This is a genomic window from Variovorax sp. Root434 (assembly GCF_001426595.1).
GTDB lineage: Bacteria > Pseudomonadota > Gammaproteobacteria > Burkholderiales > Burkholderiaceae_C > Variovorax.
Genome location: NZ_LMEK01000027.1, coordinates 1 through 224,344, shown reverse-complemented (window position 1 = coordinate 224,344; position 224,344 = coordinate 1). Strand labels below are relative to the sequence as shown.

Genomic DNA, 224,344 nt, shown 5'->3' with positions numbered 1-224,344 from the left:
TTGAGCCATAGATCCAGGCGGCTGGTGAAGGTCTTGCGGATGCTCGAGGCCGTGGTGGGCGCCAGGTCGATCACGTCGTAGAGGCTCTGCACCGCTTCCTGCGATAGCGGATAGCCCGCACGCTCGCAGGCATCGATCACGCGCTTCCAGTGCTTCTGGAAGCCTTCTGCGTCGCTGGCCATGCCCTGGCGCAGGACCTCGCCGAGGGTGCGCGTGGCGCCGTCTGTCTCGAACAGGTAGAGGGCGATGCCCAGGAACAGCGACCGGGCTGACGAACTCCAGAACGGGTCCCCGGCCTGCGGATCGGGAAAGAGCATCGTGCCGATGCGCTGCAGGTCGTCGATGCAGCGGTAGGGCTGCTCGGACACGTAACCCAGCGGATTCCAGCGTGCCGAGCACTCGCGCTCGGACAGCGGATCGAACAGGTGCACCTCCTGCCCATGGGCCGCCCGAAAGCCCGCCGTGCGCGTGAAGTTCTCGCCTTTGATGTCGCTGACGATGGCCGAGCCCGGCCAGTTCAGCAGATTGGGAATGACCACGCCAACGCCTTTGCCGCTGCGCGGTGGTGCTTCGAGCTCGACACCTTGCTGGCCGGGCAGCACCAGGTAGCGTTTGCCCAGGCGCCCGAGGATGATGCCGTGCTCCTGCAGCAGCCCGGCCCGTTCGATCTCGCCGCGGCTCGCGAACCGGGCCTCGCCGTGCAGCGGCCGGCGACGCGGCAGCATGGCGACGCCGACCAGGCCAAGCGCCAAACCCTGGGAGCCCGCCAGCGATGCTACGAGAACGCGGCGCACGTCCGGCCGATCGCCGTAGGCCTGCCAGTAGGCGTGGAGCGTGAGCAGCGTGACTTGCTGCGGCGGCAGTTTCATCGCCATCAGGAACGCATGGCCCGCGACGTAGACGCCGACGATCGCGGCCACGAGCAATGCGACCGCAATCCTGAACGGGCTAGGCAAGCCTTCGGTTCTTGGTGCCAGGGTCATACCAGATCTCCCGCACGATGCGCCGCGGCCGGCCGTCTCGGCGTTCGCGCGCGCATTGCACGACGATGTCCACGCTCATCTGCGCCAATTCCACGCCGTCGCGCGTGCTCATGCCCTGGCCCGCCTGGCTGCGCTTCATCAACTGCGCCAGTGCCACGAAGGCCATCGCCGCGCTGTCCGCATGCACGCTGGTGATCGAGCCGGGGTGGCCGGTGTTCACGGACACCAAATAGTCGTAGACCTCTTCGCCAGTCCGCAACTCGGACACGAACACGCGGTCGGGGCGCTGCCGCTTGGCACCGGCGAGCAGCTGGCCGGGCGTGACCTCGGCTTGCCCCTGGGCGCCTTGCGAGTAGAAAAGCCTCACATGGTTGGGCTGGTTGCGCAGCGACAGTTCCTTCACGTCCTCGATCGTGATCAGACGGTCCTCGGGCGGCACCTCGAGGATCAGCGCCTTGCCAACCGTGGTCTTGCCGGAGCCGGTGGCACCGGACAACAGGATGTTCTTGCGCCACTGCACCGCACGGCGCAGGAACGGCACGAACTCACGGCGTGCGAGAAGCCCCGCCAGTTCCCGGTCCTCCGCCGCCAGGTTATCCGGATCGGATGGCCGCACCGGGCAGGCGGGAGCGCTGCGCGTCGGCTCGAAGACGCGCAGACCCGCCAGCTCTTCGAGGCTCCAGAGCGTGTGGGACGGACGCCGGATCGTGATCGAGACGGTCCGCTCTAGCGTCGCGGGCGGCAGCACGATCTGGATTCGTTCGCCGCCCGGGAGAGTGGCGGACAGAAGCGGCTCGTTGGCCGAGATCCGCTGATGCGTGAAGTTGGCCACGAGCTTGGCGATGGCCATGCACCAGTCGAAGCTCGCGAACGGTAACTCCTCGCACAGCCAGCCCGACTGCCGCTCCACGAAAGCCACGCCGGGCTCGTTGATGCAGATCTCGGTGACTTCGGGATCGTCCAGCAGACGACCGAGCGGGCCGAGGAAGAGGACAAGCGAAGAGGGCGGTTCTGCGGCCGCCGCGGCAGGCACAAGGCCGGTCGCACATTGCAGGTCGCCGCTGGCGGCGCAGGGCGCGCGTTCAGGGAGTGGCTGTGTCGCTTCGAAGCGCATAGACGCTCCTGAAATTCACATCGCGAGCGACCAGGATCTGGATTCGCTCGCCCTGGTTCTTGATGACTGTCGGCGGAATCGACACCGTGCTGCGCAGCACCTCCGTCATCACGTCGCGGCTGCCCTGCGGACCAAGCACCAGGCCGCCGCCGCTGCCGACCCGGGTGCCGCTTTGCTGCTTGGCGGCGATCGCCTGCATCGTGCCGTCGATCACCGAGATCAGGACCGCGGCACCGAAGCGATCCCAGAAGTGGGTGTCGACGAAACCGGGCAGGCCGTTGCGTCCCAGTTCGTCGGTTCCGGGGGAGGCAAGCTGGACCACGACGCCGGCCGGGGTGCGCGCTTCGTTCCACACGATGAAGACCCGGCCCTGTCCCTGCCGCGGCGTTCCGCGCTGCTCGCCCACGTACTTGGTGCCGCGCTCCAGCAGCACGACCTTGCCATCCGCCCCGTAGATGTCGCTGGCGCCGATGCAGGTGGTCATGCCCTCGTAGGTGGAGTCGACGGCGGTCTCCAGCGTGCAGTCAATGAATGCGCCCTTGGGCAGAAGCATGCGCTGTGTGGGCAGGGTCTGGGCGAAGACCGCCGGGGTCGGCGTCGGCCGGAGGCTGGCGGCAAGTTGACCGCCGCCGGATGTGGCCGAACCGGCACCGGGCGGCTGCAGCGCGCCGAACAGCTGGGACATGCCTGGTACGCCGCCGGCGGGCAGCACCGCCGGATCTGCGAATGCGTGCGGTGTCGAGTTGCCCGAGGGCTGGGCGGACTGCGCGCGCCGAAGCACCGGGGTGCCCAACTGCCGTTCCAGCGCGGTCTGTTCGGGCGTCTTTTGCGGCGTGCCCGCGTTGACGGCCGCGGCCGACGGGGCAGGGGGCGTGCCGGCGATCGGCGGCGATTCCGGCGGCGTTTTCGGCGGATCGATGCGGCCGAGCGGTGGCACCTTCATCTCGCCGCCGGCGCGCGCCGAGGCCGCCTTTCTCGCGGCCTCTTCGGCCTCGCGGGTCTTGGCGTACTGCGTGTTGTAGTACCAGAACAGGAAGCCGCCGCCGAGGAGAACGATCACAGCCAGCGCCAGGAGCCCGCTGATGCGCGACTGGACAGAGCGCTCGCGATTGACCGATGGAATGGCGCGTTCACCTCTCACTGTGGTGCGCTCGTCGGCGACTCGGGATGCGGCGCTTTCGGTGGCCGCCGCTGGTTGCCCAGAGAGGATCTCCCCGGTGCCGGGGTCGATCTCGGACGCATCGGAATGCGTCGGCGGATCCATTCGGGCGCCGCGGCGAGGCTGGTCGATCCAGGTCACGGCCGTTCTCCCGTCGTGGTGCGCCGAACATCTTCTGCGCTCGTGTGGGTCGGGGTGCGCACGCCGCCGCCGACGAACGACCGGTTGATCACGCAGCCGACCAGGCCACCACGCCGCAGCACGAAGCGACGCGCCACCCGGTGGATCACCACCTCGTCCGCTTCGATGCTGAAGTTCAGCAGCGACTCGGATCCATCGTCGTTGCGCACGAACATGGCGGGAAAGTCGGATTGCGCCTGGAAGCGCAGTCGCGTTTGCACGCCGTCGTCGTGGGCACTCTCGGGCCTGAGCGATTCGCTGCCGCAGAACCAGTAGTCGGCATTGCGCGGGCGCTTAGAGGCCCCCTCGCTCATGCGCGCCTCGGTCCGGCGTCGCTCCTGATCCGCCGCCGCGGCGCGGGCCGCGTCCTCCGGGTAGGTGAAACGAATCGAATACACCATGCGCTTGGTCGCAGCGCCCGCGGGCGCGACGGAAGACACGATGAAGTCGAAGTGGTAGACCCTCCGGTTCGTGAGGAGGGTGAAGTTGGTCGAAGCGCGCGCTTCCTTGGGCTTGATGAAGAAGTGGTTGCGCTCGGCGCCGACATCGAAGGCACCGTTGTCGCCAGCGCCGAGGTTCACGAACTCCTCGCCCTCGGCAAACTGCAGATGGGTCTGGTAGCCAACGTAGCCCTGCAAAGTCACGACATCCTCGGGGTTGTAGGCGACCGCCCGCACCCGGGCATCGACTTTGCCGGTGGGCGGCACGGTCGCAGTTCGGCCGTGCGGCGCGGCAAACGCAAGACTTGCCGCCAATCCGATCGCGAAGGCAAACCTGCGGTGCATGCGCCGGGGCGTCATCGCGCCTCCCGCCTGCTCAGTGCAGCGCTGGCCGGGGCGACCTCGGGCTCGCGGCGATATTCGACGACGCGAAAGCCCAGCGGGTTGAGCGAACGCATCTTGTTGTCCGTCGATGGCGGGACATAGGCGAACTCGATCGTGGCGACCCAGTGGCTGGTCTGCTCTTCACCGGTGCCGCCTGTGCGCGTCGAGCGGGTGAAGCGGACCTGTGCCAGCTTGTCCTTTCCGCTGTCCAGCTTGAGAAAGGTGACCGATCGCACCTGCGCGCGGATGGAGGTGCCGTCCTTGTAAATGTTAAGAGGCGATGCGGGATTCTCTACGGCCCACAGCGCGGTCCACTCCTGGTTCAACAGAGGCGAGTTCTGCGCGGCGACCAGTTCGTAGTCCGCCTCCGCGGTGCCGTAGAAGTAGCGCTCGCGCGCGATCACGTAGTTCTGCAGCAGGTTGCGGGTCACCAACTGCTCGATGTCGGTCGTGCCCTCGTAGGTGGGAACGACGTCGACGATCCCGCTGCTGCTGTCGACGCGGATGAGAACGGGAACGGGCTGCTTCAGCGGCGTGAGTCCGCTGACGGCCGCGACCGAGAGCACCGCGACCAGTGTCGCCGCTGCGGCCACGGTCCAGGCGATCTTGTTTGATCGCTCCGCGCGTCGCGCCCGGTCGAGTTCCCAGCTCTGGGCCTCGCTCAGGTAGTTTTCAAGGGCGGCGGTCCGGCGCATGGATCGCTCCTGATTCGGAAACACTATTCGGGATGTTGATCGGTGTGAGCGGACCTTCGCAGTCCGGCGGCGTCGGGGGGCGAGTGCCGCATGCAGCCAGCAGAAGAGAAAACAAAGAAAGGATCGTCGAAGGCTTCACCTGCACGTCCTCCGCTAGCGATTGCGCGACAGGCTCGGCATGACCTGCTCTCTTGGAAGCACGGTGCCGCCGCGACGCGCAGCGCCGAAACCTGCCATCGAAGCCACGCCGGTACCAAGGCGATTGCCTGCCAAGCGGCGGAACGAATCCCAGCGGCTTCGCGGTTCCCGCCGCAGGCCGTCCAGCACGCCGCGACCGAACTCGTAACTCGTGCGCTTGGCTCCGCCCATTGCCCACCGCGCCAATCCGCTGACGAGACCGAATGAACTGAGTGCGACGCCGCTTGCAAGCCCGGCCGCGATAGACATGATCTGGCGCATGACCAGCAGCACCAGAGAAGCACACAGAACCATGTTCAGTGCATCCACGGTTACGATGGCCGCGCCGCGTGCGGCCGTCTGTGCGGCGTAGGAAGAAACGATCTGAAGCATGAGGCTCGCCACCAGCGAGCTTAGGACGGCGACCAGTGCATAGTTGGCCAACTGGGCAATCCACGCCTCAAAGAATCGGCGTGTGGCCTCGAAGAAAAGTAGACAAATGAAAACGGGACCCAAGGCGAGGATCAATGCCAACGCGAGCCTGGACAAAACAAGCAGGAAGAGCGCGTAGACGGCCACGCCTCCTATGATGAAGTAGACGATGGCTCCAGCCAAATAGAAGCCAAAGTCGCCGTTCAATACACCGCCTTTGTTCCAAAGGTTTGAAGCAACGGTCCCGCCTTTGTCCCATATCGTGTCAATCACTGACACAGGGTTCGATGCACCTGTGATCTTGGCCGAAAGCTGGACTGGTGCGTTGAAGAAGGTGTCCACGATGACTCCGTTGTAAAGCCAAAGTCTCAGACCGACGCCCAGTACGATCGCGATGAAGAAGATGCGCTTGACCCCCTCCCATATCGGTTCTTGAATTCTTCCGGTCAGGCTGAGGAATCCCCAAATCATTACGTAGATCGTCGCGAGCGTTACCACTGCGGGCTCAATGGCACCGGCCACAGTCGCTGTTTTGGCTGCGAGGTATTCGGTCAATTGGTCGTTGAGCCACGCCCAGAATTGTTGAAAGAACATTGCTCGCCTCGTAACTTCATCTTCTGGAGCCGCTAGCAGGCTGCATCGTCGGCTGAAATCGATTCTGGAAGTCCCCGTGCTCGGCCCTTGATGCCGCCGGCTTGGCCGTTTCGGGGGGCACGCTTCCGGGAGTCGAGTCCTGTCTCAGGACGCCATAAACGCCTCCCATGGCAAGTACAACAATCACAAGGATGGCGGTCTTTGATTTGGACATGACGATTCACGGGTTGGGAACAAACCGTGCGTTGAATCCGCCATGGCCTGAGATGACTTGCTCCCGAGTGCGCTGCTGCTGGGTAGCTTCCTCGGCCCTTGCAATCTGATAGAGACTCTGCAGCTTTGTCTGCTCATTGGTGAGCATGTTCTGCTCGGCCTGGATTCTTGCCTGAAGGTCCTGGATCGCCTTGGGATCCTGTGCGGAAGCGATGCGACTGATGAGCAATTGCAGCGCCGAGAAACGCTGGCTGGTGTTCTGGTACGCGCCCTGGGTCATGCCGTTGAGCAGTGCTGCCGATTGCCGCCCTTGCTCGACGATCTGCCGCAACTCCGGACTGAGCGCCTCCATCTGCGTTCCTGAGAGGATGCTGTTGGCTTTCATGATCGACTGCACTTGGCTGGCCAGCCCCGCATAGCCGCCCGAACTGCCGTTGAGCGTGTTCATCAGCTCGCCATAGCTGGGCGGCAGGTAGTTGCGCGCGAGCTCCGGGGTGGGCAGCAACTGCTCCATGCCCCGGCTCCCAGTCATCGCGTTGTGGGTCTGGGTCAGCTGGTCCTTGGATTCCTTCAGCTGGTCGTATTGCTTTTGCATCCCGGAGATCTGCTGCTGCCAGTACATGACCTGCTGAATCAGGTTGGCGACGGCGGTGACGTCGATCACCGGGATACCGGCTTTCGCGTGCAGCGGTGCGAGCGAAGCCGCCGCGAGAAGGAATGAAACAAGGAATCTACGCATGGAAATTCTCCTGGTGTGAGAGCGAACGGGAAGGGCGTTCGGCCAGCGCCTTGCGGAAGGGCGGAAGCCATTGGCCGGGATCCGGTCCGAAGGTCGCGATGCATTCGCGCATGAGGCGGACGTTGCTGGTGCGCCCGGAAATGACGTGCAGGGCATCATCGAAGCCGTGGAGATCGAGCTGTGCGACCACGCTGACATGGTTCTGCTTGATGAGAAATTGCCGGGAGCCAGGCTCGAGGTCCTGCTTGATGAGCACGAACTCCCTGTCAGTCAGGTTGAAGCCCTGGGTGTACTCGTCGTAGTCCGCCTCCGGATTGGGGAACAGGATCTTCGTGGGCGTCTGCTCGACGATCGCACGCGCAATGCTGGAATCGAGCACATGGCTGGTGCTCTGGGTGAAGGTGGCAATGTTCGCGTTCTTCTTGCGCCAGGTCTCCAGCCCGTTCTTGGCAAACTTCGCGAAGGCCGGGTCGCTCAGGAGCTTGGCGAATTCGTCCATCCAGCACACCAGCGGGCGCCCATCCACCATCCGGTTGACCAGATGAAAGAGGTACATGGTCAGCGGCGCGCGCACGACTTCGTTGTCGAGGAAGTCGGTCACGTCGAACCCGACCAGGGCGTGCCGGCCCAGCAGCGGAGCCACGTCGTCGCGATCGTTGTCGAAGACCCAGGCATAGTCGCCGCGCTCCGAGGAACACCATCTGCGAAGGCGTGCGTGCATCCCTTCAGGATCCGTGATGTCGAGGAAGGCGGACAGGCGGGACAGGCGCCTGAAGGGTGGATCGAGCTTCAGGGTGCCATGCAGCGCCTGATCGAGGTCGTCTTCCTGACGGACGCTCAAGGTGTCGTTTGGCGCGCGCAAGACAAGGCGCCTGAGCCACTGCCGCATGAACTCGACGTTGTCGGCGACCGCATCGTCGAGCTGCAGCGGATTGCAGCCAGTCGGCACACCGTTCTTGAGCGAGAGGTACTGGCCGCCCAGTGCCCGCACCAGGATGTGCAGCCCTTCGTCTTTGTCGAAGATGACCTGCGTGGCGTCGAGGCGATTGCAGATCGCCACCATGCAGAAGCCCAGCAGCGTGGTCTTGCCGGTACCGACCGGCCCGACGCCGGTGATGTGCCCGACGTCCCGGCGGCTGCCGCCGTCCGGGCTGCGCGGGTCGCTTGCATGCAGCGAGAAGTAGTAGGGCGAGCCGGCACGCGTCACGAACATGGCCAGCGCGTCGCCCCAGTAGTTGCCCGTGGCGCGGCCGGTGGGGAAATTGTGGAAAGGCGACATCGCGGCGAAGTTGCGGCTGGTCACGGGCGCCTTGCGACTGCGGTAGCCGAAGTTTCCCGGCAGCTGCCCCCAGAACGCCGCCTCCAGCGCGAGGTCCTCGCGCGCCACGACCATTCCCGTGTCGCCCAGCAGGTAGCGGGCGCGGGCCACGTTGTCGTTGAGCTGCTTGAGGCGGGGCCGGCCTTCGGCCTCGCCGACGCCGTCGTAGGTGTCGGCCAGCACGTGCAGGCTGAAGTGGTGGTCGCCCATCACGAAGCGATTGCTCATCAGGTCGTCCAGCGCATCCTTGAGCTCCTCGGCCTGCGAGACCGCCAGGTCGCCGGCGGCCACCATCCGGTGATGCTGGCGGCTCATCACGTCGGTCGCCGTGCCCTTGGCCAGGAACGTGAAGCTTTGCGTGAGCACGAAGGGGAAGGGTGCGATCAGCAGCGCGCTGAACATGCCCGGTGCCGTGGGCGTGGGGTACTCCTTGATGCCGAGGAAGGCGCCCATCCGCGTCTGGGTGCCCGTGCGGTATTCCATGGCTTCGTTGCCGAAGAAGGGCCGGGTGGTGGCCAGAACCTCGTTGAGCGGTGAGCGCGGCAACGGCATGCGTTGCCATTCCCCGTTGACCAGCAGGCCGTGGAATTCCATCAGGGAGGAGAACAGCACATCCTCTTCGTGCAGCCGATAGATGCCCAATGTTTCGGGGTCGTAGCGCTCCAGAGCCGCGAGCAGCTCCTGGCGCAGCTTGCCGCAGGCATCGAGGGCATCGCACAGTTCCGCCTGCGCACCTTCGGGGTCCGCGCGCCTGAACAACCGCAGCGCGGCGTTGCCGATGCGGGTCGGCTGCGGTCGGTAGACGACCGACAGGTACAGCTCGTTGACCATCAGCCGCTCGCCAGCCATCTTGCGGCGGTAGCGCTGCTCGATCTCATCGGCGAACCCGGGAACCGTCCGCCCGGCCGGATAGCCTGTCTCGCGACGCCGGATCACATGGGTCCACAGGGCCAGGTTGGGCGAGGCGATGTTGCGCAGCAGGACATTGAGGCGCTCGTGCCAGCTGTTGATGTCATCGTCGTCCGCGCTTTCGAAGCTCGTGCCGGCCAGGCGCAGCGTCTGCACATAGTCGCCCGCGCGCGTCCGGGCCACATGCTCGTCCACATGCGACGACAGCGGGATCATGGTTGCCGCACCGGCCTCGCGGCGCAGCGTGTGCTCGGAGCGTGTCAGCAGCTTCATGGCGATCCCGTGTCAGACCACCGCAACGGACGGCGTCCGCATGCTGCGCCGTCCCCGCCAATCAGGCATGTCCAGCGCCAGAGGGCTGTAGGAGTTCGCACGCCAGAACCGCAGATTGCCGCCGAGCATGGCGGGCAGGCGCGTGCGGCCCCACAGCTGCAACAGGTCGAAGAAGCGCGGCTCGTACAGGCAGACCAGGTAGAGCACCCCGTGGATCGGCACGAAGGCCAGCAGCCACGCAAGGCTCTTGGTTACGACGAACGACTCGGTCGTGACGACGATGTTGAACATCATGGCCGAGTAGGTGACGCCCCAGACCATCGACGGCCGTGTCATGCCGACGAACAGGGGATCCGCGACGATGCCTTGGTTGCGACTCACGGTTCGCTCTCCCTTACACCCCGAACAGGCCCCGAATCCAGGAGACGATCTGTGGGCCACCGAAGACCAGCACGGTGCCGATCACGACGGCGACCATCCACCACCAGCTCAGGCGGCCGAACCAGGCCATGGCGCCGGAGACCATCACGGCGACCGCCGCCAGCGGCGTCAGGATGGCGACGAGTTGCTGCTGGGTCGCGTTGGCGCCGGTGGCAAACGGGCTGCCGGCCCAGGCGGCTCCCGCGGGGGCGACGGCGAGCAGGGCGATGAGCAGAGATCCGATCCATCGGGTTCGGACGCTGAGGCGCGCTGCGGGCCGGTTGTGGTGGATCGAGCATGCGGTCATGGCAAGACTCCAGTGGCCGAGGAAGATCCCGCGGGCACTTGCCCGGACGGGGGCGAGAGAGAGACTGATGCCGACGGGTCAACGCGCCGGCTGCCGCCGTAGACGTCCCACCATGGCGTCGGCGCCGCGCGCTTGCCGGCGGGGGCAGGGCCCTTGTTGGCCTGAGCGGCCATGGGTTTGACCGCCGCGGTCTGAGGGGAGGTGCGCGAGGTGGACGCGATCTCTCGCTGGATGGCCGCGATATCGCCCAGTGTGCGAACGCGCTGCGCCTCGGCCTCGGTTGCTGCCTGCATATCGGACGCGGCGAGCCGCTCGGCCTTGCGGCGCGCGAGATCCTCCAATTGTGCTTGTGACTTCCGGAGCTCTTCGCGAAGGATCGCGATGCGGTCGTGGTCGCGTGCCGCCTGCTGCTGGGGACCGACGGCCCGGGATATGCCGGGCTCGGCCTTCGCCCACAGGGCGCAGGTGTGCGTCATCAAGCCAGCGGCTACAAGCACGGGAAGCCAGGCCGCGTATCGGCCTTTGTCGATCGCCTGCCTGCGTTGAACATCGGGTGCTTGCATGGGGCGCAATGTCCGCCTCAGCCCATGCGTGTGTCGACTATTGTTTTTGACAGTGGCATCGCAAAGCGCGAGGCGGCGATATTCGCGAGCGACGCGGCATGGCGATCCATCGGATCAACGAGGCAGGGCCTCCCGTGCGCCGGGAGAGCCCGGTCGCATGTCTCAGCGGCGTCCGCACAGCGCGTCCTACGGGTGTAAAGGCCCGAGCAGCTCGCGTCGAGGCATGAGGAGCAAGTCATGGGCAACGTGGTCATCTTCGGCAATCAGAAAGGCGGCGTCGGCAAGTCGACCCTCGCGGTGCTGTACGCATGCTGGCTGGCCGAGATGCGACGCCAGTCGGTGTGTCTGATCGATCTCGACGCGCAGGCCAACAGCTCGAAATCGCTGCGCAGCTCCTCGGCGATCGCCGATGCGGTGGAACTTTTCGGAGGGGGCATCGGCGCGATCGTCCCGGCCCGCGCGCAGACCATTGCCCTGGTGCCGGGCAGCAAGAAGCTGGCCGATGTCGAACTCGCGAGGGCGGAAGTCGTGATTCCCACATTTCGCAGGAACGTGATTCGCCTGGCGCAAGAATTCGACGCGGTCGTGATCGACACGCCGCCAGCACTGGGCTTGCGCATGAGCGCGGCGCTGATCGCCGGCCATGCCGTGGCCTGCCCGATCGAGCTCGAGGAGTACAGCATCGATGGCGTCGCCGACATGCTCAGATCCATTTTTGGCGTCAGACAGCGCTACAACCCGCAACTGCGGCTGGCGGCCATCCTCTTGAACCGGTTCAATCCGCATTCGTTGCGGCAGAAGGCCGCGATGCAGGATCTGGCCTTGAACTTCCGGGAGTTCGTGATACCGGCACGGATCTCGACCCGATCAGCCATTCCTGAGGCTCTGGCCGCGGGCGTGCCGCTGTGGCGATTGCCCAAGAGCGCGGCCCGCGAGGCGAGCCTCGAGGTCATGCGGGCCTTCGAGTTGCTGCAGCAACGCATCGACGCCTCGAAGGCGCCCGTGCCCGTGGACGGGCAGCCATGAATGCGCCCGACGGGCTGGACCTGAGTGTGCTGTCGCAGTTCAGGGCGGCTGATCTGCTCACGGGCGAAGCGGCCTCTGCGGCCATGGGCACACCGATGCAGGTGGCGCTCGACCGCATCGACTTCGACCCTCGCCAGCCACGCCGTCGCATCCGGAGCGAACGCATCGAGGAACTTGCCGCATCGATCCGAGAGCATGGCGTGCTGGAGCCGGTATCGTTGCGATGCCATTCCGGACATGCGGACCGGTACATCGTCAATCGCGGCGAACGCAGGGTGCGCGCCGCGCGCCGGGCAGGGCTCGCCACCGTCCCGGCATTCGTGGACGAGCGGGTCGACCCGTTCGCCCAGGCCGCGGAGAACCTGCACCGCGAGGACATGTCGCCATTCGATTTGGCTTCCTTCATCGCCGACCGGGAAAAGGAAGGCCATTCGCGCGCCGAGATCGCGCGCCGCTTGGGCAAACCGCGTTCCTTCATCACCGAGGTCGCGCGGCTCAGCGACGCACCGCCGCAATTGCGGCAGGCGGTGGAGGACGGGCGGATCGGCGGGGACGTGCGATTGCTCTACGAGTTGGTGGCCATGGCCAGCGATCGCCCGCACGAACTTGAGGAATTGCTGGCGCGGGGCGAGCCGATCGGACGTGCGCAGGCAAGACATCGCCCGCCGCCGTCCCAGTCCCTCCGCGGCTCGATGCCAGCGGCGCCCGGGAGCGGGCTTGCCAAGGTCATCAGCGCCGGCCGCACGGTGCTTGTGGTGGAGCACGGCGGACGGCGCGGATCGCTGCGCATCAAGGCGAAGGACGGCGACGTCGGGGAGGTCCGCTTCGGCGACGGCACGCATGCCTTGCTGCCGCTGGCGGACTTGCGGCTGGTGTGCTGGGCCACAGAAGATTAGGGATGCGGCCGTCGGATGACGAGCCATTGGCGCCCGACGTGCGGGCGCGTCGCGGCGGGCCGTCCGGCAATGGGTAGGCGCCGTTGCGCGGGGTAAGACATGGGCCTGCTAGGCCGCGCCCGCACCTTTCATCGTGGCGTGCCGCCGCCGGTAATCGCGCGGCGTCATCTGCAGGTCGCGAACGAAGGCCCTGCGCATCACTTCCTGGGACCCGTAGCCGCATTGTCCAGCGATGGTTTTGAGGGGAAGTGCGCTTGTCTCTAGAAGGCGGCGGGCGGCGTCGAGGCGCAACTGCTGTACGCCACGCCCGGGTGACAGACCGGTCGAGCGTTCGTAGAAGCGTGCGAAGGAGCGTGTGGACATGTGGACCTCCTGCGCCAATCGGGCAACGCTGAGGTTCTCCTGCAGATGCGTTGCGATCCACAGATGCAGCGTGCCGATCCGCGCGTCGATCGCGGGATGCTCGATCGGCACCCGGCAACGGCGTGGCATGCCGTAGCGACGGCGGCATGGTCCGGCAAGGCGCGCGGCGAGCATGTCCGCGAACGCGGCACCTCGGTCCTGTGCGATCCACGACAGCGCCAGGTCTTCCCCTTGGCCCGGTTCGATGACGCGCCAGCCATGCGCTTTGTTGCAACCCGCGGACAGGTTTGCGCCTTGCCCACGCGGTCCCGGCGGCGCCGCACCGCCTCGTCGCCGCACGGCGTGTACGGCTGGTGCGCGCGGCAGCAAAGCTCGGGCGCCCAGGACGGCGCAGCGGCAAAGCTGCCTCCGGTTCCGGGAGAGCCATTCGCGCAAACGCCGCACGCCCACCGGTCCAGCCGGGCCCGGATCGGGCTCGCCACTGATGAAAAGCATGCTCGCCCGACCGACGAGCCGGTGCGGCAATGCACGCGTCGAGAGTGCCACACCGCTCGAACTCAGGGCGTGGCTGCCCGTTGCCGAGGTCATTCGAACGTCGTAGCCGGCGAGCTTGCCGCGTGTCTTGCGCAAGGCGGCATTGGCGGCCTTGAAGACCGCGAGCATGCGGATGATGTCGAGAAGAAGGAATCCGGGAAGCAGCAGGAACCAGACCTTGTGCATCATGAGGAGCCACCGTAGGGAGGATCAATCCGGAGTCTCACAACGCTGCCGCACCGCGCCAGTGCGCGAAACGGGCTCGCGAGATTGGCAGAAATGGTGGTGAATTTTGCCTCCGGGCTCGGCCAGGCGCTTCTAGACTGTCGCACCCTTGCCTCCATCACATGCTGAGTGGCCGCCCGGTGCTAGCAGTCGGCCAGCCCCGCATGGGTCGGTTCAAAGGCTGGAGCCGCTGGCCTTCTCGCCTGCCGGACTCCACACCGAGCGCCTCGACTGTGCTCGCGAAAAAGGTGGGGGTGCCGACGACGCAGGAAGCGCACCTATGAATGAGTGGACCCAGGATGTTCTCGGTCGTTTGAGCCAGGCAAGTGAGCCTTCTGAGGTGCTCGCGCAGATCAGCGTGGCAACCAGGCACCTCGGCTTCGAGCATTGCGCCTACGGGCTGCGCACGCTCGTGCCCTTCACTCGACAGAAGACCTTGATGTTCAGCACGTACGACGAGCGGTGGAATTACCGTTACATCAACGCCGGATACCTCCTGGTCGATCCCACGGTCGCTCACGGCGTGCACAGCGGCACGCCCGTGATCTGGAGCGACGAAGTCTTCCGGAGCGCCCCGCAGATGTGGGACGAGGCGCGTTCGTTCGGCCTGCGCGTCGGATGGGCGCAATCGGTCTTCGAGCCCGACGCGCGGATCGGCATGCTGACGCTTGCGAGGTCGGGCGAACCGCTGACGGCAGCGGAGATACTCGCCAAGGATCCGTGCCTGCAGTGGCTGGTGCATACCGCCCACCGCGCGTTCTGCGGCCTCCTGGGAGGTAGCCCGCTGGAGGGGCTCGAATCCCTCACGAAACGGCAGGTGGAGGTGCTGCGCTGGACGGGCGATGGCAAGACGAGCGACGAGATCGCATCCATCCTTTGCATCTCGAAACCCACGGTCGAATTTCATCTGCAGAACGCCATGGCCAGATTGGGCGCGCCCACCAAGAGCTCGGCCGCGGCATTCGCTTCACGGCTCGGGCTTCTGAACTGAGTGGAGTGCCGCACGGGGCGCGCCAGCCCGGCTGCGGGGACTCAATCGACCGCGTCGGCGTGCCGGTCTTGGCGCGGGCACCAGCTCGTGTCCACGTCGATGAAACAGGCAAAGAGCTGCTGGCCCTCGATCAGCACCGGCGGCGCCGCGCGCTGCACGGACAGGCCCGCGCGACGCAGGATGCGCTCGATGCCCAGTGGCGAGGCGCTGACGAGTCGCCGTCCACCCTGCTTGGCGACGGTCCGCATCGCGACGCTCAGCATGTCCAGCGCGAGCGACCAGCCATGTGGACCCCCGACCGCGCCGAGTCGCATCCAATCGGCCGCGGCAAATCGCGACAGTTCCCAGACGTCAGGCGAGCACGGCGCGGGCGTGTCGCCGAGCAGTTGAGGAAAGACACTGGCGAGCAGATAGGGCCGGTGCGTGGGCAAGAGACGGCTCGTGCCGACAATCTCCCCGTCCGTATTGCGCGCGATCAGATAGATGGTGTCCTTCCGATCAAATTCGTCCAGCTCCAGCCGACCGCGCGTATCGAGCTTCCAGCCCAGCTTCTCGACGAATACCTCGTGCCGGTAGCGCGCCATGTCGAACAGCACGTCTGCCGTGAAAGAGTCGATCGTTCCCGCAATGAACTCCATGAGGTCACCTCGTTGAATGAGGCCCGCATTACAGCGTGATGACGGGCGCGGGGACACTGTCAGAGTTGATAGGGCTGCGAACGTCGCGACGAGCGCTCCATCGACCGCGTGCGACACCATGGCACGGGGACAGTTCGGACTTTTTACCTACGGCCGCCGCGCGGTCCAGACGGTGAAGACGCCGGCCGCGACGATCAGCAGCACGCCGACGGTGGCCTGGGGCCGAGGCATGTCGCCCCAGATCGCGTATCCCAGCAGCAGGGCCCAGACGATCAGGCTGTAGCGAAAAGGTGTGACGACCGAGAGATCGACGCCGCGGCAGGCGACGATGAGCGCATAGTTGCCCAGCGCCGCGCAACCCGCAGCCGCCGCGAGCATGCCGAGCTCGTACCGCGTGAGCGCCGTCCAGCGTTCCACGAGACCCAGCAGCAGGCCCGCCAGGCACACGGCGAGCGTGGTCGCGACCGCGATGGTCGACGAAGGGATCGCGGCGGGAATGCGCCGTGTCACCAGGTCGCGCGCAGCCAGCGAGGCGGCACATAACAGCGCGCAGGCATGACCGGCCGCAGGGACATCCGGCCGCGCGGCCGGCTGGATGACCAGCAGGACGCCACCAAATCCCGCGGCAGCAGCCAACAGACGCCCACCACGCCAGGGCTCCCACCGCAGCGCCATCGCCGTGGCGGCGATCATCAGTGGCGCGGTCATCATGAGCGTGCTCACAGTGGCAAGCGGCGCCAGCGACAGGGCGACCACGGAGGCGAGGGCCGTCGTGACCTCGAGTCCGCAGCGCACCCCCACGAGCGGGCGCAGTGCCATTCGCCAGCAGCTACCGCGCGTGCCCCGCGCGATTGCCAGGATGAAGAGGGTCGCGAACGCACCGCGCACGGCAAGAATTTGCCCGGCTGGCAGGCTTTGCGCGGCCAGCTTCACGAAGACATCGTTGAGGACGTAGCAGCCCATGGCCACCAGCATGAGCAGGATCCCCCGGCGATTGGCCTTTGCGCTAGCCATTGGCGGACGGTGGCGGCGTCGGGGTGGTGTGCGGAGCCACAGGGTCGGATGGCGGCTCCGGGGACACCGAAGCGCCTGCGACACTTGCATCCGCGGCCGTGCCTGGCCGCGTGCCGAGCGGCGCGCCGCAGCGCCTAAGAACATCCCACAGCGCCTGTGCCTTCAGCACGATCTCCTCGACTTCGGCATCGGGATCGGACATGGCGACGATGGCACCGCCGGCACCAATGGAGATCCGGCCGTTGGCAGATACCAGGGTGCGGATCACGATGTTGAGTTGGGCCGCGCCGTCGAGCGACAGATAGCCGATGCTGCCCGAGTAGATGCCGCGCGCGGCATCTTCGAGTTCGTCCAGGATCCTCATCGTGCGTACCTTGGGGGCGCCGGTCATGGAGCCGCCGGGGAACGCGGAGCGCACACAGTCTATGGGCCCCAGGTCCGCCCGCAGCCTCCCCCGGATGGTGCTGACCAATTGGTGCACGGTGGCGTAGGTCTCGAGCGCGAACAGGCTTGGCACGTGAACGCTGTCGATCTCGCACACGCGGTTGAGGTCGTTGCGCAGCAGGTCGACAATCATCAGGTTCTCCGCGCGGGTCTTCTCGTCGGCGACCATGGCGTCTGCGATCGCGTCGTCCTCGGCCGGTGTCGCGCCGCGTGCGGCGGTCCCCTTGATGGGCTTCGATTCCACTTCCCGATCGCCGGAGATGCGAAGGAAGAGTTCAGGCGAGGCGCACAGCACGGCATAGCCGCCGATGCGCAGGTAGGCCGCATAGGGCGCCGGATTGTGCTTGCGCAGGACCCGATAAACCTCCAGCGGTCGGATGCGTCCTTCGCCGACCAGTTGGTTCGTGAGGCAGACCTCGTAGGTCTCGCCCTGCAGGATCTCGTGTTGGCAGCGCAGGATGAGTTCCCGGTAGGTCGCCAGGTCCACCCGCCAAGCCAATGAACGCAGTTCGCGGGCCGCATCTGCGCCGTCCTCCGGCGCCGCCACCTCTGCGGCTTCGAGCCGCTCGCGCATGGCCTGCATCCAGCGGCGATTTTCATTGCATGGGTCATCCTCATCGAGGCAGACGATCCACACTTGCTGCTCGAGATGGTCGAAGGCAAGAAAGCGATCGGCGAGGATCCACATCGCGTCCGGAGTGTCCGCGTCGTGAGCGCGTGCACCGTCGAGTTCGCGCTTGAGCTCGTAGCCGAAGTAGCCCACGAAGCCACAGGCGAAGTCGAAGGGAAGTTTCGGGCCCGCTGGCGACTGGCCCGGAAGGTTGTCGCGCAGGTAGTCGAAGATGCTCTCGTCCCGCACCTGGACGACGTCGCCCCGGCGCACCATCAGCTCGCGCGGTGCGGTGCGGTAGATCAGTACCTGGGTGCGCGGACCGCTCGCATCGCCCATGAACGAGAAGCGCGCCCGCCCGGCTTCGGCGAGGCTGCTGTCCAGCCAGAAAGCGCAATCGCTGTGCGCGAATGTGCTCATGAACAGGGCCTCGGCATCGGACGCGGTGTCGATGCACTCCGCGTGCAGCGACAGCGCCTGCGGGCCTTCAAGGTGCAAGGCGGGGCCGAAGCGATCTCGTGCCTCGCGCCGCGGCGCCTGCGCCAGCCATTCCCGCGTCAGGTCCCTGAAATTGCGCAGCAGCCGCGCGCCGAATTCGGTGCAGATCGACTCCGGATGGAACTGCACCCCCCACCAGGGCAGCGAGAGGTGGCGCAATCCCATCAACGTGCCGTCGGACGTCCATGCGAGCGGCTCCAGTGAGGAAGGCAGCTGCGTGACCGCGAGGGAGTGGTAGCGCACCACCTCGAAGCGGTCTGGAATGCCGGCGAAGAGATCGCGCTGCGCGTGCGACACCCGATCCAGACGTCCGTGCATCGGCCGCACCGCCAAGTCGACCCGAGCGCCGCAATGATGGGCGATGGCCTGGTGCCCGAGGCAGACGCCGAGCACAGGTTTGCGGGAACGCTGCAGCGCGTCCGCCGAGATGCCGAGATCGGCGCGTCGCTGCGGACGCCCGGGCCCCGGCGAGATCACGATGTTGTCGAAGCGCATGCGCTCGACCTCATCCCAGTGCATCTCGTTGTTGCGCAGCACGATCGGCGGTTCACCGTTGCAGGCCGCCAGGTACTGGTAGAGGTTGTAGGTGAACGAGTCGTAGTTGTCGATCAGCAGCGTGCGCATGGGATGCTCCTTGGCGGTAGGCGGAGCTGTGCATCGTTGAAGATCCGCGCCGGCGTCGCAACTGCGCAATGTGCTAGTTGCTCGGCGTGGACAGCTTGCCGATGGAGGCGCTGCAGGTCCCTGGTGGATCAGGGTTCACTCATCCTTCGCCCTGGACCCGATCGTGGTGGGCAGGAACGTCGCCCACGCGGTCTCGTTGCACGATGCTTCTCGTCTCATGGCCGGCGCACGAACTCGATACTGCTGTCTGCTCCGGCTGCCGTCAGCCGCGGCCAAGACTGGTTCAATCGACAAGGCGGCAGCCGAAATGCGGGCGCTTCGACAATGCGCGGGTGACGACTGCGGTCCGGGTGAGCAGAAAAGTTGCGGATCGATCCGTCGAAGGTGTGTCGCAGGCGGAATGAGCCGCCTTCGCGAGTCCACTCCGGCTTCCTCGAACAGACGTCGCGTGGACTCGTACTGGATTGATTTTGTCGCTGCTGGTGCGTGTGGAGGAAAGCAGAGACGGTCCTTCTATGCCCGCTAAGGGGCGCACAGTCCAAGCTGGGTTGCGGGCCAGCACAGGTCAGATGCAGCGATGAGAACTTTGGAAGCGAGGCGCCGCGTGCCATCGGGCCATCCCGTCCGTTTTCAGAGGCCTCCCAAAAGTCATAGTTGTCTTAGATTGCATCTCGTCGCACGCTAGAAGCAGATCCATGCGGAAGACGATTTTGGAAAGAGACTGCCGCTGGATTGAACAGCGATCGTCGAGCCCTGCGCAGTGCATGTTTCACTCTGGCCTGGGCACCAGTTCTGCTTCTATTCGGCTCTTCAAGCGAGGCACTTCATCTCAAACAACGCACGGCTTGAAAGCACGGCACCCATAAAGGATCTGTCATGCAACTCGAACACCACGTTAACGCTCGCGAGCTTGTTCCGCAAACTTTCGGCGCACCCGCGTTCTTTCGCATGGCTGACGTGATTCGCATCACGGCATTGAGTCGCGCCACCGTGTATCGAAGAATCGCCGAAGGCAAGTTCCCCCCACCGGTACATTTAGGGTGCGCCTGTCGGTGGCCGCGCGCAGCGCTTCAGCGGTGGATTGACGATCCGGAAAGTTATTCGAGGACACCCGAATCGCCGATGGCTTGAGCCAGATGCGTGCGCCGATCCGGTCGATCCAATAGTAGCCACGCGACGTTGATGCGGACCGTCACGGATGGCCCTCGTCTCGGATGGCCGCAGATGCGCAGGCTTCGCTGCTGTGGGTGAGCGGCGAGCTTCGTGCTGCCCTAGGCTGCTTGGAGCGCTAGGACCTGCGCGCCAGCGGCAAGGTGGTCCAAATAGTCCGCCCAGCGCTGCATCATGTCTTTGCGCTTGTCCATGAATTCCGCCCTGTCGTACGCGGCCCCGAGGGGCCCGCTTTTGCCATGCGCAAGTTGCGCCTCGATCACATCTGGCTGGATGCCATGGAGTTGTTCTGCCATGACCGTGCGAGCCATAGCGCGAAAACCGTGCGCGGTCATTTCGTCACTCGTGTACCCGAGCCTGCGCAATGCGGCATTGACGGTGTTCTCGCTCATGGGGCGCTCACCGGTCCGGATGCTGGGAAAGACATACCTGCCATGTCCGGTCAATGGTTGCACCGCGTTGAAAGCGTCCAACGCCTGCGTCGCCAACGGCACGAGATGAGGCCGGCCGTTGATCTTTTCGTGGAGCCTGCGCTTCATGTCCTGGGCTGGGATGGTGAGCATCGCCTTTTCCAGATCGATCCAGGCCCATTCCATCGCCCGGATGTTGCCAGGCCGCTGGAAGAGGAGGGCGGACAGCAGGAGGGCGGCGCGGGTGATGGGTTGGCCGCCATAGCCCTGGATCGCGCGCATCAACTCGCCGACTTTCTCCGGCTCCAGTACGGCGGCCATGCTCTTGGTGATCACCGGCCGCAGGGCGCCTTGCAGGTCCGGCGCCGGATTGCTTTCGCATCGACCGGTCTGGACGCCGTAACGAAACACCTGGCCGGCACATTGACGCAAGGTGTGAGCCGTCTCTATGACACCGCGACCTTCGATGCGCTTGAGCGCGTGGAGAAGATCCTTGGCGCGGATCGACGCGATGGGTTGTCCGCCGAGATAAGGAAAAAGGTCTTTCTCCATGATGCGCAGCCAACGCTCGGAATAGGAATCGCTCCAGCTGCTGGCCTTGGTGGCGTGGAATTCCCGTGCGAGCGCCTCAAAGGTGTTGGCTGCCTCGGTCGCACGACACTGTTTTTCCGCGCGCTTGGCGGCACTGGGATCCACGCCTTCGGCCAGCAGTTCGCGCGCCTTGTCGCGTCGCTGCCGGGCCTTGGCGAGCGACACGGCGGGGTAGACGCCGAGCGCCAGGGTCTTGGCCTTGCTATGGAAACGATAGTCCATGCGCCAGTACTTGCCCGCTGCCTTGACCCGAAGGTACATGCCGCCGCCATCGGCGTAGCGCTCGCCGATCGCAGTGCCTTTGTGTTTTACGTGCCTCACGAATGTGTCGGTCAGTGGCATGGTGATCCCCGTGCTGTCGGTACCTGGCTTTCGGCCACGTGTGGGTACCTGAAGAAGTACCGACAAATTGCGAAGATTCGATGCTACGGCCCGACATCGCGAGAGGCAAAGAAAAACCCGCCACCCCTGGGAGAAGTGCGAGTTCTGAGGCAGCGTGAAGCTGCAAGAAATGCGGGATTGGCCTGCCCGGAGGGGATCGAACCCCCGACAACCTGCTTAGAAGGCAGGTGCTCTATCCAACTGAGCTACGGGCAGATTCCAGGCTGGAGGGATGCCCGGAAAATCAACGACTTAGATGCTTTACCTACAGTCGGCAGCGGCGGATTCTACCGAGTTCCGCGCCTTGACTCGCAGGGCGGGACCGTAGTTCGACGCCACGCGGGAGCCGAATCAGGTTTGGTTCGGAGGGAAGCCTAATTTCGTAATCAGGGAAGTCTGACCGAATCCGCGTGGCGCCAAAGCCGCGCGAGTGGGTTGAACAGACTGTTCAGCACGTTTCTTGAGCGTTACATTCCATGGAACTATCAAGGGCGATATGAACGAAGATGGTCAAAAAGCACTGCCACTGCTTTACCTGTCGGTTTCCGGGAAATTCCTTATCGCGTTAATTGGTGCCACCGCGTGGATGGGATTTTCAATATGGGCTGCGGAGGCATGGCTGGCCGATTTGAAGCATTACGTCGGTACCGTGCTGGCCATTTTCCTGGTATATGGAATTGCCATTATTCCGGGCTTCATGAATGCCTTCATGGCCATAAGCCTGCTTCTCGACAAGAGACCGACGCATTCCCCGTTGTCCGTCTATCCCCCGATTTCCATTCTGGTGGCCGCTTACAACGAGGAAGCCTCCATTGAGGAGACGCTTGCCAGCATCGGGCGCCAGAATTATCCTGGCGAACTGCAGGTTCTCGTGATCAACGACGGATCCACGGACAACACTTCTCTTGTTGTTCAGCGAGCCAAGGATCAGTACTCCTGGCTCACCTTCGTCGATCTGAAAAAAAATGGAGGCAAAGCCCGGGCCCTGAATATCGGATTCAAGGAAGTCTTGCACGACCTGGTCGTTACCGTGGATGCCGACTCTTTTCTGTACCGAGGAGCCCTCGCCAGCATTGTCGAGCGTTACCGAGCCGATCCACCCAATACCCGGGCCGTCGCAGGAAAAATCCTGGTCCGGAACTCGAGGCAAAATTGGATTACCCGCTGCCAGGAATGGGACTATTTTCACGGTATTGCAGCAATCAAGCGGGTGCAATCGCTGTTTCAAGGCACATTGGTTGCGCAGGGCGCGTTTTCCATCTACGACCGGGCCGCGCTGATCGAGGTCGGAGGGTGGCCTGAGTGCGTGGGAGAGGACATCGTGCTGACGTGGGCCCTGCTGAAAGCCGGGTATCGGGTGGGTCACTGTGAGGATGCGTGCCTGTTTACCAATGTGCCCAGCACCATCAGGCAGTTGGTCAAGCAGCGCCAGCGATGGGCGCGCGGCATGACCGAGGCCTTTGTCAAGCACCCGGGAATCCTCTTCAAACCCAGGTTGTCGACATTTTTCATTTATTGGAATCTGGTGTTTCCATGGCTGGATCTGGCATACACGATCGGATTCATTCCGGGAATCATATTCGCGCTTTTCGGCTATTACTGGATTGTGGGCGTAATGACGCTCGCGCTGATACCGGCGGCATTCGCGTTGAGTCTTCTGATGTTTTCAATCGAACGCAGAATGTTCAAGAAAACGGGATTGGTCGTGCGAAAAAATATCCAGGGCTTCTTCGTTTACGTGCTCCTGTACAGCCTGCTGCTGCAGCCCGCCAGTATTCTCGGATATCTGGATGAGTTGTTCAGAAAGCCCAAGGCCTGGGGGACGAAATGATGGAGGCGTTGAGATATTCCATTGCCGTTCTCTCCGGGGCCATGGTGCTGGCTGGACCCTGTAAAGCCGAAGAAGAAAAAGGCAAGGAAAAACCAAGCGACATGGCTTTTGGCACGGAATTTTTCCTGACCAGCGACAGCGATCATTTTCAGTCGAGGAGGGTATCGGCCGAATTCTTTCCTGCTTTCGAGAATGCCGATCGCTACCTGGGTTTTCGTCTCTCCGACTACCAATACAAGCAAGATAGCTGGCAAAGGGCCGGAAAGAAGATTTCATTTCTAGCCCGCTCGATCGAATCCAGGACTGGCGATGGAGGGGCCCTGGAGGCCGGCCTGTTTCAGCAGGGAGGGCACACGCTGCTGACACTGGACGGCAGTTACCGCATGTCACCCACGAAGAGTACCGCGGTGGAGTTTCTCGTAACCCGCGACTGGGTGGAAACTCCGAAGTCCCTGGACCGCGGGATCGATTTTTCGTTTGTCGGGGTTGCCGTGGACCAGGGGCTGGGAAGCCATTTGACTCTGGTCGGACTGCTGGGACAGCAATATTTTTCGGACGGCAATCGACGGGACCATGCCCGCCTGCGGCTGATCTATCAGCCGTCACTCGATCTGGGGCTGACCTTGCAGGCGCGCTATCGAACGTACCGAAGCACCCATGAGGACGTGGACAGAGCCTATTTCAATCCGAAGAGCTACAGCGAGTCGATGCTGGCGATCGGTTGGCGGCACCGTTTCCAGGGATGGACGGCCTCCCTGACGGCGGGGCTTGGCAACGAGACGATCAACCACGATTTGAATCAACCAACGAGATTGTTCGACCTGAGCCTTCAAAGTCCGGTCAGGGGCTCGCAGGTATTTCGTTTTGGCGCGGGCTACAGCCGCAGCACTACCTTTTCGGGGCCCAGCTACCACTATCGATACCTGCGCGGCGAATGGGTGATCCTTTTTTGAGTGCAAGGCCTGCACCTGAAGCGAACGCTGCCGACGGCTACAGGGACACCATCCCCGCAGAAACGAAAATGCGGACAGCCACTTGAGTGACTGTCCGCATTGCGTTTTCTATGGTCGGGGCGAAAGGATTCGAACCTTCGACCCTCTGGTCCCAAACCAGATGCGCTACCAGGCTGCGCTACACCCCGACAAGCCTTCAATTCTAGCCCGGATCTTGGCCCTTCTCGGACTTCTCAGCGTTTCTCGTACTGGGTCTTGCCAAAAAGAATCTCGCGCTCCTTGTCGCCGGTGATCGGCTGGCGCAGGTCGGCCAGCACTTTCACGCCGCGCTGCACGGCGGGGCGCGCGGCGATGCCGTCGAACCAGGCCTTCAGGTGCGGAAAGTCGGTGAGGGTGATGCCCTGGTTCTCCCAGCTGCGAAGCCACGGAAAGATTGCAATGTCGGCAATCGAATAGCTCTTGCCGGCAATGAACCTGTTTTTCGACAACTGCTTGTCGATCACGCCGTACAGGCGCTTGGCTTCGTTGCTGTAACGGTCGATGGCATAGGCGATCTTCTCGGGTGCGTACAGGCGGAAGTGGTGCGCCTGGCCGAGCATGGGGCCGACGCCGCCCATCTGGAACATGAGCCACTGCAGCACGTCGTAGCGTTCGCGATCGCCGGTGGGCAGAAACTTGCCGGTCTTGCCCGCAAGGTAGACGAGGATGGCGCCCGATTCGAAGAGCGAGATGGGCTTGCCGTCGGGACCGTCGGGGTCGGTGATGGCGGGGATCTTGTTGTTCGGGCTGATCTGCAGGAACTCGGGCGCGAACTGATCTCCCTTGCCGATGTTCACGGGGTGCGCGTGGTACGGCAGGCCGCACTCCTCCAGCATGACGTGAACCTTGTGGCCGTTCGGCGTGGGCCAGGAATAAACCTCGATGGGCGATGCGGGCATGTCGACTTGCACTCCGTGATGTGATGCGAGCCCGGCAGCATATACGCGGCCTTTCGAACGCGTGCGGGGCGCAATTGTTTGGCCTGGCTTGGCGGATGGATGCGCGGCTCAGGCCACGGCCGAGGCCTGCGACAGGTGCTGATGGATCAGCGCGACCGCGGCCGCGCCTTCGCCGATGGCGCCGCCCACGCGCTTGACCGAACCCGATCGCACGTCGCCCACGGCGAATACGCCCGGCACGCTCGATTCGAGCGCCGCGGCCGGCCGCGCCGGAAAGCCGCTGCTCGCGGCGGCGCCGGTGAGCACGAAGCCGTGCTTGTCGACGGCCACCCCGCAGCCTTCAAGCCACGAGGCTTCGGGCTCGGCGCCAACGAACAGGAAGATGTTGCGCGCCGGGCAGTCATGTTCGGCGCCGCTGGTGTGACAGCGCCATGTCGCTCCGGTGAGGCCTTCGTCGGAGTCGCCGTGCAGGCGCACGAGTTCGGTGTGGGGCTGCAGCGAGATGTTGGGCGTGGCCTCGATGCGGTCGATCAGGTAGCGCGACATGCTGGCGGCCAGCGACGGGCCGCGCACGAGCACGTTGACCTTGGCCGCGTGGCGCGACAGGAACACCGCGGCCTGTCCCGCCGAGTTGCCGCCGCCCACCAGCGCCACCTCTTGCTGCGCGCAGATCTTCGCCTCGATGGCAGAGGCCCAGTACCAGATGCCGCGGCCTTCGAATTCGGCGAGACGCGGTACTTCGGGACGCCGGTAGCGTGCGCCGCTGGCAATGACGACGGTGCGCGCATGGATCGTGCGGCCATCGGCCAGCGCAACGGCCAGGCTGTCGAGGGCGTTGTCGCGCGAACAGTCGAGCGACACCACCTTGGCCGGAATCAGCATCTCGACGCCGAACTTCTGCGCCTGCACGAAAGCCCGGCCCGCCAGCGCTTGCCCCGAGATGCCGGTCGGGAAGCCCAGGTAGTTCTCGATGCGCGCGCTCGCGCCCGCCTGGCCGCCGAAGGCGCGGCAGTCGAGCACGATCACGCGCAGGCCTTCGGAGGCCGCATAGACGGCGGTGGCGAGTCCTGCCGGCCCGGCACCGACGACGGCCACGTCGAACAGTTCGTTGCGCTCGGCGGTGTCGACCATGCCCAGGCAGCGCGCGAGCGCGTCGTCGGCCGGGTTGACCAGCACCGAGCCGTCGGGGCACACGGCCAGCAGCTTGCTGGCGCCGTATTGCGCAAGCAGCGCCGCGGCGTCGGGGTCTTCGGCGGCGTCGACCAGGTGATATGGATAGCCGTTGCGGCGAAGAAAGTTCTCCAGCCGCGCCATGTCGGGCGACTGCGGCTGGCCGATCAGCACCGGGCCGCTGGCGCCTGACTCGATCAGCGCCACGCGCCGCAGGATCAGCGCGCGGGTGATGCGTTCGCCCAGGTCGGCTTCGGCCACCAGCAACGCGCGCAACTGCGCGGGGGAGACGAGCAGCGCCTCGACGTCTTCGTCGGCATGGCCATCGACCAGGGCAGGGCGGCCGCTCAACTGGCCGACTTCGGCCAGGAATTCGCCCGGCCCCTGCCGCACGATGGGCACGACGTGGCCAAGGCCGTCGCGCTGCGTGACGGCCACCACGCCCTTGAGCAGCACGAACATGCCGGGACCGGTTTCCCCGGCGGTGAAGAGCCGGCTGCCGCGCGCAAACTGCTGCACGGTGCCGAAGTGCGCAATGCGCGCAATCTCGGTGTCACTGAGGACAGGGAAAGTCTGGTGAAGGCGGTTGCTGTCGGTGCCGTTTGCGTCGAGGGCCATGTGGGGAAACTCCATGTCGCGAATCCACTGCATTAAACGACGAAGCGGCGCGCAGCACACCGTCATGCGGCTGCAATCTTCCTGACACGCGCGCTTCATGGCAGGTGCGGAGACTCCCTCGGCAGAAAGGGTTCCCCATGAAAGAACTGCCCAACCCGACGTTTCCGCTTTCACAGATCGGGCTGCGCGCGGCCTTGTGGCCCGCTCCCGCAACCGGTGTGCCTGCCGTTGCCCGCACGTCGGTGCCTCAGGCGCCTGCTGTCATCCTGCCGCCGGTTGTCGAGTCCAAGCAAGGCATCACCGTGGGCTGGGCCCGCCACCTGGACGACGTACGAGCCGCCCAGCGACTGCGCTACGACGTGTTCGTCGGCGAAATGGGCGCCCGGGTCTCCTCGCCGCTGGCCGGCCACGACATCGACCTGTTCGACGATTTCTGCGAACACCTGCTGGTGCGCGACGAGCTGACGCAGCAGGTCATCGGTACTTACCGCGTGCTCACGCCGGCCCAGGCCCGCCGCGTCGGCAGCACCTACAGCGACACCGAGTTCGACCTCACCCGCCTGCGCGACCTGCGCGAGCGCATGGTCGAGCTGGGCCGCAGCTGCGTGCATCCGGACCACCGTCAGGGCGGCGTGATCCTCGCGCTGTGGGGTGCGCTGGCCGGTTTCATGCATCGCAACAAGCTCGACACGATGATCGGCTGCGCGAGCATTCCGATGTCACACAACGGTGTCACGAACGGCGACGCGGCGGCCAGCATCTGGCGCCAGGTGTCGGCCAAGCACATGGCGCCGATCCAGTACCAGGTGCAGCCCCGCCTGCCGCTGCCGGTCGAGCGGCTCGACAGCACGCTCGACGTGGAGCCGCCGGCGCTCATCAAGGGCTACCTGCGCCTGGGCGCCAAGGTGCTCGGCGCGCCGGCCTGGGACCCGGACTTCAACGCGGCCGACCTGCCGATGCTGATGCGCATCGACGATTTGCCGGCGCGCTACCGCAAGCATTTCCTGGGCGCATGAAGCCGGCGGCTGCCCCGTCTCACAACGGGTTGCCCGCCCAGTCTCCGGGCATGATGGAGCCCCACAAGACGGCGGCGGTGGCGTCACGAGAGTGTCATGAGAGCGTCACAAACGACATCGACACTGTCATATTTCCGCCTACGTGTGCTCCCGTGCCGCTTGCTCCAGAATCAGTGCCCATGCCACTCGCCCCCGCAGACCGGTCGCCAGCCGTCGCGGCGCCCACGTTCACGCTGCTCGACCGCGACCACAGCATCCTGTCATTCAATGAACGGGTGCTCGACTGGGCCCGTCGGCCCGAGGTGCCGCTGATCGAACGGCTGCGCTACCTTTGCATCGTGTCTTCCAACCTCGATGAGTTCTTCGAGGTTCGCGCCGCGCCGCATCTGATCGCGGGCAGCGCCGGCGACCGCAAGGGCGTCTACACCGTCGAGTCGTTCGAGCGGCTGGCCGAAGCGGCACACAAGCTCGTGGCGCGCCAGTACGCGCTGTACAACGACGAGCTGATGCCGACCTTTGCCACGCACGGCATCCACATCATTTCGCACGGCGAGCGCAATCCGGCGCAGCGCAAGTGGGTCGGCGAGTATTTCGAACGCGAGGTGCGCCCGCTGCTGATCCCGGTCGGGCTCGACCCGGCGCATCCGTTTCCGCAGGTGGCCAACAAGTCGCTCAACTTCATCGTGCGGCTGGGTGGCAAGGACGCGTTCGGGCGCGAGAACCCGATCCAGATCGTGAAGGTGCCGCGCGTGCTGCCGCGCCTGATCAAGATGCCGGCCAAGGTATCGGACGGCAAGACGCTGTTCGTGGCGCTGTCGAGCGTGGTGCGTGCGCACCTTGCAAGCATGTTCCCGGGGCGGGAGGTAGGCGATTTTTCGCAGTTCCGAGTCACTCGGCATTCCGACCTGGCAGTGGACGAGGAAGACGTGAAGAACCTGCGCACCGCCTTGCGCCAGGGGCTTCAGCATCGCCACTACGGGCAGGCCGTGCGACTGGAGGTGTCGGCGAGCTGTGCCGAGTCGCTCGCGAGCTTTCTGCTTGCGCAGTTCAACCTGCCGCCGCAGTCGCTGTACCGCGTGCACGGGCCGGTCAACCTGGCACGGCTCACCCAATTGGCCGACTTGCTCGATGAGCCGCAGTTGCGGTTCCCGCCATACCCGGCGTCGTACCCGGTCACGCTGTCGCCGGCGCAGTCGTTCTTCGAGCGGCTGCAGCGCGGCGACGTGCTGATCCACCAGCCCTTCGAGAGCTTCGAGGGCGTGCTCGCATTCCTGCGCGAAGCGGTGCTCGACCCGCAGGTGCTGGCGATCAAGCAGACCATCTACCGCACGGGTACCGATTCCGAACTGATGGACCTGCTGCGCGAAGCGGTGCGCCGCGGCAAGGAAGTCACAGTGGTGGTGGAGCTGAAGGCGCGCTTCGACGAAGAGGCCAACATCAACTGGGCCGAGATGCTCGAGTCGATCGGTGCGCAGGTGGTGTACGGCGTGGTCGGCCTGAAGACCCACGCCAAGATGCTGCTGGTGACGCGCCGCGAGGGCAAGCAGATGCGCCGCTACGGCCATCTTTCCACGGGCAACTACAACCCGCGCACGGCGCGGCTGTACACCGACATCAGCCACCTCACGGCCGACCCGCTGCTGACAGCCGACATGGAATCGGTGTTCGTGCACATGGCCAGCCAGAGCCGGCTGCCCAGACTCAACCGCATGTGGCTGGCGCCGTTCGACCTGCACAAGAACATCACGGCGCAGATCGATGCGCTGGGCATGGCCGCCGCGGCGGGCCACCCCACGCGCATCGTCGCCAAGATGAACGCGCTGACCGACGAGGAGATCATTGCCTCGCTGATCCGCGCGGGGCAGAAGGGCGTGAAGATCGACCTGATCGTGCGCGGCGCGTGCACGCTGCCCGCGCAGGTGCCGGGTCTGACCGACAACATCCGCGTGCGCTCGGTGATCGGGCGCTTCCTGGAGCATTCGCGGGTCTTTTATTTCCGCAACGGCGAGGACGAGTCGCTGTACCTGTCGAGCGCCGACTGGATGAACCGCAACATGATGCGGCGTATCGAACTCGCGTGGCCCGTGACGGACCCCGCGCTGCGCCAGCGGCTGATCGACGAATGCCTGGTGGCCTACCTGCACGACGGGCGCGATGCCTGGGACCTCGGCGCAGACGGTATCTACACGCGCATCGACCACGACACGCATCCGGGCGAGGACGGCGTGGGGCGCGCCGTCGAGGCTCATGGTGCGCAGTCTGCGCTCATGAACCGCTATGCTTCACGAGGGCATCTGCGCGATGCATCCAGCAACTGACGCACGAAGGACCATGACCATGGACTTGATCTTCTGGCGGCATGCCGAAGCCGAGGACTGGACTGAGGGTTGCGACGACATGCAGCGCTCGCTCACCCCGCGCGGTGAGAAGCAGGCCAAGCGGATGGCCAGCTGGCTGGACCGCCAGTTGCCCGACGGCACGCGCATCATCTGCAGCCCCGCGCGACGCTGCGAGCAGACCGCGCTGGCCCTGGGCCGCAAGTACAAGCTGCGTTCGGAACTCGCGCCCGACACCACGCCCGAGGCGCTGCTCGGCGCGGCCGGCTGGCCCAACGGCAAATCGGTGGTGCTGATGATCGGCCACCAGCCCTCGGTGGGGCAGGCCATCTCGCTCCTGCTCGGCCTCAAGCAGGACAGCTGCCCGGTGCGCAAGGGCGCGCTGTGGTGGATCCGCACGCGCGAGCGCGACGGCGACGTGCAGACCATCGTCGTCACGGTGCAGTCGCCCGAGCTCATTTAGGCGCCCCCGGCCTGCCGCTTCAGGGCAGGCGCTTTGTCATGGTTGCAGACCAGGCGGGGCGGGGCGCTTGTCTCCCCGGAAAAGGGGCGCACCGCTCATGTGCGCAGGCGGCGCAATTTCTACAGTGACTCCACGGCAGTCCGCCTGGCCCCGATGAGGGGAAAGGCCATTGCCAGTCGGCCAACTCACTGGGGAACGCGCATGAAACTGCTCAACCTCTCGCCAAGAAGCTTCACGAACCTGCTGCGGGAAAGCGCGGGCATGTCGTTGAAAACGCTGACTCCCCTGCTTGTTGCCACGGCCCTTGTGTCAGGGTGCGCCACGGACAAGCCCCTGCCTGCGCTGCAGGTCAGCCACGATGCCGCCCGGTCGGTGGCGAAGGTCGAAATCATCTACAACCAGGAGGACGAACTGATCGTCGTGGATGGCGGCGGTTCGGGGCTGACGGGCTTTGCCGGTTTCCTGGGGCCCATCGGCGCGCTGCTGGCACTTGGCATCGACACCAACAGCCGGATGACGACGGCCGACCGCACGGACCGGCGCAGCAAGGAGTTCACGGCCGCGGTGAGGAACAGCGGTGTGCCCATGGGGCTCAACAGCTATTTCGCAGAGCGGCTGGCGGCGCGCCTGCGGGACGGCGGCCGCGAGGTGAAGCTGACGCCTTTCATGCGCGCGACCGGAAAGCTCCCCGAGATGAAGGTGCCGGAACTCCAGCCGACCCCCGGCTACAGCACGTTGATCCTGCGGATCACGACTGCCTATGGGGCATCCGATGCGACTTCGAGCTTCAAGCCCATCGTGGCGGTCGAGCAGTTGCTCAGAGACGAGCATCAGGCTGTCCTCTACCAGGCAAGCCATACCTCCGACTTGAGCCAGCCGACCTACTTCCGGTATGACGGCCTGCTCAGCGATCCTGCGGTTGCCCGGGAAGGGCTGAGGCAAGGGCTTGCCCAGGTCGTTCAGCCTGCCTATGCCGGGATGTTCGGGGACGACGAGCCTCGCATGGCCCATGCGACAGCCGGTCGGACGGTCGGCCTCGACCCCAAGTAAAGCGGCTCAGGCCCCGCTGAGTTCCACGCGCCAGGTGCTGGTCTTCTGCCAGGCCTGCACTTCTTCGCGCAGGAGGTGTGCGGACTGCGGGTAGGCCTCGGCCCAGTCGGGCGCGCAGGCAATCGTGAAAGCCCTGGCGCCCAATGCCGCGAGATGCAGCGCGAGCGGATCGGGATCGCGGCGCGCATGGCACAGGATGATCGCGAGCCGAAGCGACAGCAGCTGCATGACGAAGGTCTCGTCGTCCAGCGCGATTTCGAGCTTGCGCAGCTTGCCGCGCTGGCCAAGCACCAGCTGGCCGAGCGCGTGCATCTCGTTCACCGCGAAGCCGGGCGCGTCGGTGTTGTCGAGGATGTAGGCGCCGTGCTTGTGATAGTCGCTGTGCGAGACCAGCGTGCCGATCTCGTGCAGCTGGGCCGCCCAACCCAGTTTGCGCAATGCGCGGCCGGCGCGGCTCGACGTGCTGCCGCCGCGTGCGGCGGGGGAGAGCTGCACGAACAGCGACGCGGCCGTTTCGCCCACGCGCTTGGCCTGGGCCGCATCGACCGAAAACCGGCTGGCCAGACGGGCCACGGTGGCCGTGCGCATGTCGGCCACGCTCTCGTCTCGTTCCAGCAATTCGTAGAGCACGCCGTGGCGCAATGCACCCTGCGCCACCTTCATCTCCTCGATGCCGAGCAGGTCGAACACCGCGCGCAGCACGCTCACGCCGCCGCCGATCACGGCCTTGCGGTCCTCGCGCATGCCGTCGATGCGCAGCTTGTCGGCGCTGCCGGCCTTGAGCAAGCGGTCGAGCAGCCAGTCGAGGCCTTCGCGGGTGACGAGGCCCGATTCGGCGCCCGCGGCAGCGAGCACGTCGCCGACCGCGCCGATGGTGCCCGAGGCGCCGTAGGCCACGTCCCACTGGTCGCGGGTGTAGCTGCCAAGCGCATCGTCGAGCACGGCCTTGGCGGCCACTTCGGCGGCGCGGAAGGCTGCGGGCGTGAACTGGCCCTCGGCGAAGTGCTTCATCGACCAGGCGACGCTGCCCACGCGGTACGACTCGACCAGCTCGGCCTCGAGCGCGTGGCCGATGATCATTTCAGTGGAACGCCCGCCGATGTCGACCACCAGCCGGCGCTCGCGCTCGGATGCGTCGGTGTGCGGGAGCATGTGCGCCACACCTTGATATATGAGGCGGGCTTCTTCCCGGCCCGGGATCACGTCGATGCCGAAGCCCAGGATGGTGCGTGCACGCAGCAGGAACTCTTCGCGGTTGCGTGCTTCGCGCAGCGTTTGCGTGGCTACGGCTCGCACCTGCGAGCGCTTGAAGCCGGCCAGCCGCTCGCCGAAGCGGGCGAGGGCGTCCCAGCCGCGCTGCATGGCTTCGGTGGTGAGGTTGCGCGCGCTGTCCAGTCCGTTGCCCTGGCGCACGGTCTCCTTGAGGTATTCGGTGCGGTGGATCTGGCCGTGATCGACCTGTCCGATTTCGAGCCTGAAGCTGTTCGAGCCCAGGTCGACTGCTGCGAGGCGGGTGCCGTTTTGCATGTGGTTCCGAGAAGAAGGCGGGTGTCTTGTTGTGTTTGATCGTAGCGCCGTGACAGAGCGCGCAGCCTCCAGATTCGCGCGACAGCGAGGTTCGCAAGGCTAGGCGCGGACCATGACGGTTGCGTGACAGCGTCACATGGATCGCGAGGGAAACGAGGGCATTTTCCCTCGACAGAGGGGTGTCACACCGATGTCACACAAGCTTTCTAGAGTCCGTTCAAGCCCAAAAAAGGGACTACTTCTTACTTCTAAAGGAAGCTTCATGAAAACGACGTTCAAATTTGCAACAGCCGGCCTGGTGGCCGCGGTGTTCTCCATTTCCGCCTTCGCCCAGGACGTGACCGGCGCCGGCGCCAGCTTCCCGGCACCGCTGTACGCCAAGTGGGCCTCCGACTTCAACAAGGCCACCGGCGTGAAGATCAACTACCAGTCGGTCGGTTCGGGCGCCGGCATCAAGCAGATCGAAGCCAAGACCGTCGACTTCGGCGCTTCGGACGCTCCCCTGAAGGACGACGAACTGCAGGCCAAGGGCCTGATGCAGTTCCCCACCGTCATCGGCGGCGTGATCCCCGTGGTCAACATTCCCGGCATCAAGCCCGGCGAGCTGAAGCTCAGCGGCCAGGTCCTGGGCGACATCTACCTCGGCAAGATCACCAAGTGGAACGACCCCGCCATCAAGGCGCTGAACGGTTCGCTGAACCTGCCCGACGCCGCCATCGCCCCGGTTCGCCGCGCCGACGGCTCGGGCACCAGCTTCCTGTTCACCAACTACCTGAGCAAGGTCAACGCCGAGTGGAAGAGCAAGGTCGGCGAAGGCACGGCCGTGAACTGGCCCACCGGCGCGGGCGGCAAGGGCAATGAAGGCGTCGCAGCCTTCGTGAACCGCCTGCCCAACTCGATCGGCTACGTCGAGTACGCCTACGTCAAGCAGAACAAGATGACGTACGCCCAACTGCAGAACGCCGCCGGCACCTTCGTGTCGCCCGACGACTCGGCCTTCAAGGCCGCCGCCGCCGGCGCCGACTGGAACAAGAGCTTCTACCAGGTGCTGACCAACCAGGCCGGCAAGGATGCATGGCCCATCACCGGCGCCACCTTCATCCTGATGCACAAGGTGCAGGACAAGCCCGCCAACGCCACTACTGTGCTCAAGTTCTTCGACTGGGCCTACAAGAGCGGCGACAAGACGGCCGACGACCTCGACTACGTGCCGATGCCCGACGCCGTGAAGGCGACCATCGCCAAGGCATGGGGTGAAGTGAAGGACGCGTCGGGCAAGGCCGTCGCGTTCAAGTAATCCACCCATCAGCCCAGAAGAACGGCGTGTCCATGAGCAAACCCTCGCTCCAGGACGCGCCGCTTTCGTCTTTGCCGGAGCGACCTGTGTCATCCACCTTTCCCGCCGCTGCCACCTCCCTCGACCTCGCGGCCGAGCGCGGTCGTGCCACCGCCCCTCCGCCGCCCGTGAAGGCACCGCGCTCCGGCCCGATGGCCGACCGGCTGTTCGGCTGGGCCGCCAAGGGCGCCGCGCTGTTGACGCTCGCGATGCTCATCGGCATCCTGCTGTCGCTGATCGCCGGCGCCTGGCCCGCCATTTCGAAGTACGGCCTCGGCTTCCTCACGAGCAGCGTGTGGGACCCGGTCAAGGACGAGTACGGCGGCCTCGTCATGATCTACGGCACGCTGGCCACCTCGATCATCGCGCTGGTGATCGCGGTGCCCGTGAGCTTCGGCATTGCGCTCTTCCTCACCGAACTTTCGCCCAGTTGGCTCAAGCGCCCGCTGGGCACGGCCATCGAACTGCTGGCGGCGGTGCCCTCCATCGTGTACGGCATGTGGGGCCTCCTGGTGTTCGGGCCGATCCTTTCCACCTGGGTGCAGCAGCCGCTGCAGAAGCTGCTCGGCGGCGTGCCTTACCTCGGCACACTGGTCTCCGGCCCGCCGGTGGGCATCGGCATCCTGTCGGCCGGCATCATCCTGGCGATCATGATCATTCCGTTCATCGCCTCGGTGATGCGCGACGTGTTCGAGGTGACGCCGCCGCTGCTGAAGGAGTCGGCCTACGGCCTCGGCTCGACCACCTGGGAAGTCGTCTCCAAGGTGGTGCTGCCCTACACCAAGGCCGGCGTCATCGGCGGCATCATGCTCGGCCTGGGCCGGGCGCTGGGTGAAACGATGGCGGTCACGTTCGTGATCGGCAACATGAACCAACTCAACTCGCTGTCGGTGTTCGAGGCTGCGAACAGCATCACCTCGGCACTCGCCAATGAATTCGCCGAAGCCGGCGCGGGCCTGCACCAGGCTGCGCTGATGTACCTCGGCCTCGTGCTGTTCTTCATCACTTTCGTCGTGCTGTCGCTCTCCAAGATGCTGCTGGCCAAGATGAAGAAGAGCGAAGGAACCAAATCGTGAGTACCGCTCAAAACCTCTTGAACGCCAAGGCGCTCGCTGAAACGCGCCAGGCCCGGTTCGCTTCGCGCAACCGCGTCAACAAGATCGCGCTTACGCTGTCGCTCGCTGCGATGGCCTTCGGTGTGTTCTGGCTGGTGTGGATCCTCTGGGAAACGCTGCGCCAGGGCGTCGGCGGCCTGGCCATTGCCACCTTCACCGAGATGACGCCGCCGCCGAACGAGGCGGGCGGCATCGCGAACGCGATCTTCGGTTCGTTCGTGATGGTGATGCTGGCCACCTTCGTGGGCACGCCCATCGGCATCATGGCCGGCATCTACCTGGCCGAGTACAACCCCAAGGGCTGGCTCGCATCCGTCACGCGCTTCGTCAACGACATCCTGCTGTCGGCGCCGTCGATCGTGATCGGCCTTTTCGTCTATGCCGTGGTGGTGGCCCATTTCAAGACCTTCTCGGGCCTGGCCGGCGCGCTGGCGCTCGCGCTGATCGTGATTCCGGTGGTGATCCGCACCACCGAGAACATGCTGCAGCTGGTGCCGCCGGGCCTGCGCGAAGCGGCCTACGCGCTGGGCACGCCGAAGTGGAAGGTCATCCTGAGCATCACGCTGCGCGCCGCACGCGCCGGTGTGGTCACGGGCGTGCTGCTTGCTGTGGCGCGCATCGCGGGCGAAACCGCACCGCTGCTCTTCACCGCGCTGAACAACCAGTTCTGGACCGCCGACGTGAGCCAGCCGATGGCCAGCCTGCCGGTCACGATCTTCAAGTTCGCGATGAGCCCGTACGAGAACTGGCAACAGCTGGCATGGGCCGGCGTGTTCCTGATCACGATTGCCGTGCTTGCCCTCAACATCCTGGCGCGGGTCCTGACGCGCACCAAACACTGAATCCAGAAGAAGACAACATGCCAAACACCGTCGCACAACAACCGTCGCGCTCGAAGATCTCGGTCAAGGACCTGAACTTCTACTACGGCAAGTTCCACGCGCTCAAGGGCATCAACCTCGAGATTCCCGAGAACAAGGTCACCGCCTTCATCGGCCCCTCGGGCTGCGGCAAGTCGACCCTGCTGCGCACCTTCAACCGCATGTTCGAGCTCTACCCGGAGCAGCGTGCCGAAGGCACCATCGCGCTGGACGGCGAGAACCTGCTCACCTCGAAGCAGGACGTGGCGCTGATCCGCGCCAAGGTCGGCATGGTGTTCCAGAAGCCCACGCCGTTCCCGATGTCGATCTACGACAACATCGCCTTTGGCGTGAAGCTGTTCGAGAATCTCTCGGCCAGCGAAATGGACGACCGCGTCGAGTGGGCCCTGAAGAAGGCCGCCCTGTGGACCGAAGTGCGCGACAAGCTGCAGCAAAGCGGCTCGGGCCTCTCGGGCGGCCAGCAGCAGCGCCTGTGCATTGCGCGCGGCATCGCGATCAAGCCCGAAGTGCTGCTGCTCGACGAGCCCTGCTCGGCGCTCGACCCGATCTCGACCGCGAAGATCGAGGAACTGATCGCCGAGCTGAAGAATGAATACACAGTGGTCATCGTGACGCATAACATGCAGCAGGCCGCCCGCTGCAGCGACTACACCGCCTACATGTACCTCGGCGACCTGATCGAGTTCGGTGCGACGGAACAGATGTTCTTCAAGCCGCAGCGCAAGGAAACCGAGGACTACATCACCGGCCGTTTCGGCTAAGGAGACACCATGACCGAGAAACACCTTTCCAGCCAGTTCGACAGCGAACTCAACGGCGTCTCGTCGCGCGTGATGGAGCTCGGCGGCATGGTCGAGTCGCAGATTCACCAGGCCGTGTACGCGCTGCTGCAGTTCGACACCGAAGCCGCCGACCGCGTGATGGAGACCGAGCACCGCGTCAATGCGATGGAAATCGACATCGACCGCGAGCTGTCGTCCATCATCGCGCGCCGCCAGCCGACCGCCCGCGACCTGCGCCTGCTGATCGCCATCAGCAAGACCACCGCCAACCTCGAGCGCGTGGGCGACGAGGCCAACAAGATCGCGCGCATGGTCAAGTCGATCATCGAGAGCGGGGCGGCCCGCCAGCTGCCCACGACCGAACTGCGCATCGCGGCCGACCTGGCCTCGGGCCTGCTGCGCACCGCGCTGGACGCCTTCGCACGCCTGGACACGGCCGCGGCGCTGTCGATCCTGAAAGACGACGACCTGATCGACAAGGAGTTCGACGGCTTCGTGCGCAAGCTGGTCACCTACATGATGGAAGACCCGCGCACCATCTCCGCCAGCCTGGACCTGCTGTTCCTGGCCAAGGCCATCGAACGCATCGGCGACCACGCCAAGAACATCGCCGAGTTCATCATCTACATCGTCAAGGGCGCCGATGTGCGGCACACTTCGATGCAGGAAATCGAGTCCGCGCTTCAATGACAAACCCCCAGGCTTGCCCACTTCGTGTGGCCGCCAACCCCCTTGCAGGGGGCAACGCCAGCGGCCCGGCAAAGCCGGTTCCGCGGCGTTCGCTGGAAGGGTCCGGGGCGGCCATCAAGTGAGCAGATAACATGAAGAAACCCCGAGTCCTGATCGTCGAAGACGAGTCCTCGATCGCCGAGCTGATCGCCGTCAACCTGCGCCACAACGGCTTCGAGCCGATCTGGTCGGAAGATGGCGCCGCGGCCCAGCGCGAGATCGACGCCTTCCTGCCGGACCTGATCCTGCTCGACTGGATGCTGCCGGGCCAGAGCGGGCTGCAGCTCGCGCGCCAGTGGCGCAAGGACCCGCGCACCAAGGCCATCCCGATCCTGATGCTGACTGCGCGCGGCGACGAGCCCGACAAGGTGGCCGGCCTCGATGCAGGTGCCGACGACTACATCACCAAGCCGTTCTCCACGCAGGAAATGTTGGCTCGCATCCGCGCGGTGCTGCGCCGCCGCGCGCCGGAAGTGGTGACCGAGCGCGTCGAGATCGGCGAATTGGCACTCGACACCTCCACCCACCGCGTGACCTGGCAGGGCGGCGCGCTGAAGGTCGGGCCGACCGAGTTCAAGCTGCTGGCCTACCTGATGCAGCATGCCGAGCGCGTGCACAGCCGCGCGCAGCTGCTCGACAAGGTGTGGGGCGACCACGTCTACATCGAGGAGCGTACGGTCGACGTGCACGTCAAGCGCCTGCGCGAATCGCTGGGTGCGGCGGCGCCGATGGTCGAAACCGTCCGCGGAGCGGGCTACCGGCTGACCGCCCAAGTCACGGTTTGAGCGCAGTGGCGTCCCTCGGCCGCGGGCGCGGATAATCGCCCGCCATGCCTTTTCGAATTGCTACTTTTTTAATAGCGTCCCTTGCAATAGGAGCGGGCGCTGTCGCCATTTTTGGCTGGAAGTTCGGATGGCTGGGCGCGTGGCTGGGCGCGGTGCTCTGGCTGGCGCTTGATGCCTGGCGCGCCGAGCGGCTGATGCGGGTGCTGCGCAACGACGCGGCGGGCCTGCCGACGCGGGGAGCGGGCGTGTGGGGCGAGCTGTCGGAGCGCATCCGCAAGCTGCTGCGCGACCGCGAGCAGCAGACGCGGCAAGCCGAAGAGCGGCTGCAGGAATTCCTCGCGGCCATCCAGGCGTCGCCCAACGGCGTGGTGCTGCTCGACGAGCAGGGCCGCATCGAATGGTGCAACCAGACGGCCGCCAGCCAGTTCGGCATCGACGCCGAGCGCGACCTTGCGCAGCATCTGGCGAACCTCGTGCGCGATCCGGCCTTCGTCGCCTACCTTGCATCGTGGAACTACAGCCGCGACGTGGTCATCGACGCCTCCGGACCCGGCCACTCGCATCAGCGCCCCCACCTAGTGCGGCTGTCGGTGCAGGTGCATCCCTATGCCGGCAACCGCCGCATGCTTCTGACGCGCGACATCACGGCGCTGGAGCAGGCCGAGGCGATGCGGCGTGATTTCGTGGCGAACGTGTCGCACGAAATCCGCACGCCGCTGACGGTGCTGGCGGGCTTCGTCGAGACGCTGCAGAACCTGCCGCTCGATGCGGACGAACGCATGCGCTACCTGTCGCTGATGGGGCAGCAGTCGCACCGCATGGAAACGCTGGTGAACGACCTGCTGACGCTGTCGCGGCTGGAAGGCAGCGCGGCGCCTTCGGGCAACCAGTGGATCCGCATTCGTGCGCTGCTCGCACAGTGCGAAGACGAGGGCCGCGGGCTGTCGGGCCGTGTGGCACCGCAGGGACATCGGCTGTCGTTCACCATCGATGCCGAGTCCGAAGTGTCGGGCGCACCGACCGAACTGCAGAGCGCGATGTCGAACCTGCTGAGCAATGCCATCCGCTACACGCCCGGCGGCGGCGAGGTGGCGGTGAGCTGGCGGGTGCTGCCTGATGGGCGTGGCGAATATGCAGTGAAAGACACGGGCCCCGGCATTGCCGCCGAGCACATTCCCCGACTGACCGAGCGCTTCTACCGCATCGACCGCAGCCGTTCGCGAGAGACGGGCGGCACGGGGCTGGGGCTGGCCATCGTCAAGCACATTGCACAGCGGCACGGCACCGAGCTGCGCATCGAAAGCACGGTGGGCAAGGGTTCGCGCTTTGCGCTGGTGTTTCCCGCAGCGCGCGTGCGGGAAGCTCGCGTGCTGGCCAGGTAGCAGGCAGCTCTTGTCAGGCGCGCTGGCGCATCGTCCAACGCAGCAGCGCGCCGAAAAGCAGGGCCGTCAGCACCAGCGCGAAGGCGCTCATGATCCAGAACGCTAGCGGCGATTGCATGGCCGTCCAGGGGCCAAGGCCGCGGTACGCCAGCAGGTAGCTTCCGCCGAGGCCCAGCCCCCACAGCATCGCGCAATAGATCACCAGCGGCGCCAGCGTGACCCGGTAGCACCGCAGCACGAACACGCAGAAGGTCTGCACCGCATCGGCGAAGTGATACATGGCCACCGCCAGCAGCAGTGCGCCGGCCATCGCGATCACAGCGGGGTTGTCTGAATACACGTTGGCGAGCTCGTAGCGCAGCGCAGCCATGGCGGCGGCGTAGAACAGGGCGCACAGCGCGGTCAGCTCGAAGCCCAGGCGACAGGCGTGCCGGGCCCTGGCCGTATCCCCGGCACCGAGCCAGAAGCTCACGCGCGCGCTGGTCGCGATGGCCAGCGACAGCGGGGTCATATAGGCCACGGCCAGCAGGTTCGACGCGATCTGGTGAGCCGCCGCGGCCGCCGTGCCGAGGCGGGCGATGAACAAGGCCATCAGCGTGAACGAGGTCACTTCGACCAGCACCGCCAAGCCGCCTGGCACGCCGAGCCGCGCGAACTTGCGGATCTGCTGCCAGTCGGGCGCCTCGAGGCGCTTCCAGAGCCCGTAGTCGCGATAGAACGCGCGATTGCGCAGCAGCCAGATGGCGCAGCCCAGCATCGCCCAGTTCACGCACAGCGTGGCCCAGCCGCAGCCCACGAGGCCCATGGCCGGCAGGCCCGCGCCGCCGAAGGTGAACCAGATCGACAGCGGCAGCTTCACGGCCAGCGAACCGAGCTGCAGCCATGTCACGAGCTGGGGCTTGCCCAGACTCTGGTTGAGCGTGCTGAACAGGCGAAAGAGCAGGGCCGGCGCCAGCGCAAAGGCCAGTACTGCAAGATAGGCCTCGACTTCGCCGCGCATTGCAGCCGGCACCTGGGTCCACCGCAGCGCCGCGTCAGGCAGCAGCAGGATCGCCATGCCGGCCACGATGGCAATGGCGGCCAGGTAGAGCGATTGCCGCACCGAGCGGCCCACCTCGCCGGCGCGGCCGCCACCGTGCAGTTCGGCCCAGACCGGCAGCAGCGCCTGCAGCACGCCCATCAGCGAGACGTACACGCTGACGAAGATGGCGGCGCCGACCGACAGGGCGGCCAGCGCTTGTTCGGAGTAGCGCCCGGCAATGATGGTGTCGGCCACGCCGAAGGCCATCACGGCCAGCTGCCCGGCGAGCACGGTGCCCGCGTGCCGCGCGATCAGGGCCCGTTCGCCGCCCCTCACTGCGGCGTGATCTTCTGGTAGAGCAGGAGGTCGTCGGCCGCGCTGCTGGGTCGGCGCAGAGTGCCGGCAAAGCGCCACTGGTCGAAGGGAATGATGGTGTGCAGGCGCTCGATGGTCTCAGGGCTCGCCAGCAGCCATGGGCAATCGGTGCCCAGCAGCAGCGGTTGCACGTTGAAGTTGCCGTGGTGGCGCAGGGCCGCGATGTGCGGGCGGCTGAGCGCGAGTTCCGCGATGCAGCGCGGCTGGCCGACGCGTTCGGCCACGGCCCGCACCTGCGGCACGTAGCTGCGCGCGTAGTCGATGGGCGGCAGCCACAGCGTCATCAGCAGCATCCAGCACAGCGCCGTGCCGCCGGCCGGCAGCACCAGCGTCTTCCAGAGCGCGGCACGGTGCCGCCCCGTGCGCCAGCGCACCAGCCAGCACCAGGCGATGGTCGCGGCCGCCGCGAGCGCAACGGCAATGGGAGAGAACTCGGGCACGAAGCCGGGCACCAGCCGCGCCACGCTGGCGGCGGGCTTGGGCGGCACGCCGGTCTGCATGGCGACCCAGTAGATCCAGCCGAGCACGGCCAGGCCGCTGAAGAACAGCACGTTGAACCAGTCGATCAGCGCCGCTGCGCTGCGCCTGAAGGTGGGCAGGGCGAAGGCGGCCAGCGTGGCGAACGCGGGCAGCGCCAGCAGCAGCGAGCGGTCGGAGTAGTCGGTGGTCCAGGTGGCCGCCAGCGGCACCAGCGCGAACCAGAAGGGCAGCGCGACGTGGCGCGCCGTGAGCTGTCGCCGCCAGCGCCAGAGCGTCCAGATGGCAAGCGGCCAGACCGGCCAGGTGAACCACAGCAGCAGCTTGGCCTGGCTGCGTACGTCGCCCAGCAGAGAACCGCCGAGCACGGTGATCTTCCATGTCGGCAGCTTCAGCCCGAACACGAGCACCGCCGCCAGCACGGTAATGCCAGCCATCGCGAGGAGGGCACCTCGCGTGTAGCCGGGGCCGTTGTCTTCGTCGTTGATGTTCTCGCGCTCGGACTGCGCGGCGAGCCGGCGCTCGTAGGCGATGTACAGCACGCTGCCGACAGCCAGCGCGAGCCCTACGGTGGGCGCACCGCTCAGCGTGATGCCGATGGTGCCCACCGTCAGTGCGATCAACGGGCCCGCGCGGCGATAGGGCAGTGCGGCCACGCCGTAGAACAGGTGCGAGGCAAAGAACAGCTGTGCCAGCGCGGGCGTGGTCTCGTGGCCAAGCTGGGCGAGGCCGAGGCAGGCGATCAGCGCCAGCAGGCCGCCGTCGGCAATTGCGCGTGCGTAGTCGGTCGGCCGTGCCTCGCCGCCGAAGGCGAAGGCCACGGGCTGGGCGCGCGCCGTACGGGCCAGGTAGTACACCGCATACCAGCTGGCCGTGAAGGTGCCCCAGAGCAGGAACGCGAATCCGATGCGCACGGCCAGGTCGGGGTTGAGCCACGACGGCGCGATCTTGATGGCCAGGGCGCCGATCCAGTATGGGATCAGCGCGGGCGTTTCAGGGCGCAGGCCCAGCAGCAGAGGGTCGAACCAGCGCGCGATGCCTTCGGTGCTGCGGGCCAGTTCGGCCATGTAGCCGAAGGCCGTGATGTCCGCGCTCTTCCAGGGGCCCCGGCCGACCAGGCCCGGCAGCAGGTAGGCCGCACACAGCAGAAGCAACGCGATGCGCGGCAGCCGGCGCACGGCACTCTGGGCAACGATCGCGGGGGTGGGCTGGTTCAAGTGGCGGAAGAGGGCAGGATTCGGAAAGAAAAAGGGCAGCGCGGTAAACCGGGCTGCCCTCGACGCAAAAGCGCGTGCCTTACTTCGAAGCAGCGCCGGTGGTCTTGCCGAAACGGTTGCGGAACTTCTCGACGCGGCCGCCCATGTTGTCGACCGACTTCTGCGTGCCGGTGTAGAACGGGTGCGATTCGCTGGTGGTGTCGAGCTTGAACAGGGGGAGCTCGCGACCGTCGTCGGTCTTGCCCATTTCCTTGGTGTTCGCGCACGAACGGGTCACAAACTTGAAGCCGTTCGACATGTCGACGAACAGGATCTCGCGGTAATTCGGGTGGATGCCTTCTTTTGCCATGGTTTTTCCTTTTGCGCTGTTGGAATCAATGCGCGGTCGATGCGAGAGCCACCAGCGTGCCAATGGTCTGGCGCGCTGCCCTGGGAAATCCAGGAGGCCGGGCGAAGCTGCCCAGCCGCACTTTTCGCGGAGCCCATGATTATCGCATACTGCCCCATTTTCGAGCAAACGGAGCCCTTCCATGACCTCTGCACCTTTGCGCGCCGGCCTCGTCGGCTACGGTTTTGCCGGCCAGACCTTCCATGCGCCCGTGCTTTCGGCCGTTCCGAGGCTCGAACTGGCCGCAGTGGCGAGTTCGCAGCCGCACAAGGTGCACGCCGACTGGCCTGGTGTGCTCGTGGTGCCCGACGTGGCGGCGCTGGTGGCGCGCGCCGATATCGACCTGGTCGTGGTCGCGACGCCAAACGCACAACACCATCCGGTCGCCAAGGCGGCGCTGGAAGCCGGTAAGCACGTGGTGGTGGACAAGCCTTTCACGCTCGATGTGGCTGAGGCGAGGGAGCTCGAGGCGTTGTCCAAGCGCAACAACCTTGTCCTGGCGGTGTATCAGAACCGGCGTTTCGATGCCGATTTCCTGACCCTCAAGGAGGTCCTGACGTCCGGCGAATTGGGGCGGCCGGTGTACCTGGAGTCGCATTTCGACCGCTTCCGGCCCGAGGTGAAGGCGCGCTGGCGCGAGCAGGCCGTGCCGGGGTCGGGCCTGTGGGTGGACCTGGGCGCCCATCTGGTCGATCAGGCGGTGCAGCTTTTCGGCCGGCCCGACACCATCCAGCTCGACACCGCCGTGTTGCGCGACGGTGCCGTGGTCGAAGACTACTTTCATGCCGTGCTGCGCTACGAGCAGGGGCCGCATGCGCCGCTGCGCGTGGTGCTGCATTCGACGACGCTCGCCGCCCACGCTGCGCCGCGCTACATCGTGCACGGCACGCGCGGCAGCTACGTCAAGCACGGCGTCGATCCGCAGGAGGACGCGCTGCGCGCCGGGCAGCGCCCGCCGGCCGTGGGATGGGGCGCCGATCCGCTCGATGGCGAGCTCACGCTGATCGGTGGCGACGGGGCGCCGCACTTTCGCGCCTTGCCGACGCGGGCCGGCAACTACGTCGACTACTACGCCGCGGTCCGCGACGCGATCCTCGGCAACGGCCCGAATCCCGTGCCGCCCGAGCAGGCCGTCGCGCTGATGGAGTTGCTCGACATCGGCCGCCAGAGCGCCGCCGAAGGCCGCGCCATCCTCATCGAGCGCCCATGAAAAAAGCGCGTTGGCCCTTGGGGCCAACGCGCTTTTTGCGGGAGAGCGTGATGCTCAGCCGCCGCGACGCATCATGTCGAAGAACTCGACATTGGTCTTCGTCGCCTTCATGTTCTTGAGCATCAGCTCCATCGACTCGATCTCGTCCATGTTGTACATGAGCTGGCGCAGGATGCGGGTCTTCTGCAGGATCTCGGGGGCCAGCAGCAATTCTTCGCGGCGCGTGCCGCTGCGGTTGAGCTGGATCGAGGGGAACACGCGCTTTTCGTACAGGCGGCGGTCGAGGTGGATTTCGGAGTTGCCGGTGCCCTTGAACTCTTCGAAGATCACTTCGTCCATGCGGCTGCCGGTGTCGATCAGCGCGGTGCCGATGATGGTCAGCGAGCCGCCTTCTTCCACGTTGCGCGCGGCGCCCAGGAAGCGCTTGGGACGCTGCAGCGCATTCGAATCCACACCGCCGGTCAGCACCTTGCCCGACGAGGGCACGACGTTGTTGTAGGCGCGGGCGAGGCGGGTGATCGAGTCGAGCAGGATCACCACGTCCTTCTTCAGTTCGACCAGGCGCTTGGCGCGCTCGATCACCATTTCGGCCACGTGCACGTGGCGCGCTGCGGGCTCGTCGAAGGTCGAAGCAATGACTTCGCCCTTCACCGTGCGCTGCATTTCGGTCACTTCTTCAGGGCGCTCGTCCACGAGCAGCACCATCATGTGGACGTCGGGGTAGTTGGCGCTGATCGCGTGGGCGATGTGCTGCATCATCACCGTCTTGCCGCTCTTGGGCGGCGCCACGAGCAGGGCGCGCTGGCCCTTGCCGATGGGGGCGATGATGTCGATGATGCGGCCCGTGATGTTCTCGTCGCCCTTGATGCCGTCGCGCTCGAGCTTCATCTGCTCCTTGGGGAACAGCGGCGTCAGGTTTTCGAACATCACCTTGTGCTTGTTCTGCTCGGGCGGGCCGTCGTTGACCTTGTCGAGCTTGGTCAGCGCGAAATAACGCTCGCCGTCCTTGGGCGTGCGCACCTCGCCTTCGATCATGTCGCCGGTGTGCAGGTTGAAGCGGCGCACCTGGCTCGGCGAGATGTAGATGTCGTCCGTGCTGGCCGTGAAGCTGGTGTCGGGGCTGCGCAGGAAGCCGAAGCCGTCGGGCAGTATTTCGAGCACGCCGTCGGCGAAGACCTGCTCGCCGGCCTTGGCGCGCTTCTTGATGATCGCGAACATCAGCTCCTGCTTGCGCATGCGGCCGACGTTTTCGATCTCAAGCGCTTCGGCTTGCTTGAGGACTTCAGACACGTGGAGTGCCTTGAGTTCGTTTAAGTGCATGGAATGACCCCTCGCGGGGTAATCGAACGGAAAACGGGGGGAGGTTGGGTGTGAAGCGAGAGGTGCCTCACCAACCGGGGAACTCGAACCGGTTGCCTGGATAAAGGGCCGGTGATCTGTGGGAGATTATGACAGGAAAAACGCGCCGGCCAACGCATTGCGCGCTGGCCGGTGGAAATCGCTCAGGCGAGTTGCTGGTCGATGAAGGCCGTGAGTTGCGCCTTGCTCATGGCGCCGACCTTGGTGGCGGCCAACTGGCCGTCCTTGAACAGCATCAAGGTGGGGATGCCGCGAATGCCGAACTTGGCGGGAATGTCGCGGTTCTCGTCCACGTTCAGCTTGGCGATCTTCAGCTTGCCTTCGTAGGTGGCCGACACTTCGTCGAGGATCGGGGCGATCATCTTGCAGGGGCCGCACCATTCGGCCCAGTAATCGACCAGCACGGGCTGGCTGGACTTGAGCACGTCGGCCTCGAAGGAGGAATCGGAGATGTGTTTGATGAGTTCGCTGGCCATGTGTGGGTCCTTGTGCGCAGAGAGTTTCGGTGCAGCTAAAGTGCTGGTCATTGTGACAGAAACCAAGGGGTGGCGTGCCGTGCGGGGACGCTATGGCGGCGATAGCCAAAAGCCCTTGTGCGTCACGTCCACGCGCTCTCCAACCCCTCGATAGAACATGAACGAAGGCCTCCCTGTCCAGGCCCTGTGGTGCGATCCCGCCAATGGCGTCGTTGCGCGGATCGTCCGCGCGCTGGCCGATCGCCAGCTGCATGCCGCCCGCACCGTGGTGCTGGTGCCCTACGCGCAGTTGATGGGCGTGGCGTGCGCCATGTGGGCCCGCTGCGGCAGCCCAGGCTTCGTGCCGCGCTTCGAGACTACCCATAACTGGGCCCGTAGCGCGGGCGGCTTCGTGCCGACCGGCTACGACATCGCGCACGACATGGCGCGCGACCTGGTCACGGCACAGGCGCTGCTTTCGCAAGCCGGTTTCAGCGCCGAGCGCTTCGCCCTGGCCGGCCGCGTCGTCGAACTGGCGTATCAACTGGCCCCTCTTGCAGCTGCCGTGAGTCCCGAAGTGCGGGGCGGCGAATGGGCGCAACGCGCAGCGGGCGTGGCCGAGGCGGGCAGCGAGTCGGAATGGTTCCGCATCGAGAGCGCGTTGATCCGCATCGCCGTCGCGTGGGCCTCGACCTCGGGCTATGCCACCGACGTGCTTCAGCGCGACAGCACGCGTGCGCAGGTCGATGCGCTGATCGTGCTCGAGGGTTTCCTGGCCGATCCGCTCACGCAGTCGCTCTGCAAACTGTGGGGCGACCGCGCTCTTCATCTCTCGCTCGTGCCTTCGGGCGCGCCCACGCAGGCTGCGGTTTCGCACGTCGCCCTCGACCCCGAAGACGAAGCCGAGCTCGCCGCCGCCTGCGTGCTGCGCCACCTCGCCGAAGACCGCGCACCGGTCGCCTTGATCGCAACCGACCGCGCCCTCACGCGCCGCATCAGCGCCCAGCTGAGTGCGCAAGGCATCGTCACGCATGACGAAACGGGCTGGAAGCTCTCGACCACGCGCGCCGCCGCCACGCTGATGAGCGTGCTGCGCGCCTGTGCCCATGACGCCGGCAGCGACCAGGTGCTCGAATGGCTCAAGAGCGGCGCCGATGGCGATGCGCCGACCGTGCAACTGCTCGAAGCCCGCTTGCGCCGCGAGGGCCTGCGCGACTGGTTGGCCTGGTGTGCCTTGGTGGCGCGCAGCGAGAAAGCGCAGGACGCCACGTTGCTGTCCTTCACCGAGGCCATCGAGGCGCGACGCGCGCCCATGGCCCGGTCCCGCCCCCTGGCCGACTGGCTGCGCGCGCTGCGCGAGCTGCTGGAAGCCAGCGGCCAATGGGCGCTGCTCGACGAAGACCTCGCCGGCGGCAAAGTGATCGGCGCCCTGTGGCTCGATGCCGGCGCGCACGGCGACGACGACGATTTCCCCGGCGGCCGCCACACGCTGGCCGAGTTCACCGCCTGGGTCCGCGACGTGCTGGAAGACGCGAGCTTCGTGCCCCCCGCGGGTGACCAGGCGCCGAAGGTCGTCGTGCTGCCGCTGTACCAATTGCTGGGTCGGGCGTTCGGTGCCGTGGTCATCCCGGGCTGCGACGACCGGCGTCTGCCCGCGTCACCCGAGCCGCCCGGCAACTGGAGCGCCGCCCAGCGACTCGGGCTGGGCTTGGCATCGCGTGAAACGCTCGAAGCCGCACAGCGCGCAGCCTGGGCCGCGGCCCTGCACAACCCGTCGTGCGAGTTGATCTGGCGCCAGTCCGACGCCAGCGGCGAGCCGGTACGGCCCAGTCCGCTGGTGCAGGCGCTGCAGCTCGATCACGCGCTGCAGCCCTCGGCCGATCCACGCACGCCGCGCGAAGTGGCCGTGCAGCCAACCGAATATCCGACTCCTTCCGGCGCGCTCCTGCCACTGGAGAACATCTCGACCAGCGTGTATGAAGACCTGCGCCGCTGCCCCTACCGCTTCTTCGCCTTGCGGCAGTTGGGCCTGCGCAGCGCCGACGAGCTCGATGCCGAGGTCGACAAGCGCGACTTCGGCAACTGGCTGCATGCCGTGCTTGGTCATTTCCACGAGGCGCTGGTCGAAACCCCGGCGCAGGATGCGCAGGAACGAATCTCGCTCATCGAAGAGGCGGCCCGGCGCGCAACGAAGGAGCTCAGCCTGTCCGAAGCCGAGTTCCTGCCATTCGCCGCGGCCTGGCCCGCGATACGCGACGGCTACCTCAACTGGTTGACGGGGCACGAGGCGGGCGGCGCGGTCTTCGTCGAAGCCGAACCCTGGAAGGAACAGCCCCTGGGCACGCTGCGGCTGATCGGCCGGCTCGACCGCATCGACCGCATGCCCGACGGCCAGGCTTTCGTGATCGACTACAAGACCGAATCGGCAACGGTCAGCAAGGAGCGCGTGAAGGACCCGACCGAAGACACGCAACTGGCCTTCTACGCCGCGCTGGTGGCCGACGACACCTTGCGCGCGGCCTATGTGAACGTCGGGGAAAAGTCCTCCGGCACGCAGACCGTCGAGCAGCCCGCCGTGGTCGAGGCGCGGGATGCGCTGGTGGCCGGCATCATCGACGACTTCACGCGCATCGCGCACGGGGCTGCGCTGCCGCCGCTGGGGGAGGGCGCCGTCTGCGACTACTGCGCCGCGCGCGGCCTCTGCCGCAAGGACTTCTGGGGCAACGAGGCACCCCGTTTCGGGGGCATTGCGAAATGAACGGCGCCGCCTACGAACACAACGGCCGGCACGTCACGCGCGAGGCCTTCTACACCGTCGCCTGCGATCCGCGCCGTTCGGTCGCCGTCGAGGCCTGCGCAGGCGCGGGCAAGACCTGGATGCTGGTGTCGCGCATCCTGCGCGCGCTGCTCGAAGAAGGCGAGTCTGCCTGCGAGCCGCATGAGATCCTGGCCATCACCTTTACGAAGAAGGCGGCCGGCGAGATGCGTGAGCGGCTCGACCAGTGGCTTGAAGATTTTGCCGAACGGACGCCGGAAGAACTGGTCGGCCAACTCGTGATGCGCGGCGTGGAGCCCGTCGCTGCGGCAGCGGCCGTGCCGCGCCTGAAGGGCCTCTACCGGCGCCTGCTCGAAGGCGGCAGGCCGGTGCAGTTCCGCACCTTCCACGCCTGGTTCGCGGGCCTGCTGCGCAACGCGCCGCTCGCGGTGCTGCGCGAGCTGGGCCTGCCGTCGAACTACGAACTGCTCGAAGACGATGCCGAGGCGCGCGGCCACACATGGCGGCCCTTCTTCGAGGCCGTCACCGCCGACAAGAACGTGCTGGCCGACTACTACGCCGTCGTGGCCACGCACGGCCGCTCGCAAACGGCCAAGGCCCTGAGCGAGGCGCTGTCGAAGCGCGTCGAGTTCTCGCTGGCCGATGCAGAGAATGCCGTCCAGCATTTCAGCGCGTTCTTTCCGTCGCTCGAAGGCCTGGACGAACCGACCGAGGCCTTGCTCGGCGAGCCGGTGCGCCGCCGTTGGCTCGACCGCGCCGCCGCGCTTGGCCGAGAGAGCAACAAGACGCCGCAGAAGGCGGCCGAGGCCATCATCGACGTGTTCGGCATGGGCGAGCCCGCAGCCGATTCGCTGGCGGCCGCGCTCGCACACCTGCGCAAGAACTTCTTCGTCGCCACCGAAGACCGCCTCAACAAGAACCTGCAGAAATTCCCCGCCGCGCAGGAAGCCGAGGCCGAGCTGCAGGTGCTGTGCGGCGCACAGGCCCAGCACGCCGCATGGCTCTACCAGCAGCGCATGACGCGCCTCACGCGCCTGCTGATCGCGGCCTTTGCCGATGTGAAGCGCGCCCACGGCTGGGTCGACATGAACGACGTCGAGCAGGCCGCGCAGCTGCTGCTCGGCCAGTCGGCGCTCTCGGGCTGGGTGCAGGAGCGGCTCGACGCGCGCATTGCGCACCTGCTGATCGACGAATTCCAGGACACCAACCCGCTGCAGTGGCAGGCGCTCTACGGCTGGCTCAGCGCGTACACCGGGGCGCAGGGCCGCGCGCCGCGCGTGTTCATCGTGGGCGACCCGAAGCAGAGCATCTACCGCTTCCGCCGCGCCGAGCCGCAGGTGTTCATCGCCGCGAAGAAGTTCGTGCGCGAAGGGCTCGACGGCGAGTTGCTGAACTGCGACCACACCCACCGGAATGCACGGGCCGTGGTCGGGCTGGTCAACGCGGCGATGCTTGCGGCGCAAGAGGCCGGCGAGTTCGATGGCTACCGCGCCCACACCACCGAGCGCGGCGACGAAGGCGAACTGCTCAAGCTGCCGGCCATCGACCGCGACGCACTCGGCGATGCGTCCGACGCGGCGCCGGCCGACGACGGCATGCTGCACTGGCGCGACAGCCTCGTCACGCCGCGCGTGCTGCCCGAAGAACAGCTGCTGCAGAAGGAATGCGAACAGGCCGCGCAATGGGTGGCGCAGCGCATCGCCGACGGAACGCCGCCGCGCCAAATCATGGTGCTGGCGCGCCGCCGCAGCCGGCTCTCGGCCATGCAGGACGAACTGCGCCAGCGCCACATCCCCGTGCAGCAGCCCGAGAAGAACGATCTGCACGACGCACCCGAAGTGCAGGACGTGGTCGCGCTGATCGACGCCCTGGTGTCGCCCGCGCACGATCTTTCGCTGGCGCGGGCGCTGAAGTCGCCGGTGTTCGGCATCGATGACGCGGCGCTGGTGCAGCTCGCGCTGCGCCAGCGCGAGCGCGGCCCGGTGAGCTGGTTCGCGCTGATCCTGAAGGACGAAAGTCTGCCACCGGCGTTGATCGAGGTGGGCACCAAGCTCAGGAAGTGGCAGCGCTGGCTGATGACACTGCCGCCTCACGACGCGCTCGACGCGATCTTCCACGATGGCGATCTGCTCGCGAAATTCGGGGCCGCGGTTCCAGCCGCGATGCGCCAGAGCGCGCTGGCCAATCTGCGCGGCCTGCTGTCCGCATCGCTCGAGATCGACGGCGCGCGTTTCGCGACACCGTATGCGCTGGTGCGCGCCCTGCGCGCGGGCGGCGTGCGCGCTCCGACCGTGGCCGCGCCCGATGCGGTGCAACTGCTGACCGTGCATGGCGCGAAGGGACTGGAGGCCGATACCGTCCTCATGCTCGACTGCGACGCGGCACCACCGCGCGCCCAGACCATGGGCGTGCTGGTCGAATGGAAGGGCGGCGACAGCGCGCCGACGCGCTTCGTGTTCCTCGCGAGCGAGAAGACGCCGCCGGCCTGCGCGGCGGCATTGCTCGAAGAGGAGCAGCGCGCACGCCATCGTGAAGAGCTCAACGGCCTTTATGTCGCGACCACGCGGGCACGCGAGCGGCTGGTGCTGTCGTCGGTGCGCCCGGCGCGCGCCAACGAAGGCAGCTGGTGGGCACGATTGGAACCGCTGTGCGAGCCTGCCGAGGCCGACGAGCCACTGGTCGTCTTGCCGACCGACTCCGGCGCGGGCAGCTTCTCGATGAAGCGCATGCCTGCGGCGCCCGTGCTGGTCGAACAACCTGCCACCAAGAAAGCGCCAGGCACCACCGTTGACGCGCGCGCCGCCGCCTTCGGCCAGGCCATGCACCGTCTGCTCGAATGGGCGGTCCCTGGCGAGCCGTTGCCTGCGGCCCACGTGCGCGCCGCGGCACGCGAATTCATGCTCGATGCGCAGCAGGCGCGCGGTGCCGCCGCCCTGGCGCGGCGTATCCGCGCGGGCGAGGGCGCCTGGGTGTGGGACGATCGCAGGGTCGACTGGCATGGCAACGAAGTCACGCTGGTGCATGAAGGCGAGACCTTGCGCATCGACCGTCTGGTGCGCGAGCGCGACAGCGGCGCCTGGTGGATCCTCGACTACAAATCTGCGGCGCGCCCCGAACGGGACGCTGCGCTGATCGCACAGATGCAGCGCTATCGCGCGGCAGTGCAACATGCCTATCCCGGTGCCACGGTGCGCGTCGCGTTCCTCACCGGGCAGGGCGAACTGGTAAATCTCGAATGACTGTTTCCCCTACCGTCGCCGTCATCGGCGGCGGACCTGCCGGCCTGATGGCGGCTGAAGTCCTGAGCGCTTCCGGCGCACAGGTGCATGTGTATGACGCGATGCCTTCGGTCGGCCGCAAGTTCCTGCTGGCCGGCCGTGGCGGGCTGAACCTCACGCACTCGGAGCCCTTCGACGTGTTCATGACCCGCTTCGGCGAGCGCCGCGCGCAGCTCGAGCCGATGCTGGCGCTGTTCGGACCGCAGCAGATGCGCGAATGGGCGAGCGGCCTGGGCATCGAGACCTTCGTCGGCACGTCGGGGCGCGTGTTTCCGACCGACATGAAGGCCGCGCCGCTGCTGCGCGCGTGGTTGCATCGCCTGCGTGCGGCGGGTGTGCAGTTTCATATGCGGCATCGTTGGATGGGCGATGGGGTTTTCGACATGGCGTCGCTGCGGTTCGCGACGCCGACCGGCGGCATTACGGCAAAGGCCGATGCGGTAGTGCTGGCGTTGGGCGGGGCAAGCTGGGCTCGCCTCGGCTCCGATGGCGCGTGGGCGCCGTGGCTGCAGGCGCAGGGTGTGGAGGTGGCGCCGCTGCTGGCGGCCAATTCCGGCTTCGACAGCATGGGCTGGAGCGAGCATTTCTCCAGCCGTTTTGCCGGGCAGCCCTTCAAGTCGGTCGCGATCTCGTTCACCGACAGCCAGGGGAGGCACTTTGCGCGCAAGGGTGAGTTCGTCGCGACGGCCACGGGAATCGAAGGCAGCCTGATCTATGCCGCGTCGGCGCTGCTGCGCGACGAGATTGCCGCGAAGGGCAGCGCGACGCTGTTGCTGGATCTGCTGCCCGACCGCAGTGCCGAACAGGTATTGGCCGCAGTGACGCACCCTCGCGGCGCGCGTTCGCTCAGCAGTCATCTCAAGAGCCGGCTGGGGCTCGAGGGCATCAAGGCGGGGGTGCTGCACGAGGCCTTGAGCCGCGAAGCGATGCAGGACGCGGCGCAACTGGCCGCGACGATCAAGGCGGTGCCCTTGAAGCTCATCGCGACGCGGCCGGTCGACGAGGCGATCAGCACGGCAGGCGGCGTGCGCTTCGACGCACTGGATGCGCAGCTGATGTCGAACGCGCTGCCCGGCGTGTTTGCGGCAGGAGAGATGCTCGACTGGGAAGCGCCGACCGGCGGCTACCTGCTGACAGCGTCGATGGCCAGCGGCGCGGCCGCGGCGCGCGGCGCGATTCGTCGCCTGGGTCTGGGCTGATAGCGGTTGTTGCAAGCCTCGTTTCATTTCGCACGGAATGAAACGAAGCTGCTGAAGAGGTTGACGAGCCTTACCCCTGGCACTGACTACGCAGTTAGGGCTGCTTGGTTCCCCACCTGACCCGGTTGGCCACTTCACCATGCAGGGAGGCCCGTCAAGGCTTATTGTAACCCCCCAGGCTGCGCGCACTTCGTGTCGCTTCGCCCACCCCCTGCTGGGGGCGGCACCAGAGGCCCGGCGGAGCCGGTTCCTCGGTGTCTCACGAAAAGAGGGGTCTTTTTTGATTGCGAGGTGGGGCCGAGGACCCGCCTCACGCCTTTTAGAATGCCCGCAATGTCTTATCTCGTGCTCGCTCGCAAGTTCCGTCCGAAAACCTTCGGTGAGATGGTCGGCCAGGGGCACGTGGTGCAGGCGCTCGAGAACGCGTTGAAAACGCAGCGCCTGCATCACGCCTATCTTTTTACCGGCACCCGGGGTGTGGGCAAGACCACCGTTTCGCGGATTCTGGCGAAGTCGCTCAACTGCCAGGGCCCGGACGGGCAGGGCGGCATCACGGCCACGCCGTGCGGTGTGTGCCAGGCCTGCCGCGACATCGATTCGGGCCGCTTCGTGGATTACACCGAGCTCGACGCGGCCTCGAACCGCGGCGTGGACGAAGTGCAGTCGCTGCTCGAACAGGCCGTCTACAAGCCGGTGCAGGGGCGCTTCAAGGTCTTCATGATCGACGAAGTGCACATGCTCACGAACACCGCGTTCAACGCGATGCTGAAGACGCTCGAGGAGCCGCCCGAGTACCTCAAGTTCGTGCTGGCCACGACCGATCCGCAGAAGGTGCCGGTCACGGTGCTGTCGCGCTGCCTGCAGTTCAACCTGCGGCCGATGGCCCCCGAGACGGTGCTCGAACATCTCACCGGCGTGCTGCAAACCGAGAATGTTCCGGCCGAGCCGCAGGCGCTTCGCCTGCTGGCGCGCGCGGCGCGTGGCTCGATGCGCGACGCGCTGTCGCTCACCGACCAGGCCATCGCCTTCGGCAACGGCGAACTGCTCGAGACCGGCGTGCGCCAGATGCTCGGCAGCGTCGATCGCGGCCATGTATTCCGCCTGATCGAGGCGCTCGCGCAGGGCGACGGCAAGACGGTGGTCGAAACCTCCGAGGCGCTGCGCGTCGATGGCATGTCCGCCGCCTCCACGCTGGAAGAAATGACGGCTGTGCTGCAGGCCATGGCCGTGCTGCAGGCCGTGCCCTCGCGGGCGGAGTCGGCCGATGCCGCCACCGATCCTGACGCGGCCGACACTGCGCGCCTCGCCGCGCTGATGCCTGCCGACGAGACGCAACTGCTCTACAGCCTGTGCCTGCATGGCCGCGGCGAGCTGGGCCTAGCCCCCGATGAGTACGCCGCGCTGACCATGGTGCTGTTGCGGCTACTTGCCTTCAAGCCCTCCAACGCTGCTGCTTCGACGGCCTCCACGGAAAAAAAAACTCTGAATGAAGCTGCGGCCGCGGCGCCGCAGGTTCCGGTGCGTGCCGCAGCCCCCGCTCCGGCGCCCATGCCGGTCGTTCGCGCTCCGATTGAAGCTGAAGCGCCTGCTGCGGCGCCCGCCCATGCCGCCCCGGTCCCCGCCGGCCATCGCCTCGCGGTGGTCGATGAACCCCGACAGGCCGAATCCCGCCCCGAGGCCAGCGATGCGACCGCCAGGGTCGTCGGCGTGCCCATTCGCGTGCAGCCCCCGCCGAGTGTCCGGGACACGCCGCGCCCCGATGAGCCGCGCAGCACATTCACCCCCATTCCGGCCAGTGAAGACGGCGACTTCTGGTACGCCACGGTTTCCGAACTGGTCGCGGCCGAGGCCATCACGGCCCTGGCACGCGAACTGGCGCTGCAGTCGCAGCTGGTGGGCCGCGACACGGACCAGTGGCTGCTGCGCATCGAGCGCGAGACGCTTAACCAGCCGTCGAGCCGCGAAAAGCTGACAGCTGCGCTGAACAACCTCGGCCACAACATCAAGCTCGCCATCGAGATCGGCGGCGTGGTCGACAGCCCCGCGCGCCGCAACAAGCAGGCCGCCGACGAGCGCCAGCGCGTGGCCGAAGAGGCCATCATGAGCGACCCTGAAGTGCAGGCGCTGATGCGCGACTTCGACGCGAAGATCGTTCCCGGAACGCTGAAACCGGCCTGAGCCTCCAACTCTCTTATCCTTCACCCACTTTTCAACCTAACAATCAGGACCAACGATGTTCAACAAAGGACAACTGGCCGGCCTCATGAAGCAGGCGCAGGCAATGCAGGACAACCTCAAGAAGGCCCAAGAAGAACTCGCCCACATCGAGGTCGAAGGCGAATCCGGCGCCGGCCTCGTCAAGGTCGTCATGACCTGCAAGCACGACGTCAAGCGCATCACCATCGACCCCAGCCTGCTGGCGGACGACAAGGACATGCTCGAAGACCTCGTGGCTGCCGCCTTCAACGCCGCCGTGCGCAAGGCCGAGGAAACCAGCGAGCAGAAGATGGGCAAGCTCACGGCCGGCATGCCCGGTCTCCCGCCCGGCATGAAGCTGCCGTTCTGAATGACTCTCCCCCAGGCTTGCCCACTTCGTGTGGCCGCCAACCCCCTCGCCGGGGGCAACACCTGCGGCCCGGCGAAGCCGGTTCCGCGGTGTTCCCGCGAAGGAGCCGCTTGACATGGCAGACGCGAGTTCGTTGGATGCATTGGTCGATGCGCTGCGCCGCCTGCCCGGTGTCGGCGTCAAGTCGGCCTCGCGCATGGCGTTCCATCTGCTGCAGCACGACCGCGAGGGTGCGCAGCTGCTCGCGCGCGCGCTGCAGCAGGCCGCGGGCCATGTGCGGCATTGCGAGCTTTGCAACACCTTCACCGAGGCGCCGATCTGTAGCGTCTGCATGGACTCGCGGCGCGACGGGACCAAGCTTTGCGTGGTCGAGACGCCGGCCGACCAGGCAGCACTCGAGCGCACCGGCGCGTTCCGCGGCTATTACTTCGTGCTGATGGGCAAGCTCAGTCCGCTCGACGGCATCGGGCCGAAGGACATCGGACTGCAGAAGCTCTTCGACCGCGCGCGCGACGGCACGGTGAGCGAGGTCATCCTGGCCACGAACTTCACCGCCGAGGGCGAAGCCACCGCGCACGTGATCGGCGAGGCGCTGAAGCAGCATGGCCTCACGGTGACGCGCCTTGCGCGCGGCGTGCCGGCTGGCAGCGAACTCGAATACGTCGATCTCGGCACCATCGCGCATGCCCTGGTGGATCGCAGGTAGCACGCGCACGCGGACATGACTTTCTCGTTGCTCACGATCGCCTACTGGTGCGTTTTCATCGCCTGCGGGTTGCCGTATTTCGCGGCGTGGACCGCCAAGGCTGGAAGCTTCGGCCCGTGCGACAACCAGCATCCGCGCGACTGGGCCGCGAAGCAGGGCGGATGGCGCGCGCGTGCCAACAGCGCGCAGGCGAACAGCTTCGAAGGCCTGCCGTTCTTCATCGGCGCGGTGATCATCGCGCACCAACTCGGCGCGGCACAGGCGCGCCTGGACATGCTCGCCGCGGCCTACGTGGTGCTGCGCGCGATCTACATCGTGCTCTACATAAAGGGCCTGGGCAGTGCGCGCAGCGCTGTCTGGGCGCTCGGGTTCCTGGTCAACGTCGCGATACTTTTCCTGGCGCGTTGACGCTTCGGCGCAGGCTTCGCGGCGAGGCCTTCATGATTACGTGAAAACCCGCACGGGATCACCCCGATGCCGTCGCCTGATGCGGCCCCTAAGCTCGATTCAGTCCCAGGAATCATCGAGCCCGCAGGCACCGTTTCATGCTCCATCGCCGAACCGTCATTTCAGCTTCCGCCATCGCTGCCGCAACCATCGCGTTGCCGCGTGTCTTTGCGCAGCAGGCGAAGCTGGAGAAAACCAGGATCTCCGTCGCGGTGGGTGGCAAGGCGGCGTTCTACTACCTGCCGCTCACCATTTCCGAACAGCTCGGCTACTTCAAGGCCGAGGGGCTCGATGTGGAGATTTCCGATTTCGCCGGCGGTGCGCGCGCGCTGCAGGCGGTGGTCGGCGGTTCGGCCGATGTCTGCTCGGGCGCCTACGAACACACCATCAACCTGCAAGCCAAGAACCAGTTCTTCCAGGCTTTCGTGCTGCAGGGCCGCGCACCGCAGATCGCGGTGGGCGTGTCGACGAAGAACATGGCGGGCTACACCGGCATTCCCGACCTCAAGGGCAAGAAGATCGGCGTCTCGGCGCCAGGCTCATCGACCAACATGGTCGCCAACCTCGTGCTGTCGCGCGGCGGCCTCAAGGCCAGCGACGTGAGCTACATCGGCGTGGGCGTGGCGGCCGGTGCGCTCACCGCGCTGCGCTCGGGCCAGATCGACGCCATCAGCAACACAGACCCGGTGATGACGATGCTCGAACAGAAGGGCGACGTGAAGATCATCAGCGACACGCGCACGCTCCAGGGCACGCAGCAGGTGTTCGGCGGCCCGATGCCGGCAGCCTGCCTGTATGCGTCGAGCGAGTTCATCCAGAAGAATCCCAACACCTGCCAGGCACTGGCGAATGCCATCGTGCACGGGCTCAAGTGGCTGCAGACGGCGGGGCCCGGCGACATCATCAAGACGGTGCCCGAGACCTATCTGCTCGGCGACCGGGCGCTGTACCTCGCGTCCTTCGACAAGGTGCGCGAGTCGATCGCAACCGATGGCCTCGTGCCGGTCGACGGCCCCAAGACCGCGCTGACCGCGATCGCCAGCTTCGACACCACCGTGAAGGCCGACAGGATCGACCTCGCAAAGACCTACACCAACGATTTTGCTCGGCGCGCGAAAGACAGGTTCAAAGCCTGATTCCGAACGTCCTCGCGACCCGGCTCAGGCCGGGTTTTTTACGCCATGTCCGACCACGCACTCGAACTTCTCTCCATCAGTTGCACCTTCCATTCGAAGGACGATCCAGGCCAGCGCTACACCGCGGTGGCCGACACCACGCTGCGCATCAAGGCGGGGGAGTTCGTCTCGGTGGTGGGACCTACGGGCTGCGGCAAGTCGACGTTGCTGAACGTTGGCGCAGGTTTGCTCGAACCTTCTTCGGGCACCGTGAAGGTCTTCGGCCAGACGCTCGCGGGCATCAACACGCGCGCCGGCTACATGTTCCAGACCGAGGCGCTGATGCCCTGGCGCAGCGCGATCGACAACGTGATGGTGGGCCTTCAGTACCGCGGCGTGTCCGATGCCGAAGCGCGCCAACAGGCCGAGGCATGGCTCTCGCGCGTGGGCCTCTCGGGCTTCGGTGACCGCTACCCACACCAGCTCTCCGGCGGCATGCGCAAGCGCGTGGCGCTGGCACAGACGCTGGTGCTCGACCCCGACATCATCCTCATGGACGAGCCCTTCAGCGCACTCGACATCCAGACGCGCCAGCTGATGGAGAACGAAGTGCTCGACCTCTGGAGCGCAAAGAAGAAGGCCGTTCTGTTCATCACGCACGACCTGGACGAAGCCATTGCCATGAGCGATCGCGTGGTGGTGCTGTCGGCCGGCCCGGCAACGCACCCCATCGGCGAGTTCGCCATCGACCTGGCGCGCCCGCGCGACGTTGCCGAGGTGCGCACGCAGCCGCGCTTCGTCGAGCTGCACACCCAGATCTGGGAGGTGCTGCGCGACGAGGTGTTGAAGGGCTACGCGCAGCAACTGAGGAAGGCCGCGTGATGCCCCGCCTCGGACTCAATGAGCGCAACGCGCGCTTCTGGCAGCTGGCGTTGCTGGTGGTGATCCTGGTGGCGTGGCACATTGCCTCGCGCAACCAGCAGTTCGCCTTTTTCCTCGGCGAGCCGATCCAGGTGGCGGGCCGCATCTGGAGCTGGTTCCTGCCGTTCGAGGTGCCGCCCAATGCGCTGTTCCCTGACGGGCTCAAGGGCAACGCCGACATCTACCTGCACCTGGGCACCACGCTGCTGGAGACGGTGCTGGCCTTCGGCATCGGCACGGTGCTCGGCTTGGGCTGCGGGCTGTGGCTGGCGCTCGCGCCCACGGCGAGCCTGATTCTTGACCCCTACATCAAGGCCGCCAACTCGATGCCGCGGGTGATCCTCGCGCCCATCTTCGCGCTGTGGTTCGGCCTGGGCATCTGGAGCAAGGTGGCGCTGGCCGTCACGCTGGTGTTCTTCATCGTGTTCTTCAACGTCTACCAGGGCGTGCGCGAGGTGAGCCCGGTGGTGCTGGCCAACGCGAAGATGCTGGGCGCGAACCAGCGGCAACTGCTGCGCACGGTGTACCTGCCGAGCGCGACGAGCTGGGTGTTCTCCAGCCTGCACACCTCGGTCGGGCTGGCCTTCGTGGGCGCGGTGGTGGGCGAGTACCTGGGCTCGGCGCGTGGCGTGGGCTACCTGATCCTGCAGGCCGAGGGCACCTTCGATGTCAACACAGTGTTCGCCGGCATCGTGGTGCTCACGGCCTTTGCGCTGGCGCTCGACGGCATCGTGGGCCTGATCGAGAAGCGGCTCATGAAGTGGCAGCCCAAGACCGGCGAAACCGAGAAGCTGTAGCTCCCTCATGCGATGATCTTGCGCGACGCTCCGCAGAGCACGGCAACGATTTCACGGGGGTAGTAAGCAATGAGCCACGACAACAAGCGGGCCACGACCTTGCGCTCGCGCAACGAGGCTGCCAGGGTCTCGAACGAAGAGCTGTTCTTCGACCTGGTCTATGCGTTTTCGGTCACGCAACTCTCCCACTATCTGCTGGACCACCTCACGCTGCTGGGCGCGTTCCAGACGCTGGTGATGTGGTTCGCGGTATGGCTGGGCTGGCAGTACACGGCATGGACCACCAACTGGTTCAACCCTGGCGCGCTACGCATTCGCGGCGTGCTGTTCGCCATCATGCTGCTGGCCATGGTGATGGCCTCGGCGCTGCCCGGCGCCTTCGCAGAGCGCGGGCTGGTGTTCGCGCTGTGCTTCGTGGGCATCCAGGCGGGGCGTACGCTCTGCATGCTGATCGCCATCGGCTCGAACGATCCGCTCACACCCAATTTTCGCCGGCTGCTGGCCTGGAACTGCCTGGCCGGCGCGTTCTGGATCGCGGGCGGCCTGGCCGAAGGGCAGGCGCGCCTCGCGCTGTGGTTCGTCGGCGTGCTGTGCGAATACATCGCGCCGATGATCGGGCTGCGCTTTCCGGGACTGGGCCGCTCCACGACCGCCGACTGGACCATCGACGGCGGCCACCTCGCCGAACGCTGCCAGTTGTTCGTGATCGTCGCGCTGGGCGAGTCGGTGCTGGCCACCGGCATCGCCTTTGGCCAGCACACCGAATGGCACGGTATCGACCTGTTCGCGCTGCTCGTGGGTTTCTCGGGCAGCCTCGCGATGTGGTGGATGTACTTCGACACCAGCGCGAAGGAGGCGACCCATGCCATCGAGCATTCGCCCGACCCCGGCGGCATCGGCGCCAAGTTCCACTACACGCACGTGATCCTGGTGGCGGGCATCATCGTGTGCGCGGTGGCGGACGAGCTCACGATCAACGAGGGCTCGCACCATGCCGAGCTCAAGTACTTGGGCGCGCTCATCGGCGGGCCGGCGCTGTACCTGTTCGGCAATGCGCTGTTCAAGCGTGTGGTGCGCGGTTTCCTGCCGCAGTCGCACCTCTACGGCCTGGGCCTGCTGGCCGTGCTCGCAGTCTTTGCTCCGCACCTCTCGGTGATGGTGGTGGGCACGCTCACGACGCTCGTCATGATCGCCGTGGCCGCACTCGAAGCCGTGGTGCGCCGCAGGGCATGGGCTGCGGCGGCAGCCCGCTGAACCTGCAGAAACCGAAGCACGAAGAGCGCCGTTTCAGCGCTTTTTCTTGGCCGGCGTGCCGCCGCGCTTCTCGCGCACCACCTGCTGCTTGCTGCTGGCAGGCACCTTGACGACATTGGTGCCCCGCGGCGAAGCCTTCACCGGTGCGCCGCGCTTCGCAGATACCGCCACCGCGTGGCCGCGCCCGACCGCCACGCCGGTGCCGGCGCGCGCTGCCACCGTGGCGCGGATCGGCAGGTACACCACCACGCTGAAGCCGCGCTTGAACGCGTGGTTGGGCTTCACGTCGTTCCACTCGGCCACGTTGGCGGGCTTGAGGTTGTAGCGGCGCGCAATGCTGGCGACGTTGTCCGCGCGGCCGGCCTTCACCGTCGTGCGGTGCGTGACGATTTCGGGCTGGAAACTCAGGTGGCCGCCGTCGGCCACCACGGCCGCCACGTCTTCCTTCACGCGGGCGCCGCGCGGCACGATCAGCGTCGAACCGGCCTTGATGAGCATGCGCGGCGGCACGTTGTTGATGGCGCGCAGGTCGCTTTCGCTCATGCCGGAGCGCTGGGCCGCGTCGGCCACGGTCATGGTGCTGGGCACGACCCAGGCGGTCCAGCTGGCGTACTGGCCCTGCGAATAGGCATCGAAGTTGCGCTGGAACACGGCCGCGTTGTCCCACGGCAGCAGGAGCTGCGGCGTGCCGGCCGCGATCAGCACCGGTTTGTGCGCGGCGGGGTTGAGCGCGCGGAAGTCTTCGAGCCGCACGTCGGCAAGCTTGGCGGCGAGTTCCACGTCGAGGTCACGCGTGAGCGTGACGGTCTGGAAGTACGGGTGGTTGGCGATCAGCGGCAGCTCGGTGTTGAAGGCCTGCGGATTCGCCACGATGTTCTTCACGGCCTGCAGCTTGGGCACGTAGAGCCGCGTCTCGGCGGGCATTGTGAGGTCGCTGTAGGTGGTGGGCAGGCCCAGGCGCTGGTTCTTGGCGATGGCGCGGCTCACGCTGCCTTCGCCCCAGTTGTAGGCGGCCAGGGCCAGTTGCCAGTCGCCGAACATGCCGTAGAGCTTCTGCAGGTAGTCGAGCGCGGCGCGGGTGGAGGCCACCACGTCGCGGCGGTCGTCGCGGAAGATGTTCTGCTTCAGGTCGAAGTCGGTGCCGGTGGCCGGCATGAACTGCCACATGCCCGCGGCGCGCGCGCTGGAGATGGCCTGCGGGTTGAACGCGCTCTCGATGTAGGGCAGCAGTGCGAGTTCGGTCGGCATGTTGCGCCGTTCGAGCTCTTCGACGATGTGGAAGATGTACTTGTTCGAGCGCTCCGTCATGCGCTGGATGTAGTCGGGCCGGCTGGAATACCACTGCTCGCGATCGCGCACCAGGTCGCTGTCGAGGTTGGGCATCTTGAAGCCGCGGCGGATGCGGTCCCACATGTCGACCGGCGGGGCGAGCGTGACCACGCTCTGCGATTGGGCCTGTCCGGTGGTGAGGGGCGAGAGAGAGTCGCGTGGGTAGACTGGTGTCGCACTACCCGTGGCCTTGGCGCCGGTGCCGCCGGCCGACGAAGAAGAAGAGGGGGAGGAGCTGTTGTTGTTGCTCGTGCCCGCGCAGCCCGCGAGCACCAGTGAACCTGCAAGGCAGGTGGCAGCGATCAGTTTCATCGGAAGTCGTTTTTCCATTGGCGCAGTGCGGCGAACACGTCGGCCTCGGCTGCATCGGCAGCCAGCTCAGCGTGGGCACGCACCGCTCGAAGGACAGTGGCTTCGCGGCTGCGAAGAAAGGGGTTGACCTGGCGTTCGATTGCCAGTTGCGATGGCAGTGTGGGCTGCCCTTGCGCGCGCAGGCTTTCGCAGCGCGCGTTGTAGTGATCCAGTTCGGCGTTGCCCGGTTCCACCGCCTGGGCAAAACGCAGGTTAGAAAGTGTGTATTCGTGCGCACAGCAGACACGCGTGTCGCCCGGCAATACGGCAAGCGCATCTAGCGAAGCCAGCATCTGCGCGGGAGTGCCTTCGAACAGGCGCCCGCAGCCGCCGGAGAACAGCGTGTCGCCGCAGAACAGCAGCGGTGCATCGCCGCCCGCCGTTTGCGCCGCGGGCAGGAAGTACGCGATGTGGCCGGCCGTATGGCCCGGCACGTCGATGACCTCGAAGCGCAGGCCGAGCACCTCGGCAATGTCGCCTTGCGCCAGCGGCGTGAACGGCTCGGGAATGCGCTCGCGCGCCGGCCCCCACACGGGTGCGCTGGTGGCCTCGTGCAGCGCTGCCACGCCCCCTGTGTGATCGGGATGGTGGTGCGTGACTAGAATCGCGGCCAGCTGCAGCTTGTGGCGCGCCAGCGCGTCGAACACCGGTTGGGCGTCGCCCGGATCCACCACGATGGCGTGGGACCCGTCGTGCAGCATCCAGATGTAGTTGTCAGCGAAGGCGGGCAGCGGAACAAGGGTCATGAGCGGTCAAATTATAGGTTTGCAGGATTGGTTCGCGACCCCCCCGGGGCGCTACCTTCTGGCTTGGGAGCAGGCCCAGTTCGATCAGGCGGTGGCCGACGTGTTCGGCTATCACGCGCTGCAACTGGGTGCGGCCGAGGTCGACGGCTTGCGCGCCAACCGCATGCCGCACCGCTGGCTGGCGCTGGACGACCCCGCCCGAGGCGGCAGGGCGACGCTCCTGACCGACTTTGCGGCACTGCCGTTTGCAGCCAACAGCCTCGACCTGGTGGTGATGCCGCACGCGCTCGAACTGAGCCCCGACCCGCACGCCACCCTGCGCGAGGTGGAGCGGGTGCTGGTGCCCGAGGGCCGCGTGGTGATCTGCGGGTTCAATCCGGCCAGCCTCTGGGGCATGCGGCAGCGCCGCGCACACCTCTATCGCCGGCTCGGCATCGGCGACCTGTACCTGCCCGAAGGCGGGGAGTTCATCGGCTACTGGCGCATGCGCGACTGGCTGCGGCTCCTGAGCTTCGAGGTGGAGTCGGGCCGCTTCGGCATCTACCGGCCCGCGGTGCGAAGCGAAGCCTGGCTGGAGCGCTCGCGCTGGATGGATGCCGCCGGCGAGCGCTGGTGGCCGATCTTCGGCGCCGCCTACTTCGTGGTCGCCGTGAAGCGGGTGCGCGGCATGCGTCTGCTGAGCGCCGAGTGGCGCCGCTCGGCCGCCCGCGCCACGGCGCCGGTGCCCATTGCGGGCAAGGTGCACCGCAACGAGGTCGGCAAGAATTGAGAATGAACGAAAACGAATGACGATGAAGAAGGAAAAGCCGGTTTGAACGAAGTCGTGATCTACACCGATGGCGCATGCAAGGGAAACCCCGGCCCTGGCGGCTGGGGCGCGTGGCTCAAGTCGGGCTCCACCGAGAAAGACCTGTTCGGCGGTGAACTCGACACCACCAACAATCGCATGGAGCTGACCGCCGTCATCGAAGGCCTGGCCGCGCTCAAGCGGCCCTGCAAGGTGCTGCTTTACCTCGACAGCCAGTACGTGCGCAAGGGCATCACCGAGTGGATCCGCGGCTGGAAGGCCAAGGGCTGGATGACGGCCAGCAAGCAGCCCGTGAAGAACGTCGAACTCTGGCAGCGGCTCGACAAGCTGGTGAGCGAGGGCGGCCACCAGATCGAGTGGCGCTGGGTCAAGGGCCACTCGGGAGACCCGGGCAACGAGCGCGCCGACATGCTGGCCAACAAGGGCGTGGACAAGGCCCTGGGCCGGATCTGACCGTTCGGGGCGCCTAGATGTTGCCGTCGAACATCATCACGTCGACTTCGCCGCCCGCCGCGACGCTGCCCTGATCGTGGTGCAGCACCACGAGGCCGTTGGCTTCGACCATCGAGCTGAGCACCCCTGAGCCCTGGTGGCTCGCGACGCACACCTCAGGCAGTGCGCCCGGCACGGTCTTCACGAAGCCGCGCTGGTACTCGGTGCGGCCCGGCTTCTTGCGGATCGGGCCCGTGCTGCGTGCACGCAGCAGGGGCGGTGGCGCGGCTGCCGCGTCGTGGCAGCCCATCAGGCGCAGCAGCGCCGGCCGCACGAAGGCCAGGAAGGTCACCATCACGGCCACCGGATTGCCCGGCAGGCCGAACAGCACCGCCGGCTGCGGCGACGCCTCGCGCGGGATCAACCCCACCGCCAGCGGCCGGCCCGGGCGCATGGCCACGCGCCAGAACGCCATGTCGCCCAGTTGCTGCATCACGTCGCGCGTGTGGTCGGCCGCACCGGCGCTGACGCCGCCGCTGGTGACGATGGCATCGGCCTCGTGCGCGGCGCGCCGCAGTGCGGCGGCGAGCGTGGCCGGATCGTCGCGCACGAGGCCGAGGTCGATCACCTCGCAGCCCAGCCGCGCGAGCATGCCGAACACGGTGTAGCGGTTGCTGTCGTACACGGCGCCTTCGCGCGGCGCGTCGCCGAGGCTCAGGATCTCGTCGCCGGTCGAGAAGTAGGCCACCCGCAGCCGCCGCAGCGCAGGCACGTCCGGCAGGCCGAGGCTCGCAACCATGCCGAGCGCGGCGGGCGACAGGCGTTCGCCCTTGCGCAGCGCGGTCTGGCCCTGCATCAGGTCTTCGCCCGCAAGGCGGCGGTTGTCGCCGCAGCGCAGCACCCTGGCCGGGAAGCACACGCGGTCGCCGTCGACCTTGCAGAACTCCTGCGGCACGACGGTGTCGAGGCCAGCCGGCATCATGGCGCCGGTCATGATGCGCACCGCATCGCCTCGACCCAGCGTGCCACGCCAGGCGGCCCCGGCCAGCGCCGTCCCCGCCACGCGCAGCGTGACCGAGATGTCGATGGGGGCGTCCCGGGGCAGCACCGCGCCGTCGAAGGCGTAGCCGTCCATGGCGGAGTTGTCGTGCGGCGGCACGCTGACGGGCGAGACGATGTCTTCGGCCAGCACGCGGCCGAGGGCGTCGAGCAGGGAGACGGTCTCCCGTTGGGTGACGACAGCCGAGGCCGTGAGTTGCGAGAGAAAAGCGTGGACGGCCTCGACGCTCAGGTCAATGGCGGCGTCGTAGCCCGAAAGGGCGGAAGCGATGTCTGCAATGCGGCTCATCGGTTTTCGAGGGCGTGCAGTTCGGCCAGGGTGTTGGCGTTGAAGAAAGCGTCGGGCGCGTCGCCGGGGCGGTTGAAGGGCACGTGCACTGTGCGGTGCTGTGCGGTCCATGCTTGGACCTTGCGGCCGCCGGCTTCGGTGTAGCGCCGCAGGCTCTCGCGCAGGTCGGCACGCAGCAGGCAGAAGACGGGTTGGAGGCGCAGCACCATCTCACCTTCGGAGAGTTCGGGTGCATTGACCATCGCGATCTCTGCATTTTCGGCGGCCACCGCTTCGGCGAGTCGGGCGGCGAGGTCTGGCGGAAACAGCGGCGTGTCGCAAGGCACGGTCAACAGCCAGGGGGTCGTGCAGTGCTCCAACCCGGTGAGAAAGCCCGCGAGCGGCCCCGGATAGTCCGCGAGACTGTCGGGCCACACCGGCACGCCGAAGGCTTCGTAGTCAGCGAGGTTGCGGTTGGCATTGACGATGAGCTGGCCGACCTGCGGCCCCAGCCTCCGTATCGCATGCAGAGCCAGCGGCTCGCCGTTGAAAGGCTGCAATCCCTTGTCGGCCCCGCCCATGCGAGAGCCGCGTCCGCCGGCCAGCAGAAGCCCCGTGATGTCGGTGGCCGCGATGAAGGCGTGCGCGGGCATGGCGGCCGCCTGCGTCATCCGCCGATGTAGCTCATCTCGACGCGGCGCGGCGCCTTGCCGCCGGCATCGCCGCTGTCGTCGTCGGGCCCACGCAGTGCGCGCAACTCGGAGTAGCGGTCGGCGCGGCCCTGCCAGATGTGGCCGATGGCCGAGGCGATGTCGTCGTCGCTGGCGGTGCCGCGCAGCAGCGGGCGCAGGTCGTGGCCGGCGCTGGCGAAGAGGCAGAGGTACAGCTTGCCCTCGGTCGACAGACGCGCGCGGCTGCAGTCGTGGCAGAAGGCCTGCGTGACGCTGCTGATCACGCCGATCTCGCCGCTGCCGTCGGTATAGGCCCAGCGCTGGGCGGTCTCGCCGGGCGTGGTGGCTTCGAGCGGCACCAGCGGAAATTCGGCATGGATGCGAGCGATGACGTCGGCCGAGGGCAGCACCTCGTCCATGCGCCAGCCGTTGGTGGCGCCCACGTCCATGTACTCGATGAAGCGCAGCACCACCTTGCCGCCGAGGTGCGTGCGGAAGTAACGGGCCATCGGCAGTATTTCCTGCTCGTTGGTACCGCGCTTGACCACCATGTTGACCTTGATGGGACCGAGGCCCGCGGCCAGCGCCGCGTCGATGCCGGCCAGCACGTCAGCCACCGGAAAGTCGACGTCGTTCATGTGGCGGAACACGGCGTCGTCGAGGCTGTCGAGGCTCACGGTCACGCGCTGCAGGCCTGCGGCCCGCAGCCCGAAGGCCTTGCGCGCGAGCAACGAGCCGTTGGTGGTGAGCGTCAGCGCCAGCGGCTCGCCGGCGGGCGTGCGGATCCCGGCGAGTTGTTCGATGAGGCCTTCGATGTTCTTGCGCAGCAGCGGCTCGCCGCCGGTCAGGCGGATCTTGCGCACGCCGTGCGCGGCGAACAGGCGGGCCAGCCGCGTCATTTCCTCAAAACTCAGCAGCGCGCTGTGCGGCAGGTACTTGTAGTCCTTGTCGAACACGTCCTTCGGCATGCAGTAGCTGCAGCGGAAGTTGCACCGGTCGGTCACGCTGATGCGCAGGTCGGTCATGGGCCGGCCCAGACGGTCGAGCAGCAACCCCGTGGCGGGCACGGCGACGTCCGGCACGGCCACGGCGGGGCGTGCGCGGCCGATCGTGGAGATCGGAATGACGGTATTGCTGCTGTTTTTCATGAAGCGGGTCCGATTTTGCGCCACGGCCCAAGGGCCTGTGAACCTCAGGCTACTTGATCGCCGCCGCGTAAACCATGTCCCAGGTCAATCTTCTGCAATGCACTATGTGTTGGGGCGACTGCCGGGCCGTCCCTTGGCCTCAGCCGTGCTTGACGGCGACGGTCTTGAGCGTGGTGAAGCCGTAGAGGGCCTCGAACCCCTTCTCGCGGCCGTAGCCCGAGGACTTTACGCCGCCGAACGGTAGCTCGACACCGCCGCCCGCGCCGTAGTTGTTGATGAACACCTGGCCGCTCCTCACGCGCCTGGCCATGCGGAACTGGCGCGATCCGTCGGTGGTCCACACGCCGGCGACCAGGCCGAACTGCGTGGCGTTGGCAAGCGCCACGGCTTCGTCTTCGTCGGCGAAGGCCATGGCTGCCAGCACCGGGCCGAACACCTCTTCCTGTGCGAGCCGGTGATTCACCGGCACGTCGCGCAGCAGGGTGGGTGCCTGGTAGAAGCCGGTCTCGGGCGCCTCCTCGACCACGATGCCCTGCGCCACCATCGGGATGCCGGCATGCTGCGCATCGCTCAAGAAGTCCCACACGCGCTGCTGCTGCGCCTGGCGAATCAGCGGGCCCACGTCGAGGTCCATGGCCGCGGGACCGACGCGCAGCGCCTCGAAGGCATGGCCCAGGCGCTCGAGCAGCGGTTCGTAGATGTCGCGCTGGATCAGCACCCGCGAGCCGGCCGAGCAGGTCTGGCCGGCGTTCTGCACGATGGCATTGATGACCACGGGAATGGCCGCGTCCAGGTCGGCGTCCGCGAAGATGATTTGCGGACTCTTGCCGCCCAGCTCCAGCGTGACCGGGCAATGCCGCTCGGCCGCCACCTGCTGGATCAGCGTGCCGATCTTCGGGCTGCCGGTGAAGCTGATGTGGTCGATGCCCTCGTGCCGAGCGAGCGCGTCTCCCACTTCATGGCCGTAGCCCGTCACGATATTGAGCGCGCCGGCCGGAAAGCCAACTTCGGCCGCAAGCTGCGCCACGCGGATCAGCGAGAGGCAGGCGTCTTCGGCCGGCTTGACCACGCACACATTGCCGGCCGCCAGGGCGCCGCCCACGCTGCGCCCGAAGATCTGCATCGGGTAGTTCCACGGAATGATGTGGCCGGTGACGCCGTGCGGCTCGCGCCAGGTGAAGACGCTGTAGCCGTCCTGGTAGGGGATGGTTTCGCCGTGCAGCTTGTCGCAGGCGCCGGCATAGAACTCGAAGTAGCGCACCAGCGCCACAGCGTCGGCGCGCGCCTGCTTCACCGGCTTGCCGCAGTCGCGCTGCTCGATCAGCGCGAGCTCGTCGACGTGCTCGGTGATCTTCTGCGAGAGCTTGTAGAGCAGGCGGCTGCGGTCGGCGGCGCTGACCTTGTGCCAGACGCCTTCGAAACAGTCGCGCGCGGCGCGCACGGCGGAGTCGATATCGGCCGCGTTGCTGCGCTGGATTTCGTCGAAAACCTGGCCGTCGGAAGGGTCGATGACGGGCAGGGTGCGGCCGGAAGAGGACGGGACGTGCGCGTTGGCGATGTAGTTGAGCTGCATGCGCGGATTTTGCGCGAAGCGCGCGAATCCCATGGCCCTGCGGCCCGCAATCCTTACTTGGCCGTGCCGGCCTTCGGCAGCGCCTTCACCGCATTCAGCGTGCGCTCCACATGCTTGTCCGGATTCAGGTTCTGGTAGTAGTAGGCGACCTTGCCGTCCGGCGAGATCACGTACGACAGGCGGTTGGCGAAGTCGGGCCGCGTCTGCATCAGCGCGTCGAAACCCTGGATCACGGTCTTGCCCTCGTCCGACGCCACCGGAAAGCGGCTCTGGCAGGATTTGACCGAGAACTTCGACAAGGTGCCGATGTCGTCCGCCGAAACGCCGATCACGCTGGCGCCCAGTGCGGCGAACTGGTCTACGGCTTCGGCGAAGGCGTGGGCCTCGATCGAGCAGTCGTTGGAATCGGCCGCTGGAAAGAAGTACAGCACCACCGGCCCCTTGGCGAGCGCGTCGGCCAGCGAGTAGCGGAAGGTCTTGCCGCCCAGGGCCGCGGTGGCGGTGAACTTGGGCACGGGGTCGCCGATGTCCAGGGCGGCCCAGGCGGGATGCGCCAGGGCTGAAAAAACCGTCATCCAGACGATGCGATGGAGGTGCGAACGGGCCATGATGTAACTCCGCAGCGATGTGGGTCGAATTCTAGGCCGGGCGTCCCCAAAAGGGGCCCTTGAAACCGGTGCAGGCCGGCCCGCGTATTGAGCAGAACAATTGAAGAAACGACGAGAAGAACCACGCCATGGAAGCACCATCATGAACGCCTGCCTCTCGCTTCTGCGCCTCGCGCTCGCTGGCGCCCTGATTGCGGCGCTCGGCGCCTGCGGTTCACTGCCGCCGGCGCGGGAACGGCCCGCCGAATTTGCCTCCTCTGCCGACCCGTCGACCACGCTCGCGAAGATCGCCGCCGCATCCACGCCGCCTGGCGAGCACTCGGGCTTCCGGCTGATGCCGCTGGGCGTGTATTCGCTCGACGCACGCATCCAACTCGCCCAGCGGGCCCAGCGCTCGCTGGTGGTGCAGTATTACCAGCTCGAGAACGATGCGGTCGGCCGACTGCTGCTGCGCACGCTGCGCGAGGCAGCGATGCGCGGCGTGAAGGTGCGGGTGCTGGTGGACGACCTGTACACCGTCAAGAGCCAGCAGCTGCTACTGGCACTGTCCGAGACGCCCAATGTCGATGTGCGCCTGTTCAACCCGTTCTGCTGCGGGCGTAACGGCTTCCTGTCGCGCTTCGCGGCGTCGCCGTGGGAGATTTCGCGGCTCAACCACCGGATGCACAACAAGCTCTTCATTGCTGACGGCGTGATGGCGGTGGTGGGCGGGCGCAACATCGCCGAAGAGTATTTCGTGCTCAGCGAGGCGCAGAACTTCATCGACATGGATGCGCTGGTGATCGGCAAGGTGGTGCCGCAGCTCGAATCGATCTTCGACGCCTACTGGAACAGCGTGCAGGTCTGGCCGATTGCCGACATCGTGACGGGCGAGGGCGGCCGCAAGCCGAACGGCGCCGATTTCGACAGTTGGGTGGGCATGGCCGCGCCACCACCGAAGATCGTGCTGCCGCCATCCGACATCCTCGGCTACGGGCCCATTGCCGAGGAGCTCGACGGCGGCCGCATGGGCCTGCTGTGGGGCGAGGCCCGCGCCATCGCCGACCCGCCCACCAAGCCCGCGACCATGTCCGCCGACGAGGCCATCGCCACCAGCGTGACGATGAAGGTCTGGGCGCTGCTGCTCGACGCCAAGACCGAGGTCGACCTGACCTCGCCCTACCTGGTGCCGGGCGAGCGCGGCATGGAGGCTTTCGAGGACCTGGCCAGACGCAAGGTCAAGCTCACGCTGCTGACCAATTCTCTGGCGGCCAACGACGAGCCGCTGGTGCACACCGGCTATGCGCGCTATCGCCAGCGGCTGCTCGAAAGCGGCGCCGACCTCTACGAACTGAGTCCGCAGCGCACCAGCGCGGGCGAGCGCTTCGGCATGTTCGGCAAGTCGCTGGGGCGGCTGCACTCCAAGACCGCTGCGATCGACAGGACGCGCATCTTCATCGGCTCGATGAATCTCGATCCGCGCTCGGCCAGCCAGAACACCGAGATGGGGGTGGTGGTCGACAGCCCGCAGCTGGCGCGCGAGATGTTGCGCGTCATCAACATCAGCAAGTTGCAGAATTCCTACCGGCTGCGGCTGGCCAAGGACACCGGCACGCTGCAATGGCTGACGAACGATGGCGAGAAAGAGATGATCCTGACTTCGGAGCCCGAATCGGGCTTCTTCCAGCGCTTCTACAACATGCTCATTGCGCCGATCGTTCCCGAGATGCTGTTGTAGCCTCGGGGGATGGCGCAGACTTTCACCTCGTTGTCCGCCCCGCAGGTCATGCTGTGGGGCGTGCTTTTTTTCGGCGGCATCTATCTCTGTTTTGGCAGCCTCACGTGGCTGCTGACGAAGCGCATGCTGCCCGCGCTGGGCATCGGGCGCGAACTCGATCCTCGGCCGCTGCAGCCGGGGCAGCTGCGGCGCGAACTGGGGCAGTCGGGGGTGTCGGTGCTGATCTTCGGGCTGGGCATGGTGTTTCCATGGGGGGTGCTGCAGCTGGGCTGGGCGCGGCTCGACGGCGATGCGGGGTGGCCGCAGGTCGCGGTCGAGATCCTCGCGCTCGCCTTTTGGAATGACGTGCATTTCTGGATCAATCACCGGCTGCTGCACACGCGCTGGCTGCGGCGCTTTCACGGGCCGCACCACCGCTCGTTCGTGACCACGCCGTGGGCCACCTACAGCTTTCACCCCGTCGAGGCGCTGATGCTCGGCAACGTGATCCTGCTGCCGATGGTGGTGCACGACTTCAGCTTCTGGTCGCTCGCGGCGGTGCCGGTGTTCAGCCTGTTCTTCAACTGCGTCGGGCATTCGAACTACGACTTCTTCACGGGCGTGTCGTACAGCCACTGGTTCGCGGCGAGCCGCCGGCACCATCTGCACCATGCCGTGCACAACGGCAACTACGGTTTTCAGTTCACGTTCATGGACCGGCTGTTCGGAACGCGTGTCGCGGCCGATGCAGTTGAGCCGGTTCTCCAGGCCTTTCGCAAGAAGCATGGCGCGACCACGGCCTGACGCGAGCCGCCACCTGCCGCGGCTGCGTCACTGGCGCGACTGGCAGAGCCTTGCCTATCTCGTCGCGCTGCCTGTGCTGGCTGCGTGGCAGTGGTTCCACGGCTTCGATGTCCCGCTGTATGGGCTGACGCTGTTCCTGACGCTCGGCGTCGGCGTGATCCACCACAACCATGTGCATCTGCGCATGTGGCGGGGGCGGGGCATGAACCGGTTGACGGATTTCTGGATCACGCTGCTGCAAGGCCATCCGACCTTCGTGTTCTGGCCCGCGCACGTCGCCAATCATCACCGCCATCGCCATGGCCCGAAGGACGTAGCGCGCACCTACCGCTTCGGCGGCGATACCAACCACCTGCGGGGCTACCTTCTGCATCCGTTCCAGGCGGTGTGGGCGCTGATACCGGTGTTCTTCGCGTGGCTTGCCCGGCTGCGCCTGCACAGGCGCGGCGCGTGGCGCTACTGCATGGCGCAGTACGCGCTGTGGCTGGCCAGCTGGGCGGTGCTGCTGGCGCTCGACTGGCGCAAGGCGCTGCTCTTCGTCATCGTGCCGCAGCTGCATGGCCTGCACTGGCTGCTGGCGACCAATTATCTGCAGCATGCCCACGCCGACGGCCGGAAGGCTCCTCGCAAGGAGGCGCAGGGCGATACCCCGGGTAGCCGGCTGAACTACGCCCGCAATTTCGAGGGGCTGGTGAACCCATTGCTGTTCAACATCGGCCTGCACACCGCACACCACGAGAACCCGCATGCCCATTGGTCCGAGCTCACCCGCCTGCATCGCACGCGCTACCGCGCGCAGGTGGATCCCGTGCTCAACGAGGGCGGGCTGGTGCCGTACATGGTGCGGGTGTTCCTGCTGGGGGCCGTGTGGCCGCGTTTTCGCAGCCGCCCGCTGATGCCTCCCGATTCATCCATCAACTGAACCATGCCTGTTTCATTTCAACGCGTCTACCTCGAAAGCGCCGGCTACTTCATGCCGGGCGAGCCCATCCCCAACGACCGCATGGACGCGTACATCGCGCCGCTCAACCGGATGTCGGAGCGCATCAAGCGGCGCATCCTGGCGGAGAACGGCATCCTCACGCGGCACTACGCCATCGACGAGGAAGGCGTGACCCGCCACACCAATGCGCAACTGGCGGCCGGTGCGATCCGCGACTGCCTGCGGCGGGGTGGTGCGGAGCTGTCGCGCGTGTCGCTGTTGGCCAGCGGCTCGTCGGGCGGCGACACGCTGATGCCAGGCTTTGCCAACATGATCCAGGGCGAGCTGGCGGCGCAGCCGATGGAGACGCATTCGGTGCACGGCATCTGCGCGGCGGGCGTGTCGGCGATCCAGACAGCTGCGCAGGGCATCGAGCTGGGGGCGCACCGCTCGGCGGTGGCGGTGGCCAGCGAGATGCCGTCGCGCCTCTTCAAGCGCTCGCGCTTCGCGGCGCGCGGCTACGAGACCGACTTCGACTCGCACTTCCTGCGCTGGATGTTGTCCGATGGCGCGGGCGCCTTGCTGCTGTCCGACGGTACGCCTGCACTGGCCGGCGCACCGGGGCTGCGGCTGAAGCTGAAGTGGGTGCACCAGCGCGCCTTCTCGGGCGACTATCCGGTTTGCATGCAGCTCGGGCTGACCGAAGACCGGGCACGCGGCCACCTCGATTTCGGCTCCTGGGCCGAGGCCGAAGCTGCAGGCGCGCTGTCGCTGCGCCAGGACATCCGTCTGCTGCCGCACCTGTTCGACATCGGCATCCACGAGTACGCGGGACTGGTGCGCGACGGGTGGGTCGATCCGAAGCGGGTAGACCACTTCCTGTGCCACTACTCGTCGGAAAAATTCATCCCGGTGGTCGAGGACCTGATGGCCAAGGCCGACCTGTCGATCCCGCGCGAGCGCTGGTGGAGCAACCTGGCTTGGCGCGGCAACACCGGGGCCGCGTCGATCCTCGTGATGCTGGCCGAATTCCTGCACACCAAGGCGCTGAAGCCCGGCGAGCAGATCTTCTGCTACGTGCCAGAGTCGGGGCGCTTCATGGCAGCGTACATGCTGCTCGAAGTGGAGGCGGTCGATGCCGTGCCGGTGGTTGCCGCACCGCGTGCGGCGGCAGCAGCAGCGCCTGACGACGACCTCGTGATCGCGCCCCCGCACGATCCGGCCGTCGCGCCCGAGGGCCTCGGCGCCTTGTTGACCGAACTGGCCGCCATCTGGCACGACTACCGCTCCCGAGTCTGGCGCACGCCGCTGGTCCGCCAGATCCGCGAGCGCCGCTTTGCCGTGCCCGACTATCTGAACTGGATGGAGCAATGGGTGCCCCAGGTTCGCGAAGGCAGCCTGTGGATGCGCGAAGGCGCCGCCTCGCTGAGCGAGCCGTACCAGATGCTGGCCTCGCTGATCGGCGTGCACGCGGGGGAGGAGCAGAACGACTTCAACATCCTCTTCAGCGACTACCGCAAGGCCGGCGGCACCGTCGAGACCATCGACGAACTGCGCCGCAACCCCGGCGGCGAGGCGCTCAATGCCTACCTGCATGGCCTGGCTGCCACGCGTGACCCGATCGGACTGCTGGGCGCGATCTACATCATCGAGGGCACTGGCCAGCGCATCGTGCCGGCGCTGCTGCCGCTGCTCAAGTCCGGCCTGAAGCTGCCACCCGATGCCTTCCGCTTCCTCGAGTACCACGGCCACAACGACGAGCATCACCTGAGCCGCTGGCTCACGGCGGTCGAGATGGTCATGGCCGTAGAGGGGCAGGCGCGCGCCGCCCGACAGATAGCCGACACCGCGCGCCATACGGCCGCGCTGTACCTGATGCAGTTCCAGCACATCACCGAACGCAGGCCCCATGGACCGAACACCTGATTTCCTGACCCAGGCGCACGACGAGCGCGACCCCAGCCCCTGGCTGGCGCTGTACCTCGACCAGAGCACGCCGCTGCCCGACGACGTCAAGGCCGCGTGGCTGGCCGATTCGAGTTCGGCCTCACGCCAGTACCTGCTGCCGTTCCTGCGGCCGATCGCGCGGCTGACGATCATCCTGATCCAGATCGTGAAGGTGTTCGTGCCGCGCAACTGGTCGCATTCGATGCTGCTGCACCGACTTCTCGCGTGGGGGCTGAAGCGCTTTGTTTCGCCGGAGGCCAATTGGCTGATCCTGCGGCACTTTCACCTGGGCTCGCAAGTGCTGGCCTTCATCGGGCGAAACTCGCCGGCCCCGGTGGCGACGAGCCCGCTGGAGCCGGCCGACATCGACGCGCTGAAGGACGAGATGTTCCTGAAGCACGACCTGAACCTGTTCAACTTCGTGATCCGGCTGAACAAGGCGCTGCGCGACAAGGGCGTGGCGCTGTGCAAGGCGGAGCTGGCCGATTTCTCGATGATCAAAGAGCCCGGTCCGCGGCTGGAAGACATGCCCCGGGGAAGGCTCAATTTTCTCGACCTGCAAAGCGCAATCGAGCTTTTTACGCCGCTTTACCAGCTGATGCTGACGGACAACGATTTCTGGCGCGCCGCCAACTCCCTGCAGCTGGACGAAACCATCGGCATCTACGCAGCCACGATCCTGGCCGCGCCCGAACACCTCATTCTGGTCAACAACAAGCACCCGCTCGTGCCCCTGTCGACTTTGCGGGCGGGGCATCGGCTGGTGATCCACGGGCTGTCCACCGAGATGCTGCACAGCCTGCTCCAGCGGATGCAGGCGGCCCAGGAAACCGGGGCGCCAGAGACCTCCCCGTGCGAGCAGCCACTTGCATAGGCGTATGCTGCCCCCAGATGCGAACCATGAACACGACCGATAATCCGTCTCCCAAGACCGATCTGGCAGTGACCCACGTGTTGGCACAACTGCTGGAAAAGCTTGAACACAGCGCTGTGCCTGTTGGCGCAGAGCAGTACCGTTCCGTGGTCGAACACCTCGTGCATGAGTTCGAGGATGTCGAGCAGGGCGCCGAACTCGGCCGCCTGCTCGATGCCTATCCGGCCGCGGCCGAGGTGTACGAGAACCTCAACTACCAGTACGCCGGGCTTTGCCGCTCGGCGTTGGACGCTTCCCTGGCGGCTGAAACCAGTGCCCGGGAAGCCATTGCACGCGCGATGCGCCGTGCCGAACCGAACAGCAAGGACAAGACGCATGGCGAAGGGTGAAGTGAAGACGGCAGTGGTGGCGGACGGCCTGCGTTACAAATCGAAGACGCCCGGTTCGCCGTTTCGCGCCTCGGCGTCGTTCAGTGGCGCGACCATGTCGTGCTTCATGTGCGGCAAGCACCGCGTGCGCTCGCAGTTGCGCACCCGCCAGGTGCTGGGCAAGTCCCAGACCGTTTGCGCGCCTTCCTGCAAGGCGCTCGACGAATCCCTCGAATAGGGGATTGACCGAGTCCGGTGAAGGACACCCTGATAGCACATCAGGGAGGCACTTTGGAGACATTTCCGCGTGCATAAGTCACGAATTGGCCTTCCCCATTGCCGCCAATCGTTATACAGTTAGAAACAAATGATGCAAGTGATTGCATGAATTCAAAAGTTCTAATTTGTAGCCGATTTCCAATGAATTGCAGCCACGCCGTCGACGCCCCTCGCGGGACATGGAATTCAACGCTTGCAAAGGGGCTCTGCCATGGCTAAGTCGCGCAACGTGGTCATACAGGTGGTCAAGCGCTCCTCCGGCAGCGCCACGCACCATGTCGAATTCCTGATGGATGACAACTTCGCCGAGCGCCTGCGCCAATTGCGCTCGCTGGTACCGCCTCTTGGCAGCCTGAACAAGCAGCGCGACCTCGTGATCGACAAGGTGCGCGTGCGCCTGCCCAACGCCATCTGGCGCTCGGGCAACGAGATCGAGATGGACGGAGGCGTGGACGGCTCCTGCATCGTCATTGCCGCGGAAGGCTCGTTCAATTGCGGCGGCAAGGACCGCAAGACGCGTGAGAAGCTCGTGACGTACAACTTCTCCATCGCGCGCCTGATCGAGCTGCATGCCGAGCGCCCCGAGGGCGAGACCCTCTACATCCGCGACGGCGTGTTCGCCAACGACGAGCCTGCCGAATCGCCGGCCGGCCGCTGGGTCACTTCGATGCACGAGCTGGAAGTGGTGATGCGCGTGCCGGACGCTCCGTCCGATTTCGACACCCTGCACGACTTGGCGCTGCGCCCCGAACACCAGCAGGCCAGCGGCGGTGCGCCGCAACGCGCCAACTTCTACTGAGCTTTCTTGTCGGTCAACCCGCGGCCGCTGCCTCGGGTGCCGCGCCTACGGGCGTGTACTGTGCGCGGTTGTCCGCCAGCCAGCGCACCGAGAGGCTGCTGTCCTGCTGCATCGGATGGAAGTCCGGGCGCAGGTAGCTGCGCCAGCCGGCCAGGTTGCCGCGCAGCAGACCGTCGCGGTTCAGCAGGATGCGCGCCGCGCTCTTCCAGGTCGACCATTTCCACAGCTGCTTTTCGCGGCGCAGGTTGTCGATGGTCTGGTGCATCAGGTCGCTCAGGAACATGATCGTGACGCGGCGGAACCACCGTTTGCGCCATTCGTCGGAGCCGCCTGCGGCTTTGTAGATGTCGAAGGCCACGCTCTTGTGTTCCAGTTCTTCAGCGCTGTGCCACAGCCACATGGTGCGCAGCCGGGGCTCGGCGCCGTCGAGGATCTCGGGGTGGGCCAGCAGCCATTCGGCGAACAGCGCCGTGAAGTGCTCGGTGGCCGCCGTCACCGCCAGCGCGTGGCGCGGGTCGGCGTCCTCCATCAGCGCCAGGCGCTTGCCCGCGCGCGCCGTCCAGCCATCCACCAGGCCCTGGCTTTCGAGGTGGTTGTTGAAGAGCGAATGAATGCGCCGGTGTGTGGCTTCCTGTCCGATGAAACCGCGCACGTCGGCGCGATGCTTTTCCTGCACTTCCGTCGGCAGCGTGGCGACGGCATCGCGAACCGCGTCGATGAAGAATTGCTCGCCGAAGGGGAAGCTCATCGACAGGGCGTTGAAGAAAGCGGTCGAGAATGCGTCGCCGCCGCACCAGTCGCGGGCAAAGGGCGATTGCAAATCGATCAGAAGGCGGCGGACCACGAGATCAGTCATGAAAAACAAGCCTCGGAAAAAAGCACGGGATGACATGGCTGGTACGTCTTCGTACCAGCTTGCCTCCATGGTGCAATTGCAAGTTGGTACTGTCAAGTACCAAGGCGTAGGAAAATGTGCCGTTCATGAGTGAAACCGTCGAAACAGCCGCGCCTTCCAAGTCAGCCGACGGCATCGGAAGCGAGCACTACACGCGCCTGCTGCAAGGCATGGCGCATGCCGTGGCCGCCAAGGGCTACGCCGAAACCACCATTGCCGACATCGTGCGCGAGGCCGCCGTGTCGCGCCGCACCTTCTACGAACACTTCGGCACCAAGACCGAGTGCCTGATCGCGCTCTACGAGACCGCCAGCCGCCTCGCACTGCAGGCGGTGAGCGAGGCCTTCGATCCGGTGCAGCCCTGGCATGCGCAAGTGGAGCAGGCCATGACCGCGTATTTCGACTACCTCGCGCAAGACCCTGTGCTGCTGCGCACGCTGTTCGTCGAGATCCTGGGGCTCGGCATGCCCGGCCTCGTGGTGCGGCGCAGGGTGAACGACGAGATCGCCAACTTCATCCAGATGGCGATCAACAGCAGCAGTGCCGGCGCGGAAGACCCCGGGGTGCACCTGACGGGCGAGATGGCGATGACGGTGGTCGGCGGCATCAACGAACTGGTGCTGGAGGCCATCGAGCAGGACCGCGCGGGCGACCTGCGCGAACTGGTGGCGCCCGCCACGCGGCTGGTGCGGGCCGTGGCGGCCGAGAGCAGGCGCTAGAAGCCGAAATTCAGGTTGGCGTTGCGCGGAAGCGTTCAGCTCGGCTTTCTCTGCGCGGGATCGTAGAAGAACTGCTCTTGCGCGATGCGATCGCCTTCCCAGCGCTGCCAGGCGATCTCTTCCATGCGCATCCTGCTGCCACCCTTGAACGTGAACTCGAAGATCCAGTGGATGGCCACATGGTCGCCGTTCACCAGCACCGGGTGCACGCAGGTGGAGGTCACCGATTCGGTGCGCTCGAGCACGGCGGTTTCCTGCGCCACCAGCGTACTGCGGCCGCGCCGCGGCTCGGCCTGGTTCTCGCGCATGGTGGCATCTTCGGTGTAGAAGTCCTCGATGGCTTGGGCATGCGCACCGCCTTCGACAGCGGCGATGAAAGATTCGAGTCGGGCGGGTGTGGGCATCTCAGGACTTTACTTTCACTTCGACCCGGCGCGCTTCGGTGGGAGGACCATCGGCTTGCGATTGCTCGGGCTTGGCCAGTTCGATCTTGTCCTCGGGTGCGCCGGCGGCCTTGAGCGCATCGCTCACGGCCATCGCGCGCTGCTTGGCGAGTTCGGCGTTCTTCGCGGGATCGCCGCTGGCGTCGTGGTAGCCGCTCACCAGCACGGTGCTGCCGCTCTGCACGGCCTTGATGACGTCGGCCAGTGCCTCCTTGGCGTTGGGCGCGACTTCGGCGCTGGCGCTTGCGAAGTAGAACTTCACGACGCCGTTCTCTACCTTCACGGCGGCAGCCTCGGCGGCCGATACGGCGCCTGAAGCGACCGCAGCAGCAGGCGTGGACGGGGTCGACGGCGCCATGGCGGCGGGGGCCGTCGCGGGCGGCGGCGTCTCGACCTTCGTCGGTACGGCTGCCGCATCGCCTGCATGGAACTTCACCACCAGCGGCACGATGAGCAGCGCCACGATGTTGATGATCTTGATCAGCGGGTTCACGGCCGGACCGGCGGTGTCCTTGTAGGGGTCGCCCACGGTGTCGCCGGTGACGGCGGCCTTGTGCGTCTCGCTGCCCTTGCCGCCGAAGTGGCCGTCCTCGATGTACTTCTTGGCGTTGTCCCAGGCACCGCCGCCGGTGCACATGCTGATGGCGACGAACAGGCCCGTGACGATGGTGCCCATCAGCAGCCCGCCCAGCGCCTTCGGGCCGAGCACCAGGCCCACGATGATCGGCACCAGCACCGGCAGCAGCGACGGGATCATCATTTCCTTGATGGCGGCGCCGGTCAGCATGCCCACGGCCTTGCCGTACTCGGGCTTGCCGGTGCCTTCCATGATGCCGGGGATGTCGCGGAACTGGCGGCGCACTTCCTCCACCACCGCGCCTGCAGCGCGGCCCACGGCCTCCATGGCCATCGCGCCGAAGAGGTAGGGAATCAGGCCGCCGATGAAGAGGCCGACGATCACCATCGGATCGCTCAGGTTGAAGCTGATGGCCTGCCCGAAGCTCTCCAGCTTGTGCGTGTAGTCGGCAAAGAGCACCAGCGAGGCGAGGCCGGCCGAGCCGATGGCGTAGCCCTTGGTCACGGCCTTGGTGGTGTTGCCCACCGCGTCGAGCGGGTCGGTCACGGCGCGCACGCTGTCGGGCAGCTCGCTCATCTCGGCGATGCCGCCGGCGTTGTCGGTGATGGGGCCGTAGGCGTCGAGCGCGACCACGATGCCGGCCATGCTCAGCATCGAGGTGGCGGCCACCGCGATGCCGAACAGGCCCCCCAGCGAATAGGACGCCAGGATCGCAATGCACACGAAGATCACCGGCCACGCCGTCGAGCGCATCGACACGCCGAGGCCCGCGATGATGTTGGTGCCGTGGCCCGTGGTCGAGGCCTGCGCGATGTGCTGCACCGGCTTGTACTGGGTACCGGTATAGAACTCGGTGATCCACACCAGGGCGGCCGTCAGCGCAAGGCCGACGAAGCAGGCGCCGAACAGCTTGAGCTGGCTGCCGCTCGGGGCAATGGCGTTGTCGGGAATCAGCCAGCTGGTGACGAACCAGAACGCGACCAGCGACAGCACGCCCGCCACCGCCAGGCCCTTGTAGAGCGCCGGCATCACGTTGACCATGCCCGGCGATGCCTTCACGAAGAAGCAGCCGATGATCGACGCGATGATCGACACGCCGCCCAGCGCCAGCGGATACAGCACCGCGTTGGTCGGCGCCGCGGTGACCATCAGCGCGCCCAGCACCATGGTGGCGATCAGCGTCACGGCGTAGGTCTCGAACAGGTCGGCCGCCATGCCGGCGCAGTCGCCGACGTTGTCGCCCACGTTGTCCGCGATCACTGCCGGATTGCGCGGGTCGTCTTCGGGAATGCCGGCTTCGACTTTGCCCACCAGGTCGGCGCCGACGTCGGCGCCCTTGGTGAAGATGCCGCCGCCCAGCCGCGCGAAGATCGAGATCAGCGAGGAGCCGAAGGCAAAGCCGATCAGCGGATTGAGGATGGCCGAGAGGCCGTGGGCCCCGGCTGGAATGCCGCCAGCGGCCAGCACCCAGTAGAAGACCGACACGCCCAGCAGGCCCAGCCCCACCACCAGCATGCCGGTGATGGCGCCGCCGCGGAATGCCACGTCGAGCGCCGGGCCGATCCCGTGCGTGGCCGCCTGCGCCGTGCGCACATTGGCGCGCACCGACACGTTCATGCCGATGAAGCCGCAGGCACCCGAGAGCACCGCGCCCACGATGAAGCCGACCGCCGTGGTCAGGTCGAGGAAGATGGCGATCAGGATGGCGAGCACCACACCCACGACGGCGATGGTGCTGTACTGCTTGGCGAGGTAGGCCGAGGCGCCGGCCTGGATGGCCGCCGCGATCTCCTGCATGCGGGCGTTGCCGGCGTCCTTCGCGAGAATCCAACTTCGGGCCCAGAAACCGTAGGCCACGGCCACGAGGCCGCAGACGATGGCCAGTATCAGGGGGGTGTTGCCGATCATGCTTTGCTTCTCCATTCGTTCGTTGTGACTTGTGGAGACGGACAGCATGGGCCCTGCGTGCAACGCGTACGGGACCATGTTTTCCGCCGCGTTGCTTCCTCGAAGCTCGCTGCACCTGGGGTGCGGAGCCGATTGGCCAACGGTTGCAATTTACAGGCAAAAACGAGCGAGCGTGCGACGGGCCGGTGACACGGAAAGTAAACTCCGGGTTTGTCCCAATCCGTCTCATACTTTTCAACTACTCGAAAAACGTCATGTCCTTCGACAAAGTTTCCCCTGGCAAGAACGTTCCCGATGCCTTCAACGTCGTGATCGAAATCCCGATGAACGCCGATCCGATCAAGTACGAAGTCGACAAGGAATCCGGCGCGATTTTTGTCGACCGCTTCATGACGACGGCCATGTACTACCCCGCCAACTACGGCTACGTGCCGCAGACCCTGTCGGGCGATGGCGACCCGGTGGACGTGCTGGTGATTGCCCCATACCCGCTGCTGCCGGGCGTGGTGGTGCCGTGCCGCCCCCTGGGCATCCTGATGATGGAAGACGAAGCTGGCGTCGACGGCAAGGTGCTGGCCGTGCCCACCGACAAGGTGCTGCCGATCTACAGCCACTGGAAGTCGGTCGACGACGTGAACCCGATGCGCCTGAAGGCCATCAGCCACTTCTTCGAGCACTACAAGGATCTGGAAGCCGGCAAGTGGGTCAAGGTGCTGGGCTGGGAAGGCATCGACGCCGCCAAGAAGGAAATCCTGGACGGCATCGCCGCCTACAAGAAGTAATCAGCCCCGGATCGCATCGCCAGCCTGCCGCATCCACTCGCGGTTGACCGACCTGGCGTGCGAGTTCCAGTGGCGCGCGGCCTGCTGGAGCTCGTCCCATTGGCGCTGCGCCGCAGCGGCGTCGCCTTGCTGCGCCAGCCAGACCACATAGCTGGCGCGTGCCTCGACCGTGTTGTACTTGCTCAATGCGGCTTCGAAGGCTTCGCGCGCTTCCGTGTTGCGCCTGTCGGCCGCCAGGGCGCGGGCCGTCAGCACGGCGACTTCGTCGTTGCGGTAATCGTCGCGCGTGCTGCGCAGGGTCTGCAAGGCCTGCAGGGCATCGCGACCCGCCGAAGGGCCGCCTGCGGCCATCAGCGCGCTGGCGAGGCCGAATTGCAATTCGGGATCGGAGGCGAGCGGGCCCTTCAGCGCGTCGCGGTAGTGGCCGACGGCATCGGCGGCCTGGCCCTTGTCGAGCGCGGCCTTGGCCAGGCGCAGCTTGTTCTGGGCCGTGGGCGCGAGGTCGTAGGCTTCGGTGGCCGCACGGTATTCGCGCTCGGGATCGATGAAGCCGATGGCCGCGCTCGCCACCTTGCCCGCGGTGCGCTGCATGCGCGAGGCGGGCAGGTACTCGACCATGAAGTACACGATGCTGCCCAGCAGCGGGAAGCTGAAAAGGATGATGAGCCAGTACATCTGCTTGCCGTGGCGCATCGCATGCACGGCAAAGAACAGCGCAATGAGGACGTGCAGCCCCAGTCCGAAGAATGGCATTGGTTTCTTTGTGTTGTTGTCGAATCGGGCGCCTTTATAGCAGCCCCGAATGGCAACTCAGGCGGACCTGAAGGGGCTGCGCTCGCCCAGGTGGTCCATGTAGTTCTCGATGCCCGCGCCCTCGCGCTCCAGGAAGCGCTCGACTGCATCGGCGAACGAGGGATGCGCCAGCCAGTGGGCGCTGGTGGTCTTCACCGGCATCAGCGCGCGCGCCATCTTGTGCTCGCCCTGGGCGCCGCCCTCGAAGCGCTGGGCGCCATGTTCGATGCACCAGGCCAGCGGCTGATAGTAGCAGGCCTCGAAATGCAGGCAGTCCACGCGCTCCAGCGCACCCCAGTAGCGGCCATAGGCGACCAACGGCCTGTCAGACTGCGTCGAGAGGGCGATCAGACTGGCGGCCATCGGCTTGCCGTTGCGCTCGGCCACGAACAGCAGCCAGGCCTCGGGCATGGTGCCGGCCATGCGCCGGAAGAAGTCGCGCGTGAGGTAGGGCGGGTTACCGTGCTCGCGATAGGTGCGTTCGTAGCAGCGGTAGAAGAAGTCCCAATCGGCCTTCGAGATGTCGGTGCCGCGCGACCAGCGGAAGCTCACGCCAGCGTCGGCCACCTTGCGGCGCTCCTGGCGGATCTTCTTGCGCTTGTCGTGGGAGAGGCTGGCGAGGAAGGCGTCGAAGTCCGCGTAGCCAGTGCCGGCCGTGGGTGCCGTGTTCGTCCAGTGGAATTGCACGGTGTTGCGCAGCATCAGGCCGGCTTCGGCGCAGGCGGCGATGTCCGCCTCGGCGCCGAACAGCAGGTGCAGCGACGACAGTTCTTCCTGTTTGCACAGCGCGACGAGCCCTTGCACCAGCAATGTGCGGCTCTGCGCGTCGCGCGCCAGCAGCCGTGTGCCGGGCACGGGCGTGAACGGCACGGCGACCACGGCCTTCGGGTAGTAGGCCAGCCCGTGCTGTTCGTAGGCGTTGGCCCAGGCCCAATCGAACACGTACTCGCCGTAGGAGTGGTCCTTGATGTAGAACGGGCACGCCGCCTGCAGCGTATCGCCTTGCCACAGCGTGACGAACTGCGGCACCCATCCGCTGTCCGGCGAGGCGCTGCGGCTGTCGTTCAGCGCCGCAAGGTATTCGTGGCGCATGAAAGGCGAGGGCTCGGCCTCGGCGGCCAGCAGCGCGTTCCATGCTTCCGGGCTCACGTCCGACGGCGACGACAGAACCCGGATGACATAATCGTTCAAGCCTTTTTCTTCCTTCTGTATGACGCTCAAGCTCGCCATCGCGCAACTCAATTTTGTGGTGGGCGACCTCGCCGGCAACGCGAAAAAGATCGTCGACGCCGCGCGCCAGGCCCATGCACAGGGCGCGCGTCTCTTGTTGACGCCCGAACTCTCGATTGCCGGCTATGCGGCGGAGGACCTGTTCCTCCGTCCCGCCTTCACCGAAGCCTGTGATGATGCCGTGAAAGGCATTGCCGGCGCTCTGGCCGACCTCAAAGACATGGTCGTGGTGGTGGGGCATCCAACCGGCGGCAGCCTGCGCAGCCGCTCGGTGGCCGTGCAGATGCGCCACAACGCGGCCAGCGTCATCAAGGAGGGCCGCATCCTCGAAACCTACGCCAAGCGCGAACTGCCGAACTACCAGGTGTTCGACGAGCGCCGCTATTTCACGCCGGGGCAGGGCACCTGCGTGTTCGAGGTGGGCGGGGTCTCGGTCGGTCTGCTGATCTGCGAGGACGCCTGGTTCGACCAGCCGGCCGAGCTGGCCCGCGAAGGCGGTGCCGAGGTGCTGGCGGTGATCAATGCTTCGCCCTACCACGTGGGCAAGGAAGGCGAGCGCATCGCGCGCATGGCCGACCGGGCGCGTGCCGTGGGGCTGCCGCTGGTGTATGCGCACCTGGTCGGCGGGCAGGACGAGGTGGTGTTCGACGGCGCTTCGTTCGCGCTGCAGGCCGACGGCGCCACCGCCATGCAGGCGCAGAGCTTCCGGGAAGGGCTGGTCTTCGCACAGCTGGAGCGCACACCCCGGGGCAGCGTCGGCTTCGTGGCCGAGCCCGCTGCGATCGCACCGCCGCGCGATGCTGAAGCCCAGCTCTGGGACGCACTGGTGTTGGGCGTGCGCGACTACGTCGGCAAGAATGGTTTTCCGGGCGCCATCCTGGGGCTTTCGGGCGGCATCGATTCCGCATTGGTGCTTGCGATCGCGGTCGATGCACTGGGTAAGGACAAGGTCCGCGCGGTGATGATGCCTTCGCCTTACACCGCCGACATCAGCTGGATCGATGCGCGCGACATGGCCAGCCGCCTGGGCGTGCGCTACGACGAGATTTCGATCAAGCACACCTTCGAATCCTTCAAGGATGCGCTGGCAGAGGAGTTCAAGGGCCGGCCCGAAGACACGGCAGAGGAAAACATCCAGGCCCGCATCCGTGGCACGCTGCTGATGGGGCTGTCGAACAAGTTCGGCGCCATCGTGCTCACCACGGGCAACAAGAGCGAGATGGCTACCGGCTATTGCACGCTCTACGGCGACATGGCGGGCGGTTTCGCGGTCATCAAGGACCTGCTCAAGACCACCGTGTTTGCGCTGGCGCGCTGGCGCAACGCCCACGACCCGTACGGTACGGGGGCAGCGCCGATCCCCGAGCGGATCATCACGCGGCCTCCCAGCGCCGAGCTGCGCCCCGACCAGACCGACCAGGACAGCCTGCCGCCCTACGACATCCTCGACGGCATCCTGGCACGCTACATGCAGGACGACGAAGGCATCGACGAGATCATTGCCGCGGGCTACGACCGCGCGGTGGTCGAGCGGGTTGCGCGGCTCATCAGGATCAACGAATACAAGCGGCGCCAGGCGCCGGTAGGCATCCGGGTCACCCACCGAAGCTTCGGCAAGGATTGGCGTTACCCTATCACCAGCAAATTCAACGAAACCGCCGGAGCGCAAAAACCATGAAGCAGATCACCGCCATCGTCAAACCCTTCAAGCTCGAGGACGTGCGCGAGGCCTTGGCCGAAGTGGGCGTTACCGGGTTGACCGTCACCGAGGTCAAGGGCTTCGGCCGCCAGAAGGGGCACACCGAGCTCTACCGCGGTGCCGAATACGTGGTCGACTTCCTGCCCAAGATGAAGGTGGAAGTGGTCGTCAACGAGGCCGATGTGGAGCGCTGCATCGAGGCCATCGTCAGCTCGGCGCGCACCGGGAAGATTGGTGACGGGAAGATTTTCGTGACGGACGTGGAGCGCATCGTGCGCATCCGCACCGGCGAAGAAAACGAAAACGCAGTCTGAAGCAAAAAGCCTCCGGTGACGGGGGCTTTTTTCGAACCGCGCGCCTCAGAGATTTTCCGACAGCCTGTCTTCGCGCGGGTGGAGCGGCACTTCGGCGCGCAGCGCCGTGAGCAGTTCGGGCACGTCGGTGCCGATGCGGATCAGTTCCATCTGCCAATCGCCCATGAAGCCTTCGCGCACGCTGTGCGCCAGGAAGCCCAGCAGGCCGTCGTAGTAGCCGGCGGTGTTGAGGATGCCGGTCGGCTTGTCGTGATAGCCGAGCTGGCGCCAGGTCCAGATCTCGAACAGTTCCTCGAAGGTGCCGATGCCGCCCGGCAGGGCGACGAACGCGTCGGCGCGCTCGCCCATCATGGCCTTGCGCTCGTGCATGGTGTCGACCACATGCAGTTCGTCGCACAGCGGGTTGGACAGTTCCTTGTCGACCAGCGCCTTGGGGATGATGCCGACCACGCGGCCGCCGGCGAGGCGGGTGGCCTCGGCGACCGTGCCCATCAGGCCGGTTCGGCCGCCGCCATAGACCAGTTGGCCGCCATGCCGGCCGATCCATTGGCCGACCGCCTGCGCGGCCTGGGAAAACTCGGGGCGCTCGCCGGGGCGCGAGCCGCAATACACGCAAATCGAAAATTCAGGATTCATCCTGCCATCATGCCGCAGCCCGCGGGCCTGCTCATGACACGAAGCGTTGCCACAACGCCGCCGCCCAGATGCCCCCGCAGAGCGTGAGCGACAGCAGCACCGCGGCGCTGCCCATGTCCTTGGCGCGCTTGGAGAGGTCGTGCCACTCGGGCCCGATGCGGTCGATGGCTGCTTCGACGGCGGTGTTGAGCAGCTCGACGATCATCACCAGGATCGCGCTGCCCGCGAGCAGCGCCACCTCGGTCCAGCCGCGTCCGAGCCAGAAGGCGGCCGGGATCATCGCGATCGACATGATGGCTTCCTGGCGGAAAGCGGGCTCGCTCCAGCCGGCGCGCAGGCCGTGCAGAGAGATCAGCGCGGCATGCCAGACCCGTTCGAGGCCCTTGCGGGCTTTCTGCGGATTGACGGCGGGATCGGGAAGTTTGGGCAAGGCACTCATCGGCGACTCATCGGTTTGGAGGTGATGAGCCGTGTACCGGCCCAGGCGTCGTGCCAGAACTGGCGCTCGGGGTGAAAACGCGCCAGCAGCGCCCAGACGGCGACCCAACCGAAAATCAGGACGGTCGATTCGCCGCCCGACAGCTTGAACGGTGCAATGGCGGCCAGCGGCGGTAGAAACCAGACCCAGCTCAGCAGGTAGCGCGCCAGCGCCCGGCGCTGGCTGACAGGCCGTCCATGTGCGTCGACGATGCGGATGTTCCAGGTCTTCATGGCGAGGGTCTGGCCCTTGGTCCAGAACCAGACGAAGTACACGCCGAACACCACGAAAAGAAAAGCCTGAAAAAGATGGCGCCGCGAATCCATGGCGTCGCGCATCTGGCCCAGCGTGCTGAAGAGCCAGCCGGAAACGAACACCACGGCGAACAGCAGCATGCCCTCATAGAGCCAGCAGGCCATGCGACGCCAGAGGCCCGGCACTATCGAAACAGGAGCGCGGGTCGCTGGAGGAATCTGCGAGGCAGCCTGATCGGAGCCCGACGCCTCGGGAGAGCTGGAAACCATCGGAGCCTTGGGGTCAGGGGGCAGAGGGGGGTGCCTCGGCCGCAGAAGACGGTGCCGGTACCTGGGCTTCCGCCGGAACCGGCGCGGCGCTGGCTGGCGTGGGTGCAGCAGGCGTGACGGAAACCGCCGGCGTCGTTGCCGCGGGGGCGCGCTCCGGCGGCGAGGCCACCAGGATCGTTGCGGGCCCGGCTGCGGGCGACGGTGCCAGCAGGATTCTGGGCGTGTGCTGCCCTGCAGGCGTGACGGCCGGCACCGGCACGAGCTTCTGGGACGAAACCGGCCGCACGGGAATGGCTGCCCCGCGCGGCTTGGGTGGGGCGCTTTCTGCAAGCTTGCGCTTTTCTTCCTCGCTCAAGGCCTGGTACTGCTCCCATTTGACCTTGCGCTCGTCGGGCGAAATGCGCTTGACCTCGGCGAAGTTCAGACGAGCCTGCGCACGTTGCTGGTTGCTCAGGGCAGCCCATTCGATCATGCGGCTGTGCAGGGTGGACTGATCTTCGGTCGACATGCTCGCGTAGTTGCGAGACAGCGCCAGCCATTTCCTTTTCTGGCCGACATTCAGCGTGTTCCAGTGAACGCTTAGCGGCTTGAGTGCCTGCTGCTGCTCGGCCGTGAGTTCGCTCCAGAGCGGCTTTGTGGTCGAGATGGCCTTCGGACTGGTGGCCGACGCGGAACTTGCCGGGGTCGAGCCCTTGACCGCCGCCTCGGTGGGGGGCTGGGCGTTGGCGAGCGTCAGGCCGAAGGCTGCGGCCGCAAGCGCACCCGCCCAAACGACTGCGCCCGCCTGGAGCGGGCGCAACGGATGGGTAGTGTTCGCGCTGGAGATGGAACGGCGTCGCATTCGGTTGGTGAAGGTTCAGTCGGAGGCGCTGTCGGCCTTCAGGAATTGAGCGAAACCGGGGTCGGTATAGGCGGCGGGCGGCAGGTCGCCCGTCAGCAGCGCGGAATCTACTTCGGCCAGTTCGCTGGCGCGATCGTCCTCCTGCATCGCGCTGATGGCGATCAGGCCGGCCACGAGCGCGATCAGCGGCACCACGGAGCCGATGCGGGTCCACCAGCTGCCACCCATCGTGAGCGTATGACCCGACTGCACTGCCACAGTCGCGGTTCGCAGCTGCGGAGGCAGCTTGCGCGCGGCCACGGCCTGCGCGCGCGCCACGCGAAGCCGTTCGCCGATGTCGTGCGGCAACTCCCGATTACCAGCCGAAAGGCGGGCAACCACGCGCTGACCGAACTGGTCTTCGGCGATGCCGGAAGTTGATGTTGGAACCTTAGTGTTCATAGCGATATTCCCTTGGCCTTGAGCGCCTTGCTCAGAGCGTGAACGGCTCGCGAACAATGGGTTTTGACGCTGCCCTCGGAGCAGCCCATCGCAGCGGCCGTCTCTGCGACGTCCATTTCCTCCCAGTAACGCATCAGGAAAGCCTCGCGTTGACGACCCGGCAGTGCTGCGATCTGTTCCTCAATTTCGTGGAAGACCTGGGCGCGGCGAGTCGTGTCTTCGGCGCTCTCCGATTCCCTAGAGTCGGTCGGCGAGACGAAGTTCTCCAGCAGGTCGAAATCTCCGTCGTCGTCGATCGATTCGAAATCGCTGAGGTTGGAGAACAGGGCGCGCCGGGTTTTCTGGCGGCGGAACCAGTCGAGCGTGCAGTTCGACAGGATGCGCTGGAACAGCATCGGCAACTCGGCCGGTGGCTTGTCGCCGTAGTGCTGCGCCAGCTTCATCATGCTGTCCTGCACGATATCGAGCGCTGCTTCTTCATCCCGCACGTGGTAGACCGAGCGCTTGAAAGCGCGCCGTTCGACGCTTTTCAGGAAGTCGGAGAGTTCTTGTTCAGTTGCCAAGCGAGAGGGGGCGCGAAAGGTGCGCCGCGTGGGAAAAGGGGTCTGGCGATTGCGTACGTCGCGTGTGTGTTTATCGCCGCGGATTATGCCTTTGTAGCTTTACAAGGCAGCTGAAGCGAATCTGAACGCCCGGAAATGTCATAATCCGCCTTGCAAGTCAAAAGGCAAACGGGTCACGGTCCGGCGGAACATCAGTCCGCCCATGGCTTTGGCCTCAAGTCCTGGCGCGGCCCCACAAGGGTTGGCAAGGGGCACCCAAGGTATTTCGTTCCCGAAATAACACAAAGGTTGATCATGGAAATCTCCAAGGCGGAAATCGCTTCCGCAGCAGCCGCGTCCTCAGGCGCAGGCAACCCAACGCAAGAACTCATGGGCGCTGAAGTGCTGGTCAAGGCACTGCAGGCCGAAGGCGTCCAGTACGTCTGGGGCTATCCGGGCGGCGCAGTTCTCTACATTTACGACGCGTTCTACAAGCAGGACACCATCCAGCACGTGCTGGTGCGTCACGAGCAGGCTGCCGTTCACGCGGCCGACGGCTATGCACGCGCTACCGGCGACGTCGGTGTGGCGCTGGTCACTTCCGGTCCTGGCCTGACCAATGCGGTCACCGGCATCGCCACCGCGTACATGGACTCGATTCCGATGGTGATCATTTCGGGCCAGGTGCCGACGGCCGCCATCGGCCTCGACGCCTTCCAGGAATGCGACACGGTCGGCATCACCCGTCCCATCGTCAAGCACAACTTCCTCGTCAAGGATCCCAAGGATCTGGCCATGACGATGAAGAAGGCCTTCCACATCGCGCGCAGCGGCCGCCCGGGCCCGGTGGTGGTGGACGTGCCCAAGGACGTTTCGTTCAAGAAAACGCCTTACGCAGGCTATCCCGACAAAGTCGAGATGCGCTCGTACAACCCGGTGCGCAAGGGCCACGGCGGACAGATCCGCAAGGCGCTGCAACTGCTGCTGGCCGCCAAGCGTCCCTACATCTACACCGGCGGCGGCGTGCTGCTGGGCAATGCCACCAACGAGTTGCGCACGCTGGTCGACATGCTCGGCTATCCGGTCACGAATACGCTGATGGGCCTGGGCGCCTACCCGGCGAGCGACCGCAAGTTCCTGGGCATGCTGGGCATGCACGGCACCATCGAAGCCAACAACGCGATGCAGAACTGCGACGTGCTGCTGGCCGTGGGCGCGCGCTTCGACGACCGTGTCATCGGCAACCCCAAGCACTTCGCGCAGAACGAACGCAAGATCATCCACGTCGACATCGATCCGTCGAGCATTTCCAAGCGCGTGAAGGTCGACATCCCGATCGTCGGCGACGTGAAGGACGTGCTCACCGAGCTGATCTCGATGATCCGCGAGAGCACCACCAAGCCCGACGCCGGCGCGCTGGCCGACTGGTGGAAGACCATCGAAGCCTGGCGCTCGCGCGACTGCCTCAAGTACGACCGCGGCAACAAGGACGTGATCAAGCCGCAGTACGTGGTCGAGACCCTCTGGAACATGACCAAGGACGCCGACGCGTACATCACGTCGGACGTGGGCCAGCACCAGATGTGGGCTGCCCAGTACTACCGCTTCGACGAGCCGCGCCGCTGGATCAACTCGGGCGGCCTGGGCACCATGGGCGTCGGCATTCCCTACGCCATGGGCATCAAGCTCGCCAAGCCCGATTCGGAAGTGTTCACCATCACCGGCGAAGGCTCGGTGCAGATGTGCATCCAGGAACTCTCCACCTGCCTGCAATACAACACGCCGATCAAGATCTGCTCGCTCAACAACCGCTACCTGGGCATGGTGCGCCAGTGGCAGGAAATCGAATACTCCGGCCGCTACAGCCACAGCTACATGGACGCACTGCCCAACTTCGTGAAGCTCGCCGAGGCCTATGGCCACGTCGGCATGCTGATCGAGCGTCCACAAGACGTGGAGCCCGCGCTGCGCGAAGCACGCAAGCTCAAGGACCGCACGGTGTTCATGGACTTCCGCACCGATCCCACCGAGAACGTGTTCCCGATGGTGAAGGCCGGTATGGGCATCACCGAGATGCTGATGGGTTCCGAGGATCTCTGATCCGCGGGGCATTTTTCTCTCGTTCAACTTTTACTGACGAATCTATTGCCCGCCAAGCCCGCGCATTACCGTGCGCGGGGGAGGGCGGCGAAAAGAGGAGTCACGCAAACATGAAACACATCATTGCAGTGCTGCTGGAAAACGAGCCGGGTGCTCTTTCCCGCGTGGTGGGCCTGTTCTCGGCCCGTGGCTACAACATCGAATCGCTGACGGTCGCGCCCACGGAGGATGCGAGCCTCTCGCGCATGACCATCGTCACGACCGGTTCCGACGACGTGATCGAGCAGATCACCAAGCACCTGAATCGCCTGATCGAAGTCGTGAAGGTCGTCGACCTGACCGAAGGCGCCTACACCGAGCGCGAGCTCATGATGGTGAAGGTGCGCGCGGTCGGCAAGGAGCGCGAGGAAATGATGCGCATGGCCGAAATTTTTCGCGGCCGCATCATCGACGTGACCGATAAGAGCTACACCATCGAACTCACCGGCGACCATGGCAAGAACGACGCTTTTCTGGAAGCGATCGAACGTAGCGCTATCCTCGAGACTGTCCGTACCGGTGCCAGCGGCATCGGCCGCGGCGAGCGCATTCTGCGCGTGTAGGAGGGTGAAGGCGCCCTCAGTTCATCAGTTCATCCACACATGAGGCAAAAGTGATGCGAGGTCTGCTCGGTTTCGACAGGATGGTGACTCCCGCGATCGTGCGGGTGCTCTACTTCCTCGGCCTGCTGGGCGTGATCGTCCTTGCGGGGGCGGCGCTCTATCAGCGCCAGTACCTGCCGGCCTTCACGTTCCTGATCTTCGGTGCCATCGGTGTCCGCATCTACAGCGAACTGCTCATCGTGCTGTTCCGCATCCACGACAGCCTCGTGTCCATCAACCAGCAAATGAAGGACCGGAATTCCTCCGGCCTCTGAGTGAAATTCGCCCGCTCTGCGGGTGCTTGAGATTTTTTAGGAGAAATACATGAAGGTTTACTACGACAAAGACGCGGACCTGAGCCTCATCAAGGGCAAGACGGTGGCAATCATCGGTTACGGCTCGCAAGGCCATGCGCACGCGCAGAACCTGAACGACAGCGGCGTCAAGGTCGTGGTCGGCCTGCGCAAGGGCGGTGCTTCGTGGGACAAGGTCGGGAAGGCCGGCCTGCAAGTCGCCGAAGTCGCCGACGCCGTGAAGGCAGCCGACGTGGTCATGATCCTGCTGCCCGACGAGCAGATCGCCAACGTCTACAAGAACGACGTGGCCCCGTACATCAAGGAAGGCGCTTCGCTCGTCTTCGCGCACGGCTTCAATGTGCACTACGGCTTCGTCCAGCCGCGCGCCGACCTCGACGTGTGGATGGTGGCTCCCAAGGCCCCCGGCCACACCGTGCGCAGCACCTACACCCAAGGCGGCGGCGTGCCCCACCTCGTGGCCGTGCACCAGGACAAGACCGGCAAGGCGCGCGACCTCGCGCTGAGCTACGCCACCGCCAACGGCGGCGGCAAGGCCGGCATCATCGAAACCAACTTCCGCGAAGAAACCGAGACCGACCTGTTCGGCGAACAAGCGGTTCTGTGCGGCGGCACGGTCGAACTGATCAAGGCCGGTTTCGAAACGCTGGTGGAAGCCGGCTACGCGCCCGAAATGGCGTACTTCGAATGCCTGCACGAGCTCAAGCTGATCGTCGACCTGATCTATGAAGGCGGCATCGCCAACATGAACTACTCGATCTCGAACAACGCCGAATACGGCGAGTACGTCACGGGCCCGCGCATCGTGACCGACGAGACCAAGAAGGTCATGAAGCAAGTGCTGCGCGATATCCAGACCGGCGAATACGCCAAGAGCTTCGTGCTCGAAGCCGCTGCCGGCCAGCCCGCGCTGATCAGCCGCCGCCGCCTGAATGCAGAGCACCAGATCGAAGTCGTCGGCGAAAAGCTGCGCGCGATGATGCCCTGGATCAAGAAGAACAAGCTGGTCGATCAAACCCGTAACTGATCTTCCCGGTGAGAGGGTGCTTTGGCACCCGTTTCCCAAGGGCCACCCGTCGCGGTGGCCCTTTTGTTTGCAGGGGCCGAAGAGGTCCCCTGAACTACACTGCAAGCCATGCGATTCACAGACATAGATGCTATCGAATGGATAGCTGACCGCGTAGCGCCCACGAGGGACGGAGGCCATTCCAATGCATGACGATACGATTCCCGACGACGTGCAGCCGCGCAAGCGCCGCAAGGGCATCTACATCCTGCCGAACCTGTTCACGCTCGCAGCGTTGTTCGGCGGTTTCTACTCGGTCGTGATGGCCATGAATGCGCGATTCGACCTCGCGGCGCTCGGTGTGTTCGCCGCGATGATTCTCGACAGCCTGGACGGGCGCGTGGCCCGCATGACCAACACGCAGAGCGCGTTCGGCGAGCAGATGGATTCGCTGTCCGACATGGTGTCGTTCGGCGCCGCACCAGCGCTCATCGCCTACGAGTGGTCGCTCAAGGGTCTGGGCCGCTGGGGCTGGATCGCCGCCTTCGTGTACTGCGCCTGCGCGGCGCTGCGGCTCGCGCGCTTCAACGTGAACACCGGCGTGGTCGACAAGCGCTGGTTCCAGGGGCTGCCGTCGCCTGCGGCTGCTGCACTGGTAGCAGGCTTCATCTGGCTCGTGGACGAATGGGGCAAGCGCGGCGGGGAGGTGCTGTATCTCTCGTGGACGCAGATCACCTGGGTCACCTTTGCCTTCACGCTGTATGCGGGCCTCACGATGGTCACCAATGCGCCGTTCTACAGCTTCAAGGACATCCAGATGAAGAAGAGCGTGCCCTTTGCCGCAATCGTGCTCATCGCGCTCGGCATCGCGGTCATCAACATCCATCCGCCCACCGTCCTGTTCGGCCTTTTCGTCATGTACGGCCTGAGCGGCTACGTGGTCTACGCGTGGCGCAAGGCCAAGGGCCAGCCGGTGAGCGTGATCAGCACCTCAACCGAAGAGCCGGACGAACGGGGCCTGCATAACTGACGGTGGCTTGTGCTACATTCGCAATCCTCATGACCAAGATTTCGCTGCTGGCCCTACTAGCCCTCCCTCACGGGCGGAGACGGTAGCGCACGCGCAAATCCCTCACCACGGCCCGTTCGCACCAGCAACGGGCCGTTTGTTTTTGGGGTTGCTGGTTGATTACCAACCATCTCAGAGAAATCGACATGCTCAAGCAACCTCAAAGCAAATACCGCGCATTCGCCCCGATCGGCCTCAAGGACCGCACCTGGCCCGATGCCGTGCTGACCAAGGCGCCGATCTGGCTGTCGACCGACCTGCGTGATGGCAACCAGGCGCTGGTCGAGCCCATGGACATCGCGCGCAAGATGCGCATGTTCGAAACCCTCGTGGCCATCGGCTTTAAGGAAATCGAAGTCGGTTTCCCCTCGGCCTCGCAGGTCGAATTCGACTTCGTGCGCAAGCTCATCGAGGAAGACCGCATTCCCGACGACGTAACGATCCAGGTGCTGACGCAGGCGCGCGACCACCTCATCGAACGCACCTTCGAATCGCTGCAGGGCGCACCGCGCGCCATCGTGCACCTCTACAACGCCGTGGCGCCGGTGATGCGCCGCGTGGTGCTCGGCATGGACGAAGACCAGATCGTCGAGCTCGCCAGCAGCCATGCGCGCATGTTCAACGAGTTCGCCGCCAGGCAGCCGGAAACGCAGTGGACTTTCCAGTACTCGCCCGAGATGTTCTCCGGCACCGACGTCGTGTTCTCGAAGCGCGTGGTCGATGCGGTAACCGAGGTCTGGGCGCCGACGCCACAGCGCAAATGCATCGTGAACCTGCCCACGACGGTGGAGCATTCAACGCCGAACATCTTCGCCGACATGATCGAGTGGATGCACCGCAATCTCGCGCGCCGCGATTCGATCGTGCTGTGCGTGCACCCGCACAACGACCGCGGAACTGGCACCGCAGCCGGCGAACTGGCCTTGATGGCCGGCGCCGAGCGCATCGAGGGCTGCCTGTTCGGCAATGGCGAGCGCACCGGCAACCTCGACCTTGTGAACGTCGCGCTCAACCTCTACACGCAGGGCGTTTCGCCCGAGCTCGATTTTTCGAACATCGACGAGATCCGCGCCACCGTCGAGCACTGCAACCAGATTCCCGTGCACCCGCGCCATCCCTACGTGGGCGACCTGGTCTACACCTCGTTCTCGGGCTCGCACCAGGACGCGATCAAGAAGGCCTTCGCCGCGCGCAAGGAAGGCGACATCTGGGACATGCCTTATCTCCCCATCGACCCGAAGGACGTGGGCCGCAGCTATGAAGCCGTGATCCGAGTCAACAGCCAGTCCGGCAAGGGCGGCATGGCCTACCTGCTCGAGAGCGAGTACGGCCTCGAGATGCCGCGCCGCCTGCAGATGGAGTTCATGCAGACCGTGCAGCGCGTGATGGACGTCGCCGGCAAGGAACTCACTGCCGCCGACCTCTGGCAGCTGTTCGTGCGCGAGTACGGCATCGAGACCGCTCAGGCACTGCAGCACCGTGTGATCGAGGAAGAAGGCGAGGGCGTCAACGCCTCGGTGGTCCTGCGCGGCGACCTGTCGTGGGACGGTGAAAACCATACCATCGAAGGCCGCGGCAATGGCCCTATCGACGCCTTCACGCAGGCACTGAGCCAGGCCACCGGCCACACGGTACGCGTGATGGACTACCACCAGCACGCCATCGGCGCCGGCGCCGATGCGAAGTCCGTGGCCTACCTCGAACTGCGCGTCGACGAAAGCCGCACGCTGTTTGGCGTGGGCATCGACGCGAACGTGATCACGGCGTCGCTGAAAGCAATTGTCTCGGGCGTGCAGCGTGCTCGTGCCCTGGGCGCACACGGCGCACAATCGGTGGTTGAAGCCGCCTGACGCTGCCGACGCGCAAGGTGGGAACGATCACAGGAGATTCACGATGACCGACCAACTCATTATTTTCGACACCACCCTGCGCGATGGAGAGCAGTCGCCCGGCGCCTCGATGACGCGCGATGAAAAGATGCGCATTGCCAAGCTGCTGGAGCGGCTGAAGGTCGACGTCATCGAAGCCGGCTTTCCCGCCAGCTCGAACGGCGACTTCGAGGCCGTGAAGGCGATTGCCAATGCGATCAAGGACTCGACGGTGTGCGGCCTTTCGCGAGCCAACGACCGTGACATCGCGCGCGCGGCCGAGGCCCTCAAGGGCGCGGCCCGCGGGCGCATCCACACCTTCATCGCGACCTCGCCGCTTCACATGGAGAAGAAGCTGCGCATGTCGCCCGACGAAGTGCACGAGCAGGCCAAGCTGGCTGTGCGTTTCGCGCGCAACCAGCTGGCCGACGTGGAGTTCAGCCCCGAAGACGGCTATCGCAGTGACCCGGACTTCCTATGCCGCGTGCTCGAAACTGTGATCAACGAAGGGGCCACCACCATCAACGTGCCGGACACCGTCGGCTACGCCGTTCCCGAGCTCTACGGCAACTTCATCAAGATGCTGCGCGAACGCATTCCCAACAGCGACAAGGCGATCTGGTCGGTGCACTGCCACAACGACCTCGGCATGGCCGTGGCGAATTCGCTGGCGGGCGTGAAGATCGGCGGCGCGCGCCAGGTGGAATGCACCATCAACGGCCTGGGCGAGCGCGCGGGCAACTGTTCGCTCGAGGAGGTGGTCATGGCGGTGAAGACCCGCAAGGATTATTTCGGGCTCGACCTGCGCATCGACACGCAGCACATCGTGGCCGCGAGCCGCATGGTCAGCCAGACCACCGGCTTCGTGGTGCAGCCCAACAAGGCGGTGGTGGGGGCCAACGCCTTCGCGCACGCCTCGGGCATTCACCAGGACGGCGTGCTCAAGGCGCGCGACACCTACGAGATCATGCGCGCCGAGGACGTAGGCTGGGCGGCCAACAAGATCGTGCTCGGCAAGCTCAGCGGCCGCAATGCCTTCAAGCAGCGACTGCAGGAGCTGGGCGTGGCCATGGAAAGCGAAGGCGACATCAATGCCGCGTTCCTCCGGTTCAAGGAGCTGGCCGACCGCAAGTCGGAAATTTTCGACGAGGACATCCTCGCGCTCGTCAGCGCGGAAGAGGTGTCGCACGTTGGAGAACAGTTTGCTTTTGTTTCTCTCTCCCAGCACAGCGAAACCGGCGAGCGCCCCCAGGCGAAGGTCGTGTTCACTGTCCAGGGCAAGGAAGTCACAGGCGAATCCGACGGGAATGGCCCGGTTGATGCTTCGTTGAAAGCCATCGAGTCGCACGTCAAGAGCGGCGCCGAGATGGTTCTTTACTCTGTCAATGCCATCAGTGGCTCGACGGAAAGCCAAGGGGAGGTTACAGTTCGGTTACAAAACGCAGGGCGGGTGGTCAACGGTGTGGGTGCAGACCCGGACATCGTGGTCGCTTCGGCAAAGGCTTATTTGAGCGCGCTCAACAAGTTACAGAGCCAAGCTGAGAGAGTTGCGGCACAGGGTTAGGTTTTAGGCGATCCTTGATTTTCGATTGAAGAAGAGGACGCAAGTAACTGATATTGCGTGCCTTTTTTGATTTCGATACACTGCGGTCCTCGTTTGTCGCCGCTGGAGATTTATAAATGTCTGAAGCCCGTCTCCGCCGAGTTTCCAGCCAGCGGTTTCTACCCGCACTCAAAATGCTCGCCGTTGCGCTATGCGCCGCGGCGTTTTTGCTGCCTGGCGCCCAGGCCGCGAAGAAAGAAAAGCCCGTCGCCAAAGCCGCCGTCGCCAAGAAGGCGAAGGGGCCGGTGCCGGTCGAAGTGAAGCACAGCGCATCGTCCAAGACGGCGCGTGCCGGACGGGCCGAGAAGAGCGAAAAGGCGGACAAGGTGGTTCGTGGCGGCCGCAATGTCGTGGCCACCATCCGCAAAAAGAACGGCAAGACCGTGGTGGCCGTGCAGCGCCGCTCGGTGGTTCGTGTCACAGAGGCACCGCGCCAATCTTTCGGCCAGATGGCCGGCCTGCACGGCACCGAGGACGTGCTCGACCTGAAGTCGAGCGTCGCGCTGGTCATCGACCAGGACACGCACGAAGTGCTGTTCAGCAAGAACGACCATGCCGTGCTGCCGATTGCATCGCTCACCAAGCTCATGACCGGCCTGCTCATCAGCGAGGCTCATCTGCCGAACGACGAACTCATCACCATCACGCAGGACGACGTCGACACCGAAAAGCGCAGCAGTTCGCGCCTGACGATCGGTACCACGCTCTCGCGCGGCGAACTGCTGCACCTGGCGCTGATGTCGAGCGAAAACCGCGCCGCGCACGCGCTGGGCCGCACCTACCCGGGTGGCCTGACGACCTTCGTGAGCATCATGAATGCCAAGGCCAAGATGCTTGGCATGAAGGACACGCGCTACGTGGAGCCCACCGGCCTGTCGAGCCGCAATCAGTCGAGCGCGCAAGACCTGGCGCTGCTCGTCAATGCCGCCTACTCCGATGCCACGGTGCGTTCCCTGTCCACCTCGCCTGAGTACCAGGTCGAAGTCGGCAACCGTGTGTTGCAGTTCAACACGACCAACCGCCTCGTGAAGAGCCCCGATTGGGAAATCGGCGTGCAGAAGACCGGCTACATCTCCGAAGCCGGCCAGTGCCTCGTGATGCAGGCCCGGGTGGCCGGGCGCAAGCTGATCATGGTGTTCCTGGATTCGGCCGGCAAGTTCAGCCGCATCGCCGACGCCGAGCGGGTTCGCCGCTGGGTGGAGGCCACCCATGCCAACGGTACGCCAGCCGCTTCTTCGCGCAATACCAGCTACCAGGTGGCCGGCTGATCGATTCGCCGCAACAGTCCGCCAGCCCGCAATGAAAACAGGCCCTTCGCAGGGCCTGTTTGCTTTTGAGGCGGGCCTTCTTCGCCGGGTCAGCCTGCCGGCGGGGTGCTGCTGCTCGTGGGCGAGGGCGTGACGGCCATCCCGTCCTTGAAGCCCAGCGCGCCTGAGATTTCATTGGCCGTGGCCTGCAGCTTGGGCAGCCAGCCTTCGTCCAGCCGGTCGGCCGGTGCCGAGATCGACAGGCCCGCCACCAGCTTGCCCTGGTCGTCGTAGATGCCGGCAGCCATGCAGCGTACGCCCAGTTCCAGTTCCTCGTTGTCGCGGGCGATGCCGTACTGGCGCGCCTTCGACAGTTCACGCTCCAGCGCCGGCAACTGGGTAATGCTGTTGCGCGTGTGGCCTGCCAGGCCCGTGCGCGTGGCGTAGCTGCGCACCCGCTGCGGATCGTCCGCCGCCAGGAACAGCTTGCCCGTCGAGGTCAGGTGCAGGGCGGCCCGCCCGCCGATGGCCCGCACCACCTGCATGCCCGAGCGCTCGCTGTAGGAGCGCTCGATGTACACGATTTCGTCGCCTTGGCGCATGCTGAGGTTGACGGGCTGCTGCGTCAGCTTGTGCAACTCGCGCATCGGGCCGAGTGCTGCATCGCGCACGTTGAGCCGGCCCTTCACCAGATTGCCCAGTTCCAGCAGGCGCATGCCCAGCCGGTAGCTTCCGGCTTCGGGCCGGTCGACGAAGCGGCCGACCGCCAGGTCGTTGAGGATGCGGTGCGTGGTCGAGGGGTGAAGCCCGGTCTTTTCGCTGATTTCCTTCAGCGAAATCGCCTCCTCGCGGGATGCCAGGACATCGATCAGCGCGAACATGCGCTCGATCACCTGGATCACGGGAACGGCGGGAATGTCGGATTGGTTTTTTCTCATGGCGCTCTGCGGTGATGACCGGGCGCCATTTTACCTTGTGAAATCGCCCGGCGCCTGCCAGTGTCCATCCACCAATACTTCGTGCGGGGAGAAACGCGCCTTGTAGCTCATTTTCGGGCTGTGCTCGATCCAGTACCCGAGGTAGACGTGCGGCAGCCCCAGCTTGCGGGCCTGCTCGATCTGCCAGAGCACGCTGTAGGTGCCGTAACCGGTGGATATTGCCCCCCCGCCCGACCCTTCGCGTTCCCGTTGCTCCCCTTGGGGGCCGTCCGCTTGCTCGGGACGGCCCGACGCGGCGCGGGTCTCGGGCTCGTAGAAGGTGTAGACGGCCGAGATGCCGTCGTTCAGCACGTCGAGGATGGACACCATCCTGAGCGCGCCCGCGCTGCCGTCGGGCAGAGTTTCGCGGAACTCCACCAGCCGGGAGTTCACACGGCTCTGCAGCAGGAACTGGGTGTACTGGTCGATGCTGTCGTGGTCCATGCCGCCGCCCGCGTGGCGGCCGTTCTGGTAGCGCAGGTAGAGCTGGTAGTGCTCGGGCATGAAGCACAGCTTGAGCACGCGCGCCTGCAGGCCGGCATGCTGTTTGAGCGCGCGGCGCTGGCTGCGCGTGGGCCGGAAACTGTTGGCCAGCACCCGCAGCGGGATGCATGCCCGGCAGCCGTCGCAATAGGGCCGGTAGGTGAACATGCCGCTGCGCCGGAAGCCACTGAGCACCAGGTCGGAATAGGCGTCGTTGTGGATCAGGTGGCTGGGCGTGGCCACCTGCGAGCGGGCCTGCCGGTCCGGCAGATAGCTGCAGGGGTAGGGCGCCGTTGCGTAGAACTGCAGCGTGTGAAGCGGAAGGTCCTTGAGGTGCGTCACGTCGGTGAAAGAGGTCGCGCGGAAAGGAGTTCGGACCAGTATACGGGGTCGAATCGCCAGCGTGGGCCCTCCTGTTGCCGTACCCGCGCCACGTGTGCGACGAAGCGTTTGCGCGCCATCTCGTGGGCGCCGAGGCTCGCGAGATGGGAGGTGTTCTGCTGGCAGTCGATCATTTGGACGCCGGCATGCCGGCACAGCGCCACGAGCGCGGCCAGCGCGATCTTCGAGGCGTCCGGCCGACGGGTGAACATCGACTCGCCGAACACCGCGCGGCCCAGGGCCACGCAGTAGAGTCCGCCCGCGAGCTTGCCGTCGATCCAGGTCTCGACGCTGTGGGCATTGCCGGCGTCGTGCAAATTCGTATAGGCCCTGACCATGTCCGGCACGATCCAGGTGCCCGACTGGCCGACGCGTGGCGAGGCCGAACAGGCCTTGATGACGGCCGCGAAATCATGGTCGATGCGCACCTCGCATCCAGGCGTCTCCACGAAACGCAACAGCGTCTTGCGCAGCGACCGGTGCAGCTTGAACTCCGCCACCTGCAGCACCATGCGGGGGTCCGGGCTCCACCACAGAATCGGCTGGTCTTCGCTGAACCAGGGGAAGACGCAGTTGCCATAGGCCTGCATCAAAGTATCGACATCGAGCGCCCCACCGGCCGCCAGCAGCCCGGGGACGGGGTCGGCCACGCCCCAGGCAGAGGCGGGGTCGGGCAGGGCGTCTCCGGGTTCGAGCCAAGGCAGTTGTCGCATGGGCATAGGTATACACGGCTTCGCGAAACCGAATCCAGCCGGGTGAAAATCGCACACCGCTGACGCGCCACAAGGTTCGGCCCTCACGCTGCGGCACCACAAAACCCGCCGAAAACCCTATAGTCCACAGCTTGCAATCGCAGCTTCCACAAGCAGATCAGGCAGGCCCGCGCACACGCCGGGGATGAGCACAAGAGGACCATGTTGACCACTGAACCCAATCCCACGCGCTTCGGCAGCGGCCAGGCGGTGCGCCGCCTCGAGGACGAAAGCCTGCTGTCAGGTGCCGGACGCTACACCGACGACGTCACGCTTCCCGAGCAGGCGCATCTCGTTTTCCTGCGATCCTCCTATCCGCACGCGCGCATCCTCTCCATCGACACCAGCGCCGCCGCCGCCATGCCCGGCGTGCTGCGTGTGATTACAGGTGCCGAGATGGCCGAGGCCGGCGTCAAGCCCCTGCCGGGCGCCGCGGGCTTCAAGCGTGCGGACGGCAGCGACAGCGCCAGCCCGCCGCGCTACGCCATCGCGCACGAGCGCGCGCGCTTCGTCGGCGAAGTCGTGGCCGCCGTGGTGGCCGATACGGTGCAGCAGGCCCGCGATGCCGCCGAGGCCATCATGGTCGACTACGAAGACCTGCCCATGGTGGTCGACCTCGAGAGTGCCACCGCCAGCGATGCGCCGCTGCTGTGCGAAGAGGCGTCGGGCAACATCGCCGCCGAAATGCGCCACGGCAGCAGCGAGGCCGCGACCGCGGCCTTCGCCAAGGCCGCCCATGTGGTGGCGCTCGATGTGCACAACCAGCGTGTGGTCGCCCTGACGATCGAGCCGCGTTCCGTGCTGGCGGCGCGCGACCCCGAAACCGGCCGCCTCACGATCCGCATGAGCACGCAGATGCCCTCCGGCGTACGCGATTCCGTCTGTGCCGCCATCGGCCTTCCAAAGGAAAAGGTGCGCGTGGTGGTCGGCGACGTCGGTGGCGGCTTCGGCATGAAGACCGGCGCCTACCCTGAAGATATTGCGGTCGCCTTCGCCGCGCTGCAGGTGGACCGGCCGGTGAAGTGGGTGGCCGAGCGCAGCGAGGAGTTCCTGTCGAGCGCGCACGGACGCGACATCGAGGCGCGCGCCGAAATGGCGCTCGACGCCGACGGCAAGATCCTGGCCCTGCGCATCAAGACGCTGGCCAACGTGGGCGCCTACGCCACCGGCACCGGCGTCGCAATCCAGCTGCTGATCGGCCCCTGGGTGCAGACCAGCGTCTACGACATCCAGACCATCGACTTCCATTTCAAGGCGGTGCTCACCAACACTGCGCCCACCGGCGCCTATCGCGGAGCAGGGCGCCCCGAGGCCATCTTCACCATCGAGCGGCTGATGGACGAGGCCGCGCGCCAGACCGGCATCGACCGCATCGCGCTGCGCCGCCGCAATTTCATCCGCCCCGAGCAGATGCCGTACAAGAACCCGATGGCGCAGACCTACGACACCGGCAACTTCGAGTCGGTGATGGACCAGGCGCTGACGCTCGCCGATTGGGAGGGCTTCGAGACCCGCGCGGCCAACTCGGCCAGCAAGGGCAGGCACCGCGGCCTGGGCATCGCCACCTTCCTCGAATGGACGGGCGGAAACGTGTTCGAGGAGCGTGTCACGGTCTCGGTGCAGGCCGATGGCGTGATCGAGGTGTTTTCCGCAGTCAACGCCATGGGGCAGGGCATTGCCACTTCGCTCGCGCAACTCGCGGTCGATGCCTTTGGCGTGCCCATCGAGAAAGTGCGCGTGGTGCTCGGCGATACCGACCGCGGCGACGGCTTCGGCAGCGCCGGTTCTCGCTCGCTGTTCACCGGCGGCTCGGCCGTGCGCGTCGGCGCCGAGCGCACCATCGACAAGGCGCGCGAACTTGCCGCGCAGGAGTTCGAGGCCTCCATCGACGACATCGTCTACAGCCGCGGTGTCTTCAACGTGGCCGGCACCGACCTCGAACTCGACCTCTTTGCGCTTGCCGCCAAGCAGCCCGAGCGAGAAATCTTCGTCGACTCCACCAGCACCGTGGCCGGTCCGACCTGGCCCAACGGCTGCCACATCTGCGAGATCGAGATCGATCCGCCCACCGGCGAAATCAGCGTGGTGGCCTACAGCTCGGTCAACGACGTGGGCCGGGTCATCAACCCGATGATCGTGCGCGGCCAACTCGAGGGCGGCGCGGTGCAGGGTATCGGGCAGGCGCTGTACGAGCAGGTGGTGTACGACAACGAAACCGGCCAGCCCGTCACCGGTAGCCTGATGGACTACGCGGCCCCGCGTGCCGACATCGTCGACACGATGTTCCAGATGGAGATGGACGAATCGACGCCGTGCAAGAACAACCCGCTGGGTGTGAAGGGCGTGGGCGAGCTCGGCACCATCGGCGCCACGCCGGCCATCGTCAATGCGGTGGCCGATGCCTTTGCACGCAACGGCCTCGCCACGCGCGCGCCGCGCCTGCACATGCCGCTGAGCCCGGCGCGCGTGTGGCAGGCCATGCAGACCATCGACTGAGCGTTGCGGTGCGGTGGACCTGAAAGGCGCAAGCCATGCTCGTCACCACCGAACTGCAGACCGACCCGATCCGCGTCGCCAGCTACCGATGCGACGCGGGGCCCGACGCGCAGCCCTTCACCGAACTGCACGAAGGCTACTCGGTCTCGTATGTGTGCAAGGGCAGCTTCGGCTACCGCACGCGCGGCCAGGCCTACGAATTGGTCGCAGGATCGGTGCTGGTCGGCTGTCCAGGCGACGAGTACGTCTGCACGCATGACCACCATGTCTGCGGCGACGAGTGCCTGGCGTTCCACCTGTCGCCGGGCTTTGTCGACCTGATCGGCGGCGACCGGAAGACCTGGCGCACCGGCGGCCTGCCGCCCCTGGCCGAACTGGTGGTCATCGGCGAATTGGCGCAGGCCGCTGCCGACAGGCAGAGCGACGTGGGGCTGGACGAGCTGGGCATGTGGTTCGCGAGCCGCTTCGTGGATGTCGTTTTCGGCCGGGCAAAGCCCACCGCACCTTCGTCCGCCATCTCGCGCGACCGCCGCCGCGCGGTCGATGCGGCGATGTGGATCGACGCCAATTCGCAGCACGACATCGGCCTCGACGGCGCTGCGGCCGAAGCCGGCCTGAGCTCCTTTCACTTCCTGCGGCTGTTCTCGCAGGTGCTTGGCGTCACGCCGCATCAGTACCTCGTGCGCTCCCGCCTGCGGCACGCCGCGCGCCTGCTGGCCGACGACGACAGCCGGCCCGTGACCGAGGTCGCGCTGGACGTGGGCTTTGCCGATCTCAGCAACTTCGTGCGCACCTTCCATCGCGCCGCCGGCGTGTCGCCGGGCGGCTTCCGCAAGGCGGCCAAGGGCGACCGCAAGATTCTCCAAGAACGCATCGCGGCGCTCTTCGATGATGGACTCCTGATCAACCCATCGAGCAGGAAGCCATCATGTACGACCACATCGGACTGAAAGTCAAAGACCTCGCCGCGAGCCGCCGCTTCTACGAAGCCGCGCTCGCGCCGCTGGGCCACGTGCCGGGTCCGCACGACGACAGCTATGCCGGCATCGGGCCGGCCGACGAGCCGGCGCTATGGCTTTACGCAGCCAAGGGCGCGAAGGGCCCCGGCACGCACATCGCCTTTCGCGCGCCGAACCACGAGGCCGTGGCCGCCTTCCACAAGGCCGGCCTGAAAGCCGGCGGTTCCGACAACGGCGGCGCGGGCCCGAGGCCGGACTACAGCCCGACCTACTACGCGGCTTTCCTGATCGACCCCGACGGCAACAACGTCGAGGCGGTCTGCCCCTGAAGCGAGGTTCATCCCCATGGCCACGGTCTACAAGGAATTCATCGTCGAGGCGGATGCGGCGCAGGTCTGGGACGCGCTGCGCGATTTCAACGCCGTGCACACGCGGCTCGCGCCGGGCTTTCTCACGGCCTGCACGATCGACGCGGAGGGTGCGCGCATCCTGACCTTCGCCAACGGTATGGTCGCGCGTGAGGTGCTGGTAGGTATCGACGAGGCCCATCGCCGGCTGGCCTACACCGTCACCGGCGGACAGGCGAAGCATCACCATGCGACAGCGCAGGTGTTCGACGAAGGCGAGGGCCGCTCGCGCTTCGTCTGGATCACCGACGTGCTGCCCGATGCCATGGCGGCCTACATCGGGCCGATGATGGAGCGGGGCGGGGTCGCCATGAAGGCAGCGCTGGAGGGCCGCCCGGCTCCCGCGGCGACTGCGGCTGCGGCCTAGAAGTCTTCGAGCGGCAGCCCGACGTAGTTCTCCGCCAGCGCGGTGGATGCGGCGCTCGAGTGCACGAGGTAGTCGAGCTCGGCCTCCTGGATCTTCTGGCCGAAGGCGCCCGTCTCCGGAAAGCGGTGCATCAGCGAGGTGAACCACCACGAGAAGCGCTCGGCCTTCCAGACGCGGCGCAGGCACAAGTCCGAGTAGCGATCCAGTGCCGAGGCCGACTTCTCTGCGTAGAAGATCTCGAAGGCGCGCGACAGGTAGCCCACGTCGGCAGTCGCCAGGTTCAGCCCCTTGGCACCGGTGGGCGGCACGATGTGCGCCGCATCGCCCGCGAGGAACAGCGAACCGAAGCGCATCGGCTCGGCGACGAAGCTGCGCAAGGGCGCAATGCTTTTCTCGAGCGAGGGCCCCGTCACCAAATGCGCGCGGGCCTCGGGGTCGAGGCGCGCGCGCAGTTCGTTCCAGAAGGCTTCGTCGCTCCAGTTTTCCACGCGCTCTTCTGTCGGCACCTGCACGTAGTAGCGGCTGCGCGTGGCGCTGCGCATGCTGCACAGCGCGAAGCCGCGTTCGGTGTTGGCATAGATCAGCTCGTGCGACACCGGCGGCACGTCGGCCAGCACGCCGAGCCAGCCGAAGGGATAGATCTTCTCGTAGGTCTGGATCGCATCCGCCGGCACGCTCGCGCGGCTCACGCCGTGGTAGCCGTCGCAGCCGGCGATGAAGTCGCATTCGATCTCGTGCGTCTGGCCGTCCTTCTCGTAGCGCACGCGCGGCTTGCCCGAATCGAAGTCGTGCAGGCTCACGTTCGCGGCGCTGTATATCGTCGTGAGGCCTTCCGCGGTGCGCGCTTCCATCAGGTCGCGCGTCACCTCGGTCTGGCCGTACACCGTCACCTGCTTGCCGCCCGTGAGGCCGTGCATGTCGATGCGGTGGCGCGCGCCCTTGAACAGCAGTTCGATGCCTTCGTGGGGGAGCCCTTCGGCCTTGGCGCGGCTGTCGACACCCGCGCGGGCCAGCAGGTCCATCGTGACCTGCTCCAGCACGCCGGCGCGGATGCGGCCCAGCACGTAGTCGCCGCTCTGGCGCTCGACGATGATGTTGTCGATGCCTGCCTTGTACAGGAGCTGCCCGAGCAGTAGGCCGGCCGGGCCGGCGCCGATGATCGCGACTTGTGTGCGCATGTTCGTGTCTCCGAGTGGGTTTTGTGGAGCGTAGGGCGCACGCGGCGGTCTGTGGGGGCGCTGCGCGAGGCTCTGTGCGATCATGCGAATGCGTGCGCGATGATCGCGCAACAACTCGACCACAGACGACGAATGACCATCGCCAGAGCCGATTTCATCGAGGGCATCGCCAAGGGAATGGCGGTGCTCGAGAGCTTCGACACCGAACGCCAGCGCCTCAATGCCACGCTGGCCGCCGAGCGCGCAGGCCTCACGCGTGCCGCGGCCCGCCGGCACCTGCTGACGCTGGCCCACCTGGGCTACCTGGAAACCGACGGCAGCTATTTCTGGATGGCGCCGAAGGTGCTGCGCTTCTCGGGCAGCTACCTCGCTTCGTCGCGGCTGCCGCGCGCGCTGCAGCCCACGCTGAACCGGCTCGCGGCGCAGACAGGGGAGTCCTTCTCGGCCGTGGTGCTCGACGGCGAAGAGGCGGTCATCGTTGCGCGCAGCGGTAGCTACGGCACGCCGACGCGCGTGCTGGCCTATGGCCTGCACCTCGGTGCGCGGCTGCCCGCGCATGCCACCTCCACCGGCCGGGTCCTGCTGGCAGCGATGGCACCGACCCAGTTCACGCAGTGGCTCAAGGGCCGCCACCTGGCACGGCTCACGCCCCACACCGTGACGCAGGCGCGGGGCCTGCGTCAGTTGGTGGCGCAAGTGCGCAAGAACGACTATTGCTTTGCCAGCGAGGAACACGAACTCGGCGTGCAGGCGTTGGCGGTGCCGCTGCGCGACATGCAGGGCCACACCGTGGCCGCGCTCAACGTGGTGTTGTCCGGCACCCGCTACCAGGAAGAGACGCTGCAGCGCGAGATGCTGCCGCTGCTGTTCGAGGCGGCGCGCGAAGTCCGCTCGCTCCTCTGATCTGAACTTTCGGCGCCGCCGCGGCCTCGAATCCCGAGAACGGACACACCCATGCGACTCCTCCTCCTCGAAGACGACGTGATGATCGGCGAAGCCGTGCTCGACCTGCTGCGCGCAGAGCAGTACGCGGTGGACTGGGTGAAAGACGGCGAAGCCGCCGAGTCGGCCCTGCGCACCCAGCAATACGACCTCGTGATGCTCGACCTCGGCGTGCCGCGCCGCGACGGCCTCGAGGTGCTGCGCAACCTGCGCGCGCGCAAGCAGCGCATGCCCGTGCTGATCGCCACCGCGCGCGACTCGGTGCAGCAGCGCATCGAAGGCCTCGATGCCGGCGCCGACGACTACGTGCTCAAGCCCTACGACCTCGACGAGTTGCTGGCCCGCATCCGCGCCTTGCTGCGCCGCGCGGCCGGGCGCGCCGAGCCGGTGTACGAGCACATGGGCGTGAGCATCAATCCCGCGACGCGGGAGGTGACGGTGGCGGGCCAGCCGGTGGTGCTGTCGGCGCGCGAATGGGCTGTGCTGGAGCCCTTGCTGGCGCGGCCCGGCATGGTCCTGTCGCGCGCCCAGCTCGAGGAGAAGCTCTACAGCTGGAAGGACGAGATCAGCAGCAACGCGGTCGAGGTCTACGTGCACGGCCTGCGCAAGAAGCTCGGCGCCGAACTCATCCGCAATGTGCGCGGCGTCGGCTACATGGTGCCGAAGCTGTGACTCGCCCCCAGGCTTCGCGTACTTCGTGTCGCTTCGCCTACCCCCTGCCGGGGGCGGCGCCTACGGCCCGGCTGAGCCGGTTCCGTGTCGTCCCACGAACGGAGTGCGCATGAAAAAGGTTTGGAGCTCATTGACCGGCTCGCTGCGCGCACGGCTGCTTTGGTTCCTGCTGGTGGCGATCGTGCTCGCCGCGGGGGCGCAAGCGCTCGTCGCCTACCGCACGGTGCTGGCCGAGGCCGACGACATCTTCGACTACCACATGCAGCAGATGGCCCTCTCGCTGCGCGCCGGCCTGCCGCCGAGCGCGGCGGTGGGCGGCATCGGCACCGGCGAACAGAACTTCGATTTCGTCGTGCAGGTGTGGACCGCCGACGGCGTGCGCATCTTCGAGTCCGCCGAGGAGGCCGCACTGCCGCAGCTCGCGGTGCTGGGCTTCGCCGACGTGCATGCGCGCGGCACCACCTACCGCGTGTTCTCGATGCAGACGCGCGGTCTGGTGATCCAGGTGGCGCAGGACATGGCGGCGCGGCGCCACATGGCCGGCACGCTGGCCCTGCGCACCGTCGCACCGGTCGCGCTGATGGCGCCGCTGCTGATGCTGGTCGTTTGGTGGGTGGTGAGCCGATCGCTGGCGCCGGTGGCGCGCGTGCGCAAGCAGGTGGCGTCGCGGCAGGCCGACGACCTGTCGCCGGTGAACGAGGAGGGGCTGCCCGAGGAGGTGCGCCCGCTGGTGCAGGAGCTGAACCTGCTGTTCGACCGCGTGCGCCACGCCTTCGATGCGCAGAAGCACTTCGTCGCCGATGCCGCGCACGAGTTGCGCTCGCCCTTGGCCGCGCTGAAGCTGCAGGTGCAGGGCCTGCAGCGTGCGCCCGACGGAGCGTCGCGCGACCTCGCCGTGAGCCGCCTGGTGGCGGGCATCGATCGCGCGACGCGGCTGGTCGAGCAGATGCTCGCGCTGGCGCGGCACGAGGCCAGCATGGCGGCCGGCGCGAAGCCGGAGCCCGTCGACCTGCTCGAGGTGGCGCGCCTCGCGGTTTCCGACGCGGTGGCGGCGGCCCAGGCGCGCGGCATTGACATCGGCATCGCGCATGCCGATGCGGCCGTGGTCGACGGCCAGCCCGAGGCCTTGCGCATGCTGCTGCGCAACCTGCTCGAGAACGCGATCAAGTACACGCCGCTGGAGGGGCGCGTCGACATCGGCATCGCCCGGCAAGGCGACTCGGTCGAGCTCACCGTGGACGACAGCGGCCCGGGTCTGCCTCCGGCCGAGCGCGAGCGCGTGCTCGACCGTTTCTACCGCTCCGGTGAAACGCAGGCATCCGGCAGCGGCCTTGGGCTGGCCATCGTCAAGTCGATTGCCGACCTGCACGGGGCAACGGTGGCGCTCGATCAATCTCCGAGCCTGGGCGGCCTGCGGGTTCGCGTCGTCTTCGCTCCTTCTCCCAAGGGGAGAGGGCTGGAAGCCGCGGGCGGGTCTGGTTTAAGCGGCGCTTAAGTCGGGGGGGCGACATTCCTTTCATCGCATTGGCGTCCATACGCCCTGAAAGGAACCGACAAATGAACTCCCGTCTGACTTCGCCCCGCGCCCTGGTGATTGCCCTGGCGAGCGCGGGCGTGATCGGTGCCGTCGGTGCCGGCGCCTACACCAGTGCCCGTGCCGTGAGCGCGCCGACCACCAACGCCACCGCCGTGGCGCCCGCGGCCATGGTCACGCTGCCCGACTTCTCGACCATCACCTCGCGCGACGGCCCGGCCGTGGTCAACATCAGCGTGACGGGCACCATGAAGGCGTCCGACGACGAGGCAGCCGAGATGCAGGGCATCGACCCCGAAGACCCGATGTTCCAGTTCTTCCGCCGCTTCCAGGGCCAGATCAACCCGCGCGGCCAGCAGCAACAGCAGCGCGACGTGCCGGTGCGCGCCCAAGGCTCGGGCTTCATCGTCGACCCCAGCGGCATCATCATCACCAACGCCCACGTCGTGAAGGACGCGAAGGAGGTCACCGTCAAGCTGACCGACCGCCGCGAGTTCCGCGCCAAGGTACTCGGTGCCGACGCCAAGACCGACATCGCGGTGCTCAAGATCGATGCGAAGAGCCTGCCCGTGCTTGCGCTGGGCAACACCAAGGACCTGAAGGTCGGCGAATGGGTACTGGCCATCGGCTCGCCCTTCGGCTTCGAGAACACCGTGACGGCCGGCGTGGTGAGCGCCAAGGGCCGCTCGCTGCCCGACGACAGCTACGTGCCCTTCATCCAGACCGACGTGGCCGTGAACCCCGGCAACTCGGGCGGTCCGCTGCTCAACACGCGCGGCGAGGTGGTCGGCATCAACTCGCAGATCTACAGCCGCAGCGGTGGCTACCAGGGCGTGTCGTTCGCGATCCCGATCGACGTGGCGATCCAGGTGAAGGACCAGATCGTCGCGACCGGAAAGGCCACGCACGGCCGGCTCGGCGTGGCGGTGCAGGAAGTGAACCAGGCCTTTGCCGATTCGTTCAAGCTCGACAAGCCCGAAGGCGCGCTGGTCTCGAACATCGAGAAGGGCGGCCCCGGCGACAAGGCGGGCCTGAAGGCTGGCGACGTGATCCGCAAGGTCGACGGCCAGGCCATCGTCTCTTCGGGCGACCTGCCCGCGGTGATCGGCCAGCAGGCGCCGGGCAAGAAGGTCACGCTCGAAGTGTGGCGCCAGGGCGAACGCAAGGAGCTGCAGGCCAAGCTGGGCGATGCGAGCGACAAGCCCGCCAAGGTCGCGAAGGCCGATGCCGACGTGGGGCAGGGCAAGCTGGGCCTGGCGCTGCGTCAGCTGCAGCCGCAGGAAAAGCGCCAGGCCTCGGTCGAGAACGGTCTTCTGATCGAGGATGTCGGCGGTCCTTCGGCGCAGGCTGGGGTGCAGGCGGGCGACGTGCTGCTGGCCATCAACGGCACGCCGGCGCAGAGCGTGGAGCAGGTGCGCGAGGTGGTGGCGAAGGCGACCAACAAGTCGGTGGCGCTGCTGATCCAGCGCGGTGAAGACAAGATCTTCGTGCCCGTGCGGATCGGGTGAGGCTCAAGAAAGCCAACCGAGATTGCGCAGCAGGCGGGCGGCCCTGGCGTTGCCCGACCTATCTGCGCGAGAGACGGGCTGCTGCTCCCGGTGGCTTGCGCGCCGCCTTGCCGAGCCGCGCTGCCACCAGCGCCAGGTGATCGATCAGTTCCTTCGGCGATTCGACCTCGAAATCGTGAGGCAGGCAGCCGAGCCAGACCGCCAGCGCGTCGAGCGAGTTGGCGCCGGTGGCGATGCGCGTCGAGCCCTCGTCGATGGCTTGCGGCTTGCCGTTGACCCAGCCGAGGTAGGGTTCGAGCGCTTTGGCGGGCGCGTGCACCACGACCTGCGCGTGGTGCAGGTAGGGCGAGACCTGCAGCGCATGCTCCATGTAGGCCGCGACGTCGCCGTGGGGCAGCCGGCGCGGCGTGAAGCGCGCACCGGTGGGTGCGGGCTCGACGATGCGGTCGAGGCGGAAAGTGCGCCAGTCCCGGCGCACCGTGTCCCAGGCCAGCAGGTACCAGCGCTGCCCCATTTGCACCACGCGGTGTGGCTCCACCGTGCGTTCGGTGGTGGTGTCGTGGTGGTCGCTGTAGCCGAAGCGCAGTTGGAGCCGGTCGGTGCAGGCCTCGGCAAGAAAAGACACGGCCTTCAGGCGCACGGGCGACTTGCTGCGCATCACCGGCACCACCGACAGGCGTACGCTGTCGAGCCGGCGGCGCAGGCGCGGTGGCATCAGCTGTTCGAGCTTGGCCAGGGCGCGCATCGAGGCGTCTTCGATGTCTTCCGAGGCGCCGGCCGGGTTGCCCAGGCCGAGCGCGACGGCGATGGCCTCCTCGTCCTCCAGCAGCAGCGGGGGCATCGACGTGCCCGCGCCAAGCCGGTAGCCGCCCGCGACGCCCGAGGTGGAGTCGACCGTGTAGCCAAGGCTGCGCAAGCGGTCCACGTCGCGGCGCAGGGTACGCCCGGTGATGTCGAGCCGGGCGGCGAGGTCGGCACCCGTCCAGGAACGTTGCGCCTGGAACAAGGAAAGAAGCCGGATCAGGCGTGCGGAGGCGGAAAGCATGGGCGCATGATGCCTGCGATCGAGGACGGAAAGTGTCCGCAATGGGGCGTAGCCTTGGCTTTCCTCTCACCACCGGGACACAGACCATGAAGAAGACATACAACGGCAGCTGCCATTGCGGCAAGGTTCGCTTCCAGGCCCTGATCGATCTCGCCGAGGGCACGGGCAAATGCAATTGCTCGATCTGTACCAAGGCCCGCGAATGGGGCGCGATCGTCAAGCCGGAGGCCTTCACGCTGCTGTCGGGCGAGGAAGACCTGTCGCTCTACCAGTTCAATACGCACAGCACCGAGCACCTGTTCTGCAGGCATTGCGGCATCCGGCCGTTCGGGCGCGGCAACGTGCCCGAGATCGGCGGTGCCTATGTCAGCGTGAGCGTGAACTGCCTGGACGACGCCACGCTGGAAGAGTTGTCGACAGCGCCCGTCAAGTACATGGACGGGCGCAACAACAACTGGTTCGAGCCGCCGGCCGAGACGCGCTACCTTTGAGCGTGGCGGGCTGGCCGGCGATTCGCGCCTATTTGCGGCGGCGTGCCGGTGCCTGCTCCGCCGGCACATAGGTCTGCGAGGGCGCCGCACCGCCGTCCACGCCTAGCCGGCCGCCGCCGCCGAGGCCCCGGCCGCGCACCGTCTGCGCCTTGTAGCTGCGCAGCGAACGCACCATCTGGTTGAACGCATCCATGAAGGCCGCGGCAATCACCTTGCCCTGCGGCGTGCGCGTGTAGCCGCCCACGCCGCCGGCGGCGGAAAGCCCGCCCAGCCCGGCAAAGCCCGCGAAGTCGGTCTTGGAGGCGCTGCCTTCGGCGGCCGCGACCTGCACGCCCGAGCGGTTGTCGATCAGTGTCAGCAGGGCGCTGGCTTCCTTGGTCTGCATGCTCGCGCCGAGCTGGGCGATGGCGCGGCCACGGCCGCCACCCACCAGGCCGCCCAGCGCCCCGCCGATGCCGCCGGCATCGTTGTTGCTGAACACGATCTCGGGCGACAGGCCGTAGTCGGAGGCCACCATCTGGCCGCGGCCGAAGTTGCTTCCGCCGCGCATTTCCGCGTCATCGCGTTCATGCCGGCCGCGCCGCGCTCGACCACGATGAAGCAGTTCGATTGCTGCACCAGCAGGCGCAGCAGGTTGGCCGTGGGCGGCAGCTTGTATTCGCCGGTGAGGATGGTGTACCAGCCTGCATTCACGTTCTCGATCAGTGACACCGTGCCGAGCGGTGAATCGCAGCGCTCGAGCTGGCTGCTTTCGCCGGAGGTGGCGCTGCCTGCGGCGCTGCCGGTGGCCATGGTCTTGGCCGACTGGCTGCCCATCTGCATGTCCATGGTCTGGCAACCTGAAAGGGCCAGCAGGCCGGTGAGTGCGCTTGCGAGAGAGAGTTTGGAAAAAGCCATGTTCGATCTGTCGAGTGAGAAGAAGGATGCTGCGCCCGTGGCAGGCGTCACTCGTCAAGACCGAAATTGGAATTGCCATGGCCTGTACGGCCTCCCGATTCGACGCGCCGCCGGCGGCCGCGCGACGATACGACCCCGGCACTACGGCGCGCCAGTGCCGAAAGTCATGAGCGACCTCAGCGCGTGTAGTCGCCGCTGGCCTCCGGCTGGAACAGCACCGCGACCACGTGCGCGGCGCCTTCCGTGCCATTGGGCATCTGCCAGCGGGCAAGCGTGCCCGTCTTCACGCCCAGCAGGCCGATGCCGACGGGCGACAGCACCGAGACGAAGCCCGCGCCCGGCTGCGCGTCTCCGGGGTAGCAGAGGGTGATCTTCTGGCGCTGCCGCGTGACGGGGTCTTCGACCTCCACCTGGGAGTTCATCGTCACGATGTCCTCCGGGACCTCGCGCGAGGGCAGCACGTCCGCCGCATCGAGGAGTTCGGCGAGCACGGGCGGAAGCTGGTGGCCCGTCAGTTTGCCGAGGCGGACGAAGTCGAGTTCGGTGAGCGTGCGCTCCCCGTGAATGGTTGCAAGCATGAAGCACTCCAGTTGATTGCGGCGCCGTTCTGGATGGAAGAACGAACGGCGTCGCTGCCGCGCGGCGGGTGCCCGGCGGTCAATGGTTCGCGCATCAGGAAGGAGGGTAGCGGACCGCCGGGCTCAGGAAAGTGCGCGGGTGCGTCGCAAGACTGCCGTGGTCGCCGCAAGGGCAGCACTCGCGCGGCGGCCAGCCGCTGCCTGGGGCAGGGCTGCGCGTGCAGGGTGTTTGCGGAACACGGACGAGGGGACCATGCGCCCGAGTGTAGGACGTGCCGCGAGGCCCTCGAGCAATGGCCTCACGTGCCTTGCCGTTAAGCGCGTGCCGGGCAAAGAAAAAGCCCGCTGTCCAAAAAGACAGCGGGCTTTCCAGAGGCCTTGCGGCTTGTGGTGGCTCCTCGACCTGGGCTCGAACCAGGGACCTACGGATTAACAGTCCGGCGCTCTACCGACTGAGCTATCGAGGAACAAGCCTTAAATTATATGCAATGGATTTGCCGATCTCGCCGGCTATCCCCGATTTTTTGCGTGACGCCGAGCACCCGGCGCGACAGTGCAAATGAAAATGCCCCGCTACCTTGTGAGTAGCGGGGCATTCAGAGGCCTTGCGGCTTTGTAGTGGCTCCTCGACCTGGGCTCGAACCAGGGACCTACGGATTAACAGTCCGGCGCTCTACCGACTGAGCTATCGAGGAACAAGCCTTAGATTATAGCGTGTTTTTTGATGCCGCCATCCGTGCTCGCGTCAAAGCGCAACACTCAGCCCCAGGCGCAGCGTGCGCGGCGCACCCGGGAACAGATAGACATGGCTGAACTGATAGGGCGATTCCTTCCAGTAGCGGCGGTCGAACAGGTTGTCGACGGCCAGCGTCCAGCTCGTGTTCACGCCCCGTACCTTGGTGTCGTAGCGCAGCACCGCATCGACGCGCGTCCACGAAGGCAGCGTGACCGAGCCGTCGGGCAACACGTTGCGGCGGCCTTCGTACGAAAGCTGCCCCGCGACTTCGAGGCCCGGCACCGAAGCGACGCGGTACGCAGCCTGCGCCCGCAGCACCTCCTTGGGCACGTTGGTCGGCGACTCTCCGTTGAGCGCCGGATTCGCGGTGCTGCCGCGCCGCTTGGCATCGATCACCGCGATGCTGCCGCCGATGCGCCATGGCCCCTCGCTCCATTGCGCGCCGGCCTCCAGGCCGCGATGCACCGCGCGCCCGTCGTTGCGCACTTCGCAGTAGGCGCCGCACAGGTCGAGGTTGGTCATCGGCCGCGAGATGTCGAACCACGCGACCTGCCAGCCGAATGCTTCGCTGCCGCCCTTCAGGCCCAGCTCCCATTGGCGCGAGGTCAACGCGGGCAGCGCCTGCCCCGCATTGCTGTACTGCGAGATCCTGTTCGGCACGACCTGCGATTCGACGCCCTTGCCCCAGCTCGCATAGGCCAGCAGCCCCGGCTGGATGGCGTAGCTCGCCGCGATCCACGGCGTGGTCACGTCCTGCTTGTAGCCCGTCGGGCTCGAGCCATCGTTGCCGATGCTGCTGCGATCGAGCCGCGTGTGGCGCACGCCGAGCCAGGTGGTGAAGCGGTCGTTCCAGCGGATCGCGTCCTGCACCGACAGCTCGGTCGAGCGTTCGTCGCGGTTGGTCTGCGGCGTGGTGGCATCGGGGCTCGGCGGCACGATGGCCGTGCCCCAGATGTTGCCGGTGCCCGCGTAGTTGTAGGCCTGGTTGTCGAAGCGATTGCGCACGCGGCTTTGCAGCAGCCCGAAGCCGAGCTCATGCCGCACGCTGCCCGTCATCACGTTGCCCTTGAGATTGAGGCTGCCCGCAGTCTGCGTGCGGCGCTCGTTCTCACTGCGGAAGTCGTAGAAGTCGAAGGTGCCGTCGGAGCAGTAGCGGTCGAAGTTGCCTTCGGCGCCGCAGCCGAAGGCATAGGCCAGCCGGTCGTCGCTCTTCAGGCGCTGCTGGCCGATCTGCGCGCTCCAGCGCCAGTCGGCGTTCAACGCCTGGCTAAAGCGCACCGTGCCCGTCAGCGCCTTGAACACCGAGGGCTGCGACCACGGCTGGTTGTTGAGGTTGATGCGCGGATCGACCGGCGCAGGCAGCACGCTGCCCAGCAGGCTGTAGCCGTTCTGGCTCGGCTGCGTCTTGCGGCTTTGCTCGACCTCGAACTCCAGCACCGAGTCGCGCGTGATGCGCCAATCGGCCGCGAGAGAGAACAGGTTGCGGTTGCCGTCGAGGTTGTGCGTGAGCGGCTTGAGGTTTTCGCTCGCCACGTTGATCCGGTAGCCGAACTGGCGGTCCGCGCCGAAGCGCCCGCCAAGGTCGATGGCGCCGAGCGTGCTGCCGCGGCTCGTGGTCTCGATGCGCACCGTGCGCAGGTCCTGTTCGGTGGGCCGCTTCACCACGTAGTTGACCAGCCCGCCCGGCGCGCTGGTGCCGGCCTGGATGCCGCTGGTGCCGCGCAGGATCTCGACGCGCTCCTTGTTGTCGAGCGGGATCGATGTCTCCGCGCTGATCGGCAGGCCTTCGCGCCGGTAGTTGAAGCGGTTGTCGAGCACGAAGCCGCGCACCGTCAGGTAGTCCCAGTAGCCCGCGGAGTTGTAGGCGTCGGTGACCGAGGCATCGAATTGCGTGAGGTCGGCGAGCCGGCGCGCGCCGCTGTCGCGCAACTGCTTGCCGTCGATCACCGTGGCCGAGAGCGGCAGTTCACGCAGTGGCACGTCGCCGAAGCCGCTGATGTCGGCTTGCGGTGCTGCGGCGCCTTCGGTGACTGTGACTTCGCGCAATGTGCTCTGTTGCGCATGCACGCCGAAGGCAGTGGTGAAAAGAACGACGGCCAGTGCGCGCGAAACGGGCGAGAGCGGCCAGGCGGGGGAGGGAGAGAGCTCGGATTGGTTCATTCTGTTCATTTGCCCGCTGTGGCGCCTATGGCCGCCATCCATTGCGCGGCCGTGGCCTCGGGGTCTTCGGCTGCGACCAACGCGCGCACCACGGCGACGGAGCCGACGCCGGTGGCGAGCACTTCGGGCAGCCGCACGGCGTCGATGCCGCCGATGCCGACCTGCGGATAGCCGCGCAGCAGCCGTGCATAGGCGCCGAGCCGGGCCACGCCCTGCGGTGCGGTCGCCATCTTCTTGAGCGTGGTTGGGTACACCGCGCCCATGGCGATGTAGCTCGGGCTCACCTTGTCGGCGCGGACCATCTCGGCGTAGCCATGCGTGCTGACGCCCAGGCGAAGACCCGAGGCGCGCAGTTGCGCCAGCTCGTCGGGTGAGAGTGCGTCGAGGTCTTCCTGGCCGAGGTGGATGCCGTAGGCACCGGCCGCGATGGCGACCTGCCAGTGGTCGTTGATGAAGAGCAGGGCGCCGGTGCCTCGCACCGCTTCGACGGCCGCCTGCACTTCGCGCTCGACGGCCGCCGCGTCATCGGACTTGAAGCGCAGCTGCACCGTCGGTACGCTAGCGCGCGCCATGCGGCCGACCCATTGCGCATCGGGCAGCACGGCGTACAGGCCGAGCCGTTCGGGGCAGGGCGGGAACGCATCGCCGCGGGCAGCGGGTGGAAACGGCCGCATGCCGAAATCTTCGGGTGCGGCGGGCCACATTGCGGCGTCGAAGCTGCCCAGGCGCTGTGTCTGTGCGCGCCATGCATGGGCCAGGCATTCGGCATCGATCTCGATGAAGCCGAGAGCGGTGCAGGCCTGCTTGGCGCCGCGGTAGACGGGCTCGTCGGAAGAGAAGCTGGGCGCGGCCACGGGCGCGGAGGTGATGGCGCCGAAGCGCAACCCGTGGGCCGCGACGATGGCGTGCGCAATGGCGCGGGCGTCGGTCGCGGCGGTCATGGTGCGTGATGCCAGAAGGGCGTGCCGAGCACGGGCGTGCTGGGCTGCGCAGCGTCCTGCGCGGCCATGGCGCCGGCGCGGTACGCGCTGCGGCCGGCCTGCACCGCGTCGGCGAAAGCACCGGCCATCGCGACCGGGTCCTGCGCCAGCGCAACGGCGGTGTTGAGCAGCACGCCGTCGTACCCCCACTCCATCACCTGGCAGGCATGCGAGGGCAGCCCGAGGCCCGCGTCGACCAGCATCGGCACCTTCAGGCGGTCGCGCAGCACCTGCAGCGCGTAGGGGTTGATCGGCCCGCGGCCGGTGCCGATGGGCGCAGCCCAGGGCATCACGGCCTGGCAACCGACGTCGACCAGCCGCTGGCACAGCACGAGGTCTTCGGTGCAGTAGGGCAGTACCTTGAAGCCGTCGCGGATCAGCTGCGACGCGGCATCGACGAGGTTCAGCGTGTCGGGCTGCAGCGTGTAGTCGTCGCCGATCAGTTCGAGCTTGATCCACGGCGTGTCGAACAGCTCGCGCGCCATCTGCGCGGTGGCGATCACCTCCTGCACGCTGTGGCAGCCGGCGGTGTTGGGCAGCACCGGCACCGCGAGCTTGCGCAGCAGCTCCCAGAAGCCGTTGCCGAGGTCGCTGTTGCCCGAGCCCTGGCTGGCGGTCTGGCGGCGCAGCGAGGCGGTCAGCATCGCGGGCCTTGCGCGTTTCACTGCGGCTTCGAGCAGGTCGGGCGACGGGTAGCGCGCGGTGCCCAGCAGCAGGCGGCTCTGGAAGGTCTCGCCGTAGAGCACCAAGGGGTCGTTCGTGGTCATGTTCTTTGTCTCCATCATTCAGCCGCCGGTCACGGGGCGGATCACTTCGATGCGGTCGTCGGGTTGAAGCGTGCGCGCGGCGTATGCCGAGCGCGGCACGAACTCGCGGTTCACGGCCACTGCGTAAGGCGGCGTGGCGTTCAATGCCGCCAGAGCGTCGGTCAGACTGGCGTGGTCCGGCAGCGTGAAGGGCTTGTCGTTGATCAGGATGTTCATCGTCATGTTTCGGAGGTCTCCATGCCGAAGCTCCTTGCGAGGGCCGAGTGGCCATGCGAAAGCAGTTCCATCGCGGCGTCGAGCAGCGCGGGCGCGATCATGAAACCGTGGCGGTACAGGCCGTTGATCTGCAGCACGCGCGGCTGCGGCTGGCGAATGGCGGGCAGGTTGTCGGGCAGTGTGGGGCGGCACTGCGTGGCGATCTCGACGATGCGCGCCTCGGCAAAGCCGCTGTGCACGGCATAGGCGGCGCTCAGCAGTTCGAGCGTGGAGCGAACGCTGGCGGGCGACATGTCGTCCGACTCGATCTCGGTCGCGCCGATCACGAACAGCTTGCCGGGCTTGGGTGCGATGTAGAGCGGGTAGCGCGGATGCACGAGGCGGGTGGGGCGCTTCAGGCTCACCTCGGGCGCGTGCACGCGGATCACCTCGCCACGCACGCCGCGCAGCGCGTTCCATTGCGGCTTGGCGCCGAGGCCGCGGCAGTCGATCACCCAGTCGGTCTGGCCCGTCGCGCCGGGCGAAAAGTCCGAGGGTGCGCGCGGCGATTGCCAGTGCAGCGTGACGCGCGGGCTGGCCTGCAGCGTGGCGAGCAGCGAAGTCAGCAACGCGCGGTTGTCGAGCTGGCCTTCGCCCGGCAGGAACAGGCCCTGTGCGAAACGCTGGCCCAGCGAAGGTTCGAGCGCGGAGATTGCTTGCGCGTCGAGCGTCTGCATCGGCGCGAGCTCAGGCACCTGTGTGCCGGTGTTCGCAAGCACGCGCGCAAGCCGTGCGGCTTCGGCGGCGTCCTGCCGGTGCCAGAGCACCAGCGTGCCTTCGCGCTGGAAGAACACGGGCTGAGCGAGCGAGGCAAGCAGTTCGGGCCAGCGCGACAGCGCATGCTGCCCCATGCGCACGACCGACACCGGTGCCACGACCGATTCGGCCAACGGGGCGAGCATCGCCGCAGCCACGCGCGCGGCGGCGCCTTCGGCATCGGGACTGCCGGCTTCGAACAGATCGACCTTGCAGCCGGCCTGCGCGAGCGTCACCGCCAGCAGCCGGCCCATGAGGCCTGCGCCGAGGATGGCCGCCGATTGAAAAGCGAGCGTCATGGTCTTGCTCCTTCCCCCTCTGGGGGAAGGCTGGGATGGGGGCAGGCAGAGCGCCAAGTGGATGCGCCGCGTGCCCCCACCCCCACCCTCCCCCGGAAGGGGAGGGAGAAATGCATGCCCGGTCGCCGATAATTTTCGGCATGACCCCAGCACCCACCCAGCGCTACGCACGCGTGCTCTCCATCGCCGGCTCCGACAGCGGCGGCGGCGCCGGCATCCAGGCCGACCTCAAGACCTTCGCGGCGCTCGGCTGCTATGGCATGACGGCCATCACCGCGCTCACCGCGCAGAACACGCTCGGCGTCTCGGGCATCCACGGCGTGCCGCCCGATTTCCTCAAGGCGCAGATACAGGCGGTGGTGGAAGACATCGGCGTCGATGCCGTCAAGCTCGGCATGCTTCACGCGCCCGAGGTGGTCGAGGTGGTGGCCTGGGCCATCGACCGCTATCAGTTGAAGAACGTGGTGCTCGACCCCGTGATGGTCGCCACCAGCGGCGACCGCCTGATCGCGGCCGAGACGGTGCAGGTGCTGGTGCGCGAACTGTTCCCGCGCGCCGTGGTCGTCACGCCCAACCTTGATGAAGCCGCCTTGCTGATCGGCCATGCCATCGATGGCGTCGATGCCCTCGACGGCGCCGCCGACGAACTGCTCGCGCTCGGTGCAAAGGCCGTGCTGCTCAAGGGCGGCCATTTGCCGGGCGACGACGTGGTCGACGTGCTGCTGCAATCCGGCGGCGAACGCAAGCGGCTGGCTTCCAGGCGCATTGCCAGCCGCAATCTGCATGGCACGGGGTGCACGCTGTCTTCGGCCATTGCCGCGCATCTGGCATTGGGCGCGGCGCTGCCCGAGGCGGTCGAACAGGCGCGCGACTACATCCTCGGCGCGATGGCCGCTGGTGCGAACGTGCAGGTCGGCGCGGGTCATGGCCCCCTCAACCACGGCTTTGCGCCAGTGCCGACGCACCGTTTGCCGGTGAAGGCCGGCTGAGCCGCGCGAGAACAAAAGTCACCGCCAGCGTGGGCAGCGCAGAGCCGAACTGCGGCGCCCACCTGGCCAGCGCGTGGTACGCCGCAATGCCCGCGATCCAGATCAGCGCTGCGCCGAAATCGATCTGCCGCGTGCCGGCCGGCGACACCGACTGGCCGCTGCCCAGCCGCCCGATGATCACGCCGTAGAGCGGCACGAACACCGAGCTCAACAGCAGCAGGAAGGGCTCCAGCGTGTGCATCGGCAGCACCAGCGCCAATGCGATGCACAGCGCGGCCAACAGCAGGCCCCAGCGCTTCACGCTCCATCGCGGCAGCAGGCTGTGCGTGGAGACCGAGCCCGAATAGACATCGCCATACGCGTTGTCGAGTTCGTCGATCAGGATCAGCCCCAGCGCCACCAGCCCGCCCTGTGCCAGCAGCAGCGCGGTGACCAGATCCGTGCCGGGCTCAGCCACGCTCACCACCATCACGCCCAGTGCGTAGCACCAGATGTTGGCGAGCGCATAGCCGATCCAGGTGCCGCTGAAGGCGCTGCCCAGGCCGCCCCTGCCGGTCGCGCTGCGTCGGCCGTGCCGCGCGTAGTCGGCCACCAGCGGCAGCCATGACACCGGCATCGCAATCACCAGGTCGAGCGCACTGAACATGCCCATCGTGCCGTCACCCGGGCGTGCCCAGAAGGCGTCCAGGCCCTTGGCCTGCAGCCGCGTCGCGAATTGCCATGTGAGCCAGAGCAGCGACAGCACCACCAGCGGCAGGCCGAAGCGGCTCACGAAGCGCCGCACCAGCCTGACCATCGAGCCTGCGAGCAGCGCCAGCAGCACCGCGCCCCACAGCAGCGTGGTCAGCACGCCGCCCCAGGCGGTGCCGAGCGAAGGGCCGACCACCGACTGGCCGATGGCCTGCGTGCCTTCCCGCATGATGACCAGTTCGAAAGTGGTCCAGCCCACCAGCTGCACGATGTTGAGCAGCACCGGCAGCCGCGCGAAGGCGCTGCCGTAGGTGGCGTGCATCAGGCCCGCACTCGCCAGGCCGCTCTCGCAGCCCAGCCGCGCAGTCCAGGCCAGCAGGCCGGCGCCGACACAGGAGCCGAACACGATGGCAATCGCCGCGTCGCGCGTGCCCACTGCCGGCACCAGGTAGGCGCCGATCTGCATCACCAGCAGACCCACGCCGAGGCTGAACCAGAGCGAGGCATGGTCGTGCCAGCCGAACACGCGCTGCGAGGCGGGCAGCGGCGTCAGCGCCTCGTTGGCGCCGGTAGCGGTGTCATCGTTTGCCATCCATTTGCTCCAGTGCAAAAGGTTTGGCAGGTGGGCGGGGCCCGAGCGGCACAGCCGTCACGCGAGAGAACGTGAGAGGCCACCGGACCAGCTTCCCTGCGCGAGGATTGCCTCGAGCCCGCGTCGTTGGAAACGATGCGGGCCCCCGGTGAAACCACCGGACAGGTTCAAAGGGACTTTCTCAGCCGGACGGCAAGCCGCTCAGCACCCCTAGCAATTGCACCGTGGCGAACCGCGGCGCAGGGCGGAGTTTATCCGCTGCGGGGAAGCCCGCGACGACGGGCGTGCCATTCCAGGGGGTAAACCCGCAGAAGCACCGGCCGCAGGCCACCACCATCGGCGAGCCGCTGTACGAACCGCGAGTCCTATGCGGCCTCGACTCGGCGCGCGAAGGCCTCGAGCCCGTCGATGGTGATCTGGATGTGCCGCTCGAAGCTGCCGTCGAGCGGCACCGTCGTGCCGTTGTCCCAGCGCAGGATGAAAGCCTTGTTGGCCAGCTGCGGCAGGTTGCGCGTGAGCACCGGATGGTCGAGCGGGCGGATCGTGTGCACGCGCTCGCGCAGCTCTTCGGCCCAGGCCTGGGTGTTGTCGGCGGGCAGGGGCGAGAACTCCATCGTGAGGAAGCCCAGCATCGCGGCGACCACGCAGTTGTAGGCCTCCAGCAGCTGCTCGCCCTCGAAGCCGGCCTCGGACAGCGCGGCCAGCACGCCTTCGACCAGCTCCATCGGCAGGCTGCCGTTCGACACCAGCTGCGCTCCCAGCAGCTGCGCCACGTTCGGATGACGCCGCACGGCGGCACGGCAGCGCCGGAAGAGTTCGGCGAGCCATTCCTTCCAGATGAGCCTGCCGGGCGGCGGCGCGACCTCGGCCATGACGAGGGCTGCCACCTCGGCCAGCAGCGCCTCGCGCGTGCTCACGTGCCAGTGCACCGTGGCGGGGTAGACGTCGAGCCGCGCAGCCACCTCGCGCATGCTGAAGGCCCCGAGGCCGAATTCGTCGATCTGCGCGAGCGCCTCTTCGGCGATGCGCTGTTTCGTCAGGCCTGCGCCGCCGGAGGGGCGGCCGGCGGTGCGCGGCTTCGGGGGCTTGGGGAGCGGGTTCTTCGTCATGGTTGCAGCCATTGTGCGGCAGCCTGCTTGACTGTATAAACAAAATAAATTGAGCATTGATCAATAAATTTCGCTGCATGCGAAGGGCGCGTCATCCCGAAAGGACATCGCCATGGCCCATGCCGACATCGACCAGGCCCTTGCAGCCGCGCACCGGCGCTTCACCGAAGGCAACCCGGCGAGCCTGCGCCAGTTCGAGGAACAGGCGCGCTACATGCCCGGCGCCAACAGCCGCTCGGTGCTGTTCTACGCGCCGTTTCCGCTGACCATCGCCAAGGGCGAGGGCGCCGCGCTATGGGACGCCGACGGCCACCGCTACGCCGACTTCATCGCCGAGTACACGGCCGGCGTCTACGGCCATTCGGCGCCCGAGATCCGCGAGGCCGTCGCCGAGGCGATGAAGGGCGGTATCAACCTCACGGGCCACAACCTGCTCGAAGGCCGGCTCGCAAGGCTCATCTGCGAGCGCTTTCCGCAGATCGAGCAGCTGCGCTTCACCAACTCGGGCACCGAGGCGAACCTGATGGCGCTGACGGCGGCGCTGCACTTCACAGGCCGCCGCAAGCTCGTCGTGTTCTCGGGTGGTTATCACGGCGGCGTGCTGGGCTTCGGTGCCAAGCCATTGCCAACGACCGTGCCCTTCGATTTCCTGGTGCTGCCCTACAACGACACGCAGGTCGCACGGGAGCAGATCGAGAAACACGGCCCCGAGATCGCCGCCATCCTCCTGGAGCCGATGCAGGGCGCGAGCGGTTGCATTCCGGGCCGCCTGGAGTTTCTGCAGGCGCTGCGCGAATCTGCCACGCGCGTCGGCGCGCTGCTGATATTCGACGAGGTGATGACTTCGCGCCTGGCACCGCACGGCCTGGCGAACAAGCTGGGCATCCGCTCGGACCTGACCACGCTGGGCAAGTACATCGGCGGCGGCATGTCCTTCGGTGCCTTCGGTGGTCGTGCCGACGTGATGGCGCTGTTCGACCCGCGCACCGGCCCGCTGGCCCATTCGGGCACCTTCAACAACAACGTGCTGACGATGGCGGCCGGCCATGCGGGGCTCACGAAGCTGTTCACGCCGGAGGCGGCGGGCGCGCTGGCCGGGCGGGGCGATGCGATGCGGACACGGCTCAACGCGCTGTGCGCAAGCGAGGGCGTCGCGATGCAGTTCACCGGCATCGGTTCGCTGATGAACGCGCATTTCGTGGGCGGGGAGGTACGCAGCACGGACGACCTGGCGCCGGTGGATGCCCGCCTGCGGCAGCTGCTGTTCTTCCACCTGCTGAGCGAGGGTATCTATACCTCGCCGCGCGGTTTCGTCGTGCTGTCGCTGCCGTTGACCGATGCGGACATCGACCGCTACGTGGCCGCCATCGGCAGGTTCATCGGCGAGTACCGGGCGCTGTTGCCCGGTGCCAGGAACTAGCGGGAGCCGGCCACGCCCAGCAGCTCGTGCAGGCGGGTGCTGGTGGTCGTGTACTGCAGCGGCACGGCCTTGCCCGGAAAGACGATGGCCGTGGCGCCCCAGGCCGCCAGCGTGGCTTCGTGGAAGCCGCAGACGATGAGCTTCTTCTTGCCCGGGTAGGTGTTGATGTCGCCCACCGCGAACACACCGCGTTCGCGGGTTTCGTACTTCTCGGTGTCCACCGGCACCTGCTTGCGCTCCAGCTCCAGCCCCCAGTCGGCGATGGGGCCGAGGCGCGGCGAGATGCCGAGGCAGGCGACCAGTGCGTCCAGCGGCAGGTCCAGCGTGGTCGCATCGGGCGTGGTGATCTGCAACTGCCTGCCATCGAAGGCGGTGGGCTGGCCGACCTTGAAGGCCAGCTTGCCCTCGGCCACGAGCGTACGCATGGCCGACACGGTGGCTTCCTCGGCCTGGAAGCCGTCGCGCCGGTGCACCAGCGTGACCTGCTTCACGATGGCGGTGAGCGCGATGGCGGTTTCGAGCGCGATGTCGTCACCGCCGTTGACCACCACGGTCTGGCCGGTAAAACGCTCCAGCGAATCGGGGTGATAGAAAAGCGATGCGCCCTCGAATTGCGCAATGCCCTCGACGGCGATGCGCTTGGGCACGAAGGCGCCGACGCCGGCCGCGATGAACACCGTCTTGGCGAGGAAAGCGGTGCCAGCCGAGGTGGTCAGCAGCAGCCGCTCGTCGGCCTGCCTTTCGAGCGTGGCCACCTGCTCGCCGAAATGGAATTGGGGCTTGAAGGGCGCAATCTGCTCCAGCAGCGATTGCACGAGGCCGCGGCCGCTGGTGACCGGCGTGCCGGGAATGTCGTAGATCGGCTTGTCGCCGTAGAGCGTCACGCACTGGCCGCCCGCGGCGGGCAGCGCATCGACGATGTGGCAGGAGATCTCGAGCAGGCCGAGCTGGAAGGCCTGGAACAGCCCCACGGGGCCGGCGCCGACGATCAGCGCGTCGGTTTCGATCGCAGCGGCGGTGGCGGCCGGCTGGTTCAGCGGACCAGCTCCCCGATCTTGTCGGTCTTGTCTTTCCACTCTTCAGCATCAGGCAGCGCCGGCTTGCGCTTGGTGATGCTCTTCCAGCCGTCGGCCAGGGCCAGCTCGGCGTTGATCTTGATGAAGGCGATCTGGTTGGCCGGCAGGTCTTCCTCGGCGTAGATCGCGTTGACCGGGCACTCGGGGATGCAGACCGCGCAGTCGATGCACTCGTCCGGATCGATCACCAGCATGTTGGGACCTTCGCGGAAGCAGTCGACGGGGCAAACGTCCACGCAGTCGGTGTATTTGCAGCGGATGCAGGCTTCGGAGACGACGTGGGTCATTTGTCTTTTAACGTCAGTTTGATCGGGGAAAACCCCAGATTTTAGGCCCTTGCGGCGGCAGGCTGCACGAGCACGGCAGCAGCGGTCTTGTGGGAGGCGGTATCGACCAGCACCAGCGAGCCCAGTGCACGCGATTGCGTGAAGGGCAGCACGGCCAGCGGCTGCTGCAGCGCGAGCACCACGTCGCCGATGGCGTTGGCTTCCAGCTGCGTTGCCGGCTCCGATTCGAGCGTCGTGATGTTCACGCGATCGACGATGCGCGCCACCTTGGCCTTGACCCAGCGGTGGCCCTGCAGCGCCCAGTACACACGGCCCGCGACCAGCGGCTCGTCGTCGAGCCAGGCCACGGTGGCGGTGATCTCGCGCACCGGCTCGAAGGCCTCGGGCGCCAGCAGCCAGTCGCCGCGCGACACGTCGACCTCGCGGTCGAGCACGATGCCGGCGCTGTGGCCCGCATGCACCGACTTCGGCTGGCGCGTATGGCTCAGCACCTGCGCGACCGTGGCGGTCTGGTTGCTCGGCAGCACGGTCACGCGCTGGCCGGGTTCCACATGGCCCGAGGCGACGCGGCCCCAGAACACGCGGCGGCCTTGCGAGGTGTCGGCGGAGGCCGAGAACTTCTCGACCCACTGCACCGGAAAGGCGAAAGGCACGGCCTCGTCCTGCGCCGTCACGGGCAGTTCCTCGAGCAGCTCCAGCAGGCTGGGACCTTCGTAGCCGACCCAGTCGGCATGGCGCGTGGCCACGTTCCAGCCCTTGAGCGCGGAGATCGGCACGATGGCCGCGACCTGCACGCCGGCAGCTTCGGCAAAAGCGTTCAGCGCGGCCGAGATGCGCTCGAAGGCGAGTCCGGCGTCGTCGATGGCGTCGAGCTTGTTGACCGCGAACACGATCGACTGAACGCGCAGCAGGTGGCACAGCAGCGAGTGGCGGCGCGTCTGCGGCAGCAGCTCGCGCTTGACCACGGTGCCGTCTTCCACCTCGGCGGCCCAGGCCAGCTTGGTGGCGTCGACCAGCACCACGGCGGCGTCGGCGGCCGAGGCCGCCGTGACCATGTTGCGCGTGTACTGCTCATGGCCCGGCGCGTCGCCGATGATGAACTTGCGCTTGGCGGTCGAGAAGTAGCGGTAGGCCACGTCGATCGTGATGCCCTGTTCGCGCTCGGCCGAGAGGCCGTCGGTCAGGAGGGCCAGGTCGGTCTCGCCGCCGCGCTGCACGCCGGCGAGCTGGTCCTGCAGCACGGTCTTGCTGTCGACCAGCAGGCGGCCGATCAGCGTGCTCTTGCCGTCGTCGACCGAGCCGCAGGTGATGAAGCGCAGGGCGGTGCCGGTGTCGCCGTGAGCGGCAAGTTCTTGGGGGGAGGCTGTCGTCGTCGCGCTCATCAGAAGTAACCGTCTTTCTTGCGTTTTTCCATCGAAGCTTCGGAGGTCATGTCGTCCATCCGGGTCGCGCCGCGTTCGCTCACGTCGACCGACAGGGTTTCGAGCACCACGTCGCCCGCATCGGCCGCGAGGCTCTCGACCGGGCAGGTGGTCGTGATGTCGCCCACGGTGCGGAAGCGCACGTCGCGCACCTGCACCGTCTCGCCGTCGCGCGCCGGGGTCAGCCCGGTCACCGGCACCAGCAGGCCGCGGCGCTCGACCACTTCGCGCTTGTGCGTGTAGTAGATCGACGGCAGGCCGACGTGTTCGCGCTCGATGTATTGCCACACGTCGAGCTCGGTCCAGTTCGAGATCGGGAACACGCGGAAGTGCTCGCCGGGAGCGAGGCGCGTGTTGAACAGCGTCCATAGCTCGGGGCGCTGGTCCTTGGGCTGCCATTGGCCGAAGGAATCGCGGTGCGAAAAGATGCGCTCCTTGGCGCGCGCCTTTTCTTCGTCGCGGCGGGCGCCGCCGATCAGCGCGTCGAAGCGGAACTCCTCGATGGCTTCGAGCAGCGTCACCGACTGGTGCGCATTGCGCGATTCGCCGGGGTGCGCGAGGCGCACGGTGCCGCGCTTCATCGAGTCTTCGACACTGCGCACGATGAGTTCGGCGCCCAGCTCCTTCGCGCGCTGGTCGCGGTAGTCGGTCACTTCGGGGAAGTTGTGGCCGGTGTCGATCATCAGCAGCGGGTAGGGAATGCGGCCGGCGCCGAAGGCCTTTTCCGCGCACTTCAGCAGCACTAGTGAATCCTTGCCGCCCGAGAACAGCAGGGTGGGCCGCTCGAAGGCGGCCGCGACCTCGCGCAGGATGAAGACGGTTTCTTCTTCGAGTGCATCGAGGTGCGTGTTGGACAGGCGCGCGGGAGAGTGCATGGGCGGCTGCAGCAGTTCGGTTTCGGTACGGGCGTTCATCGGAGGGGATGCTGGATGCGGTGAATCGGTGAGACCTTGGCTCTCAGTGCGCAAGATGCAATCCGCACTCGCGGTTGTCTTCGCCCTTGGTCGGGTCCACGTAATCGAAGTTGTTCGGCAGGCCATGCGCCTCGCAGTACTCGTACAACTCCTTGGACGACCAGTGCAGCAGCGGTGCGACCTTGATCAGGCCGTCCGGGTTGACGCTGACCGGGTCCATCTGCGCACGAACGGCCGTGTCGGTGGCCCGCAGCGCGGTGAACCAGACCTTGGGCGCCGTCTCGCGCAGCGCGCGGGCAAAGGGCTCCAGTTTCACTTCTTCCGTGAAGGCGGCATGGCGCGGATCGTCGAGTGCCGGCGTCGGGCCCTCCACCGCTTCGCGATGCGCACGCGAGCGGCGCGGCAGGTAGATGTGCAAGTCCAGGCCCAGTTGCTTCGTCACCTCGTCGGCAAAGCGGTATGTGGCCTCGGTGTTGTAGCCGTTGTCCATCCAGATCACGGGAACATCCCGCTTGGCGCGCGTGACCATGTGCAGGATCACGGCCTCGAAAGGGCGGAAGTTGGTGGTGACGATGGTGGGCTGCCCCAGGCCGATCGCCCAGTCCACCAGGCCCTCGGCGTTGCGGCCGAGTTCGGCGTTGATTTTGGTGAGGTCCATGCTCATGGCTGAAGGTCTCTTGGGGCTCAGGTGCCGGCCACGAAGTGCGGCGCGGTCTTCACCGCATCGCCCTGGTAGAACGCGGCGAAACGGTCGAATTGGCGCTGCGCGTCGGAGGCGTCCACGCCTTCCTTGAGCACGGCGCTGGAGAAGCCGGTGCGTTCCATCTGCACCAGCTGGTCGATCAGCACGTCGCCGGTGGCGCGGATGTCGCCCTTGAAGCCCAGGCGGCGGCGCAGCAGGAAGGCCTGGCTGTAGGCGCGGCCGTCGGTGAACTTCGGAAAGTTCAGGTCGATGCGCTCGATGTCTTCCAGGCATACCTCGATGGCGAGCGGGTCTGCGTCGTTCGGCAACTGCAGCACTTTCGGGTCGCCGTCGTCCACATGTTCTTCGGCGGCCAGGATGTTCAGGTTCTTCTTCATGCTGCTTCCTCCACCTTGAAACGCGCACCGTTGGCCGCGGCCTTGAACGGGTCATGGCCCACGCGGCGCAGCGTGTCGATAAAGTTCTCGCCGCTCTCGCGGGTGTCGCGGTACGCGGTGAGCACGGCCTCGATCACGCCCGGCACTTCGGCCGCCGAGAACGACGGGCCGACCGCCTTGCCGGCCTGCGACGTGCCGCTGAGCGCGGAGCCGTCGGAGCCGCCAAGGGTGACCTGGTACCACTCCTTGCCGTCCTTGTCGACGCCCAGGATGCCGATGTGGCCGCTGTGGTGGTGGCCGCACGAGTTGATGCAGCCGCTGATGTGCAGGTCGATCTCGCCCAGGTCGTCGAGCTCGTCGAGGTCTTGGTAACGCTCGGTGATCGCTTCGGCGATGGGAATGGAGCGCGCATTGGCCAGCGCGCAGAAGTCGCCGCCGGGGCAGGCGATCATGTCGGTCAGCAGGTGCACATTGGCGCTGGCAAAGCCGGCAGCGCGGGCGGCAAGCCACAGCGCGTGCAGGTCTTCGGCGTGCACCCAGGGCAGCACGACGTTCTGGTCGTGCGTCACGCGGGCTTCGCCGGCCGAGAAGCGGTCGGCCAATTGCGCGAGCGTGTCGAGCTGGTCGGCCGAGGCATCGCCGGGCGCCTGCTTCAGGCGCTTGAACGACAGCGTCACGGCGCGCAGCGCGGGGTTCTTGTGCGGCGCCACGTTGCGCGCCAGCCAGCGGGCGAACATGACGTCGTCGGCGGCCTGGGCGCGCAGCTCGGCGTCGGTCTTCTCGGCGCTTTGCAGCACGCGGGTGGCGAGCGTCGGCGGCACGAAGGAGGCGGCCACGCGGTCGTACTCTTCCTGCGTGATGGTGTGCGGCGCGCCGTCGTGCTCGAGGATCTGCTTGTACTCGGCCTCGACGTCGTCGATGTAGCGCTGGCCCTCGGCCTTCACCAGGATCTTGATGCGCGCCTTGTAGATGTTGTCGCGGCGGCCATAGCGGTTGTACACACGAATCACCGCCTCGAGGTAATTCATGATCTGCTGCCAGGGCAGGAACTCGCGCAGCACGGTGCCGATGATGGGGGTGCGGCCCATGCCGCCGCCCACCTGCACGCGGAAGCCGATCTCGCCGGCCTCGTTCTTCACGATGTGCAGGCCCACGTCATGCCAACCGGTCGCGGCGCGGTCTTCGGTGGCGCCGGTGATGGCGATCTTGAACTTGCGCGGCAAGAACGCGAACTCGGGGTGCAGCGTGCTCCACTGCCGCATGATTTCCGCGAACGGACGCGGATCGGCGATTTCGTCGACGGCAATACCGGCGCGCTCGTCGCTCGTGATGTTGCGGATGCAGTTGCCGCTGGTCTGGATGCCGTGCATGTCGACCGAAGCCAGCAGGTCCATCACGTCGGCCGACTTGGCGAGCGGAATCCAGTTGAACTGGACGTTCTGGCGTGTCGAGAAATGGGCGTAGTGGGTCGGGAGCTTGTGGCTGCCGAGCAGGCCCTGCGTCTCGATGGCCTTCTTGTAGACCTCGGCTTCGGGCTCGTCGTACTCGCGGGCGATGCGGGCCAGCACGCGGATCTGGCGGCTGGAGAGCTCGCCGTAAGGCACGGCCACGCGCAGCATCGGTGCGTAGCGCTGGACATACCAGCCGTTTTGCAGCCGCAGCGGGCGGAACTCGTCCTCGTGAAGGCGGCCCTTTTGCCAGCGCTCGAGCTGGTCTCGGAATTGGGCGGCTCGTTGATGAACGAACTGTCGGTCGAATTCTGTGTATTGGTACATCGTGCGTGTGTCTTGAAGTGCAGTGCGTCCATCGCCCCAGCAAGAAGCCGAGATTCTGAAAGCCGGCCTTATGGAAACAAACTATTTTTTGGTTCGCGCCTTATGCGGATAAGCTTATTCGCCAGCATCCATGCGGGTTGCGGGGCGGTTGGATGCTTATTCCGGATAAGGCGCTGGCGCCGGCGAGGAGCCGCCGGACCGGCAATTCTGGCCTGAAAATAAGCACAAAATGTCCAAACGGCACGCAGGGGCTCGGCACCATGGCGTCTCCAAACCACTCGTCAGGAGCACACCATGAGCCCTTCGCTTCAATCCATCTGGGAGATCTATACCGCGTCATGGAAGGCAAATTCGGCCGCGGACAGGGAAGCCCTCTTTGCCCAGTCCCTCGACCCTGCCTGCACCTACGAGGACCCGCTGGCCACCGCCCAGGGCTGGGCGCAATTGACGGCCTGCATGGATGACTTCCACCGTCAAGTGCCGGGTGGCCATTTCGTCACACACTACTTTGCCAGCCACCATCGGCAAAGCATCGCCAAATGGAACATGCTGAATGGCAGCCGCCAGGTGATCGGAGAAGGCGTGAGTTACGGCCGCTACAACGACCAGGACCGGCTGGTTTCCATGACCGGTTTCTTCGAAACCGCTTGAGCCGATACGGCCGTGCTTTATCTCAGGCAAATACAGGAGGGCATCGACTTCATCGAGGCCCATCTCGAATCCGATATCCATCCCTCCGATGTCGCACGGGCCGCCGGGTTGAGCCAGTGGCATTTCCAAAGGATCTTCAAGGCGCTGACCAACGAAACCTTGAAGACCTACATCCGGTCGCGCCGATTTGCAGAGGCGATGGAGCAGCTGACCGGCACCCGGCTGAGCGTGCTCGATATTGCGCTGGCGGCGGGTTACGAAACCCAGGAAAGCTTCACCCGCGCCTTCAGGGAGTGCTTCCGGTTGACGCCGTCGCAATACCGCAAGATGGGAAACCGGTCGCTTTTCATCCGGAAGATCCGGTTCGACCAAAGCTACCTCGCGCACCTTCACCAGAACATCTCCCTGACGCCCGACATCAAGGCGCAGCCGGCCATGCAGATGGTGGGAATGCCCACCGACTACTACGGCATCGATTCTGAAAAAAACAACCTCGGCCAGAAACTGCCTCCCCTGTGGGCCCAGTTTCTGCCGCGATTGAAGGAGATTGCCCATGCGGTGCCCGGAGTCTGCTACGGCGTCGTGGCACCGGCGGGGCCGCACAGCGAACAGTTGCGCTATCTCGCATGCACCGAGGTCCGCGGCCCTGGCGAACTGCCGCTCGGCATGGTTGCCATGCAAGTGCCTGCATCGACCTACGCGCGCTTCACCCATCGGGGCGCCGCCCAGAAGATCGACGCGACGGTGAACTACATCTATTCCAGCTGGATGTTGTCGTCCGGAAAGTCGCACACCCTGGGGCCGGACCTTGAAATATACGATTCGCAGTACCACCCGACGTCGGACACATCCGTCATGCACTACGCGATCCCCATCGCATTACCCGGGCCCTGAGCGCCACTGAAACGGGTCCGCCAACGCCATGCCCGCCAGCGAAGCGCTGGCACCGTCTCCCCCGACCGCCCGATATCAGCGCAGCATCGACGACATCGCCGAACAGCAGTTCAGCATGCGCACCGCAGCCTCCACCGTCTCGGCGTTGAAGCGCAGGGTGACGCCATCGACCCGCTCAAACGCTGGCCACTGGCAAAACAGATCAGCCATCATCGGCGACTGGGTGCGCAGCGTGACCACTTGCGAACCTTTGAAGACCAGCGGCCTTGCATTGCCACGCGCAGCCAGCGCCTCGGCCACGCCGGCACGGATCGCCTTGCGCGACTGCTCCGGCGACAGCGACACGCCGCTGTTGAAGCCCGTCGCTTTCTTCGTCTCGACAAACGCCGCATGCGGGAAAAGTGCGCGGTTCTCGGCGATGAACACGTCGTCTCCGCTGCCCATCACCACCGGCACGCCGTACTCGCCTGCCAGCGCGCCGTAGAGCCCGGCCTCGCCCAGCTCCTGGTCGCCGAGCCGGATGCCGGCAAAGGCAAAGCTGTTGATCGTGTGAGCGAGGATGCCCCGGCCCTGCGCGCGCGAGTGGTAGCCCACCATGCAGACCGCTTCCACGCCTTCTTCCTCCACGCCCGCCACCATGCTTAGGTAGCGCGGCTTGCCCTGCACGACGCGGGCGCGGGGGTCGAGCACGTCGGGCGGCATGTTGCGAAAGCCGCCGTGCGAGTCGTTGACCAGCACCTCGGTGGCGCCGGCATCGAAGGCCCCGGCAATCGCGGCATTGGCCTCCTGCGTCATCAGCAGGCGAGCACGCTCGAATTCCGGGTTGCCGGGACGCGTCTGCTCCGAGTGGTAAACGCCGGCAACGCCTTCGATGTCGGTGGAGATCAGGACTTTCATGAAGGGATGCTCGATTCCGCAAAGGAAGAAAGAGAAGAGGGCGGCAGAAGCTCGGACAGCGCCTGCCGGTGGTTGCCATCGCGGCCGGTGACGGCCGTGGCACGCCAGAGCGCGTGAAGAATGGCTTGCTCGGTGCTGTCGGCCGCAGCCTGGAAAAGCCCGTCGAGCAGCCCGTCGTGCACCATCGCAATGGCCGGCATCGGCCGGTCGATGCGATCGGGCACGGTGTAGGCGGTGGAGAAGGCCAGCACGATGTCGCCGCTGCCATGGCCGAAGACCGAGCCGGTGCGCGCCAGCCCCGCGCCCGCGCGCAGCGCCAGCCGGCGCAGCTGGCGCGCATCGAGCGGCGCGTCGGTGGCGACCACGATGATGATCGAGCCTTTCTCCGGCTCCTTGCATTCGGCCGTGCCGTGCGCCGCCAGCCGCTCGCCGACGGCATGGCCGGCCAGCACCAGCTGCGGCTGGCGCCCGTAGTTCGCCAGCACCAGCGCCCCCACGGTATGCACGTCGCCGTCCAGCGCCGACACGCGTCGCGAGGCGCTGCCGATGCCGCCCTTGAACTGGAAGCTCGACATGCCACGCCCCGCGCCGATCGAGCCCTGCGCGAAATCGGTGCCGGCGCCGTCGAGCGCGCGAAGATAGTCCGCCTCGGTCACGGCCAGCCGCTGGATGTCGTTCAGAAAACCGTCGTTGCACTCGAAGACCAGCGGATTGACCGTGGGCAGCGAACGGCCGCTCTCGGGGTTGGCCGCCACGCAATGGCGGATCTGCGCCGTGGCAACCGTGCCGACCGAGAAGGTGTTGGTCAGCGCAATCGGCGTCTCGAGCACGCCGAGCTCGGCCAGCTGCACCAGTCCCACGCTCTTGCCGAAGCCATTGAGCACCACGGCGGCCGCCGGCACCTTGTCGCGGAACGGATCGCCGGCATGCGGTCGCACGACCGTCACGCCGGTCTGAACACCGCCGTCATCCAGCGTCTGGTGGCCGACTGTGACGCCTTCGACGTCGGTGATGGCGTTGCGCGCGCCCTGGAGCAGGTTGCCGATGTAGGGCAGGGTGATGGATGGCATGAACGAAGAATTACTGCCGGTCGATCTTCGGATCGAGCGCGTCGCGAAGCGCATCGCCCAGCAGGTTGAAGGCGAGCACGGTGAAGAAGATGGCCAGGCTGGGGAACAGCGCCACGTGCGGCGAGGTCACCATGTCGGCGCGCGCCTCGCTGAGCATCGCGCCCCATTCGGGCGTCGGCGGCTGCGCGCCCATGCCCAGGAAGGAGAGGCTGGCCGCCGTGATGATCGAGGTGCCGACGCGCATCGAGAAATACACCACGATCGAGGAGATGGTGCCCGGCAGGATGTGCCGCACGATGATGGTCCAGTCGGATGCGCCGATGCTGCGCTCGGCTTCGATGTAGGTCTGCTGCTTGAGCACCAGCGTGTTGCCGCGCACGAGCCGCGCGAACGCTGGCACGCTGAACACCGACACCGCCACCACCACGTTGGTCATGCTGCTGCCCAGGATGGCGACCACGCCGAGCGCGAGAAGAATGCCGGGGAAGGCGAACAGCACGTCGGAGATGCGCATCACGATGCGGTCCCACCAGCCTTCGTAGTAGCCGGCCAGCAGGCCGAAGGCGGTGCCGATGATGCCGCCCAGCACCACCGACAAGAAGCCCGCCATCAGCGAGATGCGCGCGCCGGCCAGGATGCGGCTGAAGATGTCGCGCCCGAGTGGATCGACGCCGAACCAGTGCGCGGCCGAGGGGCCGGTGTTCAACATGTCGTAGTCGAAGAAGTTCTCCGGATCGAAGGGCACGATCCAGGGTGCGAACACTGCGACGAACACCAGCAGCAGCACGAACACCGCGGCGACGATGCCCACGGGTTGCTTCTTGAAGCGGCGCCAGCATTCGCCCCAAGGGGTGCGGACCTTGCCGGCGGTTTGAACCGCCACGATGGGCTGAGTGATCGGATCGGCAGTCGCGCCGGTAGCTTGCGTCATGGCTTGCTGCTCACTTGTAGCGAATGGTGGGGTTGATGTAGCCATACAGCACATCGACCACGAGATTGATCAGGATGAATTCGAGCGAGAACAGCAGCACCAGCGTCTGGATGACGGGGTAGTCGCGCATCTGCACCGCGTCCACCAGCAAGCGGCCGAGGCCCGGCCAGTTGAACACCGCTTCCACAAGAATGGAGCCGCCCAGCAGGAAGCCGAACTGCAGGCCCATCATGGTGACCACCGGGATCAGCGCGTTGCGCAGCGTGTGCTTGAACACCACGCTGGATTCGTGCACGCCCTTGGCGCGCGCGGTGCGCACGAAGTCTTCCTGGATCACCTCGACGAAGGAGGCCCGCGTGAAGCGCGCCATCACGGCCGCCACGGCCGCGCCCAGCGTGATCGAGGGCAGGATGTAGTGCTTCCAGCTGCTGGCGCCCACCGTGGGCAGCCAGCCGAGCTGGACCGAGAAGATCTGCATCAGCAGCATGCCCAGGGCAAATGCAGGGAAAGAGATGCCCGATACGGCGAGCGTCATGCCCAGCCGGTCCGGCCATTGGTTGCGGTACACGGCCGACACGATGCCGATGCCCATGCCGAAGATCACCGCCCACACCATGCTGGTGATGGTGAGCATCACCGTCGGGAAGAAGCGCTCGCCGATCTCCACCGACACAGGCCGCCGCGTGCGGATCGAGGTGCCGAAGTCGCCCTGCAGCATGTGGGTGAAGAAGTTCACGAACTGCTGCGGCAGCGGCTTGTCCAGCCCGAGCTCCGCGCGGACCATGGCCACGGTCTGCTCGTCGGCGTCCTGGCCGGCGGCAAGTCGCGCCGGGTCGCCGGGCAGCATGTGGACGAACAGAAACACCAGCACTGCCACGATGAGCAGCGTGGGGATCAGGCCCAACAGTCGTTTGAGGAAGTAATTCAGCATGGGGTGCGGTTGCCGCGATCGGGCGATGGCAGCATGCCATCGCCCGTCGGGCAGTCAGTCAGGAAACGAGGAGCCGGGATCAGTTCGACGTGGCGATCGCATCGATGTTGATGTTGCCGTCAGGCATCACGAACACGCCCGAGAGACGCTTGGCGTGCGCCGACAGGTTCTGCTCGGTGATCATCGGTACGCGCGGCAGGTCCTTGCGGATCTCTTCCTGCGCGGTCTTGTACAGCGCAGTGCGTTCCTTCTCGTCCGTGGTCACCAGCGCCTTGGCCAGCGCGTTGTCCACCACCTCGCTCTTGTAGAACGACATGTTGTTCAGCTTCGGAGCCCAGGCTTCCGAGGCGAACAGCGGGCGCAGGCCCCAGTCGGCTTCGCCGGTCGACGACGACCAGCCGGTGTAGTACATGCGGACCTTGGCCGTCTTCGGATCGGGCCATGCATCCACTTGCTCGGTGCGCTGGCCCACTTCGAGCGCCTGCACCTGCAGCTTGATGCCGATCTGCGCGAGCTGCTGCTGCACGAACTGGATCGTCTTCTGCGAGGTCGTGTTGTTGTAGGCGCTCCACAGCACCGATTCGAAGCCGTCGGGGTAGCCGGCTTCCTTCATCAGTTCCTTGGCCTTCTTCACGTCATAGGGAATGGGCGCCATCTTCTCGGCGTACTTCACGCCCTGGGGCAGCACGCCCTGAGCGGGGAAGGCGTAGCCGCCGAAGGCGACCTTGGCCAGCGCTTCCTTGTTGATGGCGTAGCCGATGGCTTCGCGCACCTTCGGGTTGTCGTAGGGCTTCTGCAGCATGTTGAATGCCAGGAAGCGCGTGATGATCGAGGGCGTCGCCACCACTTCGAGCTTCTCGCTCTTCTTCAGCAGGTCGGCCTGCTCATAGGGAATGGGGTAGGCGAAGTCGGCCTCGCCGGTCTGCAGCATCGCGGCGCGCGTGTTGTTCTCGAGCACCGGCTTCCACGAGACGTTGTCGACCTTCGGGAAGCCCTTCTTCCAGTAGCCGTCGAACTTCTTGGCCTTGACGGCTTCGGTCTGCTTCCACTCGACGAATTCGAAGGGGCCCGTGCCCACGGGGTGGAAGGCGATGTCCTTGTTGCCCCACTTCTTCAGCGCGGTGGGCGAGATCATGGCGGCCGATGCGTGGGCCAGCGAGTTGATGAAGGGGCCGAAGGGCTCCTTCAGCGTGATGCGCACGGTGCTGGGGTTCACCACCTCGACCTTGCTCACGCGGTTGAACTGGTTGTAGCGCAGCAGCTTGTTGTCCTGGTTCAGCACGCGGTCGAGCGTGAACTTCACCGCGTCGGCGTTGAAGTCGGTGCCGTCGTGGAACTTGACGCCGCTGCGCAGCTTGATGGTGTAGACCAGGCCGTCCTTCGACACGTCGTAGCTCTCGGCGAGCACGTTCTGCACCTTCAGGTCCTTGTCGAACTGGAACAGGCCTTCATAGAAGGTCTTGGTCACGGCCGTGGTGATGGTGGTGTTGGTGTTGTACGGGTCCAGCGTTTCCGGCTGGTAGCCGATGGACAGCACCACATCTTTCGCGGCCAGTGCCGTGCCCGATGCGGCCAACGCGGCCAGGCCCAGCAATGCCGATGCCCATCGCAGAGAGGAAGAAGATTGCTTCATGGAAAGAACTCCAGTCGGTTCGAGGAAAAAAGCAGGAGGGCCTGCGGGTTGAAAAATCAGAAAGCGCCGCCGATGGCGTGCCGTGCCACGAAGTGCCCCGGCGCGACCTGCACCAGCGGCGGCACCTCGGGCTCGTCGCCCACCACGCGGATCGGGCTCGGGATTTCGCCTTCGAGCAGCGCGCGCGGCTTGTGGCGGCGCGACGGGTCGGCCACCGGCACCGCGGCCATCAGCTTGCGCGTGTAGGCGTGCTGCGGCGCCTCGAAGACGGCGCGGCGCGGGCCGATCTCGACGATCTGGCCCAGGTACATCACGGCCACGCGGTGGCTGATGCGCTCCACCACCGCCATGTCGTGCGAGATGAAAAGGAAGGCCACGCCCAGCTCTCGCTGCAGGTCGAGCATCAGGTTGACGATCTGCGCCTGGATCGACACGTCCAGCGCCGACACCGATTCGTCGGCCACCACCACCTTGGGGTTGAGCGCGAGCGCGCGTGCAATCGCAATGCGCTGGCGCTGGCCGCCCGAGAACTCGTGCGGATAGCGCTGCGCCACCTCGGGCGGCAGGCCGACCTTCTGCAGCAGCCAGTCGACGCGCTGCTGCGCCTCGGCGCCCTTGGCAATGCCGTGGATGAGCAGCGGCTCCATGATCGAGAAGCCCACCGTCACGCGCGGATCGAGCGAAGCGAACGGGTCCTGGAAGATGAACTGGATATTGCGGCGCAGCGCCTGCAGTTCGCGCGTGGGCAGCTCGCGGATGTTCTTGCCGCCGAACTCGATCGCGCCACTCTGGCTTTCGACCAGGCGCAGCAGCGAGCGGCCGGTGGTCGACTTGCCGCAGCCCGATTCGCCGACCAGCGCCAGCGTCTCGCCGGGGTACAGGTCGAAGCTGATCTTTTCCACCGCATGCACTCGGCGCTTCACGCGGCCGAAGATGCCGCTGCGCACGTCGAAGCGCGTGACGAGGTCGCGCACGCGCAGGATGGGGCCGGCGTCTTCGCGCACGGTGTCCTGCGGCGTGGTCTGCGTGCACGGCACGGTGTCGGCGCTGGCCTCGGTGCGCAGCAGTTCGAACTTGGCCGGCAGGTCGGTGCCCTGCATCGCGCCGAGCTTGGGCACTGCCGACAGCAGCGCTTTGGTGTAGGGGTGCTGCGGTGCCGCGAACACGGTGTCGGAACTGCCGGCTTCCACCTTGTCGCCGCGGTACATCACGAGCACGCGGTCGGCAATCTCGGCCACCACGCCCATGTCGTGCGTGATGAAGAGCACGCCCATGCGCATCTCCTTCTGCAGCTCGCGGATGAGCTGGAGGATCTGCGCCTGGATGGTCACGTCGAGCGCGGTGGTGGGCTCGTCGGCGATCAGCAGCTGCGGCTTGCACGACAGCGCCATCGCGATCATCACGCGCTGGCGCATGCCGCCCGACAGCTGGTGCGGAAAGCGGTCGAGCACATTGCGCGCTTCAGGAATGCGCACCAGCTCCAGCATGCGCAAGGCTTCCGCGCGCGCGGCCGAGTCGCTCTTGCCCTGGTGGATGCGGATGGCCTCGGCAATCTGCTCGCCGGCCGTGAACACCGGGTTCAGCGATGTCATCGGCTCCTGGAAGATCATCGCGATGTCCGCGCCGCGGATGTTGCGCATCGTGGTGTCGCGTGCCTGTGCGAGGTCGAGCACTTCGCCGTTGCGGCGGCGGAAGGTCATGCGCCCATCGAGGATGCGCCCGCCGCCATGCTCCACGAGCCGCATCAGCGCGAGCGAGGTGACCGACTTGCCCGAGCCCGATTCACCCACCACCGCGAGCGTTTCGCCGTGGTCGACGTGGAAAGACAGCTTCTTGACGGCATCGACCGTGCGCTCGGAGGTCGAGAAGCGAACGGTGAGGTCGTCGACGGCGAGAACGCGGCCGTCCGGCAGGGCAATGGCAGGGGTGGACATGGGAGTGCGAAGAAAAATGGGGCCTGCGGCGTCAGGCGAAGATGGCCGTCTTCGGCGCTTCGTCGCCGCGCGCGTGGCCTCGGTACATGCCTTCGGTGTTGAAGGCCAGGCTCAGGTTGCCGTGGCGGTCGACGGCGATCAGCCCGCCCGTGCCGCCGATGGCGGGCAGCGACTGTCGCACCACCGCGTGCGTGGCCGCTTCGAGCGTGGCACCGCCGTAGGCCATGCGGGCGCATACGTCGTAGGCAGCCGCGACGCGGATGAACATCTCGCCGCTGCCGGTGCACGACACGGCGGCCGTGCGGTCGTCTGCATAGGTGCCGGCGCCGATGAGCGGCGAATCGCCGATGCGGCCGACGCGCTTGTTGGTCATGCCGCCGGTGGAAGTGGCGGCGGCCAGGTGGCCGTGCATGTCGAGCGCGACCGCGCCGACGGTGCCGAGCTTCTTGTCTTCGTCCAGCGGCGGTTTGGTCATGGCGGCTCCCTCGTGGTCGGTGACCACGCGGCCGGTGTCGCGCACGCGGTACAGCTGCTGGCGGCGCGCATCGGTCGAGAAGAAGAAGGGCTCGACCATCTCCAGGCCGCGCTCGCGCGCGAAGGCCTCGGCGCCCGCGCCGGCCAGCAGCACGTGGGCGCCGTCCTCGAGCACGGCGCGCGCGGCGCGCACCGGTCGGCGCACGTGGCTCACGCCGGCAATGGCGCCGGCCGCGAGCGAGGCGCCATCCATCACGGCCGCGTCGAGCTCGTGCGTTTCGTCGTGCGTGAACACCGCGCCGTAGCCGGCATTGAAGAGCGGGCAGTCTTCGAGCATCTCGACCGCGAGGCAGGTGGCGTCGAGTGCGGACATGCCCTTGAGCAGCGCGGCCTGCGCGGCGCGCACGATGGTCTGCAGGGCGTCGTGATAGGCCTGCGCCTGGGCGGCGTCGGTCGTGGCCGCGCTGATGGTGCCGGCACCGCCGTGGATGGCGATGACGGGTGTGACGTTCTTCATCGGGAAGCTTTCTTCTTTTTCTTGCCGGCGTCGGAAGCGGCCGCGGCGGGCAGGGATGGCATGGAGACCTCGCCGCGCACATGGCCCTGGCCCAGTCCGCCGTGCAGCCACGGGCGCACCGCCTGCAGGATGCGGCCGGCCGATTGCGCCGCGCCTGGCGCGCGCAGGGCGACCGCGCTGGTCAGCGCTTCGATCAGTGCGAGCACGCTGGTTTCGCAGTTGGGGCGGTAGCTGGTTTCGGTCTGGCAATACAGCACCACGTCGGCCAGCGGCGCGAGCGGCGAGCTGGGGCGGTCGGTCAGCGCGAGCACCGCGCATCCCTGGCCGCGCGCGATCTGCGTCAGCGCCACCGTGTCGGTGAGGTAGCGCGGAAAGGTCAGGCCGATGAACAGGTCCTGCGGGCCCGCGTGCATCAGCGTGCGCGCCGCATGAGTGATGCCGCTCACGCTGGAGAGCATGCGCACGTCGCTGCACGAACCATCGAGGCCGTGTTGCAGCAGCCCCGCGAGCCAGGCGCTGGCACCGAAGCCGCCGATGTAGATCGAGCGCGCCTTCAGGATGCGCTGCACCGCGGCCTCGCAAGCCGCGTAGTCCAGCGACTGGCGCGTGGCCTCGATGTTGCGGCGGCTCTCGTCGAGTGCCGTAGCGAACACCTCGGCGACCGTGGTCGGGCGCTCCAGGTTGCCGCGCAGCCGTTCGACCGGCGCCACCAGCGACTCGAAACCGCGCACGAGTTCGGCGCGGAAGGTGGCGTAGCCGTCGAAGTCGAGTGCCCGCGCGAAGCGGTTGGCCGTGGCGACCGACACGCCCGCCGCGGTCGCCAGCTCGTCGATGGGCAGCGTCGCAACCTGCAGCGGGTGCTCGAGCACGAAGTCGGCCACCTGCCGATGCGAACGCGTCAGCCGCGGCAGCGCCTGCGCGATGCGCTGGGCCACTGTGGTGCCTGGGGTGTCGACGTTGGTGCTCATGGGGCAGGCGATGCACCTGGAAGGGTGCTAACGATGAAAATGAATTTACAAATATATGACAGATAAGAAAATTTTCTGTCATTTCCGATCGTAGACGCAAATACCGGGCCAGAAGAGAGGGGGCATTCGGGGGTTTACCCGGGATGGACAAGCCAGGCGGACGGGTCTCGAAAACTCAGGAGCCTGACCCCCTTGCGCGCCAAGGTCATGCGGCGGCTTGACCCTGCCATGGTGTGAAGGCTGAGACTTTTGCGTTTTGACTCGAAGGAGAACTTCATGGGACACCCCACGGCGCCGACTGCTGCGGCGCACCTATCCCTTGCCGACGTGGTTGCCCGTTCTGGTGCGTCCGCGCAATTGCTGCACGACTGCGAGTCGCTCGGGCTGCTCGACGGCACCGACGCGGACGGCCGTCTCTACGACGAGCAAACAGTGTCGACACTGCGCTTCGTACGACGGGCGCACACGCTGGGTTTCGACACAGCGGAAGTCGTCGAGCTGCATGCCCTGTGGCAAGACGGGCGCCGCGCGAGTTTCGATGTGAAGCGCGTCGCGCTCGAACGGGCCGAGGAGCTGGCCCAGCGGATCGAAGAGCTCGCGCACATGAAGCGCCTGCTGGAGCGCCTGGCCCACTGCTGCGAAGGTGACGAGCGTCCCGAGTGCCCTATCCTGGAAGAGCTGGCCGGGCTAGAAGGATTTGCCGGCAGTGAGGCGCGGCATGGGTGACGCCGGCGCGGGCACGCCGCGCCGCCCTTCAAACGGTTCCGAAGCGGAAGCCCCTCAACCCGGAATGTTCGGCTCGACCAGTTGGGCCAGCGCGATCAGCGATTCCTGCCAGCCCAGGTAGCACATCTCGGCGGGAATCAAGTCGGGGATGCCTTCCTGCACGACGGACATGTCGGTGCCGCAGGACACCGCGGTCAGGGTCACGGTGGTCTTCATCGTGCCCGGAAGATGGGGATCGTCGAAGCTGGCGTCGTAGGCAATGCGCTGGCCGGGAACGAGTTCCAGGTACTTGCCGCCGAACGAGTGGCTGTGGCCGGTGCCGAAGTTGGTGAAGGACATGCGCCAGGCGCCGCCCACCACGGGCTCCATGGTGTGGACCTTGCCGGTGAATCCGAAGGGCGGCAGCCAGCGCTCGAACGCGCTGGCCTCCACGAAGGCACGGTAGAGCCGGTCGGGGGAGGTGCGCAGGACGCGGTGCAGACGAACAGTGTTGGTAGCCATGGTTGCTTTCTCCTGAAGAACAGAGGACGACCCTCTGTGGTTACGTCGGATGAGCCCGCTGCGATTCGACATGCCCGAGGACTAGGAAAAACCCTGGGTCAACGCCTCACGCCTCAATCGATGAATCGTGCGCCACGATTCATCGTCTTTTGCATGAACACGCTCAACGGATCGTCGGGATAGTGGCCGAAGCGCTCGCGCCGCGCATACCCCGCGCGCGCATAGAACGCGAGCGCCTCTGGCTGGCTCACGCCCGTCTCCAGCCGGAACAGGGTGCAACCGCGCGCCGCGGCTTCGCCTTCGAGAAAGCTCAGCATCTTCGCCGCAACGCCTTGCCCGCGGTTTTGCTGGCGCACATACATGCGCTTGAGTTCGCCGTAGCCGGGGTTCACGACGAGAGCGCCGCAGCCGATGGCCATGCCCGCCTCGTCGCGCGCCACCGCGAACAGCACGTGCGTCGCCGACAGTGCCGCAATGTCGATGCCATGGTGGCTCTTGGGCGGATACAGCGGCTTCTTGTACGCATCAAGATCGTCGATGAGCTGGATGACGTCGGGCTGGTTGGGGCGCTCGAGGGCAATGTTCATGCGGAGGATTTCGTTGGGTCGCCGGATCTTATGGTGTCCCTGAGGCCAAAAGGAAAACCCCGCCGCAGCGGGGTGGGAGAGTCGTTGCCCTGGCAGGCGCGTCAGGGCCGTTAGCGACTGTCCCGGAACCACTTCAGCCGGCGCTCCACCTCGTCAGGCGGAAACTTCCCTTCAGCCGCCAGTTTCCTCAGCGCTCGCTCGTGCGCTCGATACAGCGCGTCCTTCAGGAGTGCCATCTTGCGTTTGCCGCAAGGAGCGCAATCGTAGAAGCCCGGTGGACTCGCCGTGAGCTTCATCTTGGCGTCATACTCTTGGGTGCTGATCCGCCCCGTGGGCTCAATGCCCATGGCGAGGATTTTCCCGTTCTGGAAGGTAACGAGTGCGCTCCCATGACACCCCGTGGTGTCGGTGTTTTCGGGGTCGTAGGCCTTCCATGAAACCCTGCGCATGTGCTGCAAGGCATAGCGGACATCCTCTTCTGTCAACACGACGTCGTCGCAGTCCAGGATATCCTTGTTTTCCCAGGCAGTTCGGCCTGAAGGTTCTATGACCTTCACTTTCTGCACATATGCGAGGCGATAGCGCCTGTCGGCTGCCTGCGCCGGACATGCGACGGCGGCCAAGATCAGCGCCGCCACGGTCACAAAAATGTGGGTCTTGTTCATGGCGTTGGTACGGGCAGATTCCAGTTCGCGCCCCGGGCTTCCGTTGGATTCTTTCTGCTGACTGCGGGATGAGGAAAGACTTCACTCGAAGAAATCTGCACGGAATCTTCAAGCGCCTTGACAAGCCACGAGAGAGATAGATTTTGAGCCGCAGTCGGGGTATCGAATATGCCGTACTCACCTCGTTGTTTTTCGAGCGGCCACTTTGCTGCTTCACCGATTGGCTTGAACCCTACCGGCAGCCTTGCCCTGCCGACCAATTCAATTCCGACGGCCTCCATGTTGCTCGGATAACGATCGCTGGGCGGCTTGCGCATTTCAATGCGATGCATTCCTTCCACTCCCGCCTTCGCATAGTCGCGCAGGGCGCACGGCATTGCGGCCCCTACGGCCAAGCATCTCGCCTTCAGCGGCCCCACATGATTCGTACGCTGATAAATCCCCGCCGTCTGATAGATAGTCCCATCCGTATCGATGAGAAAGTGCGCGCCATTCGCCTTCGGCCGCTTGTAGCTGTTCAGTGAAGATGCCAATGTATCGGCATCGGTTTGATGAACGACGATGCCGGTGATCGCACCGGTCCGCCTGCCTCTTTCGATTTCGGGGCTGCGAGCACTTCTGACTCGCGCGTGATTGATCATTCCGTTCGCGTCAATTTCGACAAGCATGCGGGTCCTCCTGAAAATAATTATTTAGTTATCGATTCCCACGAAGGCGTGTCTTCCCATCAATTCACGGCCCAGATCACGGCTTCGCGGCGCATGCTACAGCAGGGAATTCAGGTGACGGTTGTCAACTTATTCCAATCGATTTCCACAAAGTCCACCGGCCTGCAGGGTTCACTGCTTCGTCCAAGAATGGCGCGACGACAAGCCGGTCGGCTTGTCGGTTTTCTCCCCCGAATCCGCAAAAACGAAGGAGCAGTACTTTGGAATACCGTCATCTGGGTAAATCGGGCCTCAAGGTCCCCGTGTTGAGCTTTGGCACCGGCACCTTCGGGGGCAAGGGCGAGTTGTTCAGTGCCTGGGGGAGCACCGACGTGGCCGAGGCGCGCAAGTTGATCGACATCTGCATCGACGCTGGCGTCAACATGTTCGACAGCGCCGACGTCTACTCGGGCGGTGCCGCTGAATCGGTGCTCGGCGAGGCGATCAAGGGCCGGCCGCGCGACCGGCTGCTGATCTCGACCAAGGCCACCTTCCGCAGCGGCGAGGGACCGAACGACGTCGGCTCGTCGCGCCACCATCTCGTACAAGCCGTCGATGGCGCGCTCAAGCGCCTCGGCACGGACTACATCGACCTCTACCAGCTGCACGGCTTCGACGCGAGCACGCCGGTGGAAGAAACGCTTTCGACGCTCGACGACCTCGTGCGCGCGGGCAAGCTGCGCTACATCGGCGTGTCGAACTTCTCGGGCTGGCACCTGATGAAATCGCTGGCCATTTCAGAGCGCTACGGCCTCGCGCGCTACGTCGCGAACCAGGCCTACTACTCGCTGGTCGGCCGCGACTACGAATGGGAGCTGATGCCGCTCGCGCAAGACCAGGGCGTGGGTGCCGTGGTGTGGAGCCCGCTCGGATGGGGCCGCCTCACGGGAAAGATCCGCCGCGGCCAGCCGCTGCCCGCCAAAAGCCGCCTGCACGCGACGGCGGACATGGGCCCGCCGGTGCCGGACGAACTGCTTTACCGCGTGGTCGAGGCGTTGGAAAAGGTTGGCGCCGAGGTGGGCAAGACCGTGCCGCAGGTTGCGCTGAACTGGCTGCTGCAGCGCCCGACGGTGTCGAGCGTGGTGGTGGGCGCGCGCGACGAGGCGCAGTTGCGCCAGAACCTCGGCGCCGTGGGCTGGAACCTCACACCCGCGCAGGTCGCGGAACTCGACGCGGCCAGCGCGACGACGCGGGCTTATCCGTACTGGCATCAGCAGGGCTTTCTTGAGCGCAATCCGAACCCGGTCTAGGCCGGCATGAGGCCCAGCATGCGTCGTGTGGTGATCATTGGAGGTGGAGCGATCGGGTCAGCCATCGCCTATTTCCTGACCCGAAGCCCCGAGGAAGAGCCCTTCGAGGTCACGGTGGTCGAGCGCGATTTCTCGTACAGGCAGGCCTCTTCGGCGCTGTCGGCCAGCTCGATCCGCCAGCAGTTTTCCACCGCCATCAACATCGAGATGTCGCTCTACGGCATCGACTTTTTCCGCGCGCTCGGCGAGACCCTGCGCGTGGGTGATGACGTGCCCGACATCGGCCTGGTCGAGCCCGGCTACCTGTACCTGGCCTCGCCGGCCGGCGTCGACGTGCTGCGCGAGAACCATGCGATGCAGAAGGCGCACGCGGTGGACGTGGCGCTGATGACGCCCGGCGAACTGAAGGCGCGCTTTCCGTGGATCTCGACCGAGGGCGTTGCGCTCGCGTCGCTGGGCCTCTCGGGCGAGGGCTGGTACGACGGCTACAGCCTGCTGCAGGCCTTTCGCAAGAAAGCCGCCTCTCAAGGCACGCGTTATGTGCAGGCCCATGCAATGGGTTTGCGCCGCAACGGCCGCGCCATGACGGGCGTGCAGCTGGACAGCGGCGAGACCCTGGAAGCAGACGTTGTCGTCAACGCCGCAGGCGCATGGGCCGGCCAGGTCGCCGGATGGGCCGGCATCGATCTTCCGGTGCGCGGCCGCCGCCGCAGCGTGTTCAGCTTCTCGTGCCCCGAGACATTGCCGGGTTGTCCGCTGGTGATCGACACCTCCGGCATCTGGCTGCGCCCCGAAGGCCGCCAGTTCATCTGCGGCTTTGCGCCGCCCGAAGACCAGGACCACGACGACGTTCCGCTCGACGTCGAGTACGAAGCCTTCGACAGCTTCATCTGGCCGTCATTGGCCGAGCGCGTGCCGGCCTTCGAGGCCATTCGCATGACCGGCGCATGGGCCGGCTACTACGAGATGAACGTGTTCGACCACAACGCCATCCTCGGCCTGCACCCGGACTGCGACAACCTGTACTTCGCCAATGGCTTCTCGGGCCACGGGCTGCAGCAGTGCCCGGCCGCAGGGCGCGGCATTGCGGAACTGATCCGCTTCGGCGAGTACCGCAGCCTCGATCTCTCGCCGGTGTCTTTCGCGCGCATCCTGGAGAACCGGCCGCTGCTGGAGAAGAACGTGATCTAGGCGCAGCCTGGGGGAGGGCGTACGATCTTCCGCAAAAGAGGTGCCCCATGACCGCACAGACGCTGATCGATACCGCCCGCGCGCTCGTCGCCGGCGACAAGGGCCTGCTCGCAATGGACGAGAGCAACGCCACCTGCAACAAGCGCTTTGCCACGCTCGGCATCCCGCAAACCGAGGCGGCGCGGCGCGAATGGCGCGAACTGATCGTCACCGCGCCGGGCCTGGCCGACAGCATCAGCGGCGCGATCCTGTTCGACGAGACGATCCGCCAGCAGACCCATGCGGGTGTGCCCTTTGCGAAGGCGCTGTCCGACGCTGGCATCGTCCCCGGCATCAAGGTCGACACCGGCGCGAAGCCGCTGGCCGGACATCCGGGCGAAACCGTGACCGAAGGGCTCGACGGCCTGCGCGAACGCCTCGCCGAATACGCTGGCATGGGCGCGCGCTTTGCCAAGTGGCGCGGCGTGATCGCCATCGGCAACGGGTTGCCGACGCGCGCATGCATCGACGTCAATGCGCATGCCCTGGCACGCTATGCAGCGCTGTGCCAGGAGGCCGGTCTGGTGCCCATCGTCGAACCGGAGGTGCTGATGGACGGTGGGCATTCCTTGGCGCAATGCGCCGAGGTGACCGAGGAGGTGCTGCACCGGACCTTTGCCGAGCTGCGCGCGCAGGGCGTGCTGCTCGAAGGCATGCTGCTGAAGCCGAACATGGTGCTGCCCGGGCTGAAGGCGCCCACGCAGGATTCCGTCGAGGCGGTGGCCGAGGCCACGGTCGCTTGCCTGCTGCGCACGGTGCCCGCCGCTGTGCCCGGCGTGGCGTTTCTCTCGGGCGGCCAGCCGGCGCAGTTGGCTTCCGCCCGCCTCAATGAAATGAACGCCCGGTTCAGGCCGCGCGTGCCGTGGGCGCTGGCCTTCTCTTTCTCCCGTGCGGTGCAGCAGCCCGCGCTCGACGCATGGAAGGGCGATGCCGCCAACGCAGCTGCTGCACAGCAGGCGCTGGTGCTTCGCACCCGATCCAACCAGGCCGCGCGCCGCGGGGCACTGGCCACAACGCCTTGATCGGCCTTAGCCGGCCTTGGCCGCCTTCACCAGCGAAGGCGTAGCCTTGTAGCTCTCGGGGAACAGCTTCTTCAGCTCGTCGATCTTCGGCATGTCGTTGATCGCGATGTAGGGCTGGCTCGGGTGCAGTGTCAGGTAGTCCTGGTGGTAGTCCTCGGCCGCGTAGAAGGGCTTGGCCATCTCGACGGTGGTGGCCAGCGGCTTGCCGAAGGTCTTGGCCTGGTTCAACTGCGCGATGTAGGCGCTGGCAATGCGGGCCTGCTCGGCGTTCTCGGCGAACACGGTGGAGCGGTATTGCGTGCCGGTGTCGGGACCCTGCCGGTTGAGTTCGGTCGGGTCGTGCGCCACCGAGAAGTAGATCTGCAGCAGCTTGCCGTAGCTGATCTGCTGCGGGTCGTAGGTGATGCGCACCGATTCGGCATGGCCGGTGCGCCCCGAGCCGACCTGGTCGTAGCGCGCCGTCTTCGCATCGCCGCCGGCATAGCCCGACACCGCATTGCTCACGCCCTTGACGCGCTGGAACACGCCCTGCACGCCCCAGAAGCAGCCACCGGCGAACACGGCGGTTTCGGTCTTGGCGGCCGGCGGTGCCACGAGGTCGGCCGTGGGCGCGGGCACGCGGCGGGCGGGTTCGGCGAACGAGGGCACCGTGTACCAGACCAGGGCGGCGGCCGCCAGCGTGCCGGCAGTGAGTGCAAGGGATTTCATGAGGGTTCCTTGAAAGAGATTTCAGTGGCTGGGAAACCGGCCGACGCGACATTGACGCCGAATCCGCCGGGCGTCAATGGCGGTTGCGAAGGCGCTTACTTCTTCATCTCGTCCTTGTCCATGCCGTCCTTTTTCATGGCGTCCTTCTTCATCGAGTCCTTCTTCATGCCGTCCTTGGACATCGAATCCTTGGCCATCGAGTCCTTCTTCATTCCGTCCTTCGACATGGAGTCCTTCGTCATCGCGTCTTTCTTCATGCCGTCCTTGGCCATGCCGTCTTTCACCATTTCGTCCGCGGCGAATGCCGAGGCGCCGGCGAAGGCCATGCAGGTTGCGAGCAGGGTTGCGGTGAGCTTGTTCATTTGGAATTTTCCTAGTGGTTGATGAAGTTTCGTTTTCAGGATCGGCTCGGTTCAGTGAACACGGCCTCGCGCTTTCTTCGGCAGTCGAGCGGCTTCAGCAGCCCCTCAGCTCCCTCCGAACCAGTTGTAGCCCTGGTCTTCCCAGTAGCCACCGGAATAGGTGTTGGTGACGAACATCGCCTTGATGTGCTTCGGGTTCTTGTAGCCAAGCTTTGTCGGCATGCGCAGCTTCATCGGAAAGCCGTACTTGGGCGGCAGGGGCTGTCCGCCGTAGGTCAGCGTCAGCAAGGTCTGCGGATGCAGCGCGGTGGGCATGTCGATGCTGGTGTAGTAGTCGTCGGCGCACTTGAAGCCGACGTACTTGGCAGTGGTGTCGGCGCCGATGTGGCGCAGGAAGTCGGCAAAGCGCACGCCGCCCCATTTGCCGATGGCGCTCCAGCCTTCCACGCAGATGTGGCGAGTGATCTGGTCGTGCTGCGGCATGGCGCGCAGCTCGGCGAGCGTCCAGGCGTGCTTGTCGGCGACCATGCCGGTCACTTCGAGCTTGTAGCTGGCCTCGTCCACCTCGCGCACCTCGTCCTCGCCGTAGTAGGCGTTGAAGGGGAAGGGGCGCGTGATCTCTGCCTCCGAATAGGTCGGCGCAAGCTGCGTCGGGCTGAAGATCAGGCCCTGCGCCTTGTCGTTGAAGCGCGAGATCTTCGTGAGCGCGGCTTCCACCTGCGTGTTGTCGCTGATGCTGCAACCGGTGAGCAGCGAGAGGCCGCCGAGCGTCAGCGAGCGCTGCAGGAAGGCGCGGCGCGAGGGCTGGTCGAGCTGCTTCGCGATCAGTGTGCGGGCTTCGCGCAGCACGGCGTCGCCGTCGATGCCGCTCAGGGTCGGGGCTTTGAAGATTTTCATCGGGCTTTGGGCGCGCGGCCGCGGATCATGGTGAGCAGGGTTCGGGGCACCAGGGCGACCATCACGAGGTGCACGGCGACGAAGGCGACGATGGCCGCCATCGCGAAGAAATGGATGCGGCGCGCAAACTCGTAGCCACCCATCAGTTCGCGCAGCACGGGGAACTGCACTGACTTCCACAGCACCAGGCCCGACAGCACGATCACGATCAGGTCGAGCATCACGAACAGGTAGGCCAGCTTCTGCACGCTGTTGTAGTGGCGAGGGTCGGCATGCGAGAGTTGGCCTTTCAGTGCGGCCAGCGCGTCGTGCCAGACGCCGCGGGGCGTCACGGGAAAGAACTTGCGCGCCAGCCGTCCGCTGGCGATGTTGATGGCGAGGTACACGAAGCCGTTGAACACCAGCAGCCACATCGCCGCGAAGTGCCAATGCAGCGCACCGCCGAGCCAGCCGCCGAGCGTAATGACGGTCGGAATGGTGAACGGGAAGAACGGCGACGCGTCGTAGATGCGCCAGCCGCTCGTCGTCAGGATCAGCACGGCCAGCGCGTTGAGCCAGTGCGTGATGCGCATCCACAGCGGATGGATCGGGCGGCGATCGGACGCCGCGGCCGGGTCGGCAGGAGGGGCGATGGCTGAGCTGTTCATGGGGTGGATTGTTGGGCGCACCCCATGGCCGATTCATCACGCAAAGTTCAATTAATCGTGATAACTCCAGAACCCGGATGGCGGGACAATCGAGGCCATGGACACCCCCAAACGCGTGCTGATCGTCGAGGACGATGCCCACATTGCCGAACTCCTGCGCATGCACCTGCGCGACGAAGGCTATGCGGTCGAGCACGCCGCCGACGGCCATGCCGGCCTGCGCGAGCTGGAGCGCGGCAGCTGGGACGCGCTGGTGCTCGACCTGATGCTGCCCGGGATCGACGGCCTCGAAATCTGCCGCCGTGCCCGTGCCATGACACGTTACACACCGATCATCATCATCAGCGCGCGGTCGAGCGAGGTGCACCGCATCCTCGGGCTGGAACTGGGCGCCGACGACTACCTGGCCAAGCCTTTCTCGGTGCTGGAGCTGGTGGCCCGCGTGAAGGCGCTGCTGCGGCGCATCGATGCGCTGGCGCGCAACGCACGCATGGAGTCCGGCAGCCTCACGCTCGGCAACCTCGGCATCGAGCCGCTGGCGCGCGAGGTGCGCGTGGACGGCAGGCTCATCGAGCTCACGCCGCGTGAGTTCGACCTGCTGTACTTCTTCGCGCGCAACCCGGGCAAGGTGTTCTCGCGGCTCGACCTGCTCAACCAGGTCTGGGGCTACCAGCACGATGGCTACGAGCACACGGTGAACACGCACATCAACCGGCTGCGCACCAAGGTGGAGGCCGACCCGGCCGAGCCACGGCGCATCCTCACGGTGTGGGGGCGTGGCTACAAGCTGTCGGCCACCGGGAGCGGGGAGGACGTGGCGTGATCGCCTGGGCCACCCTGTCGCGGCGGCTGTCGGCCGTGTTCGCGGTGCTGCTGCTGGTGTGCTGCGGCGCCTCGGTGTGGCTGCAGGTGCGCTCCAACGGCATGCACGAGCAGGAGGTCGTCCAGCGCCTGTCGACCGGGCTGGCGGCGCACATCGCGGAAAACTCCGAGTTGATGAAGTCGGGCGGCCTCGACCAGGAAGCGGTAAAGGACCTGTTCGACAAGCTGATGGCCGTCAACCCGAGCGTGGAGGTCTACCTGCTGGGACTCGACGGCCGCATCGAGGCGCAGGCCGCACCGCCCGGGCACCTGAAGCGCGACAGGGTCGCGCTGGGGCCGATCCGCAAGCTGCTGTCGGGTGCTCCGTTGCCGATCGCGGGCGACGACCCGCGCAGCCTCACAGCCTCCAAGGTATTCAGCGCCGCGCCGCTGCGCATGGGCGGGCGCGATGCGGGTTACGTCTACGTGGTGCTGCAGGGCGAGGACCACGACGCGCTGGTCGCCAACGTGGGCGCCGACAACGTGCTGCGCACCACGCTCTGGTCGATGGGGCTGGTGGCGTTGCTCGGGCTGCTCGCGGGCCTCGCGGCCTTTCGCCTCATCACGCGGCCTTTGCGCGAGCTGACGGCGGCGGTGAAGCGCTTCGAGACCGAGGGCATTGCTTCCCTCGAAAGCGAAGCGCCCACGCTGGAGCGCCTCTCCCACGGCACCGACGAAATCGCCCAGCTGGGCCAGGCCTTCACGCAGATGACGCGCCGCATCGCCGAGCAATGGCGCGAGCTCACGCTGCAGGACCAGCAGCGCCGCGAGCTGTTCGCCAACATCTCGCACGACCTGCGCACGCCGCTCACGTCGCTGCACGGCTACCTCGAGACGCTGCTGCTCAAGGCGGGCACGCTCAGTGAAGAAGAGCGCCGGCGCTACCTGGAGATCGCGCTCGGCCAGAGCCGCAAGGTCGGCCGGCTCGCGCAGGAGGTGTTCGAGCTGGCCCGGCTTGAATACGGCGTGGTCAAGCCCGAGAAAGAGAACTTCGCGCTGGCCGACCTCGTGCAGGACGTGTTCCAGAAGTTCGAGCTGGCGGCCGAAGCGCGCCATCAACGCCTCGAGCCCGACATCGCACCGGGCCTGCCGGTGGTGTCGGCCGATCTCGGGATGATCGAGCGCGTGCTGACCAACCTGCTGGACAACGCCATCCGCCACACGCCCGAGGGCGGCGAGATCGTGGTGCAGCTGCGGGCGGAGAACGCGGGCGTGACGGTGCAGGTGAGCGATACGGGGCCGGGCATTCCGGGCGAAATGCAGAAGGCCCTGTTCATGCGACCGGTGTTCATGAGCGGTTCGCGCACCGACAGCGCCAGCAGCGGCGGGCTGGGCCTCGTGATCGTGAAGCGAATCCTGCAGCTGCACGGCAGCGACATCCGGCTGGTGCAGCAGCCCGACAAGGGCGCGGTGTTCCGGTTCCAGCTGGGCGGTGCGGCGGGGGGCTGAGGCCCAGCCGCCGGCGGCCCCCGGCGATGCCCGTTCAGTTCTTGCGGCGCGTGACGACCACCGTCGCTTCGAGGCCTTCATAGGCCTCGGCATCGCCATACCAGCTGCCCGAGATCGGCGCCGCCTGCGCCGGGTCGCGCGTAACGCCCACGCGGATCAGTTGACCGCTGCCCATCAGGTTGTTGGTCGGGTCGAAGGCCAGCCAGCCGATGCCCGGCAGGTAGGCCTGCAGCCAGGCATGCGTGGTGCCGGCGCCGGTCATCGATTCGCCCTGGACCTGCGCGGCGTTGTCGAGCGCGGCGTCATAGATGTAGCCCGAGACGAAACGCGTCGCGATGCCCAGGCGCCGCGCGGCTTCCATCATCAGCAGCGCGTAGTCGCGGCAACTGCCGCTGCCGAGCGCCAGCGTGACGAGCGGCGTTTGCGTGCCTTCTTCGTCGCGCGCCTTGTATTCGAGGCTCTGGCCGATGTGCGCGTTCATGCGTGCGAGCACCTCGCGCGTGCTGTTGGGCTTGTCGGTGTGCAGGAACTGGTGGGCCCAGCGGATCAGCGTGCCCTGGGCGTCGTCGTCGTGGTGCGGGCGCAGGTAGTGCTCGAGGTCGAGGCGCTCCTGCACCGAGTAGGCAAAGGGCAGGAATTCGGCGGCCGGGTCGAGCGCCAGCTGGTCCTGCTGCGCCGGCACCTGCTCGATGGTGAACGAGCAGACGATGCGCAGCTCGGTCGCTTCGCCCATCGGCTGCACCAGCGCCACGGAGTTGGAGTGCGGATCTTGAATGAGCCGGGTGAAGGCCTGCGGGCTCACCTGCAGGTCGGTGGCCAGCACGCGCAGGTCGTGGCTGTCGCGCGGGCGGAACATCACACGGTGCTGGCCGAAGGTGACCGGCTTCTTGTAGCGGTAGACGGTGGTGTGCTTGATGTCGTACTGGATGGCCATGCGCCGCATTCTCACGCGTTCGCGTGGCAAAGCGGTGATTGCGTGGGCGGATGCCACAAAATCGGCGCCCCTATGGGGACAGCCGGATCGACCACCGCTGGCAGTTTCGGGGCAGGGCGCTGGCTAGAGCCGCTGCGTTCCCAGCGCCTTGGCCAGCGTGGCCTGCAGGGGCAGCGGCTCGGCATGCCACTGCGCAGCCAGCAGTTCGGCGCACAGCGCAGCGAAGCTCAGGCCGCGCGAACCCAATGCGGTGCAGGCCCAGAGGCCCGGTGCTTCCGCGTCGATCGGGCCGACCAGCGGGCGCCGGTCGCCCGAAGCGCAGCGGATGCCGACCCAGCTGTGGACCTTGCCGTGCGCGAACGATGGAGCCAGCGCAGCGGCCGACGCCGGGTGCAGCCGCGCAAGGCGCTCCCGGTTGGCGTCGCTGTCGGCCGCGGTCGGGGCGAGGTCCGTGCTGTCGCGGTCGAAGGTCGCGCCGGCCAGCCAGATCGGGGAGCCTTCGGCATCGGGCACGCGTGCGACCAGATGGCCGTCGCCGTTGAGGGGGGTGGCGGGCAATTCGATGCCGTCGGCCATGTGGCCCCAGGCGACCTGGCCGCGCACCGGCTGCAGCGGCAGCTTGGGGGCGAAGCGGCCCGATTCGAAGCCTGCGCAGATGACCACGCGATCGGCGTCTGTCAGCAACTCACCGGCCGGGTCGAACAACTGCCAGCCGTTCGCATGGCGCTCCAGGCGTGCCACCTGGCATCCGCCGCGAAACTCGACGCCGGGCTGGCGCAACCATGCGGCGATCAGCCGGTGCGGTCGCACCCAGGCAGCGCGTGCGTGCCAGAGGGCGGGCACATCGACCGGCAGGCCAACCGCCGCCAACTGCGCCCCATTCGCGGGCGACGACTCGTTGGGCCCGCTGCCGCTCCAGCCGGGCGGGACGCGCACATCGCCATCGGGCCGGCGCTCCAGCACGCCGCTGGCGCGCCAGTCGCGGCCTTCTTCGAGCAGCCGCGTCAGCTCGATCCACGTGGCGCGGATGCCGGCGCGCGTGAGGCGCGAGAGCAGGGCGTCGTCGGGCGACACGTGCGGCGCCAGCATGCCCACGGGCAGCCCCGAAGCGCCTGATGCGGGCCGCTCGGCGGCATCCAGCACCGTGACCTGCCATCCGCGCCGCGCCAGGCTGGCCGCCACGGCTGCGCCCGCAAGCCCGGCTCCTATGACGGCGCAATGGCCTGGAGTGCCGATTCGCTCGGGCATGGGGCCGCGGCGGCGCACCGTCCAGGCGGGCGCGAACAGGCCGTGCAGGCAATCGCGCTTGGGCGGCAGGCCCTGGCGCTTCTCGACCGTGAACCCGAACTGCGCGAGCGCATCACGCACCGCCCGTGCGATGGTCCAGGTGGCGATGCGCGTGCCTTGCCGCGCGAAGCGCGACACGGCCTTGAGCGTGTCTTCCGACCACATTGCAGGGTTCTGCTGCGGGCTGAAGCCGTCCAGAAAGATGCTGTCGGCCTCGAAGCGCTGGGCGCGCAGCATCGGCTGCACGTCGCCGATGCAGAGGGTGAGCAGCACGCGGCCCTCGTCGAACGCGAGCCGGTGAAAGCCGGGCAGCAGCCCATGCCACTGCGCAGCCAGTTCGCCGGCGAGGGACGCCAGCTCGGGATACGCGCCGGCCGCGCGCAGCAGATCGTCGGGCGAAACCGGATGCGCCTCGACCGAGACGAAGTGCAGCATGCGCGGCCGCGCCGAATCTGAGCGCCACGCCTGCCAGGTTGTCAGGAAATTGAGGCCCAACCCGAAGCCGGTTTCGAGAATCAGCCATTGCGGCTGTCCGGCCCACGCTTCGGGCAGGCCGCAGCCGCCCAGGAACACATGGCGCGATTGCGCCAGGGCGCCGGTTTCGGTGTGGTAGATGTCGTCGAAGCGTTCGCTGCGGGGCACGCCGTCGGCGCGCCAGGCCACCGGTTCTGCGTTCACGACGCAGCGGCGGCGATCAGCTTCCGGAAGGGGGTACGTAGCCCTGGGCCACGTCGGCGCCTTCGCCGAAGAAATGCTTTTCCATCTGCCGCGCCAGGTACTGGCGGGCGCGCAGGTCGGCCAGGTTCAGCCGGTTTTCATTGACCAGCATGGTCTGCTGCTTGAGCCAGGCGGCCCAGGCTTCCTTGCTGACGTTTTCCCACAGGCGCTTGCCCAGATCGCCTGGATAGGGCGGGAAGTCGAGCCCTTCGGCCTCTTTGCCGAGCTTGATGCACTGAACCATGCGTGCCATTTCGATTGCCTTTGAACGGGAAAAGTGGGGAAAGCGGTTGCTTAGTTGATTTGGCTATTTAGAACTGAAAACTTGGTCGTTCCAGTTTCTATATGTCGTATCGAGAATACGCAGCTTCATTGATATGCCTTTTTAGAGCAAGACACCATGAGCCTTCGCCGCGACTTTATCAAGCTTTCCCTGGGTGCCGGTGTGGTCGGTGCCATGGCCCTGTCGGCGTTGCCGGCGTTCACGCAGCAGGTTCCTGCCGCGGCCAAGGGCCCGGTGACGCTGCTGAACGTGTCGTACGACCCGACGCGCGAGCTCTACGTGGACTACAACCAGGCTTTCGCCAAGTACTGGAAGGCCAAGACCGGCCAGGATGTGTCGGTCAAGCAGTCGCACGGCGGCTCGGGCAAGCAGGCGCGCTCGATCATCGACGGTATCGACGCCGACGTGGCCACGCTGGCGCTGGGCGGCGACATCGATGCCATCGTCAAGCATGGCGGCCTCGTCAGCGCGGACTGGCAGAAGCGCCTGCCGCACAACTCGGCTCCCTATACCTCGACCATCGTGTTCCTGGTGAAGAAGGGCAACCCCAAGGGCCTGAAGGACTGGGATGACCTGGTCAAGCCCGGCGTGCAGGTGATCACCCCCAACCCCAAGACCTCGGGCGGCGCCCGCTGGAACTACCTGGCCGCGTGGGAGTTCGCCAAGCGCAAGTACGGCAGCGACGCCAAGGCCAAGGAATACATCGGCAGCCTGTTCAAGAACGTGCCGGTGCTCGACACCGGCGCGCGCGGCTCGACCATCACCTTCGTGCAGCGCGGCGTGGGCGACGTGTTGCTGGCCTGGGAAAACGAAGCCTTCCTGGCGCTGAAGGAGTTCGGCCCCGAGAAGTTCGAGATCGTCGTGCCGTCGATCTCCATCCTGGCCGAGCCCAGCGTGTCGGTGGTCGACAAGGTCGTCGACAAGAAGGGCACGCGTGCCGTGGCGGAGGAATACCTGAAGTACCTTTACTCCGACGAAGGCCAGGACATCGCCGGCCGCAACTTCTACCGCCCGACGTCGGACAAGGCGAAGGCCAAGTACGACAAGCAGTTCCCCAAGCTCACGCTGGTGACCATCGACCAGGCCTTCGGTGGCTGGGCGAAGGCCGACAAGGAGCATTTCGCTGACGGCGGCTCCTTCGACCAGATCTATACGACCAGGCAGAAGTAAGAAGACAACCCGCTGCCAAGCCGGCAGTGCAGGGCGCCGTTCGATGAGCGCCGTGGCCCGGCTCGCCCTGAATTTCCGAAGATCAAAAACGAAAGCTTCCCGTGTCCGTCCTCCTGATTGCCGGCAGCCCCTCGACCCCGTCCCGTTCCACCGCCTTGCTCGACGCGGTGGGCGAGCGCCTGGCCCGGCGCCATGCGCGGATCGAGCGGCTCGCCATCCGCGAACTGCCCCCGCAGGCGCTGCTGCTGGCCGACTGGAACCATCCGGCCATCGTGAACGCGATTGCCAAGGTGGCCGAGGCCCGCGTGGTCGTGGTGGCCACGCCGGTCTACAAGGCGGCCTACAGCGGCGTGCTCAAGGTTTTTCTCGACCTGCTTTCGCAGAACGCGCTCAAGGGCAAGACGGTGCTGCCGCTGGCCACCGGCGGCAGCCCGCACCACATGCTCGCGCTCGACTACGCATTGCGACCCGTGCTGCAGTCGCTGGCGGCGCGTCACATCCTGCCGGGCGTCTACGCCAGCGAATCGCAGATTGCGCTGACGCCCGAGAACGCCTACCAGGTGCACCCCGACCTGGCCGAACGGCTCAACGAGGCCACCGAGGTGCTGGCCACGGAAGGCCTGAAGCTGCCCGCGACCCACGGCTTCGAGCCGGTGCCGTTCTCCCGAGTGCGATGTAGCGTCTGAAAGCGCGGACTCGTCGCGAGTCCGGCTTCCTCGCTCTCATCCTCATTCCCGCTGTTCTGAAAACCGCCTGCGCGCGGTGCGGGACAGCCTTTGCCCGACGTTTTGCAACACCAAGGAATCTCCGCATGAACCCCGTTGCTACCGAAGACTCCGTGCTCGACACGACGCCGCGCTCCCTCTGGCGCGCGCTGGGCGATCTCGCCGTGAGCGTCGTCGTCGTCAGCGCCATCGCGCTGATCGTGAGCTTCATTGCCGCCGCCTGAGCGCGGCGCATTCCACACAAGCCTTGCCATGACACAACAGATTTCTGCTCCCCGCCGCCGCCTGATCCAGGGCGCTGCCGCAGCCATCGCGCTGCCTTCCTCGTTCGCCGCACTGGCGCAGGCGCCCGCGCGCCAGTTCCGCATCGGCCACCAGAAGGGCTATCTCACGCTGCTCAAGGGCCGCGGCACGCTCGAGAAGCGCCTGGCACCGCTCGGTGTGAGCGTGAAGTGGACCGAGTTCACCGCCGGCCCCGTGCAGCTCGAAGCACTGAACGTCGGCTCGATCGATTTCGGCGACGTGGGCGAGGCGCCGCCCATCTTCGCGCAGGCCGCCGGTGCGCCGCTGGCCTACGTGGGCGCGACGGTGCCGCGTCCGCGGGCCGAGGCGGTGCTGGTGCCCAAGGGCTCCGCCATCAAGTCCGTGGCAGATCTGAAGGGCAGGAAGATCGTGCTCAACAAGGGCTCGAACGTTCACTACTTCATCGTCAAGCTGGCCGAGAAGCACGGCCTCGCATACGCGGACCTCAACCTGGTCTACCTGCCGCCGGCCGATGCGCGCGCCGCGTTCGAGAAGGGCTCGGTCGACGCATGGGTCATCTGGGACCCGTTCCTGGCCGCGGCCGAGAAGTCGCTGGAGGCGCGCATCCTGGCCGATGCCACGGGCGTGGTCGGCAACCGTGCCTATTACTTCTCGTCGCTGGACTACGTGGCGAAGAACGCCGACGTGCTGGCCATTGCGATCGAGGAGCTCAACAAGGTCGACGCATGGGGCGCCGCCAACAAGGGCGAGCTGGCCAGTGAGCTGGCCGCGCTCTGGGGCCTGCCGAAGCCGGTGGCGGAACTGTCGGTGAACCGCTGGGCCTACGGCACGGCACCGATCACCAAGGCCATCCTGGCCGAGCAGCAGAAGATCGCCGACACCTTCTTCGCGCTGAAGCTGATCCCCAAAAAGATCGACGTGCTCGAAGCTGCCGGCGCGGGAGTCGCGTGATGCAGATCTTCTGGTTCCTCCCCACGCACGGCGACAGCCGCTACCTCGGCACGAGCGAAGGCGCGCGCCCCATCGACCTGGCCTACCTGCAGCAGATTGCCGGCGCGGCCGACAACCTCGGCTACGAAGGCGTGCTGATCCCGACGGGCCGTTCGTGCGAAGACCCGTGGGTCATCGCCTCCAGCCTGATCGGCTCGACGAAGAAGCTCAAGTTCCTGGTCGCGGTGCGCCCCGGCCTGCACCAGCCCAGCCTGGCCGCGCGCATGGCCGCGACCTTCGACCGGCTCTCGGGCGGGCGTGTGCTCGTGAACCTCGTGACCGGCGGCGACCAGGCCGAGCTCGAAGGCGATGGCGTCTACCTCGACCATGCGTCGCGCTACGAGCAGTCGGCCGAGTTCATCCGCATCTGGCGCGAGATTCTTGCGCGCAGCCATGGCGGGCAGGCCTTCGACTACGAGGGCCGGCACCTGAGCGTGAAGGGCGCGAAGCTGCTCTATCCGCCGGTGCAGAACCCTCATCCGCCGGTGTGGTTCGGCGGCTCGTCGGCCGCCGCGCACGAGCTTGCGGCCGAGCAGGTCGATGCCTATCTCACATGGGGCGAACCGCCCGCGGAGGTGGCCAGGAAGATCGCCGACGTGCGCAACCGCGCCGCGCGCAAAGGGCGGACGGTGGAGTTCGGCATTCGCCTGCATGTGATCGTGCGCGAGACCGAAGACGCGGCATGGAAGGCTGCCGAAGAGCTGATCAGCCGTGTCGACGACGAGACGGTCATTCGCGCCCAGGCCGCCTTTGCGCGCATGGACTCCGAGGGCCAGCGCCGCATGGCCGCGCTGCATGCGGGCGGCGCCAGGCGCTCGCGTGCCGAACTGGAGATTTCGCCGAACCTCTGGGCCGGCGTGGGCCTCGTGCGCGGTGGCGCCGGCACCGCGCTGGTGGGTGACCCGAAGACCGTCGCGGCGCGCATCGAGGAGTACGCGGCGCTGGGCCTCGACAAGTTCATTCTCTCGGGCTACCCGCACCTCGAAGAGGCTTACCGCTTCGCCGAGCTGGTGTTCCCGCTGCTCTCGCGCAAGGCGAAGACGCAGTTGGCCGGCGGCTCGCTGAGCGGCCCGTTTGGCGAAGTCGTTGCCAATCTCGATGCGCCCTCGCGCCTCGCCTCCCAAAGTTGAAGGACTCCCATGACCGAACAAGTTCAGGATCTGCCGGCGATCGCGCTCACCGAAAGCGAAGGCAATGCATTCAAGGCCTTCGGCATCAACGTCGCGAAGCGGCTGGTGCCGTGGCTCGTGCCCGTCGGGCTCATCGTGTTCTGGCAGATCGCGTCGTCGCTGGGCTGGCTCAGCACCCGCGTGCTGCCGGCGCCGGTCGACGTGGTCAAGGCCGCATGGACGCTCACGGCCTCGGGCGAGCTGTGGACACACGTGAAGGTCAGTGCGGGCCGCGCGCTCGCGGGGCTCGCCATCGGTGGCGGGGCAGGGCTTGTGCTGGGCCTGCTCACGGGCTCGGTGAAATTCGCCGAGACGCTGCTCGACTCCACCATCCAGATGGTGCGCAACATTCCGGCGTTGGCGCTGATCCCGCTGGTGATCCTGTGGTTCGGCATCGACGAATCGGCCAAGCTGTTCCTGATCTCGGTGTCGGTGTTCTTCCCGATCTATCTCAACACCTTCCACGGCATCCGCAACGTCGATCCGCAGCTGATAGAGATGGGCCGCACCTATGGCCTGTCGCGCTGGCAGCTGTACCGCGAGGTGATCCTGCCGGGGGCGCTGTCGTCGATCCTGGTGGGCCTGCGTTTCTCGCTCGGCCTGATGTGGGTGATCCTGATCGTGGCCGAGACCATCTCGGCGCAGGCCGGCATCGGCTACCTCACGATGAATGCCCGCGAGTTTCTGCAGACCGACATCGTGCTGGTGGGCATCCTGCTGTACGCGCTGCTCGGCAAGCTGGCCGACCTGTTCGCGCGCGGGCTGGAGCAATGGTGGCTGCGCTGGCACCCTGGCTACCAGAAGAAGGCGAAGTGAGGGCCGGGGCATGACGCATTCGTCCATCATCTCCCGACGCGCGGCCATCGCCACGCTGGGCGCAATGGGGGCCAGCACGGTGTTTGCACAGGGCGTGGCCGCGCGGCCGGTCATCGTGCGGCTCGGCTACCAGAAGTCATCGACGTTGATCTCCGTGCTCAAGGCAGAGGGCGCGCTCGAGAAGCAGCTCGAGCCGCTCAACGCCGCGCTGAGCTGGCACGAGTTCACCAGCGGCCTGCCGCTGCTCGAGGCGCTGAACCTCGACAACCTCGATATCAGCGCCGACGTGGCCGACACCGTGCCCGTGTTCGCGCAGGCGGCAGGCGCCGACCTGACCTTCATCGCGCAGGAAGCGCCGTCGCCCGCCGCGCAGGCCATCGTCGTGCGTGAAGATTCGCCGCTCAAGATCGTGGCCGACCTGAAGGGCAAGAAGGTCGGTTTTGCCAAGGCGGCCGGCGCGCACTACCTGCTGATCGCCGCGCTCGACAAGGCCGGTTTGTCGTTCAAGGACATCGAGCCCGCCTACCTCACGCCTGCCGACGGCCGCGCTGCCTTCGAGAAGGGCGCGATCGACGCCTGGGTGGTGTGGGACCCGTTCCTCGCCGCCGCACAGCGCCAGTCCAAGGTGCGCGTGCTGGCCGACGGCACGGGCATCGCGTCGTACCAGCGCTACTACCTGGCGCGCACCAGGTTCGCGAAGGCGCGACCCGACGTGCTGCGCGTGGTCTATGCCGAACTGGAGAAGACCGGCCGGTGGGTCAAGCAGAACCCGAAGGAGGCGGCCGCATTGCTGTCCCCGGTGTGGGGCCTCGACGCCGCGACCATCGAACAGGCCAACGCCCGCCGCAGCTACGCGGTGCGCCCGGTGGTGCCCGAGGGCCTGATCGAACAGCAGCGCATCGCCGACGCCTTTCTCGCCGAAAAGCTGCTGCCCCGAAAAATCGATGCGCTGAATGTGGCGCTGTTCAAGCCTGGAGCCTGACCCATGAGTGCCGTTCTGAAAGACATCCAACCCCAGGCCATCGCCGGCGGCGTGCGCCTCGAAGCGCGCGGCCTGCACAAGCGCTATGGCGCGCGCGAAGTGCTGCGCAACACCCGGCTGACCATCGAGCCGGGCCAGTTCATCGCCATCGTCGGGCGCAGCGGCTGCGGCAAGAGCACGCTGCTGCGGCTCGTCGCGGGCCTCGAGGAGCCGAGCTCTGGCGGACTCTACACCGACGGCAAGGCCGTGAACGGCCTGCACGACGACACCCGCATCATGTTCCAGGAGGCGCGCCTGCTGCCGTGGCGGCGCGTGCTCGACAACGTGACGCTGGGCCTGCCGAACGACGCCAAGGCGCGCGGCAAGGAAGTGCTCGCGCAAGTCGGGCTGGCCGACCGCGAGAACGAATGGCCTGCGCGCCTGTCGGGCGGGCAGCGCCAGCGTGTGGCATTGGCGCGCGCGCTGGTACACCACCCGCGCCTGCTGCTGCTCGACGAGCCGCTGGGCGCGCTGGATGCGTTGACGCGCATCGAGATGCACCGCCTCATCGAGAACCTGTGGCAGCGCCACCGCTTCACCGCGCTGCTGGTGACGCACGACGTGCAGGAAGCCGTTGCGCTGGCCGATCGCGTGATCCTGATCGAAGACGGCCGCATCGCACTCGACGAGAACATCGCGCTGGCCCGTCCGCGTTCGCAGGGCGATCCTGCCTTTGCCGCCATCGAAAAACGGATCCTCGACCGGGTGCTGCAGAAGTCCGAAGAGACCGATGCGGAAAGCACCGATGCCAGTTGGCTCACGCCCCCGGCCCATGCCCTGCGCTGGGCAATTTGAGTCGTTTCATTCCCTCGTCATTTGAAAGGCAGTCGCATGTCGCAGAACTGGAAATTCGAAACCCTGTCGGTGCACGCCGGCTATTCGCCCGAGCCGACCACCCGCGCCGTGGCGCCGCCGATCTACCAGACGGTGGCCTACGCCTTCGACAGCGCGCAGCACGGCGCCGACCTGTTCGACCTGAAGGTGCCGGGCAACATCTACACCCGCATCAACAACCCGACGCAGGATGTGCTTGAGCAGCGCGTGGCCGCGCTCGAAGGCGGCATCGCGGCGCTCGCGCTGGCCTCGGGCCAGGCGGCCGTGACCTATGCAATCCAGACCATCGCGGAGGCTGGCGACAACATCATCAGCAGCACTGCGCTGTATGGCGGCACCTACAACCTGTTCGCCCACACGCTGCCGCAGTTCGGCATCACCACGCGCTTCGCGGACCACCGCGATCCGTCGAGTTTCGAGAAACTGTTCGACGAGAAGACCAAGGCTGTGTTCGTCGAATCGTTGGGCAACCCGGCCGGCAACGTGACCGACATCGCGGCCATCGCCGAGATCGCGCATCGCCACGGCGTGCCGCTGATCGTCGACAACACGGTGCCGTCGCCGTACCTGAGCCGGCCCATCGAGCACGGCGCCGACATCGTGGTGCATTCGCTCACCAAGTACCTGGGCGGCCATGGCACCAGCATCGGCGGCGCCATCGTCGATTCGGGCAAGTTTCCGTGGGCCGAGCACAAGCAGCGCTTCAGGCGCCTGAACGAACCCGACGTGAGCTATCACGGCGTGGTCTACACCGAGGCGCTGGGCGCGGCCGCCTACATTGGCCGCGCGCGCGTGGTGCCGCTGCGCAACACGGGCGCGGCCATCTCGCCGTTCAACGCCTTCCTGATCCTGCAGGGCATCGAGACGCTCGCGCTGCGCATGGACCGCATCAGCAGCAACGCGCTGGCGGTGGCGCAGCACCTCAAGCAGAGCAAGGCCGTCAACTGGGTGAACTACGCTGCGCTCGAAGACCACGCCGACTACGCGCTGGCGAAGAAGTACTTCGGCGGCCGTTCCAGCGGCGTGCTGACCTTCGGCATCGGCGCCGGTCGCGAGGGCGGGGCGAGGTTCCTCGATGCGCTGAAGCTCTTCACGCGCCTCGTGAACATCGGCGACGTGCGCTCGCTGGCCACGCACCCCGCATCGACCACGCACCGGCAGTTGTCGCCCGAAGAGCTTGCCAAGGCCGGCGTCACGGAGGACACGGTGCGCCTGTCGGTCGGCATCGAGCACATCGACGACCTGATCGCCGACCTCGACCAGGCGCTGGCCGCGGCATCGAACTGAAAGTTTTCTCCTGAAGCCATGACCACACTGCAAGCCATCCCCGAGGCCGCGCTGGACCAGCTGTTCCGCAAGGCCCGCACCGTGCACGCGTTCAAGCCCGTGCCCGTGACCGACGAGCTGATCCACAAGCTCTACGACCTCCTGAAGTGGGGGCCGACCGCCTATAACGCCCAGCCCGCGCGCTATGTGTTCGTGCGCAGCGCCGAGGCCAAGGAAAAGCTCAAGCCGGCCGTGTCCGCGGGCAACACCGCGCAGACGCTCGCGGCCGGCGTGACGGTGATCGTGGCGCACGACACGCGCTTCTACGAGCACCTGCCGAGCCTGTTTCCGGCCTACGACGCCAAGCCTTTCTTCGAGAAGAGCGCCGAGGCCGCGCAGGCTACGGCCTTTCGCAACAGCAGCCTGCAGGGCGCCTACCTGATCCTGGCGGCGCGCTCACTCGGGCTCGACGCCGGGCCGCAGTCGGGCTTCAACACCGACCTGGTCGACAAGGCCTTCTTTCCCGACGGGCGCTACCGAGCCAACTTCCTCGTCAATCTCGGCGTGGCTGACCACTCCAGCACATTCGAGCGCGGGCCGCGGCTGGCCTTCGACGACGTGGCCGAGATCGTCTGAACCGATCCCTCCCTCCCTTCACCCATCCGTCCTTCCTTCATCCTGAAAGAGAAACCATCATGTCTATTCAAGCCATCAACGTGCGCAACCAGTTCAAGGGCAAGGTCCGCGAGATCATCCGTGGCGACGTCGTCTCCGAAGTCGACGTCGAGACCGCCTGGGGCATCGTCACCTCGGTCATCACCACGCGCTCGGTCGACGAGCTGCAGCTGAAGGTGGGCTCCGACGTGGTCGCGCTCGTGAAGTCGACCGAGGTTTCGATCGCGAAGCTCTGACGGACCCTCGGGCATCTGCGATGACCCGGCGCCGCTTTGGCGCCGGGTTTTTTCGTTTTCGGGGCGTGTGCTTGCAGCGATCCGCGGGGCATGCATTCGTCGCCTGTGCTGAATTTCGGGAATCCGTCGAATCTTTCGGGGACCTCCGTTTCCTTTGAAGATATCGCCATAGCATGCGCCGCGAGGCCGTGATCCGCGACGTGCATCGGTGCACGGACACACCTCGCGAAAAGTCGGAAACCAATCGAATAAATTCAGGGAGAAACCGCATGCTTGTCGAAGTTGACGATCATGGAATGATCAATCACGCACGAGTCAGACATGCTCGCAGCCCCCAGATCGAACGGGGGAAACGGGCTTGGGCAATCACCGGCATCGTCGTGCACCAGACAGACGGTGATACTTCGGCGTCTTCACTGAACAGCTACAAGCGGCCGAAGGCGAATGGGGCGCACTTTCTCATCGACAAGGATGGGACGATCTATCAGACGGCTGCGATTTATCAGCGGACGAATCATGTGGGGCCGTTGCAGGCGCGATGTCTGGTGATACCGACGTGCACCCTAAGTGACTTTCCAGAAAGGGTTGGGGCCACGGCGATGCATCGAATCGAAATGAGTAAGGCACCCTCGGACCGCTATCCGAGCAACATGGAAGCCATAGGGATCGAAATGGTGGGGCGAGCGAGATTGCCGGAAGGATTCCAGCCGACTGTCAAGCAAAAGAAGATGCCTCTGGAAAGACTTCGAGGAGACTTTGGTGTCTTTCCCACTCCAACAGCAGCTCAGAACCAGGCACTTTCGTGGCTCGTTCACGTGCTCCAGAGCTCAATGAAGCTCGCAACGAGCGAAGTATTTCGCCACCCGGAGGTCAGCAGAAAGAACAGTACTGAGGCGCGAGGTGCGAACTGGACACTCCCCATACCCACACCATGAGAAGAATCAATATGCTCTTGGCCGCGTTTGTTGCAACTGCAACGGGCGCTCTGGCTCACGCGGCTGACAAGCGATACCCGCTTGATTCAGCAAGGAAGATCGAAATCATCGAGCCCTCCAGCGGCTCTGTATGGGAGAACAAGGATCTTCTGGATTGCTCCGATGTTGTCCTGACCGAGGAAGACGTGCGATATGCGCTGCGACATATACGAAGGGTCACAGAGAAGGCTTTCTTCAGCGAGGAGACGGAGAGGACGGGGTGTTCTGGTGGCGCTTCCGTCACTTTCAGCAATGGAAAGATCATCATCATCGGAATCGAGCCCACAGGGAGGATCAACATCTTCGAAGCGAACGCCAAGCTCGAGCCTACCCGTGTCCCTGAGAGCTACTACGAATGCGATCCGTGCAGGAAGCGCAAGATGAGCCTTCTACAGGACGCTTTCGATCGTGCCGATGAGCGCAGGCTCAAGAAGCTGGCGGCGCAAGGACGGATCTCCTCCGCTGAAGGAGAACTCCTGCTGCAGAAGGCACGTTCAGCGCGCAAAGGGCCTTGATGCTCCCCCAGCAGAACCAAGGCGTTGCCTCCCTCGACAACCCGCTACGGCGGGTTTTCTTTTGCCTGTTCTCCGTCGGCGCCCCTCTTAGTCGGCCCGCGCATTAGGAACTGCAAACAGCTTCCTTCCACCCCCGCCACGCGCCTCGCAGAATCTCCCGGATTCCCCGAAAAAGGACCTCCGATGAGCGCCATTCTTTCTTCCGTAGCCCCTGCGCAGGACGCACAGGCCCACGAACTCGACATCGTCCGCCAGGCCGGCCACATCGGCGCCGAAGTGCGCGGCGTGCGCCTCTCCGGCACGCTACAGCCCGAAGTGTTCGGGGCCATCAAGGTCGCGCTGTTCAAACACAAGGTGCTCTTCTTCCGCGGCCAGCAGCACTTGGACGACGCGCAACAGGAGGCCTTCGGCCGCCTGTGGGGCGAGCTGGTGCCGCACCCGACCGTGCCTTCGAGGGACGGCACGCGGCTGCTGGAACTCGATTCGCGCCACGGCGGCCGCGCCAATTCATGGCACACCGACGTGACCTTCGAGGTCGCCTATCCGCAGGTATCGATCCTGCGGGCCGTGGTGATCCCGGCCTATGGTGGCGACACGGTCTGGGCCAACACGGTGGCGGCATACGACAGCCTGCCCGACGACTTGAAGGCGCTGGCGGACCGGCTGCGCGCCATCCACGGCAACGATTACGACTACGCCGCGGCGCGCTCGCCCAGCGACCTCGACGAGGAGGGCGCCAGGCGCTACAGGGAGGTCTTCACGCGCCGCCTGCTCGAAGCCGAGCACCCGGTGGTGCGTGTTCACCCCGAGACGGGTGAGCGCAGTCTGGTGCTGGGCCATTTTGCGAAGAAGCTCGTCGGCCATTCGACGAACGACTCGGGCCACCTGCTGAGCGTGCTCCAGAGCCACGTGCATCGCCTGGAGCACACGGTGCGCTGGCGCTGGACGCAAGGCGATGTCGCCATCTGGGACAACCGGGCGACGCAGCATTACGCGATCAACGACTACGGTGACCAGCACCGCGTGGTGCGGCGGGTGACGGTTGCGGGCGACGTGCCGTTCGGCGTGGATGGCGCGAAGAGCGTGGATCGGACCGCGCCGGCCGTGCGCGCCGCCACCGCGGGAGCCGCTGCCTGACACGCGTCTATACAACGTCTGGTTGTTAGGAACCGACTTTTCGGTTGTTTGAGCTTCCGCCCCGGGATCCTACAGTGGTGGCCATCGCCATCAAGGCGAATCCAACGCACAACAGGAGCCGCACAGCATGTCAGTGGAAGTTGAAGAACTCGTCTTGCCCGAAGCACTGGAACAGGCGCGCGCCAAGGCCGCCGAAAGCAATTTACCCTACGCCGGCGGCGTGACGCCGCCGGTGGCCTGGGAGTTGGTGCAGAGGGGCTTGGCTGTGCTGGTCGACGTGCGCTCGGGTGAAGAACGCAAGTTCGTCGGCCATGTGCCCGAGAGCCTGCACGTGGCGTGGGCCACCGGCACGGCGCTCACGCGCAACCCCCGCTTCGTGCGCGAACTCGAAGCCAGGCTTGCGAAGGACGGCGGCAAGGAGGCCGTGGCGCTGCTGTTGTGCCGCAGCGGCAAGCGGTCCGCGCTGGCGGCCGAGGCCGCTGCCAAGGCGGGTTTCACGCAGGTGTTCAACGTGCTCGAAGGCTTCGAGGGCGAGATCGATGCGCAGCAGCACCGCGGCGGCTCCGACGGTTGGCGCTTCCACGGCCTGCCGTGGGTGCAGGACTGAGCGGCACCAGACACATCTTCCAGGGAGAAACACACATGGCCCATTTCGAAGTGAGCGACATCGTGCGTGCGCTGCACGGCGTGCGCGACGAGTGGCGCGACTCGCAGCGCCGCTCGCGCGAGCCTGGCGCGCGCGAGTTTCCGTCGCGCGATGCGCTTGCGCAGACCGTCGAGTCGCTGAAAGGCGCGCTCTTTCCGATGCGGCTGGGCCCGCCGGACCTGCGCCACGAGAGCGAAGACTTCTACGTCGGCCACACGCTCGATGCGGCCCTGCAGGCGCTGCTGGCGCAGGCACGGCTTGAACTCAACTACAACGCGCGCCACGAGCCGCGCCCCGCGCACGAGGTCGATGACATCGCCACCGAGGCCGTGCGCCGGTTCGCGAACGCGCTGCCCGGACTGCGCCGCCTGCTCGACAGCGACGTGCTCGCGGCCTACCAGGGCGACCCGGCCGCGCGCAGCGTCGACGAGGTGCTGCTGTGCTACCCCGGCGTGCTCGCGATGATCCACCATCGCCTTGCGCACGAGCTCTACAAGCTCGGCCTGCCGCTGCTGGCACGCATCGTGGCCGAGTTGGCGCACGGGCAGACGGGCATCGACATCCACCCGGGCGCGCAGATCGACGCGGGCTTCTTCATCGACCACGGCACGGGCGTCGTGATCGGCGAGACAGCGGTCATCGGCAAGCGCGTGCGGCTGTACCAGGCCGTGACGCTCGGTGCCAAGCGCTTTCCGATCGACACCGAGGGCAACCTGCAGAAGGGGCTGCCGCGGCATCCGGTGGTGGAAGACGACGTGGTCATCTACGCGGGCGCAACCATCCTCGGCCGCGTCACGCTTGGCAAGGGCGCGGTCATCGGCGGCAACGTCTGGATCACCGACGACGTGAAACCGGGTGCGAGCGTCACGCAGGCCAGCCTGCAGAACGCACCGAAGGGTGGCGCATGAAAGCATTCGTCGAAGACTTCGGCGTGACCATCCGCCAACTGCGCGAGGGCGAGGGCTGGTCGCAGGAGGAGCTGGCCGAGCGCTCCGATCTGAACCGCTCCTACGTGGGCGAGATCGAACGCGGCCGCGTCATCCCGTCGATCGTCACCGCGCAGAAGCTGGCCACCGCGCTCGGCATCAACATGGTCGGCCTGCTCATGCGCTGCGAGCAGTTGGAGCAATCGCGTCTTGCGCGAAGGATCAACTTGGCGGCTATAGCCTGTTGAGGGAAAACCCGTGGCCACCGGACACTGGCGGCCACTTTCTTCTCAACACGGAGCCTTGATTCATGAGCGCAACAGTCGGTGGTATCACCGCCCTTGGCGACAACGCCGCACGCCAGCTGGCCAATGCCACAAAGACAGTCCCCCAGCTCGAAACCATCAGCCCGCGCTGGCTGACGCACCTGCTGCAATGGGTGCCGGTGGAGGCCGGCATCTACCGCGTGAACAAGGTCAAGAATCCCGAATCGATCAAGGTCACCTGCACCTCGCGCGAAGAAGAAAACCAGCTGCCGCGCACCTTCGTCGACTACGAAGAAAGCCCGCGCGAGCACTACCTCAATGCCGTGAGCACCGTGCTCGACGTGCACACCCGCATCTCCGACCTCTACAGCAGCCCGCACGACCAGATCAAGGAGCAGCTGCGCCTCACGATCGAGACGATCAAGGAGAACCAGGAGAGCGAGCTCATCAACAACCCCGACTACGGCCTGCTGGCGCAAGTGACGGAAGAGCAGCGCATCTTCCCGCTGACCGGTGCGCCCACGCCCGACGACCTCGACGAGCTGTTGACCAAGGTGTGGAAAGAGCCGGCATTCTTCCTCACGCACCCGCTGGCCATTGCCGCTTTCGGCCGCGAAGCCACGCGCCGCGGCACGCCGCCGCCGACGGTGAGCCTGTTCGGTTCGCAGTTCATCACTTGGCGCGGCATTCCGCTGATTCCGTCGAACAAGGTGCCGGTGGCCGACGGCAAGAGCAAGATCCTGCTGCTGCGCGTGGGCGACAAGCGCCAGGGCGTGGTGGGCCTGTTCCAGCCGGGTCTGTCGGGCGAGCAGGGCCCGGGGCTGTCGGTGCGCTTCATGGGCATCAACAACCACGCGATCGCGTCTTACCTGATCTCGCTGTACTGCTCGCTCGCGGTGCTGACCACCGACGCGCTGGCCGTGCTCGACGACGTCGAGATCGGCAAGTACCACGACTATCCCGACACCTACAAGTAAGCCGCGGTGAGCAGCATTCCATCGATTCTGGGCGAGGCGCCCGAAGCGCCGTTCGACCCGGCCATCCTCGCGCGCATGGCCAGCGCCATGTTCTCCGAGGTCCCGGGCGCGCAGTTTCCCGCCAACGTCGCGCCCCCGGGTTCGCCGCTGGCAAGCCCTGCGGGCTTCGGGCCGAGCGTGCCGGGCACGCCGGTTCCGCAAGGGCAGATTCCGGGCACCAACTTGCTGCCGGCATCACCCACGCAACTGCCCTCGCTCGCGAACCGCGCGCCGGCCTTGCGGCCGCATGCGGTGGCAGGCAATGGCGTGCCGGACAGCGTGCTGTCGGTGGCGCCGGCGTTCGAGCCGCGCTCGGGCGGTGCGGTGCTGGGCGTGCCGCAGCCGAATGCGGCCGTGGCACCGCAAGCGGCGGCCTCATCGTTCTACTTCCTGGACAACGGCTACGGCCATCCTTCGGCAGGTGCGACTCCCGTGGTCTTGCCCCCTCTCCCGCGTGCGGGAGAGGGCTGGGGTGAGGGCCAGCGGGCGACGCAAGGTGCGGGGTCGCCCCTCACCCCAACCCTCTCCCCGGAGGGGAGAGGGAGCGAGCCGCAGTTCTACTTTGTCGACGCGGTGCGTTTGCCCAGCGGCTTCGTCACGCCGGCAAAACCCGATCCGCGTGGCCCCGGTGCCGTGCCGCTGGCCGGAGGCGGGCAGCATCCGCCCTTCGACATCCAGGCCGTACGGCGCGACTTCCCCATCCTGCAGGAGCGGGTGAACGGCAAGCAGATCGTGTGGTTCGACAACGCCGCCACCACGCACAAGCCGCAATCGGTCATCGACCGCATCGCGTACTTCTACGAGCACGAGAATTCGAACATCCACCGCGCAGCCCATGAGCTGGCCGCGCGCGCTACCGACGCCTACGAAGGCGCGCGCGAACGGGTGCGCCGCTTCATCAACGCACCCGAAGTCGAAGAGGTGATCTTCGTGCGCGGCACCACCGAGGCCATCAACCTCGTGGCCAAGAGCTGGGGTGGGCAGCACGTGGGCGAGGGCGACGAGATCATCGTGTCGAACCTCGAACACCACGCCAACATCGTCCCTTGGCAGCAGCTCGCCGCCGCCAAGGGCGCGAAGCTGCGCGTGATCCCGGTGGACGACTCGGGCCAGGTGCTGCTCGACGAATACCGCAAGCTGCTGAACGACCGCACGAAGATCGTGGCAGTCACGCAGGTCTCGAATGCGCTGGGCACGGTGGTACCGGTGAAGGAGATCGTCGAGCTGGCGCACCGCGCGGGCGCGAAGGCGCTGGTCGACGGCGCGCAATCGGTGTCGCACATGCGCGTGGACGTGCAGGACATCGGCGCCGACTTCTTCGTGTTCTCCGGCCACAAGGTGTTCGGCCCCACCGGCATCGGAGTGGTCTGGGGCAAGCGCGAGGTGCTCGAAGACATGCCGCCCTGGCAGGGCGGCGGCAACATGATTGCCGACGTGACCTTCGAGAAGACCGTGTTCCAGCCGATCCCGAACAAGTTCGAGGCCGGCACCGGCAACATCGCCGACGCCGTGGGGCTGGGCGCCGCCATCGACTACGTCAACAAGGTCGGTATCGAGAACATTGCGCGCTACGAGCACGACCTGCTGGTGTATGGCATGGCGCAGCTCGGTGCGATTGCGGGTGTGCGGCTGATCGGCACGGCGGCCGACAAGGCGAGCGTGATGTCCTTCGTGCTCGACGGCTACAGCACCGAGGAGGTGGGGCATGCGCTCAACGACGAGGGCATTGCGGTGCGCACGGGCCATCACTGTGCGCAACCGATCCTGCGGCGCTTCGGTGTGGAGACGACGGTGCGGCCTTCACTCGCGTTCTACAACACCTTCGACGAGATCGACCGGCTGGTGGCGGTGGTGCGCCGGCTGGCGTCGCAGCGGCGCGCGGGCTGAAGCCTGCTCAGTGCTGCGGCGCGAGGTGGCGGTTGAAGAAGGCCGTCACCTCGGCGTTGAAAGCCTTGTGAAAGGCCGTGCGGTCGAAGCCGGGCGGGTCGCGGCAGATCTCGATCTTGGCGTCCAGTTGCGCCTGCGAGCATGGCGCGAGGAAGCCGAAGTGCTCGGCCTTCTCGGCCACATGCCATTCGGGCGCCACCGACAGGTTGCGGCGGACAGCGGCAACGCTTTCGGGCGTGACGCCGTCGCCGCCGTAGGTGGAAGCCCAGAGCTCGATGGGGATCGCCACGTTCTTCAGACCTTGGGCGTCGAAGAGCATGCTGACCGGGTCGGCGATCACGGCGGCCTTGATGCGGGCGTCGCGCGTCAGCGGCGTGGCGAGCAGTTCCTGGAAGCCCTGCTTCATCCATTCGCACGCCTTGCCCTCGGGCTCCGTTGCGCACGGGGATGAGGGCAGCGGCGGCAGCCGTTCGAAGTCCGGACGCGCTCCCGCGAGCACGAGGCCCGTGTAGCCGCCCCTCGAAAAACCGTAGAAGCCGATCCGGTCGGCCGCGATCCTGCCGTGCGCGGGCCACTTCTGGAGCATGTGGTCGATCAGCCGCTTGATATCGGTGGTCCGCGTCGCCAGCGCGACGATCTTGTCGTCCGGGCCGCCGCGGAGTTGGAAGTTGTCTTGCGAATGGCTGACGGCCGCGACGATGAAGCCCGCGTCGGCCAGCGCCTGTGCCGTGTCGTGATGGCCGAGGAAGGAGCCCCCGTAGCCGTGCGAGATCACGACGAGCGGCAGCCGGGTGCTGCCCGGCGGGAGCGGGCAGTCCCGCACGCCCTGGATCGTGGAGCGGCCCAGTCTGATCTCGCCCGCGGGCGTGGCGCAGGGCGTCCATACGGCGCCCTGCATCGCCGGGCCTTCGCGGCCGCCCGGTATCTCGATGGTGCTGACGCCCGCGGCCTGGGAGAGCGTCGCCGAGAGGCAGAAGACAACGAGGAAGAGGAAGCGAAGAAGGGGCATGGCGAGTCGGTCCTGTATGAAGATCGGATGTCAGCCTGCCGGGCGGATCGGAATCAGCAGGTCAGTGCGCAGTGCGGCCGGGGCGACCTGGCGCGGCGAGTTCAGGTAGTGCTCCAGTGCGGGGCGGTCGTCCGGCTCGTAGCCGCTGTCGGGCAGCCATAGCGTGTAGAGCGCGTGCACGGCTGCATTGATGCGGGTGTAGGGCCCCGCGAGGCTATGCACGGCGTAGAGGCCGCCAGGAATGTCGAGCAGTTCGATCTCCGCATCGTCGACCGGCCAGAGATCGGGCGATGCCGCAGCGGCGTAGTACCGTGCATCCGGGGCGCCGCACGAAATGCCAAGCCAGTGCGATACGGCCCGGCCGGTGGCATGCGCGCGCAGCCGCCGGTGCGTATGGGGAATGGTGGAGAACGGCCCGCGATGGAGCAGCGCATGCACTGGCTGCGCGCGGCGTTCGACGATCCGTACGGGCGGCGGGGCGCCGGTGCCACGGTCTTGGAGCGCGGGAGCCGCATCGAGGATCGCCTGGCGCATCTGCCGCTGGAACTCGCGCGGTGGCTGCCCGGCAAACTGGCCGAAGGCGCGCGTGAAAGCCTGTGGGCTCTCGTAGCCCACCGCCAGCGCCACTTGCGTGATGCTCTCGTCGCTGCGCGTCAGCAAGTGCGTGGCGAGCGCCAGCCGCACGCGCCGCACCGTGGCGGCCACCGTTTCGCCCGCGATGCCGTGGTAGACGCGGTGGAAATGAAAGGGCGAGAAATTCGCGAGGCGCGCCAGGTCTTCGAGACGGTGCTCGGCCATCGGGTCGGCAACGATGGCTGCGACGACACGCGACACACGTTCCCGGTAGTTCTGTTCGACTGGGCGCGAGGGCATGCCCGGAGTGTGCCGCGCTCCGGCGTGCGCCGCTTAGCAGACCTTGCTTTCTTCGGGTGGCCGGCGCGCTATGCTTAACTGTCGTTAACAATGTCGCCCGCCCACGCATGTCCTTGCCCGAAGCTTCTTTTTCTTCCGCGCCCGGAACCGCCGACGAGTCCTGCGACGTGATGGTCGTCGGCGGCGGTCCTGCCGGTTCGACCATCGCGGCGCTGCTGGCCCAACAGGGCCGCAAGGTGGTACTGCTCGAAAAGGCGCACCACCCACGCTTTCACATCGGCGAATCGCTGCTGCCCGCGAACGTCGAATTGTTCGACAAGCTCGGCGTACGCGACCAGGTCGAGAAGATCGGCATGCCCAAGTTCGGCATCGAGTTCGTCTCACCCGAGCACGAGCACCGCAGCTACGTGGACTTTGCCGAAGGGATGGACAAGTCGCTCGACTCCGCTTGGCAGGTGCGCCGTTCGGAGCTCGACGAACTGCTGTTCCGCAACGCGGCCACGCGCGGCGCGCAGACGATCGAAGGCTGCAAGGTGCGCGACGTGGCCTTCGATGCCGACGGCGCCACGGTGCGAGCCGAGATGGACGACGGCGCGCGCCGCAGCTGGCGCGCCCGCTTCGTGGTCGATGCCACCGGCCGCGACACGCTGCTGGCCAACAAATTCCGCTGCAAGGAAAAGAACCCCGACCACAACAGCACCGCGCTGTTCGGCCACTTCACGAACGCCGAGCGGCTGGAGGGCAAGAAGGAAGGCAACATCAGCATCTGCTGGTTTCCGCATGGCTGGTTCTGGTTCATTCCGCTGGCCGACGGCACCACCAGCGTGGGCGCGGTGTGCTGGCCGTACTACCTGAAGACGCGCGACAAGCCGCTGAAGGAGTTTTTCTACGACACCATCGCGACCTGTCCGGTGCTGGTGGACCGGCTGAAGAACGCCACGCTGGTCGACGATGCGGTGCATGCCACCGGCAATTTCTCGTATTCGAGCTCCCACGCCACGGGCGACCGCTACCTGATGCTGGGCGACGCCTTCACCTTCATCGATCCGATGTTCTCGTCGGGCGTGTACCTCGCGATGCACAGCGCCTTCGACGGTGCCGAACTGGTGGCGACCGCGCTCGACCGGCCGGGCGAACTGGCGGCGGCGCGCAAGGGCTTCGAGGCCATGATGCGCAAGGGGCCGCGCGAGTACTCGTGGTTCATCTACCGCGTGACCAACCCGACCATCCGCGACATGTTCATGCATCCGGGCAATCCCTTCCGCGTGAAGGAGGGGCTGATGTCTCTGCTGGCCGGCGACATCTACCGCGGCACGCCGATGAGGGGGCCGCTCGGCATGTTCAAGGTTCTGTACTACTTCATCTCGGTCACGCACATGCGGCGGACCTGGGAGGGCTGGAAGCGGCATCGCTTCAACATCCGGGACATGGGCATGTTGAAGGGGGAGACGATCCTCAAGTCGGAGTAGCCGCCAGCGCTGCTGCGCGTTCAACGCCCAGGGCGGGGCTGCTGAGTACGTCGATGCCAAGGTCCGCGAGCACGGCGGCCACGGGGGCCATCGAGGCCTGTGCAAGCACGACGACGTCGGCCCTGCCTGATGCAGCGCGGATCGAACGGGCCAGGGTCTCGATGTAGCGCGCGCTGTCGCCGGCTTCGAAATAGGGCCAGGCTTCTTCGACGAGCAATGTGTCCGGCTGCACCGTGACGCTCGCGTTTTCCGCGGCGCAAAGAATCAAGGCCTTTGTAGGCGCAAGCGTGCTTTCTAGCGCCGCCACGATCAGCACGCGCGGCCCGGTGCGCACAGCGCGGTCGGCCATGGCGCGATCGATGCGCATGGCCTTGAACGCGCCGCTCGGAGCGGTTCGTTCCGCGATGGCGCCGATGGTCGAGCAGGTGCAGACGACGACCGCAGCACCGCCGGATGCGGCCTCGCGCATGGCGTCGTGAACGCGTGTCACGAGCCCCGAGTCATCGAGGCCCACCACGCGCGCATCGGCCAGCAGGTCCTCCCGCACCGAATGCCGCGCGCGCAGGTCGGGCGCGATCTCGCTCACGAGCCGTTCGAAGGTAGGCACATGCACCTGCGCCGTGTGCAGGAACGCCAGTGCGTCGCGCATGGCCTCAGGCGCGCGCTGTGCGGGCGCGTTGCGCTTCGTAGGCCTTGAGGTGGACGTATGCGGTGCGCAGCACCGTCGGCACCGGCGAATTACCTGGGGCCGCGCGGCCCAGCAGGTCGCCGACGATGTGATCGGCCTCGACCGCCGCACCGCGCACCATGTCCTTGTACATTGACGCCGTCATCGGCGAGCCGGCGGCCGTCATGATGGCCCGGCCCCGCTGCACGGCGGCGGGGCGCGGCGCAAAGCCGTTGTGCGCGGCGATGGCGCAGCACTCGTCGAAGATCGACAGCGCCACGTCCTGCCCGCCAGCGCTCACGATGTCGCCGATGGACGCGCGCATCAGGCTCGTAAGGCCTGCTGCCGAAGCGATGAAGACCCACTTCTCCCACATGTCCTGCGAGATGCTCTCGCTGGCCGTGGCGTCGAATTTCGCGCCCGCGAACTGTGCCGCGATGGCATCGACGCGGGCCGAGCGGCCGCCGGCGCGTTCGCCGTAGCTCAGGCCATGCATGTCGTTGAGGTGCAGCACGCGGCCCTCGTCGTCGAGCGTGGCCGAGATCATGCACAGGCCGCCCAGCACGCGCTCGCTGCCGAAGCGTTCGGCCAAGCGGTCGATGTGGCTCATGCCATTGAGCAGCGGAAGGATCACGGTGTCGGGACCGACTGCCGGCGCGAACGAGTCCATCGTCGAATCGAGGTCGTAGGCCTTGCTGCCGACCACCACCACGTCGTAGGGGCCGTCGATGCCGTCGGCCAGCACATGCCTGGGTGCGGGCAGCTGCAGGTTGCCGAAGGGGCTCTGCACCACCAGCCCGGTTTTCGCGAGCTGTGCCGCGCGACGCGGGCGCAGCAGGAAGGTAACGTCGCGCCCTGCCTCCAGCAGGCGGCCGCCGAAATAACCACCGAGTGCACCGGCACCCACCACCAGAAATCTCATCGCGTGTTGCTCCTGAGCCAAAAGATCGGAAGCGATGATGCCTTCGTTCGCGCGAGGCTGCTTTGCACCGTCGCCTTCTCCAGCAGTCGCTGGCGGGCAAAGGGCCGTATGCAGGCGCGTGCCTTGGGGGCGCAGTAAGAAGAGGACCGGGTCACGGGAGCGTCCTGCGCCTTGATGGGGTTGGCGGAATGCGGTTCAATTCGACGCCGTTCGCCCGGCACCGCATGGGCTTTTCCAGATAAGGTCTTGGGCGCTTCGCATAATCCGTCCGTCATTCCAACCTCTCACACAAGGAGTTTCGCCCATGGCCCAGACCCGGATCGCCGTCGTTGTCGGCAGCCTGCGCAAGGATTCGTACAACCACAAGCTGGCCCTCGCGCTGGCGCATCTCGCACCCGCGGACTTCACTTTCGAGCACCTGCGCATCGACGACCTGCCGTTGTACAACCAGGACGACGACGGCAACCAGGCGCCGGCGGTGAAGCGCATCAAGACCGAGATCGCGGCGGCGCAGGGCTTGCTGTTTGTCACGCCCGAATACAACCGCTCGGTGCCCGGCGTGCTGAAGAACGCCATCGACCATGCGTCGCGCCCCTATGGCCAGAGCGCCTGGGCGGGCAAGCCGGCCGGCGTGCTCGGCATTTCGGTGGGTGCCATCGGCACTGCGCTGGCGCAGCAGCATCTGCGCAACATCCTGGCCTACCTCGACGTGCCCACGATGGGCACGCCCGAAGTGTTCCTGCAGACCAAGGACGACCTGTTCGACGACAAGGGCCACATCGGCAACGAAGGCTCGAAGAAGTTCCTGCAGAGCTGGATGGACAAGTACGTGGCCTGGGTCAAGAACCACGCAGCCTGATCTGATCTGATCTGCGCAGAACGAAAAAAGCCGCCCACGCCGGGCGGCTCTTTTCATGGTGCGGGAGCGAACTCAGGCCGCGATAGCGGCATCGCGCTGGTTCGCGGCTTCGGCCGTCGCCACCAGGATGTCGGCGCGGGCCGCGGCCAGGGCCTTGCCCTTGGCTTCGTCGCCCATCGCCACGCCTTCGGCGCGCACGATGCGCACGTCGGTGATGCCGAAGAAGCCGAAGACTGCCTTGAGGTAGCTCTCCTGGTGTTCCATGGCCTGGCCGCCTTCGCTGGTCGAGTAGACGCCGCCGCGGCTGGAGGCCACGATGATGGTCTTGCCGCCGGCCAGGCCCACGGGGCCCTTGTCGGTGTACTTGAAGGTGCGTCCGACTTGGCCGAGGCGGTCGATCCAGGCCTTGAGCTGCGTCGGGATCGAGAAGTTGTAGAACGGCGTGCCGATGACGACCACGTCCGAGGCCAGGAACTGGCTCACGAGCTTTTCGGACAGGGCGTTTTCACGCGCCTGGGCTTCGGTGGGCTGGGCTTGCACGCCGATCTTGATGCCCAGCGCGTCGGCGCTGAAGTGCGAGGGGGTGTCGACGGCCAGGTCGAGGTATTCGACGGCGGTGTCGGGATGGGCGGCGCGCCAGGCGGTCACGACTTCGGCCGAGAGCAGGCGCGAGGTGGAGTTGGTACCGAGGATGCTGGAGTCGATGTGGAGCAGCTTCATGTCAATCAATCACTTTCTGTGTTGGCTGTCGGCGCTCAAGGTGGCCGGCGGATGGGAGAATTCTATTTTTGGATCGAGTAATCGATAAGTAGCCAAAAATTGCCTAGATCGTCCTGTTTGCAGGACAATCGATGCCATGCAAGACCTCAACGACATGGTTTTCTTTGCCGAAGTGGCCGAGCGAGGCGGCTTCGCGGCGGCCAGCCGGGCGCTCGGCATTCCCAAATCGCGCCTGTCTCGCCGCGTGGCGGAACTCGAGGAGCGGCTGGGCGTGCAGCTGATGCAGCGCAGCACCCGGCGGTTGTCGCTCACGCCTGCGGGCGAGACCTTCCTGCGGCATTCGGCCGCCGTGCGGGATGCGGCGCAAGCCGCGACGGAAGCGGTGGCGCAGGTGCACACCGAGCCCTGTGGCATGGTCCGCCTGAGTTGCCCGGTCACCATCGCCCACAGCGGACTGGGGCAGCTGCTGCCACGTTTCATGGAGCGCTATCCGGCCGTGCGGATCGACATGCGGGTCATGAACCGGCCCGTGGACCTGATCGAGGAGGGCATCGACATCGCCTTGCGCGTGCGCCCCGCCATCGAGGACAGTGCGACGCTCGTCGCTAAGGTCCTCGGCACCAGCCGCGCCGTGCTGGTGGCCAAGCCGGAACTGCTGCAGCGCCAGGGGCCGGTGAACACGCCGGCCGACCTTGAGCGGCTCCAGACCGTTGCCATGTCGGCCAGCGGCGAGGGTCGCAGCGAATGGCGGCTCGAAGGCCCTAACGGCGAGATCCACGTGCATGTCCACACACCGCGCTACGTGGCGGACGACCTTGCCATGCTGCAGCTGGCAGCGCTCGAGGGGGTGGGCGCAGCCTTGCTGCCCGACTACATGTGCCGGGCCGACCTGGAGGCCGGCCGGCTCGCGAAGCTGCTGCCCGGATGGGGACCGGCACCGGTCATCGCGCACATGGTTTTTCCGGCGCGGCGCGCGATGGTGCCTGCGATTCGCCGGTTGATCGATTTCCTGGCCGAACATCTGCATGGCGACGAATCCGGCATGTATTAGGCTGCTGAAGCCGCTTCTTATGCGGAAAACGCCATATCCAAACAAGCAGATATTCGTTTGGCATTGAAGCAATGGTTCGCACAATCCGAGGCTCCCATCCATCCCAGGAGCGACCATGGCGACTCTGCGACTCGGCGATACAGCCCCCAATTTCACTCAGGATTCCAGCGAAGGCCCCATCGACTTCTACCAATGGGCCGGCGATTCATGGGTCGTGTTCTTCTCGCACCCGGCCGACTTCACGCCCGTGTGCACCACCGAACTCGGCAAGACCGCGGCGCTGTCGGGCGAGTTCGCCAAGCGCGGCGTGAAGCCCATCGCGCTGAGCGTCGACCCGGCCGACAAGCACAAGGAATGGATCGGCGACATCAACGAGACGCAGAACACCACGGTCAACTTCCCCATCATTGCGGACGCAGACCGCAAGGTGGCCGACCTGTACGACCTGATCCACCCAAACGCCTCGGCCACGGCCACGGTGCGCAGCGTCTACATCATCGACCCGAAGAAGGTCATCCGCACGACCATCACCTACCCGGCCTCGACCGGCCGCAACTTCGACGAGATCCTGCGCGTGATCGACTCGCTGCAACTCACCGACAGCCACAAGGTGGCCACGCCCGTGAACTGGAAGGACGGCGACGACGTGGTCATCATCCCGAGCATCCAGGACCCGGCCGAACTGGCCCAGCGCTTCCCCAAGGGCTTCAAGGCCGTCAAGCCTTACCTGCGCATCACGCCGCAGCCGAACAAGTAAGAGCGGAACAGCAGGCGGTGAAAGCATCGACGCTCCTTCGTGGAACACCGCGGAACCGGCTTTGCCGGGCCGCTGGTGTTGCCCCCGGCGAGGGGGGAGGCGAAGCGACACGAAGTGCGCGAAGCCTGGGGGAGTGCTCATGAACACCCGCGTCATCATGGTGCCAGGTTGGCGCGACTCCGGGCCCGGCCACTGGCAGAGCCTGTGGCAGGAGCGCATTCCCGGCGCGGCGCGGGTGGTGCAGGACGACTGGGCCTCGCCCAAGCGCGATGCGTGGGTGTCGACGCTGGCGAAGCTGGTGCTCGACAGCCCCGGCCCGGTGGTGATCGCGGCGCACAGCCTGGGCTGCATCGCCACGGCGCACCTGCCGGCCGAAGCCGCTGCCCGCATCCAGGGCGCGCTGCTGGTGGCGCCTGCGGACCCCGAACGCCGTGCCGTGCTGTCCGACTTCGCGCCCGTGCCGTACGCCGCGCTGCCGTACCGCAGCATCGTGGTGGCCAGCAGCAACGACCCCTTTTGCCCCATTCGCCTGGCGGGTGCATATTCGCGCGCCTGGGGCAGCGAGTTCGTGCGCATGCAGAATGCGGGCCACATTAATGTCGACTCGGGGCACGGGGACTGGCCGCTGGGCCTTGCCTTGCTCCAGTCCTTGACCGACGAGCCCGCCGCCTGGCCGGCGGGCCGTGAATTTTCAGAAACCTTGGCAACCACATGACTTCCAGAATCAAGACCTTCGTCGCCGTGCTCGCGCTGGCGTCCTCAGCACTCGCCGGCAGCAGCGCCTTTGCCCAGGGCACGTCGCTGCTGAACGCCTCGTACGACGTGGCCCGCGAGTTCTATAAGGACTACAACGCGGCCTTCGTGGCGCACTACAAGAAGGCCACCGGCAAGGACGTGAAGATCGACCAGTCGCACGGCGGCTCCAGCGCGCAGGCCCGCGCGGTGGCCGACGGCCTCGACGCCGACGTGGTGACGATGAACACCACGACCGACATCGACTTCCTCGCCAACACCGGCGTGGTCGCGAAGGACTGGAGCAAGAAATTCCCCGACAACGCATCGCCGACCACGTCGACCATGCTGTTCCTCGTGCGCAACGGCAACCCCAAGGGCATCAAGGACTGGGACGACCTGGTCAAGCCCGGCGTGCAGGTCGTGATCGTCAACCCCAAGACCGGCGGCAATGGCCGCTACGCCTACCTGGCCGCCTGGGGCTACATCAAGAAGAAGGGCGGCACCGACGCGCAGGCGGCGGAGTTCGTCGGCAAGCTGTTCAAGAACGTGCCGGTGCTGGCACGCGGCGGCCGCGACGCGACCACCGCCTTCCTGCAACGCAACATCGGCGATGCGCTGATCACCTTCGAATCGGAAGTGGTGTCCATCGACCGTGAATTCGGCACCGGCAAGGTCGAATCGGTGTACCCGTCGATCAGCATCGTGGCCGAGAACCCGGTGGCCGTGGTGGAACGCACCGTCAACAAGAAGGGCACGGGCGAACTGGCCAAGGCTTACCTCGACTGGCTGTACGCCGACGAAGCGCAGGAAATCGCGGCCAAGCATGCGCTGCGCCCGCGCTCGCAGGCTGTGCTCAAGAAGTACGCAGCGACCTTCAAGCCGCTGCAGCTGTTCACGGTGCAGGAATTGTTCGGCAGCCTCGGCGAAGCGCAGAAGGTGCACTTCAACGACGGCGGTCAGTTCGACAAGTTGTACACCCCCGGCGGCAGGTAATGAGCGGCGCTGTTTCTTCGGCGCTCCCGTCAGCGGGAGCGCCTTTTTCTCGTGCCAACCGGGCAGGGGGCGCCAAGCGCGTGCTGCCCGGTTTCCACATCACGCTCGGCTTCTCGATTCTTTATCTCAGCCTGATCGTTCTGATCCCGCTGTCGGCGCTGGTCTTCAAGACATTCACGCTGACCTGGGAGCAGTTCTGGGTGGCCGTGACCGCGCCGCGCGTGATGGCCTCGTACCGGCTGACCTTCGGCGCATCGCTGATCGCGGCCATCGTGAATGCGGTGTTCGGCCTGCTGGTGGCCTGGGTGCTGGTGCGCTACAAGTTCCCGGGCAAACGCATCGTCGATGCACTGGTCGACCTGCCGTTCGCGCTGCCGACGGCCGTGGCCGGCATCTCGCTGACCGCGCTGCTTGCAGGCAATGGCTGGGTCGGGCAACTGCTCGAGCCGCACGGCATCAAGCTGGCGTTCACGCCGGCGGGCATCGTGATCGCGCTGATCTTCATCGGGCTGCCCTTCGTGGTGCGCACGGTGCAGCCGGTGCTCGAAGACACCGAGAAGGAGCTGGAAGAAGCCGCCACCTCGCTGGGCGCGACGCGCCTGCAGACCTTCACCAAGGTGATCTTTCCGTCGATCGCGCCCGCGCTGCTCACGGGCTTTGCCATGGCCTTCGCGCGCGCCATCGGCGAGTACGGCTCTGTGATTTTCATCGCCGGCAACATGCCGATGATCTCGGAGATCACGCCGCTGATCATCATCGGCAAGCTGGAGCAATACGACTATGCGGGCGCCACGGCGGTCGCGCTGGTGATGCTGGTCATTTCGTTCGTGCTGCTGCTGGTCATCAACGGCCTGCAAGCCTGGCAGCGCCGCCGCGCGGGAGCATGAGATGAGCGCCCCTTCCAAAGTCATTCGCCGCGCACAGGCCGGCACCACCGAATCGCCCTGGGTGCGCTGGGTGCTGATCGGCCTCGCGCTGGCGTTCATGTTCCTGTTCCTCGTGCTGCCGCTGGCTGCCGTGGCGACCGAGGCGCTGCGCAAGGGCGTCGGTGCCTACCTCGACGCGCTGAAGGAGCCCGATGCCTGGAGCGCCATCCGCCTCACGCTGATCACGGCCGCCATCGCGGTGCCGATGAACCTCGTGTTCGGTGTGGCGGCGGCCTGGGCCATCGCCAAGTTCGAGTTCCGCGGCAAGGCCTTCCTCACCACGCTGGTCGACCTGCCGTTCGCGGTGTCGCCGGTGGTGGCGGGCCTGATCTACGTGCTGGTGTTCGGCGCGCAGGGCTGGCTCGGCCCGTGGCTTGCGGAGCATGACGTCAAGATCATCTTCGCGGTGCCCGGCATCGTGCTGGCGACCGTGTTCGTGACCTTTCCGTTCATCGCGCGCGAACTCGTGCCGCTGATGCAGGCGCAGGGCACCGACGAGGAGCAGGCGGCCATCGTGCTCGGCGCGACCGGCTGGCAGACCTTCTGGCGTGTGACGCTGCCCAACATCAAGTGGGGCCTGCTGTACGGCGTGATCCTGTGCAACGCGCGCGCCATGGGCGAGTTCGGCGCGGTGTCGGTGGTGTCGGGCCACATCCGCGGGCAGACCAACACCATGCCGCTGCACGTGGAAGTGCTCTACAACGAATACCAGTCGGTGGCCGCGTTCGCAGTGGCCTCGCTGCTGGCCATCCTCGCGCTGGTCACGCTGGTGATCAAGTCGGTCATCGAATGGCGCCACGAGCGCGAGATGAAAGCCATTGCCGAGCTGCCCCCCGAGCGTCCTCCGGAAACCACGGCGGCCTGAGCCTGAGAGAGAAGAAATCATGAGCATCGAAATCCGCAACATCAGCAAGCAGTTCGGCGACTTCCGTGCGCTGCGCGACGTGAGTCTCGACGTCGAATCCGGCGAACTCGTCGCGCTGCTCGGTCCCTCGGGCTGCGGCAAGACCACGCTGCTGCGCATCATCGCGGGCTTGGAAACGGCCGACACCGGCAGCATCCTGTTCGCGGGCGAGGACACCACCGACGTGCACGTGCGCGAGCGGCAGGTCGGCTTCGTGTTCCAGCACTACGCGCTGTTCCGCCACATGACCGTGTTCGAGAACGTCGCCTTCGGCCTGCGCGTGAAGCCGCGCAAGGAGCGCCCGAGCGACGCGCAGATCAAGGCCAAGGTGACCGAGCTGCTCAAGCTGGTGCAGCTCGACTGGCTGGCCGACCGCTACCCGTCGCAACTCTCCGGCGGCCAGCGCCAGCGCATTGCGCTGGCCCGCGCGCTGGCGGTGGAGCCCAAGGTGCTGCTGCTCGACGAACCCTTCGGCGCGCTCGACGCCAAGGTGCGCAAGGAACTGCGCCGCTGGCTGCGCCGGCTGCACGACGAACTGCACGTCACCTCGATCTTCGTCACGCACGACCAGGAAGAGGCGCTCGAAGTGGCCGACCGCGTGGTGGTCATCAACAAGGGACAGATCGAACAGGTCGGCTCGCCGCAGGACGTGTGGGACAAGCCCGCGAGCCCGTTCGTCTATGGCTTCCTGGGTGACGTAAACCTGTTCCATGGACGGGCCGACAACGGCCAGGTGCAGCTCGAAGGCATGCGCCTCGATTCGCCCGAGCACAGCGGCGCGCGCGACGCCAAGGCGCGCGCCTATGTGCGCCCGCATGACATCGACGTGACACGCTATGCGCCTGGCGCCTCCGGCATCGTCGCCACGCTGGCGCGCGCCATCGTGGTCGGACCGATCGCACGGCTGGAACTTGAACCCACCGAAACGAATCCAGATAATCCGGGCTCCGGAACCATCATCGAGGCGCAACTCCCTGCGCAACAGTTCCGGGAACTGGGCTTGAAGGAAGGCGACACCGTCGTCGCCAATCCGCGCAAGGCCAGGGTGTTCGTAGAAGAAGATTGGGTGTCTCCTTGATCGATTGGTACTTCGGCGCGCCGCGCCGCGCGTTCGCGCTGATTTGCCTGGCCTGCGTTCTCATGCTGGCCTTCGGGCTCTACCTGCAGCACGTGGTCGGGCTCGAGCCTTGTCCCATGTGCATCGTGCAGCGCTATGCGCTGGTGCTGGTGGCGCTGTTCACCGGGCTGGCCGCGGTGTTCCGCAGCGTCGGCCTGCGGGTCGCGGGCGGAGTGCTGGCGCTGCTCGCAGCGGTCGGCGGCGCTTACACGGCGGCCTCGCAAAGCTGGCTGCAGTGGTATCCGCCCGAAGTCGTGTCCTGCGGGCGCGACCTCTACGGGATGATCGAGACCTTCCCGCTGAAGCGCGCGCTGCCGATGATCTTCCGCGGCGGCGGTGACTGTTCCAAGGTCGACTGGACGCTGTTCGGCCTGACGCTGGCGAACTGGTCGTTCATTGCTTTCGTTGTTCTCTCGCTGCTGCTGGTCACGCTGCTGCTGCGTTCGCGCCGCGCGCGCTGAAGCCCTCACCCCAACCCTCTCCCGGAGGGGGAGGGGACAAGACATCAGTCCTGGAACGGCGGCTTCTTCGCCAGCTTGCGCAACACCAGCGCAGGCAGCCGCAACACGAACTCGACCATCAGCCGTGCATGCATCCACGTCAGCAGCACGTTGTCGCGCCCATAGCGGAAGTGCGAGACCCCGCCTTCCTCGGCGGTCAGGTATTTCACGGGCGCATCGATGTTCACGGGCTTGACGCCGCGCCATGCCAGCCGCACGACGGCTTCGGTATCGAAGTCGAAGCGCCTCATCCACGGCTGGCGTGCCATCACGGCGATCAGGTCGGCCACCGGGTACACGCGGAAACCGTAGAGCGAATCGCCCACGCCGGCGAACAGTGTTTCCAGCTGCGTCCATCCGTTCGACACGCGCCGCCCGCGCACGCGCAGCAGCGGCGCGCTGGCATCGAACACCGGGCGCCCGAGCACCATCGTCTCGGGTCGCGCCAGCGATGCCTTCATGAATGCCGGGATCAGGTCCGCCGGATGCTGCCCGTCGGAGTCCATCGTCAGCGCATGCGTGAAGCCTGCGTCCTTCGCGGCGCGCAGTCCGTGCAGCACGGCAGAACCCTTGCCCTGGTTCTGCGGCAGCACCCACACGCGCAGGCCGGGATCGCTGGCGGCCATCTGCTGCAGCCGCTCGCCCGTGCCGTCGTCGCTGCCGTCGACCACCACCCACACGGGGTTCCATTGCGCGCGCGCCGCGGCGACTGTCGAGAACAGGCGTTCGCCGGTGTTGTAGCTGGGGATCAGGACAAGGTGGGTGCGCGAGGCGTCTGGCATTCGGGGGACGCGTCGGTGGCGCGCTGCTCCATGTTTTGGCGGAAGTATTGTTCGAGCTCGGCCTGCAGCACGTCGCTGTTCTGCGTGGGCGCAAAGCGCTTGCCGAGCCGCAAGGTGAAGACGATGGGCAGCGGCGGCACGCGCCACAGCGGCCAGCCTTTACTGAGGTAAGGCGAATCGGTGTCGATGAACACTGTTTGAATGGGCGCCTGCGCGAGCTTGGCGATCAGCGTGGTGCCGGGGCGGAACGGGTTGAGCGGCGGCGTCACCGTGCGCGTGCCTTCTGGAAAGATCACCAGCTGGCCGCCGTTGCGCAGGTCGTTCACGGCCAGTCGCACCATCGTGCGGGCCGACCTGTTGCTGATGTAGCGCGCCAGCCGCGCCCCCGCGCCCAGGAAGATGTTGCCCATCAGGTCGGCCTTCATGATGCAGGCGCTGCGCGGCAGGCGTGCCACCAGCAGCAGCGCATCGAGCATGGTCGGGTGGTTGGCCACGAAGATCACGCCAGGCTCCTTGCGCATCGGGTCGAGGCAGGTGGCGTCGATGCGCATCATGCCGGTCACCGATGCCAGCCACCAGAACATGCGGTACGCAAAGGCGATGGTCATGCGGCCCAGGGTGCGCGCGGGCGCGGCCGGCATCACCGGGTGGATCAGCATGGCAACGAAGTTCCAGACCAGCGAGATCAGGCCCAGGAACAGCAGCAGCGCGTAGAGCATCAACGCGAGCAGAATCGACATGAGAAATCGCAGCACGCGAGTCATTGAATCAGTCAATCAGACGATGGGTGCCGGACAACGACCGGTCAGGCCCGCAGCTGGCCGGCCGCGACCGTGTGGGCCTCGATCTCGACCAGGAGGTCGCTGCGGCAGATGTCGGCTTCGAGGTACACCGCGTGGCGCGCCATCGGGGCGTCGGCGCCGAGCGTGTCCTCGATGATGCCGCGCACCGTCTCGGTGTCCGACGGATGCCGCACGTAGACCACGCAGTTGAGTTCGGCCAGCGAGAACTGCGCCGTGCCGCGCTCGTTGGCGGCCGCGATCACGGCCTGCAGGTTGCGCAGCGTTTCGCGCGTCTGCTCCGGCAGGTTGCCGCGGTGCACGGTCTCGTGGCCGACGATGCTCGCGGTGCCCGAGATGAAGAGCGCGATGTTTCCATCGCCGATGTCTGCCAGCGCGGCGCGCGAGAAGGTCGGCGAGCGCGGGCCGTAGGTTTCGGGATAGCGGTAGGCCGAGACCTGCCGCGGGTTCTCGACCGGCAGCGGCGCTTGCTGGCCGGCCAGGAAACGGATCGACAGGGCGCCCTGGTGGATGCCCAGCGCGCAGGCCGCCGGCGCGCCTTCGAAGGCAGCGCGGCCGGCTTCGAGAAACGCTTCCTGCCGGCCGAGGTTGAACTGGCGGTAGCGTTCCAGCCCGCCGCCATCGGCATTGATCTGCGGCAGGTAGTTCCAGATGCGCTGCAGGTGCGGTGTGCCGGCCTGATCGAGCGTCTTGAAGAGATCGCGGTAGGCGCGGTGCGCGAGTTCGGCGAGGCCCTGCCTTTCCTTGGCCTCGTCGAGATCGATGGCGCCGAGCAGCCAGTGCCCGTCGGTGCGCCAGCGCGCAATGCCGGTGGTGCCCGACTTGATGTTCGGGCCGCTCGCATGCCACACGTCGGCCATGGCGCCGTTGGCAGACAGCACGCGCGCGTTGACCGTCGGCATCCAGGCCACGCCGTGCGGCGTTCCATAGCCGAGCGCCGCGAAAGGCGCCTTGCCGTCGGTGGCCAGCGCCAGGCTGGCCGGCAGCGACAGGCGCTCGACGCGCAAATGGGAAGAAGAGGTGTCGTCCAGAGCTCGCACTGTCAGCTGGCCTCGGCGGGATGTTCGGGTTTGATGGCGGTATAGGAAGAGAAGACGCCGAGGCTCGCATGCCGGCGCACGTCGCGAAAGCCCGCGGCGGCCAGTGCCTGCATCACCCGCTGGGGGGGAATGCAGGCCTCGATCGTGTCCCAGTAGTAACGCCACAGTTCGGAAGTGTTGCGCTGGCGGCCGACCACGCGGGCGATCAGCGGCACGACGGCACGCATGTAGCCCTTGAGCAGCGCCGTGGCAACGCGGCCCTCGGGCTTGGTGATCTCGAGCACCGCCACGCGCCCGCCGGGGCGCAGCACGCGGTGGAATTCGCCGAAGGCCGCCGCCACGTCGCTGATGTGGCGCATGGCGTAGCCCATGCTCACGAAGTCGCAGCTGGCGTCGGGCCGGGGCAGGGCCTCGGCCACGCCGCGCACCAGCTCGACGCCGGGCAGCTTGACCTGGCTCATCATGCCGGGGCTGGGATCGACGCCCACGAGGTGGCCCATGGAGCCGATGAGCTTGAGCGCCTCCCGGGCCACGAGCCCGGTGCCGATGCCTACGTCCAGCACCTGCATGCCCGCGGAAAGGCCGGCTTGCTGAAGTGCCGCACGGCGGTACGACGGACCGGTGCCGAAGGCCAGAACGCTCTCGATGCGGTCGTAGTCCGCCGCCGTGCTGTCGAAGATGCGCAGCAGGAACGCCTGGTGCTCCGCCTCGGTCTTGTAGTACAGCGGCAAAGGAGCGTGCGGCGGCAGGGTGTCGGGATTCCCGGGCCCGACGGAAGGCGATGGCGTCATCGAACGATTATCACCAAAAGCTCTACCCCGAATTCCCGGCCCGCGGCGGGCGTTGTGTGCGCCGGACAGTAAACTCGGAGCTTGCTTTGAAAACACAAGACAGCGAGATAGAAAGCCATGGCCGGACATAGCAAGTGGGCGAATATTCAGCACCGGAAGGGCCGCCAGGACGAGAAGCGGGGCAAGCTCTGGACCCGCGCCATTCGCGAAATCACGGTGGCCGCCCGCGCCGGCGGCGCCGACCTGGGCTCCAACCCCCGGCTGCGGCTGGCGGTGGAAAAGGCCAAGGCGGTGAACCTGCCGATCGACACCATCAAGCGCAATATCGACAAGGCCACGGGCAATCTGGAAGGCGTCAATTACGAAGAAATTCGTTACGAAGGGTACGGCATCGGTGGCGCGGCGATCATCGTCGACACCATGACCGACAACCGCGTGCGCACCGTGGCCGAAGTGCGCCACGCTTTCTCCAAGCACGGCGGCAACATGGGCACCGAAGGCTCGGTGGCCTTCCAGTTCAAGCACTGCGGCCAGTTCATCTTTGCGCCGGGCACCAGTGAAGACAAGGTGATGGAAGTGGCGCTCGAAGCGGGCGCCGAGGACGTGGTGACCGACGACGACGGCGCCATCGAGGTGATCACCGCCGTGGCCGACTTCGAGACCGTGAAGAACGCGCTCGAAGCCGCGGGCCTGAAGCCCGACGCGGCCGAAGTCACCATGCGCGCCGAGAACACCGTGGACGTGACCGGCGAGGACGCCGCAAGAATGCAGAAGTTGCTCGACGTGCTCGAGGACCTGGACGACGTGCAGGACGTTTATCACAACGCCTCGCTGTCGGAATGAATGACTGTTAGTTTGTTTGTTGAATCACAGCGAGAAATGAAGGCCCGCGAATGAAGGTACTGGTAATTGGAGGCGGGGGCCGTGAACACGCTCTGGCATGGCGCCTGGCGCAGGCCGCCCGGGTGAGCCGCGTTTACGTGGCGCCGGGCAACGGCGGCACCGCGGCCGACGAACGCTACGACTGCATCGACATCACCGAGCCTGCCGCGTTGCGCGAGTGGGCCATCAAGGAAAAGATCGCGCTGACCGTGGTCGGCCCGGAGGGGCCGCTCGCTGCGGGCGTGGTCGACGAGTTCCGCGCGCACGGCCTGCGCATCTTCGGCCCGACGCAGGCGGCCGCGCAGCTCGAAAGCTCGAAGGCGTTTTCCAAGGCGTTCATGAAGCGCCACAAGATCCCGACAGCCGAATACGAGGCCTTCACCGACGCCGCAGCTGCGCATGCGTACATCGACGCCAAGGGTGCGCCCATCGTCGTCAAGGCCGACGGCCTGGCGGCAGGCAAGGGCGTGGTGGTGGCCATGACCGCGCAGGAAGCGCACGAGGCCGTCGACTTCATGCTGGTCGACAACAAGTTCGGCGTGTCGCACAACGAAGGCGGCGCGCGTGTCGTGATCGAGGAATTCCTGCAGGGCGAGGAAGCCAGCTTCATCGTGCTGTGCGACGGCAAGAACGTGACCGCGCTGGCCACCAGCCAGGACCACAAGCGCCTGCTCGACAACGACGAAGGCCCCAACACCGGCGGCATGGGTGCGTACTCGCCTGCGCCGGTGGTCACGGCCGAGGTGCATGCGCGCGCTATGCGCGAAATCATCCTGCCGACCATCCGCGGCATGGAAAAAGACGGCATTCCGTTCACCGGCTTCCTCTATGCCGGCCTGATGATCGACGCCACCGGCCATCCGAAGACGCTCGAATTCAACTGCCGCATGGGTGACCCCGAGACGCAGCCGATCATGATGCGTCTCAAGTCCGACCTCTTCGAAGTGTTCTGGCATGCCACCGACGGCACGCTCGACCAGGTCGAGCTGCAATGGGACCGGCGCGTGGCACTGGGCGTGGTGATGGCCGCGCACGGCTACCCGCTGTCGCCGCGCAAGGGCGATCGCATCACCGGCATTCCAGCCGAGGCGCCCGACGCCGTGGTGTTCCACGCCGGCACGACGCTGCAGGACGGCGAGCTCAAGACCAGCGGTGGCCGCGTGCTCTGCGTGACCGTGCTGGCCGATAGCGTGAAGCAGGCGCAGCAACGGGCCTATGAGGTTGCGGCGCGCGTCAGCTTCGACGGCGTGCAGTACCGCAAGGACATCGGATTCCGCGCTGTTCACGCGCGCAACCCTCACGGCGCTTGATGCAGCAAACCAACCCGGCAGCGGTCGGCGAATACCTTCGCGGGCTGCAGCAGTCGATCATCGCGGCTGTCGAGAAGGCCGACGGCAGTGCGTGCGTGCGCGACGCATGGCAGAAGGCTCCCGGCGAGCCGCTGCAGGGCCACGGGTTGACCTGCATCCTCGAGGGCGGCGAACTCTTCGAGCGCGCGGGCTGCGGCTTCTCGCAGGTGCGCGGAGCGAAGCTGCCACCCTCGGCCACGCAGAACCGGCCCGAGTTGGCGGGGGCACCTTTCGAGGCAATGGGTGTGTCGCTGGTGTTCCACCCGCGCAATCCGTACGTGCCCATCGTGCACATGAACGTGCGCATGCTCGCCGCGCTTCCCGAAGGCGGGGAGCCGGTCTGCTGGTTCGGCGGCGGCATGGACCTCACGCCTTGCTACGGCTTCGAGGAAGACGCGGTTCACTTCCATACCGCGTGCCGCGATGCGCTCGCGCCCTTCGGCGACGACAAGTACCCGCGCTTCAAGACGTGGTGCGACGAGTATTTCTTCCTGAAGCACCGCAACGAGCAGCGCGGCATCGGCGGCATCTTCTTCGACGATTTTTCCGAGGGCGGTTTCGAGAACGGCTTCGCGATGATCCGCTCGGTAGGCAACGGCTTCCTGCCGGCCTATCTGCCGATCGTCGAGCGCCGCCGCGCCACGCCTTATTCGGAGCGCGAGCGCAACTTCCAGCTCTACCGGCGCGGCCGGTACGTGGAGTTCAACCTCGTGTGGGACCGCGGCACGCACTTCGGCCTCCAGTCGGGCGGACGCACCGAATCGATCCTGCTCTCGATGCCGCCGCTGGCAAGCTGGGCCTACCAGCAGCAGCCCGAACCGGGCAGCCCCGAAGCCGCGCTGTACAGCGACTTCATCGTGCGGCGCGACTGGTTGTGAACCCTTCCGGCAAGGCTCCCCGCATCGGCGTTTTCGGCGGCGCATTCGACCCGCCGCACAACGCCCATGTGGCGCTTGCCGAAGCCGCGCTGGCGCAACTCGGCCTTGCCGAACTGCACGTCATTCCCACCGGGCAGGCCTGGCACAAGAGCAGGGCGCTGACGCCGAAGGAAGACCGCCTCGCGATGACGCGCCTGGCCTTCTCCGGCCTGAAGGGCACCGTCGTCGTCGACAGCCGCGAAGTGCTGCGCGACGGCCCGACCTACACCCTCGATACGCTGAACGAGCTGCAGCGCGAGCAGCCCGGCGCACAGCTGGTCCTGATCATGGGCGCCGACCAGGCGAGCGCGTTGCCGACCTGGCATGGCTGGCAGGATATACTCGGCATTGCTATTGTTTCTGTAGCGTATCGCGCATTATCGACGGGCGACACTGCTCGTTTTGATCCGAAAATGCTGCCCGGCCTTCCGGTTGGCGCTCGTTTCGAGGCGCTCGAACTGCCACCCATGGATACCAGTGCCACCGAGATCCGGCGGCGCGCAGCGCTTGGCGTGGACATTTCCTCGCTGGTTCCGCCCACGGTTGCACGCTATATTGACCAACACCACCTCTACCGCTCTGCCTGATGACCACTGAAGCCGCCGCCAAGAAAGACACCCAGAAACTCCAGCGAGCCATCATCGATGGTCTCGAAGACGTCAAGGCGCAGGACATCCAGGTATTCGACACAGAACATCTTTCGCCGCTGTTCGAGCGCGTGATCGTCGCGTCGGGCACCTCCAATCGCCAGACCAAGGCGCTGGCCGCCAGCGTGCGCGATGCGGTGCGCGAAGCCGGTTTCGGCAAGCCGCGCATCGAGGGCGAGGACAACGGCGAGTGGATCATCGTGGACTGCGGCGCGGCCGTGGCGCACATCATGCAGCCCGCCATCCGCCAGTACTACCACCTCGAAGAGATCTGGGGCGACAAGCCGGTGCGCGCCAAGCTCGGCGGTGCCAAGCCTGCCATGGCGACCAGCTCGTCGGTCAAGGACGAACCCGAAGGCAAGAAGAAGGCCGCCGGCAAGGAGCCCACGCTGCGCCGCTCGAGCGCCTCCAAGACCGCGATCCGCGCAGCCGAGCAGGAAGCCAAGGCCGCGAAGGCCCCGGCCAGGAAAACGGCTGCCAAGAAGGTGCCTGCCAAGAAGACAACCACCGCGCGCGTGCCGGTCAAGGTCGTCGGCAAGCCCGCCGCCAAGAAGCCCGCTGCGAAGAAGGCGGCGGCTGCCAAGAAGGCGCCAGCCCGCCGCGCATGAAGCTGCTGGTGGTCGCCGTCGGGCAACGCATGCCCGATTGGGCTCAGACTGCCTGGGACGACTACGCCAAGCGCTTCCCGCCCGAACTCAAGCTCGAGCTGCGCGCCGTCAAGACCGAGCCGCGCGGCTCCAAGTCGCTGGAAACGCTGTATGCCGCCGAGCGCGAACGCATCGAGGGCGCCATTGCCAAAAGCTCGGCGCGCGGCATGCGCATCGTCGCGCTCGACGAACGCGGCACGGCACTGACCACCAAGGCGCTTGCCGCGCGGCTGCAGGCCTGGCAAGGCGAGGGCGATGACGTGGCTCTGGTCATCGGCGGGCCCGACGGCCTCGACCCGGCCTTCAAGGCTGCGGCCCACGAGCGCATCCGGCTGTCCGACCTGACGCTGCCGCACGCGATGGCGCGGGTGCTGCTGGTCGAGCAGTTGTATCGGGCGTGGTCGGTCAACGCAGGCCATCCTTACCACCGCGAATGACCAGCGCCGACGGGCGGGCCGCGCGGCTCGATGCCTCATCGGTGGCCTTGCAGTCCTTCACATTCTTTTCGGACCCGGGCGGCCGCCGCTCGGCCCTTCAGGAGCACTGAGCCTTGTCGGATTTCGTCTACCTCGCTTCACAAAGCCCCCGCCGCGCCCAGCTGCTCGGCCAGCTCGGCGTTCGCCATGCACTGCTGCTGGCCGATGCCGGCGAAGACGCCGAATCGCTCGAAGCCGTGCTGCCCAATGAGGCCCCGGCGACTTATGTGCAGCGCGTCACGGCGCTGAAGCTCGATGCCGCCGTGGCCCGGCTCCGGAGCCGCGGACTGGCCGAGGCGCCGGTGCTCTGCGCGGACACCACGGTTACGCTCGGCCGCGCCATCCTCGGCAAGCCCGAAGACGAGAAGGATGCCGCGCGCATGTTGCGGATGCTCTCAGGCAGCACGCACCGCGTGCTGACGGCCGTGGCGCTGCAGCACGGCACGCAGCGCCATGCGGCGCTCAGCGTGTCGCGCGTGCGTTTCGCCGACATCACCGATGCGCAGATCGCCCGCTACGCCGACAGCGGCGAGCCGCTCGGCAAGGCCGGGGCCTATGCCATCCAGGGTGCGGCGGCCGCGTTCATCGAGCACATCAGCGGGTCCTATTCGGGCATCATGGGCCTCCCCATGTTCGAGACCGCGCAGCTGCTTCGAAGCGCCGGTTTCAATACTTGAGAATTCCATGCAGGACATACTGATCAACTGGTCTCCACAGGAGACCCGCGTGGCGCTGGTCGAGCACGGTGCGGTGCAGGAGCTGCACGTCGAGCGCACGCTGGAGCGCGGACTCGTCGGCAACATCTACCTCGGCAAGGTGTCGCGCGTGTTGCCGGGCATGCAGTCGGCCTTCATCGACATCGGTCTGGAGCGCACCGCCTTCCTGCACGTGGCCGACATCGTCTCGCCGTTCACGCCGGGCTCGCGGCCCAGCGCACCGGCGCCCGAGCGCGACCATCGCAACGGTGGCCCGATGGTGCCGATCGAGAAGCAGGTGTTCGAAGGCCAGTCGCTGCTGGTGCAGGTCATCAAGGACCCCATCGGCACCAAGGGTGCGCGCTTGTCGACGCAGATCAGCATTGCCGGGCGGCTGCTGGTGTTCCTGCCGCAGGACAACCACATCGGCGTTTCGCAGAAGATTCCGTCGGACCAGCGCGAGTCGCTGCGCAACCGCATGCTCGCGCTGATCGAGGCGGCCGCGGCTGCCGACAGCGGCGGCGTGGTGCCGGCCAACACGGGTGGCTTCATCCTGCGCACCAATGGCGAAGATTCCAGCGACCCCGAACTGGCCGAAGACATCGCCTACCTGCGCAAGACCTGGTCGCGCATCCGAGAGGCATCGATGCGCATGCCGGCGATGTCGCTGCTGCACCAGGATCTGAGCCTGCTGCAGCGCGTGCTGCGCGACATGACCAGCGAGGACACGCAGACCATCCGCATCGATTCGCGCGAGCAGTTCGAGGTGCTGTTGAAGTTCGGCCTCGAGTTCATGCCCAAGGCAGCTGGCAAGCTGCAGCACTACAGGGGCGAGCGGCCGATCTTCGATCTGTATTCGGTCGACGAGGAAATCGCGAAGGCGCTGGGCCGGCGCGTCGAGCTCAAGTCGGGTGGCTACCTGGTGGTCGACCAGACCGAGGCGCTGACCACGGTGGACGTGAACACCGGCGGCTTCGTCGGCGCGCGCAACTTCGACGACACCATCTTCAAGACGAACCTCGAAGCGGCGCAGGCCATCGCGCGGCAGTTGCGGCTGCGCAATCTGGGCGGGATCATCATCGTCGACTTCATCGACATGGGGCGCGACGACCATCGCGAGCAGGTGCTGGCGGAATTCCGCAAGCAGTTAGCGCGCGACCGGGTGAAGACCACGGCCGGCGGTTTCTCGCAGCTCGGACTGGTCGAGATGACACGCAAGCGCACCCGCGAATCGCTGGCGCACATGCTGTGCGAGCCCTGCGTGGCCTGTGGCGGGCAGGGCATCGTGAAGACCGCGCGCAGCGTGGCCTACGACGTGATGCGCGAAATCCTGCGCGAGGCGCGGCAGTTCACGCCGCGCGAGTTCCGCATCGTGTCGTCGCCTCAGGTGATCGAGCTGTTCCTCGATGAGGAAAGCCAGCACCTGGCGGGGCTGAGCGACTTCATCGGCAAGCCGATTTCGCTGCAGGCCGAGCCCGCGATCGGGCAGGGGCAGTACGACATCGTGCTGCTCTGAGAGCGGCTCAGAGCGTCGGATCCTGCCCCGGCGTGGCGCTGCGCACGGCCAGCGTCTGCAGCCGCGCATAGAGTCCGTCCATCGCCATGAGTTGTGCGTGGCTGCCTTGCTCCGCGATGCGGCCTTGCTCCATCACGATGATCCGATCTGCGTGCTGGATGGTCGAGAGGCGGTGGGCCACGATCAGCGTCGTGCGGTTCTGCATCAGGCGCTGCAGGGCACCCTGCACCAGCCGCTCGGACTCGGTGTCGAGAGCCGAGGTGGCTTCGTCGAGCAGCAGCACGGGGGCGTTCTTGTACAGCGCGCGGGCAATGGCGAGGCGCTGGCGCTGGCCGCCCGACAGCTGCGTGGCGTTGTGGCCGAGAACCGTGTCCATGCCCTGGGGCAGGCTTTCGACATGCGCACTGAGGTTGGCCGCCGCTATGCACTGCAGCACGCGCTCGCGGTCGATCTCGGCGCCCAGCGCCACGTTGGCGGCCAGCGTCTCGTTGAGCATCACGACATCCTGGCTCACCATGGCGAACTGGGCGCGCAGGCTCTTCAGTTGCCATTCGCTGGTGTCGTGCCCGTCGAGCAGCACCTGGCCGCCGCTGGGCTGCACGAAGCGGGGCAGCAGGTTGACCAGCGTGGTCTTGCCTGAACCCGAGGGGCCGACGAATGCGACCACCTGGCCGGGCTCGATGGTCAGGCTCACGCCGTCGAGCGCGCGTTGTTCGTCTTCGCCTCGGTAGCTGACCTGCACGTTGCGCAGCTCGATGCGTCCTTCGGCGTGTTCGACCTGGAATGTGCCCTGCGACTCCGGTGCCACGTCGTCGATCAGGACCAGCCCGCGCTCCAGGGCGGCGAGGCCGCGCGTGATCGGGCCGGCCACTTCGGCGAGGCGCCGGATCGGCGCAATCAGCATCAGCATGGCCGTGATGTAGGCAACGAAGCCGCCCACCGTGAAGCCCTGCTTGCCGCTTTGCCAGAGCGCGATCATCACCACCACCGACAGCGCGAGCGACGCCATCATCTGTGTGAGCGGCGTGGTGGCCGCCTGCGCGATGGTCGACTTCACGGCCAGGCGGTTCAGGCGTTGGCTCAGCTGTTCGAAGCGGTGGCCCTGCGCGCCTTCCGCGCCGTGCAGGCGCACCACGCGGTGGGCGAGCACGTTCTCCTCGACCACGTAGGCCAGTTCGTCGGTGGCCTGCTGGCCTTGCTGGGTGAGGCGGTACAGCCGTTTGGAGAACACCTTCATGATCCAGGAGATGCTGGGCACGAGGAATGCGACGATCAGGGTGAGCTTCCAGTTCAGGTAAACCAGATAGCCAAGCAGCGCGATCAGCGTGAAGCCGTCGCGCGAAAGGCCGAGCAGCGCCTGCACCAGCAGCATTGCGCCGGTCTGCACTTCGTAGACCACCGTGTTCGACAGGGTGCTGGCCGATTGGCGCGCGAACAGCGCGAGTTCGGCGCCGAGCAGGTGCTCGAACAGCACCCGTCGCAGCTTCTGCATGCCTTCATTGGCGATGCGCGACAGCGCGTACTGGGAGATGAACTGGGCGATGCCGCGCACCGCGAACAGCAGCAGCACGGCGGCAGGCACGAACCACAACGGCATCTCGCCGCGCGTGAAGCCGCGATCGAGCAGCGGCTTCAGCAGCGCGGCCATCAGTGGCTCGGTGATTGCAGCCAGCATCGCCCCGCTCAGTCCGAGGGCCCACCATTGGCGCGAGCCGCCAAACCAGGTCATGAGTCGCGCCAGACGGCGCATCAGGGGAGGGCGGGCGTTCTCGCCGCCGGGGGATGCTTGCATGGCGGCGGATTCTACGGGGCCCTCATCCAGGGCCTGCCGCTGGTGCTTCTGTAGGACCGCGCCGCTCGATAAACGTTTTGTGACGGCCGCCTCAAGCCAGTGTGTAACATGTGGCCCGATAAAGCCGGGGAGAACTTTTTACCCGGAAACCTCTCCGAATCGCATGAACAAGCCGTTGCCAACTCCAATTCCAACTCCTTCTTCATCACTTTTTGCACGCCGCACACTCATTGCGGCCCTCGCTGCCACCCCCATGATTCCTGCACTGGCCCAGTTCCGGGTCGAGGTGTCGGGCGTCGGGCTCACGCAGCTGCCGATCGCGCTCGTTCCTTTCAAGGGCCAGGAAGGCTCGCCCCAGAAGATCTCGGACATCGTCCAGGCCGACCTGGAACGCAGCGGCCAGTTCCGCGGCGTCGATGCCTCGGGCCAGGCGCTGGACGAAGCCTCCCGTCCCGACCTGTCGCTGTGGCGCCAGCGCACCGCCGACTCGCTCGTGGTGGGCAGCGTCACCCGGCTGGGCGACGGCCGCTTCGACGTGAAGTTCCGCCTGTGGGATGTGGTGAAGGGGCAGGACCTCGGTGGCCAGAGCTACACCGTGCCGCAAGGCGACCTGCGCCTTGCCTCGCATCGCATTGCCGACTACGTCTACGAGAAGCTGACCGGCGAGAAGGGCATCTTCTCGACCCGCATCGCCTACGTCACCAAGGGCGGCAGCCGCTACTCGCTGTGGGTGGCCGATGCCGACGGCGAGAACGCACAAGCCGCGCTCGCCAGCCCCGAACCCATCATCTCGCCCTGCTGGTCGTCCAATGGCCAACAGCTGGCATACGTGTCCTTCGAATCGCGCAAGCCCGTCGTGTACGTGCACAACGTGGCCAGCGGCCAGCGCCGGCTGCTGGCGAACTTCAAGGGCTCCAACAGCGCACCGGCCTGGGCGCCCGACGGCAATTCGCTCGCCGTCACGCTCAGCCGCGACGGCGGCTCGCAGCTGTTCTCCATCCCGGCCAGCGGCGGCGAACCGCGTCGCCTGACGCAAAGCGCAAGCATCGACACCGAGCCTGTGTACTCGGCCGACGGCGGCACCATCTATTTCGTGAGCGACCGCGGCGGTGCGCCCCAGATCTACAAGATGAGCGCCAGCGGCGGCAACCCGACACGGGTGACCTTCAGCGGCACCTACAACATCTCTCCGTCTGTCAGCGGCGATGGCCGGTGGTTGGCCTACATCTCCCGCGTGGGCGGTGCCTTCAAACTCCATGTGATGGAGTTGGCAACCGGCAACGTCAGCGCGATCACCGACACCTCCGCGGACGAAAGTCCAAGCTTTGCCCCGAACAGCAAGCTGATCGTCTACGCAACGCACCTGCAAGGCCGCGAAGCGCTCATGACGACCACGCTAGATGGAAAAATAAAGGCACGGCTTGCGGGACAGGCGGGAGACATCAGGGAACCGGACTGGGGTCCGTTTCAAAAGCAATGACCAAGGTTTATTTGAGGAGTTTGAAAAAATGTTGAAACGTACGATTTATTCGCTGGCCATCGTGGCCCTCATCGCCGGTTGCTCGTCGGGCACCAAGCTCAACGACACGCCCGTGACCGACGGGCGCGGCACCGCGGGCCAGCAGGGCGGCGGCGCCAGCACCGTGACGCCAGTCAATGCCGATCAGAACGCCGGCACCATGCAGGGTCCGGTTGGCGTGGCGCGCATCGTCTATTTCGACTATGACAGCTACACCGTCAAGCCCGAATTCCAGTCGCTGATCGACGGCCACGCCAGGTTCCTCAAGGCCAATCCGCAGCGCCGCGTCTCGATCGAAGGCCACACCGACGAGCGCGGTGGCCGCGAGTACAACCTGGCGCTCGGCCAGAAGCGTGCCGAGGCCGTCCGCCGCGCGCTGACCCTGCTGGGCGTGAGCGACGGCCAGATCGAGGCCGTGAGCTTCGGCAAGGAAAAGCCTGCCGTCCCGGGCTCGGGTGAGGAAGTATGGGCACAGAACCGCCGCGCCGAACTCCGCTACACCCGGTGATGCCGCGCGCTCTCATGCGAGGCGCGGCGCTGGCCGCAGCCCTGCTTTGCGTCTCGATGGGGTCGCAGGCCGCACTGTTCGAGGATGACGAGGCACGCCGCGCCATCCTCGACCTGCGCCAGCGCGTCGAGGCCATGCGCCAGCAGACCGACCAGCGGCTGACCGACGAGAACGGCCAGTTGCGCCGCAGCCTGCTCGACCTGCAGAACCAGATCGAGCAGATGCGTGGCGACCTCGCCCGCATGACCGGCCAGAACGAGCAGCTCACGCGCACGCTGAGCGAGATGCAGTCGCGCCAGACCACCATCGACGACAAGCTCAAGCAGAGCGAGCCCTCGAAGGTATCGGTGGACGGCCGCGAGTTCACCGCCGATCCCAAGGAAAAGGCCGACTTCGACGCCGCCCTCGGCGTGTTCCGCTCGGGCCAGTTCGCGCAGGCGCAGACCGCGTTCGCCGAATTCGTCAAGCGCTACCCGCAAAGCGGCTACAACGCTTCTGCGTTGTTCTGGCTCGGCAATGCGCAGTACGCCACGCGCAACTACAACGAGGCCATTGCGAACTTCCGCTCCATGCTCTCGCTCGCGCCCGACCATGCCAAAGCCCCCGAGGCCGTGCTGTCGATCGCGAACTGCCAGATCGAGCTGAAGGACACGCGCGCCGCGCGCCGCACGCTGGAAGACCTGACCAAGGCCTATCCGCAGTCCGAAGCCGCGCAGGCCGGCCGCGAGCGCCTCTCGCGCCTGCGTTGATGCCGGCGGAGCCTTGCGCTTGAGTGCCATCGTCATCGACGCTTTCACCACTCCTCCCGCCGCCGCGGATGTCCTCATCGACACCGCGGCGCCCGATCTTGCGCGCCGCTTCGGCGGGCTTGAGCGGCTGTACGGCGTTGCCGGTGCCGCGCGCATCCGCAACGCGCATGTGCTGGTCGTCGGCATCGGCGGCGTGGGTTCGTGGGCGGTCGAGGCGCTGGCGCGCAGCGGGGTGGGGCGGCTGACGATGATCGACCTCGACCACGTGTCGGAGTCGAACATCAACCGCCAGATCCATGCGCTCGATGCCACCGTGGGACAGGCCAAGGTCGAAGCCATGCGTGACCGCATCGCGCAGATCAACCCCGGATGCAAGGTGCAGGCGATCGACGATTTCGTCGAGCCCGGCAACTGGACATCGCTGCTCGATGCGGCGCTGGCCGCGAACGGGCCGGTAACGGCCGTCATCGATGCCTGCGACCAGGTGAAGGCCAAGGTGGCCATGGCGGCGTGGGCGCGTGCATCTTCTTCATCATCGCGCGCTGCGTTCGTCACGGTGGGCGCGGCGGGCGGCAAGCGGCAGGCGCACAAGGTCGACATCGACGACCTGTCGCTCGTCACGCACGACCCCTTGCTGGCGCAATTGCGTCAGCGCCTGCGCAAGGAACACGGCGCGCCGCGCGAAGGCCGCAAGATCGGCATCGCCTGCGTCTTCAGCCGCGAAAGCGTGGCGCCGCCCGATGCGTCATGCGCCATCGAAGGCGACGGCTCGCTCAACTGCCATGGCTACGGATCGGTGGTCAGCGTCACCGCGACCTTCGGTCAATGTGCAGCGGGTTGGGTTCTCGACCAAATTGCCTCAAACGTCACGCTATAATCTTAGGCTTTGCCGGATTCGATACCGGCTAGAAGAAAAAATGGTTCCGGGACGTTAGCTCAGTTGGTAGAGCAGCGGACTTTTAATCCGTTGGTCACTGGTTCGAATCCAGTACGTCCTACCAGAACCCTTCTCCTCTGAAAACACGTTGATCAAGGCCGCCTTCCAGCGGCCTTTTTTATTTGCGGCGTTCAAAGTTGTCCGGCGAGGTAACGCAAAGCGCGCGGACCTGGAACAACAAAAAAACAGCCCGCACGAAGGCGGGCTGGAAGGTGACCTGCTGGAGGAGGGAGGATCAGAGAATGCAGGCCACAGGGAGAGCCATGACTATCGCCTGTGAACCTGCATAGAAGCTGACCTTGATGGAATCCCGTTTCAACGGCCTCAGTCTTCGTCTTCCCACTTGCCGATGACGGTGCCGAGCACGGTGAAGGCTTGGCGTACCGGCTCGTGCGTCGGGTTCAACGGCAACAGCCAGCGGCGCCCGTCGTCTTCCTTGAACACCTTGAAGGTGATCTCGCCGCTGTCGTCGAGTTTCGCGATGATGCGTTCGCCGTCATCGGGTGTCTTCAACTGTGTATCGACGAACACGATCGACTCCGCCGGATAGCTCTTCAGATGGCCGCTGGGCGCGGTCATGCTGTCGCCGCGCACGCGCAGCGCATAGGTATGAAGGCTGTGATGGGCGATGCAGGGAATCCAGCGCTCGGCACTGGGCTGTTGCGAAACTTCCAGGCTGTCCCAGTTGGCGGCGTCCGCCCATGCGATGAGCGGCACGGTGCCGGGAGTGCGGGGATTGAACGACGGGATCGACGGCGGAGTGCGTGTCACGCGATAGGGGCCAGGCGGTTCGTTGGCCCTGTCGCGGGCCTGGCGGATCTGGTCTTCGTCCCATGGAGCCGGTCCGTCGCCGGTGTCCAGCCAGTTGGGATCGGCACGGTAGGCGCGCGCCAGCGCGAGCACGCTCATCGACCGGCTGGTGTCTCCCCGCTCGATCTTGGAAATGCTGGACTGCTTGACGCCGGAAGCTGCCTCTGCCTGCTTCTGCGTCATCTTGGCGAATTTGCGCGCGGCCAAGGCGCGTGTGGCAATGGTCTCCATTGAGCGGGATTTAAGCTCAAATGAATATTCTTTCTGGACTCTAAAATATGAGAAAAAGGGAGAAAGACCATGAAGCCACGCGAGTTGGTGCTGGCGCTGAGGGCCATGGGGCTCACGCAGAAGCAGATCGAACAGAGAACCGGCATTCCGCAGCCGACGATCAGCAAGATCGGCCTGGGGCGGGTGAGCGACGTGATGTCGCGCCACTACATTGCGCTGCTGGCTGCCTACGAGCAGCAGGTGCGGGAAGAGGCGCTCAAATCTGCGCCGCGGGCCTTGCGCCGACCGTCGGCCGATGAGTAAGCCGTGCTCAGACGCTTCCTGTCGGGCCTTTGGCTTGATCGCGTGCTGTGCGCGCTGCTGGCGTTGCTGTCCCTTGCGGGGCTGATCGTCGGGCTGGTGGCGGCACGCCCCGCCATCGCGGGGGCCGGTTGCTTCGGGCTGGTGTGTGCAGGCTGGGCGGCGCAGGTTCTGTTCGACCGCGAGGCGCTCAGGCGTTCGCGTGCGGTTCGGGCGGCGCGAGAGCGAGGGTCGTGCTGACGCGCACGCAGTCCTTGATGTGCTGCTCGCCAAGCGCGCGCAGTGCCGCATAGCCGAGCGCGGCCGACACGATCTGCCCGGCGATGGGCACGTACTTGGTTGCCTGCTTGGCGGTAAGGCGCACGCCCGCGTGCCTGGCCAGCCGGATCAGCAGGTCGCGCGTGACGAGCCGGCCGACCAGCAGGGCGCCGACGGTGGTCGCTGCCTTCTGGATGCGCTCGCGCTGGTGCGGCGCGAGCTTTTCGACCTGGGTGACCGAGAGGCCGAACTCGGCGCTGATCTGCGGCACCAGCCGCGAGAGCAGCGCGGCATCGGCCATCCAGTCGATGCCGGGCAGGGGCACGGCGCTGGCGGCGGCGGCCATCAGGGCCTTGCGGGTGATGAGCCGGCGGCTGCGGTGCACGGCGGCGATGAGTTTCTCGTCACCCCGGGCCAGGTCGATGGTGGACGGCATCCGGTGATTCCCCTTGCCTGGTTCCAGGTCAGGCCGCCAGGGCTTCGAGCTGGTCCGACAGGGCCAGCCATCGCTCTTCGAGGCGGCCGATTTCATCGTTGAGTGCCTTCAGCCGCTTGCCCGCTTCGGCAATCTCGGCAGGAGGCAGCGGCTGCGCCAGGCGCGCTTCGAGCGCTGTGCGCTCGGTGCCGGCGGCGGCCATGCGCTCGTCGATCTGCGCGATCTCGCGCTTGATCGGCTTGGCCTGGTCGCTGCGCTGCTGGCGCTCCTGGGCGTCCTGCTTGCGTTGCTGCCCAGCGGCGGGCGCCGCCACCGGTGCGGCAGCAGCAGCAGCGATGCTGACGGCCTCGCGCGTCGCCATCTTGGCTTCTTCGCGCAGGCGCTTGGCCTCGTCGAGCAGGTAGCGCTGGTAGTCGTCGAGGTCGCCGTCGAAGTCGCCGACCACGCCGCGGCCCACCAGCCAGAACTCGTCGCACACCGAGCGCAGCAGCGCACGGTCGTGGCTCACCAGCATCAGCGTGCCTTCGAACTCGTTGAGCGCCACGGCCAGGGCCTCGCGGGTGGCCAGGTCCAGGTGGTTGGTGGGCTCGTCGAGCAGCAGCAGGTTGGGGCGCTGCCACACCATCATCGCGAGCACGAGGCGGGCCTTCTCGCCGCCGCTCATGGTGCCCACGGGCTGCTTGACCATGTCGCCGCTGAAATTGAAGCTGCCGAGGAAGCCGCGCAGGGCCTGCTCGCCGGTGGCTTCCTTGACGCTGCTGCCGAGCTCGCGCGCCATGCGCACCATGTGCTCGAGCGGGGTGTCCTGCGGGCGCAGCACGTCGAGTTCCTGCTGTGCGAAGTAGCCGATGTTCAGGCCCTTGCCCTCGGTGACCTGGCCGGCCAGCGCGCCCATTTCGCGCGCAATGGTCTTCACCAGCGTCGACTTGCCCTGGCCGTTGGCGCCCAGGATGCCGATGCGCTGGCCCGCCAGCACCGAGCGGCTCACGCCGCGAAGAATGGTCTTGGGCGCTTCGTTCTCGATCTCGTACCCGAAGCTCGCGTTGCTGATCGACAGCATCGGATTGGGGATGTTGCCCGGCTCCTTGAACTCGAAGGTGAAGTCGGCCTCGGCCAGCAGCGGCGCCACCTTTTCCATGCGCTCCAGCGCCTTGACGCGGCTTTGCGCCTGCTTGGCCTTGCTGGCCTTGGCCTTGAAGCGGTCGATGAACTTCTGCAGGTGGGCGATCTTGTCCTGCTGCTTGCTGAAGGCCACCTGCTGCTGCTCCATCTGCAGCGCGCGCATGTCCTCGAACTTGCTGTAGTTGCCGCCGTAGCGCGTGAGCTGGGCGTTGGCGATGTGCAGGGTGACGTCGGTCACGGCGTCGAGAAACTCGCGGTCGTGGCTGATGACGATCATGGTGCCCGGGTACTTCTGCAGCCAGGCTTCGAGCCAGACGAGGGCGTCCAGGTCCAGGTGGTTGGTCGGTTCGTCGAGCAGCAGCAGGTCGCTCGGGCACATCAGGGCGCGGGCCAGCTGCAGGCGCATGCGCCAGCCGCCCGAGAAGCTGTTGACGGGCTCGTCGAGCTCGTGCGACTTGAAGCCCAGGCCCAGGATGAGCGCCTGCGCGCGCGGCACGGCGTCGTGCTCGCCGGCGTCGGCCAGGTCGGTGTAGGCGTGGGCCAGTTCCATGCCGATGTCGGCGTCGTCGGGGTTCTCGGTGTAGGCGGCCTCGATGGCGGCCAGCGACTCGCGCAGTTCGGTCAGGCGGGTGTCGCCGCCCACCACGAAGTCGGTGGCCGACTCCTCGGTCTCGGGCATGTTCTGCGCCACCTGGGCCATGCGCCAGTGTTTGGGCACCGAGAAGTCGCCGCCGTCTTCGTGCAGCGTGCCGTTGAGCAAGGCGAACAGGGTCGACTTGCCGGCGCCGTTGCGCCCCACCAGGCCGACCTTCTCGCCGGGGTTGAGGGTGACGGTGGCGCCGTCGAGCAGAACCTTGGCGCTGCGGCGAAGAATGACGTTTTTGAGAGTGATCATGAAAATGGGCCTAGGCCGGGATTATCCCGGGTGGGCAGAAGGGGGCCGCGAATGCGGGTTACCGGACGCAGAGGACGCGAAGGTTTCGCAGAGGGCGCAAAAGGAAAACCAAAAATGGTTTTGTATTACTTCTGCGTCCGGAAGTCCGATTTCAGCAGCGCATCCCGTGTGACCAGCAAGACCTGGTCCTCGCCCGCCGAGGTTTCGAGCCAGACGACCTCGAGCTGCGGAAAGGCGGCCTCGAAATAGTCGCGCTCGTTGCCGATTTCCAGCACCAGCACGGCGCGCTCGCTCATGCGGGAAGGCGCGTCGGCGAACAGCTGGCGCACGAAATCCATGCCGTCGGTGCCGCCGGCCAGTGCGAGCTCGGGCTCGGCACGGTATTCGGCGGGCAGGGCGGCCATGCTGGCGCTGTTCACGTAGGGTGGATTGCACAGCACGAGGTCGTACGGGCCGGGCGCGTTCGCCAGGCCGTCCGATTCGATGAGCGTGACGCGCGCGTCCAACTCGTGGCGCGTGACGTTGATGGCGGCCACTTCGAGCGCCTCGACCGACAGGTCGGCCGCATCCACGGTCACGTCCGGGTACGTCAGCGCCGCGAGCACCGCGAGGCTGCCGTTGCCGGTGCACAGGTCGAGCACGCGCTGCGTGTGCTCGCCGAGCCAGTAGTCGATGGAACCGTCGGCGATCAGCTCGGCGATGAAGCTGCGCGGCACGATGGCGCGTTCGTCCACGTAGAAGGGCACGCCCTGCAGCCACGCCTCTTTCGTGAGGTAGGCGGCGGGCTTGCGCGTGGCGATGCGTTCGTCGATCAGCGCGGAAACCTTGCCGGCTTCTGCGGGCGACACGGGCGTGTCGGCGACGCTGTCGAGGTCGTCCAGCGGCAGCTTCAGGCGCCACAGCACGAGCCAGGCGGCTTCGTCGAAGGCGTTGGCGGTGCCGTGGCCAAAAGCCACGCCGGCTTCCTCGAGCCGCCTGGCGCCCGACTCGATCAGCTCGATGACGGTGCTCATGCCGCGAGTGCAGCGTCAAGCTGCTTCAGCGTGCGCAGGTAGATGTTCTTCAGCGTCTCGATCTCGGCCACGTCGATGTGCTCGTCGATCTTGTGGATGCTGGCGTTCACCGGGCCGAGTTCGACCACCTGCCTGCAGATCTTGGCGATGAAGCGCGCGTCGCTGGTGCCGCCGCTGGTCGACAGCTCGGTTTCGATGCCGGTCTCTGCGCGGATCGCGCCCTGCACGGCCGCGACCAATTCGCCGGGCGTCGTCAGGAAGGGCAGTCCGCCGATGGTCCAGGCCAGCGTGTAGTCGATGCCGTGCGCATCGAGCACGGCGTGCACGCGCTGCTGCAGCGATTCGGGCGTCGATTCGGTCGAGAAGCGGAAGTTGAAGTCGATCACCGCGCTGCCCGGAATCACGTTGCTTGCGCCGGTGCCCGAATGGAAATTGCTGATCTGCCAGCTGGTGGGCTGGAAGTAGGGGTTGCTCGCGGTGTCCCAGCCACCCGCGGTGTTGATGGCCACCAGCTCAGCCAGCGCGGGCGCCACCGAATGCACGGGGTTCTTCGCCAGGTGCGGATAGGCGATGTGGCCCTGCACACCCTTGACGGTGAGCTTGCCGCTCATGGTGCCGCGGCGGCCGTTCTTGATCATGTCGCCGCAGCGCTCCACCGCCGTGGGCTCGCCAACGATGCAGTAGTCGATGACTTCGCCGCGCGCGGCCAGCGCGTTGCAGACGATGACGGTGCCGTCGACGCCGGGGCCTTCTTCATCGCTGGTGAGCAGCAGGGCGAGCGTGAGCTGCGGGTCGGGCACGGCCTGCAGGAATTCCTCGATCGAGGTCACGAAGGCGGCCACCGAGGTCTTCATGTCGCAGGCGCCACGGCCGTAGAGCTTGCCGTCGCGATGCGTGGGGGTGAAAGGGTGGCTGGTCCATTGCTCGACAGGGCCGGTGGGCACCACGTCGGTGTGGCCGGCGAATACCAGCGTCTTGGTCGCAGCCGCGTTGGTGGGACGGCGCACCGCCCAGAGGTTGGTCACCCGAAAGTCGGCCGGCCCGCTCCCGATGGTTTCCAGGGTGAAGCCCAGTGGCGCCAGCCGCTCGCCGAGGATCTGTTGGCAGCCCGCGTCTTCAGGGGTGACGGAGGGGCGCGAGATGAGTTGTTCGGCGAGCTGGAGCGTACGGGACATGGCACAGGAATGGAGGGTGACTCTTCCAGGAACACCGCGGAACCGGCGCGCGACACGAAGTGCGCGAAGCCTGGGGGAGAGTCAGAATTTGACGTCGAGCGTGATGTCGGTGAAGGTGGGTTCGTCGACCTGGTCGGTCAGGTGGCGGTCGTCCACCTGCTGCTTGGGCGCGGCGCGGTTCTGCAGGCGCCACATCAGGTTGGTGGGCGAATCGGCGTGCGACAGGCCTTCCTCGCGCGTGACGCGCTCTTCGGTGATGAGGCGGGCGATGTCTTCCTCGAAGGTCTGCGAGCCTTCGGCCATCGACTTTTCCATGGCTTCCTTGACGCCCGAGAAGTCACCCTTTTCGATCAGCTCGGCCACCAGCGCGGTGTTGAGCATGACTTCGAGCGCCGGCACGCGGCCGCCGGTCGGCGTGCGCAGCAGGCGCTGCGACACGATGGCGCGCAGCGCGCCGCCCAGGTCGCCCAGGAGCGTAGGCCGAACCTCGACCGGGAAGAAGCTCAGGATGCGGTTCAGCGCGCGGTAGCTGTTGTTGGCGTGCAGCGTGGCCACGCACAGGTGGCCCGACTGCGCGTAGGCGATGGCGGCGGTCATGGTGTCGCGGTCGCGGATTTCGCCGATCTGGATCACGTCGGGCGCCTGGCGCAGCGCGTTCTTCAGCGCCATCTGCAGCGAGGTGGTGTCGCTGCCCACGTCGCGCTGGTTCACCACCGATTTCTTGTTGGTGTAGGTGAACTCGATCGGTTCCTCCACCGTCAGGATGTGGCCGCTGGCGTGCTCGTTGCGGTAGTCGAGCATCGAGGCCAGCGTGGTGGTCTTGCCGGCGCCGGTGGCGCCCACCATCAGGATCAGCCCGCGCTTGTCCATGATGAGCGTCTTGAGGATGTCGGGCAGGTTCAGGTCGGCAAAGCTCGGAATCGTCGAGGCGATGTGCCGCACCACCACCGCGTAGGTGCCACGCTGGCGCATGGCGCTGATGCGGTAGTTGCCGGCGCCTTCGAGGGCGACGGCCATGTTGAGTTCGCCCGTGCTTTCCAGCTCCTGGATGCGGGCGGGGGGCACCACCTCGGACAGCAGCGCGAGCGGCGCGGTGGCCGGCAGCACTTGCGCGTTGATCGGCACGCAGATGCCGTTGATGCGGATCAGCACCGGGGAGTGGGCCGAGAGGTAGATGTCGGAGGCCTTGCGCTCGGCCATCAAACGAAGAATCCGCTCCATCATGTTCATCGGTCTCTCTCCTCGGGTGCTGTTGTTTTCTCTAAGGGGAAAAGGGATTGGTCCTGGGGACCGCTCAGTCGCGCAGCAGGTCGTTCAGCGAGGTCGTGGAACGCGTCTTGGCGTCGACCTTCTTCACGATGATGGCGGCGTACATGCTGTAGCGGCCGTTGTCCTTGGGCAGGCTTCCGGCCACGACGACCGAGCCCGCGGGCACGCGGCCGAAGTGGGTTTCGCCGGTGGCGCGGTCGTAGATCGGGGTGCTCTGGCCGATGAACACGCCCATCGACAGCACCGAGTTTTCTTCGACCACCACGCCTTCGACCACTTCGGAGCGCGCGCCGATGAAGCAGTTGTCTTCGATGATGGTGGGGCCGGCCTGCAGCGGCTCGAGCACGCCGCCGATGCCGACGCCGCCCGACAGGTGCACGTTGGCGCCGATCTGCGCGCACGAACCCACGGTGGCCCAGGTGTCGACCATGGTGCTTTCGCCCACGTAGGCGCCGATGTTCACGTAGGAGGGCATCAGGATCGCGCCCTTGGCGATGTAGCTGCCGCGGCGGGCCACGGCCGGGGGCACGATGCGAACGCCCGATTCCTTCAGCTCGTTGGCCGACAGGTGCGAGAACTTGGTCGGCACCTTGTCGTAGAAGCCGAGCGAACCGGCCTGCATCTGCTCGTTGTCCTTCAGGCGGAACGACAGCAGCACGGCCTTCTTGATCCACTGGTGCACGGTCCACTTGCCGACGCTTTCACGGGTGGCCACGCGCAGCTTGCCGTTGTTGAGTTCGGTGATGACGTGCTCGACGGCGTCGCGCACTTCGGCCGACGAAGCGGAGGGCGAGATGTTGGCGCGGTCTTCCCACGCGGCGTCGATGATTTGTTGCAGTTGCTGGGTCATGAAGAAAGTCTCGGGTGAAAAATGGGAGCGGGAAAGCGGATCAGCGGCGGGCGTCCGTGCCCTCGTTGCAGAAGCGGACGATGCGTCCGGCGGCCTCGACGCACTCGGCCGTTCCGGCCACCAGCGCCATGCGGATGCGGCCCCGGCCGGGGTTGGCGCTGTGCGCCCCGTATGTCGTATGGCGCGCCAGATAGCTGCCCGGCAAAACCGTCACATTGTATTGAGCGTAGAGCGCGCGGGCGAAGGCTTCGTCGTCGCCAGCCCACACTTCGGGCACGCCGGCCCAGAGGTAGAAACTGGCGTCGGGCAGGCGCACGTCGAGCACGGGTTCGAGCAGCGGCGTGACGGCAGCGAACTTGGCGCGGTACTGCGCGCGGTTATCGACCACATGGGATTCGTCGCCCCAGGCCGCGATGCTGGCCGCGGCCACGGTGCCGCTCATGGCGCTGCCGTGGTAGGTGCGGTAGAGCAAGAACTTCTTGATGATGGACGCGTCGCCCGCCACGAAGCCGCTGCGCAGGCCGGGCACGTTGCTGCGCTTGGACAGCGAGGTCAGCGCGATCAGGTTCCTGAAGTCGGGCCGGCCGAGCTTCACCGAGGCTTCGAGGCCGCTGAGCGGGGGCTCGTCGCGGAAGTAGATTTCGCTGTAGCACTCGTCGGCGGCGATCACGAAGCCATGGCGGTCGGACAGCGCGAAGAGCTTCTTCCACTCGTCCAGCGACATCACGGCGCCCGTCGGGTTGCCCGGCGAGCAGACGAACACCAGTTGGGTGCGGGCCCAGACGTCGTCGGGCACGCTGTCCCAGTCGACTGCGAAATTGCGCGCGGGCACGCTGGCCACGTAGTACGGCTCGGCACCCGAGAGCAGGGCCGCGCCCTCGTAGATCTGATAGAACGGGTTGGGCGACATCACCACCGGCTGCGGCGAGGCGGTCGGGTCGACCACGGTCTGGGCCAGCGAGAACAGCGCCTCGCGCGAGCCGTTGACGGGCAGCACCTGCGTGGCGGGGTCGAGGGCGAGGCTGTAGCGGGTTTTCAGCCAGTCGGTGAAGGCGGTGCGCAGCGCCACGTCGCCGGCGGTCGCGGGGTAGGCGGCCAGCGCGCCGAGGCTCGCGCTCAAGGCGTCCTTGATGAAGCCCGGCGTGGCGTGCTTGGGTTCGCCGATGCCCAGGCTGATGGCGGAAAACTCGGGATTGGGCGTGACGCCCGCGAACAGTTGCTTCAGCCGCTCGAAGGGATAGGGTTGCAACCGGGAAAGCAGGGGATTCATGCCCGGGATTATCGGTGACGGCTGTTACTGCTCCTGGCGAAGCGGCTACTGGCCGGTGACAGGTGTCGTCGTCAGGCCGCGCCGCGCCGGTAGAAGGCCAGCGAGCCGGCCAGCGCCAGCAGCATGCCGCCGCAGGCGCGGTCGATCCAGCGCGTGGCCGACACGGTCAGCAGCCGGATCGCGCGGGCGCCGACGAAGGCGTAGGCCAGCATCACCGCCATGTCCAGGGCCGCGAAGATCAGGGCAATGGCCAGGTACTGCGGCGCCTGCGCGGCCGAGGGGTCGATGAACTGCGGCAACAGCGCCGAGCAGAAGATGTAGCCCTTGGGGTTGGTCACCGCCACGAGGAAGGACTTGAAGAAGATGCGCTTGCTCTCGCCCGCCGTGGTCAAGGGCGTGCCGTCGGCGGCAGGCAGATGGAAGCCGCCACCCCTGGAGCGCAGCATGCGCAGGCCGAGATACGCCAGGTACACCGCGCCGACCCACTTCAGCATCGAGAACCAGAACTCCGACGCGGCCAGCAGCGCGCCAAGGCCGAGGGCCACGGCGCCGACCAGCACGAAGTCCGACAGCACCGCGCCGAGCATGCCCGGCAAGGCTCGCCGTACGCCGTGGCGGGAGCCGTTGCTCAGCGCCAGCAGGACGGTAGGGCCGGGCGTGGCGATGGCGGCGAAGGCCACCATGGCGAAGAGCAGGGCAGTTGCGAGCGTCATCGGGGCAGTCTCCTTCTCGGGGATTTCAGCAGTCGGTCAGATCTTCTTGACCAGCACCTGGCTCTTGCGGTCCCAGTTGTACTTGCGCTTGCGCGCCTCGGGCAGCCAGTCGGGGTTGACCTGCTGGAAGCCGCGCTTGAGGAACCAGTGCATGGTGCGCGTGGTGAGCACGAAGATGCTGTCCAGGCCCATGGCCTTGGCGCGGTGTTCGACACGCTTGAGGATGCGTTCGCCGTCGCCCTGCGACTGCGATTGCGGCGACACCGTGAGCGCTGCCATCTCAGCGGTGCGCGCCTCGGGGTATGGGTAGAGCGCCGCGCAGCCGAAGATCACGCCGTCGTGTTCGATCACCGTGTAGTGGCCCACGTCGCGCTCGATCTCGGTGCGGTCGCGCTTGACCAGCGTGCCGTCGCGCTCGAAGGGCTCGATCAGCTGCAGGATGCCGCCGATGTCGTCCACCGAGGCTTCGCGCAGGCTCTCGAGCTTCTCGTCGATCACCATCGTGCCGACGCCGTCGTGCACGTACACCTCGAGCAGCAGCGAGCCGTCGAGCGCGAAGGGCAGGATGTGGTTGCGCTCGACGCCGGCCTTGCAGGCCTTCACGCAGTGCTGCAGGTAGAAAGCCGTGTCCGTCGGTTTCTGCGGCGGTGGCAGCGAGGCGAGCAATTTTTCTGCGGCGTCCAGTGGCAGCTCGGTGTCGATCGGGTTGTCCTCGCTCTCGGGCAACTCGCTGTCGATGCGGATGCCCGGGATCTCGGTCAGGAAGATCAGCTTGTCGGCCTGGATCGAGATGGCGACGCTGGTGGCCACCTCTTCCATCGTCAGGTTGAAAGCCTCGCCGGTGGGCGAGAAGCCGAAGGGCGACATCAGCACCATCGCACCGAAATCGAGCGTGCGGCGGATGCCGGCCGAGTCGACCTTGCGCACCAGGCCCGAATGCTTGAAGTCCACCCCGTCGACAACGCCCACGGGCCGCGCGGTAATGAAGTTGCCCGAGATCACCCGCACCGTCGAGCCCGCCATCGGCGTGTTCGGCAGGCCCTGGCTGAAGGCGGCCTCGATCTCGTAGCGCAGCTGCCCCGCGGCTTCCTGCGCGGAGTCGAGCGCCACTTCGTCGGTGATGCGGATGCCGTGCGAGTACTTCGCTTCGTGGCCCTTGGCCGCGAGCTGCTCGTTGACCTGCGGGCGGAAGCCGTGCACCAGCACGATCTTCACGCCCATGCTCTGGATCAGGGCCAGGTCCTGCGCGATGTTCTGCAGCTTGCCCGCCGCGATCGCCTCGCCCGCCAGGGCGACCACGAAAGTCTTGCCGCGGTGCGTGTGGATATAGGGCGCGACCGAGCGGAACCAGGGCACGAAGGTGAAGTTGAAAACGGTGGACATGGGGCGTGATTGTGCATTCATGGAGCGTCGTTTGCCTGACGCGGGCGATTCAGGCGATCGCCCGCAGCACGCGGGCCGCGCTGGCGGGGACGGCCGCCGCGGCGCCCTCGGGTTGCGCTGGGGGCAGCAGGTCGGCATGGCGGGCGCGGAAGCTCGCCAGCAGCGCCGCATAGGCGTCGGTCGGCTCTCCGGTTGGAGCGGTTGGCAGGCCGAGCATTGCCGCCAGTTCGGCCGGCGCGATGGAGCCCTCGCGCATCAGCGTGTTGACCACCGCCACCAGCGCCGGCGTGTGCGCGTCGAGCAGCGCGAGGGCGCGCGCATGCTCCTGCGCGAGCAGGGCCTCGATCTCGGGGTTGGTGGCATCGACGTCGGTGTTGCGGTTGTCCTCCGGGTCGTTCGCGACGTCGGTGCGGCTCAGGCGCGTGCCGAACGCGAAGTGGCGCACGTACTGTGCCGCGCAGGCGGTGGCCTGCATGAAGTCCTGCACGGCGCCCGAGGTGCAGGCCTGCTCGCCGAACACCAGCTGCTCGGCGGCACGGCCCGCGAGACTCACGCAGATGCGGTCGCGCAGGTTCTCCTTCGACCACGTCTTGCGCTGCTCGTAGCTGTTGTAGCCGCCCTCGAACGAGGCCACGTTGATCTTGATCTCCTGCGGTGCGCGGCCGAACAGCAGGCCGTAGGCCACGCCGTGGCCGGCCTCGTGCACGGCGAGCAGGGCGCGGAAGTCCTCGCTCGAACGCTGCTTGAGGCGATTCAGCTCCAGCGACACCGGGAACTGGCGGCGCGCCTTGCGGTACCTGGCCGCGATGCACGAGGCGCCCGCATCCAGCGTGAGCCACACCGGCTCGCTGCCGTCGGCGCCTTGCTCCAGCGCCCACAGCGCGGCATTGACCAGCGTGGCGCTCAGGATCGCGTGGATCGACGAGAACAGCGGGCGCGTGCCCTGCGCCGGGAACACGGCGTTGGCGTAGATCTGCTCGTACACGCTCGCGTCGAGCACGAAGCGCACGCCGGAGCTTTCCTGGATCTCGGCCACATAGCGGTCGCAGATCGACAGGATCAGGCGCACATAGGTCGCACGGTTGAACGACGGGTAGATCACGTGGTTGTTGCCCAGGCGTGCGATCTGTTCGGGGCGGAAACGCTCGGCCAGCGCCTTCTTCACATCGATGACGGAGAGCTTCTTCGCCAGCGTGTGGAAGATGTCGGCGTCTGTGTCGCAGTCCTCGACGCGGCGCGCCGTCTCGGCGTACATCTCGTCGAGATTGCCCGAGACGAACACCAGCAGCTTGCTGTAGTCGGTCTCCCAGCTCTGTTGCATGTCGCGGAAGGCGCGCAGGCGTGCGTGCACCTCGGCGGGCTTCCAGGCCATGATCTGCAGCAGGGTCTCGGTGAGCTTCAGGCAGCGCTTCACTTCGCGCGCCTCCCAGGGCGAGAGGTGCAGCTTGCGCTTCTTGTCGTCCTTCTTCCTGTCGGCCGGGCCGTCGCGGTCCTGCACGTATTCGGCCTGCGCGAGCGACGATTCGATCTCGCCGAGCATCGACAGCGCGGGCGGCAGGCGGCCGTCGGACAGCAGCGCCCACACGTCCTGGTAGCGCTCGACCTTGGCGTCGTTGCCGCTGCCGTCGACCGTGCGGAAGCGCTGGAACTCGTCGAGCACCAGGATGCCGGGCGTGCCTTCGGCAATGCCCGATTCGGCCAGCATGGCCGAGATGGAGCCGCGGCTGTGATAGCCCGAGCCGTGGCTGAAGCCGTCCATCTGCACTTCGATGAAGCGATCGTAGAAGCCCAGGTGCTGGGCCAGACGGCGCACGAGCTGCGTCTTGCCGGTGCCGGTCAGGCCCCAGAGGCAGATGACCACAGGGCGGCTGATGAGCTGCGGCAGCACATACCAGGCGCGCAGCGAATCGATCACGCGGTCGATGATGTCGTCGATGCCGAAGAGCTCGGTCTTCAGCGCCTCGGCGACGGTCTGCAGATGGCGCGTGCGTTCGGACAGCTCGGCGTGCAGGCGGGAATGGATGTCTTTGGACATGGTGTTTTTCTTTTTTATCGAACAGGTACGGAAAAGCGGCCGCTCCTTCGCATGAAGGAATCGGCAGTCAGACGCTGTGGGAGCGGTTGCGGCGCTTCTGTGCTCGAAGCGCGCGGGGGCGCGGCTTCAGGCCGGGCGAGGCAACTTGGCCCGTCCATGCGCGGTGGGCGCATGGCTTGCGCAGCGACGGCGCAAGGTGGTGGGGGCAAGGCAGGACATGGACGCGATCGTAGCGAGAGGGTGCGGTTGAGTAAAGACTATTTACACTACGTGTTGCCGTGGGGCAGCGCACTGTGGGCGCCCTGCAACAACTGCTGTGCGCACCGATAATCGACGGTTTGCCCGCCGCGCCAGCCCGACGACTGCCTTCCCTTGACGACCACGACACCTCTTCGCATCGAATTTCCCGAATCGCTCCCTGTCTCGGGCAGGCGCGACGAAATCATGGCCGCCATCTCGGCGCACCAGGTCGTTATCGTCTGCGGCGAAACGGGCTCGGGCAAGACCACGCAGCTGCCGAAGATCGCACTCGCGCTGGGTCGTGGCAAGCTCAACGCCGAGCCAGGCAAGGGCCGGCTCATCGGCCACACGCAGCCACGCCGCATTGCCGCGAGCTCGGTCGCCAAGCGCATCGCCGAAGAGCTGAAGACGCCGCTGGGCGACGTGGTCGGCTTCAAGGTGCGCTTTCAGGACCGGTTGAGCCGCGACGCCTCGGTCAAGCTGATGACCGACGGCATCCTGCTGGCCGAGACGCAGACCGATCCGCTGCTGAAGGCCTACGACACGCTGATCATCGACGAGGCCCACGAGCGCTCGCTGAACATCGACTTCCTGCTGGGCTACCTGCGCGAGATTCTTCCGCGCCGTCCCGACCTGAAGGTGATCGTCACCTCGGCCACCATCGACGCCGACCGCTTCGCGCAGCACTTCGCGTCCAGGAACGGGCCGGCGCCGATCATCTATGTCTCCGGCCGCACCTTCCCGGTGGAGCAGCGCTACCGCCCGTTCGAGGAGTCGCGCGAGCACGACCTGAACGATGCGATCGCCGACGGCGTCGACGAACTCTGGCGCGACCCGCACAACGCGGGCGACATCCTCGTCTTCCTGCCCGGCGAGCGCGAGATCCGCGAAGCGGCCGACCACCTGCGCCGTCATCTGAGCCACCAGCCGTTATTGCGCAACGCCGAGGTGCTGCCGCTGTTCGCGCGCCTCTCGGGTCCCGAACAGGACCGCATCTTCGATGGCCACACGGGCCGGCGCATCGTGCTGGCCACCAATGTGGCCGAGACCTCGCTCACCGTGCCGGGCATCCGCTACGTGATCGACACCGGCACGGCGCGCGTGAAGCGCTACAGCTTCCGCAGCAAGGTCGAGCAGTTGCTGGTCGAGCCGATCAGCCAGGCCGCGGCCAACCAGCGCGCGGGCCGGTGCGGGCGGGTGGCGAACGGCATCTGCATCCGGCTCTACGACGAAAAGGATTTCGAAGGCAGGGCGCGCTTCACCGATCCGGAAATCCTGCGTTCCTCGCTCGCGGGCGTGATCCTGCGGATGAAGTCGCTGCGCCTGGGCGACGTGGCGCGCTTTCCGTTCCTCGAAGCGCCATCGCCGCGCGCGATTGCCGACGGCTACCAACTGCTCAACGAACTCGGCGCGGTCGACGACGCCAACGAACTCACGCAAACCGGTGCCGAGCTGTCGCGGCTGCCGCTCGACCCGCGCGTCGGCCGGATGATCCTGGAAGCCCGCTCGCGCGGTGCGCTCGAGGAGGTGCTGGTCATCGCCTCGGCCCTCAGCGTGCAGGACGTGCGCGACCGCCCGATGGACGCACAGCAGCAGGCCGACCAGGCGCATTCGAAATTCGACGACGAGAAGAGCGAGTTCAGCGGCTACCTGCGGCTGTGGAAGTGGATCGCCGACGCGCGCGGCGGCCACGGAGACACGCATAAGCTCAGCAACCGGCAGTACGAGCAGCTGCTGCGGCAGAACTTCATCAACATCCGCCGCGTGCGCGAGTGGCGCGACATCCATTCGCAGTTGCTCACGGTGGTGACCGAGCACAAGTGGCGCCTCAACGCCGAGCCCGCTGGCTACGAGCCGCTGCACCTGTCGATGCTCGCGGGCCTGCTCGGCAACGTCGGCTGGAAGCTCGAAGACGACGAGGCGTATCTCGGCGCGCGCGGCATCAAGTTCTACAAGCATCCGGGGGCGCACCTGAAGAAGAAGCCCGGCCGCTGGATCGTTGCGGCCGAACTGGTCGAGACCACACGGCTCTTCGGGCGCGGCATCGCCAACATCGAGCCGCAGTGGCTCGAACAGGTGGCGGGGCATCTGCTGAAGAAGCAATTGCTCGACCCGCACTGGGAGAAGAAGGGCGCGCAGGTGTCGGCGCTGGAACGCGCGACGCTGTATGGGCTGGTCGTGTACAGCGGGCGGCGCGTCGACTTCACCAAGGTCGATCCGGTCGCGGCGCGCGAGATCTTCATCCGCGAGGCGTTGGTCGGTGGGCAATGGGAGAGCAAGTTCCCGTTCCTCACGGCCAACCGCAAGCTGGTGCGCGAGGTCGAAGGGCTGGAGCACAAGTCGCGCCGGCAGGACGTGCTGGTCGACGACGAGCTGATCTTCGCCTTCTACGACGCGCAGTTGCCCGCCGACGTGGCCAGCGGCATCACCTTCGAGAACTGGTACCGCCATGCCTCGAAGGAGCAGCCACGCCTCTTGTTCCTGACGCGCGATGAACTGATGCGCCACCAGGCGGCTGGCATCACGACGCAGTCTTTCCCGGCCACGCTGCGACTGGGTGGCGTGGACTGTGCTGCGACCTACCTTCACGAGCCCGGTGACGCGAAAGACGGCCTCACCGTCAGCGTGCCGCTGTTCGTGCTCAACCAGGTGAGCGAGGAACGTTGCGAGTGGCTGGTGACGGGCATGCTCAAGGACAAGATCCAGGCGCTGCTCAAGAGCCTGCCGCAGCGCCCGCGCTCGCGGCTGGTGCCGCTGCCCGAGTCGGCTTCGAAGCTGGCGGAAGAACTGTCGGCGCCCGAGCTGTTCGGCACAGGCTCGCTGACCGACGTGCTGCTCAAGCGCGTGCGCGACATGACCAGCATCGACGTGAAGCGCGCCGACTTCAAGCTCGACATGCTGCCGCCGCACCTGTTCATGAACCTGCGCGTGATCGACGAGCACGGGCGGCAGCTGGGCATGGGGCGCAACCTTGGTGCGCTGAAGGCCGAACTCGGTGCGCAGGCACGAGGCGCGTTCCAGGCGCTCGCGGGGCTGAATGTGAAGGCGTCGCCGGAGAAGAAGACGGCGACGGACGAAGACTCGAAGGCGCCCGCGAAGGCGGCCAACGCGCCTGCGGCCGCCGCACTACCCGCCGGCCAGCGCTACACGGGCTGGACTTTCGGCGAGCTGCCCGAACTGATGGAAGTGCGCCGCGGCTCGCAATCGCTGATCGGTTTTCCGGCGCTGCGCGACGAGGGCGACGCCGTGACCATCGAGGTGTTCGACGAGCCCGCCGTGGCGGCTACCAAACACCGGGCCGGCCTGCGCCGCCTGTTCGCACTGCAGCTGAAGGATGCGCTCAAGTACCTCGAGAAGAACATCCCCGATCTGCAGAAGATGTCGGTCGCGTTCATGCCGCTCGGCACCTCCGAGGAACTGCGTGCGCAGATCATCGACGTGGCGATCGACCGCGCCTTCCTTCAGGAGCCGCTGCCGACCGACGAGTTCGCGTTCAAGCGCCGGCTGGAAGAGGGGCGCGGCCGCCTCACGCTGATCGCCAACGAGGTGGGCCGGCTGGCGTCGGCCATCCTCATCGAATACGCGGCGGCCGCGCGCAAGATCAAGGACACGAAGATCCAGCCCGATGCCGTGCAGGATGCCGCGCAGCAGCTGCAGCGTCTCGTCGGCAAGCGCTTCATCGCCGACGCACCGTGGACGCAGTTGCAGCACTTCGCGCGTTACCTCAAGGCCATCGTGCTGCGGCTCGACAAGCTGCGCGCGGACCCGGCGCGTGATGCCGCCAAGCTCGCCGAACTGAAACCGCAAGAGCAGCGCTATTGGCGCCTGGTGGCGGAGCGCAAGGGCGTGGTGGATGAGCGCATGCTTGAATTCCGCTGGCTGCTCGAGGAGCTTCGCGTGAGCTTCTTCGCACAGGAGTTGCGCACGCCGCAGCCGGTGAGCGTGAAGCGGCTCGACAAGGCGTGGGCCCAGTTGCAGGCATGAAAAAGCCCGCCGAAACAGTCTGTGTAAATAGTCGGCGTTGAGTCTGCCTTGAATGCCCTTCAGACGTTGGTCTGGAGGGCATTTTTCATTGGAGAGCGATCAATGGGACATCGGCACGGACAGGACCGGGGGCAGGCGACGCTGTTTCCGCTGATGCTCGATGAGCTGGTGAGCCAGGACGCACTGGTTCGAGTGGTGGATGCCTGGGTGCAGGCGCTGGACTTGAAGGCGCTGGGCTTTGCCAAGGCGCAGGCGCAGCGACTTGGAACACCCCCTACGACCCGGGGGATCTGCTGCGGCTGTACCTCTGGGGCTACCTGAGCGCGATCCGCTCCTCGCGGGCGCTGGAGCGCGAGTGCCATCGCAACGTGGAGTGCATGTGGCTGCTGGGGCGTTTAGCGCCGGATCACAAGACGATTGCCGAGTTCAGGCG

At 66.4% G+C, this 224,344-nt stretch carries 216 protein-coding genes, 5 tRNA genes, 1 other RNA gene and 2 pseudogenes (1 of these 224 cut by a window edge); 116 read left to right on the top strand and 108 right to left on the bottom strand.

What is annotated here, in order from left to right:
* The 11 genes from ASD05_RS27480 to ASD05_RS27430 all read right to left on the bottom strand — a co-directional run.
* A protein-coding gene (locus ASD05_RS27480) for a type IV secretory system conjugative DNA transfer family protein (protein WP_235508121.1) crosses the window boundary here: on the bottom strand, positions 1–956 show its 5' end (the start). Its footprint begins 970 nt before the window's first position; the window shows 956 of its 1,926 coding nt (coding positions 1–956); its start codon is at positions 954–956; its stop codon lies off the left edge, out of view.
* Positions 949–2,097 (bottom strand): P-type DNA transfer ATPase VirB11, encoded by a 1,149-nt coding sequence (gene virB11 / locus ASD05_RS27475; protein WP_082572414.1) that lies wholly within the window; start codon positions 2,095–2,097, stop codon positions 949–951. The genes ASD05_RS27480 and virB11 overlap by 8 nt, the downstream gene beginning before the upstream one ends.
* Positions 2,066–3,397, bottom strand: coding sequence for a type IV secretion system protein VirB10 (gene virB10, locus ASD05_RS27470; RefSeq protein WP_056599336.1), 1,332 nt, complete (start codon positions 3,395–3,397; stop codon positions 2,066–2,068). The genes virB11 and virB10 overlap by 32 nt, the downstream gene beginning before the upstream one ends.
* Positions 3,394–4,236, bottom strand: a complete 843-nt coding sequence (locus ASD05_RS27465) for a TrbG/VirB9 family P-type conjugative transfer protein (RefSeq protein WP_056599333.1) — start codon at positions 4,234–4,236, stop codon at positions 3,394–3,396. Before ASD05_RS27465 ends, virB10 begins: the two co-directional genes overlap by 4 nt.
* Positions 4,233–4,955 carry a virB8 family protein gene (locus ASD05_RS27460; RefSeq protein ID WP_056599330.1) on the bottom strand — a complete coding sequence of 241 codons (723 nt, stop codon included), beginning with the start codon at positions 4,953–4,955 and terminating at the stop codon, positions 4,233–4,235. The genes ASD05_RS27465 and ASD05_RS27460 overlap by 4 nt, the downstream gene beginning before the upstream one ends.
* Positions 4,956–5,108: 153 nt before the next feature.
* On the bottom strand, positions 5,109–6,158 hold the full coding sequence (locus ASD05_RS27455; protein ID WP_056599326.1) for a type IV secretion system protein: 1,050 nt from the start codon (positions 6,156–6,158) through the stop codon (positions 5,109–5,111).
* A 220-nt stretch (positions 6,159–6,378) separates the two neighbouring features.
* A complete protein-coding gene (gene virB5 / locus ASD05_RS27450; protein ID WP_056599323.1) occupies positions 6,379–7,110 on the bottom strand; it encodes a P-type DNA transfer protein VirB5 in 732 nt (243 codons plus the stop codon).
* Complete coding sequence (locus tag ASD05_RS27445; RefSeq protein WP_056599320.1) at positions 7,103–9,610, bottom strand: VirB4 family type IV secretion/conjugal transfer ATPase; 2,508 nt, start codon at positions 9,608–9,610, stop codon at positions 7,103–7,105. The genes virB5 and ASD05_RS27445 overlap by 8 nt, the downstream gene beginning before the upstream one ends.
* A 12-nt stretch (positions 9,611–9,622) precedes the next feature.
* On the bottom strand, positions 9,623–9,991 hold the full coding sequence (locus ASD05_RS27440) for a type IV secretion system protein VirB3 (RefSeq protein ID WP_056599317.1): 369 nt from the start codon (positions 9,989–9,991) through the stop codon (positions 9,623–9,625).
* Between the two features lie 13 nt (positions 9,992–10,004).
* Entirely contained in the window at positions 10,005–10,337 is a 333-nt protein-coding gene (locus ASD05_RS27435) for a TrbC/VirB2 family protein (RefSeq protein WP_056599314.1), read from the bottom strand.
* Positions 10,334–10,900, bottom strand: a complete 567-nt coding sequence (locus ASD05_RS27430) for a hypothetical protein (protein WP_235508120.1) — start codon at positions 10,898–10,900, stop codon at positions 10,334–10,336. Before ASD05_RS27430 ends, ASD05_RS27435 begins: the two co-directional genes overlap by 4 nt.
* Before the next feature lie 237 nt (positions 10,901–11,137).
* Between ASD05_RS27430 and ASD05_RS27425 the strand changes: the two genes are divergently transcribed.
* On the top strand, positions 11,138–11,926 hold the full coding sequence (locus tag ASD05_RS27425; protein WP_056599311.1) for a ParA family protein: 789 nt from the start codon (positions 11,138–11,140) through the stop codon (positions 11,924–11,926).
* Complete coding sequence (locus ASD05_RS27420; protein WP_056599310.1) at positions 11,923–12,822, top strand: ParB/RepB/Spo0J family partition protein; 900 nt, start codon at positions 11,923–11,925, stop codon at positions 12,820–12,822. The genes ASD05_RS27425 and ASD05_RS27420 overlap by 4 nt, the downstream gene beginning before the upstream one ends.
* 108 nt (positions 12,823–12,930) lie before the next feature.
* Here ASD05_RS27420 and ASD05_RS27415 read toward each other — a convergent pair whose 3' ends face one another.
* Complete coding sequence (locus tag ASD05_RS27415; protein WP_235508119.1) at positions 12,931–13,908, bottom strand: GlxA family transcriptional regulator; 978 nt, start codon at positions 13,906–13,908, stop codon at positions 12,931–12,933.
* A 316-nt stretch (positions 13,909–14,224) separates the two neighbouring features.
* On the opposite strand from ASD05_RS27415, the gene ASD05_RS27410 reads away from it, so the two are divergent.
* Positions 14,225–14,935 (top strand): autoinducer binding domain-containing protein, encoded by a 711-nt coding sequence (locus ASD05_RS27410; RefSeq protein ID WP_056599307.1) that lies wholly within the window; start codon positions 14,225–14,227, stop codon positions 14,933–14,935.
* Between the two features lie 41 nt (positions 14,936–14,976).
* Here ASD05_RS27410 and ASD05_RS27405 read toward each other — a convergent pair whose 3' ends face one another.
* The 3 genes from ASD05_RS27405 to pabB form a co-directional block, all read right to left on the bottom strand.
* Positions 14,977–15,573: an acyl-homoserine-lactone synthase gene (locus ASD05_RS27405; RefSeq protein ID WP_056599304.1), complete on the bottom strand. Its 597-nt coding sequence runs from the start codon at positions 15,571–15,573 to the stop codon at positions 14,977–14,979.
* Positions 15,574–15,720: 147 nt separating this feature from the next.
* Positions 15,721–16,587 (bottom strand): DMT family transporter, encoded by an 867-nt coding sequence (locus tag ASD05_RS27400; RefSeq protein WP_414930072.1) that lies wholly within the window; start codon positions 16,585–16,587, stop codon positions 15,721–15,723.
* Entirely contained in the window at positions 16,580–18,763 is a 2,184-nt protein-coding gene (gene pabB, locus ASD05_RS27395) for an aminodeoxychorismate synthase component I (protein WP_082572412.1), read from the bottom strand. The genes ASD05_RS27400 and pabB overlap by 8 nt, the downstream gene beginning before the upstream one ends.
* Before the next feature lie 876 nt (positions 18,764–19,639).
* On the opposite strand from pabB, the gene ASD05_RS29855 reads away from it, so the two are divergent.
* Positions 19,640–19,894: a helix-turn-helix transcriptional regulator gene (locus ASD05_RS29855; RefSeq protein WP_082572411.1), complete on the top strand. Its 255-nt coding sequence runs from the start codon at positions 19,640–19,642 to the stop codon at positions 19,892–19,894.
* 140 nt (positions 19,895–20,034) lie between these two features.
* Here ASD05_RS29855 and ASD05_RS27390 read toward each other — a convergent pair whose 3' ends face one another.
* Positions 20,035–21,276, bottom strand: a complete 1,242-nt coding sequence (locus tag ASD05_RS27390) for a tyrosine-type recombinase/integrase (protein WP_056599299.1) — start codon at positions 21,274–21,276, stop codon at positions 20,035–20,037.
* Positions 21,277–21,454: 178 nt separating this feature from the next.
* Positions 21,455–21,531, bottom strand: a tRNA-Arg gene (locus tag ASD05_RS27385).
* Positions 21,532–21,811: 280 nt separating this feature from the next.
* On the opposite strand from ASD05_RS27385, the gene ASD05_RS27380 reads away from it, so the two are divergent.
* Both ASD05_RS27380 and ASD05_RS27375 read left to right on the top strand, forming a co-directional pair.
* Complete coding sequence (locus tag ASD05_RS27380) at positions 21,812–23,146, top strand: glycosyltransferase (RefSeq protein ID WP_056599296.1); 1,335 nt, start codon at positions 21,812–21,814, stop codon at positions 23,144–23,146.
* Positions 23,146–24,099 carry a hypothetical protein gene (locus ASD05_RS27375; RefSeq protein ID WP_056599399.1) on the top strand — a complete coding sequence of 318 codons (954 nt, stop codon included), beginning with the start codon at positions 23,146–23,148 and terminating at the stop codon, positions 24,097–24,099. The genes ASD05_RS27380 and ASD05_RS27375 overlap by 1 nt, the downstream gene beginning before the upstream one ends.
* A gap of 111 nt (positions 24,100–24,210) precedes the next feature.
* On the opposite strand, the gene ASD05_RS27370 is transcribed toward ASD05_RS27375, so the two are convergent.
* The 3 genes from ASD05_RS27370 to ASD05_RS27360 form a co-directional block, all read right to left on the bottom strand.
* Positions 24,211–24,287, bottom strand: a tRNA-Pro gene (locus ASD05_RS27370).
* A 45-nt stretch (positions 24,288–24,332) separates the two neighbouring features.
* Positions 24,333–25,037 carry a glutathione binding-like protein gene (locus ASD05_RS27365; RefSeq protein WP_007836635.1) on the bottom strand — a complete coding sequence of 235 codons (705 nt, stop codon included), beginning with the start codon at positions 25,035–25,037 and terminating at the stop codon, positions 24,333–24,335.
* Positions 25,038–25,145: 108 nt separating this feature from the next.
* Positions 25,146–26,825 (bottom strand): FAD-dependent oxidoreductase, encoded by a 1,680-nt coding sequence (locus tag ASD05_RS27360; protein ID WP_200955507.1) that lies wholly within the window; start codon positions 26,823–26,825, stop codon positions 25,146–25,148.
* A 137-nt stretch (positions 26,826–26,962) separates the two neighbouring features.
* Between ASD05_RS27360 and ASD05_RS27355 the strand changes: the two genes are divergently transcribed.
* The 4 genes from ASD05_RS27355 (at position 26,963) to ASD05_RS27340 (ending at position 31,690) form a co-directional block, all read left to right on the top strand.
* Positions 26,963–27,841, top strand: a complete 879-nt coding sequence (locus tag ASD05_RS27355) for a GNAT family N-acetyltransferase (protein ID WP_056599291.1) — start codon at positions 26,963–26,965, stop codon at positions 27,839–27,841.
* 179 nt (positions 27,842–28,020) lie between these two features.
* Positions 28,021–30,159 carry a polyphosphate kinase 1 gene (ppk1, locus tag ASD05_RS27350; RefSeq protein ID WP_235508118.1) on the top strand — a complete coding sequence of 713 codons (2,139 nt, stop codon included), beginning with the start codon at positions 28,021–28,023 and terminating at the stop codon, positions 30,157–30,159.
* Positions 30,160–30,178: 19 nt separating this feature from the next.
* Complete coding sequence (locus ASD05_RS27345; RefSeq protein ID WP_056599396.1) at positions 30,179–30,640, top strand: SixA phosphatase family protein; 462 nt, start codon at positions 30,179–30,181, stop codon at positions 30,638–30,640.
* A 201-nt stretch (positions 30,641–30,841) separates the two neighbouring features.
* Positions 30,842–31,690, top strand: a complete 849-nt coding sequence (locus ASD05_RS27340; RefSeq protein ID WP_056599285.1) for a hypothetical protein — start codon at positions 30,842–30,844, stop codon at positions 31,688–31,690.
* A 6-nt stretch (positions 31,691–31,696) separates the two neighbouring features.
* On the opposite strand, the gene ASD05_RS27335 is transcribed toward ASD05_RS27340, so the two are convergent.
* Positions 31,697–33,217 (bottom strand): Ppx/GppA phosphatase family protein, encoded by a 1,521-nt coding sequence (locus ASD05_RS27335; RefSeq protein ID WP_007836646.1) that lies wholly within the window; start codon positions 33,215–33,217, stop codon positions 31,697–31,699.
* 262 nt (positions 33,218–33,479) lie between these two features.
* Between ASD05_RS27335 and pstS the strand changes: the two genes are divergently transcribed.
* The 7 genes from pstS to phoR all read left to right on the top strand — a co-directional run bounded on the left by pstS (position 33,480) and on the right by phoR (position 40,227).
* Complete coding sequence (pstS, locus tag ASD05_RS27330; protein ID WP_056599282.1) at positions 33,480–34,514, top strand: phosphate ABC transporter substrate-binding protein PstS; 1,035 nt, start codon at positions 33,480–33,482, stop codon at positions 34,512–34,514.
* A gap of 32 nt (positions 34,515–34,546) precedes the next feature.
* The gene (pstC, locus tag ASD05_RS27325; RefSeq protein WP_056599279.1) at positions 34,547–35,629 is read left to right on the top strand and encodes a phosphate ABC transporter permease subunit PstC; all 1,083 of its coding nucleotides are present in this window, start codon (positions 34,547–34,549) and stop codon (positions 35,627–35,629) included.
* Positions 35,626–36,510, top strand: a complete 885-nt coding sequence (gene pstA, locus ASD05_RS27320; protein WP_082572407.1) for a phosphate ABC transporter permease PstA — start codon at positions 35,626–35,628, stop codon at positions 36,508–36,510. Before pstC ends, pstA begins: the two co-directional genes overlap by 4 nt.
* Positions 36,511–36,527: 17 nt before the next feature.
* Positions 36,528–37,310 carry a phosphate ABC transporter ATP-binding protein PstB gene (pstB, locus tag ASD05_RS27315; RefSeq protein ID WP_007836650.1) on the top strand — a complete coding sequence of 261 codons (783 nt, stop codon included), beginning with the start codon at positions 36,528–36,530 and terminating at the stop codon, positions 37,308–37,310.
* Between the two features lie 9 nt (positions 37,311–37,319).
* The gene (gene phoU / locus ASD05_RS27310; RefSeq protein WP_007836651.1) at positions 37,320–38,021 is read left to right on the top strand and encodes a phosphate signaling complex protein PhoU; all 702 of its coding nucleotides are present in this window, start codon (positions 37,320–37,322) and stop codon (positions 38,019–38,021) included.
* A gap of 131 nt (positions 38,022–38,152) precedes the next feature.
* Positions 38,153–38,845 (top strand): phosphate regulon transcriptional regulator PhoB, encoded by a 693-nt coding sequence (gene phoB / locus ASD05_RS27305; RefSeq protein ID WP_007836652.1) that lies wholly within the window; start codon positions 38,153–38,155, stop codon positions 38,843–38,845.
* 44 nt (positions 38,846–38,889) lie between these two features.
* Positions 38,890–40,227: a phosphate regulon sensor histidine kinase PhoR gene (gene phoR, locus ASD05_RS27300; RefSeq protein WP_082572405.1), complete on the top strand. Its 1,338-nt coding sequence runs from the start codon at positions 38,890–38,892 to the stop codon at positions 40,225–40,227.
* Positions 40,228–40,240: 13 nt separating this feature from the next.
* Here the strand turns inward: phoR and ASD05_RS27295 are convergent, their stop codons facing one another.
* The 3 genes from ASD05_RS27295 to ASD05_RS27285 form a co-directional block, all read right to left on the bottom strand.
* A complete protein-coding gene (locus tag ASD05_RS27295; protein WP_056599272.1) occupies positions 40,241–41,584 on the bottom strand; it encodes an MATE family efflux transporter in 1,344 nt (447 codons plus the stop codon).
* The gene (locus ASD05_RS27290; RefSeq protein ID WP_056599269.1) at positions 41,581–43,317 is read right to left on the bottom strand and encodes a hypothetical protein; all 1,737 of its coding nucleotides are present in this window, start codon (positions 43,315–43,317) and stop codon (positions 41,581–41,583) included. Before ASD05_RS27290 ends, ASD05_RS27295 begins: the two co-directional genes overlap by 4 nt.
* A gap of 79 nt (positions 43,318–43,396) precedes the next feature.
* The gene (locus tag ASD05_RS27285; RefSeq protein WP_007836661.1) at positions 43,397–43,666 is read right to left on the bottom strand and encodes a type B 50S ribosomal protein L31; all 270 of its coding nucleotides are present in this window, start codon (positions 43,664–43,666) and stop codon (positions 43,397–43,399) included.
* A gap of 181 nt (positions 43,667–43,847) precedes the next feature.
* Between ASD05_RS27285 and ASD05_RS27280 the strand changes: the two genes are divergently transcribed.
* Positions 43,848–44,915, top strand: coding sequence for an oxidoreductase (locus ASD05_RS27280; RefSeq protein ID WP_056599266.1), 1,068 nt, complete (start codon positions 43,848–43,850; stop codon positions 44,913–44,915).
* A gap of 54 nt (positions 44,916–44,969) precedes the next feature.
* On the opposite strand, the gene rho is transcribed toward ASD05_RS27280, so the two are convergent.
* Both rho and trxA read right to left on the bottom strand, forming a co-directional pair.
* Positions 44,970–46,235 (bottom strand): transcription termination factor Rho, encoded by a 1,266-nt coding sequence (gene rho, locus ASD05_RS27275; protein ID WP_007836663.1) that lies wholly within the window; start codon positions 46,233–46,235, stop codon positions 44,970–44,972.
* A 182-nt stretch (positions 46,236–46,417) separates the two neighbouring features.
* Complete coding sequence (trxA, locus tag ASD05_RS27270; protein WP_056599263.1) at positions 46,418–46,750, bottom strand: thioredoxin TrxA; 333 nt, start codon at positions 46,748–46,750, stop codon at positions 46,418–46,420.
* A 157-nt stretch (positions 46,751–46,907) separates the two neighbouring features.
* Here trxA and ASD05_RS27265 point away from each other — a divergent pair, with 157 nt between their 5' ends.
* Genes ASD05_RS27265 through ASD05_RS27255 form a run of 3 tightly spaced genes read left to right on the top strand, consistent with a single transcriptional unit; the run spans position 46,908 to position 53,982 of the window.
* Positions 46,908–49,487, top strand: coding sequence for a PD-(D/E)XK nuclease family protein (locus ASD05_RS27265; protein ID WP_056599260.1), 2,580 nt, complete (start codon positions 46,908–46,910; stop codon positions 49,485–49,487).
* Positions 49,484–52,744, top strand: a complete 3,261-nt coding sequence (locus ASD05_RS27260) for a UvrD-helicase domain-containing protein (RefSeq protein WP_056599256.1) — start codon at positions 49,484–49,486, stop codon at positions 52,742–52,744. Before ASD05_RS27265 ends, ASD05_RS27260 begins: the two co-directional genes overlap by 4 nt.
* Positions 52,741–53,982, top strand: a complete 1,242-nt coding sequence (locus tag ASD05_RS27255; RefSeq protein WP_056599253.1) for a TIGR03862 family flavoprotein — start codon at positions 52,741–52,743, stop codon at positions 53,980–53,982. The genes ASD05_RS27260 and ASD05_RS27255 overlap by 4 nt, the downstream gene beginning before the upstream one ends.
* Before the next feature lie 59 nt (positions 53,983–54,041).
* Here the strand turns inward: ASD05_RS27255 and ffs are convergent.
* An RNA gene (gene ffs, locus ASD05_RS29850) (signal recognition particle sRNA small type) lies at positions 54,042–54,138 on the bottom strand.
* A 177-nt stretch (positions 54,139–54,315) separates the two neighbouring features.
* Here ffs and dnaX point away from each other — a divergent pair.
* The 8 genes from dnaX to ASD05_RS27215 all read left to right on the top strand — a co-directional run bounded on the left by dnaX (position 54,316) and on the right by ASD05_RS27215 (position 61,788).
* Positions 54,316–56,160, top strand: a complete 1,845-nt coding sequence (gene dnaX, locus ASD05_RS27250) for a DNA polymerase III subunit gamma/tau (RefSeq protein WP_056599250.1) — start codon at positions 54,316–54,318, stop codon at positions 56,158–56,160.
* Positions 56,161–56,215: 55 nt separating this feature from the next.
* Positions 56,216–56,548: a YbaB/EbfC family nucleoid-associated protein gene (locus tag ASD05_RS27245; protein ID WP_007836669.1), complete on the top strand. Its 333-nt coding sequence runs from the start codon at positions 56,216–56,218 to the stop codon at positions 56,546–56,548.
* 115 nt (positions 56,549–56,663) lie between these two features.
* Positions 56,664–57,254, top strand: coding sequence for a recombination mediator RecR (recR, locus tag ASD05_RS27240; protein ID WP_056599247.1), 591 nt, complete (start codon positions 56,664–56,666; stop codon positions 57,252–57,254).
* A gap of 15 nt (positions 57,255–57,269) precedes the next feature.
* On the top strand, positions 57,270–57,662 hold the full coding sequence (locus ASD05_RS27235; RefSeq protein ID WP_056599245.1) for an MAPEG family protein: 393 nt from the start codon (positions 57,270–57,272) through the stop codon (positions 57,660–57,662).
* A 137-nt stretch (positions 57,663–57,799) separates the two neighbouring features.
* Complete coding sequence (locus tag ASD05_RS27230; protein WP_056599242.1) at positions 57,800–58,837, top strand: ABC transporter substrate-binding protein; 1,038 nt, start codon at positions 57,800–57,802, stop codon at positions 58,835–58,837.
* 45 nt (positions 58,838–58,882) lie between these two features.
* Entirely contained in the window at positions 58,883–59,698 is an 816-nt protein-coding gene (locus ASD05_RS27225) for an ABC transporter ATP-binding protein (RefSeq protein ID WP_056599239.1), read from the top strand.
* A complete protein-coding gene (locus ASD05_RS27220; RefSeq protein WP_056599393.1) occupies positions 59,698–60,534 on the top strand; it encodes an ABC transporter permease in 837 nt (278 codons plus the stop codon). The genes ASD05_RS27225 and ASD05_RS27220 overlap by 1 nt, the downstream gene beginning before the upstream one ends.
* Before the next feature lie 69 nt (positions 60,535–60,603).
* Complete coding sequence (locus ASD05_RS27215) at positions 60,604–61,788, top strand: low temperature requirement protein A (protein WP_056599236.1); 1,185 nt, start codon at positions 60,604–60,606, stop codon at positions 61,786–61,788.
* A 33-nt stretch (positions 61,789–61,821) separates the two neighbouring features.
* On the opposite strand, the gene ASD05_RS27210 is transcribed toward ASD05_RS27215, so the two are convergent.
* Together ASD05_RS27210 and gloB are read right to left on the bottom strand one after the other, a co-directional pair.
* Positions 61,822–63,429 (bottom strand): transglycosylase SLT domain-containing protein, encoded by a 1,608-nt coding sequence (locus ASD05_RS27210; protein WP_056599234.1) that lies wholly within the window; start codon positions 63,427–63,429, stop codon positions 61,822–61,824.
* Positions 63,426–64,214 (bottom strand): hydroxyacylglutathione hydrolase, encoded by a 789-nt coding sequence (gloB, locus tag ASD05_RS27205; protein ID WP_056599231.1) that lies wholly within the window; start codon positions 64,212–64,214, stop codon positions 63,426–63,428. The genes ASD05_RS27210 and gloB overlap by 4 nt, the downstream gene beginning before the upstream one ends.
* Here gloB and ASD05_RS27200 point away from each other — a divergent pair.
* On the top strand, positions 64,213–64,983 hold the full coding sequence (locus ASD05_RS27200) for a class I SAM-dependent methyltransferase (RefSeq protein WP_235508116.1): 771 nt from the start codon (positions 64,213–64,215) through the stop codon (positions 64,981–64,983). The two genes, gloB and ASD05_RS27200, sit on opposite strands and share 2 nt — an antisense overlap.
* Positions 64,984–65,025: 42 nt before the next feature.
* Positions 65,026–65,475 carry a ribonuclease HI gene (rnhA, locus tag ASD05_RS27195; RefSeq protein ID WP_056518034.1) on the top strand — a complete coding sequence of 150 codons (450 nt, stop codon included), beginning with the start codon at positions 65,026–65,028 and terminating at the stop codon, positions 65,473–65,475.
* A gap of 13 nt (positions 65,476–65,488) precedes the next feature.
* On the opposite strand, the gene glp is transcribed toward rnhA, so the two are convergent.
* The 5 genes from glp to ASD05_RS27170 all read right to left on the bottom strand — a co-directional run bounded on the left by glp (position 65,489) and on the right by ASD05_RS27170 (position 70,781).
* The gene (glp, locus tag ASD05_RS27190) at positions 65,489–66,802 is read right to left on the bottom strand and encodes a gephyrin-like molybdotransferase Glp (RefSeq protein ID WP_056599225.1); all 1,314 of its coding nucleotides are present in this window, start codon (positions 66,800–66,802) and stop codon (positions 65,489–65,491) included.
* Positions 66,799–67,434 carry a molybdenum cofactor guanylyltransferase MobA gene (gene mobA, locus ASD05_RS27185; RefSeq protein ID WP_056599390.1) on the bottom strand — a complete coding sequence of 212 codons (636 nt, stop codon included), beginning with the start codon at positions 67,432–67,434 and terminating at the stop codon, positions 66,799–66,801. Before mobA ends, glp begins: the two co-directional genes overlap by 4 nt.
* Positions 67,435–67,448: 14 nt before the next feature.
* Positions 67,449–68,600, bottom strand: coding sequence for a GTP 3',8-cyclase MoaA (gene moaA, locus ASD05_RS27180; RefSeq protein WP_056599222.1), 1,152 nt, complete (start codon positions 68,598–68,600; stop codon positions 67,449–67,451).
* Positions 68,601–68,739: 139 nt separating this feature from the next.
* Entirely contained in the window at positions 68,740–70,173 is a 1,434-nt protein-coding gene (locus ASD05_RS27175; RefSeq protein ID WP_056599387.1) for an aldehyde dehydrogenase family protein, read from the bottom strand.
* A gap of 53 nt (positions 70,174–70,226) precedes the next feature.
* Positions 70,227–70,781: a peroxiredoxin gene (locus ASD05_RS27170; RefSeq protein WP_056599219.1), complete on the bottom strand. Its 555-nt coding sequence runs from the start codon at positions 70,779–70,781 to the stop codon at positions 70,227–70,229.
* 142 nt (positions 70,782–70,923) lie between these two features.
* Here ASD05_RS27170 and ASD05_RS27165 point away from each other — a divergent pair, with 142 nt between their 5' ends.
* The 8 genes from ASD05_RS27165 (at position 70,924) to ASD05_RS27130 (ending at position 78,470) form a co-directional block, all read left to right on the top strand.
* Complete coding sequence (locus ASD05_RS27165; RefSeq protein WP_056599217.1) at positions 70,924–72,498, top strand: phospholipase D family protein; 1,575 nt, start codon at positions 70,924–70,926, stop codon at positions 72,496–72,498.
* Positions 72,499–72,507: 9 nt separating this feature from the next.
* Positions 72,508–73,281: a sterol desaturase family protein gene (locus ASD05_RS27160; RefSeq protein WP_056599214.1), complete on the top strand. Its 774-nt coding sequence runs from the start codon at positions 72,508–72,510 to the stop codon at positions 73,279–73,281.
* Positions 73,262–74,203 carry a fatty acid desaturase gene (locus ASD05_RS27155; RefSeq protein ID WP_056599211.1) on the top strand — a complete coding sequence of 314 codons (942 nt, stop codon included), beginning with the start codon at positions 73,262–73,264 and terminating at the stop codon, positions 74,201–74,203. Before ASD05_RS27160 ends, ASD05_RS27155 begins: the two co-directional genes overlap by 20 nt.
* A 3-nt stretch (positions 74,204–74,206) precedes the next feature.
* Positions 74,207–76,129, top strand: a complete 1,923-nt coding sequence (locus tag ASD05_RS27150) for a StlD/DarB family beta-ketosynthase (protein ID WP_056599208.1) — start codon at positions 74,207–74,209, stop codon at positions 76,127–76,129.
* The gene (locus ASD05_RS27145) at positions 76,113–77,024 is read left to right on the top strand and encodes a DUF6999 family protein (RefSeq protein ID WP_056599205.1); all 912 of its coding nucleotides are present in this window, start codon (positions 76,113–76,115) and stop codon (positions 77,022–77,024) included. Before ASD05_RS27150 ends, ASD05_RS27145 begins: the two co-directional genes overlap by 17 nt.
* 26 nt (positions 77,025–77,050) lie before the next feature.
* A complete protein-coding gene (locus tag ASD05_RS27140) occupies positions 77,051–77,413 on the top strand; it encodes a hypothetical protein (RefSeq protein ID WP_413747978.1) in 363 nt (120 codons plus the stop codon).
* Positions 77,400–77,630: a hypothetical protein gene (locus tag ASD05_RS27135; protein ID WP_007836713.1), complete on the top strand. Its 231-nt coding sequence runs from the start codon at positions 77,400–77,402 to the stop codon at positions 77,628–77,630. Before ASD05_RS27140 ends, ASD05_RS27135 begins: the two co-directional genes overlap by 14 nt.
* Before the next feature lie 252 nt (positions 77,631–77,882).
* A complete protein-coding gene (locus tag ASD05_RS27130) occupies positions 77,883–78,470 on the top strand; it encodes a hypothetical protein (protein WP_056599199.1) in 588 nt (195 codons plus the stop codon).
* Positions 78,471–78,483: 13 nt separating this feature from the next.
* Here ASD05_RS27130 and ASD05_RS27125 read toward each other — a convergent pair whose 3' ends face one another.
* Positions 78,484–79,326, bottom strand: coding sequence for a metal-dependent hydrolase (locus ASD05_RS27125; RefSeq protein ID WP_056599384.1), 843 nt, complete (start codon positions 79,324–79,326; stop codon positions 78,484–78,486).
* A 125-nt stretch (positions 79,327–79,451) separates the two neighbouring features.
* On the opposite strand from ASD05_RS27125, the gene ASD05_RS27120 reads away from it, so the two are divergent.
* Entirely contained in the window at positions 79,452–80,084 is a 633-nt protein-coding gene (locus ASD05_RS27120) for a TetR/AcrR family transcriptional regulator (protein ID WP_056599196.1), read from the top strand.
* Positions 80,085–80,119: 35 nt separating this feature from the next.
* Here ASD05_RS27120 and ASD05_RS27115 read toward each other — a convergent pair whose 3' ends face one another.
* Positions 80,120–80,488, bottom strand: coding sequence for a nuclear transport factor 2 family protein (locus tag ASD05_RS27115; RefSeq protein ID WP_056599193.1), 369 nt, complete (start codon positions 80,486–80,488; stop codon positions 80,120–80,122).
* A 1-nt stretch (position 80,489) separates the two neighbouring features.
* Positions 80,490–83,012 (bottom strand): sodium-translocating pyrophosphatase, encoded by a 2,523-nt coding sequence (locus tag ASD05_RS27110; RefSeq protein WP_157610305.1) that lies wholly within the window; start codon positions 83,010–83,012, stop codon positions 80,490–80,492.
* A 254-nt stretch (positions 83,013–83,266) separates the two neighbouring features.
* Between ASD05_RS27110 and ppa the strand changes: the two genes are divergently transcribed.
* A complete protein-coding gene (gene ppa / locus ASD05_RS27105) occupies positions 83,267–83,794 on the top strand; it encodes an inorganic diphosphatase (RefSeq protein ID WP_056518061.1) in 528 nt (175 codons plus the stop codon).
* Here ppa and ASD05_RS27100 read toward each other — a convergent pair whose 3' ends face one another.
* Together ASD05_RS27100 and ASD05_RS27095 are read right to left on the bottom strand one after the other, a co-directional pair.
* Positions 83,795–84,547 (bottom strand): hypothetical protein, encoded by a 753-nt coding sequence (locus ASD05_RS27100; RefSeq protein WP_056599187.1) that lies wholly within the window; start codon positions 84,545–84,547, stop codon positions 83,795–83,797. It abuts the gene before it with no gap.
* Between the two features lie 57 nt (positions 84,548–84,604).
* On the bottom strand, positions 84,605–85,777 hold the full coding sequence (locus tag ASD05_RS27095; protein WP_056599380.1) for a GNAT family N-acetyltransferase: 1,173 nt from the start codon (positions 85,775–85,777) through the stop codon (positions 84,605–84,607).
* A gap of 19 nt (positions 85,778–85,796) precedes the next feature.
* Between ASD05_RS27095 and ASD05_RS27090 the strand changes: the two genes are divergently transcribed.
* Positions 85,797–87,494, top strand: a complete 1,698-nt coding sequence (locus ASD05_RS27090) for an NAD+ synthase (protein WP_056599184.1) — start codon at positions 85,797–85,799, stop codon at positions 87,492–87,494.
* The gene (locus tag ASD05_RS27085) at positions 87,491–87,829 is read left to right on the top strand and encodes a P-II family nitrogen regulator (protein WP_007834250.1); all 339 of its coding nucleotides are present in this window, start codon (positions 87,491–87,493) and stop codon (positions 87,827–87,829) included. Before ASD05_RS27090 ends, ASD05_RS27085 begins: the two co-directional genes overlap by 4 nt.
* Before the next feature lie 45 nt (positions 87,830–87,874).
* On the opposite strand, the gene ASD05_RS27080 is transcribed toward ASD05_RS27085, so the two are convergent.
* The 6 genes from ASD05_RS27080 to ASD05_RS27055 are packed head-to-tail and all read right to left on the bottom strand — an operon-like array spanning position 87,875 to position 91,312.
* Entirely contained in the window at positions 87,875–88,465 is a 591-nt protein-coding gene (locus ASD05_RS27080; RefSeq protein WP_056599181.1) for a TIGR00730 family Rossman fold protein, read from the bottom strand.
* Positions 88,466–88,496: 31 nt separating this feature from the next.
* Complete coding sequence (locus ASD05_RS27075) at positions 88,497–88,904, bottom strand: diacylglycerol kinase (RefSeq protein WP_056599178.1); 408 nt, start codon at positions 88,902–88,904, stop codon at positions 88,497–88,499.
* Entirely contained in the window at positions 88,901–89,467 is a 567-nt protein-coding gene (locus ASD05_RS27070) for an RDD family protein (RefSeq protein WP_056599175.1), read from the bottom strand. The genes ASD05_RS27075 and ASD05_RS27070 overlap by 4 nt, the downstream gene beginning before the upstream one ends.
* A 13-nt stretch (positions 89,468–89,480) precedes the next feature.
* The gene (locus ASD05_RS27065) at positions 89,481–90,308 is read right to left on the bottom strand and encodes a DUF3106 domain-containing protein (RefSeq protein WP_056599172.1); all 828 of its coding nucleotides are present in this window, start codon (positions 90,306–90,308) and stop codon (positions 89,481–89,483) included.
* 15 nt (positions 90,309–90,323) lie between these two features.
* Complete coding sequence (locus ASD05_RS27060; RefSeq protein ID WP_056599169.1) at positions 90,324–90,749, bottom strand: DUF3619 family protein; 426 nt, start codon at positions 90,747–90,749, stop codon at positions 90,324–90,326.
* Positions 90,746–91,312, bottom strand: a complete 567-nt coding sequence (locus ASD05_RS27055; RefSeq protein WP_042673514.1) for an RNA polymerase sigma factor — start codon at positions 91,310–91,312, stop codon at positions 90,746–90,748. Before ASD05_RS27055 ends, ASD05_RS27060 begins: the two co-directional genes overlap by 4 nt.
* Before the next feature lie 294 nt (positions 91,313–91,606).
* On the opposite strand from ASD05_RS27055, the gene ASD05_RS27050 reads away from it, so the two are divergent.
* From ASD05_RS27050 to ASD05_RS27015, 8 genes are all read left to right on the top strand, one after another.
* A complete protein-coding gene (locus tag ASD05_RS27050; protein WP_056599167.1) occupies positions 91,607–93,391 on the top strand; it encodes an acetolactate synthase 3 catalytic subunit in 1,785 nt (594 codons plus the stop codon).
* A 110-nt stretch (positions 93,392–93,501) separates the two neighbouring features.
* Positions 93,502–93,993 carry an acetolactate synthase small subunit gene (gene ilvN / locus ASD05_RS27045; RefSeq protein WP_007834236.1) on the top strand — a complete coding sequence of 164 codons (492 nt, stop codon included), beginning with the start codon at positions 93,502–93,504 and terminating at the stop codon, positions 93,991–93,993.
* A gap of 53 nt (positions 93,994–94,046) precedes the next feature.
* The gene (locus ASD05_RS27040; protein ID WP_007834235.1) at positions 94,047–94,307 is read left to right on the top strand and encodes a DUF4282 domain-containing protein; all 261 of its coding nucleotides are present in this window, start codon (positions 94,047–94,049) and stop codon (positions 94,305–94,307) included.
* A 49-nt stretch (positions 94,308–94,356) separates the two neighbouring features.
* Positions 94,357–95,373, top strand: a complete 1,017-nt coding sequence (ilvC, locus tag ASD05_RS27035) for a ketol-acid reductoisomerase (RefSeq protein ID WP_056599164.1) — start codon at positions 94,357–94,359, stop codon at positions 95,371–95,373.
* A gap of 184 nt (positions 95,374–95,557) precedes the next feature.
* Positions 95,558–96,382: a CDP-diacylglycerol--serine O-phosphatidyltransferase gene (gene pssA / locus ASD05_RS27030; protein ID WP_056599161.1), complete on the top strand. Its 825-nt coding sequence runs from the start codon at positions 95,558–95,560 to the stop codon at positions 96,380–96,382.
* Between the two features lie 185 nt (positions 96,383–96,567).
* Positions 96,568–98,271 carry a 2-isopropylmalate synthase gene (leuA, locus tag ASD05_RS27025; RefSeq protein WP_056599158.1) on the top strand — a complete coding sequence of 568 codons (1,704 nt, stop codon included), beginning with the start codon at positions 96,568–96,570 and terminating at the stop codon, positions 98,269–98,271.
* Between the two features lie 43 nt (positions 98,272–98,314).
* Positions 98,315–99,853, top strand: coding sequence for a 2-isopropylmalate synthase (locus ASD05_RS27020; protein WP_056599156.1), 1,539 nt, complete (start codon positions 98,315–98,317; stop codon positions 99,851–99,853).
* 116 nt (positions 99,854–99,969) lie between these two features.
* Positions 99,970–101,160 carry a serine hydrolase gene (locus ASD05_RS27015; RefSeq protein ID WP_056599152.1) on the top strand — a complete coding sequence of 397 codons (1,191 nt, stop codon included), beginning with the start codon at positions 99,970–99,972 and terminating at the stop codon, positions 101,158–101,160.
* 89 nt (positions 101,161–101,249) lie between these two features.
* On the opposite strand, the gene ASD05_RS27010 is transcribed toward ASD05_RS27015, so the two are convergent.
* Genes ASD05_RS27010 through aat form a run of 3 tightly spaced genes read right to left on the bottom strand, consistent with a single transcriptional unit; the run spans position 101,250 to position 103,693 of the window.
* The gene (locus tag ASD05_RS27010) at positions 101,250–102,077 is read right to left on the bottom strand and encodes an IclR family transcriptional regulator (RefSeq protein WP_056599149.1); all 828 of its coding nucleotides are present in this window, start codon (positions 102,075–102,077) and stop codon (positions 101,250–101,252) included.
* 30 nt (positions 102,078–102,107) lie between these two features.
* Entirely contained in the window at positions 102,108–102,941 is an 834-nt protein-coding gene (locus ASD05_RS27005) for an arginyltransferase (protein WP_056599146.1), read from the bottom strand.
* Positions 102,938–103,693 (bottom strand): leucyl/phenylalanyl-tRNA--protein transferase, encoded by a 756-nt coding sequence (gene aat / locus ASD05_RS27000; protein ID WP_056599377.1) that lies wholly within the window; start codon positions 103,691–103,693, stop codon positions 102,938–102,940. Before aat ends, ASD05_RS27005 begins: the two co-directional genes overlap by 4 nt.
* A gap of 201 nt (positions 103,694–103,894) precedes the next feature.
* Between aat and ASD05_RS26995 the strand changes: the two genes are divergently transcribed.
* From ASD05_RS26995 to ASD05_RS26980, 4 genes are read left to right on the top strand one after another with little or no spacing between them, the layout of a single operon-like run.
* Positions 103,895–106,228 (top strand): xanthine dehydrogenase family protein molybdopterin-binding subunit, encoded by a 2,334-nt coding sequence (locus ASD05_RS26995; protein ID WP_235508115.1) that lies wholly within the window; start codon positions 103,895–103,897, stop codon positions 106,226–106,228.
* A gap of 35 nt (positions 106,229–106,263) precedes the next feature.
* The gene (locus ASD05_RS26990; RefSeq protein ID WP_056599140.1) at positions 106,264–107,178 is read left to right on the top strand and encodes a helix-turn-helix domain-containing protein; all 915 of its coding nucleotides are present in this window, start codon (positions 106,264–106,266) and stop codon (positions 107,176–107,178) included.
* Positions 107,157–107,516 (top strand): VOC family protein, encoded by a 360-nt coding sequence (locus ASD05_RS26985; RefSeq protein ID WP_056599137.1) that lies wholly within the window; start codon positions 107,157–107,159, stop codon positions 107,514–107,516. The genes ASD05_RS26990 and ASD05_RS26985 overlap by 22 nt, the downstream gene beginning before the upstream one ends.
* A 16-nt stretch (positions 107,517–107,532) precedes the next feature.
* Positions 107,533–107,961 carry an SRPBCC family protein gene (locus ASD05_RS26980; RefSeq protein WP_056599134.1) on the top strand — a complete coding sequence of 143 codons (429 nt, stop codon included), beginning with the start codon at positions 107,533–107,535 and terminating at the stop codon, positions 107,959–107,961.
* Here ASD05_RS26980 and pobA read toward each other — a convergent pair.
* Positions 107,958–109,139, bottom strand: a complete 1,182-nt coding sequence (pobA, locus tag ASD05_RS26975; RefSeq protein WP_056599374.1) for a 4-hydroxybenzoate 3-monooxygenase — start codon at positions 109,137–109,139, stop codon at positions 107,958–107,960. The two genes, ASD05_RS26980 and pobA, sit on opposite strands and share 4 nt — an antisense overlap.
* Before the next feature lie 132 nt (positions 109,140–109,271).
* Here pobA and ASD05_RS26970 point away from each other — a divergent pair, with 132 nt between their 5' ends.
* The 4 genes from ASD05_RS26970 to ASD05_RS26955 all read left to right on the top strand — a co-directional run bounded on the left by ASD05_RS26970 (position 109,272) and on the right by ASD05_RS26955 (position 113,795).
* A complete protein-coding gene (locus ASD05_RS26970; RefSeq protein ID WP_007834214.1) occupies positions 109,272–110,042 on the top strand; it encodes an IclR family transcriptional regulator domain-containing protein in 771 nt (256 codons plus the stop codon).
* Between the two features lie 51 nt (positions 110,043–110,093).
* Positions 110,094–110,753 (top strand): response regulator, encoded by a 660-nt coding sequence (locus ASD05_RS26965; RefSeq protein ID WP_056518096.1) that lies wholly within the window; start codon positions 110,094–110,096, stop codon positions 110,751–110,753.
* 109 nt (positions 110,754–110,862) lie between these two features.
* Complete coding sequence (locus ASD05_RS26960) at positions 110,863–112,248, top strand: ATP-binding protein (RefSeq protein WP_056599131.1); 1,386 nt, start codon at positions 110,863–110,865, stop codon at positions 112,246–112,248.
* Between the two features lie 62 nt (positions 112,249–112,310).
* Complete coding sequence (locus ASD05_RS26955; protein ID WP_056599128.1) at positions 112,311–113,795, top strand: DegQ family serine endoprotease; 1,485 nt, start codon at positions 112,311–112,313, stop codon at positions 113,793–113,795.
* Between the two features lie 58 nt (positions 113,796–113,853).
* Here ASD05_RS26955 and ASD05_RS26950 read toward each other — a convergent pair whose 3' ends face one another.
* Entirely contained in the window at positions 113,854–114,840 is a 987-nt protein-coding gene (locus ASD05_RS26950; RefSeq protein WP_056599126.1) for a helix-turn-helix transcriptional regulator, read from the bottom strand.
* A gap of 86 nt (positions 114,841–114,926) precedes the next feature.
* On the opposite strand from ASD05_RS26950, the gene ASD05_RS26945 reads away from it, so the two are divergent.
* Positions 114,927–115,331, top strand: coding sequence for a GFA family protein (locus ASD05_RS26945; RefSeq protein ID WP_056599124.1), 405 nt, complete (start codon positions 114,927–114,929; stop codon positions 115,329–115,331).
* Positions 115,332–115,359: 28 nt separating this feature from the next.
* Here ASD05_RS26945 and ASD05_RS26940 read toward each other — a convergent pair.
* From ASD05_RS26940 to ASD05_RS26900, 9 genes and pseudogenes are all read right to left on the bottom strand, one after another.
* A pseudogene (locus tag ASD05_RS26940) lies at positions 115,360–116,228 on the bottom strand (peptidoglycan-binding protein).
* A gap of 176 nt (positions 116,229–116,404) precedes the next feature.
* Positions 116,405–116,806 (bottom strand): GreA/GreB family elongation factor, encoded by a 402-nt coding sequence (locus tag ASD05_RS26935; RefSeq protein ID WP_056599120.1) that lies wholly within the window; start codon positions 116,804–116,806, stop codon positions 116,405–116,407.
* A gap of 391 nt (positions 116,807–117,197) precedes the next feature.
* A tRNA-Asn gene (locus tag ASD05_RS26930) sits at positions 117,198–117,273 on the bottom strand.
* Positions 117,274–117,425: 152 nt separating this feature from the next.
* A tRNA-Asn gene (locus ASD05_RS26925) sits at positions 117,426–117,501 on the bottom strand.
* A 50-nt stretch (positions 117,502–117,551) separates the two neighbouring features.
* The gene (locus ASD05_RS26920; protein WP_056599117.1) at positions 117,552–119,702 is read right to left on the bottom strand and encodes a TonB-dependent siderophore receptor; all 2,151 of its coding nucleotides are present in this window, start codon (positions 119,700–119,702) and stop codon (positions 117,552–117,554) included.
* Positions 119,703–119,707: 5 nt separating this feature from the next.
* Entirely contained in the window at positions 119,708–120,643 is a 936-nt protein-coding gene (locus ASD05_RS26915; RefSeq protein ID WP_056599114.1) for a thiamine phosphate synthase, read from the bottom strand.
* A complete protein-coding gene (locus tag ASD05_RS26910; protein ID WP_056599371.1) occupies positions 120,640–121,449 on the bottom strand; it encodes a thiazole synthase in 810 nt (269 codons plus the stop codon). The genes ASD05_RS26915 and ASD05_RS26910 overlap by 4 nt, the downstream gene beginning before the upstream one ends.
* Before the next feature lie 18 nt (positions 121,450–121,467).
* Positions 121,468–121,671, bottom strand: coding sequence for a sulfur carrier protein ThiS (gene thiS / locus ASD05_RS26905; RefSeq protein WP_056599111.1), 204 nt, complete (start codon positions 121,669–121,671; stop codon positions 121,468–121,470).
* Positions 121,668–122,759: an FAD-dependent oxidoreductase gene (locus ASD05_RS26900; RefSeq protein ID WP_056599107.1), complete on the bottom strand. Its 1,092-nt coding sequence runs from the start codon at positions 122,757–122,759 to the stop codon at positions 121,668–121,670. The genes thiS and ASD05_RS26900 overlap by 4 nt, the downstream gene beginning before the upstream one ends.
* 140 nt (positions 122,760–122,899) lie before the next feature.
* On the opposite strand from ASD05_RS26900, the gene thiD reads away from it, so the two are divergent.
* Positions 122,900–123,748 (top strand): bifunctional hydroxymethylpyrimidine kinase/phosphomethylpyrimidine kinase, encoded by an 849-nt coding sequence (thiD, locus tag ASD05_RS26895; RefSeq protein WP_082572401.1) that lies wholly within the window; start codon positions 122,900–122,902, stop codon positions 123,746–123,748.
* On the opposite strand, the gene ASD05_RS26890 is transcribed toward thiD, so the two are convergent.
* The gene (locus ASD05_RS26890) at positions 123,693–125,030 is read right to left on the bottom strand and encodes a purine-cytosine permease family protein (RefSeq protein WP_056599101.1); all 1,338 of its coding nucleotides are present in this window, start codon (positions 125,028–125,030) and stop codon (positions 123,693–123,695) included. The genes thiD and ASD05_RS26890 overlap by 56 nt on opposite strands.
* A gap of 365 nt (positions 125,031–125,395) precedes the next feature.
* The gene (locus tag ASD05_RS26885; protein ID WP_235508114.1) at positions 125,396–126,139 is read right to left on the bottom strand and encodes a TetR/AcrR family transcriptional regulator; all 744 of its coding nucleotides are present in this window, start codon (positions 126,137–126,139) and stop codon (positions 125,396–125,398) included.
* Between the two features lie 112 nt (positions 126,140–126,251).
* On the opposite strand from ASD05_RS26885, the gene ASD05_RS26880 reads away from it, so the two are divergent.
* Entirely contained in the window at positions 126,252–127,559 is a 1,308-nt protein-coding gene (locus ASD05_RS26880; RefSeq protein WP_056599095.1) for an aspartate aminotransferase family protein, read from the top strand.
* Here the strand turns inward: ASD05_RS26880 and ASD05_RS26875 are convergent.
* The 7 genes from ASD05_RS26875 to ASD05_RS26845 are packed head-to-tail and all read right to left on the bottom strand — an operon-like array spanning position 127,556 to position 134,112.
* Entirely contained in the window at positions 127,556–128,635 is a 1,080-nt protein-coding gene (locus ASD05_RS26875) for an NAD(P)/FAD-dependent oxidoreductase (RefSeq protein ID WP_082572399.1), read from the bottom strand. The genes ASD05_RS26880 and ASD05_RS26875 overlap by 4 nt on opposite strands.
* Entirely contained in the window at positions 128,593–128,922 is a 330-nt protein-coding gene (gene fdxA, locus ASD05_RS26870) for a ferredoxin FdxA (protein WP_056599092.1), read from the bottom strand. Before fdxA ends, ASD05_RS26875 begins: the two co-directional genes overlap by 43 nt.
* Before the next feature lie 41 nt (positions 128,923–128,963).
* Complete coding sequence (locus ASD05_RS26865) at positions 128,964–130,304, bottom strand: sulfate adenylyltransferase subunit 1 (RefSeq protein ID WP_056518184.1); 1,341 nt, start codon at positions 130,302–130,304, stop codon at positions 128,964–128,966.
* Positions 130,304–131,257 (bottom strand): sulfate adenylyltransferase subunit CysD, encoded by a 954-nt coding sequence (gene cysD / locus ASD05_RS26860; RefSeq protein ID WP_007839298.1) that lies wholly within the window; start codon positions 131,255–131,257, stop codon positions 130,304–130,306. The genes ASD05_RS26865 and cysD overlap by 1 nt, the downstream gene beginning before the upstream one ends.
* A gap of 43 nt (positions 131,258–131,300) precedes the next feature.
* The gene (locus tag ASD05_RS26855) at positions 131,301–131,921 is read right to left on the bottom strand and encodes a phosphoadenosine phosphosulfate reductase family protein (protein ID WP_056599085.1); all 621 of its coding nucleotides are present in this window, start codon (positions 131,919–131,921) and stop codon (positions 131,301–131,303) included.
* A gap of 20 nt (positions 131,922–131,941) precedes the next feature.
* A complete protein-coding gene (locus ASD05_RS26850; protein WP_056518187.1) occupies positions 131,942–132,337 on the bottom strand; it encodes a DUF934 domain-containing protein in 396 nt (131 codons plus the stop codon).
* Entirely contained in the window at positions 132,334–134,112 is a 1,779-nt protein-coding gene (locus tag ASD05_RS26845; RefSeq protein ID WP_056599082.1) for a nitrite/sulfite reductase, read from the bottom strand. Before ASD05_RS26845 ends, ASD05_RS26850 begins: the two co-directional genes overlap by 4 nt.
* Positions 134,113–134,406: 294 nt before the next feature.
* Between ASD05_RS26845 and ASD05_RS26840 the strand changes: the two genes are divergently transcribed.
* Entirely contained in the window at positions 134,407–134,763 is a 357-nt protein-coding gene (locus ASD05_RS26840; protein WP_056599079.1) for a hypothetical protein, read from the top strand.
* 12 nt (positions 134,764–134,775) lie between these two features.
* On the top strand, positions 134,776–135,657 hold the full coding sequence (locus ASD05_RS26835; RefSeq protein WP_056599075.1) for an AraC family transcriptional regulator: 882 nt from the start codon (positions 134,776–134,778) through the stop codon (positions 135,655–135,657).
* A 75-nt stretch (positions 135,658–135,732) separates the two neighbouring features.
* On the opposite strand, the gene ASD05_RS26830 is transcribed toward ASD05_RS26835, so the two are convergent.
* The 8 genes from ASD05_RS26830 to ASD05_RS26795 all read right to left on the bottom strand — a co-directional run bounded on the left by ASD05_RS26830 (position 135,733) and on the right by ASD05_RS26795 (position 145,012).
* On the bottom strand, positions 135,733–136,554 hold the full coding sequence (locus tag ASD05_RS26830) for a M55 family metallopeptidase (RefSeq protein ID WP_056599072.1): 822 nt from the start codon (positions 136,552–136,554) through the stop codon (positions 135,733–135,735).
* Positions 136,551–137,624, bottom strand: coding sequence for a P1 family peptidase (locus ASD05_RS26825; RefSeq protein WP_056599069.1), 1,074 nt, complete (start codon positions 137,622–137,624; stop codon positions 136,551–136,553). Before ASD05_RS26825 ends, ASD05_RS26830 begins: the two co-directional genes overlap by 4 nt.
* Before the next feature lie 10 nt (positions 137,625–137,634).
* On the bottom strand, positions 137,635–138,555 hold the full coding sequence (gene gsiD, locus ASD05_RS26820) for a glutathione ABC transporter permease GsiD (RefSeq protein ID WP_056599066.1): 921 nt from the start codon (positions 138,553–138,555) through the stop codon (positions 137,635–137,637).
* Between the two features lie 10 nt (positions 138,556–138,565).
* The gene (gene gsiC / locus ASD05_RS26815; RefSeq protein WP_056599063.1) at positions 138,566–139,486 is read right to left on the bottom strand and encodes a glutathione ABC transporter permease GsiC; all 921 of its coding nucleotides are present in this window, start codon (positions 139,484–139,486) and stop codon (positions 138,566–138,568) included.
* 79 nt (positions 139,487–139,565) lie between these two features.
* A complete protein-coding gene (gene gsiB, locus ASD05_RS26810) occupies positions 139,566–141,119 on the bottom strand; it encodes a glutathione ABC transporter substrate-binding protein GsiB (protein ID WP_056599059.1) in 1,554 nt (517 codons plus the stop codon).
* A gap of 56 nt (positions 141,120–141,175) precedes the next feature.
* The gene (locus ASD05_RS26805; RefSeq protein ID WP_056599056.1) at positions 141,176–143,053 is read right to left on the bottom strand and encodes a dipeptide ABC transporter ATP-binding protein; all 1,878 of its coding nucleotides are present in this window, start codon (positions 143,051–143,053) and stop codon (positions 141,176–141,178) included.
* Between the two features lie 31 nt (positions 143,054–143,084).
* Entirely contained in the window at positions 143,085–144,044 is a 960-nt protein-coding gene (locus tag ASD05_RS26800; RefSeq protein WP_056599052.1) for an isoaspartyl peptidase/L-asparaginase family protein, read from the bottom strand.
* Positions 144,041–145,012 carry a MurR/RpiR family transcriptional regulator gene (locus ASD05_RS26795; protein ID WP_056599048.1) on the bottom strand — a complete coding sequence of 324 codons (972 nt, stop codon included), beginning with the start codon at positions 145,010–145,012 and terminating at the stop codon, positions 144,041–144,043. Before ASD05_RS26795 ends, ASD05_RS26800 begins: the two co-directional genes overlap by 4 nt.
* 276 nt (positions 145,013–145,288) lie before the next feature.
* On the opposite strand from ASD05_RS26795, the gene ASD05_RS26790 reads away from it, so the two are divergent.
* Entirely contained in the window at positions 145,289–145,738 is a 450-nt protein-coding gene (locus ASD05_RS26790) for a MerR family DNA-binding protein (protein WP_056599045.1), read from the top strand.
* A 54-nt stretch (positions 145,739–145,792) separates the two neighbouring features.
* Here the strand turns inward: ASD05_RS26790 and ASD05_RS26785 are convergent, their stop codons facing one another.
* The 4 genes from ASD05_RS26785 to ASD05_RS29845 all read right to left on the bottom strand — a co-directional run bounded on the left by ASD05_RS26785 (position 145,793) and on the right by ASD05_RS29845 (position 148,159).
* Positions 145,793–146,239 (bottom strand): SRPBCC family protein, encoded by a 447-nt coding sequence (locus ASD05_RS26785; protein WP_056599043.1) that lies wholly within the window; start codon positions 146,237–146,239, stop codon positions 145,793–145,795.
* A gap of 113 nt (positions 146,240–146,352) precedes the next feature.
* The gene (locus tag ASD05_RS26780) at positions 146,353–146,826 is read right to left on the bottom strand and encodes a GNAT family N-acetyltransferase (protein WP_056599039.1); all 474 of its coding nucleotides are present in this window, start codon (positions 146,824–146,826) and stop codon (positions 146,353–146,355) included.
* Between the two features lie 110 nt (positions 146,827–146,936).
* Entirely contained in the window at positions 146,937–147,491 is a 555-nt protein-coding gene (locus ASD05_RS26775) for a hypothetical protein (RefSeq protein WP_056599035.1), read from the bottom strand.
* Positions 147,488–148,159 (bottom strand): N-acetylmuramoyl-L-alanine amidase, encoded by a 672-nt coding sequence (locus tag ASD05_RS29845; protein WP_082572396.1) that lies wholly within the window; start codon positions 148,157–148,159, stop codon positions 147,488–147,490. The genes ASD05_RS26775 and ASD05_RS29845 overlap by 4 nt, the downstream gene beginning before the upstream one ends.
* 260 nt (positions 148,160–148,419) lie before the next feature.
* Here ASD05_RS29845 and ASD05_RS26770 point away from each other — a divergent pair, with 260 nt between their 5' ends.
* From ASD05_RS26770 to ASD05_RS26760, 3 genes are read left to right on the top strand one after another with little or no spacing between them, the layout of a single operon-like run.
* Entirely contained in the window at positions 148,420–149,448 is a 1,029-nt protein-coding gene (locus ASD05_RS26770; RefSeq protein WP_056599032.1) for an aldo/keto reductase, read from the top strand.
* 18 nt (positions 149,449–149,466) lie between these two features.
* A complete protein-coding gene (locus ASD05_RS26765) occupies positions 149,467–150,639 on the top strand; it encodes an NAD(P)/FAD-dependent oxidoreductase (RefSeq protein WP_056599364.1) in 1,173 nt (390 codons plus the stop codon).
* 47 nt (positions 150,640–150,686) lie between these two features.
* Positions 150,687–151,700: a class I fructose-bisphosphate aldolase gene (locus ASD05_RS26760; RefSeq protein WP_056599027.1), complete on the top strand. Its 1,014-nt coding sequence runs from the start codon at positions 150,687–150,689 to the stop codon at positions 151,698–151,700.
* Between the two features lie 6 nt (positions 151,701–151,706).
* On the opposite strand, the gene msrA is transcribed toward ASD05_RS26760, so the two are convergent.
* The 4 genes from msrA to ASD05_RS26740 all read right to left on the bottom strand — a co-directional run bounded on the left by msrA (position 151,707) and on the right by ASD05_RS26740 (position 154,314).
* On the bottom strand, positions 151,707–152,408 hold the full coding sequence (gene msrA / locus ASD05_RS26755) for a peptide-methionine (S)-S-oxide reductase MsrA (protein ID WP_056599024.1): 702 nt from the start codon (positions 152,406–152,408) through the stop codon (positions 151,707–151,709).
* Positions 152,409–152,503: 95 nt separating this feature from the next.
* Entirely contained in the window at positions 152,504–152,770 is a 267-nt protein-coding gene (locus ASD05_RS26750) for a pentapeptide MXKDX repeat protein (RefSeq protein WP_056599022.1), read from the bottom strand.
* A 105-nt stretch (positions 152,771–152,875) separates the two neighbouring features.
* Positions 152,876–153,667: a molybdopterin-binding protein gene (locus tag ASD05_RS26745; RefSeq protein ID WP_056599019.1), complete on the bottom strand. Its 792-nt coding sequence runs from the start codon at positions 153,665–153,667 to the stop codon at positions 152,876–152,878.
* Positions 153,664–154,314: a cytochrome b/b6 domain-containing protein gene (locus ASD05_RS26740; protein WP_056599016.1), complete on the bottom strand. Its 651-nt coding sequence runs from the start codon at positions 154,312–154,314 to the stop codon at positions 153,664–153,666. Before ASD05_RS26740 ends, ASD05_RS26745 begins: the two co-directional genes overlap by 4 nt.
* 97 nt (positions 154,315–154,411) lie before the next feature.
* Here ASD05_RS26740 and ASD05_RS26735 point away from each other — a divergent pair, with 97 nt between their 5' ends.
* A complete protein-coding gene (locus ASD05_RS26735) occupies positions 154,412–155,137 on the top strand; it encodes a response regulator transcription factor (protein WP_056599013.1) in 726 nt (241 codons plus the stop codon).
* Positions 155,134–156,624 (top strand): sensor histidine kinase, encoded by a 1,491-nt coding sequence (locus ASD05_RS26730; protein WP_056599010.1) that lies wholly within the window; start codon positions 155,134–155,136, stop codon positions 156,622–156,624. The genes ASD05_RS26735 and ASD05_RS26730 overlap by 4 nt, the downstream gene beginning before the upstream one ends.
* A 34-nt stretch (positions 156,625–156,658) precedes the next feature.
* Here ASD05_RS26730 and ASD05_RS26725 read toward each other — a convergent pair whose 3' ends face one another.
* From ASD05_RS26725 to ASD05_RS26715, 3 genes are all read right to left on the bottom strand, one after another.
* Positions 156,659–157,558: a transglutaminase family protein gene (locus tag ASD05_RS26725; RefSeq protein WP_235508113.1), complete on the bottom strand. Its 900-nt coding sequence runs from the start codon at positions 157,556–157,558 to the stop codon at positions 156,659–156,661.
* A 123-nt stretch (positions 157,559–157,681) separates the two neighbouring features.
* On the bottom strand, positions 157,682–159,523 hold the full coding sequence (mnmC, locus tag ASD05_RS26720; RefSeq protein WP_056599004.1) for an FAD-dependent 5-carboxymethylaminomethyl-2-thiouridine(34) oxidoreductase MnmC: 1,842 nt from the start codon (positions 159,521–159,523) through the stop codon (positions 157,682–157,684).
* Between the two features lie 16 nt (positions 159,524–159,539).
* Complete coding sequence (locus ASD05_RS26715) at positions 159,540–159,815, bottom strand: oxidative damage protection protein (protein WP_007829266.1); 276 nt, start codon at positions 159,813–159,815, stop codon at positions 159,540–159,542.
* A gap of 147 nt (positions 159,816–159,962) precedes the next feature.
* Here ASD05_RS26715 and ASD05_RS26710 point away from each other — a divergent pair, with 147 nt between their 5' ends.
* The 19 genes from ASD05_RS26710 (at position 159,963) to ASD05_RS26630 (ending at position 176,378) form a co-directional block, all read left to right on the top strand.
* Positions 159,963–161,015: a sulfate ABC transporter substrate-binding protein gene (locus tag ASD05_RS26710; protein ID WP_056599001.1), complete on the top strand. Its 1,053-nt coding sequence runs from the start codon at positions 159,963–159,965 to the stop codon at positions 161,013–161,015.
* Between the two features lie 101 nt (positions 161,016–161,116).
* Positions 161,117–161,701, top strand: a complete 585-nt coding sequence (gene ssuE, locus ASD05_RS26705; protein WP_056598998.1) for an NADPH-dependent FMN reductase — start codon at positions 161,117–161,119, stop codon at positions 161,699–161,701.
* 125 nt (positions 161,702–161,826) lie between these two features.
* Positions 161,827–161,964 (top strand): hypothetical protein, encoded by a 138-nt coding sequence (locus ASD05_RS30555; protein ID WP_200955506.1) that lies wholly within the window; start codon positions 161,827–161,829, stop codon positions 161,962–161,964.
* Positions 161,965–161,992: 28 nt separating this feature from the next.
* A complete protein-coding gene (locus ASD05_RS26700; RefSeq protein ID WP_056598995.1) occupies positions 161,993–162,955 on the top strand; it encodes a sulfonate ABC transporter substrate-binding protein in 963 nt (320 codons plus the stop codon).
* Positions 162,955–164,124, top strand: a complete 1,170-nt coding sequence (ssuD, locus tag ASD05_RS26695) for an FMNH2-dependent alkanesulfonate monooxygenase (protein WP_056599361.1) — start codon at positions 162,955–162,957, stop codon at positions 164,122–164,124. The genes ASD05_RS26700 and ssuD overlap by 1 nt, the downstream gene beginning before the upstream one ends.
* A 9-nt stretch (positions 164,125–164,133) precedes the next feature.
* Entirely contained in the window at positions 164,134–164,979 is an 846-nt protein-coding gene (ssuC, locus tag ASD05_RS26690) for an aliphatic sulfonate ABC transporter permease SsuC (RefSeq protein WP_056598992.1), read from the top strand.
* A 10-nt stretch (positions 164,980–164,989) separates the two neighbouring features.
* Positions 164,990–165,961, top strand: a complete 972-nt coding sequence (locus ASD05_RS26685; RefSeq protein WP_056598988.1) for an aliphatic sulfonate ABC transporter substrate-binding protein — start codon at positions 164,990–164,992, stop codon at positions 165,959–165,961.
* A 3-nt stretch (positions 165,962–165,964) separates the two neighbouring features.
* The gene (locus ASD05_RS26680) at positions 165,965–166,795 is read left to right on the top strand and encodes an ATP-binding cassette domain-containing protein (protein WP_056598985.1); all 831 of its coding nucleotides are present in this window, start codon (positions 165,965–165,967) and stop codon (positions 166,793–166,795) included.
* 36 nt (positions 166,796–166,831) lie between these two features.
* Entirely contained in the window at positions 166,832–168,121 is a 1,290-nt protein-coding gene (locus ASD05_RS26675; protein WP_056598982.1) for an O-acetylhomoserine aminocarboxypropyltransferase/cysteine synthase family protein, read from the top strand.
* A gap of 18 nt (positions 168,122–168,139) precedes the next feature.
* Positions 168,140–168,736, top strand: a complete 597-nt coding sequence (locus tag ASD05_RS26670; RefSeq protein ID WP_056598979.1) for a malonic semialdehyde reductase — start codon at positions 168,140–168,142, stop codon at positions 168,734–168,736.
* Between the two features lie 59 nt (positions 168,737–168,795).
* On the top strand, positions 168,796–169,011 hold the full coding sequence (locus tag ASD05_RS26665) for a TOBE domain-containing protein (protein WP_007829250.1): 216 nt from the start codon (positions 168,796–168,798) through the stop codon (positions 169,009–169,011).
* Between the two features lie 269 nt (positions 169,012–169,280).
* Positions 169,281–169,946, top strand: coding sequence for an N-acetylmuramoyl-L-alanine amidase (locus tag ASD05_RS29840; protein ID WP_082572394.1), 666 nt, complete (start codon positions 169,281–169,283; stop codon positions 169,944–169,946).
* Positions 169,943–170,500: a hypothetical protein gene (locus ASD05_RS26660; protein ID WP_056598976.1), complete on the top strand. Its 558-nt coding sequence runs from the start codon at positions 169,943–169,945 to the stop codon at positions 170,498–170,500. Before ASD05_RS29840 ends, ASD05_RS26660 begins: the two co-directional genes overlap by 4 nt.
* A gap of 183 nt (positions 170,501–170,683) precedes the next feature.
* Positions 170,684–171,637 carry a TauD/TfdA dioxygenase family protein gene (locus tag ASD05_RS26655; protein WP_056598973.1) on the top strand — a complete coding sequence of 318 codons (954 nt, stop codon included), beginning with the start codon at positions 170,684–170,686 and terminating at the stop codon, positions 171,635–171,637.
* Between the two features lie 127 nt (positions 171,638–171,764).
* Positions 171,765–172,244 (top strand): rhodanese-like domain-containing protein, encoded by a 480-nt coding sequence (locus ASD05_RS26650; RefSeq protein WP_056598970.1) that lies wholly within the window; start codon positions 171,765–171,767, stop codon positions 172,242–172,244.
* Between the two features lie 35 nt (positions 172,245–172,279).
* The gene (gene epsC / locus ASD05_RS26645; RefSeq protein WP_056598968.1) at positions 172,280–173,191 is read left to right on the top strand and encodes a serine O-acetyltransferase EpsC; all 912 of its coding nucleotides are present in this window, start codon (positions 172,280–172,282) and stop codon (positions 173,189–173,191) included.
* Entirely contained in the window at positions 173,188–173,457 is a 270-nt protein-coding gene (locus ASD05_RS26640) for a helix-turn-helix domain-containing protein (RefSeq protein ID WP_007829247.1), read from the top strand. Before epsC ends, ASD05_RS26640 begins: the two co-directional genes overlap by 4 nt.
* 62 nt (positions 173,458–173,519) lie before the next feature.
* Complete coding sequence (locus ASD05_RS26635; protein WP_056598965.1) at positions 173,520–174,452, top strand: family 2A encapsulin nanocompartment shell protein; 933 nt, start codon at positions 173,520–173,522, stop codon at positions 174,450–174,452.
* A gap of 75 nt (positions 174,453–174,527) precedes the next feature.
* Positions 174,528–176,378, top strand: a complete 1,851-nt coding sequence (locus ASD05_RS26630) for a family 2A encapsulin nanocompartment cargo protein cysteine desulfurase (protein ID WP_056599358.1) — start codon at positions 174,528–174,530, stop codon at positions 176,376–176,378.
* A gap of 7 nt (positions 176,379–176,385) precedes the next feature.
* Here the strand turns inward: ASD05_RS26630 and ASD05_RS26625 are convergent, their stop codons facing one another.
* On the bottom strand, positions 176,386–177,387 hold the full coding sequence (locus tag ASD05_RS26625) for an alpha/beta hydrolase family protein (protein ID WP_056598962.1): 1,002 nt from the start codon (positions 177,385–177,387) through the stop codon (positions 176,386–176,388).
* Positions 177,388–177,417: 30 nt separating this feature from the next.
* A complete protein-coding gene (locus ASD05_RS26620; RefSeq protein ID WP_056598959.1) occupies positions 177,418–178,260 on the bottom strand; it encodes an AraC family transcriptional regulator in 843 nt (280 codons plus the stop codon).
* Between the two features lie 107 nt (positions 178,261–178,367).
* Here ASD05_RS26620 and ASD05_RS26615 point away from each other — a divergent pair, with 107 nt between their 5' ends.
* A complete protein-coding gene (locus ASD05_RS26615; protein WP_056598956.1) occupies positions 178,368–179,729 on the top strand; it encodes an NAD(P)/FAD-dependent oxidoreductase in 1,362 nt (453 codons plus the stop codon).
* Here ASD05_RS26615 and ASD05_RS26610 read toward each other — a convergent pair.
* Both ASD05_RS26610 and panE read right to left on the bottom strand, forming a co-directional pair.
* Positions 179,716–180,378 (bottom strand): aspartate/glutamate racemase family protein, encoded by a 663-nt coding sequence (locus tag ASD05_RS26610; RefSeq protein WP_056598953.1) that lies wholly within the window; start codon positions 180,376–180,378, stop codon positions 179,716–179,718. The genes ASD05_RS26615 and ASD05_RS26610 overlap by 14 nt on opposite strands.
* 4 nt (positions 180,379–180,382) lie before the next feature.
* Positions 180,383–181,318, bottom strand: coding sequence for a 2-dehydropantoate 2-reductase (panE, locus tag ASD05_RS26605; protein ID WP_056598950.1), 936 nt, complete (start codon positions 181,316–181,318; stop codon positions 180,383–180,385).
* A 304-nt stretch (positions 181,319–181,622) separates the two neighbouring features.
* Here panE and ASD05_RS26600 point away from each other — a divergent pair, with 304 nt between their 5' ends.
* Positions 181,623–182,177, top strand: a complete 555-nt coding sequence (locus tag ASD05_RS26600) for an NADPH-dependent FMN reductase (protein ID WP_056598947.1) — start codon at positions 181,623–181,625, stop codon at positions 182,175–182,177.
* A gap of 72 nt (positions 182,178–182,249) precedes the next feature.
* Here the strand turns inward: ASD05_RS26600 and ASD05_RS26595 are convergent, their stop codons facing one another.
* Entirely contained in the window at positions 182,250–182,897 is a 648-nt protein-coding gene (locus ASD05_RS26595) for an FMN-dependent NADH-azoreductase (protein WP_056598944.1), read from the bottom strand.
* 136 nt (positions 182,898–183,033) lie between these two features.
* Here ASD05_RS26595 and ASD05_RS26590 point away from each other — a divergent pair, with 136 nt between their 5' ends.
* The 8 genes from ASD05_RS26590 to ASD05_RS26555 all read left to right on the top strand — a co-directional run bounded on the left by ASD05_RS26590 (position 183,034) and on the right by ASD05_RS26555 (position 189,841).
* The gene (locus tag ASD05_RS26590) at positions 183,034–183,948 is read left to right on the top strand and encodes a LysR family transcriptional regulator (protein ID WP_056598942.1); all 915 of its coding nucleotides are present in this window, start codon (positions 183,034–183,036) and stop codon (positions 183,946–183,948) included.
* A gap of 115 nt (positions 183,949–184,063) precedes the next feature.
* Positions 184,064–184,705 (top strand): peroxiredoxin, encoded by a 642-nt coding sequence (locus tag ASD05_RS26585; protein WP_056518266.1) that lies wholly within the window; start codon positions 184,064–184,066, stop codon positions 184,703–184,705.
* A 139-nt stretch (positions 184,706–184,844) separates the two neighbouring features.
* The gene (locus ASD05_RS26580) at positions 184,845–185,420 is read left to right on the top strand and encodes an RBBP9/YdeN family alpha/beta hydrolase (protein WP_056598939.1); all 576 of its coding nucleotides are present in this window, start codon (positions 184,845–184,847) and stop codon (positions 185,418–185,420) included.
* Positions 185,417–186,433: a sulfate ABC transporter substrate-binding protein gene (locus tag ASD05_RS26575; RefSeq protein ID WP_056598936.1), complete on the top strand. Its 1,017-nt coding sequence runs from the start codon at positions 185,417–185,419 to the stop codon at positions 186,431–186,433. The genes ASD05_RS26580 and ASD05_RS26575 overlap by 4 nt, the downstream gene beginning before the upstream one ends.
* Positions 186,433–187,320, top strand: coding sequence for a sulfate ABC transporter permease subunit CysT (cysT, locus tag ASD05_RS26570; RefSeq protein ID WP_056518272.1), 888 nt, complete (start codon positions 186,433–186,435; stop codon positions 187,318–187,320). The genes ASD05_RS26575 and cysT overlap by 1 nt, the downstream gene beginning before the upstream one ends.
* A 1-nt stretch (position 187,321) precedes the next feature.
* A complete protein-coding gene (cysW, locus tag ASD05_RS26565) occupies positions 187,322–188,224 on the top strand; it encodes a sulfate ABC transporter permease subunit CysW (RefSeq protein ID WP_056598934.1) in 903 nt (300 codons plus the stop codon).
* A gap of 19 nt (positions 188,225–188,243) precedes the next feature.
* Positions 188,244–189,341 carry a sulfate/molybdate ABC transporter ATP-binding protein gene (locus tag ASD05_RS26560; RefSeq protein WP_056598931.1) on the top strand — a complete coding sequence of 366 codons (1,098 nt, stop codon included), beginning with the start codon at positions 188,244–188,246 and terminating at the stop codon, positions 189,339–189,341.
* A complete protein-coding gene (locus ASD05_RS26555) occupies positions 189,338–189,841 on the top strand; it encodes a disulfide bond formation protein B (RefSeq protein ID WP_056598929.1) in 504 nt (167 codons plus the stop codon). Before ASD05_RS26560 ends, ASD05_RS26555 begins: the two co-directional genes overlap by 4 nt.
* A 44-nt stretch (positions 189,842–189,885) precedes the next feature.
* Here the strand turns inward: ASD05_RS26555 and ASD05_RS26550 are convergent, their stop codons facing one another.
* Genes ASD05_RS26550 through ASD05_RS26535 form a run of 4 tightly spaced genes read right to left on the bottom strand, consistent with a single transcriptional unit; the run spans position 189,886 to position 193,293 of the window.
* On the bottom strand, positions 189,886–190,662 hold the full coding sequence (locus tag ASD05_RS26550; RefSeq protein WP_056598926.1) for a glycosyltransferase family 2 protein: 777 nt from the start codon (positions 190,660–190,662) through the stop codon (positions 189,886–189,888).
* On the bottom strand, positions 190,629–191,426 hold the full coding sequence (locus ASD05_RS26545) for a lysophospholipid acyltransferase family protein (RefSeq protein WP_056598923.1): 798 nt from the start codon (positions 191,424–191,426) through the stop codon (positions 190,629–190,631). The genes ASD05_RS26550 and ASD05_RS26545 overlap by 34 nt, the downstream gene beginning before the upstream one ends.
* Positions 191,427–191,467: 41 nt before the next feature.
* Entirely contained in the window at positions 191,468–192,502 is a 1,035-nt protein-coding gene (locus tag ASD05_RS26540; RefSeq protein ID WP_056598920.1) for a hypothetical protein, read from the bottom strand.
* A gap of 2 nt (positions 192,503–192,504) precedes the next feature.
* Positions 192,505–193,293 (bottom strand): class I SAM-dependent methyltransferase, encoded by a 789-nt coding sequence (locus tag ASD05_RS26535; RefSeq protein ID WP_056598917.1) that lies wholly within the window; start codon positions 193,291–193,293, stop codon positions 192,505–192,507.
* A 117-nt stretch (positions 193,294–193,410) separates the two neighbouring features.
* On the opposite strand from ASD05_RS26535, the gene ASD05_RS26530 reads away from it, so the two are divergent.
* From ASD05_RS26530 to rng, 8 genes are all read left to right on the top strand, one after another.
* Positions 193,411–194,136 (top strand): YebC/PmpR family DNA-binding transcriptional regulator, encoded by a 726-nt coding sequence (locus ASD05_RS26530; RefSeq protein WP_056598914.1) that lies wholly within the window; start codon positions 193,411–193,413, stop codon positions 194,134–194,136.
* A 50-nt stretch (positions 194,137–194,186) separates the two neighbouring features.
* The gene (purD, locus tag ASD05_RS26525; RefSeq protein ID WP_056598909.1) at positions 194,187–195,485 is read left to right on the top strand and encodes a phosphoribosylamine--glycine ligase; all 1,299 of its coding nucleotides are present in this window, start codon (positions 194,187–194,189) and stop codon (positions 195,483–195,485) included.
* A complete protein-coding gene (gene hemF, locus ASD05_RS26520; RefSeq protein ID WP_056598906.1) occupies positions 195,485–196,402 on the top strand; it encodes an oxygen-dependent coproporphyrinogen oxidase in 918 nt (305 codons plus the stop codon). The genes purD and hemF overlap by 1 nt, the downstream gene beginning before the upstream one ends.
* Positions 196,399–197,028, top strand: a complete 630-nt coding sequence (gene nadD, locus ASD05_RS26515; protein WP_056598903.1) for a nicotinate (nicotinamide) nucleotide adenylyltransferase — start codon at positions 196,399–196,401, stop codon at positions 197,026–197,028. The genes hemF and nadD overlap by 4 nt, the downstream gene beginning before the upstream one ends.
* Entirely contained in the window at positions 197,028–197,696 is a 669-nt protein-coding gene (rsfS, locus tag ASD05_RS26510; protein ID WP_056598901.1) for a ribosome silencing factor, read from the top strand. The genes nadD and rsfS overlap by 1 nt, the downstream gene beginning before the upstream one ends.
* Positions 197,693–198,172, top strand: a complete 480-nt coding sequence (gene rlmH, locus ASD05_RS26505; protein ID WP_056598898.1) for a 23S rRNA (pseudouridine(1915)-N(3))-methyltransferase RlmH — start codon at positions 197,693–197,695, stop codon at positions 198,170–198,172. Before rsfS ends, rlmH begins: the two co-directional genes overlap by 4 nt.
* A 113-nt stretch (positions 198,173–198,285) precedes the next feature.
* On the top strand, positions 198,286–198,888 hold the full coding sequence (locus tag ASD05_RS26500; protein ID WP_056598895.1) for a Maf family protein: 603 nt from the start codon (positions 198,286–198,288) through the stop codon (positions 198,886–198,888).
* Positions 198,889–198,895: 7 nt separating this feature from the next.
* Entirely contained in the window at positions 198,896–200,422 is a 1,527-nt protein-coding gene (gene rng, locus ASD05_RS26495; RefSeq protein ID WP_056598893.1) for a ribonuclease G, read from the top strand.
* A 7-nt stretch (positions 200,423–200,429) separates the two neighbouring features.
* Here rng and msbA read toward each other — a convergent pair whose 3' ends face one another.
* On the bottom strand, positions 200,430–202,214 hold the full coding sequence (gene msbA / locus ASD05_RS26490; RefSeq protein ID WP_056598890.1) for a lipid A export permease/ATP-binding protein MsbA: 1,785 nt from the start codon (positions 202,212–202,214) through the stop codon (positions 200,430–200,432).
* A gap of 253 nt (positions 202,215–202,467) precedes the next feature.
* On the opposite strand from msbA, the gene tolB reads away from it, so the two are divergent.
* The 6 genes from tolB (at position 202,468) to ASD05_RS30320 (ending at position 206,207) form a co-directional block, all read left to right on the top strand.
* Positions 202,468–203,694, top strand: a complete 1,227-nt coding sequence (tolB, locus tag ASD05_RS26485) for a Tol-Pal system beta propeller repeat protein TolB (RefSeq protein ID WP_056598887.1) — start codon at positions 202,468–202,470, stop codon at positions 203,692–203,694.
* Positions 203,695–203,722: 28 nt separating this feature from the next.
* Positions 203,723–204,241 (top strand): peptidoglycan-associated lipoprotein Pal, encoded by a 519-nt coding sequence (gene pal / locus ASD05_RS26480; RefSeq protein WP_056598884.1) that lies wholly within the window; start codon positions 203,723–203,725, stop codon positions 204,239–204,241.
* A complete protein-coding gene (gene ybgF, locus ASD05_RS26475) occupies positions 204,241–204,990 on the top strand; it encodes a tol-pal system protein YbgF (RefSeq protein WP_056598881.1) in 750 nt (249 codons plus the stop codon). The genes pal and ybgF overlap by 1 nt, the downstream gene beginning before the upstream one ends.
* A gap of 19 nt (positions 204,991–205,009) precedes the next feature.
* Positions 205,010–205,867: a ThiF family adenylyltransferase gene (locus ASD05_RS26470; protein ID WP_056598879.1), complete on the top strand. Its 858-nt coding sequence runs from the start codon at positions 205,010–205,012 to the stop codon at positions 205,865–205,867.
* A 48-nt stretch (positions 205,868–205,915) separates the two neighbouring features.
* Positions 205,916–205,991: transfer RNA gene (locus ASD05_RS26465), tRNA-Lys, on the top strand.
* A gap of 24 nt (positions 205,992–206,015) precedes the next feature.
* Entirely contained in the window at positions 206,016–206,207 is a 192-nt protein-coding gene (locus ASD05_RS30320) for a hypothetical protein (RefSeq protein WP_157610303.1), read from the top strand.
* A 44-nt stretch (positions 206,208–206,251) separates the two neighbouring features.
* On the opposite strand, the gene ASD05_RS26460 is transcribed toward ASD05_RS30320, so the two are convergent.
* Positions 206,252–206,968, bottom strand: coding sequence for a helix-turn-helix domain-containing protein (locus ASD05_RS26460; RefSeq protein WP_082572391.1), 717 nt, complete (start codon positions 206,966–206,968; stop codon positions 206,252–206,254).
* A 69-nt stretch (positions 206,969–207,037) separates the two neighbouring features.
* Between ASD05_RS26460 and ASD05_RS26455 the strand changes: the two genes are divergently transcribed.
* Positions 207,038–207,271 carry an XRE family transcriptional regulator gene (locus tag ASD05_RS26455; protein ID WP_056598876.1) on the top strand — a complete coding sequence of 78 codons (234 nt, stop codon included), beginning with the start codon at positions 207,038–207,040 and terminating at the stop codon, positions 207,269–207,271.
* A 187-nt stretch (positions 207,272–207,458) separates the two neighbouring features.
* On the opposite strand, the gene ASD05_RS26450 is transcribed toward ASD05_RS26455, so the two are convergent.
* From ASD05_RS26450 to ASD05_RS26405, 10 genes are all read right to left on the bottom strand, one after another.
* Positions 207,459–207,962, bottom strand: a complete 504-nt coding sequence (locus ASD05_RS26450) for a hypothetical protein (RefSeq protein ID WP_056598873.1) — start codon at positions 207,960–207,962, stop codon at positions 207,459–207,461.
* A gap of 28 nt (positions 207,963–207,990) precedes the next feature.
* Positions 207,991–209,979 carry an ABC-F family ATP-binding cassette domain-containing protein gene (locus ASD05_RS26445; RefSeq protein ID WP_056598870.1) on the bottom strand — a complete coding sequence of 663 codons (1,989 nt, stop codon included), beginning with the start codon at positions 209,977–209,979 and terminating at the stop codon, positions 207,991–207,993.
* Between the two features lie 125 nt (positions 209,980–210,104).
* Positions 210,105–210,992 (bottom strand): 50S ribosomal protein L3 N(5)-glutamine methyltransferase, encoded by an 888-nt coding sequence (prmB, locus tag ASD05_RS26440; RefSeq protein ID WP_056598867.1) that lies wholly within the window; start codon positions 210,990–210,992, stop codon positions 210,105–210,107.
* Positions 210,989–212,167, bottom strand: coding sequence for a succinyl-diaminopimelate desuccinylase (gene dapE, locus ASD05_RS26435; protein WP_056598864.1), 1,179 nt, complete (start codon positions 212,165–212,167; stop codon positions 210,989–210,991). Before dapE ends, prmB begins: the two co-directional genes overlap by 4 nt.
* Positions 212,168–212,248: 81 nt before the next feature.
* Positions 212,249–213,397, bottom strand: coding sequence for a PilT/PilU family type 4a pilus ATPase (locus ASD05_RS26430; protein WP_007832312.1), 1,149 nt, complete (start codon positions 213,395–213,397; stop codon positions 212,249–212,251).
* Positions 213,398–213,461: 64 nt separating this feature from the next.
* Positions 213,462–214,286, bottom strand: a complete 825-nt coding sequence (gene dapD, locus ASD05_RS26425) for a 2,3,4,5-tetrahydropyridine-2,6-dicarboxylate N-succinyltransferase (protein ID WP_056598860.1) — start codon at positions 214,284–214,286, stop codon at positions 213,462–213,464.
* Between the two features lie 40 nt (positions 214,287–214,326).
* Positions 214,327–215,556, bottom strand: a complete 1,230-nt coding sequence (dapC, locus tag ASD05_RS26420) for a succinyldiaminopimelate transaminase (protein WP_007832308.1) — start codon at positions 215,554–215,556, stop codon at positions 214,327–214,329.
* Positions 215,557–215,627: 71 nt separating this feature from the next.
* Entirely contained in the window at positions 215,628–216,269 is a 642-nt protein-coding gene (locus ASD05_RS26415; RefSeq protein WP_056598857.1) for a LysE family translocator, read from the bottom strand.
* Positions 216,270–216,305: 36 nt separating this feature from the next.
* Positions 216,306–217,652: an amino-acid N-acetyltransferase gene (gene argA / locus ASD05_RS26410; protein WP_007832305.1), complete on the bottom strand. Its 1,347-nt coding sequence runs from the start codon at positions 217,650–217,652 to the stop codon at positions 216,306–216,308.
* 49 nt (positions 217,653–217,701) lie between these two features.
* Complete coding sequence (locus ASD05_RS26405; protein WP_056598853.1) at positions 217,702–219,687, bottom strand: AAA family ATPase; 1,986 nt, start codon at positions 219,685–219,687, stop codon at positions 217,702–217,704.
* Between the two features lie 444 nt (positions 219,688–220,131).
* Between ASD05_RS26405 and hrpA the strand changes: the two genes are divergently transcribed.
* Positions 220,132–223,911, top strand: a complete 3,780-nt coding sequence (hrpA, locus tag ASD05_RS26400) for an ATP-dependent RNA helicase HrpA (RefSeq protein ID WP_235508124.1) — start codon at positions 220,132–220,134, stop codon at positions 223,909–223,911.
* A 102-nt stretch (positions 223,912–224,013) separates the two neighbouring features.
* Positions 224,014–224,344, top strand: a pseudogene (locus ASD05_RS29835) (transposase); the annotation flags it as partial.

Coding starts and splice junctions, on each gene's coding strand:
- rlmH (WP_056598898.1), top strand. CDS start 197,693: ATGAAGCTGCTGGTGGTCGCCGTCGGGCAACGCATGCCCGATTGGGCT.
- ASD05_RS27245 (WP_007836669.1), top strand. CDS start 56,216: ATGTTCAACAAAGGACAACTGGCCGGCCTCATGAAGCAGGCGCAGGCA.
- ASD05_RS26745 (WP_056599019.1), bottom strand. CDS start 153,667: ATGAAAATCTTCAAAGCCCCGACCCTGAGCGGCATCGACGGCGACGCC.
- ASD05_RS26800 (WP_056599052.1), bottom strand. CDS start 144,044: ATGAAGAACGTCACACCCGTCATCGCCATCCACGGCGGTGCCGGCACC.
- virB5 (WP_056599323.1), bottom strand. CDS start 7,110: ATGCGTAGATTCCTTGTTTCATTCCTTCTCGCGGCGGCTTCGCTCGCA.
- ybgF (WP_056598881.1), top strand. CDS start 204,241: ATGCCGCGCGCTCTCATGCGAGGCGCGGCGCTGGCCGCAGCCCTGCTT.
- gsiD (WP_056599066.1), bottom strand. CDS start 138,555: ATGACGCAAGCTACCGGCGCGACTGCCGATCCGATCACTCAGCCCATC.
- ASD05_RS26670 (WP_056598979.1), top strand. CDS start 168,140: ATGACCACACTGCAAGCCATCCCCGAGGCCGCGCTGGACCAGCTGTTC.
- cysD (WP_007839298.1), bottom strand. CDS start 131,257: ATGAACGCCCGTACCGAAACCGAACTGCTGCAGCCGCCCATGCACTCT.
- ASD05_RS26600 (WP_056598947.1), top strand. CDS start 181,623: ATGGCCCAGACCCGGATCGCCGTCGTTGTCGGCAGCCTGCGCAAGGAT.
- ASD05_RS26725 (WP_235508113.1), bottom strand. CDS start 157,558: ATGGCCATCCAGTACGACATCAAGCACACCACCGTCTACCGCTACAAG.
- ASD05_RS26585 (WP_056518266.1), top strand. CDS start 184,064: ATGGCGACTCTGCGACTCGGCGATACAGCCCCCAATTTCACTCAGGAT.
- ASD05_RS27220 (WP_056599393.1), top strand. CDS start 59,698: ATGCCCCGCCTCGGACTCAATGAGCGCAACGCGCGCTTCTGGCAGCTG.
- ASD05_RS27355 (WP_056599291.1), top strand. CDS start 26,963: ATGAAAGAACTGCCCAACCCGACGTTTCCGCTTTCACAGATCGGGCTG.
- ASD05_RS26970 (WP_007834214.1), top strand. CDS start 109,272: ATGACCATCGCCAGAGCCGATTTCATCGAGGGCATCGCCAAGGGAATG.
- glp (WP_056599225.1), bottom strand. CDS start 66,802: ATGAGCCGCATTGCAGACATCGCTTCCGCCCTTTCGGGCTACGACGCC.
- ASD05_RS27155 (WP_056599211.1), top strand. CDS start 73,262: ATGGCGCGACCACGGCCTGACGCGAGCCGCCACCTGCCGCGGCTGCGT.
- ASD05_RS27255 (WP_056599253.1), top strand. CDS start 52,741: ATGACTGTTTCCCCTACCGTCGCCGTCATCGGCGGCGGACCTGCCGGC.
- ASD05_RS27455 (WP_056599326.1), bottom strand. CDS start 6,158: ATGTTCTTTCAACAATTCTGGGCGTGGCTCAACGACCAATTGACCGAA.
- ASD05_RS26445 (WP_056598870.1), bottom strand. CDS start 209,979: ATGATCACTCTCAAAAACGTCATTCTTCGCCGCAGCGCCAAGGTTCTG.
- ASD05_RS27425 (WP_056599311.1), top strand. CDS start 11,138: ATGGGCAACGTGGTCATCTTCGGCAATCAGAAAGGCGGCGTCGGCAAG.
- ASD05_RS27135 (WP_007836713.1), top strand. CDS start 77,400: ATGGCGAAGGGTGAAGTGAAGACGGCAGTGGTGGCGGACGGCCTGCGT.
- ASD05_RS26615 (WP_056598956.1), top strand. CDS start 178,368: ATGTCCTTGCCCGAAGCTTCTTTTTCTTCCGCGCCCGGAACCGCCGAC.
- ASD05_RS26790 (WP_056599045.1), top strand. CDS start 145,289: ATGGGACACCCCACGGCGCCGACTGCTGCGGCGCACCTATCCCTTGCC.
- ASD05_RS26865 (WP_056518184.1), bottom strand. CDS start 130,304: ATGAGCGCGACGACGACAGCCTCCCCCCAAGAACTTGCCGCTCACGGC.
- ilvC (WP_056599164.1), top strand. CDS start 94,357: ATGAAGGTTTACTACGACAAAGACGCGGACCTGAGCCTCATCAAGGGC.
- ASD05_RS27340 (WP_056599285.1), top strand. CDS start 30,842: ATGAAACTGCTCAACCTCTCGCCAAGAAGCTTCACGAACCTGCTGCGG.
- ssuD (WP_056599361.1), top strand. CDS start 162,955: ATGCAGATCTTCTGGTTCCTCCCCACGCACGGCGACAGCCGCTACCTC.
- ASD05_RS26825 (WP_056599069.1), bottom strand. CDS start 137,624: ATGCCATCCATCACCCTGCCCTACATCGGCAACCTGCTCCAGGGCGCG.
- hrpA (WP_235508124.1), top strand. CDS start 220,132: ATGGCCGCCATCTCGGCGCACCAGGTCGTTATCGTCTGCGGCGAAACG.
- gloB (WP_056599231.1), bottom strand. CDS start 64,214: ATGACCCTTGTTCCGCTGCCCGCCTTCGCTGACAACTACATCTGGATG.
- ASD05_RS27145 (WP_056599205.1), top strand. CDS start 76,113: ATGGACCGAACACCTGATTTCCTGACCCAGGCGCACGACGAGCGCGAC.
- fdxA (WP_056599092.1), bottom strand. CDS start 128,922: ATGACCCACGTCGTCTCCGAAGCCTGCATCCGCTGCAAATACACCGAC.
- ASD05_RS26650 (WP_056598970.1), top strand. CDS start 171,765: ATGTCAGTGGAAGTTGAAGAACTCGTCTTGCCCGAAGCACTGGAACAG.
- thiD (WP_082572401.1), top strand. CDS start 122,900: ATGACCCCAGCACCCACCCAGCGCTACGCACGCGTGCTCTCCATCGCC.
- msrA (WP_056599024.1), bottom strand. CDS start 152,408: ATGAAATCCCTTGCACTCACTGCCGGCACGCTGGCGGCCGCCGCCCTG.
- pstS (WP_056599282.1), top strand. CDS start 33,480: ATGAAAACGACGTTCAAATTTGCAACAGCCGGCCTGGTGGCCGCGGTG.
- ASD05_RS27065 (WP_056599172.1), bottom strand. CDS start 90,308: ATGCGACGCCGTTCCATCTCCAGCGCGAACACTACCCATCCGTTGCGC.
- ASD05_RS26915 (WP_056599114.1), bottom strand. CDS start 120,643: ATGACCGCCGCGACCGACGCCCGCGCCATTGCGCACGCCATCGTCGCG.
- cysT (WP_056518272.1), top strand. CDS start 186,433: ATGAGCGGCGCTGTTTCTTCGGCGCTCCCGTCAGCGGGAGCGCCTTTT.
- ASD05_RS27200 (WP_235508116.1), top strand. CDS start 64,213: ATGAGCGGTCAAATTATAGGTTTGCAGGATTGGTTCGCGACCCCCCCG.
- tolB (WP_056598887.1), top strand. CDS start 202,468: ATGATTCCTGCACTGGCCCAGTTCCGGGTCGAGGTGTCGGGCGTCGGG.
- ASD05_RS26710 (WP_056599001.1), top strand. CDS start 159,963: ATGAGCCTTCGCCGCGACTTTATCAAGCTTTCCCTGGGTGCCGGTGTG.
- ASD05_RS27075 (WP_056599178.1), bottom strand. CDS start 88,904: ATGAGTGCCTTGCCCAAACTTCCCGATCCCGCCGTCAATCCGCAGAAA.
- ASD05_RS26535 (WP_056598917.1), bottom strand. CDS start 193,293: ATGACGCCATCGCCTTCCGTCGGGCCCGGGAATCCCGACACCCTGCCG.
- ASD05_RS27210 (WP_056599234.1), bottom strand. CDS start 63,429: ATGAAACTGATCGCTGCCACCTGCCTTGCAGGTTCACTGGTGCTCGCG.
- ASD05_RS27420 (WP_056599310.1), top strand. CDS start 11,923: ATGAATGCGCCCGACGGGCTGGACCTGAGTGTGCTGTCGCAGTTCAGG.
- ASD05_RS26850 (WP_056518187.1), bottom strand. CDS start 132,337: ATGAAGAAGAACCTGAACATCCTGGCCGCCGAAGAACATGTGGACGAC.
- ASD05_RS26660 (WP_056598976.1), top strand. CDS start 169,943: ATGAGAAGAATCAATATGCTCTTGGCCGCGTTTGTTGCAACTGCAACG.
- ASD05_RS27010 (WP_056599149.1), bottom strand. CDS start 102,077: ATGAGAAAAAACCAATCCGACATTCCCGCCGTTCCCGTGATCCAGGTG.
- ASD05_RS26840 (WP_056599079.1), top strand. CDS start 134,407: ATGAGCCCTTCGCTTCAATCCATCTGGGAGATCTATACCGCGTCATGG.
- moaA (WP_056599222.1), bottom strand. CDS start 68,600: ATGAAAAACAGCAGCAATACCGTCATTCCGATCTCCACGATCGGCCGC.
- ASD05_RS29845 (WP_082572396.1), bottom strand. CDS start 148,159: ATGCTTGTCGAAATTGACGCGAACGGAATGATCAATCACGCGCGAGTC.
- ASD05_RS26460 (WP_082572391.1), bottom strand. CDS start 206,968: ATGGAGACCATTGCCACACGCGCCTTGGCCGCGCGCAAATTCGCCAAG.
- rng (WP_056598893.1), top strand. CDS start 198,896: ATGCAGGACATACTGATCAACTGGTCTCCACAGGAGACCCGCGTGGCG.
- ASD05_RS26430 (WP_007832312.1), bottom strand. CDS start 213,397: ATGAACATGATGGAGCGGATTCTTCGTTTGATGGCCGAGCGCAAGGCC.
- gsiB (WP_056599059.1), bottom strand. CDS start 141,119: ATGAAGCAATCTTCTTCCTCTCTGCGATGGGCATCGGCATTGCTGGGC.
- ASD05_RS26675 (WP_056598982.1), top strand. CDS start 166,832: ATGTCGCAGAACTGGAAATTCGAAACCCTGTCGGTGCACGCCGGCTAT.
- ASD05_RS26950 (WP_056599126.1), bottom strand. CDS start 114,840: ATGCTTTCCGCCTCCGCACGCCTGATCCGGCTTCTTTCCTTGTTCCAG.
- ASD05_RS26625 (WP_056598962.1), bottom strand. CDS start 177,387: ATGCCCCTTCTTCGCTTCCTCTTCCTCGTTGTCTTCTGCCTCTCGGCG.
- ASD05_RS27175 (WP_056599387.1), bottom strand. CDS start 70,173: ATGCAGCTCAACTACATCGCCAACGCGCACGTCCCGTCCTCTTCCGGC.
- ASD05_RS26700 (WP_056598995.1), top strand. CDS start 161,993: ATGACACAACAGATTTCTGCTCCCCGCCGCCGCCTGATCCAGGGCGCT.
- ASD05_RS27430 (WP_235508120.1), bottom strand. CDS start 10,900: ATGCAAGCACCCGATGTTCAACGCAGGCAGGCGATCGACAAAGGCCGA.
- ASD05_RS27160 (WP_056599214.1), top strand. CDS start 72,508: ATGGCGCAGACTTTCACCTCGTTGTCCGCCCCGCAGGTCATGCTGTGG.
- ASD05_RS29840 (WP_082572394.1), top strand. CDS start 169,281: ATGCTTGTCGAAGTTGACGATCATGGAATGATCAATCACGCACGAGTC.
- ASD05_RS27405 (WP_056599304.1), bottom strand. CDS start 15,573: ATGGAGTTCATTGCGGGAACGATCGACTCTTTCACGGCAGACGTGCTG.
- ASD05_RS26855 (WP_056599085.1), bottom strand. CDS start 131,921: ATGAGCATGGACCTCACCAAAATCAACGCCGAACTCGGCCGCAACGCC.
- ASD05_RS27120 (WP_056599196.1), top strand. CDS start 79,452: ATGAGTGAAACCGTCGAAACAGCCGCGCCTTCCAAGTCAGCCGACGGC.
- ASD05_RS26530 (WP_056598914.1), top strand. CDS start 193,411: ATGGCCGGACATAGCAAGTGGGCGAATATTCAGCACCGGAAGGGCCGC.
- ASD05_RS26595 (WP_056598944.1), bottom strand. CDS start 182,897: ATGAAGCTGCTCCACATCGACTCCAGCATCCTCGGTACCAACTCCACC.
- ASD05_RS26640 (WP_007829247.1), top strand. CDS start 173,188: ATGAAAGCATTCGTCGAAGACTTCGGCGTGACCATCCGCCAACTGCGC.
- ASD05_RS26910 (WP_056599371.1), bottom strand. CDS start 121,449: ATGACCACGAACGACCCCTTGGTGCTCTACGGCGAGACCTTCCAGAGC.
- ASD05_RS27125 (WP_056599384.1), bottom strand. CDS start 79,326: ATGACTGATCTCGTGGTCCGCCGCCTTCTGATCGATTTGCAATCGCCC.
- ASD05_RS26765 (WP_056599364.1), top strand. CDS start 149,467: ATGCGTCGTGTGGTGATCATTGGAGGTGGAGCGATCGGGTCAGCCATC.
- ASD05_RS26845 (WP_056599082.1), bottom strand. CDS start 134,112: ATGTACCAATACACAGAATTCGACCGACAGTTCGTTCATCAACGAGCC.
- ASD05_RS26900 (WP_056599107.1), bottom strand. CDS start 122,759: ATGACGCTCGCTTTTCAATCGGCGGCCATCCTCGGCGCAGGCCTCATG.
- ASD05_RS26680 (WP_056598985.1), top strand. CDS start 165,965: ATGAGTGCCGTTCTGAAAGACATCCAACCCCAGGCCATCGCCGGCGGC.
- ASD05_RS26655 (WP_056598973.1), top strand. CDS start 170,684: ATGAGCGCCATTCTTTCTTCCGTAGCCCCTGCGCAGGACGCACAGGCC.
- ASD05_RS26775 (WP_056599035.1), bottom strand. CDS start 147,491: ATGAACAAGACCCACATTTTTGTGACCGTGGCGGCGCTGATCTTGGCC.
- ASD05_RS27170 (WP_056599219.1), bottom strand. CDS start 70,781: ATGGCCCGTTCGCACCTCCATCGCATCGTCTGGATGACGGTTTTTTCA.
- ASD05_RS26955 (WP_056599128.1), top strand. CDS start 112,311: ATGAACTCCCGTCTGACTTCGCCCCGCGCCCTGGTGATTGCCCTGGCG.
- ASD05_RS26415 (WP_056598857.1), bottom strand. CDS start 216,269: ATGACGCTCGCAACTGCCCTGCTCTTCGCCATGGTGGCCTTCGCCGCC.
- ASD05_RS26985 (WP_056599137.1), top strand. CDS start 107,157: ATGTACGACCACATCGGACTGAAAGTCAAAGACCTCGCCGCGAGCCGC.
- trxA (WP_056599263.1), bottom strand. CDS start 46,750: ATGGCCAGCGAACTCATCAAACACATCTCCGATTCCTCCTTCGAGGCC.
- recR (WP_056599247.1), top strand. CDS start 56,664: ATGGCAGACGCGAGTTCGTTGGATGCATTGGTCGATGCGCTGCGCCGC.
- phoB (WP_007836652.1), top strand. CDS start 38,153: ATGAAGAAACCCCGAGTCCTGATCGTCGAAGACGAGTCCTCGATCGCC.
- dapC (WP_007832308.1), bottom strand. CDS start 215,556: ATGAATCCCCTGCTTTCCCGGTTGCAACCCTATCCCTTCGAGCGGCTG.
- ASD05_RS26560 (WP_056598931.1), top strand. CDS start 188,244: ATGAGCATCGAAATCCGCAACATCAGCAAGCAGTTCGGCGACTTCCGT.
- ASD05_RS26740 (WP_056599016.1), bottom strand. CDS start 154,314: ATGAACAGCTCAGCCATCGCCCCTCCTGCCGACCCGGCCGCGGCGTCC.
- ASD05_RS26575 (WP_056598936.1), top strand. CDS start 185,417: ATGACTTCCAGAATCAAGACCTTCGTCGCCGTGCTCGCGCTGGCGTCC.
- ASD05_RS26890 (WP_056599101.1), bottom strand. CDS start 125,030: ATGGCAAACGATGACACCGCTACCGGCGCCAACGAGGCGCTGACGCCG.
- ASD05_RS27110 (WP_157610305.1), bottom strand. CDS start 83,012: ATGATCGGCAACACCCCCCTGATACTGGCCATCGTCTGCGGCCTCGTG.
- ASD05_RS26990 (WP_056599140.1), top strand. CDS start 106,264: ATGCTCGTCACCACCGAACTGCAGACCGACCCGATCCGCGTCGCCAGC.
- ASD05_RS26545 (WP_056598923.1), bottom strand. CDS start 191,426: ATGACTCGCGTGCTGCGATTTCTCATGTCGATTCTGCTCGCGTTGATG.
- ASD05_RS26620 (WP_056598959.1), bottom strand. CDS start 178,260: ATGCCCTCGCGCCCAGTCGAACAGAACTACCGGGAACGTGTGTCGCGT.
- ASD05_RS26455 (WP_056598876.1), top strand. CDS start 207,038: ATGAAGCCACGCGAGTTGGTGCTGGCGCTGAGGGCCATGGGGCTCACG.
- purD (WP_056598909.1), top strand. CDS start 194,187: ATGAAGGTACTGGTAATTGGAGGCGGGGGCCGTGAACACGCTCTGGCA.
- ASD05_RS26880 (WP_056599095.1), top strand. CDS start 126,252: ATGGCCCATGCCGACATCGACCAGGCCCTTGCAGCCGCGCACCGGCGC.
- ASD05_RS26550 (WP_056598926.1), bottom strand. CDS start 190,662: ATGCCAGACGCCTCGCGCACCCACCTTGTCCTGATCCCCAGCTACAAC.
- ASD05_RS27090 (WP_056599184.1), top strand. CDS start 85,797: ATGACGCTCAAGCTCGCCATCGCGCAACTCAATTTTGTGGTGGGCGAC.
- pstB (WP_007836650.1), top strand. CDS start 36,528: ATGCCAAACACCGTCGCACAACAACCGTCGCGCTCGAAGATCTCGGTC.
- ASD05_RS26630 (WP_056599358.1), top strand. CDS start 174,528: ATGGCCAGCGCCATGTTCTCCGAGGTCCCGGGCGCGCAGTTTCCCGCC.
- ASD05_RS26965 (WP_056518096.1), top strand. CDS start 110,094: ATGCGACTCCTCCTCCTCGAAGACGACGTGATGATCGGCGAAGCCGTG.
- pssA (WP_056599161.1), top strand. CDS start 95,558: ATGCATGACGATACGATTCCCGACGACGTGCAGCCGCGCAAGCGCCGC.
- ASD05_RS26805 (WP_056599056.1), bottom strand. CDS start 143,053: ATGTCCACCCCTGCCATTGCCCTGCCGGACGGCCGCGTTCTCGCCGTC.
- thiS (WP_056599111.1), bottom strand. CDS start 121,671: ATGACGATGAACATCCTGATCAACGACAAGCCCTTCACGCTGCCGGAC.
- ASD05_RS27015 (WP_056599152.1), top strand. CDS start 99,970: ATGTCTGAAGCCCGTCTCCGCCGAGTTTCCAGCCAGCGGTTTCTACCC.
- ASD05_RS26580 (WP_056598939.1), top strand. CDS start 184,845: ATGAACACCCGCGTCATCATGGTGCCAGGTTGGCGCGACTCCGGGCCC.
- dnaX (WP_056599250.1), top strand. CDS start 54,316: ATGTCTTATCTCGTGCTCGCTCGCAAGTTCCGTCCGAAAACCTTCGGT.
- ASD05_RS26920 (WP_056599117.1), bottom strand. CDS start 119,702: ATGAACCAATCCGAGCTCTCTCCCTCCCCCGCCTGGCCGCTCTCGCCC.
- ASD05_RS26665 (WP_007829250.1), top strand. CDS start 168,796: ATGTCTATTCAAGCCATCAACGTGCGCAACCAGTTCAAGGGCAAGGTC.
- ASD05_RS27040 (WP_007834235.1), top strand. CDS start 94,047: ATGCGAGGTCTGCTCGGTTTCGACAGGATGGTGACTCCCGCGATCGTG.
- ASD05_RS27215 (WP_056599236.1), top strand. CDS start 60,604: ATGAGCCACGACAACAAGCGGGCCACGACCTTGCGCTCGCGCAACGAG.
- ASD05_RS26760 (WP_056599027.1), top strand. CDS start 150,687: ATGACCGCACAGACGCTGATCGATACCGCCCGCGCGCTCGTCGCCGGC.
- rsfS (WP_056598901.1), top strand. CDS start 197,028: ATGACCACTGAAGCCGCCGCCAAGAAAGACACCCAGAAACTCCAGCGA.
- ASD05_RS26780 (WP_056599039.1), bottom strand. CDS start 146,826: ATGAACATTGCCCTCGAGCGCCCCAACCAGCCCGACGTCATCCAGCTC.
- ASD05_RS27060 (WP_056599169.1), bottom strand. CDS start 90,749: ATGAACACTAAGGTTCCAACATCAACTTCCGGCATCGCCGAAGACCAG.
- ASD05_RS27130 (WP_056599199.1), top strand. CDS start 77,883: ATGGCTAAGTCGCGCAACGTGGTCATACAGGTGGTCAAGCGCTCCTCC.
- ASD05_RS27260 (WP_056599256.1), top strand. CDS start 49,484: ATGAACGGCGCCGCCTACGAACACAACGGCCGGCACGTCACGCGCGAG.
- ASD05_RS27230 (WP_056599242.1), top strand. CDS start 57,800: ATGCTCCATCGCCGAACCGTCATTTCAGCTTCCGCCATCGCTGCCGCA.
- ASD05_RS27435 (WP_056599314.1), bottom strand. CDS start 10,337: ATGACCGCATGCTCGATCCACCACAACCGGCCCGCAGCGCGCCTCAGC.
- mobA (WP_056599390.1), bottom strand. CDS start 67,434: ATGCCCGCGCACGCCTTCATCGCGGCCACCGACATCACGGGGCTTCTG.
- dapD (WP_056598860.1), bottom strand. CDS start 214,286: ATGACCCAGCAACTGCAACAAATCATCGACGCCGCGTGGGAAGACCGC.
- ASD05_RS27280 (WP_056599266.1), top strand. CDS start 43,848: ATGACCTCTGCACCTTTGCGCGCCGGCCTCGTCGGCTACGGTTTTGCC.
- ASD05_RS27335 (WP_007836646.1), bottom strand. CDS start 33,217: ATGCAAAACGGCACCCGCCTCGCAGCAGTCGACCTGGGCTCGAACAGC.
- ASD05_RS26885 (WP_235508114.1), bottom strand. CDS start 126,139: ATGACGAAGAACCCGCTCCCCAAGCCCCCGAAGCCGCGCACCGCCGGC.
- prmB (WP_056598867.1), bottom strand. CDS start 210,992: ATGAGCACCGTCATCGAGCTGATCGAGTCGGGCGCCAGGCGGCTCGAG.
- ASD05_RS27050 (WP_056599167.1), top strand. CDS start 91,607: ATGGAAATCTCCAAGGCGGAAATCGCTTCCGCAGCAGCCGCGTCCTCA.
- phoR (WP_082572405.1), top strand. CDS start 38,890: ATGCCTTTTCGAATTGCTACTTTTTTAATAGCGTCCCTTGCAATAGGA.
- ASD05_RS29855 (WP_082572411.1), top strand. CDS start 19,640: ATGCAACTCGAACACCACGTTAACGCTCGCGAGCTTGTTCCGCAAACT.
- leuA (WP_056599158.1), top strand. CDS start 96,568: ATGCTCAAGCAACCTCAAAGCAAATACCGCGCATTCGCCCCGATCGGC.
- ASD05_RS26610 (WP_056598953.1), bottom strand. CDS start 180,378: ATGCGCGACGCACTGGCGTTCCTGCACACGGCGCAGGTGCATGTGCCT.
- ASD05_RS27085 (WP_007834250.1), top strand. CDS start 87,491: ATGAAGCAGATCACCGCCATCGTCAAACCCTTCAAGCTCGAGGACGTG.
- ASD05_RS27410 (WP_056599307.1), top strand. CDS start 14,225: ATGAATGAGTGGACCCAGGATGTTCTCGGTCGTTTGAGCCAGGCAAGT.
- pabB (WP_082572412.1), bottom strand. CDS start 18,763: ATGCGCACGCTGCTGATCGACAACTACGACTCGTTCACCTACAACCTC.
- hemF (WP_056598906.1), top strand. CDS start 195,485: ATGCAGCAAACCAACCCGGCAGCGGTCGGCGAATACCTTCGCGGGCTG.
- ppa (WP_056518061.1), top strand. CDS start 83,267: ATGTCCTTCGACAAAGTTTCCCCTGGCAAGAACGTTCCCGATGCCTTC.
- pobA (WP_056599374.1), bottom strand. CDS start 109,139: ATGCGCACACAAGTCGCGATCATCGGCGCCGGCCCGGCCGGCCTACTG.
- ASD05_RS30555 (WP_200955506.1), top strand. CDS start 161,827: ATGAACCCCGTTGCTACCGAAGACTCCGTGCTCGACACGACGCCGCGC.
- ASD05_RS27465 (WP_056599333.1), bottom strand. CDS start 4,236: ATGACGCCCCGGCGCATGCACCGCAGGTTTGCCTTCGCGATCGGATTG.
- ASD05_RS27225 (WP_056599239.1), top strand. CDS start 58,883: ATGTCCGACCACGCACTCGAACTTCTCTCCATCAGTTGCACCTTCCAT.
- pal (WP_056598884.1), top strand. CDS start 203,723: ATGTTGAAACGTACGATTTATTCGCTGGCCATCGTGGCCCTCATCGCC.
- msbA (WP_056598890.1), bottom strand. CDS start 202,214: ATGCAAGCATCCCCCGGCGGCGAGAACGCCCGCCCTCCCCTGATGCGC.
- ilvN (WP_007834236.1), top strand. CDS start 93,502: ATGAAACACATCATTGCAGTGCTGCTGGAAAACGAGCCGGGTGCTCTT.
- ASD05_RS26715 (WP_007829266.1), bottom strand. CDS start 159,815: ATGGCACGCATGGTTCAGTGCATCAAGCTCGGCAAAGAGGCCGAAGGG.
- dapE (WP_056598864.1), bottom strand. CDS start 212,167: ATGTCCCGTACGCTCCAGCTCGCCGAACAACTCATCTCGCGCCCCTCC.
- ASD05_RS27150 (WP_056599208.1), top strand. CDS start 74,207: ATGCCTGTTTCATTTCAACGCGTCTACCTCGAAAGCGCCGGCTACTTC.
- ASD05_RS27380 (WP_056599296.1), top strand. CDS start 21,812: ATGAACGAAGATGGTCAAAAAGCACTGCCACTGCTTTACCTGTCGGTT.
- ASD05_RS27115 (WP_056599193.1), bottom strand. CDS start 80,488: ATGCCCACACCCGCCCGACTCGAATCTTTCATCGCCGCTGTCGAAGGC.
- ASD05_RS26795 (WP_056599048.1), bottom strand. CDS start 145,012: ATGAGCACCAACGTCGACACCCCAGGCACCACAGTGGCCCAGCGCATC.
- ASD05_RS27375 (WP_056599399.1), top strand. CDS start 23,146: ATGGAGGCGTTGAGATATTCCATTGCCGTTCTCTCCGGGGCCATGGTG.
- ppk1 (WP_235508118.1), top strand. CDS start 28,021: ATGCCACTCGCCCCCGCAGACCGGTCGCCAGCCGTCGCGGCGCCCACG.
- ASD05_RS27285 (WP_007836661.1), bottom strand. CDS start 43,666: ATGGCAAAAGAAGGCATCCACCCGAATTACCGCGAGATCCTGTTCGTC.
- ssuC (WP_056598992.1), top strand. CDS start 164,134: ATGACCGAACAAGTTCAGGATCTGCCGGCGATCGCGCTCACCGAAAGC.
- ASD05_RS27365 (WP_007836635.1), bottom strand. CDS start 25,037: ATGCCCGCATCGCCCATCGAGGTTTATTCCTGGCCCACGCCGAACGGC.
- epsC (WP_056598968.1), top strand. CDS start 172,280: ATGGCCCATTTCGAAGTGAGCGACATCGTGCGTGCGCTGCACGGCGTG.
- argA (WP_007832305.1), bottom strand. CDS start 217,652: ATGTCCACCGTTTTCAACTTCACCTTCGTGCCCTGGTTCCGCTCGGTC.
- ASD05_RS27070 (WP_056599175.1), bottom strand. CDS start 89,467: ATGGTTTCCAGCTCTCCCGAGGCGTCGGGCTCCGATCAGGCTGCCTCG.
- gsiC (WP_056599063.1), bottom strand. CDS start 139,486: ATGCTGAATTACTTCCTCAAACGACTGTTGGGCCTGATCCCCACGCTG.
- ASD05_RS26960 (WP_056599131.1), top strand. CDS start 110,863: ATGAAAAAGGTTTGGAGCTCATTGACCGGCTCGCTGCGCGCACGGCTG.
- ASD05_RS26635 (WP_056598965.1), top strand. CDS start 173,520: ATGAGCGCAACAGTCGGTGGTATCACCGCCCTTGGCGACAACGCCGCA.
- ASD05_RS27100 (WP_056599187.1), bottom strand. CDS start 84,547: ATGCCATTCTTCGGACTGGGGCTGCACGTCCTCATTGCGCTGTTCTTT.
- rho (WP_007836663.1), bottom strand. CDS start 46,235: ATGCACTTAAACGAACTCAAGGCACTCCACGTGTCTGAAGTCCTCAAG.
- virB11 (WP_082572414.1), bottom strand. CDS start 2,097: ATGCGCTTCGAAGCGACACAGCCACTCCCTGAACGCGCGCCCTGCGCC.
- phoU (WP_007836651.1), top strand. CDS start 37,320: ATGACCGAGAAACACCTTTCCAGCCAGTTCGACAGCGAACTCAACGGC.
- panE (WP_056598950.1), bottom strand. CDS start 181,318: ATGAGATTTCTGGTGGTGGGTGCCGGTGCACTCGGTGGTTATTTCGGC.
- ASD05_RS27360 (WP_200955507.1), bottom strand. CDS start 26,825: ATGGCCCTCGACGCAAACGGCACCGACAGCAACCGCCTTCACCAGACT.
- ASD05_RS27445 (WP_056599320.1), bottom strand. CDS start 9,610: ATGAAGCTGCTGACACGCTCCGAGCACACGCTGCGCCGCGAGGCCGGT.
- ASD05_RS26405 (WP_056598853.1), bottom strand. CDS start 219,687: ATGTCCAAAGACATCCATTCCCGCCTGCACGCCGAGCTGTCCGAACGC.
- ASD05_RS27235 (WP_056599245.1), top strand. CDS start 57,270: ATGACTTTCTCGTTGCTCACGATCGCCTACTGGTGCGTTTTCATCGCC.
- ASD05_RS26830 (WP_056599072.1), bottom strand. CDS start 136,554: ATGAAAGTCCTGATCTCCACCGACATCGAAGGCGTTGCCGGCGTTTAC.
- ASD05_RS26735 (WP_056599013.1), top strand. CDS start 154,412: ATGGACACCCCCAAACGCGTGCTGATCGTCGAGGACGATGCCCACATT.
- ASD05_RS26995 (WP_235508115.1), top strand. CDS start 103,895: ATGTTGACCACTGAACCCAATCCCACGCGCTTCGGCAGCGGCCAGGCG.
- ASD05_RS27265 (WP_056599260.1), top strand. CDS start 46,908: ATGAACGAAGGCCTCCCTGTCCAGGCCCTGTGGTGCGATCCCGCCAAT.
- ASD05_RS26685 (WP_056598988.1), top strand. CDS start 164,990: ATGACGCATTCGTCCATCATCTCCCGACGCGCGGCCATCGCCACGCTG.
- cysW (WP_056598934.1), top strand. CDS start 187,322: ATGAGCGCCCCTTCCAAAGTCATTCGCCGCGCACAGGCCGGCACCACC.
- ASD05_RS27390 (WP_056599299.1), bottom strand. CDS start 21,276: ATGCCACTGACCGACACATTCGTGAGGCACGTAAAACACAAAGGCACT.
- aat (WP_056599377.1), bottom strand. CDS start 103,693: ATGCGACAACTGCCTTGGCTCGAACCCGGAGACGCCCTGCCCGACCCC.
- ASD05_RS27460 (WP_056599330.1), bottom strand. CDS start 4,955: ATGCGCCGGACCGCCGCCCTTGAAAACTACCTGAGCGAGGCCCAGAGC.
- ASD05_RS27020 (WP_056599156.1), top strand. CDS start 98,315: ATGACCGACCAACTCATTATTTTCGACACCACCCTGCGCGATGGAGAG.
- ASD05_RS27165 (WP_056599217.1), top strand. CDS start 70,924: ATGAACGCCTGCCTCTCGCTTCTGCGCCTCGCGCTCGCTGGCGCCCTG.
- ASD05_RS26785 (WP_056599043.1), bottom strand. CDS start 146,239: ATGGCTACCAACACTGTTCGTCTGCACCGCGTCCTGCGCACCTCCCCC.
- ASD05_RS27080 (WP_056599181.1), bottom strand. CDS start 88,465: ATGAATCCTGAATTTTCGATTTGCGTGTATTGCGGCTCGCGCCCCGGC.
- ASD05_RS26935 (WP_056599120.1), bottom strand. CDS start 116,806: ATGCTTGCAACCATTCACGGGGAGCGCACGCTCACCGAACTCGACTTC.
- ASD05_RS27345 (WP_056599396.1), top strand. CDS start 30,179: ATGGACTTGATCTTCTGGCGGCATGCCGAAGCCGAGGACTGGACTGAG.
- ASD05_RS27400 (WP_414930072.1), bottom strand. CDS start 16,587: ATGGCTAGCGCAAAGGCCAATCGCCGGGGGATCCTGCTCATGCTGGTG.
- pstC (WP_056599279.1), top strand. CDS start 34,547: ATGAGCAAACCCTCGCTCCAGGACGCGCCGCTTTCGTCTTTGCCGGAG.
- ASD05_RS26750 (WP_056599022.1), bottom strand. CDS start 152,770: ATGAACAAGCTCACCGCAACCCTGCTCGCAACCTGCATGGCCTTCGCC.
- ASD05_RS27140 (WP_413747978.1), top strand. CDS start 77,051: ATGAACACGACCGATAATCCGTCTCCCAAGACCGATCTGGCAGTGACC.
- ASD05_RS26590 (WP_056598942.1), top strand. CDS start 183,034: ATGCAAGACCTCAACGACATGGTTTTCTTTGCCGAAGTGGCCGAGCGA.
- ASD05_RS26980 (WP_056599134.1), top strand. CDS start 107,533: ATGGCCACGGTCTACAAGGAATTCATCGTCGAGGCGGATGCGGCGCAG.
- ASD05_RS26450 (WP_056598873.1), bottom strand. CDS start 207,962: ATGCCGTCCACCATCGACCTGGCCCGGGGTGACGAGAAACTCATCGCC.
- ASD05_RS27415 (WP_235508119.1), bottom strand. CDS start 13,908: ATGATGCACAAGGTCTGGTTCCTGCTGCTTCCCGGATTCCTTCTTCTC.
- ASD05_RS26945 (WP_056599124.1), top strand. CDS start 114,927: ATGAAGAAGACATACAACGGCAGCTGCCATTGCGGCAAGGTTCGCTTC.